Origin of the sequence: Paraburkholderia adhaesiva, from assembly GCF_021390575.1 — a bacterium.
Classification (GTDB): domain Bacteria; phylum Pseudomonadota; class Gammaproteobacteria; order Burkholderiales; family Burkholderiaceae; genus Paraburkholderia; species Paraburkholderia adhaesiva.
Genome location: NZ_JAJEJQ010000003.1, coordinates 57,672 through 235,000 on the forward strand (window position 1 = coordinate 57,672; position 177,329 = coordinate 235,000).

Consider the following 177,329-nt stretch of genomic DNA (forward strand, 5'->3'; position numbering starts at 1 on the left):
AGGAGACGGCGTCGAAACCGAGTTCCGCCAGCGTGTCGGGAAGCGCCTCATAACGGACGAGCCGGCTAACCGTCACAGAAGCACAGGTGAAGATGCCATGCGCGCGCGCCGCAGCAAGGCCTGCGCTGATACGCGGGCCGAGTCCGTTAAGTCCTCGATTCAGTTCGTGCTCGTGGATGTTGGGGCTATCGATCGAAACCAGCAAACGCTTGAGCCCTGCCTGAGCGAGACGTTCGATATGGCGGGGAAGAAACCAGCCGTTGGTGATGAGTGCGCACTCCATGCCGGCCTGCGAAGCCGATGCAACAAGCGCATCTATATCCGGATGAACAAGCGGCTCGCCACCCTGAAACGTGACGTACTTGATGCGGCGTCGGCGCAGGATCGGCAGCGCGCGGGCAAACTCGTCGAGGTCCAGGTAGCGTCGAGGACCTGCCAGTTTTTTGTCGCGCGAAAAGCCACAGAAATCGCAGGCAGCGTTACATACGTTGGTAACTGAAATGTCGCAGACAGCCGGAATAAAATTTTCCGGCGTAGTGACCGCTGTGGCCGCAGTGTCAGTACTCACCGGTTTGGGAGTTGTCGATAGGTTCATATCCACGTCGCCCCATTTCACACGTTACTAATGCCTGGATTCCGGGTGAATTCCCGGGCCGATTTCCGGATTGGCGCACATCGTCCCTGCACCAATTCCGGCTCGCGAAAAGTCGACCGGTTACGACGCATGCGAGTTCAACTGTTGGGCATGACCACCACCTCCTGCTGAGGCGCCACGGATCCTTTCAATGATGGTATCGACCGGATAATGAGCTTTTCGAGCTCAACCACGAGGAAGAACAGGAATGCTCCGGCGACGAGCCAGAGCCACGCCGACAAGGGCAGAGCCTCTGTATCGAAGATTGCTTGAAACGGTAGTGCATAGGTGAACAGAAGCTGCAGCACCACGACACCGGCTATTCCATACCACATGTACGGATTACCCATGTGTGCACGCAAGGACAGCGATGAATTGAGCAGGTACCGGCTGTTGAAAAGATAAAAGACCTGGCCAAGTGTGATGGCGTTGACCGCAGCCGTGCGCGCCATCTGATCCGAAGTTCCTTGGGCCTTCATCCAGAAGAAAGTCGCGAGCGTATAGATCACGAGCGCCGCACCGACGAACAGAATGCGCCAGATACCGAAACGGGTGACGATGGGCCGGTCGACTTCACGCGGCGGCCGGCGCATGACGTCTGCCTCATGCGGCTCGAAGGAAATCGCGAGACCGAGCGCGACGGACGTGACCATATTCACCCACAGCACCTGAGGCGCCGTAATCGGCAGCGTGAAGGCGAACAGGATAGCAACCGCGATCACGACGCCCTGAGCGACATTGGTCGGCAAAACGAACAACATCGCCTTCTCGATGTTGTTGTAGACGGTGCGCCCCTCCTTCACGGCTGCGGAGATCGAGGCAAAATTGTCGTCGGCGAGGATCATCCCCGCTGCCTCCTTCGTAACCTCGGTGCCCTTGATGCCCATTGCGACGCCAACGTCCGCCTTCTTGAGCGCCGGCGCGTCATTGACGCCGTCGCCCGTCATGGCCACGACCTGCCGGTTGGCCTGAATGGCCCTCACCAGCCTCAGTTTGTGCTCCGGACTTGCACGGGCAAAGACATCGACGTCACGCACGCATTCCTGCAGCGCCGCGTCGTTCATCGCTTCGATCTCCGTGCCGGCCACGGCAGTCTTTCCGTCGCCAATCCCGAGCATTCTTGCGATCGCGGCTGCAGTAATCTTGTGGTCGCCCGTGATCATCGTGACGCGAATACCACCGCCGTAGCATTCACGCACGGCTTCTATCGCCTCCTTGCGCGGCGGGTCCATGAGGCCCACGAGGCCTAGCAGCACGAGGGTTTTCGGCAAATGCTGCGGACCGAGCCCGCCCGCTTGCAGCCCCGGGTTCGGCAGCCACGCGAGCCCCAGCACGCGATTACCCTGCGCGGCAAGCCGGTCACCCTCCCTCGCGAAACGGTCGCGATCAAGCGGCGCTGGACCTTGCGCCGTCTGCTGACGGTCGCAATGCTCGAGGATCACTTCCGGCGCGCCCTTGACCAGCAACATCTCGCCGTCCGTCGAGCGATTCAGCGTCGCCATGAACTTGTGCTCGGACTCGAAAGGGATCGCGTCGATCCGCGGTGCGGCGGCTGTCTCGGCGGTCCGGTCCATGCCGAGCTTGGTCGCGAACGGATAGAGGGCGGCCTCGGTTGGGTCGCCCTCGACTTTCCATTTGCCGTCATCTTCGAAGAGTCCGGCGTCGTTGCACAAAATGGACACGCGACCCATCAGCGAAAGCACCTCGGGCGCTGCGCCGAGCCGCGTACCGCTCTCGTGAATCTCGCCTTCTGGCGCATAGCCGTCGCCGGTAATCTCATACGCCGACTCCGCCGTCACGACGGAGGTCACCATCATCTCCATCAGGGTAAGCGTGCCCGTCTTATCGGAGCAGATGCGCGAGACGGAACCCAGCGTCTCGACCATCGGCAGGCGGCGAATGATGGCGTTACGCTGAGCCATGCGCTGCACGCCGATGGCGAGTGTGATGGTGATCAGCGCTGGCAGGCCTTCCGGAATGACCGACACCGCAATGCCGACGACCGCCTGAAAAAGTTCGACGAACGTCATGTGTCCGAGCCAGTGGCCCCACGCGAAAAGCAGTGCGCTGACGCAGACGATCACCACGGTGATGACGTAGCCGAATTTCTTGATCTGGCGTAGCAGCGGCGTCTCGAGCACGCTGACTTCGGCGAGCATCTGATTGATCCGGCCGAGTTCAGTCTGGCTCCCGGTCGCCACGACGATACCGGTCGCCCGTCCGGACACCACCATCGTGCCGGAAAAAGCCATGTTCTCGCGGTCGCCGACCGTGGCTTTCGCGGATACCGCAGCGGGGCTCTTCTCGGACGGGACGGATTCGCCCGTGAGCGCCGCTTCCTCCGTACGCAGGTTCTTGGTATCGGCAAGGCGGATGTCCGCGGGAATCTTGTCGCCCGATTCCAGAAGCACAATGTCGCCCGGCACAACGTCTTCGGCGGGGATCAGGCGAACCGCCCCGTCACGCAAAACGCGCGCCTCCGCAGAAAGCATGTTGCGAATCGAATCGAGCGCCTTTTCAGCACGTCCCTCCTGGATGAAGCCAAGCAGCGAATTGAGCACGACGACGGCGAAGATGATCGAGGCGTCGAGCCACAGACTCAGCATCAGCTTGACGAAGCCGGACACCAACAGAACGTAAATGAGGATGTTATGAAACTGCGCGAGGAACCGTATGACCGGCCCACGTTTCTTGCCCTTTGGCAGGAGGTTCGATCCGTACGTGCCGAGCCGTTTGGCCGCTTCCCCGGCATCGAGGCCTTGCGAAAGATCGGTGTTGAGCTGCCGCTCGAGCTCGTCTACCGGCATCGCGTGCCACGCCGTGGCATCCACGCCTGAAGCCGCAATCTCAGACAAGTTCATTCGCCTCTCCTGATTGCAGGGGGTTTCGGTCCAGGGCATCGGCCCCAACCGTCAGGACAGCTCGTTGCTCGATCGGTCCGGTCACTTACTCACCCTGACCGTGAAGATATACCGCAGTTCGCAAGGCGAGACTCGCAAGGCGGCCAGGCGCCGCATAGCCAGCGATACCAGCGTTAGTAACGACGCATTCGCGCTGCAACACGACCGGATGCTTTGTCATCGGGTCAGTCCGGGCAAGCGAGGCGTCTGCCTGCCCCGGACCAGCGACTAAAGGACACAAGCGGAAACAAGCGGAAACAAGGAAACAAGCCGGCAAATCCGGCTTCCGCGTATTTCCGGCGGCGTCGACCCTTCGTCCGTCAATGAGGCGGAGCAATGCCTGGTCCTGCCTGACCGCCAGACAGCCCCGATTCGCCAACGGATGGATGCAGGCCGCGGAGGCGATTGTGCAGCCACGCGTCGAAAGCGTCCTGCACTTCGGCATGCCGCAGCGCAAAGTCAACCGTTGCCTGGAGGTAACCAAGCTTGGTGCCGCAGTCATAGCGCTTGCCAACAAACTCATAGGCGAGCACCTGCTCATCCTTGAGCATCGAATGAATCGCGGGGGTTAGCTGGATCTCTCCGTTCTCGGCAGGCCCCAAAGCGCGCAAATGGTCGAAGATGCTCGGCATCAACACATAGCGCCCGGCAACACCGAAGCTCGATGGCGCGACCTCCGGCGACGGCTTTTCGACAATACTGGAAACGTTGATCACGCGTTCATCCCAATGCCGTCCGTCGATCACTCCATGGCTCGATGACTCATGCGAATCGAACTCCTCGACTGCCAGCACCGACGAATCGTAGTGGCTGAAAATATGAACCATCTGCGCGAGGACCGGCGGCTGTCCCGCAAGCAGATCATCAGCAAGAATGATCGCAAAGGGTTCCCCATCGATCAATTTCTCCGCGCACAGCACAGCATGGCCGAGACCGAGCGGTTCAGCTTGTCGGACGTAGACACATTCAACCTCAGGGGGCTTGATGCTCTGCACGAGTTCGACGAGCTTCTGGCTTCCACGTGCTCTCAGCACATGCTCAACCTCGTAGGACTTGTCGAAATGATCTTCAATGACGCGTTTGCCGCGGCCAGTAACGAAGATCAGTTCAGTGATGCCTGCAGCTATCGCTTCTTCAACGGCGTACTGGATGAGTGGCTTGTCGATGACCGGCAGCATTTCCTTCGGACTCGCCTTGGTTGCCGGCAGAAAACGCGTATCGATTCCCGCCACCGGGAACACAGCTTTATGAACACCAAGCATGATGAACTCACCCTATCAGGTCGGGGGAACAAAACGGCATCGAGCATCGCCTGGATCTGTGACACTGCAGCCTCGCCACACCTGCCAACCGACGGCCGAACTGCCCTCCCACGCACAACGTTAGCCAACTTCAAACCGCTCTTGCCTGCCCCCTTATGAAATAGAGCCTCATCAACATGCGTCAGGCTAGCCGCAAAGTCACGTTCGCTGCGCACTCGCACCATTTCGCAGATGCCGATCGAACTTGTCGTGCCGGTATCGGCTACCGATCTACTTGAAGAAATTGATAGCAGGAATGCACGCTAAATTTCAATTCAGGCCCGCAAAAAATTCCTGGCAACACAATAAAAAGCACTGCTGATCGGCAAATTATTCCGTGCCCCCGCACTACATACGTCAGAAATAAATTTATCTTCAGCAGATCATCTGCACTCTGGCGAATGATAGCCGCAAATCCAATGAAGTCCCGCGATATTAATTAGCCATTGTGCGCAATTGGACTATTAGCCGTTTCAAAAATTATTCTGGCAATCACTGTGACACCGGCGCGCTCTCGGTCAAATCGCGTCAGGCAGGCCGCGAAGGCGCGTGACGATAACTACCATAACTCTGCGTTGCCATTGTAGAACCGCAGCAGTGCCCCGATGATGGCCTTGACATTACAGCACTACGAACGCGGCCCCAATACGGCGCTGTCGCGGAGACCCCGTGTCCTCGGTTGCAGAAAATACGTGCCCACCGAACAGCAAGAAAGAATTCCGGTTCGGTCGAATAGTCAAAGACCTTTCTTAACATCAGGGGCGTGCCGGTTCGAAATCGTATCGCGCCCATACATTTGGCCATGCGTCGATCCGCAACTATATTACCGGGCATCATTCGCCAAAACAGGCGAACGACGCGGCACCGGGCACATAATGCAATTGCTCCGCCTTGTATAGAATGAAAATTTGAGTGGGCAATGCATTCTTCGCAATCCGCGTGCGGTAAGCGTTCGGAAACATCTGCGTAAATCGCAGAACTTTTCATGACGGAGGCGTAATGTCCGACTTGTCCGCCCGGATCCGGGAATTCGTCGATGAAATTGCAGCGAGCGTCGCTGTGATCGCACGCGACGAGAGGGGGCAACTCGCCGTTTCTGCCTGCAATGATCAGTTCATTCAGATGACGGGTGGCAGGCAACCCGGCGCTGTCAAATCGCTACCAGCACCGCTCGATACCCTGCTCCCTAACTATGCCCGCAGCGAGTTTCGACAGTTAATCCAGGAGTGCTTTGACACCGGCGTCGCCCGGGAACTCGAGCAGGCCTATGACTTGAGGGACGGGACACACTGGTGGCGCTTGTCGTTGAAACCGTTCAGGCACGTCGAAGGCGATCAGACGAAGTTTGAGATCCTCGTGACAGGCCTCGAAATCACTTCGAAGATGCTGCTGACCCATGAACTTGAAGTCAGCACCTCCCGGTTCCGGTCTGTCGTCGACGCCGCCTATGACGCGATCATTACGATGGACCAGCAGCACTGCATCACACTGTTCAATCGTGCCGCGGAACATCTTTTCGGCTACACGTCCGCAGATATGCTGGGACAGCCCATTACGAATCTTCTCCCCGAGCGTTACAGGGCCAATCATTCCCAATATGTAATGCAGTTCGCCCGGTCTCCCGTGCGTTCACGGCAGATGGATGAGCGCAACCGGGTGTACGGACTGCACCGGGACGGTACGCTGCTGCCGGTCGAGATTGCGATATCGAAGATCAATGTCGGCGGATTGATCGAATTCACTGCGGTCATCCGGGACATCGCCGATCGTGTCCGATTGATGGATCTGCTTCAAAAGCAGGCCGTGACGGACGAACTAACCGGCCTGCCGAACCGCAGGGAATTTACCGACACCGTAGACAACATCCTTTACACCGATAAGGATCTCTCGGTTTTCATCCTCGACATCGATTACTTCAAAAAAATCAACGACAGTTACGGACACGATATCGGCGACGAGGTGCTCCGCGTTCTGGCCAAGGTTGCCATGAGTTGCGACAATCGCATTGGCGTTTTCGCCCGCTGGGGCGGCGAAGAATTCGTTGCGGCGTTGCCGGGTCTGGGAATCGAACAAGCCCAGGCCGTTGCGGAAAACCTGAGGACCGTGATCGAACAGCATCAATTCGAACACAACTGGAGACTCGGCAAGCCGATTCCGTTCACGGTTAGCATCGGTGTCACGGAGCGGCTACCCGGCGAGCGAGACGTCACGGCGCTCGTGAAGCGTGCGGATGAGGCTTTGTATCGCGCGAAGGAAAATGGCCGGAACCGGGTTGAGGTCAACTAGCGTAGAAGGTCTGTTGAGGCGGTGTGATGGCAGCACGAACGTCCGCCATCCGCAAAACAAGGCTCTTGAGTGCGATTCACGCGATCGAGCGTGTTCCAACGGCGTCCCCGCTATGCGAGCACTCCGGAGCATTCGCATGACCGCAGCAAGATCCCATTCAAGAAATGCCTGTGGGCACGCGGCGGGTCGCCGCCGAACCGACGCACCACGACAGGTACATCTCCTCACGCGCAGCGCAAATCAGAAAATCCGGACTGCAAGATCCGTCGTGTTCACTCCTGTTACCGCGGATTCGAGCGTCCCGTCTTGCTCTTTGATTGAAGCGTTGATCACGCGTACGCACGACGCGTTGACTGCTCCGCATCAGCGCGCCGGTCATTCATGACTTGGCTGCGCGCTTCCGGGCACCGGACGATGACTTCACTGCACGGCCCGTACGTGGCGCAGCCGCACCTGTGTCGGGCAACTTCTGGGGAAGGGGCTCGCGTTCCTGCGTCTGCCCGCCGTGACTCGCCCGCAGGGCGTCCAGATGTCCTTCCAGCACGCCCGCCCGATGACGAAGATCGCCTAGCTGCGACTGTAACGACTGGATTTCGGCGCGCGCCCCCTCTTCGAACCGGGCGGCACGTTTTGCGGCAGATTCGAACTCGCGCTGCAGCCGTGCATTGGCTGTGCGCTCACGCTCGATTTCCAGCGACGCGCGCTTTTCCGACGCCTGAAGACGCGTTTCGGCAAGTTCGGTGCTCGCCCGCTGCCTTTCGAGCTGGGACGTGAAATCAGCACGCGTCTGCGCGAGCGCGGCTTCGCGTTCGCGGGCCTCCTGCTCGAGGCGTGCAATTTCGCCCTCCAGCGAACCTCGCGTGGACTCGGCGCTCGCCTGTGCTTGTTCCAGTTCGTGGATGCGAACCTGCGCAGCGAGCAACGCGCTAGTCCGTTGCTCCAGCGCCGTTTCCGTGCGCGCGAGATCGGCCTCGCGCGCGGCGACTGATGCTTCGGCCGCCCTGCGCGCTTGCTCAACCTCATCGCGCAACACGACGAGCGACGCCTGCGCCGCCGTGGTTGCGCGCGTCCATAGCGCGCCGATGAATTCACCGGCCGCGCCTTGCAGGTCCTCGGGCAGATCTGCGTGCTCGATTCGCACCCGGCTCTTTTCACGCAAATCGGACCAGAACTCCGCGAGCACGGCCGTGGGTGTGCCCATGCTGCCTCGATGCACCAGTTGATAGAGCCGGTTGGCCGTAGGCGTGATGCCGAAACGGAAGAACATCAGCGCGCAAACTTCGCGATAGAGCTCGCGGGTCTTCGGGAATTCCGCCTTGAGCCGGTCGATGTCGGCGGCAAGGCGGGCTTCATCAGAAAGGGGATCGGACATGAGTCGGTGATCAGAGCGATGAACGTAAATAATATAGCGTAAAACGTTAAATTCCCAACCTCACCACGACAGCCACCTTGCAGGCGTCAGTGTCGCGAGGGCGATGCCGACCGGGACGGCGAACGCGTCCGCCAGCGCCTCATCATCCCCTGCTTTTTGCTGCGATGGCGCGAGCCCAGCGATCAGCGACGTGATTCAACCCATCGCCAAAATCCCCCGAACCTCCATTCATATCGATGCACGTCCGCCGAGGTCGTCCGACCAGATTAAACGCCTCGCACAAATTCTTTGAATTTTCCGTATCACAAATCAGTCGGCGACCCGACGTGCCCCTGCGCAACCCCAGCGCGTCTCACCAGTTAACACGAGGCGTCGCATGCGACGAATTTCCGCATCAATAAGTGGAAACCCCGATTTTCCACCAATATTTGTCGCAACGCATGGAAACTCGACTTCACGCCAATTGCGATACAGATATCTACGTATTTTTTGTATTCTCGTATCACTTCAGACGTCATCCGAAATGACTAGATCTGTTGAACCCGAATTACCCAACCAGGAGGAAGGATATGGCCACGATCAAGGAACGCCTCTCAGACAAGATGGAATTCCCACCTGAGACCCAGCAGCCCAATGTCTACCCGCTGTCGTGGAACAGCCGGACGAAGAAACTGCAGGAAGTCTGGGAAGCAGCACTTCGCGAGAACTGGGATCCGGAAAAACTGCCGTGGGACACCCTCGACCTCGACAGCTATAGCTGGGAAGAGCGCGAGTCGATCGCCTACTGGTGGACGCTTCTGTCGGTGTTCGACGCCTCGGCGCCCCCGGTTTTCGCCGAAGCCCTAATCAAGACGTACGAAGTCCACGAAGAAGACCCCGTGCGCAAGTGCTTCTTCTCGGTGACGCGCGACGAGCAGAATCACGAAATCATGTGCGGCCTCGCGATCACGAAGCTGCTCGGCCATCCGGACCCGCTCACGTACCAACCGAAGACCGAACTCGGCAAGCGCCTGCAGAAGAACGCGCAATGGCTGTACTACAACGGCGGCCGCTACTGGACCGGCTACAAGCAGGCCGTGCCGAAGTACGACCTCGCGGTGCTGTTCAGCTCGTTCCTGATGGGTGAAATCGCCGCTGCGACCATCTTCAAGCAGATGTACGAAAACAGCCGCGAACCCGTGTTCAAGGAAGGCTTCAAGAACATCGGCCGCGACGAAGGCCGCCACATGGCGATCTGCATGGCCGTGATGGAACGCGACTACCCGGGTCTGAAGGAAGAAACGAAGAGCATCGTCACCAAGCAGATCCGCGCTGGCTACCTGTTCCTGTCCGCCGTGCTGTTCGAGCCGCCGATGGAATTCTGGGATCTCCCGAGCGACTTCATCGCCACTCAACGCGAAGCTGAAGAAGTGGCCCGTCGCGCCGGTTTCGGCATCCCCTCGTATGAGGCGAAGCTGGAGAACTGGAAGAACGCGATGATCAACCTGAAGGGTGTGCTCGACCGCTACAACATTCCGTTCCCGGCGATTCCTGAAGTTGGCATCACCGGTCAGGAAATCAGCGACATCGAGATGGAAGACATCATCCCGGTGTTCTGATTCCGGCTAATACAGCTTGAGCCGGCGGTGGGCGGCCCCTTCATGGTGTGCCGCCCACCCGCCAGGCTGCCTTGCCCTTACGTATTCAATTCCTCGAAGATTCATGTCCCGCATCATCATGCAACCCTCGGGCAAGTCGGTCGAGTGCGCCTACGGCGACACCGTCCTGATGGCCCTCGAAAAGGCCGGCTACGCGCTGCCCAACAATTGCCGAGCCGGCGCTTGCGGCGAGTGCAAGATCAAGGTCACGTCCGGTCAGTTCGACCAGGGCATGGTCCTCGATATGGCCCTGTCCCAGGACGAACGTCGCCAGGGATACGGCCTGATGTGCATGGCCAAGCCGATTTCCGACGAATTGACCATCGAGTGGGGAACCGAGGATGCGAAGCCCAAGCTCTTTCCGCCTCGCGAGAATGCGCTCTTCGTCGTCACCGAGAAAAATACCGTCGCCGCGCGGGTCGTGGAACTGCGCTTGCGGCCGGTTGGCCAGCCGATCCGCTTCTGGCCCGGCCAGTACGTCACGCTCGGCAATCCCGGCGCGGGTATTCCCTCACGCGCCTACTCGATCGCCAACGTACCGCGCCCGGACGGCGAACTCGTGCTGCAGATCGCGCGGGCCGAAGGCGGTGTCACCAGTGCCTGGGTTCACGATACGCTCGCAATCGGCGACAGCGTGAAGCTCTCCGGCGCGTACGGGACCTTCATCGGTGACCCGGGTGTCGATACGCCCGTTCTGTGCCTCGCTGCGGGCACCGGGCTCGCACCCATCCTCGCGCTGACCGAGGCCGCATTGCGGCGCAACTTCCGCCAACCGGTGACCATGGTCATTTCCGCCCGCTCCGCAGCCGATCTGTATGCGCGCGGCTTGCTGTCCTGGTGGCGCACCAAACACCGCAATTTCGACTACAAGATCACCCTGACCCGCGAACGCAACGACGCTCACCTTCACGGCAGAGTGGACGTAGTTGTGCCGCAGATGTTCAAGGATTTGTCGAAGCACACGATCTTCGCGGCAGGCAGTCCGGAGTTCGTCAGTAGCTGCGTGGCCACTGTCAAGGCACTTGGGGCCGCACCGGAGCGTATCTATTCCGAGGGGTTCTTCGCCCAGCAGCAACCCGAAACCGCCGGCGCGAACTAGTCCGTGTTGCGAAGATGACCGTGGACCTACCGGGAACGAAGGCAAATCGCTAAACTGCGCAATTCGATCCAGAACCTCCCTGCAGAAAAGTGCTTTCCAGGATCCATCAACGCATCGACGATTTTCGCCATCAGGGCCGCGTACAGACAGGCTCCCTGGTCATTTCGGTATTCGGCGACGCCGTGGTGCCTCGCGGTGGGCGGATCTGGCTCGGCAGCCTGATCCGCCTCCTGGCGCCGCTCGAACTGAACGAGCGCCTGATCCGTACCGCCGTTTTCCGCCTGACCAAAGAAGCATGGCTGCTCGCTGAACCCTCGGGCCGCCGTTCCAACTACGCGCTCTCTCCGTCCGGCCAACGTCGCTTCGAAGACGCAGCCCGGTACATTTACGCGTCGGCCGCGCCGCAGTGGGATCAGCGCTGGCGACTGATCATGACTGTCGGCAAATTGACGCAAAAGGACCGCGACGGTTTGCGGCGCGCCATGTTCTGGCAGGGTTTCGGCTTGCTGGGAGGAGACTGCTTCGTGCATCCTGGCGCCGATATGAGCGCGGCATTCGATGCATTGATCGCCGAAGGTCTGGGGAGCGTGCTGGACAAGCTCAAACCACTCATTGCCGCCGACGTCCAGCTTGAAGGCACGGCCAATGATCAGCGCATGGTTCACGAGGCCTGGGATCTGGAGAACCTGTCGGGAATGTATACGGAGTTCGTGTCCCGGTATCAGCCAATACTTGGCCAATTGCGTGACAGCCACGACGCACTGGACGACGAAAGCGCCTTTCTGCTCAGACTATTGCTGATTCACGATTACCGTCGCCTGCTGCTGCGCGATCCCGCTCTGCCCGACGTACTTTTGCCTGCCGACTGGCCAGGCCAGCACGCCCGTCTCGTGTGCAAGGAAATCTACCGGCGCCTGCTCACTGCCTCGGAGCGCCACCTCGACAAGAACTTCCATCTGGCGAGCGAATCCACCCCTCTAGCCGCGCCCATTCTGTTCGAGCGCTTTCGCGACGCTGACCCGCTGGCCCACTGACCGGCAATCTTTGTAACTTTCGCCGGGTTGTACGCGGCATTCCGTTCGTCGCGTACGGCAACGCACTGACGATTCGTGGGGTTGTGGTCTGATCTCACCAGCGGTGCTGCTTCTGCGTGCACAGACGAAAAACCACACGGAAAACGCATACGCTGGAATGCACGATGCTTCAGAGTGGTTAACCGGATAACGGGACGCTGTTTATCCCCACACCCTGCGACGCGCGAGCCTGCCGACTGTACCGGCTACGCGTCGAAGACGGGGACGGGCTGCGATCACCGTATTCGCACGGAACATCGTGCCAGGGCCTCACGCCAAGGATTGGCATCGAGACCGGACAAGAACCGGGCACAACAACCCGGCCGGACAGAATGGGGGCTGCTATGCGAGTGACCAACTGGATCGTGGTACTGGACTGCGCTTACATGGAATATACAAGCTGGCGCGGCAAGAACGTCTACCGGCGCACGGTCGCCTATGACCGGGTCGTGTGGTGTTGAACGTAGTGTGGCGGCACGACACCACGCTCAAATCAGGATTCCGAATTAAATTAAACAAAAAAACGCGCGACGCTTCGTTCCGAGGCATCGATTCGCGACGTTACGCGCCTGAGGGCTTCAGATGACGAAACATCGAGCCCTCCCGCGCATTTCCGGAGTCCGCCACGCCAGAGCATGCGGACTCCGTACACCCGCATCTCAAACCGACTTCGACGGGCGACCGGTCTTGACCGTTTCAACCGCTGCAATCGCCGCCAGCAAGCGCTTCTCCGACGTCGATTCGAGCAACTTCAGACCGGCGCGCAGCAGTTCGCTCTTCTTCACAGCGACGCCGGCATCGAGACACTTCTTCTTGAGTATCGCAAGCTTCTCATAATCGGTCTTAGGCATCGTAAAGCTGTCGCGCACCACTTTTTCTTTCTTCGCGCTGACCTTTTTTACGCCTTCCTTTTTCTCGCGTTTGGGCTTGGCCTTCACGGCGACTTCCTCGGCAACGGCCTCCGCAGCCCTCTTCACGATTTCGGCCGCCTTCGTTTGGGCATCCACACGCTTGACACGCGTGGCGCTCTGGCGAGGCTTGACAGCCTTCGTCGCGGGCGTCTCATCGCTGGCTTCAGCGGATTTGGGGAAATGGAAAGCACTCTTCGTGGGCTTATGTACCTTCGGCGTGGTCATGTTGTTTGCTAACCCGGTTATGAAAACAGTATATACCGTATATACAATCTCTCTCACACGCAAGTAATTTCTACCCTTGACGAGCACTCGCCGCTGCACACTTTCACCGGCGATAAACCGCGCAACGGATACGAACGTAATCGCGTATGCAACGCCGTCGTCCACAAACGATGCTTCGTTCGCGAACATGTTGGCGAGCGTAATACGAATGCCAGTTCAACTGAGCTACTGCGCCTCGTCCACCACGTTCAAGGTCGTCTGACATGCGCGGTGCGTCACGCGCTGGACCCAGCGCTGCCTTTCCCCTGCGATTCGCTCTACCCATTTCGCCAAACAGCCGGATCACGGATTCACGTCAGTCAAAAACAGTAGAATCGCACGATGCAAACCTATGTAGCCTTTCTCCGTGCCGTCAACGTTGGTGGTACGGGCAAACTCCCCATGATCGAGCTTCGCGCCATGTGCGAACGTGCCGGGTTTGATCGTGTTCGCACTTATGTCGCCAGTGGGAATGTCGTCTTCCAGAGCGCGTTTCCGGAAACCAAAGTCAAGGTCACACTCGAACGCGCGCTTCAGGCGTACGCAGGGAAGCCGGTTGGCGTGATGGTTCGGACCGGAGCGGAAATGGCCGGGATTCTCAAGGCCAATCCGTTCGGCGCTGCGCCTCCAGACCGGACCGTTGCGATCTTTCTCGACGAAGCACCGCCTGCAGATACGCTCACGAATGTAAGTGGATCCACGACCGAAGAAATTGCGCTCGGCAAGCGCGAAATCTACGTGCACTATCCGGAGGGAATCGGACGATCGAAGCTGAAAATCGCTGCCGCCAGGACGGGAACCGCGCGCAATATGAATACCGTCGCCAAACTGGCTGAATGGACTGCGGAATAAACTGACGTTTCTCTCTGTGGCGTCGCGCTGGTGTTCGGCGCGGCATTCATCCACCACTTGCGCTTGCGCAGCCAACGCGTGCTGCTTTCACGATCGCGCGGCAAGGCGCCAGCGGATCAGAACTTGTGCTGGAGATTGACGGACGCGCCGACGTCGTGCGAGTGGCTCAGCACTGGTAGACGCGCACTGGCAGAAACGCGCCAGTCGTTGATCAACATGGCAAGCCGGCGATGGGGGTGCTCCGCTTCGGGCGCGGTGTCGTCGGTCAGCTGGAACCGGTCGAGCAGGGAGATAGTGGGGGCCACCTTACCGAGGCCGCGGCTTGCGGAAAGTGCCGCTTGCGCCTCCGTTTTGAACGGCTGCTGGTATCCCGCATAGGATGATCCTGCCTGCCGCTTGAAAGGCTCACTTGCCGCGACTGGCGCGGAGTAGAAGTCGGACGGATTAAATGCAGCTTCGGCGTCGCGAAAAGACGAATACTGCATCGTGTAGTGGAAGATGTACTGGCTGGGCTCGGGGATGGGCGGAACGACTTCGATCGGTGCCATCGGCGGAATGGCGGCAATAAGCAGATTGCTGTACGCGCCATCCGCCCCACCCGCCAAGGCGATACCACTCACGGCAAAGCATACCGCGCCCGCTAACAAACGCGGTTCGCGCCGACCTATCGAAAGCATGATTTCCATCCCACAAGGAATAAAAACATCACACTTCTTGAGAGGGTATACCGTGCCTGGCGACGGAAAGGCTGCGGTCCACGAATGCGATCGTCTGCACGACGACCAGCGGACCCATGCCGTGGCAATGCCGGGTACTTGTTATTGGTTATAGTCGAATCCGACAACACCGCCAAGCAGATCGACAAGAATGCCACTCGCCTGCCATCGTACGAGAGCGGCTGTATGCATTAACGTGTGACAAGACTACGGCAATTGCGTTATGCCCTTCTCAGCGCCCGCGTTCCGCAATGCCTGCGCCACTCGTTGTTTGCCAGATCAATAAATAAATGGCGCACAACCAGGCGCGCCAATTGCTGCGCGACTCTAATTGCCGGACGTACAACGTGCTGTCGAAACCTCTGCAGATCGCGGTCTTCCGGAAGATAGCTCGTGCGAAGTCGGCCGCCAGCCTGAACTGCACTTCCTGAAGCACGCGAGATAAATTCCCCGCGCATAATCGAGCGCGATAAGCACGATGAATTCACAGCGAGTCTCTCTGCCTGCAAAAACATAAGTTCGATTTATTCAATTTGCAGACCGGAAGCGCCAGAGGCCACTCTCGTCAGCTTCTCCCCCGCGCGCAGCATTTGCACGCGCCAGCTTGACCTCGGGGTCACGCGTTTTCGCGCGCGGCGTATGTATCAACCTTCGTCGATTCGATGCATTCGATCGCCTCGACAGCCCGACGCGTTGCGAGACCGCGTGTCGCCCATCTCACCATACGTGCGCTTCGACGCAATCAGTCATGCAGATCAGTTCACGGTTAAGAAACGCGCTTCGTCCGCTCAGTTCGATGCTTTCACTTTGCTCAGAGTTCTCCAGTTCGTAGAGTTGCCAAAATACGATTTCGCAGCCCGCGTGCTTCCCGAACGGCGCAGGAAAACGCAGCGCCCATTCAAGCGCTTTCTCACGCGATCGCACGTGAATAAGCGTATAGCCCGCAATCAGTTCTTTCGTTTTGGCAAATGATCCGTCGATGACCGTGGGCTTGCCGTCGCTATACCGCACGAGCCAGCCGCACGAACTCGGCTTGAGCCCCGACGCATCGAGCAGCACGCTCGCTTTCGCCAACTCCTCGTGGTACGCGGCCATTCCCGCGAAGATGGGATCGCCACTGTGCATTTCGCCCGATTCGCTCAGAGCGTTCGCACGCACCATGATCATGAATCGCATCGCTCAATCTCTTCGTTTTGAAGTTCGACCAGGTGACACCGTCCGGTGCAGTCAACATCTCAACACGCGAGCTGCGTGTGGGTCGACATCCGGAATCAAACTACTTTGCTGACGATGAGAAATGCACGGGCAGCCGCCGCCGATCGGGCGGCTCCGTAGTGAACTGCGTGCGGGAAATAGATGCAAGGCAGCGTCGGGCAAATAACGCCCTGCCCGGCCGTGGACGGCCGACCGATGCGTATCACCCAGATGAAAGAAAACATCAGCGCTAAACGGCTTCGCAGCAAGCCGCGCCCCCGCAACATCGCGGGATTTCCCCAGGCTGACACACCCCGGTTTCCAGCATTAAATAAATCAACGTGATTTATTTAATGCTGGAAGCAACGCCAGCACCCTCGTCTGGAGGAGACACGTGAGAAGTCCGCATTTCGGCCAGGGCAGCAACTCGGCCAATGTCCGCCGCTTCAACGAGCGCCTGTTGCTACAGGCGTTGCGTCGCGCCGGGCAGGCATCGAAGGCGGACCTCGCGCGACTCGCGAATCTCACGAGCACGGCGGTCGGCAGCATCATCACGTCCCTCATCGACAGCGGACTTATCGAGGTCACCGGCCGCCGCCTCGAAGGCCAGCGTGGTCAGCCTGCCTCGCTGCTGCGGCTCGATCCCCGCGGCGCGTTTGCGATCGGCGTGCGGCTCGATCGCACCAGCATCGAAACCGTGCTCGTCAATTTCGCGGGCCACATGATCGAGCGCCGCTCACACGACATGCTGCTGCCCCAGCCCGCCGTGGCGCAGCAAATCGTACAGCGCGATATCCACGATCTGCTCGCGCGGCTCGATGCTGACGAACGCAGCCGGCTCGCGGGCATTGGTGTGGCACAGCCGTACAACCTCGGTGCGTGGCTGCGTGAGCTGGACCTGCCCACCGATACCTTCCGGGCCTGGAACGATGTCGATTTCGCGGGCGACCTGAGCCACGCGCTCTCGCTGCCCGTGTTCAGCGAGAACGACGGGAACGCAGCCGCGATCGCCGAACTGTTCTACGGCTGCGGCCGCCAGCGCGATGACTTCATCTATCTGTTTCTCGGTCCCGCAATCGGCGGCGGCATCGCCATCGATGGTGACTGCGTGCGCGGCCTCAGCGGCAACGCAGGTGATTTCGCCGTGATGCCAGTGCCGCCGAGCCGCCTGCCGTCCGCACCGCAACCACCGGGTCAGTGGGACATTCTGCTTTCACGCGCGTCGCTGATCGCGCTGCGGCGGCATCTGCGCTACTGCGGCGAAACGGTGGAGAGCCTCGCCGATCTGGAGGTGCTCATCGCGCGCGGCCATCCGGCAATCGAGGCGTGGCTCGACGATTGCGTCGATGCCCTCGCGCCCGCCCTGCGCGCATCGCTGTGCGTGCTGGATGTGCCGGCCGTCGTGCTCGACGCAGACGTGGACGCCGGCCTCATCGACACGCTCATGCAACGCCTGCGCGTGGCCGTGGCCGCGACAGCGCCCGAGGCGCGTGGCACACCGACGATCGTGCGCGGCACGTTCGGTCGCGACGCGGGCGCGCTGGGCGCGGCCACGTTGCCCATGTTCTACAACTTTTCGCCGCGCGCAGGCATCCTGATGGGCGCCAGCGCGCAGACCCAGGAGGTGAGCCATGTCGCGCCCTGAACTCCCGCGTCCAATACTGGAAATGCGCGGCATCAGCAAGACGTTTCCTGGCGTGCGCGCGCTGGACAACGTGAGCCTGTCCGTGCGCCCAGGCGTTGTCCATTCGCTGATGGGTGAAAACGGCGCGGGCAAATCGACGCTCATGAAGATCCTCTCGGGCGCCTATGAGGCCGATCCCGGCGGCGAAATCCTGATCGATGGCCAGAAGGCGCAGATCGACGGACCACTCGCCGCGCGCGAACTCGGCATTGCTGTGATCTACCAGGAACTGAGCCTCGCGCCCAATTTGAGCGTGTCTGAGAACATCCACGCGGGGCGCGAACTGCGCCACGGCCGGCACCGCTGGGGCACAGTCGATCGCAAGGCAATGGAGCGCGACTGCCAAGATGTACTCAAGCGTCTCGGCGCGAAGTTTGGACCCGGCACGCTCGTAGGCTCACTTTCGATTGCCGAATGCCAGCTTGTCGAGATCGCTCGCGCCGTTCACGCGAAGGCACGCATCATCGTGATGGACGAACCGACCACGCCGCTTTCGTCGCGTGAGACGGAATATCTATTCAGCCTGATCCGCCAGTTGCGCGAGGAAGGCATCGCGATCATCTACATCAGCCATCGCATGGCCGAGGTCTACGAGTTGTCCGACCGCGTCTCCGTGCTGCGCGATGGCACGTATGTCGGCACGCTCGAACGCGATGAACTGAGCGCAGAGCGTCTGGTCGGCATGATGGTGGGCCGCGACATCTCCGGCTTCTACAAGAAAGCGCACGCACCCTACGATCCGGGCGAGGTCGTGCTCCGTGTGCGCGACGTGGCGGACGGTCGCCGCGTGCGCGGCTGCAGCCTCGATTTGCATACTGGCGAAGTGCTCGGCATCGCGGGACTCGTCGGCGCAGGGCGCACCGAACTCGCACGATTGATCTTCGGCGCTGAACCGCGCGTAAGCGGCGACATAGCCGTCGACGGTAAAACGCTGCCCGGCCACACGCCGCGCGATGCGATCGACGCGGGCGTCGTCTATCTGACCGAGGATCGCAAACATCAGGGCCTCTTCCTCGACATGAGCGTGCGCGACAACGTCAACGTCGCCGTGTGCGGACGCGACGCGCGCTTCGGCGTGCTCGACCGCGCACGAGGCGCCGCACGCGCAAGCGAAGCGATCCGGTCTCTATCGATCCGCGTACCCAATGCGCGCGTGAATGTGGGCACCCTCTCAGGCGGAAACCAGCAGAAAGTGCTCCTCTCGCGCCTGCTTGAAACACGCCCGCGCGTGCTGATCCTCGACGAACCGACGCGCGGCGTGGATATCGGCGCAAAGTCGGAGATATACCGGATCATCAACGAACTGGCGAGGTCCGGCGTCGGCATCATCGTGATTTCGAGCGAGCTACCCGAGATCATCGGTGTGGCCGACCGCGTGATCGTGATGCGCGAAGGCGTCTTTGCTGGCGAGCTGGGCGGCTATACCGGCAAGCCGATCACGCAGGAAGCCATCATCGAGCTGGCCACCGGCTCGCATTCCGCCTTGGGCGAGGCAGCCTGATTTCACCCGAACACGAGCGACGTTCATTCAGGAGTACGACATGCGAAACCTCATTCCGCGCCATGGCATCGCTGCTGCACCGGCGCAACCGGGCGCCACTGCGCTCGACGGCCATCGCGCACGCATGAAGTCCTTCTTGCGGACCGCCGGCATGCTCCCCGTTCTCGTGCTGCTGTGCGTGGGCTTCGGCTTGCTCAACGACGGCTTTTTCACGCTCGAGAATATGTCGATCGTCACGCAGCAGGCGTCCATCAACATCGTTCTGGCCGCCGGCATGACGTTCGTGATCCTGACTGGCGGCATCGACCTTTCCGTAGGCTCGGTGCTCTCCGCCGCGGCCGTCGCGGCAATGCTGGCCTCGAATATTCCGGGCTGGGGCTGGCTCGGCGTGCCGGCCGCGCTCGCGGTGGGTCTCGCGTTCGGCGTAGTCAACGGCGCACTGATCTCGCTGTTGCGTCTGCCGCCGTTCATCGTCACGCTCGGCTCGCTGACCGCCGTGCGCGGCGTCGCGCGCCTCATGGCACACGATACGACGATCTTCAATCCGCAACTGTCGTTTGCGTTCATCGGCAACGGTACGCTCTTCGGCGTCCCGTGGCTCGTCATCATTGCGCTCGTCGTCGTGGCCGGTTCGTGGTTTGTGCTTCGCCGCACCGTGCTCGGCCTGCACATCTATTCCGTGGGCGGCAATCGCGAAGCCGCGCGCCTCTCCGGCATCAAGGTGTGGGGCATCGAGTTGTTCGTCTATGCCGCGTCAGGCCTCCTCGCCGGCCTCGGCGCCGTAATGTCCGCCGCCCGCCTCTATGCCGCCAACGGCCTGCAACTGGGTCAGTCTTACGAACTCGACGCCATCGCCGCAGTGATTCTGGGCGGCACGAGCTTCGTCGGTGGCGTCGGCTCGATCATCGGCACGCTGATCGGTGCACTCATCATCGCGGTGCTCACGAACGGTCTCGTGCTGCTGGGTGTTTCGGACATCTGGCAATACATCATCAAGGGGCTCGTGATCGTCGGCGCCGTAGCGCTCGACCGGTATCGCCAACGCGGATCCGCGCGCACTTGAACACACGCAAGCACACTTCTTCACTCGCAAAGCATGCTGCCCGCTGACCGGTCAGCGCAACAGACGGGCGCAAGCGGTCCTCTTGCGCCCGCGTTGGATAACAGGACCTCTCAGGAGACATCCGCCATGTTCAAGAAGAAGGCCGTCCTCGCCGTCGTTGCGCTCACGTTCGGCTGCGCGCTGCAAGTCGCGCACGCCGCCGACAAGGAGCTGAAGTCCATCGGCATCACCGTAGGTTCGCTCGGCAATCCGTACTTCGTGACGATCGTCCAGGGCGCCGAAGCGAAGGCAAAGCAGATCAACCCGAACGCGAAGGTCACGGCCGTGTCCTCCGATTACGACCTCAACAAGCAGTTCACGCAGATCGACAACTTCATTTCGGCGCACGTCGACATGATCCTGCTGAACGCCGTCGATCCGAAGGCCATCGAGCCCGCCGTGCGCAAGGCGCGTGCGGCCGGCATCGTGGTCATGGCCGTGGATGTGAGCGCCGCCGGCGCGGACGCCACCGTGCAGACCGACAATGTGAAAGCGGGCGAACTGTCCTGCGACTACATTGCGAAGAAGCTCAACGGAAAGGGCAACGTGATCATCGAAAACGGGCCGCAGGTGTCGGCGGTGATCGATCGCGTGAACGGCTGCAAATCCGTGCTCTCGAAGTCGGGCTTCAAGATTCTCTCTGACGACCAGGACGGCAAGGGTTCGCGCGACGGCGGCATGAACGCGATGCTGGGCTACCTCACGCGCTTCCCGAAGGTTGACGCCGTCTTTGCAATCAACGACCCGCAGGCGATCGGCAGCGATCTCGCCGCGAAGCAACTGCATCGCAGCGGCATCGTGATTACGTCGGTGGACGGTGCGCCCGACATCGAAACGGCGCTCAAATCCGAGACACTCGTTCAGGCTTCGGCGAGCCAGGACCCGTGGAAGATGGCACAGACCGCAGTGACCGTGGGGCACGACATCATGAACGGCAAGAAACCCGCCAATCCGATGATCCAGATGACGCCGCAACTCATCACCCGCGACAATGTGAACAGCTATAAGGGCTGGTCGTCGCCGCACTGAGAAACCGCGTGACCGGCGCACGGCGGGCCGCGGCCCGCCTCACTGCGCCGAGGTCACTGTCGCCCCCGGAAACGGCTGGCTGCCGAGCGTTCGATACCACTGGGCGAACGCGTCGGCGGTCATCGCCCTGGCGTACAGATGGCCCTGAACGAATGCCACGCCGCGAGCGCACAGATAGTCGAACTGCGCCATTGTTTCGACACCCTCGCCCACGAGCTGCGCGTCGAGCGAAAGTGCGAGATCAATGATGGCGTCGAGCACGACGGCGCGGGTCGTCCCCGGCTCGATCGTGAGAACGAAGCCGCGGTCGATCTTGAGAAAATCAAAGGGAAAACGCTCGAGGTACGTGAGTGAGCAATAGCCCGTGCCGAAGTCGTCGATTGCGACCTTCACGCCTCTGTCGCGCAGCGCCTCCAGATTGCACTGTGCTTGCTCAGTATTCTTGATTAACGTGCGCTCGGTGATTTCCACGATTATCTGTGGCCGGTTTTTGCCTACGGCTTCTTGCAGCGCGTACACATCATCCGTTAGCTTTTCTGAAGACAGGTGTTCCGGCGATAAATTGATCGAAAGATGAAATCCCGGCGGCACGTTCATCGTCGCAAAGTCGCGCGCAATCAGCTTGAGCAAATGCTGCGTGAGCGGCACGATCACATGCTCGTCCTCGGCGGCGGCGATGAATTCGCCGGGCCGCACCTCGCCGATCCCGGGACGCACCCAGCGTAACAACGCCTCCACGCCGTCGCAGTGACCCGAGGATACGCCGTAGAGCGGCTGATATTCGACGTGGAATTCGTTCGCCCGAATACCGCGTAACAGCTGCTCGCGCCGGGACGCCCGGCTATTCTGCAAGCGCCAGACGAGCCAGACGAGCAGTGCCGATAGCGCGATCGCCCACGGCATATTCCTCAAGATCAATTCGACCAGCGCCTCGCGCCACCGCTCCCGCAGTCCGTATATACGCAGTTCGAAAGCACCGCTCGCCAACACCTTTCGCGTGTTGACCAGCAACGAACGTTCGTCGAGCGGCGTGGTCAACTCCGCCCCGTTGAGCGGCGGACTCGCTGCGAATCGCAGCTCTACTTGACGATACATGTCGAGCGGTGCAGCAGCGTGCATCAGATCTAGCAGATAGCGGCCGTCGATCACCGCCGCAACGGTGCGACCGCCCGCTGCCGGCTCACCGACAATGAGCGCCTGGCGCTCAGGCACCACCGGCGTCGTGCCCACCAGTGCCATCCATTCGCCGCCCGGTGTGCGCCGGATATCTGGCACCAACGTCGCAAGCGGGATAGATTCTTTCCCACGCGCAGAGGAACAGGTAACGACGTCGCCAGCGATGATGATGATCGAGCGCACATACGGCGCCGTAGCCGCCGTCACCGTCAGTTCGGGAAATAATTTCTCGCAGGGATAGTCCGCGCGAGGCACGACCGTGAACGTGGCGGAACGTGCCACCTCGACGATCGCACTCACCTCGCTCACGATGATATTCGCGGCAATGGCGGCCTCGCGGCGCACGTTGCGCTCCGCCGCGTAGTAGCAGATCACAACGCACACCAGCAGCGGTGCAAGAGCCGCGAGAGTCAGCACCAGCAGACGTTCCCTGCGCGTCAGCGGGGACCGCAGGTCGGACGACGCATCGGGCAAGCCATCCTCCACATCGGGCCCGCGGTATCGCGAAGTAACCGCTACCGCGCGCAACGGGTCGGGGTCATTACGGTCGCCATCAGACGCCTTTCGTTTCCGTGTGCGCGTCCGCGGCCATTGCTGCGAAGTAGTGCCAACATACACCAACGCCCGCGAACGCTCCGGCTGGGAGCCGGTCCTGCCAACCATCGTCTGCAAACATGCGGCATGCCCCCGTCAGGCACACTCGATACGGTTGCGCCCATTCTTCTTCGCACGATAGAGCGCGAAGTCGCTGCGCGAGAGGGCGGCTTCGGCATTCGCGTCCTCGGCGGTCATCTCGGTGATGCCGATACTCACGGTAAGCGCGACCGGCCCGGCGTTGCTCGCGAGCGGCTGCTCCGCAACATGGCGCTGGATTCGCTCGGCGACCACGCGCGCGCCTTCGACGCTCGCCGCACCGATCAGCACCGCGAACTCCTCCCCGCCGATACGGCCAGCCACGTCGCCCGCTCGCAGGTACTTGCGCAGGATATCGGCGAAGTGGCGCAGCGCCTGGTCGCCGACCGCGTGACCCCAGCAGTCGTTGATCGACTTGAAGTGATCGAGGTCGCACATCAGCACCGCCGATGGTGCACCGCCCACGCGGCGCAACTGCGAAAGCTGCGCTTCAAGTCGGGTCATGAAGTGCCGGCGATTCGAGAGGAGCGTGAGGCCGTCGGTCGTCGCGAACTCGTGCAGTTCCGCTTCGATGCGTTTGCGCTCGGTGACGTCCGTGATGAAGCCGTGCCAAACCGTGACACCGTTCGCGAGCCGCTGCGGTTTTGCATCGCCCTGACGCCATCGCAGACCCTGCGTCGGCAACTGGACACGGTATTCGAGGTGCCATGGCTGGAGATACTGGGCGGAATGCGCGAACGATGCGTGCCATGCGTCGAGGTCGTCGGGATGGATCAGCGCGTCGATGCAGGATCCGTCCTGCGCGACGGCTTCCGGCGTCAGTTCGTAGATCTCGGCAATCCCCGCGCTCGCATACGGAAACGACAAACGCCCGTCCGGCAAACGGCAGCACTGAAACACCAGCCCCGGCACTTCGTTGGTGAGATTCGTCACAAGCGTCGCGCTCTCGCGCAACCGCTCGGCCATTTCGCGCATTGACGTGATGTCGGTCGTCGTGCCGACCATGCGCAGCGCGCGGCCTTCGTTGTCGCGGCTCATCACCTTGCCGCGGCTGCAGATCCACTTGTAGCGACCGTCCTTGCAGCGGATACGGTGCTCGACTTCGTAACTTTCGGTGCGGCCTTCGAAATGCGCCTGCATCGCCGCCTTCACGTAGTCGACGTCATCGGGATGCAAACGTTTGTAGCTGTCCTCGATGCGGCTCGTGAGCTCGTCGTCGGTATAGCCGAGTATGGCCTTCCAGCCCGTCGAATACTGGATTTCGCCCGTCACGACGTCACGATCCCAGATGCCCGTGCCGCTGCCTGCTATCGCGAGCGTAAGCAAACGTTCTCGTGTGCGCAGCGCATCGACTTCATCGCATTGGGTTGCGGCACACACCTGCTGGTCCACCAGCGCCGAGGCGATGCGCGCGAAGTCATCGAGGCTCGCACGTTCGGCCTCGCCAAGTTCACGCGGTGCGTAGTCAATCAGGCACAGACTGCCGATGCTTTCCCCCGTTGCGCGGCGCAACGGCCACGAGGCGACGAAACGCAACGGCAAGGCGCTCGCTGTCAAAAGGAAGGTGTGCCATGCCGGGTCAGCACTCGTGTCGGCCACGACGAGCGGCTCGCTCAGCCACGGCGCGCCGCTTGCGTCCTGCAGGCTGCGCAGCGCGTCGCGCAACGGTGCATCGAGTCCCGCGCCGCTCCAGCGCCCACTGGATTCGCCCGGTATCACGCAGGCTGCCGCCACGCCGAAATGGCGCTCGGCCAGCCTCATCAGCCCGTCGAGCTGCGAGTCGGGTCCGGCCGCCACCGCCGCGAGGGCGGCACGCGGCGCGGGCGAATCGGCCTGTGCGTCGACGGGTGACGGGGTAACGGGCATGCCGGGTATCTGTCAGAGGGAACGAGCGCCTAGTATATAGCGCACATATCGCTCAAAGATGGCACTTCGTGGAATGGTGCCTCGACAGTGTTGCGCGGCAGGCGAAACGCTCACGGCTGCACGCTCGTTGCGAACGCGTGAGCCACGCAGCACGACGAATTGCCGTTAGCGCTATCGCGCCCGTATCCATGCCGCGGCTTCCCACCCGGATGCCGACGCTCTGGCTCAACCGCCCTTGCCTGCGGTCAACTGCGCGTAGACATCGTGCGACACCTGCAGCAACACGTTACGGTCGATGCCGCCCGAGACTGCATAGCCAAAGTCGCCGTCGACCCAGTAGAACACGTTCACCGGGCCGTCCTGATACAGCTTGAACGCCGTGGTGTTCGAACTGACCCGACGACGCGAGATGGCAAGGGTGATCCGCTCACCGCGGGCGTTGTGATACATGAAGAGCGCGACCTGGCCGCCGTCGTCGCTGGGCATCAGCCGCCCGCCCGCCAACGTGAAGCCGCTCTTTTCGAGCATCGGCGGATGAACGTCCGTGCCGAGGCGGTTCGCCAGCCACTTAACGAAGTCCTGCTCCCGCGCGCTGCTGCTCATGTTGTCCGGGCGCACGACGTCGGGCATATAGACGACGTGCGCGATCGCCACATGGCGTGCGAACAGTTCGCTGCTGTCGGCGCTAACCGGGCGAATATCCGCGCCGCCCGTCGAAGACGACATCACGTTCGCCCCGTAGTGCGTACCCCAGCCGATACCAACGCCAATCACGAGCGCCGCCGCCAACCCGGCGAAACGCGGCCAGTTCGCCGCCTCGCGCTTGCGGCTGGCCTCGGGCACGGGCCGCAAGCGCGCCGGCACGGGCTCGTCCAGCACGCGGTCGTAGCGCTCGTGCAGCTGCGTGTTCAGCGAAAAATAGCCGCTCACGCGTTGAGCGAGATCGGGATTGCGCTCGAGTTCGCGCTCGACGTTCGCGCGGCGTTCTTCGGCCAGCGTACCGTCCACGTAGGCGTGGATTTCGTCTTCCGTGACAGGATTCATTTGATCGCTCATCGCACCACCTTCAGGTTCGCTCGCGGGACAGCACCGGCCATGAGCGCGCGCAGCCGCTCACGCCCCCTCGACAGACGCGACATCACCGTGCCGACCGGAATGTCGAGGGCCAGCGCCACATCGGCGTAACTCATTTCTTCGAGGCCCACGAGCAGCACGACTTCGCGCTGTTCCGCGGGCAAGCGCTGCAGCGCGTACTCGAGATCGCGGACTTCCAGCGTGGCCGACTGGTTCGCCGGGACAGCGTATTCGGTCTCGGGAACGCCCTCGTCATCGACCGACACATGCACACCGCGCGTCGACAGTTTGCGCACCTGGTTCACAAAGATGTTGTGCATGATCGTGAAGAGCCAGGCGCGCAGATCGGTGCCGGAGCGAAACAGTTCCGTGCGCCCGAGCGCACGCTCGAGCGTGTCCTGCACCAGATCGTCGGCCAGTTCCCGGTTGTTGATCAGCGCACGTGCGTAGCGTCGCAAGCGCGGCACGTGGTCTATCAGTTCGTCACGGATGTCCATGTTCCATTCCCGCCAGCTTGCTCCACGCCGTTCGTGTGACGGCGGCCACTGCTTGCGCCCGCCATCGTCGCTATGTCCGCTGCGCGCATCAGTTCGCGCGTGCCCGCAGTGCCCGCGAGCACGAAGCGCGTGCCGTGCGCGGACCAGCCGATCAGCCGCAGCGCACCGATCCGCCGCGCACTCCACTGTGGTTCGTTTTTGGCGAACCACGCTCGCGCGCTCAGCAATACGATCTTCTGCCCTTGCGCATTCTCGTAGACGTAACGTCGTGCAAGCGCCAGCGGCCCGAGATCCGGCGCGCCGCGCGCAATGGGACGCAGGCCGGCTGCATTCAAATCGAAGGGCGTCGACGGTACGCCCGCCGTGCTCGTGAGTGCTTCCCCGGCGGGGACGCTAGTCGCCTCGATCAACGCCATGACCGCGGCGTCGTTCAGCATTTGCGACGTCGCCTCCGACGTCGCGAGCCACGCTGTTGCCACGCCGGCCAGCGTGACCAACGTAAGGGCCGCAAGCGAGGCACGCCGCCAGCCTGGGCGCCGGAACGTGGGCGCTGGCGTCGGATCGGCTTGGAAACGCGGAAATACGCGCCGCATCAGGACATTCAGGTCACGATAGAAGAGGATGCGCCGCCATTCGCCCGGCTGCATCGCCAGATAGCGCCGCACATGGGCAGCGCGCTCGCCCACGACCGAACCGTCAGTGTATGCCTGGATATCTGCCTCCGACACCGGCGGGTGTTCTAGCGGCCCCTTGAGAATCATGATCTTTCGACCGTGCGTGGTTGGGATAGTGGGCTAACACGCGGTGGGGGGTTCTATTCCAGTCACATGCGGCTCCTGCACAGCAATTTTGGCCGTGGTCGCCAGTGGTACGCCGCCAAAAGTATGAGGTTTTTTGAAAAGATAAGATCTGGATGGATGCGGACGATGCTGAGTTTCATGCGTCCGCAAAGAGATTCTGTAATGTGATCTGTCCGGAGAACAAATGACAAACCTGACCAGGGCACTGTTCGGCGACGAACAGGGGCAGATGAAGCAGAAAATCGGTTCGCTCTATGCGCTGCTTGTGGCGTTCAATGTCGGCGCGTGGGTGTGGGCCTTTGCTGCCTTCCATCACTATCCACTGCTGATGGGGACTAGTCTGCTTGCGTGGTCATTTGGTCTGCGTCATGCGGTGGATGCGGATCATATCGCCGCCATCGATAACGTGACGCGCAAGCTGATGCAAGCCGGACGGCGACCGATTTCGGTGGGCCTCATGTTTTCTCTGGGCCATTCGACGATTGTCGTGCTCGCCTCCATTGGCATCGCTGCGACAGCGCTTGCAATGAAGAGCCGTATGGACGCTTTCAAAGACGTGGGCGGGGTGATTGGCACGCTGGTATCGACGTTCTTTCTGTTTGCGATCGCCATCATGAACCTGTTCATCCTGAAAGCCGTGATCGCAGCATTCCGGCGCGTGCGGCGCGGAGAGCCCTACGTCGACGAGGACCTCGACATGCTGCTCGCCAGCCGGGGTTTCCTTTCCCGAATTTTCCGTCCGCTGTTCGGACTCATCACGCGAAGCTGGCACATGTACTTTCTCGGCTTCCTGTTCGGTCTGGGCTTCGACACGGCGACCGAAGTCGGACTGCTCGGCATATCCGCTGCGGGCGCTGCTCAGGGCATGCCGATCTGGTCGATACTTGTGTTCCCGGTGCTGTTCACGGCAGGCATGACCCTGATTGATACGACGGACAGCATCCTCATGCTCGGTGCCTACGGTTGGGCATTCGTAAAGCCTATCCGCAAGCTCTACTACAACATCACGATCACTTCGATTTCGGTCATCGTCGCGCTGGTCGTAGGCGGCATAGAAGGGCTTGGGCTGGTTGGCAAGCAGCTTCAATTTTCTGGCCCGTTCTGGGATGCCATGGGCAAGCTGAACGACAACTTCGGATTGGTCGGTTTTGTAATCGTCGGTGTGTTTATCGTGTGCTGGCTTTGCTCCGTTGCCGTCTACCGCTGGAAGCGATTCGACGAACTGGAGGTTACGTCGGGTCAGACCTGAAGCTGCGGCAGATCGAGCTACATTCTCCGACCAACGTAACGTTTGCGAATATCGGCAGACATACGGCCACACGGTGCCTGTGTCTGCGTCGGGTCGACTGCGGAAATACGTGGTCGACGTGCGGCATGTCCCCCGACTGCAAACTTCGATTTCCGGGTTCGGCCATCTCCCGCCATTCGCCCGAGCTCCTTCCTTGACCAACGAATGACCGCTGGCACTTCAAAAATGTGAGCGGCAGCGTACAGACACGATGTAACTCTGAGTTGCGGAATTGTGATGCGGCCATAGTCCCGTTAGCAAAAGTAGTAGCCAAAGCACCGCCGTTTTCAAACTTCAGCGCGCTCTCTCGTTGACCGCTCGCGTTGCCGAAAATCCAGTATTCGCAATCCCCTACGCCGGACGCCGAGTGTGTCCCACGTCTTCGACTGAGTCGGTTGACTCCCGGCGGAAAGCCTTTGACACTGAAAACCGTTTCAAAATGACGCGACGCGCAAGCGCGCAAGCGGTTACCGTAAAAATGCAGCGGCCGTGTAAAGCAATGGAATCGTTATGGCACGGCGTCAAAGTCTCCCATTAAGGAGGGTGACATGGCATGGATTGAGTCCGACTACTTCGTGACAGGAACGGGTGCCACTGCCATGGCATTCGTCGACACCTTGCTCACCGAGTCACCCGATGCGCGAGTCGTGATGGTGGATCGCCACCACCGTCCCGGTGGCCATTGGAACGACGCCTATCCTTACGTGCGGCTGCACCAGCCGTCCGCCTGGTATGGCGTGGCATCGCGCGAACTGAGTGACTGGTCGCATGAAGCGACGGGCTTTAACGAAGGCATGCTTGGGCTTTCCTCAGGACCCGAGGTTCTCGCGCATTTCGAACAGGTGATGAAACAGCGCTTCATTCCCTCTGGCCGCGTGCAGTGGTTCCCGAAATGCGAACACGTCGCGAGCGACGGCCGCACGCACCGCTTCCGCTCGCTCTTGACCGGCGCCGAGCACGAGGTGCGCGTGCGGCGCAAATGGGTCAACGCCACGCACGCGAGAACCGAGGTTCCGTCCACTCACCCGCCAAAATACAGCGTGGCCGCGGGTGTGCAATGCATTCCCTGCAACGAGCAGCCGAAGGTAACGCGGCCCTACTCGCGCTATACCGTCGTCGGCTCCGGAAAGACCGGCATGGATGCGTGCATCTGGCTGATTGAGAACGGTGTACCGCACGAGCGCATCCGCTGGATCATGCCGCGCGACGCCTGGGTGATGGACCGTGCCAACATGCAGCCCGGCCCGACCGGCTGGCAGCGCTATTTCCAGAACAACGTGGTGCAATTCGATGCGATCCGCGAGGCACGCGACGTCCCCGACCTGTTCCGGCGACTCGAAGCGGGCGGCGCGCTAATGCGAATCGACGCTGCCGTCGAACCCACGACCTACCGCTGCGCACTCGTTTCGCGCGGCGAGATGGCCCAATTGCGCAAGGTTGGTGAAATCGTGCGGCTGGGCCGCGTGCGCGCGATCGAGCCGTCGCGCATCGTGCTGGAGAAGGGTGAACTCGCCGCCGATCGTGACACGCTGTACATCGACTGCACCGCCTGCGCGATCCAGCCGCCGCCGGACGTGCCGGTGTTTCAGGATGAAGCGATCAACCTCCTGATGGTCCGCTTTTGCCAGCCGCTCTTTTCGGGCAGCGTGATCGCCTGGGTCGAAGCGCACCTGGAGAATCTGCAGGAACAGAACGCGATGTGCACGCCCGTGCCCATTCCCGAATTGCCGATCGATTTCCTGCGCATGTGGCTGCCGACTCTCGCCAATGCAGCGCGCTGGCAGCAGAACTCCAACCTGAGCGCCTGGCTCAGGCAGTGCCGCCTCAACGCGCAGGTTGTGGTGCTCAAAGGCGTGGCGGTGGACGCTGCCGCGCAGGACCTTCTCAAGGCCGTCAGCGCCAAAGCTTTCGATGCGACGCAGCGCATTCCTCAATTGCTGGCAGCAGCGGAGGCAGCGTGAGCGCCCCCCGTGAGGTGCAACTCGAAACGCTACAGGTCGGCGCCATCCGCATGCGTGTCGCGCTGCAGGGCGATGGGCCGCTCGTGGTGTTTTGCCATGGATTTCCGGAGTCGTGGGTATCCTGGCGCGCGCAAATGGCCGCGGTCGCCGATGCGGGCTACCGCGCCGCGGCACCGGACATGCGCGGCTACGGCGGCACAGACGCGCCGGCCGACCCTGCCCAATACACGATGCTGCACCACGCAGGCGACATGGTGGAACTGGTCAGAGTGCTCGGTGCCGGTTCGGCGGTGATCGTGGGCCACGACTGGGGCGCGCCCGCAGCCTGGACCAGTGCGCTGCTACGGCCCGATGTTTTCCGAGCCGTCGTCGGCATGAGCGTGCCCTATGTTCCGCCCGCGAAGACCGACGTGCTGACGGCACTCGAGCGGCAGGGCGTGACGACCTTCTACATGCAGTACTTCGAGCAGGAGGGTGTGGCGGAGGAGGAGCTTCAGGCCGATGTAGCGGCGACGCTGCGCCGCGTCACGTTCAGCATGTCGGGCGACGGCCCGGGCCGCATGGTCGCAGGCGTGCTCACGCCGGGCGCCCGCTTCCTCGACACCACCGTCGACCCCGATGTATTGCCGGATTGGCTTCTTCAGGATGACCTCGATTATGTCGTCGACGAGTTCCGACGCACCGGATTCCGTGGTGGGTTGAACTGGTACCGCGCGATCCGCAGGAGCGCGGAACTGCTCGCCCCCTGGTATGGTTGCCCGATTCGTCAGCCATCGCTCTTTATCGGCGGCTCGCGCGACGATGTACTCAAATTTCCCGGCATGCAGCAGCGCGTCGCTACGTTGCAGCAAGTGCTGCCGGGGTTGCGCGGTGCCCACGTGCTCGAAGGCGCGGGCCATTGGCAGCAGCGCGAACGCGCCCCGGAAGTGAACCGGTTGCTACTCTCCTTCCTGAACGAACTCGATGGGTGAGCTGCACAATTGCGCGGCACGATGCCCCGCATGGGGCGGCGGTCGGGAGGATGGCCAATCGATTGTTGATCGATCAACTCGACCGGGTGGACGACGACTAACTTTGTGTAGCGGGTCGCAGTGGGCCGCGTCTGAACGGCGGTTCAGGATGGTCTTGTGCATCAATCGCCAGACAAGATGAGCAAGGCGCTGCGTCGGGCAAACATCATCCAACTGCACCCCACCAAACGCTTTGACCGCCCAGTCCACCACTTCTGTACCAATCGCTCACTACAGGAGAACAAAACATGGCGATGAACCGACGTACCTTTTCGACCGCCGTAATTGTGGGCACCGCAAGCGTTCTCGTGTCAACACGCGCGATTGCGATCCGCTCTGCGCCGGTGAAAGCACGCAATGTTGTTCTCGCGCACGGCCTGTTTGCGGACGGCTCATGCTGGCTGGATGTCATTGCCCGGCTACAAGCTAAAGGAATGAATTGCACAGCCGTGCAAAATCCTCTGACGACCTTGCCCGAGGCGGTGACCGCCGTTACCCGCGTGCTGGATCGACAGGACGGTCCGACGGTCCTCGTAGGCCACTCCTTCTCCGGGATGATCGTCACAGAGGCCGGCGTTCATCCAACGGTCTCCGCGCTGGTCTACGTGGCGGCACGAGCACCGGATGCCGGCGAGGACTATACGACACTTGCAAAAACCTACCCTGCGCCACCGGCGTCAGCCGGCATTGTCTTTGACGGCGATGAGGGGCGCCTCACCGAGGCCGCATTCCTGCGTGACTTCGCCGGCGACCTTCCGGAAGAACGGGCCCGGACGCTGTACGCGGTTCAGGAGCCGTTCCACAAGGCCTTACTGGCGGGAAAGACGACTAATGCCGCATGGAGATCGAAGCCCAGCTTTTACGCTGTTTCCACGCAAGATCGTACGATCAATCCAGATCTTCAACGCTTCATGGCCAAGCGTATGGAGGCCAGAACAATCGAGGTGAAGTCAAGCCACTTGTCGTTGATTTCACATCCCGATGAGATCAGTGGACTCATCCTGGAAGCTGCCGGACAGTCCGCCTGACCTGCAACGAAAAAATTAGAAAATAGATGGCGGCACCTTGAAAATGCATGCACGTTCGAACTGGAAACCGAGCTTCAGACGCAAGACCAAACATCTGAATCAATCTACCCGTGGGTCTGAACGGCGAATGCTACTTTCCGCATCGCGGCCCCAAAGCGGTTTGTGCTATTCGGTCCCGGCGATAATTTTCGTCGCAGCGAGTAGCGCCCCGGCAAGGGGCAGCGCATCCAGGTTGTTTTGCGAAAGTTTCTAGCGAAATCGTTCGGTGCATTAAGCGAATGGCCGATTTCAGTTTCAGATCTGCCGTCAATACGTTGCGCGATCGAACGTCGGCATAGGATCGATCGAGGCCGACCGCATCGACCGGTTGAATCCACGGCCAGTAAGCGCCCTTCACCTGGAACGCAGCCCAGTCATTCCGGCGGCAGCGCCCTGGAAACGGCCAGTCTATCGGCTGATCTGGTACAAATTCTGGGGCTGCGGTGCGCAGCTCCATCCGTGCGATCCCGTCGCAGTAGGTGCGTTTTCGCCCGATGCTTGTGCCCGCCCGCCAACTCTGTCTAACCTGCCCGCTATTCCAGGCAAGGGGGCGCAGCCAGACAGGGCCGCATCGCTTCGCCCGCAGAACGGGCCGACTGGTGAAACAGTTACAAGAAACCTATTGACGCTGGTCCGCACCGCGGGTACCCTTCGATCCGAAGTTCAAGAAGTTCGATTGCTGTTCATCAATTGCTCGCTCCTCAGCGGTATTCGTTGTCCTCTCCCTCCTTGAAGCTTCACGCACTCTTTAATAGAGTAAATCTTCGTATTTTTTCTCAAGGATTCTTCATGGATACCGGCACCGTTAAGTGGTTCAACGACAGCAAAGGCTTTGGCTTCATCACCCCGGACAAGGGCGGCGACGACCTGTTCGCTCACTTCTCCGAAATCAGGAGCGACGGCTTCAAGACGTTGGCTGAAAATCAGAAGGTGAGCTTCGAAACGAAGCAAGGCCCGAAGGGGCTGCAAGCGGCTAACATCAAGCCGCTGTAAATTTGAAGGGCCCGGCCTCCAGCGATGGACGCCGGGTTGCAGCGACACCCTCGCGGAGCTTTGGCTCCCTCAGTTGGCGCGACCACTCCTGGTTGGCATCTGTTTATTGAGCAGCTTGCCAGGCGCCATACGCCTCGTTGCACCTCATTCTCCCCTCAGGCTTCAACGCCATTTTTCGCTTTTCGACCGCTTCAGAATTCGGCTCGAATGGCATTGAATCGGCGCACCCGTGCACTTTTCGCGCGGGACGTGCGCACTTAAATATCATTAAAATTAAAATGCAGAACAAACCAGTTCAACAATACAACGGCTATGCCGTCCAACCCTCGACGCATCGTTTGCCCGACGGTAGTTTTTCATCCAACGTTCTGCTCGAACGCATCGACAGCGCGCGAGCCGAAGGCCGCTACTGGTTCTATTCGCTCGATTACTTCAAGAGTGAAGAGCAAGCGTTGCAGCATTCGACCCGCTGGGCGCGCAACTGGGTCGATACGCGCGGTTAAAGACGACGCTGCAGTTCGAAAGTCCCAGCGCCTCTGAGGCATCAGGGCGGGTGCGACAAAGCGCGCCCAAATATCACGCGCGATCCCGAACTGCGCATCGTCTGCACGGATGGCTGACAACGCCCCTTCCTTCTGGCCCCGCCACTATCGGCGGGGCAGATGGCGGCCTTCGGTTACAATGCTGCATTAACCCGCTTCGCACAGCACGCGAAAAGACGCGTGTTGGTTAGTCGCGAATCTTCATTTGTTTGTTAGTCCAGAGAGACCAGCGATAACAGCGCTGGCTGGACTGCACGCCCCGAATCACATCGGACCGGTATTGCGAGCCGCCGCGTCCGACCAAACCCCTCGCGTACCTGATTCGCCGACCGGACATGGCGGTGTCCATGATTCCCAGGACGTGAGGGCTGCCCAGCAAATTTCATGCTTCCCGCTACCGCGCGAGCGCGTGTCGAACGACGCACGCGGCTTCTTCCTCCACGCGGCATCCGAGCGCATGTCCCGCCAATTGATCAGGAACCTTGAATGGCCAAAGAAGAACTGCTGGAACTCGACGGTATCGTTGAGGAAGTGCTGCCAGACAGCCGCTACCGCGTTACGCTCGACAATGGCGTGGTGGTAGGAGCGTATGCGTCCGGTCGTATCCGCAAGAATCACATTCGCATCCTTGCGGGCGATCGGGTAACGCTGGAACTCTCTGTGTACGACCTGACGAAAGGACGAATCAATTTTCGGCATAAGGATGAACGGAGCGGCGGCGCAACGCAAAACGGCGCATTTCGCCGTCGTTGATGGCGCGATACGCGACCGTTAGCTGTGACCCTTACCTGTGCCACGACGCTGCGCGCACATCCACATCACCATTCGCCATTGCTTCCTGATTCCAACAAAGGAAAAAAGTTGACTACCGTAATTCTGAAACCCGACGAGCCTGTGGAAGTTGCATTGCGCCGTTTCCGTCGCGCGATCGAGCGCACCGGCTTGATTCCGGAGCTGCGTGCCCGGACAGCCTATGAAAAACCGACCGCAGAACGCAAGCGCAAAAAAGCTGCTGCAGTGGCACGCGTGCGCAAGCAGATCAAACGGTCGTTGCCGCCGAAAAAGCGGTACTGACCGGGCAGCCATGCTGGAGCGGCCGTCTCGTGCCCAGCCGGTGTCTTGCGTAACCTCCGCATGGGTAATCGTTTCTGATCTGGGCCGAGTGGCCGGTTGAGTTCGCATACCGGCCACCCGATTTTCTGCGATCGATAGACCGCTCAGAGTCGGCTGCGGAAGTTCGAGACTGACGTGCGCCGCCCCCGACTGCCAACTTCGATTTCCCGGTTCGGCCAGGAGAGGTCGTTCGACATCTCCATCGCGGTGCCATTCGAGCAGCCGACTCGCGTCTAACCTTGTACCTTCGCGGTCGGATTCCTGTTGGCCCCGATGCCTCTGAACTGCCGTCATTCACGGACGGAAGGCAAATGAAACACCTCGGGAACGTCCAGCCCCAATCTATCCAGGCAGGGCTTGGTCGCGACTACGCCCAGGTTAGTCCCTCCCATTGCAGACTCGAAGCAATTCTTCGATTCCAGGACTATTTCCGTCGTGACGCCCAGTTGATCAAATTCGACGATCATTCGTCGGTCGTGCATGTCCACAGTACCAACGCCACCGCCTCCCGCACCCGCGACTATGACAAGGGCCAATCCACCCACCGTGTAGTTGCTGCCATACTCCACCCAGGACTCATCGACCGCCACGGCGTCGGGCTCACCGAACTGCATTAAAACGTCCTCGCGGGTGGACTCGCCCTTCTTGATTGTTTGCGGGACGGTCGCGGGGACGTTGGCGCGTGAATCGTAATAGCCTGGTGGAATCGGCACCGGGCAAGCAACCAGCAGCAACGCGGCACCACCGGCAAACCCGATCGTCCTGAGCAAGCGTGCACACATCGTTGAAGTCACCGATCAAGGTGAGTTCGGAACGTCCCGGATTCTGACCAGGGAGTGGCGCCGCAGCACGCCGTGCTCGTCGAAGGCCAGTACCAGACTGAACTTGCCGTTCCATGCTTTTTCTTTTCGCCGCATCAAGATGTAGCCAGCCTGATCCTCATCCAGCAGATAGGTCAGGATGCTCCCTCCCTCAAACGTCGAGCTGGGTTCCGCCAGGTGCAGGTAGACATCCTCGCGTGTCGTCGAGCCATCCTGCAGGAACGCCAGCAGATCCCGGTTGCCCACTGGCGTCATGCAGCCTGCGAGCACGGCCGTCAATACGACGACTACCGGCAGGTACGATCTCGCACGCATCCGGCGGCCTCACGAATTGTTGGCAATCGTGGTGAACGACGCCAGTCGTAACGGGTTCGACTGCGCCTGGGGCAGACCCTGCACTGCAGCTACCTTCAGCATAGGCGAATTGGTGCAGCACATGGCGCGCTCCGCCAAACTGCCACAAGCCGAGAAACGTCAGTTGACGATTTGCAGACGGGAGGTAGCCGACCCTCCGCGTTAGCTGAACTGATGTCCCCGAGAAAACGGGCTGGATATCTGTACCACTCGGTTTTTCCGCCGTTTATCCCCGACAGCGTGACCGGCGGGAGCAGGTCGAACAGAGCCCTTCCGCAAAAATCTGCCGAAAACCAATAAAAAAGCGTGCGTATGCGCTACAGCGCATACGCACGCCTCCTGCTCGCCCATCCAATAAACGCGTGTCCGCCGCGTTAGCTATTGGCCTGGACACACCGGGCTTCGCCGCCTGAACTTCCGCCCGGCTAACTCCAGTTCAACGCTCCCCCGGTCTGATAGTCGGTCACGCGCGTTTCGAAGAAATTCTTTTCCTTGCGCAAGTTGGCCTGCTCGTCGAGCCACGGGAGCACATTTTCCGCTCCGGGAAACGGCGCAGGCATACCCAGCTGCCCCGCACGCCGGTTCGCGATGTAGCGAAACTGGCCGCAGTGCAGATCAGCTGAGTAGCCCAGAATGGGTTCGCGCAGAATATAGCGCGCGTAAGCGGCTTCAGCGGCATCCGCCTCTTCCCAGATCTGCTGTACGGCGCGCGGATCGAGGCTCAGGTTTTCTTCCTCCAGCAATTGCCGGATGACGCGAATACCAAAGCCGCAATGAAGCACCTCGTCGCGCATGATGTACTGAAACTGTTGTGCGGTCGCTTTCATCAAGCCGCGCCGCTGTAGCGCGAACACCGGCGTAAAGCCGTTATAGAACCAGCAACCCTCGAACACCGCCGCAAAGAAAAGATACGCGAGCGCGAATTCGTGAAGCGCGTCCCGGTCGGTCAAATCAAGTCCGGAAGTCAATATGCGTTCGAGACGCCTGTTCGCCATGGCAATCTTGGCGTGGATCTCAGGCACGACGCGATAGCGGTTATAGACCTCCTGCTGATCCAGTCCCAGGCTCTCGATGCAATGCTGATACGTCCACGTATGCAAGGCCTCTTCGTAAACCTGCCGGGCCTGATAGATCTGCAACTCGGGGGCCGTCATCTTTTCCATGACCGCGAGCCCGATGTTGCGCATGGCGAGGATATCGGACGTGGTGAGATAGGCCAGCACGTTTTCGAAAACGTGGCGCTCCGTTGCGGTGAGGCGATGCTGGTAATCATGCACGTCATCGCTCATCGATATTTCGAGCGGCGTCCAGTGATTGCGGTTTGCGTTCAGAAAACATTCCCACGCCCACGGATACCGGAATGGCGCGAGCTGGTTGATATCTCCGCGACCGTTGACGACGCGCTTGTCTTCCGCACGTGTAGGTTGAAGTTGTGAATCCGTCTTGCCACTAAGCATGCCTTAGAGTCCTTTGGCCAGATTAATTGAAACACCGCGTTTGAATGAAACCAGCTGGTCGCCGGTCCGCAACAGAACGTCTTCGGTGAGACCCGCCTCGCCAGCACCACCCGTGACAATGTCCGCATTCACCGCGAATTTCTGAACAAACATCATCAAAATCAAATCATGTCGACAGACGAGGACTTTGGTGACAGCCGATGTTTCTGTCCATACTGCGAAAGTGGGACGAGAAACGCACGACTGGTCCCTTCTGGCTAGTCCACTTTGCGTAGTCCGTCAGCGTGCGAGCGAGCGCGACCAAATTTTTGTAATCTATTCCTGAATACATACCGGACACCAGCGACCAATTGACCCGCGTGTGTCGGCTCCATGCAGGTCATGTGACCGCTATACTTCCTGTCCACTATTCCATCGGGCATCATGCGTTCAACTCCGCTTTTTTCTTATGTCGCGCTCGTGCGCGAACATTCGCCGCTCGTTCATTGCCTGGCCAATAGCGTCACCACGAATTTCACGGCGAACGCGCTGCTGGCGCTTGGCGCCGCTCCGGCCATGGTGACGGCGCCCGAAGAGGCAGAAGAGTTCACGCCGCTCGCGAGCGCCCTTTCCGTGAATCTCGGCACGCTCGACTTGCCGCAGATGGATACGATCCGGCGCGCCGTTGCAGCAGCCAATGCGTGCAATGTTCCGTGGGTACTCGATCCCGTAGCGGTCGGCGTGGTGTCCTTGCGGACCGGATTCGCGAAGCAGTTGCTTCGCGAGCGGCCGGCGGTCATTCGTGGCAACGCGTCAGAGATCATCTGCCTTGCCGGCGGCGTACCGAGCGCACGAGGTGTCGATAGCACCGAGTTGTCCGACGTCGCACTGCCCGCGGCGCGCGAACTGGCCAAAACGACGCAGGGCGTTGTGGTCGTGAGCGGCGCGACCGACTATGTGACCGATGGCGCGCGTACCGTTGCACTCTCGAACGGCTCGCCGCTCATGCCTCGGGTGTCGGGAACAGGCTGTGTCCTTTCTGCCGTCGTGGCGGCGTTCCTCGGCGCGAGCGGCAATCCGTCGGCATTTTTTGACGCGACAGTTGCAGCGGTGGGATTCATGTCGGTGGCGGGCGAGCTTGCCGCGCTGACTGCCAAAGCGCCTGGCAGCTTTGCCGTTGCGTTCCTCGACAGCATCGCAACACTGGACGAAGCGGCATTTGACGCTACGCTGCGAATGGAAACGCTGGACTCGCATTTGATCGTTGCGGGGCGTCCGGCATAGAGCAGTATGAATTCCCTGATACGCGTCAATTCCTACCCGCAGAGCTAACGAGTTCGCGGGCTTGAGTTTCAGGCAAACTTTTTGAGCTGACGCGGAATTCGCCGTACGCCACCGCGCACCGAGAGCAGCTTTCTAGAGCGACTACGCGTTAGCCGGAAAGACCATCCGCGAGCCGTTTGCACAATCCGCTGACAACACGAGCCGCGCCCACACGCCACCAAAAAGGCGCGGTCACCCCAAAGCCAAATTGAAGCGCAGTCTGCGACGCGCCCGCAGCGCGCGCACGGCATCGGAACGTCACGACATTGCGATATGCACCGGTCGCGTCCCCCTGCGCGCGCGGCGAGAATCGCATGACAGCACGAAGTTCGAGCGCAGAATCGACCGGAGAGATCTCGCACGACTCGAACGACCACGACGCGCCGTGACGTTGCTGACTGCGCAACGCCGTGCTCACGCGGTGCCAAACCTGATCGGCAGGCAACGGCACGAGCCGCTGTTGCCCGGCACGCGCTGCCCGATGCATCGCGTAGAGCGCCCAGCCATTGCCATAGACCAGCAACGCGCCGCCAATCACGAGCGCCCATTGCAGCAGGCTCACCATCCAGTGCGAATGCGCTGTGAGATGCAACGGTCCGAGCACCACCGCGACGATCTTGTGCGCGATCGCATAGATAGGCAGAAACGCAACGACGATCGCGCCGAGACGCATCATCCAGCCGCGCTGCGAATCGTCGAGAAGGGCAAACACGCGCTCGCCCATGGTGCCACGCCACTGTAGCGCAGCATCATCGAGCCTACGTCCCGCACTCGCCATGACCCGCTCACGCAATTGCGTCGAGTTCGCGCGTGCGTGTGCAGCCTCATCGCGCAGGCCCACGAGTTCGGTCAGCAAGGCATCGCGTTCCGTCTTCATGCGAAGCAGTTCGTCGAGTCCGCGTGTCTTTTCGGTCCGTAGCGCGCCGATCTCTGCCTGCACGCGCTCGCGCTGCGCCTGCAAATGCTGCAACGAGTCGTGCAGCGCCTCGATCTGCTCGCGCCTGAGCGCCGGACGGCTCGACGGCGCTTCGTGATGCTCCGACCAGTAATGCTCGAGCACCTCCCGCGCGTGCTTCATGTTCTTGAACTGCTCGTTGGCCCAATGCTGCTGCGCGGGCGATGAATGACGCCACCTGTCGGGATGAAGCATCTGCGCAAGCTGCCGGTATTTGCGCGTGATTTCGGCCGCGGACGCGCCTGGCTCCAGGTCGAGCTGATAGTAGAGCCGGTCGTAGTCGACGTGATGGCTGGGATCGCGGATCGCCATGCCCGTAGTCTTTCTTCAGGTGAATAGCCGCGCGCGCAAGGATGGAAGCGAACGCTTAAGACAAGTTAGTTCACTCGCCTGCTTGCTGCAAGGCTGCGATGCACACGGGCATGCGCTCGATGGCGCGCGGCCCGTGAGCATACGGCTCAGCATTTCGTGCAGTTTGTGCACGACGACAGCGTCTGGATCGAGCGTTTCGACGATCCGTTCCGCCTCTTGCGTACGTTCACCGGCGCGCGCCGGAAAGCGCCATCTCCAGCACACGCGCAACGTGCAGCGGCTCGGCATCTATACCGTCGCGAATCTGGTGGCGGCAACTCGTGCCGTCGGCGACCACTAGATCACCCGGCGCTGCCTCGCGCAGCGCCGGCAACAGCGACAGTTCGGCCATCGCCTTCGAAGCCGCGTAGTGCTCCGCTTCATAGCCGAAACTGCCTGCCATTCCGCAGCACGACGACTCGATCGATTTGATTTCCAGCCCGGGAATCCATCCGAGCACGGTTTGTACGGGCCGTAACGCGTCGAACGCCTTTTGATGACAGTGCCCGTGCAGCCACGCGCGCTTTGCATCGAGCGGCTTGAGCGCCAGGTCAAAACGGCCGGCCGCTTTTTCGCGCACGAGAAATTCCTCAAACAGCAAAGCCGATTGCGCAAGCTGACGCGCCTCTTCGCCGTAGCCGTACTGCAGGAACTCGTCGCGCAACGTCAGCAGACACGACGGTTCAAGACCCACGATCGCGACGCCGCGATCGACATAAGGCTTCAACGTATCGAGCAGGCGCCGCGCTTCGCGCTTCGCTTCATCGACGAGGCCCGCGGCGAGAAACGTGCGTCCGCAGCAAAGCGGCCGTTCGCCCTCGCGCGTATTGAAGTGGACGCGATAGCCCGCCGCCTCCAGCACGCGCTGTGCTGCGCGCGCGTTTTCTGGCTCGATAGCGTTGTTGAACGTATCGACGAAGAGAAGGACCTCGCGTCCCTCCTGACCGGCGCTGCTCGACGCGCGCCGCAAAAACGCCTCGTGAAAACGTGGTAACGCACGCTGCGGCGCGAACCCGACTGTACGCTTCATCCACGCTCCGACTAGCGGAACGCGCTCTGCAGCCGCGAGCCACGCACCAAAAGGAGCCGCGCGCTGCGCATAGTGCGGCATGAACGCAATCAGCTTTTCGCGCAAGCCGACGCCGTACTTCGTCGCCCTCGCCGCGCGCGCTTCGATCTTGAACTTCGCCATATCGACACCGGTCGGGCACTCGCGCCGGCAGCCCTTGCAGGACACGCACAGATCGAGCGTTGCCTTCACGTCGTCGCTCGCGAGACCGTCGCTGCCGAGCTGCCCCGATATCGCCAGACGAAGCGTGTTCGCGCGCCCGCGCGTGACGTGCTGCTCGTCCTTCGTCACGCGATAGCTCGGACACATCGTCCCCGCGTCGAACTTGCGGCAGTGGCCGTTGTTGTTGCACATCTCCACGGCCTTCGCGAGCCCGCCACTCAGATCGCCGCCACTGCCCGGCTCGCGTTCCGCGCCCGTGAGTGGATCGCGCACGACGTTCCAGGCGGACCAGTCCAGCGCTGCGTCCATCGCGCGTTCGCGGTAACCAGGCGCAAAGCGGAAGTTGTGCGCGTCGTCCATCTTCGGCGGGCGCACGATCTTGTCCGGATTGAAGCGGTTATCCGGGTCGAACAACTTTTTGATCTCGCCGAAAGCTTCGTTGATGCGCGGCCCGTATTGCCATGCGACCCACTCGCCGCGGCACAGCCCGTCGCCGTGCTCGCCCGAATAGGCACCTTTGTACTCGCGCACGAGTTCGGCCGCCTCCTCCGCGATGGCACGCATCTTCGCCGCGCCGTCGCGGCGCATGTCGAGAATGGGCCGCACATGCAGCGTCCCGACACTCGCGTGTGCGTACCAGGTTCCCTCGGTGCCGTGCCGATGAAACACTTCGGTCAGATGGCGTGTGTACTCGGCCAGATGTTCGAGCGGCACCGCGCAATCTTCGATGAACGACACCGGCTTGCCGTCGCCCTTCATGCTCATCATGATGTTCAGGCCAGCTTTGCGTACATCCCACAGCGCTTTCTGCTCGCCTGCGTCGGGCATCTTCACCACCCTTCCCGGCAACCCGAGATCGCCGACCAATTCTTCGAGGCGATCGAGAAGCTGCAATAGCGTGTCGCGATCGTCGCCAGCGAATTCCACGAGCAGAATCGCATCGGGGCGACCAACGAGTGCCTTTCCGATCACAGGCGCGAACGCAGGATTGCCGAGCGCAAGCTCGATCATCGTACGATCGACGAGTTCCACCGCGGTGGGCCGCAGTCCGACGATGTGCTGCGCGGATTCCATCGCCTGATAAAACGTAGGAAAACTAATCACACCGAGCACGCGATGCGCCGGCAGCGGCGCGAGCTTCAGCGTGATCTGCCGGCTGAACGCGAGCGTACCCTCGGACCCAACCAGAAGATGCGCGAGATTGGCCGAACCATCGTCGGTATAGGCGCGCGGATTCTGGCAATCGAACAGGTCGATGTTGTAGCCCGCCACGCGCCGCAGTACTTTCGGCATGCGCTCCGCGATTTCCGCGCGCTCGCGCTGCGCGATGCGTGTCACCCCTCCGACGATCTGCGCGAGCCGCGCGTTGTCACCCGGAACGGGCAGCTTCAGCGACTGGAAGCGTGCCTCGGCACCGTCGGCGAGGATGGCGTCGATGGCGCTCACGTTGTGGACCATGTTGCCGTATTCGATCGAACGCGAGCCGCACGAGTTGTTCCCCGCCATGCCGCCTATCGTGCACTGCGCCGATGTCGAAACATCGACCGGAAACCACAATCCGTGCGGCTTGAGCCACGCGTTCAGGTGATCGAGCACGATGCCAGGCTCGACCGTGACGGTACGCGCATTCGCGTCGAAATCGACGATGCGGTTAAGCCAGCGACTCGTATCGATCACCAGCGCCTCGGCCACGGTCTGGCCGCACTGGCTCGTCCCCGCACCGCGTGCGAGCACCGCCGCGTGTTCGCTGCGCGCGACGTCCAGCGCCGCGCGCAGATCGTCCTGATCGCGCGGCACCACGACGCCGACCGGCATGATCTGATAGATCGACGCATCGGTGGCGTAGCGGCCGAGGCTCGCCGCATCGAAGAAGACATCGCCGCGCAGCGCCTCGCGAAGACGACGCGCGAGCGGCGAGCCGCGATGCGCGGCACTCGGCACGAGACGCACTGGCTTGACAAGCAAACTGGAAGTCGACTGAGTCATAAGCAATGCGAAATTAATTAGCCTCTCGACGCATCAGGCGCGCTGTTGAGAAGCCGCGATCTCGCCCACGGTGCTGGCCGCCTCGAAGCGATCGCCCGGACGCATGCGGAACGCGAGTACCACGCCCACCGCCATCAGCACCATGCTGCCGACAAACGGCAGTTGCCAGTTTTGCGTGGAATCGATCACGAACCCCGACAGCACAGGCGAGATGATCGCCGCGAGCGCCGACCCGGTGTTCATGATGCCGCTTGCCGTGCCCGCGTATTGCGGCGCGATGTCCATCGGAATCGCCCACATCGGTCCGATGGTCATCTCCGCGAAGAAGAAGCCCGCCGAGAGGCACACCACCGACACGGTCAGATCGTGCGTGAACATGAGTGGCACGAGCGAAAGCAGCGTCAACAGCATGCACACAGACACCATCAGACTGCGCGCGCGGTTGAGGTTGCCTGTGCGCGCATAGAGCCAGTCGGTCACGGTACCGCCGAGCGTATCGCCAATCACGCCTGCGAAAAACACCGCAGACGCGAACACCGCCGACTTGCGCAGGTCGAGACTATGGCTGTGCAGGAAGTATTGCGGAATCCAGCTGAGAAAGAGCCAAAGCGTCCAGCCGTAGCAGAAGTAGACGATCGTCACCGGGGCCATGCGGCGCAGCAGCGGGCCCCACGGCACCTTGCCGGCCTTCGGCACGGGCTGCGGCAGCACGGCGAGTTCTGCTTCGGTGATGCGGCGATGCTCGACTGGGCGCTCGGCAAACGTGAAGTACCAGACCGCCACCCACACGAGGCTGATCGCCCCGCAGACATAGAACGACGCACGCCAGCCCCAGGCGGTCATCGCAAGCACGATCACGCCCGGCGCAACCGCATTGCCGATGCGCGCCGCCGCGTGCGTTATGCCCTGCGCGAAACCGCGTCGCTCCTTCGCAACCCAGCGCGACATCGCGGCGGTCGCGGCCGGAAACGTCGCGCCTTCGCCAAAGCCCAGCAGGAGCCGCGCAGCAAGCAGCGTCGCGAGACCAGTCGCGAAACCGGTGAGCAGCGTCGCGACAGCCCACAGTGCCCCGCAGAACAATAACGTACGCTTCGCGCCGAAGCGGTCGCTGACCCAGCCTCCGCTCACCTGAAACAGCAGATAGGGATAAGCGAACGCGGAAAACACGAGACCGATCTGCGTGTGCGAAAGCCCGAACTCCTTGCCGAATCCAGCGGCTGCCGTGCTGACGTTCACGCGGTCGAGGTACGTGATGAAGTACATGATGCACAGCATGATCAGCACGACACTCGTTGCGCTGGTGAGTCGAAGCCGTTTCATCGTTTCTCTCCGGTTGGGGGCAGCTTCGGGCGGGTATCGTGTGTGGTGGGGAACCCGGCTGCGCCGCCGTTGCGCTCCACGGGCCACCGCATTCTGAAGCGCGGTGTACCCGGCGGCGATGGGCACGTCGATGCGTGAAATCGAAACCGCATGACGCGTCGATTTTTGTTTGCGGCGTCAGGTCATGCTGCCGCCTTCAGCGGCGTATCTTTCGATTGCTCCATGAGCCATGCCATCGCGGCGGGCAGACCGCTCGCAGCAAGCGGCACGCCCGCAAGCCGCAGGCCCATTTCGCAGCCCGCGAGCGTGGCGAGCAGCGTGAGATCGTTGGTGTCGCCCAGATGTCCGATGCGGAACATTCGCCCCTTCACTTTGCCGAGCCCCGTCCCGAGCGACATGTCGAAACGTTCGTAGATCAGCTTACGCACCGCATCGGCGTCGATGCCATCAGGCATCATCACGCCGGTCAGCACCGGACTGTAGACAGCGGGGTCCGCGCACTGGATTTCCAGGCCCCACGCGCGCACTGCGCGGCGGCAAGCTTCGGCGTGACGCTGATGCCGTGCGAACACGTTGTCGAGCCCTTCTTCCTCGAGCATGTCGAGCGATTCCGAGAGCCCGTAGATGAGATTCGTGTTCGGCGTGTACGGCCAGTAGCCGTTGCGGTTCATTTCGATAATTTCGTCCCAGCCCCAGAAGCTGCGCGGCAACGTTGCGCGCTTGCTCGCCGCGCGCGCCTTCTCCGACACCGCGTTGAAGCTGATGCCAGGCGGCAGCATCAAGCCCTTCTGCGACCCGGAGACCGTCACGTCCACGCCCCATTCGTCGTGGCGATAGTCGGCGCTCGCGAGGCCGGAGATCGTATCGACCATGAGAAGCGCGGGGTGTCCGGCGGCGTCGATGGCGCGGCGCACGGCGGCGATGTCCGAAGTAACGCCCGTCGACGTCTCGTTGTGCACGACGCACACGGCCTTGATCGTGTGCTGGGGGTCAGCACGCAGACGCGCTTCGATCAGGTCGGGCTGCACACCGCGCCGCCAGCCTTCGATGCCGGGCAGCCCCAGGAACTCGGGCTTCAGGCCGAGGGTCTCGGCCATCTTCTTCCAGAGCGTAGCGAAGTGGCCGGTCTCGTACATCAGCACGGCGTCGCCTGCGCTAAGCGTGTTGACGAGCGCGGCCTCCCAGGCGCCGGTACCGGAAGCGGGATAGATCACCACCGGTTGCTTCGTCTTGAAGATGCGCTTGATGCCGTCGAGCACCTTTAACCCCAGCGCGCCGAACTCAGGGCCCCGATGGTCGATGGTGGGATAGCTCATCGCACGCAGAATGCGGTCGGGGACCGGGCTCGGCCCTGGAATCTGCAGAAAATGTCGGCCAGAGGGGTGAAAGTCGAGCTTCAACATCGGTGCATCTCCGTTTGAATATTGCATGCAAAAAACTATAAGATGTAAAAGCAGTCGAATCCAAGCGTAATTTCTTCAGTGTTAACCCCTGCTTTTTCAGTACTTATCCCGCATGAGTTAAAATAAGCACAATCTGATCAAGAGTCTTTTGCATGCAAAACGCAAATATCGACGACGACAAGGTCATCGCACCACGGCTTCCGAAGGTCGAGCGCCAGCGCCTGCACGACACCGTGGTCGAGCACCTGCGCCGGTTCATCGTCGAAGGCCTGCTCGAACCCGGCAGGAAACTCAACGAGCGCGAACTGTGCGAGACCCTCGACATCTCGCGAACGCCGCTGCGCGAAGCGTTCAAGGTGCTGGCCGCCGAAGGGCTCATCGAGATTTCGCCGAACCGCGGGGCCACCGTGGCGAAGATGACCGAGGCCGAGATCCGCGAAACGTTCGAGCTGATGAGCGGGCTCGAAGCGTTCTCGGGCGAGCTGGCGTGCGAGCGCATCACACCCGCTGAGATCGCCGAAATCAAATCGCTCCACTACGCAATGGTCGCGTGCCGCGCGCAGAACGATCTCGCGGGCTACTACAGCCGTAACCAGGCCATTCACGACCGCATCAACGAGGCCGCGCGCAATTCGGCGCTGCGTCAGACGTACATCTCGATCAACCGGCGTCTGCAGGCGCTGCGGTTCCGCTCGAACTATCAGACCCCCAAGTGGGATCGCGCAATCGAGGAGCACGAGGCGATGCTCGAAGCACTCGACGCGCGCGACGGCAAGCGCCTGTCCACCATCTTGCGGCACCATCTGCTTGAAAAGCGCGACGCCGTGCTGCAACTTGTTTCGATGGAACGCGCGCCAGACGCGCAGCCCTGACGTGCGGCGCGTTCGCTGAGCGTCTGCCACGAGATGTACTGGCGTAACGTCTGCCGCCACGCCGCATTCGGCGTTCCCGCTTTTTCCAGATCGCGGGATTTCGCGCCATGTTCCGAGCCGCGCCCCCTCCGAACTCGATAACGAGCCCGACCAGGACGGAAATCCATTGCTTGATAACAGCTTCGTGTAGCACGCAGGAATTGCGGGCGCAGCGTACGGACGCTTTCGTGTCTCGTCACGCAGGAACTGGGGATGGGCTTTGCGCAATGGTATCGCCAGAAACGACAGGCGGTTGAGCTATCGCGGCTTCCCGAAAGCGAGCCGGTGAGCGTCGTTGCGCGGGAATCTGGCTATCTGCCAGGCAGCTTCGACAACATGTGCTGACGCGAACTGGGCGGGCCGCCCAGCGCGTTCCCTCCAGATGAAACACCCGGAAGAGTCGGACAAATAGTGGTGATGGCGCGCCAGAAATGCGGGCGCAACGCTTAATAAGGCGGCAGATCGCCGACAAGCGGAAACATCTCGAACGTGTACCCCATATTGAAGTACCCCGCCCGCGCATAGGCGGCGATGCGCTCGACCTGCTCGGGCTCACCGTGGCCCTCCGGCTGCTCCGGCGCGTGTTCGTGCCTTCGCCGCCGAATCGCTTCGAACGGGTGAACCGCCGTTTGAAGGGAGAACGCCATTAACCTCGACATCGCTTGCTCCAGGCTGTTAGTCCCTGGCCTTTAATCTAGTCGTCATCGCGCGCATTCACAAACAGTCTTTTTTCCCAAGCTTCGCACGCTGAGCGCGTTACCGCAGCGCCGCCGTTACAGCAGCCACGTGTGCCTCGTCGCTGGCGAGGCGTGTCTGCACCATTTCGATGAGCTTGAGGATCTTCGTCGACCCACGGCGGCTTTCCGGATACACCGCACAGATGTGCGCCTCGCCGAAGCACGGACAACTGAAGCGCCAGCCCGTGAGGAGTGGCACGAGACGCCCGCTCTCCAGTTCCGGCACGACACTCCAGTAGAGGCACGGCAGAATACCGGCGCCGCCCGTGGCCGCTGCGCGGGCGAGATCGTAGCTGTCCGTGGCGATGGCGCCGCGCGGTTCGATCGCGACGTCCTCATGCATCGCGCCCTCGCGACTAAAGTGCCAGACACTGGAAAGCGCCGGATGCCGGTACGCAATACACGCGTGCCGCGCAAGTTCGTGCGGCGATGCAGGCACGCCGTGCTGCGCGAGATACGCGGGGCTCGCGCAAAGCAGACTGCGATTCGAGCCGATGGGCTTGACGATCTGGTTCGGCAAATCGTAGTTGCCCATGCGCAGCGCGAGATCGAAGCCCTCGCTGATGATATCGACATAGCGATCCGACAATTCAATGTCGAGTTGAACGCGCGGGAACGACTGACTGAACGACGCGCTGAGCGGGGCCAGTACCGCCTGGCCGAACGAATGCGCAGCCGTCACGCGCAGCAGGCCGCGCGGCTCATCGTCATGTTCGGAAAGCTGGCGTGCGCCGTCCGCGAGGCGTTGCAGCACATCGGTCGCGGTCGCCAGATACTGCCTGCCGCCCTCGGTCAACACGAGCGTACGTGTGGTGCGTTCGAACAGACGCGTACCCAGCGTCGCTTCGAGTCCGGCGATCGCCTTGGTGACGGCCGAGGGCGTCTTGGTGAGCCGGCGCGCCGCGCCGCTCAGACTGCCTTCCTCGACGGCGCACACGAACGTTTCTATCGCGACGAGCAGGTCGATACGCGCCATGGTTTCTTATCCTCTCCTTGGACATTTCCTTTAAAGCACAGGTGGTGTGCAAAACAGGCACAAAACTAGCTGCGTTTATTGACTTATTATCACAGGCAATTCGTTCGGGCCAGCCGGGCAATTCATAACGAGAGGTGAGACGATGAGAAAGGTCGTGGTCGCTGCCACGCAGATGGCGGCAAGCTGGGATATCGAAGCGAATCTGGCCCAAGCCGAGCGAACCGTGCGCGAAGCCGCTCACGCGGGCGCGAATATCGTGCTGTTGCAGGAACTGTTTGCGACGCCCTACTTCTGCATCGACCAGAATCCCGCGCATCTCGCGCTGGCTCAGCCTTATAAGGGCCACCCGTGGCTTGGCCGCTTCGCTGCGCTCGCGCGCGAACTGGGTGTTGTGTTGCCTGTGAGTTTCTTCGAACGCGCGGGCGAGACGCAATTCAACTCGATTGTGATCTTCGACGCCGATGGCAAAGCCCTCGGCCTCTATCGCAAGTCACACATTCCGGACGGACCCGGCTACACGGAAAAATACTATTTCTCGCCCGGCGACACTGGCTTCAAGGTATGGGACACGGCATACGGACGAATTGGCGTGGCCATCTGCTGGGATCAGTGGTTTCCCGAATGCGCGCGCGCGATGGCCCTGGCCGGCGCCGAAATTCTCCTGTACCCGACGGCTATCGGCAGCGAACCGCACGATGCATCGATCGACTCGCGCACACATTGGCAGAACGTCCAGCGCGGCCACGCTGCCGCCAACCTGATGCCGCTCGTGGCCAGCAACCGCGTCGGCACCGAGAACGGCGAAACGGGCGCGATCACCTTCTATGGCAGCTCGTTCATCGCGGGGCCGGACGGCGAGAAGATCGTCGAATGCAATCGCACCGAAACCGCCATCATCACCGCGGAATTCGATCTGGATGCACTCGCGTTCAAGCGACGTGCCTGGGGTGTGTTCCGTGATCGGCGACCCGAGCGCTATGGGGTTATCACCCAGTACGCGATTCAAGACGAGAATTAAAAGGCCCAGCATGTGTCATTCTTTTCGCAATCGAAGTACATGCAAGGCACCGCATGCGAGAAATTTGCGGATACACTGAACCCTTCTGGATCAACTCTAAAATTACCATGATTGCAGAATGGATCATCGAGCAGACTTCTGACGCACTGATCTACGCGGATCGCGAAGGAAAAATCGTCCGCTGGAACGAGGCAGCGACCACATTGTTCGGCTTCGGCAAGGATGAAGCGCTCGGCGCAAGCCTTGACCTCATCATCCCCGAACATCTTCGCGGACCGCACTGGAAGGGCTTCGACGCCGCGGTGGCGAGTGGGACAACGCGGCTCGGCGGACATCCGACGCTCACGCGCGGCGTACACAAGACCGGAAAGAAGCTCTACGTCGAGATGTCCTTTGCGCTCGTCAAGGACGACGCGGCACAGATCGTCGGCTCGGTGGCCATGGCACGGGATGTAACGGAGCGTGTGGAGCGCGAACGCGCCGCGCGCGCCACAACGGCCACGCCGTCGCAGTGAGACCGCGCAGTTAGACCGATCTCCCGGATGGGCTGACGACCCTTCACCGCAATTGCCGACGTCTCAAGCATCAACCGTCGGCAGCGGGCGTGGAGATTGAATCGCCGCAATAGGTATGCGCGGCGACGCGAGCCATGGAGAGCAGCCATGTTTCGGGAAATCGGTTTGTTAGTCTGTTTCGCTTGCGCGTCCGCTGCTGGCACGGGCGCGCTCGCTCAATCCATTCGTATCGAGTCAGGCAGCTATGGTGCCAATTGCGGCGCGCGTGAGGGCAACGCTACGCGCGACCTTGCTACGCACTGCAACGCGCTCGAAACCTGCCGCTATGACATCGACCCGATAGTCGCCGCCCCACGCCAGGGGCAATGCGCCGCCGATCTCGTGGCCGAATGGTCGTGCGGACCGGGCGTATTTCATCGCGCGACCGTTCGCGCCGCTCTTAAACACAGTGGCACGCTCGTGCTGACCTGTGTGCCGTCCACCGGCGCGGGCAAATAACCCGCGCTCAGCACATCTCGACACACCTGTAGCGATCCCCATCGCCGTGCTCCGCTTGCAGACTTGAACGGATCGACCGGTCACACGCGAGCACGGCCAAATCCCTACGCAAAAGCTGCGCGCTTTCGCCTCAGGAAGCGTGTCGCCGAGATATATCATTCCATGATATTGTTTTCACACGATTCCTGTATGGATGATCGATGGACACGTTTGGGCGAGACCTGAGCAAATTGAATTTCGAACAGCTCTCGGCGTTCCGCTATCAGATGCGACGCTTCGAGCGCTTCTCCGAACAAGCTGCCCAGGACGAAGGCATCACACCGCGGCAATATCTGCTGCTCCTGCACATCAAGGGCTATCCGGGCCGCGACTGGGCGACGATCGGCGAGTTGGCCGAACGCCTCCAGGCGCAGCATCATGGCGTCGTCGCGCTGGTTTCGCGCTGCGAGGTGCTGGGGTTGGTCGAGCGCAAGATTAGCGAAAGAGACCGGCGGCAAGTCGAAGTCCATCTGCTCGATGCAGGGGAGCAGGTTCTTTCGCGCCTTGCAGAGATGCACCGCGTAGAACTGCGATCGCTCGAAGGGACATTCACGATTCCGCAAATCGACGCCTGAATGCCACAAATCGCGAGTGGTTCCATCGCGGCATTGACTCAGGCGCGTCGCCCGCTAGCGCGCCTATACGCAGCGACTTCGCCAGCCGCTGCTGGTCTCACATCTACGCGGTCTACCGCAGCACTACAGTCCCCAAATGATGTCAGCGTCGAGCGATTCTGCCGCTCTCATCATGGTGATCAGAGGCCATGCGCGCTGCGAAAGCTCATTAGCAGGCGCGTGATCGCCATCGCGCGAATACTGTAGAGCCAATTCATTGCGCCCGGCTGCTGCAATCTCCGCCTCCATGCGTTCGATTGCATGGGGCAGTTCGTCATGCAGAATGACGCCACGCGCGTCGAGCCTTCGCCCCATGAGTCCGAGCAGATATTCGGCGAGATCCCTAAGCATGACCACGTCTGGCGCTGCCCGCGATTGAAACGTAACCAGCATATCCGTCCTCCCCGGTTGGGTACCCTTTGTTTTCCGCCCGTTAAAACCTCGCCCGCACGCGTCGAAAAATTGAGGCCCAAGGTGGAACGCGAACACACAAAGGCGCGCGTACGAATTCTCTTGGAGAACTCGCACCGCTCGGACCAGTCATGTCTGTGTTCTGTACGGTGTCGAACCACGCCTGATCTGGTCACATCCCACCTGTGGGCTTGTCTTCATTTTATGTCATGTTATGATGCATTCAAGCGAGACGCGGTAAGCAAGATTCAAACAAAACGCCTCAATCGCGTGTCAACGGCTCCGCCTGCGATGCTTTCAAGCGCGTAATCCCTTGCCGGAGCGAGACAATTCAATTTCCTGCCCGTCGCTGGTTTTTCAGTTGGCTTCGCAGTTGGTCTCAATTACCAGGATCTCCCTTTTCATTCAGGCTGGCGTTTGCTGCAGCGCGACGAACCGCGCACGGCTGTTGCTCCTCCCACGCCGAGGCAATAGCAGAAGCACCGTGCAGGGATATTCACTATGGCCGATTTGGCGTTGCGATATACACTCAAACGGCGGTTCCCGTGTCCGATTGCAGCTCGCTGGATCCACGCAGGATGCGCAAGCCGGAGACGGCCATGAAAGACGACACCGCGCAGAGTCCGCCTTGGTGGAGACCACTCGATGGTCGCCTGAAAATGCGAACCTGGTGCGGGTCTGCTCGCCGCGCTCACCTGTCGATAGCGGCTGCACGGCCGTTCTTATATCAACAACTTATACATTCAGGCACACTGATCAATCGTATCGAGCACTGCGAGCCGACGTTTCTGTTGCGACAGCCGTCGCTGGCTTCACGTGACCGCAGTGCGGTAACAAATGCGCTCCGAAATGGACTGCGCAAGTTGAGCGGTGTGTTCGCAGGATCTACCGACGGTTCGCTTTCAATACAAACTCGTACGCAATACGCTAGATTCTGCACTGACAATTCAGCGCGTCACCATCAATGCGACATGCATTTGGCGCGCGTGGAAACCCGATGAATGCTCAGCGTGCACGTTGGGTCCATGTCCTTTACTAATGCCACGCCTTCCCCTTTAATACGTACCTGATCGAACGCGAAACCGAAACCTGGAGATGTCATGAGCCATTTTCTGGATCGTCTGCGTTATTTCACTACCGTGCGGCCCCAATTCGCCGACGGTCACGGCGCCGTCACAGACGAAGACCGAAAATGGGAGGAGGCGTACCGCACGCGCTGGCAGCACGACAAGATCGTGCGTTCGACGCACGGCGTCAATTGCACCGGTTCGTGCTCCTGGAAGATCTATGTGAAAGGTGGCATCGTCGCCTGGGAAACGCAGCAGACGGACTACCCGCGCACGCGCCCCGACATGCCCAACCACGAACCGCGCGGCTGCTCACGCGGGGCATCGTATTCGTGGTACCTCTATAGTGCGAACCGACTCAAATATCCGCTCGTGCGCAGCGCGCTCGTCAAGTTGTGGCGCGAGAAGCGTCGCACGCTCGACCCGGTGGCCGCGTGGCAGGCCATCGTCGACGACGAAGCGGCACGCAAAAGTTATCAAACACGTCGCGGCCTCGGCGGCTTTATACGCGCCGACTGGAGCGAGGTGCTTGAAATCGTGGCCGCCGCGAACGTCCATACCATTAAGCGCCATGGCCCCGATCGCGTGATCGGCTTCTCGCCGATTCCCGCCATGTCGATGGTTTCGTATGCGGCCGGCTCGCGCTATCTCTCGTTGATCGGCGGCGTGTGCCTCTCTTTCTACGACTGGTACTGCGACCTGCCACCCGCCTCGCCACAGACCTGGGGCGAGCAGACAGACGTGCCGGAATCCGCCGACTGGTACAACTCGTCGTTCATCGTGATGTGGGGCTCCAACGTGCCGCAAACGCGCACGCCCGATGCACACTTCATGGTCGAGTCCCGCTACCGCGGCGCGAAGATCGTTTCCATCTTCCCCGACTACGCGGAAGGCGCGAAATTCGGCGACATCTGGCTGCATCCGAAGCAGGGCACGGACTCGGCGCTCGCGCTCGCGATGGGCCACGTGATCCTCAAGGAATTTCATCTCGCGGGCAAGAGCGCTTATTTCGCCGATTACTGCCGCCAGTTCACCGACATGCCGTGCCTCGTCACGCTCACCGAGCGCGATGGGCGGTACGTGCCGGATCGCTATCTGCGCGCCAGCGATTTCGCCGATTCGCTTGGGCAGACCAACAATCCCGAGTGGAAGACGGTCGCTATCGACTCGGCGACGAATACGTTCACGGTGCCAGTCGGCTCGGTGGGCTTTCGCTGGGGTCAACAGGAAGGCGGCGATCGCGGCAAGTGGAACCTGCGTGAAGAAACTGCCGAAGGCAAATCGTATACACCCACGCTGTCGCTGGTGTCCGGCCACGATGACGTCGTCGATGTCGGTTTTCCCTACTTCGGCAACGTCGCGCATCCGCACTTTCCGCACACCACGCATGACCCGGTACTCACACGGCGCATCGGCGTGCGACGCGTCGCGACGCGCGACGGCGAACGCCTCGTCGCCACCGTCTACGACCTCTTCGTCGCAAACTACGGACTCGACCAGGGTCTGGGCGGCAAGGACATCGCACAGAGCTACGACGACGACGTGCCCTACACGCCCGCATGGCAGGAAGCGATAACCGGCGTCAAACGCGCCGACGTCATCAACGTTGCGCGGCAATTCGCGGAAAACGCGGACAAGACCGAAGGACGCTCGATGGTGATCATCGGCGCGGGCATCAATCACTGGTACCACATGGACATGGCGTATCGCGCCATCATCAACATGCTGGTGATGTGCGGCTGCATCGGCAAGTCCGGCGGTGGCTGGTCGCACTATGTTGGTCAGGAGAAGCTGCGGCCGCAAACGGGCTGGACGGCGCTCGCATTCGCGCTCGACTGGAGCCGGCCGCCACGGCAGATGAACGCGACCTCGTTCTTCTACGCCCACACCGACCAGTGGCGCTACGATCCGATGAATCCGACCGACATGCTTTCGCCGCTCGAGGACAAATCGGCTTACCACGGCTTGCCGATCGACTATAACGTGCGCGCCGAACGCATGGGCTGGCTGCCTTCGGCACCGCAGTTCATGAGTAATCCTCTCGATCTCGGCCGCTCGCTCGCGGCCCCGTCCAGTGCTGGTGCCGAAGTCGTGCGCGGGCTCAAGGACGGCAGCCTCAAACTGGCATGCGAAGATCCGGATAATCCCGCCGTCTTCCCGCGCAACATGTTCGTGTGGCGCTCGAATCTGCTCGGTTCATCGGGCAAAGGGCACGAGTATTTCCTGAAGCACCTGCTCGGCACGACGCACGGCGTGCAGGGCGAAGAGGTCGCGAAACAGGGTTTGCCCCGCCCCGAAGAAATCGCGTGGCACGAAGAGGCACCGCGCGGCAAGCTCGATCTGCTCGTCACGCTGGACTTCCGCATGTCGACGACGTGCATGTACTCGGATGTCGTGTTGCCCACCGCGACGTGGTACGAGAAGGACGACATGAACACGTCCGACATGCACCCGTTCATTCACCCGCTTTCCGCCGCCGTCGATCCGCCGTGGCAGTGCCGCAGCGACTGGGAAATATTCAAGGCCATAGCGAAGCGTTTTTCGGAATTGAGTCAGGGCCATCTCGGTGTCGAGCGCGACGTGGTGCTCGCGCCAATCTCCCATGATGTGGCCGGCGAACTCGCGCAGCCTTTCGGCGTCAAGGACTGGAAACGCGGCGATTGCGAGCCGGTTCCGGGCAAGACGATGCCGGGCGTCGTTTCACTCGAGCGTAATTACCCCGAGACGTATCACCGCTACACGTCGCTCGGCCCGCTGATGGACAAGCTCGGCAACGGCGGCAAGGGCATCTCCTGGAACACACAGACCGAAGTCGACCACCTCGGCGACCTGAACTATCGCGACGAAGGCCCGGAAGCGGGCGACGCGAAGGGCCGCCCGCGCATCAACTCCGCACTCGACGCGGCCGAAGTGATTCTCTCGCTCGCGCCCGAAACGAACGGGGAAGTGGCGATGAAAGCGTGGCAGGCCCTCTCCAGCTTCACGGGCATCGACCACACGCACCTGGCCGAGGCCCGTGCCGATGAGAAAATCCGTTTTCGCGACATCCAGGCCCAGCCGCGCAAGATCATCTCGTCACCGACGTGGAGCGGTATCGAGTCCGAGCACGTCTCGTACAACGCGGGCTACACGAACGTCCACGAGCTGATTCCATGGCGCACGCTGAGCGGACGTCAGCAGCTCTATCAAGACCACGCGTGGATGCGGGCCTTCGGTGAAGCGCTGTGCGTCTACAAGCCGCCCATCGATACAGGCAGCTACGAGAAGATGGCCGGCGCACGCTCGAACGGCAATCCCGAGATCGCGCTCAACTTCATCACGCCACACCAGAAGTGGGGCATCCACAGCACCTATACCGACAATCTGATCATGCTCACGCTTTCGCGCGGCGGGCCGATCGTCTGGATCTCGGAGAAGGACGCGGCGCAGATCGGCGTGGCGGATAACGACTGGATCGAGTGCTACAACGCGAACGGCGCGCTCTGCGCGCGTGCCGTGGTGAGCCAGCGCATTCCACGCGGCATGTGCATGATGTACCACGCCCAGGAAAAAATCGTTAACACACCGGGCTCGGAAATCACAGGCACGCGCGGCGGCATCCACAACTCAGTCACGCGTATCGCGGTCAAGCCCACGCACATGATCGGCGGCTACGCGCAGCTCTCTTACGGCTTCAATTACTACGGCACGGTGGGTTCGAACCGCGACGAATTCCTCATCGTACGAAAGATGAAGCATGTCGACTGGCTCGATGAAGAGACGCCGGTAGGCACCCTGCCCCAGGCCGTTCGCGAAGGAGAGAACTCATGAAAGTCCGTGCGCAGATTGCGATGGTGCTGAACCTCGACAAGTGCATCGGCTGCCATACATGCTCGGTCACCTGTAAAAACGTGTGGACGAGCCGCGAAGGTATGGAGTACGCGTGGTTCAACAACGTCGAAACAAAACCGGGCATCGGTTACCCGAAGGATTGGGAAAACCAGGAACGCTGGCGTGGCGGCTGGGTGCGCAAGCCAAGCGGCGACATCGAGCCGCGTCTAGGCAGCAAATGGCGACTGCTCGCGCAGATTTTTGCTAATCCGCATCTGCCTGAAATCGACGACTACTACGAGCCGTTCACGTTCGACTACGCCCATTTGCAGGAAGCGGGCAACACGAACGCGATGCCGGTCGCGCGACCACGCTCGCTCGTGAGCGGCGAGCGCATGGAGAAAATCGAATGGGGGCCGAACTGGGAAGAGATTCTCGGCGGCGAGTTCGAGAAGCGTTCGAAGGACTATAACTTCGAGAACGTGCAGAAGGAGATTTACGGTCAGTTCGAAAACACCTTCATGATGTATTTGCCGCGCCTGTGCGAGCACTGCCTCAATCCATCGTGTGTGGCCTCCTGCCCTTCCGGTTCGATCTACAAGCGCGAAGAAGACGGCATCGTGCTCATCGATCAGGACAAGTGCCGCGGCTGGCGCATGTGTGTTTCCGGTTGCCCGTACAAGAAGATCTATTTCAACTGGAAGAGCGGCAAGGCCGAGAAATGCATCTTCTGCTATCCGCGCATCGAGGTCGGCCAGCCGACTGTGTGTTCTGAAACGTGCGTGGGGCGTATCCGCTATCTCGGCGTGCTGCTCTACGACGCGGACCGCATTCACGAAGCCGCGAGCGTCGAGAAAGAAACCGATCTGTATCAGGCACAACTCGATGTTTTCCTCGATCCGTTCGATCCGGCCGTCATCGAGCAAGCCGCGCTTGACGGCGTTCCGCATGCGTGGATCGAAGGCGCGCAACGCTCGCCGGTCTACAAGATGGCGGTCGACTGGAAGATCGCATTCCCGTTGCATCCGGAGTTCCGCACGTTGCCGATGGTCTGGTACGTGCCGCCACTTTCGCCGATCAACGCGGCCGCCAACAGCGGCGAACTCAGCATGAACGGCTGGCTGCCCGACGTCCACGCGCTGCGCATTCCACTGAAGTATCTCGCGAATCTGCTGACCGCAGGCGATGAAAAACCCGTGCAGGTTGCACTGGAGCGGCTGCTCGCGATGCGAGCGTTCATGCGCGCGCGCCAGGTCGATCGTGTTGACGCGCCGCAGATACTTCAGCAGGTCGGGCTGTCGCTGGCGCAAGTCGAGGACATGTACCGCTACCTCGCGATCGCCAACTACGAGGACCGCTTCGTCATCCCGACGACACACCGCGAATACGCCGAAAACGCGTTCGATCTCCGTTCGTCGTGCGGCTTCACGTTCGGCAACGGCTGCTCGGACGGGCGCACGGAAGCGAGCCTGTTCGCGCCGAAAAGCGGTCATCGGCAGATTCCGATCCAGGAGGTCTGAGATGTTTGCAGTAAAGACACAGCCCATGACCTACCGGCTCCTTGCGTCGCTCCTCGAGTACCCGGAGCCCGCGCTCATTGAAGCGGCCGACGAGATCCGGGCGATGGTGCGCAGCGAACGCGCGTTCGGCGCCGACGTGCGCGAAAAGCTGGAGCGCTTCGTCGACTATCTCGGTTCGCGCGAGCTGATTGCATTGCAGGAGAATTACGTCGCACTGTTCGACCGCGGCCGCGCCACGTCGCTTCATCTGTTCGAGCACGTACACGGCGAATCGCGCGATCGCGGTCAAGCGATGATCGACCTCATGCAGGTCTACGAGAAGCACGGCATGCTGCTGCATTCGGGCCAGTTGCCCGATTATCTCCCCGTGTTCCTCGAATATCTGTCGATGCTCGATGCCAGTGAAGCGCGCTCGCTGCTCGGCGAAACATCGGCAATCCTCCAGTCGATCACCGCCGAACTGAGCAAGCGCAACAGCCACTACGCGTATGTGATTGGCGCGCTGCTGCCGTTGGCGGGCGCAGACGAGGGCCGCCTGCCCGAGTCCGCGCACGACGACGACGCCGGTGCTCCGCACGACAAAGACCATCTGCGCGCACTCGACGACGCGTGGACCGAAGAACCCGTGCGCTTCATGGGCGCCGGACAGCCTGCTACGGCGAACGTCGAATTTCATCCGCGACGCAAAACGAGCTGAATAACCGCAATGCGCCGACCGGGCGCCCAGTAAGGAGCAGTCATGGACCATTATTTCCATCAGTTCCTGTTCGGCATCTACCCGTACATCTGCCTTGCGGTGCTGCTGTTCGGCTCGCTCGCGCGATTCGACCGCGAGCAATACACGTGGAAAAGCGACACGTCGCAGCTGCTCCGGCGCGGGTCGTTGCGCCTCGGCAGCAATCTGTTTCACTGGGGTATTCTGGTCGTGGTGCTGGGGCACTTCGTCGGATTTCTCGCGCCGCACTGGCTCACTGCGCCGTTCATGTCGGCGTCGGTCCACCAGTTGCTCGCGATGGTCGCGGGCGGTATCGCGGGGGCCTTCGCGATCGTCGGCCTTACGATCCTGATCGCCCGGCGTCTTGGTGACACCCGTATTCGCCGCAACAGCAGGACGTGGGACATCATCATCGTGTTCATGCTCTGGCTGCAGCTCGCGCTCGGCCTAGGTACGGTCGCGCTTTCGGCCCACCACATGGACGGCGTGATGTTCGAGCAACTCACCGACTACGTGAAGGGCGTCGTCACGTTCCGGCCGAACATTGCCGGACTGCTGGACGGCGTACCATTCGTCTATCAGATGCACATCGCGCTTGGCTTCACGATCTTCCTCGTGTCGCCGTTCACGCGGATGGTGCATATCTGGAGCGGCATCGCGTCCATCGCGTATCTGTTCCGGCCGTACCAGCTCGTGCGCAAGCGCTAAAACGACTTCAAACAAACAGGAACACCACCGATGGATTCAGCTTCGCAAACGATAGCGCCCGGGTTGCCCGCGCGCGTGAACAATGTGGAGATCAGCGCCGCTACGATCGACGCCGAAAGCCGCCACTACGCGAACGCGCCGGACCCGTCTCTCGCCGCTCGCCGTGCGCTCGTCGTTCACGAACTGCTGCGCCAGCGCGCTGTCGCCCTCGAACTGATCGAGCCGGATGCCGATATCGACGACACCACGCTCGACACGCTGCTTTCACGTGAAATGCGCGTTCCTGAGCCGACGCGCGAGGACTGCGCACGCTATTACGCGCAACATCCGTCGCGCTTTGTACGCAATGAACTCGTGTACGCGAGCCACATCCTCTTCGCCGTGACCGACCGCGTGCCGCTCGCGCTCCTTCGACAGAAAGCCGAGGAAACGTTAGGCCAATTGCTTCACGCACCCGACACCTTCGAGGCACTTGCGCGTGAGTTGTCTAACTGTCCTTCGGCAGGTGTCGGCGGGAGTCTCGGCCAGCTTACGCGCGGCGACACGGTGCCCGAGTTCGAAACGGCACTGTTCGATAGCACCGACCTCGGCATATTGCCGCGCCTTGTGCGAACGCGCTTCGGCTTTCACCTCGTGCGCATCGACCAACGGGTTCCGGGCGATCCCGTCTCATTCGAAGACGCCGCCGACACGATCGCGCGCTATCTGAGCGAGCGCGTGCGCCACAAAGCTGTTCAGCAATACGTATCGATTCTTGCATCTGAGGCATCACTTGAAAACGCCGCACTCGATGCGGCGACCAGTCCACTGGTTCAATGATCCAAACGCGAGGAAGACGCCATGAATCTGCGTAGCGAATCCAGCCGACCGGGTCCGGCTGCACCGGCCACGATCAGCGCTCAGGCGTGGTCGGTCCTGTTTGCCAGCACGCTCGCATTTCTGGTGTGCTTCGTGGTCTGGATGATGTTCGGCGTGCTCGGCATTCGACTACGCGACGAGCTTGGCTTGAACAGCACCGAATTCGGTCTGCTCACTGCGACGCCCGTGCTCACTGGCGCCGTGATGCGGCTGCCGCTCGGCGCCTGGACCGATCGATTCGGCGGCCGGATCGTCATGACACTCCTGCTCCTTGTCTGTTCTATTCCCGTTTTTGTCGTTAGTTTTGCTAACCAACTCTGGCAGTTCCTCGTGATCGGGCTCTTCCTCGGCTGCGTGGGCGCCTCGTTTGCCGTGGGCACACCTTATGTCGCGCGCTTCTTTCCGCCCGAACGACGCGGGTTCGCCATGGGATTCTTTGGAGCCGGCACGGTAGGCGCCGCGGTCAACCTGTTCGTCACGCCAATACTTCTCGCGAACTTCGGATGGCGGTTCGTGCCGCGGGTCTATGCTATTGCGCTGCTCGTGACGGCCTTGATCTTCTGGTTTGCGTCCGCGCCCGATCCAGGCGCTGGTAAGTCAAAGGGCTCCTGGGTCGATTCCTTCAAGGTGCTGGGCGACCCACGCGTATGGCGCCTGTGCCAGTACTACTCCATTACCTTCGGCGGCTTCACCGCGCTCTCGCTGTGGATTCCGCAATACCTGAAGGCCGAATACGGCATGTCGATCGTGATGGCCGCAGCGTTCGCGGCCGGATTCTCGCTACCGGGCTCCGTGCTGCGTGCCGTGGGTGGCATCCTCGCCGACAAGCTCGGTGCGCACAGCGTGACCTGGTGGGGTCTATGGGTCGCGTGGGTCTGCCTCTTCCTCCTTTCCTACCCATCCACCGACTTCGTCATCCACACGATCGACGGCACGGTCACGTTGCACGTCGCTTTACCCATCGCAGGCTTCGTCGCGCTGACATTCGTGCTCGGCGCGGTGTTCGCATTCGGAATGGCGTCGACGTTCAAATACGTCGCCGACTTCTATCCCACCAACATGGGTGTCGTGACGGGAATCGTCGGGCTTGCGGGCGGGCTGGGCGGCTTCCTGCTGCCGATCCTGTTCGGCGCGCTGCTCGACGTCTTCAGGGTCCGGTCAACCTGCTTCATGCTGCTTTACGGCATCGTCTGGGTGTCGCTGATCCTGCTGTATATGTCCGAGGTACAACGCACGCCCGTTCTCGAGAAAAGGACCGGTCGTCTCGAGAGTAGACCTGCTTGATCTGCGGGTCCCGCAATTATCTGGACGCCGCTCGCGCCGCGAGCGGCGTTTTTTTTGCCGGTTTTCGGATTCCGCGGTTAATCGTCGCGACTCATCGCAATACACGCCGCGCAGTGAGAATCGCATCTCCGGGAAACACGATGCGCAGCGCACGATGCACAGTTCATTCACACACCCCAATAGCACGAATTAACCGTAAAATCCGATTCTCCCTTTCTTGACTTGTATTATTTCGTCGCCTCCGCAGTCGCGATAATATTCGCTACCACAAAGAAACGTCATACGACGCATTCACCCATCGCCTCAATGGGTAAATCAAGCCGGATGCCAGCGCAGCCTTTGTCCATCACCCAAAAGGAGGAGGCGACAAAGCGCCTCTACGCACAGTGGGCTAATTACACCAGGCTAATTCCACGTGCGTATTTCCTCGGCTTTCTGCTTTGAATATAGTGCTTTTTAAACCGTAACTGATCTTGTGATCTGCCGCCCAACGCACGCATTTTCCGGCAACCATCGCGGAATCGAATAATGGCTGATGCCCCTTTTCTTGAAGCGCCTGGCTGCTATGCGCCGGAGCCGGACGATATCCTCGGTATCGTCGAGCTTCCCGCACCGAACCTGGAGCGCAAACGCTCGCTGATGAAAGCACTCGGCGACCGCGCGAGCCGTCGCGAGGTCAGCCCGGAAGCGTTGTCGACGACGCTGATCAGCGAAATTCTCTGGGCCGGCTTTGGTGTCAACCGTGTCATCACCGGCGGGCGCACAGCACCCCGCCACGACGACGCTCGTGACATCGACATCTACGCCTTCCTGCGTCGTGGCATATACCGCTACGACCCCCTTTCGCACAGGTTGCTCCTTAGAAATGCGGAAGACGCACGCCATCTGACCGGCCAGCAAGCATTCGTCGCGGATGCACCGCTGACCCTGGTCTACGTCGCACTGCCCCCGAAAGACCCAGCAACGAAGCCGGACCGCATTTCCACGCCTGAGCTGATCACTATCGGGGCCATTTCGCAGAATGTATCGCTGTACTGCGCAGCATCGGGCCTTGCCACGGTCATACGCGGATCATTCTCGCGCGCCCGACTGGCCGAGGTCATGGATCTTCGTTATGGAGAAGTGGCCGTGCTTGCGCAATCCATTGGCAAACCGGGTTCGTAACGGACGCCAGAGATGAAATGAGGTTCGCCCTCGAAGCAAGCCGAGAGACCTTGCCGGTTGGGGCGTTTCAGATTGCCGCTGTCGAGCGGCGTGTTATATCGGCGGATAGTTCAACTAATAGAATGTGCTGCCGGGAGTATGAGTTATGAGGCAATTGAGCGGCCGACACCACGTACCCTGCGTTTGGGAAACGCACTACGTGACCCCCCTGGCCCATTTCAGAAATCTGCGCCACCGGACGCTACCGTGTGGCCCACTCCAGCCGAGCGACACCTACTACCTTCTCGAGGCATTGCCGCGTGAAGGCGGGCGGGCCATCACGTTCGTCGCCGAGCGGCGCTACGCGGAAAAGCTGCTGATTCGCGGCGGAAAATTCCCGCTGCCAGTCTTTAATCCGCTCTATCGGTCCTATGCGAAGCACAGCACCGAACGCGACCCTCGTTCGTGCATGAGCGGGCTCAACGCGGACCTCTACGACGCCATTCATATGCTGTGCATCGTCCGCGGTGACATGCCGAGAAACGGCATCACGCGCACGCTGGAATCGCTACGCGCCAATCCCGAAGCGTCCGTGAAGAGCCATGAAATCGTCCGGTTCGCGCATGCGTTGGAGCAAGGGAGCAACGAAAGCCCGCTTTCGCTCGCAATCGACCGGCTGCGCAAGGCCATTCCGGGGCTTCGCGACTTCCCGTTCAAGTTTTTGCGCGTCCGGATGCTGCACGAAAATCTGGCCGTCGGCATTTGAACTCGCGGTTGTCGCGCGGTTATGGCGCGGCAATCGCTCAGGATCGGGGGGATAGCAATACAGCGGGCGATCGAATGTGCGCAACGCACTATTCGTCCGCTGCCCCCTGGCTCGTGCCGCCACCCAGAAAACCTTCACGCTCTTTCGCGTAGAGCGCGACCTGCACACGGCTCGTCATTTTCAGCTTGCGCAGAATATTGCGCACATGGATCTTCACCGTGCTCTCAGCCAGGTCCAGTGCACGCGCGATCTCCTTGTTGCTCGCTCCGCGCCCCAGTTCCTGCACGATTTCCTGCTCGCGCGCGGTCAACGCTTCTCCTGAATCGCCGCCGGTACGCGGCACGGGTGGCTGCAGCGTCGGTCTGCGCATCCGCTCCACGAGCTTCGTCATCATGTGCTCGGTGATCACGGGCTGACCGGCCGCCGCCTTGCGAATCGCGTCGGCCAGCGTCTCGGCCTCGATATCCTTCAAGAGATATCCGCACGCGCCCGAGCGCATCGCAGCGGTCAGATCGTCGCCATCCTCCGAGACCGTCAGCATCACGACCGCCGTGCCGGGCAAGTCTTGCACGAGCAGTTGCAGCGTTTCCAGGCCAGAAAGCCCCGGCATGTTCAGGTCGAGCAGGACAACATCCGGTGCGTGCTGCTTCGCGCGCTTGATCCCTTCGACGCCATCGGCCGCTTCGTCCACGACCTCAAAATCAGGCTGTCGCAGCAATAGCGCCCTGACGCCCGAGCGAAAGAGCGTGTGATCGTCGATGAGCAGAATGCGAATTGTCATGTGAGCGTAGATACAGGAGTATTCGGTGACTTCGGCTACTTCAGTTACTTCGGTTACGTCACGCGGCCATGCGCGCCTCGGCGCCAAGCACCAGCTCCACGCGCGAACCATGATCGGGGCGGCCGTCCAGCTTCAGCGTCGCCGCGAGGTGCCTCGCCCGCTCGCGCATGATATGGAACCCCACGTGCGATTCCCCTGCCGAGTCGAGATCGGCCGGATCGTAGCCAATGCCATCATCCTCGACAAGCAGCCGGAAATCGCGCCCGTTGACTACCGTTATGTGAACCGATTGCGCCTCGGCATGCTTGCGCACGTTGGAGAGCGCCTCCTGCAGGATAAACAGCACCTGTAGCTGTTGATCGGCCGGCAGCGGCGCACCGCCTTCGTCGCGATAGTCGAGCGTCACGTCGGCGTCCGACTGTCGCTGGAAGCGCGCAACCGTATCTTCGACCGCGGGCCGCAGCGCGCCCGGGCCGAGCCGCGTGCGGAAGTTCAGCAGCAGTTCGCGCACGTCCTCATAGCTTTCCTCGACACCCCCTGCGAGCAGCGGCACCAGCTCGCCGATTTCGTCGAGATCACGCGCATGCACGGCCTTGTTGAGCAATTGCACCTGCATCTTCAGGTAGCTCAGGCCCTGGGCGATGCTATCGTGCAAGCCCTGCGCGACGAGATTGCGCTCCTCGGACACGGCAAGCTGCCGCGCCAGTGTAGCGAGCCGCCGGTTCTTGAGCGCGACGCCCAGATGCCTCCCAAGCGTGCGCAGCAACTGAACCTCGGATGGCGACATCGCCCGCTCGCGCCGGAAGTGCAGCGAGAACATGCCAAGCTTTTCCCCCTGTGACACGATGCCGAACGCGGCGACGTTAACAAAGCCGGCACGAATGCAGTACTTCGAGTATTCACGGTCCGGACCCGTCATGCTGCGCGGATTGCGCATGACCGCATATTCCGACGACGTCGCGCTGCCGCAGATGCAATCGTTCACACCCATGCACCGCTCCGCGTTCACCAGCTCCTCCGACAATCCCTCGGACACGAGCATATGCAGCTTGCTGTCCTCCGCCGATACCAGGCGCACCGATCCGCCATCGACATCGAACTCGCGCATGAGGCGCTTGAGGAACGTACCGCACAGCACTTCGGCGGGCTCGTTTCCGTTGAGGCACGCCGTCATTTCGTAGAGCAGCGACAGTTCGCGGTTCTGCGCCGCGAGTTGCGCGGTCTTCGCATCGACGAGCGCCGCGAGGTCGCGGTACAGCGTCTGCAGCTCGCCAACCATTCGGTTGAAACCCTGGGCAAGATAGCCGAACTCATCCTCGGTATCGACCGGCAGGCGCGTGTCGAACTTTCGCGCTTCGACGCGAGAAACCCCTTCGTGCAGGCGCTGCACAGGTACGACGAACCACAGGTACAGCAAATAAACTATCGCCGCCGTCCCGACACACGACAGCGCAGCCAGCGCGAGCTGCGACGTCCGCAGCCACGCGGTCTTGCGCGCGTTCTCGCGCTCGATCATGCCGACGAGACGGTCCGCTTCGTCGACGAAACCCGGCAGCAGCGCGAGATATTTCGGCGGCTCGCCTTCCCCCGCGTCGCGTTCGCTCAGCGCAGCCGGTTTGAGCTGCTCGTCCCATACCGCGGCGACGCGATCGAACTGCTTGTGAATCGCCGGGTCGTTGGGCAGGAACAGCGGACGCGCCGCATCGCCCTGACGCAATCGACGCACCGTGTCGTCCAGTAGCTTGAGCTGGTCGTCGAGGTCGGCGGGCTCGCCAAGACGCGTTTCCCACAGCGCGATCGCCACCGCGTTCGCCCGCATGCGCAGGCTGCCCGCGTCGTTGATCGCAGCGCCCGCGCCTTCCAGCTGCCACGACAGCCAGAGCGTGCCGCCAATCATCGAAAGCACGAGTGCGAGCGCCACCGCCGAAAGCACAATGATGCGAGTCGACAGGCGCCGGGCGAATGGCGCCGCCGACGCAACGACGTCGGTCTGTTCGGAAAAGTCGGAGGGCGTGTACATGGCTTGACCGGTCGGTGTGGGGCTCAGGTGCGATTATCCGCCTGTGCGCCGCCCGCCGAAAGCCCGCCCACGGTCTTCGCGATGAACGCGGCAATCGCTGGCACGTCGTTCAGCGCCAGGACGGGCAAACGGGTATCGAGGTCCATATCGGACGCGATCGCCACGATGCGCGGGTCATGCGGATAAAGCACCTCGCAGCCGCTCCCGCTGCGCACGACTTCGAGCCGCGGAATCTCGGCGGTCGTGTAGCCTTCGACGAGCGTGAGGTCGGCAGGCGAAAGCCGGGCGAGCATCGTGTCGAATGACGGTTCCGGTCCGTCGTGCAAGATAGCCCACGACGTCGGCGACACGACCAGCACCTCGCCCGCACCTGCGGCGCGAAAGCGCGCGCTGTTCTTGTGCGGCGGCTCGAGGTCGAGCTTATGGTGACAATGCTTGATGACGTTGACCACGAGGCCCTGAGCGCCGAAATGGGCGAGCAGCGCCTCGATCAGGGTCGTTTTGCCCTGACCCGAGCGGCCTGCAATGCCAAAGAGTCGTGCCATGACACGCATCCTCCTGCAAAAAAAAAGCGGGCGACCGCCAGACACGGTCGCCCGAAGGTGATCAGGCCACGATCCTCCGGGCCGACCAACGGGGACTACCGGCTACGCACGAGCTGCCATGCGCGGCCGAGATAACCGAGTGAAGCAAAACCGCTCCACACGTGCACAAGACGCGTGAACGGGAAGATCACGAAAAGCGTCATGCCCATGAAGAGGTGCACGCGGAAGATAAGCGGTGCGTCGGCCACGAAGCTTGCTGCATCACCACGGAACGTCAAGGTGTGCTGCGCCCACGTCATGAGCTTCACCATCATCGCGCCGTCCATGTGACCTGCCGATTCGCCGATCGTCGAAAGACCGAGCAGCAGCGTGACGAGAATCCACAGGAGCAGGATCTTGTCAGCAGTGCGCGTCACAGCCGACACACGGACGTTCGAGAGACGACGGTGCAGCAGGATCGCGAGCCCGGCGAGACACATCGAGCCCATCACGCCGCCCGCGACCATCGCGACCATCTGCTTGGCGCTGTGCGGCACGCCGAGGAAATCCCAGACCGCGACGGGCGTGAGCAGACCGAACAGGTGGCCAAAGAACAGCCCCAGAATGCCGACGTGAAAGAGGATATTACCAATCCTCAGTTGTCCGCGATGGAGGATCTGCGAGCTATCCGCCTTCCACGTGTACTGCTCGCGTTCGAAGCGGGCGAGACTGCCAAACAGAAAGATGGCTAAAGCAATGTAGGGATAGGTCCCGAACAGAAACTGGTTAAACGTGTTCATTGCGTATCCTTTGCATGGCCTGCCGCGTCATGCCGCGTACGCGGCGGGTGAAAATGGACGGTCTGCGGTGCATTGCGCGTAATGAGAGGCTCAACACCGTCCGCGCCGACGCCAAACATCTCCAGCGCTTCATCCATGTCGCGCACCGGTGCCACGGTCAGCGGCTTCGGCTCGACCGTGCACATGCTGCACAACACGGTGAAGACACACGCGTACGGACTCTCGGAGCGCTTCAACTGCTTGCCGAGTTCGGCGATCACATGAATCGCTTCGCCCAGCAGCGTCGACGCATCTTCGCTGCTGATGAGCCCGAGCACTTCGAGAAAGAGCGGCACATAGTCGGGCAGTTCGTTCGTCGCCACGTCGAGGCCAAAGCTGCGATATTCCTCGAGCAGATCGACCATGGCCTGGCCGCGGTCGCGGCTTTCGCCGTGCACGTGCTCGAACAGATGCAGCGAGTGACGCGGATTACGGTCGAACGTCGCGACGTATTCCTCCTGCGACTCGATCAACGAACGGCCACGCAGCGCACCGATGAGCGGCGCCAGATCGCGCGCCGCATCGGGATACGCGAGCAGCGCATCATCGATTTCCTCGAGGGCATCGAGCAGGTCCTGCTCCGGATAATCGAGCAGGCCCGCCAGGATCGGATAAATCGACATCGTGTATTCCTCCGCTTACGTGTTCGACGTCGCCTTACGCGACTTCGGCATATCCGCGAACACGACACTGCCCTGCTGCTTCGCGCCGAACAGCGAACCTTCCGTCACACCGCCCGAACAACCGTTGCCGAACGAGAAGCCACAGCTGCCCTTCTCGTTGAAGCTGTCCTCGACCATTTCCTTGTGCGACGACGGAATCACGAAGCGGTCTTCGTAGTTTGCGATCGCCATGATCCGGTACATGTCTTCGACCTGTTCCGGGGTGAGGTTCGTCGTACTCAAGAGCGACGGATCTTCGATGCCATCGACCGATTGCGCACGCTTGTATGCGCGCATAGCCAGCATGCGGCGCAGTGCGTCGATCACCGGTGCCTCGTCGCCTGCGGTCAGCAGGTTCGCGAGATACTGCATCGGAATGCGCAGGCTCGCGACGTCGGGGATCACGCCGTCGTGGCCAATGTGGCCCGCGTCCGCTGCCGACTGGATCGGCGAGAGCGGCGGCACGTACCAGACCATCGGCAGCGTGCGGTACTCGGGGTGCAGCGGGAACGCGATTTTCCACTCCACCGCCATCCGGTACACCGGCGATTTCTTCGCGGCGTCGAGCCAGTTCTGCGCGATGCCCTGACGCAATGCCTCGGCTTCCACCGCCGGGTCATTCGGGTCGAGGAACAAATCGAGTTGAGCCTGATACAGATCCGTCTCTTTCTCGACGCTTGCTGCCTCGCTGATACGGTCCGCGTCGTAGAGCATCACGCCGAGATAGCGGATACGGCCCACGCAGCTTTCCGAGCACACGGTCGGCTGACCCGCCTCGATACGCGGGTAGCAGAACACGCACTTCTCGGCCTTGCCGGTCTTCCAGTTGAAGTACATCTTCTTGTACGGGCAACCGGACACGCACATACGCCAGCCGCGGCACTTGTCCTGGTCGACGAGCACAATGCCGTCGTCTTCGCGCTTGTACACCGAGCCCGACGGGCACGATGCAACGCACGCCGGATTCAGGCAGTGCTCGCACAGACGCGGCAGATACATCATGAAGGTGTTTTCGAACGTCGAATACATCTCCTTCTGCACGTTCTCGAACAGCGCATCACGGCCGCGCGACTCGAACTCGCCACCGAGATCGTCTTCCCAGTTCGGACCCCAATGGATCTTGTCCATCTTCTTGCCGGTGATCACTGACACCGGGCGCGCGGTGGGCGGCGTCTGCGAGAGACCCGCTTTCTGCAGATGCTCGTAGTCGTACGTGAACGGCTCGTAGTAGTCGTCGATGGCAGGCAGGTTCGGGTTCGCGAAAAGGTTCGCGATCACCTTGAGCTTCGAACCCTGGCGCGGCTCGATATGGCCGTCCTGCTTGCGGACCCAACCGCCGTTCCACTTCTTCTGGTTCTCCCACTCCTTCGGATAACCAATGCCTGGCTTCGTTTCGACGTTGTTGAACCACGCGTACTCCACGCCGTCACGCGACGTCCACACGTTCTTGCACGTAACAGAGCACGTATGGCAGCCGATGCACTTGTCCAGGTTCAGGACCATTGCCACCTGGGCACGAATCTTCATGATGCTGCTCCTTCGACGAGCGGGCCTTCAAGCCACTCGACCTTGTTCATCTTGCGGACGATGACGTATTCATCGCGATTGCTGCCGACCGTGCCGTAGTAGTTGAAACCATAGGCAAGCTGCGCATAGCCACCGATCATGTGCGTCGGCTTGAGCACCGTGCGCGTGACCGAGTTGTGGATACCGCCGCGAAATCCGCTCGTCTCGGCGCCCGGCGTGTTCACGATCTTTTCCTGAGCGTGATACATGAGGCACATGCCGCGCGGCACACGCTGGCTCACCACCACGCGCGCAGTCAGCGTTCCGTTCACGTTGAAGACTTCGACCCAGTCGTTGTCCTTGAGGCCGGCCTCCTTCGCTTCGGATTCCGAAACCCACACGTGCGGACCACCACGCGAAAGCGTGAGCATGCGGATGTTGTCCGAATACGTCGAGTGGATACCCCACTTCTGGTGCGGCGTGATCCAGTTCAGCACCAGTTCGTGCTCGCCGTTCGGCTTCGCACCGAGCATCGGCTTGATGGTCTTCGTGTCGATGGCCGGCTTGTAGCTCGCCGAAGCCTCACCGAAGTCGAGCATCCAGCGGTGGTCCTGATAGAACTGCTGACGGCCGGTGAGCGTGCGCCATGGAATCAGCTCGTGCACGTTCGTGTAGCCCGCGTTGTAGCTGACTTCTTCCGATTCGAGACCCGACCACGTCGGCGCGGAGATGATCTTGCGCGGCTGCGCCTGAACATCGCGGAAGCGGATCTTGTCGTGCTCGCGTCCTTCAGCCAGGTGCACGTGATCGCGGCCCGTGATCTTCGAGAGCGCATCCCACGCCTTCACCGCGACGTGACCGTTGGTTTCCGGCGCGAACGTGAGGATCATTTCCGCCGCGTCGATTGCGGTGTCGAGACACGGACGTCCATCCGTCACGCCCGTGCGATTCGTGATGCCGGTGAGGTGCGCGAGTTCGCCCACCTCGTGCTCCGTGTTCCAGTTGATGCCCTTGCCGCCGTTGCCGAGCTTGTCGAGCAGCGGCCCGACCGACGTGAACTTGTTGTAGATCTCGCGATAGTCGCGCTCCACAACCTGCATCGAAGGCGCGGTCTTGCCGGGAATCAGGTCGCACTCGCCATGACGCCAGTCCTTCGGCTCGAACGCCTGACCGAGTTCGTTCGGCGTGTCGTGCAAGAGCGGCGTGCAGACGAGGTCGGTACGCGTACCAAGATGCGCACCGCCGATCTCCGAGAACTTCTTCGCGATGGCCTTGTAGATCTCCCAGTCCGTCTTGCTCTCCCACAGCGGCTGCACTGCTTCCGAAAGCGGGTGGATGAACGGGTGCATGTCGGACGTGTTCAGGTCGTCCTTCTCGTAGAACGTCGCGGACGGCAGCACGATGTCGCCATAGAGGCAGGTCGTGCTCATCCGGAAGTCGAGCACCGTGAGCAGGTCGAGCTTGCCCTCTGCAGCCGGGCGCACCTTCACTTCCGACGGCTTGATGGCGTCGTCCTCGTCGCCGAAGACCGCGTTCTGCGTGCCGAGCAGGTACTTGAGGAAGTACTCGTGACCCTTGCCCGAGCTACCGAGAATATTCGAGCGCCACACGAACATGTTGCGCGGGAAGTTCACGGGATTGTCGGGGTCGTCGCACGCGAAATTCAGCGCGCCGGACTTCAGTTGTTCTACTGCCCAGCCAATCGGCTCACGACCTGCGCGCTTCGCGGCTTCGACGACGTCGAGCGGATTCGCGCCGAGCTGCGGTGCCGACGGCAGCCAGCCCATGCGCTCGGACTTCGCGTTCAGGTCGAGCATGCTCAAACCCTTGTAGCGCTCGCGATCCGCGCCCGGGCTGAGAATTTCGTCGAGCGAGACCTTCTCGTGACGCCACTGGCTCGTGTGGTTGTAGAAGAACGACGTGCCGTTCATCTGGCGCGGCGGACGCACCCAGTCGAGCGCGAACGCGAGCGGCGTCCAGCCGAACTGCGGCCGCAGCTTTTCCTGACCCACGTAGTGCGCCCAGCCGCCACCGCTCTGGCCGATACAGCCGCACATCATCAACAGGTTGATGATGCCGCGGTAGATCATGTCGTTGTGGTACCAGTGGTTGAGCGCGGCACCGAGGATCACCATGCTCTTGCCGTGCGTGCGATCCGCGTTGTCCGCGAATTCACGCGCCACCTGGATCACGAGCTTGCGCGGCACCGTCGTGTGCTTTTCCTGCCACGCCGGCGTGCAGGGAACGTCGTCGTCATACGACTGCGCGACGTTCGGGCCGCCGAGACCCTGATCGACGCCGTAGTTCGCCATCTGCAGGTCGTACACCGTCGCGACGAGCACGCTCGTGCCGTCCGCCAGCGCAACACGCTTTGCCGGCACGCGACGCGCCAACATCGCACCGTGCTCTCCGCCGAAATACGGGAAGCTCACGTCGGCAACTTCGTCGTGCGCATCGATGAGCGACAGACGCGGATCGATCGTACGGCCGCTACCACCGTCCTTCAGTTCGAGATTCCAGCGACCGACCTTCTCGCCGTCGTTGTGGTTCGCTTCGCCCCAGCGGAAACCGACCGAGCCGTTCGGCGCGACGATGTCGCCCGTCGCTGCATCGATCGCGAGGGTCTTCCATTGCGGGTTGTTCGCTTCGTCGAGATTGCCAGCAAGTTGCGACGCGCGCAGGAACTGGTCCGGCACAATCGCGCTATCACGCTCGGCGAGCACGACGAGCAGCGGCATGTCGGTGTATTGCTTGACATAGTCGCGGAAGTACGCGGATTTGCCGCTCGCGTGGAATTCCTTGAGCACGACGTGACCCATCGCCATTGCGAGCGCCGCGTCGGTGCCCTGGGTCGGTGCGAGCCAGATATCGCCGAACTTGACCATTTCGCCGAAGTCCGACGACACGGCGACGGTCTTCGTGCCCTTGTAGCGGACTTCGGTATAGAAGTGCGCGTCAGGCGTACGCGTCTGCGGCACATTCGAGCCCCAGACCATCAGATAGGTGGAGTTGTACCAGTCGGCGGACTCGGGCACGTCCGTCTGCTCGCCCCACACTTGAGGCGACGACGGCGGCAGGTCGCAGTACCAGTCATAGAACGACAGGGGCACGCCGCCAATCAGGCTCAGGTAGCGCGCGCCAGCCGCATACGAGACCATCGACATCGCCGGAATCGGCGAGAAACCGATCACACGGTCAGGGCCGTATTTGCCGACCGTGTAGGCGTTCGCTGCGGCGATCATCTCGGTCGCCGTATCCCAGTCGGCGCGCACGAAGCCGCCAAGACCACGCACCTTCTTGTAGCGCGCAGCCTTTTCCGGATTCTCGACGATCGACGCCCACGCCTGTACCGGACCGAGCGTGCGACGTGCGTCGCGCCACATGTCCATCAGCCGTCCGCGGATCATCGGATGTTTGACGCGCTGCGCCGAATACACGTACCAGCTGTACGACGCGCCACGCGGACAACCACGCGGTTCGTGGTTGGGCAGGTCGGCGCGGGTGCGCGGGTAGTCGGTCTGCTGCGTCTCCCATGTGATCAGACCATTCTTCACGTAGACCTTCCACGAACACGAACCGGTGCAGTTCACACCGTGTGTCGAGCGGACGATCTTGTCGTGTTGCCAGCGGCTGCGATAGCCGTCCTCCCACTTGCGGTCTTCGTTGACGACCGCGCCGTGACCGTTCGAGAAAGTCGCCTTGACGCGCGACATGAACTTGAGACGGTCCAGAAAGTGACTCATCTTATTCTCCGGGACTGATGCTGCGTCCAGCCTGCACTGTGTGATTGCGTGGACGTGGGGTATTCGTGAAGCTTAGTGTGACGGGCGCGCTAGCGCGCCCGGTTGCCAGCGGAAGCGAACTGCAGACGCATCAGCAAGGCATCGGCGCATTGCGGCGTGCGTAGAAAATCCACGTGACCGCTGCACACACCAGGTAAAAACCGATGAAGCACACGAGCGCCGTGACGGGCGACCCGGTGGCGGCGATCGACGAACCGAAGCTCCTCGGGATGAAGAAGCCGCCGTATGCGCCCATCGCACCCGCAAAACCGAGCACCGCTGCCGACTCCTTGCCGGCCTCGGCCAGCACCTGGTGCTGTGTAGAGGCGCCCTTGGCCTTCGCAAGGCGCTGATGCTGCGTGAGGAAGATCACCGGGATCATGCGGAACGTGGAACCGTTGCCGATACCGGTCAGGGCGAACAGCACGATGAACATCGCGAGGAAGCCGCCGAAGTTGCCAGCCGATCCGTCATGCGGCAGGAAGGCGATCACACCGACCACCGCTGCAATCATCGCGAGGAACGTAAAGAGCGTGACGCGCGCGCCGCCCATACGGTCCGAGATCCAGCCGCCGATAGGACGTGTCAGCGCACCGGCGAGCGGCCCGAGGAACGCGTAGGCCGTCGGGTTGATCGCTGGGAATTCTGCCTTCGTGAGCAGCGCAAGGCCCGCGGAGAAGCCGATGAACGAACCGAAGGTGCCGACATACAGGAAGCACATCAACCAGTTGTGCGTGCGGCGGAAAATCACTGCCTGCTCGCTGAACGACGCCTTCGCATCGGCGATGTCGTTCATGCCGAACCAGGCTGCAATCGAAGACACAATGATCAGCGGAACCCAGATGAAGCCCGCGTTCTGCAACCAGATGCTGTGTTCGACACCCTTCGCGACATAGGTCTGGCCGTCACCGAGCACGCCGCTGAACACGGCAGTCGAGATGACGATCGGCGTGACGAACTGCACCACCGAAACGCCGAGGTTACCGATACCAGCGTTCATGCCGGTCGCGAAGCCCTTGCGCTGCTTCGGAAAGAAGAAGCTGATGTTGGCCATCGACGAGCTGAAGTTCGCGCCACCCAGACCGCACAACAGTGCGAGCACTAGCAGTGTTTGATACGAGGTCGACGGATCGCGCAGTGCGAAGCCCATGCCGAGCGCCGGGATCAGCAGCGTGGCCGTCGAGATCGCGGTAAAACGGCGACCGCCGAAGATGGGCACGAGGAACGAGTAGAAGATGCGCAGCGTAGCGCCCGACAGTGCGGGGAGTGCCGTGAGCCAAAAGAGCTCGTCCTTGGTGAAGTGGAAACCGCCCTTGTCGAGATTGACGACGGTGACGCTCCACAGCGACCACACGACAAACGCCAGCATCAGCGCGGGAATGGAGATCCAGAGGTTGCGGTTGGCGACCTGCTCGCCACTCGCTTTCCAGAAACGCGAATTCTCCGGCTCCCATTCAGTCAACAGATATTTAGACATGATGTTTGCTCAATCAAAAAAAAGCACGCCACATACGTGGCGTGCGAGGAAATCAGTGGCCCACGGTCTCGCGCACCTGCACGTTGCTCTCTTTCTGAGCACCGGCCTTGCCCAGCGCCTCCGAGCGGTACGAAAAGTGCATGAACAGCAGGCTGACAACAGTTGCACCGAACATCAGCATGAAGCACGTGCTGCGCACGCCGGTCAGATCGACCAGCAACCCGAACATAATCGGCAGGATGAAACCGGCAAGGCCGCCAGCCAGCCCGACGACGCCCGAGACCGCGCCGATGTTGTCGGTGTAGTCGTCACCGATGAACTTGAAAACCGACGCCTTGCCGACCGCGACTGCAATGCCGATGATGAACATGACGACCGTATAAAACACCGGACCGGCACCGATGGTGAACGCAAGCGGCCCATGTGCGCTGTGGATCACGAAATCGGTCGGCGGATAGCTCAGCACGAAGAAGCCCGCGAGCGCGACCCACATCACGGCCCACGTCGTGCGATATGCGCCGAAACGGTCGGAGAGCCAGCCGCCGAGCGCACGCACCACGCCACCCGGCAGAGAGAAGCATGCCGCGAGCAGTGCCGCGCTCTCGATTCCGAAGCCGTATTGCTGCACGTAGTACTGCGGCATCCACAGCGCGAGCCCGACGTAGCCGCCGAATACCACCGAGTAGTACTGTGCGTAGCGCAGAACGCGCGGGTCGGCGAGCACCTTGAACTGACTCCCGGCGCTCGCCCGGGTCGGGACGCGATGCGCGGGATTGCTTACCGAAAGGGCAAGAAAGACGAATGCGGTGATAAGCATGGCTATGGCGTAGACCTTCGGTACGATCGTCCACGTACCGGCGGTGACGATCAGCACAGGCGCCACGAACTTGTTGAGTGCGGCGCCGGAATTGCCCGCGCCGAAGATTCCCATCGCGAGACCCTGTCGCGACTTCGGAAACCAGCGCGCGACGTAAGGGGTGCCAACCGAAAACGACCCGCCCGCCACACCGACGAATAGGCCGAGCAGCAGAAACTGCCAAAGCTGAGTTGCATACGACACGAGCCAGATCGGCACGACAGTCGAGAGCATAGTGAGGAAAAACACGATCCGGCCGCCGAAACGGTCGGTCCACATACCGAGCGGGACGCGAATGAGCGAGCCGGTCAGTACGGGTGTTGCGGCGATGAGACCAAACTCCGCATCGCTCAAATGAAGTTGTGACTTCAACGGAATGCCGAGGATGGAGAACATCATCCAGACGGCGAAACAGATCGTGAAAGCAAATGTGCTTGATCCGAGCACGCGCCACGCGGCGTTTGCCCCGCTATTGATGCTTCTATTTTCCCCGTCCATTTCTATGGCCTGGTAGTTTAGTGGATAACAGTCAGCTTACTCACTATTTCGCGCGATTCCATTACTCATAGGGATCGTGTGACAACCGGACACTAGTCCTTTGGGAGTAGCTCCTTTCTGCAACCGCGTGGACGAACGCTGATGGGCGTCCGGTTGCGCGCGCACCGTTCTCCAAACCACCACTGGCCACGCACATGAGCGGCGTTGATCCTCATGCCATTAGATTAATTACCTCGTGTTTTACGGTACATTTTTGCAATTAGTTAGCTATGTTTATTACTTTACAAAGTACCTGAAACACACCGCCCACAAATCACGCCATTTGTCGCATTCACGAAAACATAATTGGCGCGGCCCGGCCGTCAATGAGCCAGGCCACGCAATAAGACAATATGTCGCATGGAGTACTCCGCCTTGCCGTTCCGCCAACCGGCAAGGCGAATTCAGCTACGCTCAGCTGGAAAAGCGCTCGCTCACGAACTGATCGGCCGGCACGCGCGCGGCAGCCGCCGCATCACGCGCACCGGTCACGAGCGCAGGCGGCCCGCAGACATAGATATCCGGTGCCGCGTCTGCCTCTGCGAGCGCCATGGCCAACGCATCGACAGGCGTACCGCGGAACCCGGACCAGTCGTCACGGGGACGCCAGACACACAGTTCCACCTTCAACTGCGGCAATTGCGCCTGAAGGCTGCGCAATTCGTCGACCATGAACAACTCTTCCTCATGCGAAACGCCGAAGAAGACCCGCGCGTCGTCCAGTTCCTGAAACTCAGCCATGCGTCGCAGCATGGAGATGACGGGCGCGAGACCCGTGCCGCCCGCAACGAACCAGCGTGGCCGCAGACTGCCCGCAATCAGGCCGAAGCCGCCCTGCGGACCGTGAACGGTCAGCGCATCGCCAACCTTTGCGCTATCGCGCAGCCACGCGGAGAACTGTCCTTGCGGCTGCAAGCGGATCAGAAACTCAAACCGTCCTTCCCAATTGCTCGTGTTCGAAATCGAAAAAGGACGTCGCACGTCGGTGCCGGGGATCTCCAGCTCGGCGAACTGGCCCGGTTCGAACTCCACCGCGCTGCCGAGCGGATCATCGGGATCGATGCTCAACTCGACTCGCACGGTGTTCTGCGCGATCGTTTCGAGCGCCGTAATCCGCGTAGCCCGCGCGGACACCGGGTGCAACAGCACCTTCGCACTGTCGTAAGGCAATGACACGCGAAGGTCGCTGCGCGGCATCGTGCGGCAAAGCAGGATGGAGCCCTCGCCGGACGGCAATGCGTCGGGGCTGTGAACGCCCAGAGCGTAGTCGCCGGCTGAGACCGTCGCGTGACAGGCACCGCAACTGCCCTGGCGGCATTGCGACGGCAACGTGATCGTTGCCGCCGCGGCCGCCGACAGCACGTCCTGGCCTGGCTCGCACGCGAAGTCGAACTGCGCTCCGTCGCGCGTGGTGATCTCGATTCGACAATTCATGATTTGGGCGTTCCTTGCAGCGTGTCAGGCGGCCTTGCGCGAGAGCGCGGCAGCGAGATCGTCGCTTGCGTTGCCGATCGGCTGAATGCCGAACTGCTCGACGAGCAGACCGAGGACATTCGGCGTGAGGAACGCGGGGAGCGTCGGTCCGAGGCGGATGTTGCGGATTCCGAGTGCCAGCAGCGTCAGCAGCACGGCAGCGGCCTTCTGCTCGAACCACGAAATGACGAGCGAGAGCGGCAGGTCGTTCACGCCGCAATCGAAGGCGCTGGCAAGCGCCATGGCGATGCGGATCGCCGAATAGGCGTCGTTGCACTGACCCACGTCGAGCAGACGCGGAATGCCACCGATGTCGCCGAATTCGTGGCGGTTGAAGCGGTACTTATTGCAGCCGAGCGTCATCACGACGGTATCGTTCGGGGCCTGCGTGGCGAAGTCCGTGTAGTAGTTGCGACCCGGTGCCGCGCCGTCACAGCCGCCGATCAGGAAGAAGTGATTGATCTGGCCAGCCTTGACTGCGTCGATGACCTTGTCCGCGACGCCGAGCACTGCATGGCGGCCGAAGCCCACCGTGATGGTCTCTTCGGGTGCCGTCTCAGCGAAGCCGGGCAACGCGCGGGCGGCCTGAACGACCACGCCGAAGTCGTGATGCTCGAGGTGGCGTACGCCGGGCCAGCCGACCGGACCGGTCGTGAAGATACGCTGACGATACTGGGGCTGCGGTTCGATGATGCAGTTCGACGTCATCAGAATCGGGCCCGGGAAATTCGCGAAGTCGCCGTGCTGATCCTGCCACGCGCCACCGTAGTTACCGGCCAGATGGGTGTAGCGCTTGAGCGTCGGGTAAGCGTGCGCCGGCAGCATTTCGCCGTGCGTGTAGATCTGGACGCCCGTTCCTTCGGTTTGCTCGAGCAGCGCCAGCAGGTCGCCGAAATCGTGACCCGACACGAGAATCGCCTTGCCCGCCACCGGCGTAACGCGCACCTTCGTCGGCGTTTGCTCGCCAAAGCGGCCCGTGTTCGCCGCATCGAGCAATTCCATGACCTTCAGGTTGACGCGGCCGAGTTCGAGCGACTGGCCGAGCAGCGCGTCGGCATCGGTGGGATCGCTTGCGAGGAACGTCAGTGCGGCTTCGACGCCCGCGTAGACCTCGTCGCTTTCATAGCCGAGCATGCAGGCGTGATGCGAGTAGGCGGCCACGCCCTTCAAACCGTAGATGACGAGCGCGCGCAGACCGACGATATCGGCGCCCACCTCGGCTGCGCCCGCCTGGATGCCGACATGCTTCGCCTGCTCCAGCAGACCCGCCATCGACTCGGCCGGTTGCCATTGCGCCGGGCCCGTCTGCTCCTCGAACGCGACACCCTGCGACTTGGCTTGCGCTTCGCAGGCGGCCTTCACGCGGTCACGCGTCTCGGCCGCTTCGCGCAGCAGCACGACAAAGCGCGACGCGTTAAAGTTGACGTTCGTCAACGTGGTGAACAGAGCGTAGAGGACAAACCGGTCAGCTTCACGATCCGGCGTGCCCAGACGGCGGGCGAGACCGCAATACTGACCGATGCCTTTGACTGCGTACACCAGCAGGTCCTGCAGGTCGGCGGTCGTCGCGTCCTTGCCGCAATTACCTTTTGCCGAGGCACAGCCCGGCTGGCTTTGGGTGCGGTCAGTCTGTTCACACTGGTAGCAAAACACGAGTACTTCTCCTATTTCGACGGTTGCGCGTGGGTTGCGCGGAGTTGGCATGCGTCGCTTCGGTTAAGGTGCGGCGCAAACGCAATTAACATGCTTTTTGTATGAATCTTTTTAAATGTTGCCGGGTTCGGATCATTCGTGTGCTGATATAAATCAAAAAACGTGCCGTAGCGGCGCCGTGTCGCACCCGTCGCGGCGTGCGAGGAAATGCCGCATCAGCGTGTTCTGTCGATCCCATATAAGATGCATGTTAAATACCTTTTTTGTGCCGGAGAACCAGCATGACCCTATATCGGATTGCCGAACCGCCAGCGCGCCCCCAGCGCGGCTTCGCCCTGTGGGCACTCGGTTTCCGCCCGTTTTACCTGGGCGGCGCGCTCTTCGCCACCGCCGCCATGCTGGCGTGGCTAGCCGAACTCGATGGGCATCCGCTGCCCGCCCTGCACCCTTATATGCCGGGGATGCTGTGGCACATTCACGAGATGATTTTCGGATTCGCTGCCGCAATCGTGACGGGCTTCCTGCTTACCGCCGTACGGGCATGGACCACGGTGACGCCCGCGGAAGGGAAATCGCTCGCAGCGCTGTGGGGGCTGTGGCTTGCGGGCCGCGTGGCCGTCGCGTACGGGAGTGCCCCGGTCGCCATAACCCTCGACATCGCGTTTCTGCCTGTGTGTGCAATCGTTCTGCTGCGCGTGCTCGTGCACGCGAAGAACCGTCACAACGTCTTTCTGCCCATCGCGCTCGCACTGCTGGCCACGACCAATCTCGTGTTCCACCTCGCCACGGCGACTGGGCGCGTGGACCTGGCCGTGCGCAGCGCCTACGTGGCGGTCGGTCTGATCGTGCTGTTCGTGACGATCATCGGTGGACGCATCATCCCGTCTTTCACCGTCAACGCGATTCCCGGCTTCGAGATCAAGAAGTGGCGCTTCGTCGAGTCCAGCATCATGCTGTTGACCCTGCTCCCTTTCCTGCTCGACGGGTTCGGCGTGACGGGTTTCTTCCTCGCTGCCGCGGCGGCCGCAGCCGCCTTCGTCCAGGGGATGCGGGTTTTCGGATGGCGTTCATGGCGTGTCGGTAACCGGCCGATTCTCACGATCCTGCACATCGCTTACGCGTGGATTCCGGTCGGTTTCGTCATGCTCGCACTCGCGGCTTTGGGTGTCGTTGCGCATTCACTCGCAATTCATTCGTTCACGGTGGGTGCGATCGGAGGCGCGATCATCGCGATGATGACGCGCACGGCGCGCGGGCATACGAGGCGGCCGCTCGTTGCCGGATATATGGATGTCGCGTGCTACGCGCTGCTCGTGCTCGCGGCGCTCGTTCGTGTGGTTGTTCCTGCGCTTGCGCCGCAGCTGACGCTCGTTGCGATCGATGTTTCGGCGGCTTGCTGGATCATCGCGTTTGCCGGGTATTTCGCCCGCTACGCTGGATGGCTCGCGAAACCGCGGGTCGATGGTAAGCCGGGTTGATGCGTTGTGTTCGTGGTGGGTCGGTGCCAGCGTGCGTGCAGGTATCGACTCCCTCAAGCACGTGCCACTCGGCCGCGGTTGCATCTCCAAGCTTCAGTTTTGCGCGCCTCATGCAGAGCCCCTAGCGCTGCATTCCTGCATTTCCGACATTTCCCCCCAGGAAGTGGACGGAAACAATCCTCCCAGTAACGCCGGCTGACCACAAAGCGGGCGACGTCCAGGCCGCCAGTGTCGCATTGTCGGCCACGGCAACACCCACACAACCCCTTCCGCTGACACATGCACCAACCCCGCGTCAGCCTGGCCACAGCTCGTAACAAGAACTCACAGAAATAACGCGCCTGAACCTTTCATTACCCTGACGTTTCGATTTCCGCGTCTTCATTGGTTAGACTTCAACTCTCGGCCTTCGCTGCGGAGCTTGCGTCGCTGCGCGTCGACGGCATAACAACCACAAGAGAATGCGTATGGAGCCATCCGGAAGCTTCCGGCATGCCGTCGACACAGCGCGGCCGCCGCGTGCAACGCACATCGGGGAAGCTGCACTTGGGGCGTCTCTCGCCCTGGCGTGCGCACAGGCAGTCAACCGTACCGAGACCGCTTTCCCACGGAGGCAAGCGTGAGCACCGCGCCAACGCCGCAAACGCCGCAAACGCCGCAACCGCCGGCCCAGCCACCGCGCAAACGCCGCGGCCCGCTGCTGATCGCTCTCGTCGTGATCATCCTGATTGCGTTAGTGATCGCGCATCTGCTGCGTGGCAAACAGCCCGAACACGGCCCGGCCGCGCAGGTCGTGACGGTCGCCACCGTCACGCTCGGCCCGATGCCCGAAACGCTCAACGCACTCGGCACGATCACGCCCATCGCCACCATCACGGTGCTTCCGCAGTTGAGCGGATATCTGACCGCCGTGGGCTACGAAGAAGGTCAGGACGTCAAGAAAGGCCAGTTCCTCGCGCAGATCGACCCGCGCCAGTACGAGATCGGCAAACAGCAAGCCGAGGCGCAACTCGCGAAAGACGAGGCGGCGCGCGACCAGGCCCACGCGGACCTCGCGCGCTTCACGCTGCTGAACGAGCGGCATTCGATCGCCGAACAGACTTATTACAACCAGCGGTTTGTCGTTCAGCAGGCGGAGGCGGCCGTGAAGGCCGATCTCGCGAACATCGCCCAGTTCGCGCTCGACATCGAGTATTGCCACATAACGGCGCCGGTGGCCGGGCGCGTCGGACTGCGGCTCGTCGATCCCGGCAACTTCGTGACTGCGTCGAGCCAGCCCGGCATCGTCGTGATCACGCAGATGAAGCCCACCACTGTCCAGTTCGCGATTCCGCAGAACACGCTCGGCGACGTGCTGCAGCGTTTCAACTCGGGGGCGACGCTGCCGATCGCGGTCTACAACAGCAACAACACGAAGCAGCTCGCCACCGGCAAGCTGTTCGCGATCAACAACCAGATGGCGACGGCCACCGGTACGGTCACGCTACGCGCGAGCCTTCCCAACGACGACGAAGCGCTCTTCCCCAACGAATTCGTGAACGTGATCCTGCTCGTGGACACGCTGCAGAATGCCGTGCTCGTGCCCACGCCCGCTGTTCAGACCGGCGCGCCCGGCGACTATGTCTATCTCGTGAACGCCGACAACACCGTCTCGGTCCACAAGGTCACGCTCGGGCCCGGCGATGGAAGGCACACCGTGATCGTCTCGGGGCTCTCGGCGGGTCAGCGCGTGGTGACCGACGGCCTCGACCGCCTCTCGGACGGTGCAAAGATCCAGCCAGCCGCAGCGCACCCCGCGGCGGCCGAAGGAGGCAGCCCAGCCCCCGGCGGCAAGGGCCAGGCCGGTAGCGCGCAAGCGCACCACGACAAGGCGGCGTCGGCTGCGCCGGGCACGCCCCGCGCGGCATCGCCGGCATCGCCGGCATCGTAAGCCGCGGACCTGGTGCAGATGAATATCTCCCGTCTGTTCATCCTCCGGCCAGTCGCCACGTCGCTCCTGATGATCGCGATGGTGCTGGTCGGCCTCGTCGCGATGAAGTTCCTGCCGGTGTCGTCCCTGCCCTCGGTCGACTATCCGACCATCCAGGTACAGACCTTCTACCCCGGCGCGAGCCCCTCGGTGATGGCCACCACCGTCACTGCGCCGCTGGAAGTGCAGCTCGGCCAGATCCCTGGCCTGCAGCAGATGATCTCGTACAGTTCGCAAGGCGCGTCGGTCATCACGATGCAGTTCGACCTCGCGCTCAATCTCGACGTCGCTGCGCAGAACGTCCAGCAGGCCATCAACGCGGCCAACAGCTTCCTGCCGTCGGGCCTGCCCGCGCCGCCGACCTACGCGAAGGTCAATCCCGCGGACCAGGCGATCCTCACGCTCGCGATCACGTCGAAGTCGATGTCGCTCACGCAGTTGCAGGACGCGGCCAACAACCGCCTCGCGATGAAGATCTCCCAGGTGTCGGGCGTGGGTCTCGTCACGACGGCGGGCGGCAACGTACCCGCCGTGCGCGTGGAAGCCGATCCGCAAAAGCTCGCCGCCTACGGCCTCAATCTCGACGACCTGCGCACGCTGCTCGCCAACGTGAACGTGAGCGCACCGAAGGGCAACTTCGACGGCCCCGAGCTCAACTACACGATCAATTCGAACGATCAGATCTCGGACCCGAGGGACTACGAAAACACGGTCATCGCCTACCAGAACGGCTCGCCCGTGTTCATGCGCGACGTCGCGCGCGTGAGCACGGCGCCGCAGGACGTCGAGCGCGGCGCATGGTACAACCACGCACCCGCGATCGTGCTGAACGTCCAGCGCCAGCCGGGCGCGAACGTCATCGCGACGGTCGACCAGATCACGCGCCAATTGCCGCAGCTCGAAGCGGCGCTGCCCGCGGGCATGCACGTCACGGTGGTGTCGAACAGCGTCGGCGTGATCCGCGCGTCGGTGGCCGATGCCGCGTTCGAACTCGTGCTCGCGGTCATGCTGGTGGTGGCCGTGATTTTCGTGTTCCTGCGCAACGTGCCCGCCACGATCATTCCGAGCATTTCGGTGCCGGTCTCGCTGATCGGCACGCTCGCGCTGATGTACGAGCTGAACTACTCGATCGACAATCTTTCGCTGATGGCGCTCATCATCGCGACGGGCTTCGTCGTAGACGACTCGATCGTGATGATCGAGAACGTCGTGCGTTATCTCGAGGAGGGCAAGAAGCCCCTCGACGCGGCATTGGAAGGCGCCGGACAGATCGGCTTCACCATTCTCTCGCTGACCATTTCGCTGATTGCCGTGCTGATTCCACTGCTTTTCATGGGCGGTGTGATCGGGCGGCTCTTCAGCGAATTCGCGGTGACGCTCGCCGTGACCATCGTGCTCTCGGCGGTCGTCTCGCTCACGGTCGTGCCGATGCTCTGTGCACGCATGTTGCGCGCGCAGGCCGAACGCCACCCGAGCCGTTTCGAACGCATCAGCGAATCGCTCTTCAACAAGCTGCTTGCCGCCTACGAGCGCGGCCTGAAGTGGGTGCTCGACCATCAGACGCTCACGCTGCTCGTGGCCGTGGGCACGGTCGTGCTCACGATGGTCCTGTACATCGTGATCCCGAAAGGTCTGTTCCCGGTGCAGGATGTGGGCGTGATTCAGGGCATCAGCGTGGCTGACAATTCGGTGTCCTACCTCGCGATGGTGCGCCGCCAGTCCGCACTCGCCGACGAGATCCTCAAGGACCCCGACGTGGTCTCGCTCACCTCGTATGTGGGCATCGACGGCATCAACACGACGCTCAACAACGGGCGCTTCCTCATCAATCTGAAGCCGCACGACGACCGCTCCGACACCGCAGCGGAAATCGGGCGGCGCATCCAGCAGCGGGTGGCGAAGGTACCGGGCATCCGGCTCTATCTGCAGCCGGAGCAGGAACTCACGCTCGACACGACGGTCTCGCCCAACCAGTACAACATCGTCCTGCGCGGCCCGAATCAGGAGGCGTTCAATCAGTACGTGCCCGCGCTGATCGCGCGTATGAAGCAGATCCCCGCCATCAGCGACGTCACGAGCGATCTGAACACGGATGGCCTCGCAGTCAATGTCGAAGTGAACCGCCAGCTCGCGGCGCGCTACGGCATCACAGCCGCAACGATCGACAACGCGCTCTACGACGCCCTCGGCCAGCGCATCGTCTCGACGATTTTCCAGCAGTCGGACCAGTATCGCGTGATTCTCGTCGCGAAACCGGAGACGCTGGCCACCGTCGATTCGATCGGCAACATCTATCTGCCCAGCCAGACGAGCGAAACGGGCCAGGTGCCGCTCAAGGGCATTGCGACGATCCAGATCATGCGCTCGCCGCTCGTCATCAGCCACCTCGCGCAGTTTCCTTCCGTGACGATCTCGTTCAACCTCGCGCAGGGCGGATCGCTTTCCGCCGCCGTGCGCGATATCCGCAAGGCCGAAGCGGACGCGCAATTGCCGCCGTCGATCACGTTGTCGTTGCAGGGTGCCGCGCAGGCGTTCGAAGATTCGCTCACGAGCGAAGTGTATTTGCTGATCGCCGCGCTCGTGGCCGTCTATATCGTGCTGGGCGTGCTCTATGAGAGCTATGTGCATCCGGTCACGATTCTCTCGACGCTGCCATCCGCCGGCATCGGCGCGCTGCTCGCGCTGATGATCGCGGGCGACGACCTCGACGTGATCGGCATCATCGGCATCGTGCTTTTGATCGGCATCGTCAAGAAGAACGCCATCATGATGGTGGACTTCGCGCTCGAAGCCGAACGCGTGCACGGCAAGCCGCCTCGCGAAGCGATCTTCGAGGCGTCGATCCTGCGTTTCCGCCCGATCTTGATGACCACGCTCGCGGCCATGCTCGGCGCGTTGCCGATGCTGCTCGGCGCCGGCACCGGGTCGGAACTGCGGCGACCGCTCGGTCTGGCGATCATCGGCGGCCTCACGCTTTCGCAGATGCTCACGCTCTTTACGACGCCCGTGATCTATCTGTTCTTCGACCGTCTTGCCGTGCGTTTCGGTCGCAAGCGTAGCGCCGATGGCGCCGGCGGTGCAGGCAATCAGGACGGCGGCGCGGACGGCGGCACACCGCCCGCTCCCGAGGGCACGCCGTGAACATCTCGGCGCTCTTTATCCGGCGACCGGTCGCGACCTCACTCCTCGCGATCGCGATCCTGATTTCGGGCGCGCTCGCGTTTCTCCGGCTGCCCGTCGCACCGCTGCCGAATATCGCGTATCCCGTGATCGTCGTACAGGCCACGATGGCGGGCGCGAGCCCCGACATCATGGCGGCCACGGTGGCCGAGCCGCTGGAGCGCCGCCTCGGCACCATCGCGGACGTCAGCCAGCTCACGTCGATCAGCTATGTCGGCTCGTCGATGGTCATCATCGTGTTCGGGCTGACGCGCGACATCAACGGCGCGGCACGCGACGTGGAAGCGGCCATCCAGGCCGCCCGCGCCGACCTGCCCACCACGTTGCGCAGCAACCCCACCTATCGCCAGTACAACCCGGCGAGCGCGCCGATCATGGTGCTCGCACTCACCTCGGACACGCTCACGAAGGCGCAACTCTACGACTCCGCCGATTCGGTGATCCAGCAGCAGCTTTCGCAGGTGAACGGCGTGGGCCAGATCACGCTGGGGGGCGGCGCGCTGCCGTCCGTACGCGTGGAACTGGAGCCCGGCAAACTCAACAGCTACGGCATCGGCATGGAGGACGTGCGCGCCGCGATCGGCGCGGCCAACGCGAACAGCGCGAAAGGTCACATCGATCAGGGCGACCAGCGCTACCAGGTCATGTCGAACGACCAGATCAGCAAGGCCGCGCCATTCAAGGACATCGTGATCGCGTATCGCGAAGGCTCGCCGGTGTTGCTCAAAGACGTGGCCGAGGTGCTCGACTCAAACGAAAACATCCGCAATGCGGGCCTTTACAACGGCAAGTCGGCGGTGCTCGTCATCGTCTATCCGATGCCGGGCAGCAACGTCGTCAAAACCGTGCAGCAGATCGGGGCGCGGCTGCCCTCCATCGAAGCGGCGCTGCCCGCGTCTATCAAGGTCCACGTCGCGATCGACCGCTCCGAATCGGTGCGTGCCTCCGTGGCCGATACGGAGCGCACGCTCTTCATCGCGGTCCTGCTCGTGATCGGCGTGGTGTTCGTGTTCCTGCTCTCGCCGCGCGCCACGCTGATCCCCGCCGTCGCGTTGCCGATCTCGATCGTCGGCACCTTCGGGCCGATGTATCTGCTCGGCTACAGCATCGACAATCTCTCGCTGATGGCGCTCACCATCGGCACCGGCTTCGTCGTGGACGATGCTGTGGTCGTGCTGGAGAACATCGTGCGCCACATCGAGGCTGGTATTGAGCCAAAAGAAGCCGCAATACGCGGCGCGGGCGAAGTGGGCTTCACCGTGATATCGATGAGCCTTTCGCTCATCGCTGTGTTTCTGCCGATCCTGCTGATGCCGGGTATCGTCGGCCTGCTCTTCCACGAGTTTGCGATGACGCTCTCCATCGCAATCCTCATCTCGCTCGTCGTCTCGCTCACGGTCACGCCGGCGATGTGCGCGTATTTGCTTCAGCCCCGGCAAAACGCGCGCCCACAGGGACGCGTTTCCGCGTGGATCGAGGCCCAGTTCGGGCGATTCAAAGCGGCCTATTCACGCTCGCTCGAAGCCGCGCTCGACCATGCGGCGCTCGTCATCTTCGTGCTGATCGGGCTGCTAGTCGCCAATGTATTCGTCGCGCGCCTGCTCTCCGCCACGTTCTTCCCCGAGCAGGACACCGGCATCCTGATTGGCCAGATCATCGCGGACCAGAGCATCTCGTTCCAGGCGATGTCGAAAAAGCTCGCGCAGCTGCAGTCGATCGTGCAGAAGGACCCCGCCGTGGCCTCGGTGGCCGGCTTCACGGGCGGGCGCGCGCTCAACTCGGCCAATGTCTTCATCGAACTCAAACCGCTCAACGAACGCCATCTCTCAGCCACCGAAGTCGTCAACCGGCTGCGGCCGAAGCTCAATGCAGTCTCCGGCGCGCGACTCTTCCTCCAGGCGCAACAGGATCTGCAGATCGGCGGGCGGCAGTCAGCGGCGCAATACCAGTACACGCTCACAAGCGAAGACGCCGACGCGCTCTTCACCTGGGTGCCACGGCTCGTCGACGAACTGAACAAACATCGTACCCAGATGCTCGACGTGAACTCCGACCTGCAGCAAAACGGCCTGCAGGCCGACGTGACCTACGATCGCCCCACCGCGAAGCGCTTTACCTTCGATCCGAACCAGATCGACAACACGCTCTACGACGCGTTCGGCCAGCGCACCGTGTCGACCATCTACAACGCGATCAATCAGTATTTCGTCGTGATGGAAGTCGCGCCGAAGTACTGGCAGTTTCCGCAATCATTCGACCAGATCTGGCTTTCCACGGCGGCGGGCAACGCGAGCGGGGCCGCGCAGACGCAGATGCATTCCGGCACCATCTCCGGCGTAACGTCGCACGTGGCCGTGGCCACGACGTCCGGCACAACGTTGAACACGAACGCGCTCAACGCAAACGCCGTAGCGAACCAGCTCAACAATGCGATTGCCAACAGCAAAGGCGGCAGTGCGACCGGCAGCCCGGATAGCACCGCCGCCGAAACCATGGTGCCGTTGAAAGCGCTCATGACGTGGGTGACGAGCCACACCGCGACGCAGGTGAATCACCAGAGCGGCCTGGTCGCGGGCACCATCTCGTTCAATCTGCCCAAGGGCGGCTCGCTGAGCGGAGCGGAGCAGATCATCCAGCAAGCCGAACGCAACATCGGTATGCCCGCTTCAGTGCATGGCTCATTTGCGGGCGCGGCGCAAGCCTATGCGCAGTCGATGGGCACCGTGCCGCTTCTGATCCTCGCCGCGCTCGCCGTCGTGTATATCGTGCTCGGCGTGCTCTACGAGAACACCATCCACCCGCTCACCATTCTCTCGACGCTGCCCTCCGCCGGCATCGGCGCGACGCTCGCCATGCTGATCTTCGGCACGCCGTTTTCGGTCATCGCGATGATCGGCATCATCCTGCTGATCGGCATCGTCAAGAAGAACGGCATCATGATGGTCGACGTCGCGATCCAGCTGCAACGCTACGAGGGCATGGACGCGAGACGCGCGATTCATGAAGCAGCCGTGGTGCGTCTGCGGCCAATCATGATGACGACGTTCGCCGCCGTGCTCGGCGCGGTACCGCTCGCGATCGGCATCGGCCAGGGTGCGTCGCTGCGCCAGCCGCTCGGCGTGACCGTGGTGGGTGGCCTGCTTCTGAGCCAGATCTTCACGCTGTACACCACACCCGTCATTTACCTGTTCCTCGACCGCCTGCGCGCTCGTCTCGCGCGCTGGGCCGAGCGCCTGCCCTGGAACCGCCAGGCCGATGAGAGCGCATCATGATGAAGCCTATCCACATGCCAACGCGCCGCCGCTACTCCCCGGCGCGCACGCGCGCCGCGCTGCGGCTCGCACCGTTCGCCTTTGCGATGCTCGTCGGCGGCTGCATGGTCGGCCCCGATTACCATCGTCCGCAGGTGAACGTGCCCACCACCTGGAAGGAGTTGCCCGGCTGGACCCAGGCCGAGCCCGCCGCCGAAAGCCCGAAAGGCGACTGGTGGACCACGTTCAACGACCCGCTGCTCGACGAACTGGAGCCGCTCGTCGCGGTGTCGAACCAGACCGTGCGGCAGAGCTACGCGAACTATCAGCAGGCGCTCGCCGAAGTGCGCATCGCGCGTGCGGGCCTGTTTCCGACGCTCGGGGTAACCGGCTCGCTCACACGCGAGCGTTCGGCCATCGGCACGCTCAGCAGCGTGAGCGGGGTCAGCTCGCTCAGCAGCAGCGGTGGCTTCGCGCGCATCAATAACGCGGGCTCGCTTGAAGGCACCGCGAGCTGGAACATCGACGTGTGGGGCGAGGTGCGCCGCCAGGTCGAACAGAATTCCGCGACGGCGCAGGCCAGTGAGGCGACGCTCGCCAACGCTACGTTGTCCGAACAGATTCTGCTTGCCAACGCCGTGATAGACCTGCGCGTCGCCGATGCGAATATCGACCTGCTCACGCACACGGTCGCCGCCTATACGGCGTTCCTGCGTGTGGTGGCCGATCAGGATTTCGCGGGCACAATCCCGCCGTCCAGTCTCGTTCTCGCGCGCACGCAACTGGAGACGGCTCAGGCGAACCTGATTGCGCTCGGCGTCGCGCGCGCGCAGAACGAACACGCGATCGCGGTGCTCGTGGGCCGCAATCCCGAAGACCTCACCATTGCGCACAGCGAAAAGCTGCCTACGCTCCCCTCGACCCCCGCTGGCGTACCCTCCACGATCCTGCAGCGCCGCCCGGACATCGCGGCGTCGGAGCGGAACATGGCAGCCGCGAACGCGTCGATCGGCGTAGCGACCGCGGCGTACTACCCGGCGATCTCGCTCTCGGCACTCGCCGGCTTCACGCAATCGCCGCTCTCGGGCTTGCTGCATATGAGCAACTACGTGTGGTCGCTCGGTGCGAACGCATCGCAAACGATCTTCGATGGCGGATTGCGTGGAGGCCAGGTGGCCGCGGCGCACGCAACCTACGACGCGGCGGTGGCGAATTATCGCGCCACGGTACTGAGTGCGTTCGCGAGCGTGGAGAACGATCTGTCGGGGTTGCGTATCCTCGCGCAGCAATCGGACGCGCTCGACGCTGCCGTGCGCGACGCCATCCACGGCACGAAGATCGCCCAGGACGAGTTCGAAGCGGGCACCGTCGATTACACGACTGTCGCGACGGCTCAGACCACGCAGTTGGTCCAGCAGCAGACAGCGCTGGGCGTGCAGCAGCAACGGCTGCTCACGGCGACGTCGCTGATCGGCGACCTGGGGGGAGGATGGTCCGGCGCGCTGCACGATGCAGGGCATCCGGACCGCGAGGACCCGAATGCCAACGCGGCGAATGCGGCCTCCGAGCAGGCGAGCCACATGCCAGCGGCGACACAAAGCCAATGAACGCCAGGCACGTTGCTATAGCGACGTGGGGCGGGCTTTTCCAGCGCGAGTGGGTAAGCGAAGAGAGATGCAGACTGCGCAAGGCAGGCGCGTGACAACACCGCCCGCCTTGCGAGAAAACGTTACGCGAGTTCGGTGAACACGGTTTGCACAGGCAGACGCGACTTCGGCAGCTTCGCGTTGAAATCGCTGTCGCTGCGGTAGCCGAGGCTCACCACGACCACCGACGTCAGGCCCTTTTCGGTCAGGCCGAGTTCGGCGTCGAGCGTCTTCGCGTCGAAACCTTCCATCGGGCACGCGTCGATCTCGAGCGTAGCCGCGCCGATCAACAGCGTGCCGAGCGCCAGATACACCTGCTTTTCCATCCACGTGGACAGGGTGCTGCGCTCCCGATGCAGATCCACGTAGTACGAACGCGTTTTCTGCTGCCCTGCCTTCGCGTCGGCGTTGGCGAAGCGGCCGTCCGCTTCTTCCTGCGCGATCACGGCGGCGAGATGCGCGTCGTCCATATCGGTGCGCGCGCACAGCACGACGACGTGCGAAGCGTTCAGCACCTTCGGCTCGTTATAGGCGTAGCCCGCCTGCATGGCCTTCGCGACACGCGCGCGGCCCGCGTCGCTCGATGCGATCACGAAATGCCACGGCTGCGAGTTCACCGACGACGGGCTGAAACGAACCAGCTCCTTCAGTTCATCGATGACGGATGCGGGAATCTTGCGGGCGGCGTCGAATGCCTTCGTGGCATGGCGGCCCTTCGCGAAGCGGGTAAGGTTCAAATACGTTCTCCTGGGTGTATCCGGTGTTTGCCGCCCGTTGATGGGGCGCTTTCGCGCCGCCGTCGCCGCGGCAAAGGCGACATCCTACCAGCAAGCACTCGCGCGTGCCGGGCGCTCCACGGGGCGCCGCGGCATCCGCTATGCTGAGCCATCACACCCATCAGACGACGACCATGAAGGAGTTACGCCCATGCGCCAGGCGATTCATCATCTGCGCGTGAACGCGCGCACGCGCGGCCTCGTCGACATCAGCGCGGGCGTGCGCGCGTTCGTGCGCGAACAGGGCATCGGCACGGGGCTTTTGACCGTGTTCTGCCGCCATACGTCGGCTTCGCTGCTGATCCAGGAAAATGCGGACCCTTCCGTGCGCCGCGACATCGAGCGTTATTTCGATGAACTCGCCCCCGAAGATCCGCAGCGCTACGAACACGACACGGAAGGCCCCGACGACATGCCCGCGCATCTGCGCACCGTGCTCACGCAGACGCAGCTTTCGATACCGGTCGAACACGGCGAGCCGGTGCTCGGCACGTGGCAGGGGGTTTATCTGTTCGAGCATCGCCGGCAAGCACAGGTACGCGATATCGTGCTGCATCTGATCGGCGAATGACACATACGCGTTGGGCGAAGCGGTCCAGCAAAGCTGCCGCGCAGGCGCTATGCTACGGCTTCCGCCCAATTGAGCTTCCGCACAGAAAGGAATGAACACCATGACACAGCACGCCGGATCCATGATTACCTTTAACCGCCCCGACGGCCAGGCGCTGCAGGGTTATCTCGCGAAGCCGGAGAAGGTCGCCGGCGCGCCCGCCATCGTCGTGATCCAGGAATGGTGGGGATTGAACGACCAGATTCGCGGCGTGGCCGACCGCCTCGCCAAGTCGGGCTATCTGGCGCTCGTGCCCGATCTCTATCGCGGCAAGGCCACAGTCGAGGAAGAAGAAGCGAACCACCTGATGAATGGGCTCGACTTCGCGGACGCCGCTTCGCAGGACGTGCGCGGCGCCGTCGATCACCTGAAGACGCTCACCAACCGCGTCGGCGTGACGGGTTACTGCATGGGCGGCGCGCTGGCGCTGCTCGCCGCGACCCAGATTCCGGGACTCTCCGGCGTGGTGGCGTGGTACGGCCTGCCGCCGCTCGAATACATCGACGCCACGAAGATCACGGCGCCCGTGCTCGGCCACTGGGGCATGCAAGACCAGTTCTTCAAGCCCGAAGCCGTCGACGCGCTTGAAAAGAAACTGCAAGACAACAAGGTGAGCGTCGAATTCCACCGCTATCTCGCGCACCACGCCTTCGCGAATGAAACCGCCGTCGGTCCGGGCCGCATCGCCGCGACGCAGTACGATCCGGTCTGGGCACAACTGGCGTGGGACCGTTCGCTCACGTTCTGGGGCAAGACGCTCTGGGCGTAACGCGGCACGCGCGATATTCACGCAGGAACGCGGGCGGTAAAAACACGCCGCCCGCGGATTCCCCTAAACTGGGCGGCGTTTGCAAACGCATACACGTCGCCCGGCAAAAGGAACCGCCCGCATGAACGATCTCTCCGCTTTTCCCATTACCCGCAAGTGGCCCGCGCAGCATCCCGGGCGCATCCAGCTCTATTCACTGCCTACGCCGAACGGCGTCAAGGTTTCGGTGATGCTCGAAGAATCGGGCCTCGCCTACGAGCCGCATCTCGTTCGCTTCGACGCAAACGACCAGATGTCGCCCGAATTCCTTTCGCTGAATCCCAACAACAAGATTCCCGCGATCCTCGATCCCAATGGCCCGGATGACCAGCCGCTCGCGCTGTTCGAGTCGGGTGCGATCCTGATCTATCTCGCCGACAAGTGCGGCCAGTTCCTCCCGCGCGCCGGCAACGAGCGCTACGAGACGATCCAGTGGCTCATGTTCCAGATGGGCGGCATCGGTCCGATGTTCGGCCAGTTGGGCTTCTTCCACCGTTTCGCAGGTAAGGATTACGAGGACAAGCGTCCGCGCGACCGGTATGTTGCCGAATCGCGCCGTCTGCTGGGCGTGCTGAACGGCCGTCTCGAAGGCCGCGCGTGGCTCATGGGCGAGCACTACACCATCGCCGACATGGCGACGTTCCCGTGGGTGCGCAATCTCGTCGGGTTCTATGAGGCGGGCGATCTGGTCGGCATTGGCGACTTCCCGCACGTCACGCGCGTGCTGGGCGCTTTCCTCGCGCGTCCGGCCGTTGTACGGGCGCTCGATATTCCGCATCGGGGATGAGTGGAAAAGCGAAGCGCGCCTGGTGTCGATCGTCGGCGTGCTTCGCGTTCGCGGTCCGGCAATATCTACAACGTCCCGTTAATCAACCGGGAATCCGGTCCCGGTCGTGGAAGCGTTGCATCCAGTGCGGGAACGGAACTGGCGTCCCGGAAACCGTATCGAGGCGCGCGATCTGTTCCGAGGTCAGCGTGAGATTGTGCGCGTCGAGGTTGGCCGCGAGCTGTCCGGACGAGCGGGCTCCGACGATGACGGAAGTGATCTGCTCGCGCGCGAGTAACCACGCCAGTGCGACTTGAGCCGGCGTGGCCGCCAGTTCGCCAGCAACTTCACGCAAGACGGCGACGATTGGCTCGGCCCTGACGAAGTCGACCGGAGGAAAGTCGAGCTTCGCACGACGCCCGCCAGCTTCGTCATTCTGACCATACTTGCCGCTCAGGTAGCCGCCAGCCAGAGGGCTCCAGACCATAAGGCCAATATGGTTTGTCGCTGCTACAGACATGATTTCGTGCTCCACATCACGGCATGTCAGCGAGTAATGCACCTGATTGCTCGCCACATGCACACGATCGGTGCGCGACGTTATGCCGTGAGCGCGCTCGAGATCGGCTGCGCTGAAATTGCACACGCCGATGTGGCGGACCTTGCCCTGCGTGACGAGGTCGTCCATGACACGAAGTGTCTCGTCGAGCGGAACCAGCGCGTCGCGGTCGTGCAACTGAAGCAGGTCGATGTGATCGCGGCCGATTCGTTTCAGGCTGGTCTCGACCGAGCGCATGATATGCGAGCGGCCCAACCCAACTTCATTCTGGCCGGGGCCGGTGCGCAGGCGCACCTTGGTCGCGACGAGCATTCGAGTTTCGTCCAGCCCCAGCGCACCCAGCACCTGCCCCACGACTTCTTCCGAGTGACCCTGCGAGTAGACGTCCGCCGTGTCGATCAGATTGACACCGCGGTCCACGGCCATCTCGACGAGCCCGGTGGCCTGATCGCTTTCAAGTCCGGCAATGTTGCCCCAAATGCCCGAGCCGGCGCCGAACGTCATTGCACCCAGACTTAGCCGCGAGACGCGCAGGCCGGTTCTGCCAAGCGTGCTGTATTCCATCGTGTACTCCTTTGTGAATCGGTATGTCATGCAAAGGTTGATCGACGCGCAGACGACTGCATCGACCAGCCGGTTCCGGTTAGACCTGCCGCCACGCGCTCAGGCACGCTTCAGGCCGTCGTAAAGCGCGCGCTCGAACTGTCCGTAGAGATCCACGACGCGGGCATCGTAGAACGGCAGCATCTGCGTATAGAGCGATCCGGTGACGTGCTTGACCGGATCGATCCAGTAGTACGTGTTGAGCAGTCCGGCCCAACTCACGCTGCCCGCGCTGCGCCCGTTGGGTCCGGGCTGTGTATTGATGTCGAACGACAGCCCCCACTTGTGCACCGTGCCCGGAAACTGATCGAAGCTGTTCGACCACGACGGCAGCGCCGTCTTCATTTCGGTAACCTGCAGATCGCCGATGTGATTGCGGAACATCGTCGTCACGGTGTCGGCGCGCAGAACACGCTCGCCGCGATACGTGCCGCCGTTCAATAACATCTGCAGGAACGCCATGTAGTCGCGCGGCGTGCTGAACAGTCCACCACCGCCCATGAAGAATTCAGGCCGCTGGTTGATCTCGAACGGCTCGGCCACCAGTGAGCCATCCGCCTGACGTCGGTGCATGGTTGCGACGCGCTCTTTCTGCGCACTGCCGATGAGGAAGCCAGTATTGCGCATGCCTAGCGGCGCAAAGATGTGCTCGCGGAAATAGACCTCCAGCGACTGGTCGGTCACGGCCTCCACGAGCTTGCCGACCCAGTCCATGCTGATGCCGTACTGCCAGCGTTCGCCCGGCTCGAATTCGAGCGGCGCCGCGAATGCGCCCTCCATCGAGTAGCCGATATCGGGCATGCCCGTCGCCTTCTCGTACTGACCGATTTCGCCGCTCCAGATGCTGTATGTGAAGCCCGAGGTGTGCGTGAGCAGATGACGCACCGTGATCGTATTGCGCGCAGGACGCAGCTTCGGTTGCCCCGAAGCGTCGAACCCGTCGAGAATCCGTGGCGACTTCAACTGCGGCAGGATCTCGCCCGCGGGCTGATCGAGGCGCAGCCTGCCCTGTTCGACGAGTTGCATGCACGCGGTTGCAGTGATCGCCTTGGTCATCGACAGAAGCCAGAGGATCGTGTCGGGGCTGATGGCGTCACGATTGTGAACATTCGCCAGCCCGCGCGCGCCCTCGTAGACGAGCCCGCGCGGCGTGGCACCCATGGCCACGACACCGACCACCGTGCCGTCGTCGACCGCCCGTTGCAGGCATTGATCGATCGATGCGTTGGCGGGGTGCCGGGCCCGCACTGCTTCTTCCGGTGCACCTTGCTGCGTTGCTTGCGCGTTCCGGCTTGCGAACGCGCCGAGCGTCGCGACGGCCAGCAGGCTCGGCGCACCTTTCAGAAGCCGACGGCGATTCAGAAATACCGTCATTTTGTGCTCCTCTACGACTGAATAAATCGTGGCGTCACGGTGTCTCAGTGATGCGCGAACAACGCGCTCTGCGAGCCATTCGCGGCGAGGCGACTCCCCGACTCGGACCGGCCATCGGTCGCGCCGCCTACTGCGGTGACGGCATACGAATTGGCACCGCCAGCCGCGCGAATTCGCGTTTCGGCTGCGAGGATGTCATCCGGGTAATTGGCGTTGTCGATACGTGCGGGTTGATATCCGGCACGCTCAAGTTGCACGATTTCCTGGCGAACCTGTGCACGTGTCGTGCCCGGTGCATCACTCTGCGCATGTGCGGTAACGGGAAGAGCAACCGCGGTAGCAATGGCAACGATGAGAATACGGATGTTCATGGCAATCTCCTTTCAATCAGCAAGACGGGATGTCTCGGTGAGGTGAATTCTGGAGAAACGCCAATCGAAATTAAATGACATGGATGGCATCGAATAAGTGACTTCGAATCACCAATGAGGCATGCTGTGCATCGGTGACCCACATGACTGCCCAGTACGGCATCAATGTGTTGGCCCTCATCTGATCGATTGCAATCAGTTGCGCGTATTCACTCCGCGACCATGAGATCGAGTAGCGAGAAACTATCCAGTGGTATTGGCGTGTTCGCCGCCGTGGTTGATGCGGGGACGTTTGCTGCCGCGTCAGAAGCGTTGGAAATGTCGCCACCGGGCGTCAGCCGGGCGATCGCGAGACTGGAAAAGAGGCTCAAGATCCGGCTCTTCAATCGAACGACGCGCTCTGTCTCACTGACCGAAGAGGGTCGCCGCTTTTACGAGCAGGTCATGCCCCACCTCGCAGGGCTCGAGGAAGCAGCTGCTGCGGCTACAAGTGGCGCGTCCGCTGTGCGCGGCAAGCTGAGAATCAATCTGGATCCCGCTTTCTACCGGACCATCATCGGTCAGCAGCTGGATGGATTCATGGATGCCCATCCCGACCTCGAAATCGAGTTCATCGCGCGAGACAATCTGGGCGATCTCGTCATGGATGGCTTCGATCTCGCCGTGCGATTCGGCGAGCCAAAAGCATCCACCCTGATCGCGCGAAAGCTGCTCAATACCGGCATTGTCACGGTCGCGGCGCCCTCGTACATCGCGCGTTGGGGACGCCCGGCAAAACCCGAGGACCTCGAAAGCCGAAGCCACCGATGCCTTGAATTTCGCAACCCGGAGACGGGCAAGCCGTTCCCCTGGGAATTCCATCGCAAGCGAAAGCGCATTGTGGTCGACACGCGGGGCCGTCTCACGGTGAACGACCCCGGTGCGCTTGTCAACGCATGCCTCGACGGTTCCGGGATTGCGCAGATGCTTCTTCTTGTTGCCGAGCCACTGATTGCCGAAGGCCGATTGATCAATCTCTTTCCGGATTGGGCAGACGAGCGATTCCCCTTGTACGCCTACTTCCCATCGCGGCATCACGTGCCGGCAAAGACGAGAGCTTTTATTGATTTCGTTGTCGAGCTGACAAGCAACAACCAGCGCGTTGGCATGAGTTGATGCTTTTGCTGCTAACCGGTGAGGCGAAGTCTAGTGACCGGCTACCTGCCGTTATTGGTCGGCTTTGTCGCGTCGAGGGATTGAGCGGGAGCATGAGTTCGAACGATATAAGACATTGCGTTGGCCAGACATCCATCGTGAGATTCTTTAAACGGTCGACGCCGCGATCGATGCGTTCGGCAAACTGTCGTCAACCGCTCCTGCGGCGCCGCTCGACGGCAGAGCGAAATGACGTCAAGCATTTTTGGCAATGAACAGGAAAAGGAGTCCGACGTGTCCGATATCACTTCACCGAGGCGCAACGAACCTGCAACGCAGCCCGCAGATCCGGGAACATTGGCAGCACACGAAGATCCGTCCATTCTGTTTGCGGGACGTGGCACGCTCGCATCGCGCATCCAGCAGGGCAAAGCGGCGCGCAGAAAGGTGCCGCGTGCGAAGCTGGCCGAATGCAGGACAGACGGCCGGGATCCCCTCGCGTTGCTCGACGCGTCCAACGTGGGGCGGGTGCCCGAGCTGATCCCCATTCGCTATGGACGCATGGTTGCGAGTCCCTTTGCGTTTTATCGCGGCGCCGCGTCGCTAATGGCCTATGACTTGTCGAAACTGCCGCATTCGGGCGTCAACGTGCAACTCGGCGGAGATGCGCACCTCGCGAATTTCGGACTGTTCGCCAGCCCCGAACGACGCATGCTTTTCGGGCCCAACGATTTCGACGAAACGCTGCCTGGTCCGTTTGACTGGGATGTGCGCAGGCTGGCCGCATCGTTCGTGATTGAAGCGCGCGAGCGCGGATTTGCGATGCGTGAGCAGCGCGCCGTCGTACGCCGGCTCTGCGATACGTTTCGGCAAAGCATCGCCGAGTTCAGCCGGATGGATACGCTCGCTGTCTGGTACTACCAGTTCACGGCAGCAAGCATGCTGGCGATTGCAGATTCGCAGCAGGAAAAAAGAAAGGAACAGGCCGTTATTACCAAGGCAAGCCTGCAATCATCGCAATCGGTGATGACCCATGCAACTGAGGTCGTCAACGGTAAGCTGCGCATCAAGGATGTGCCGCCGCTGGTGTATCACGTCCCCCTCGCAAGTCCGCATGATCAAAAGCAGTACCAGGCAATGGTCCGGCGCTTCTTCGCCGACTACCGGTTGACGCTACCCGACGACAGGCGTGCCCTCTTTGACCGCTATGAACTGGTGGATGTCGCCATTCGCGTCGTTGGCGTCGGATCGGTGGGGACGCGCTGCTACCAGGCACTTTTCATGGCCGATGGAGAGTGCCCCTTGTTCCTCCAACTGAAGGAGGCGAGAAGTTCCGTGCTCGAGGGCTACGTGCCGCCGAGCCGCTTTCCCAATCACGGCCAGCGTGTGGTGAACGGGCAGCGTCTGCTGCAATCGGCCAGCGATATTTTTCTCGGGTGGTCGAAGATGCGGCACACGGGCAACGATTTTTACGTGCGCCAACTGCGCGACATGAAGGGTGCATTCGATTTCACCTCGTTCGATGTTGAAGATCTCGGCGAATACGCGGTTTCCTGTGCTCATGCGCTGGCCCACGCGATGGCAAAAGCGGGCGATCCCGGGCTTATCTGTGGGTATATCGGAAAGTCGGGCGCATTCGACGAAGCCATCGAGCGATTCGCACTCGCCTATGCTGAACAGAATGAAGCGGACTGGACTGTTTTAAAGGCAGCGGTCAAGTCGGGAAGTATTCAGGTCATTCGTCAGTGATGCAGTCGCGCAGCAGGATCGGGGCGGTTCGAAGAAGGAGTCAGACATGCTGCACGATGTACTGGTCGCCACCCCGGTCATGCCCCTGTGCCTGCTGCTGCAGCGTGCGGCCGTGACCCTCAGCCTGCGGCGCTACGGGCGCATCCGGCACAACCATGAAGGCGCGTCATGAACTGGCTGGCCAATACCGTCCTGGTGGCGCACGCGCTGGTCGTACTCTTCATCGTCGGTGGATTGCTCGCGATCTGGGCGGGCGCATGGCTGAAACGCGGTTGGGTACGCAACCGCGTATTCCGGCTCTCACATCTCATTGCGATAGGTGTCGTCGCGATTCTCGCTGTCCTTGACATACAGTGTCCGCTGACGGTCCTTGAGGACTGGCTACGTACCGGGCGGGCCGGGCCAGAGGGCTTCATCCAGCGCTGGGTAAGCTACTGGCTGTATTACGAATTGCCCGGCTGGGTGTTCACGACGGCCTACGCAGCGTTCCTGCTGGTCGTGGTCGTCACGTGGTTCCGCGTCCCGCCGCGTTCGTGACCGCCGCAGAATGCGCAACGGCTGATTCAGTTCAAGGTCACGGAGTAGATCAGCCAAAGCATTGAAGCCTGAACTGAATAAATGCCGGCCGATTGAACCCACGACAATCCAGAATCCGGTCTCAAAATGACCCACCTCATGTCAGAAGACGATCCCGCGACGCTGTTCTTGTAGCTTGCCCGGATCCTCCTGGCTCCTGCCGACGAAAGCCAAAAATTGACCCGCATGCCGCGTGCGACAAGGCTGTCGGCCGAACCGCCAGACGCCACACAAACACTGCGACCTCCCCCCACAACCCTGATCTCAACCGTCTTGACTCTTATATAAGACATAAGACATTTGACCTCATAGGTGTTTTCCCATTAAAATCGCGACCGAAGTAGCGCCCGGCACAGCCTCGGAGTGCCTGAAAAGCCTTCCCCCTGAAACGCAAAAAGAGCAGGTTCCCCATGCTTGAAAACTTTCGTGATCACGTGGCCGCCCGCGCCGCGCTCGGTATTCCCCCCCTGCCGTTGACGGCTCAGCAGACCGCCGAACTGGTCGAACTGCTGACGAATCCGCCCGCTGGCGAAGAGCAGACCCTCGTCGATCTGATCACCAACCGCGTGCCGGCTGGCGTCGACGAAGCCGCCCGCGTGAAGGCTGGCTTCCTCGCCGCCGTGGCCAAGGGCCAGACCGCCTGCGCACTGATCTCGCGCGCACGCGCCACCGAACTGCTCGGCACGATGCTGGGCGGCTACAACATCCAGCCGCTGATCGAGCTGCTGTCCGACGCCGAAGTCGGCACCGTTGCCGCTGACGCGCTGAAGAAAACCCTGCTGATGTTCGACCAGTTCCACGACGTCAAGGAACTCGCCGACAAGGGCAACGCCAACGCAAAGGCCGTGCTGCAAAGCTGGGCCGACGCCGAATGGTTCACGAGCCGTCCGGAAGTGCCGCAAAGCCTGACCATCACCGTGTTCAAGGTGACGGGCGAAACCAACACCGACGACCTGTCGCCGGCCCCGGACGCCACGACGCGCCCGGACATCCCGATGCACGCACTGGCGATGCTGAAGAACGCGCGTCCCGGCATCACGCCGGAAGAAGACGGCAAGCGCGGCCCGGTCAAGTTCATCGAATCGCTGAAGGAAAAGGGTCACCTGGTCGCCTACGTCGGCGACGTGGTCGGCACCGGCTCCTCGCGCAAGTCGGCTACCAACTCGGTGCTGTGGTTCACGGGTGAAGACATCCCCTACGTTCCGAACAAGCGCTTCGGTGGCGTGTGCCTCGGCGGCAAGATCGCCCCGATCTTCTACAACACGATGGAAGACGCCGGCGCCCTGCCGATCGAACTCGACGTGTCGAAGATGGAAATGGGCGACGTGGTCGAACTGCGCCCGTACGACGGCAAGGCACTGAAGAACGGCGAAGTGATCGCCGATTTCCAGGTCAAGTCCGACGTGCTGTTCGACGAAGTGCGCGCCGGTGGCCGCATTCCCCTGATCATCGGCCGTGGCCTGACCGCCAAGGCGCGTGAAGCGCTGGGTCTGGCTCCGTCGACGCTGTTCCGCCATCCGCATCAGCCGGTCGACAGCGGCAAGGGCTTCTCGCTGGCCCAGAAGATGGTCGGCCGCGCCTGCGGTCTGCCGGAAGGCCAGGGCGTCCGTCCGGGCACCTACTGCGAACCGAAGATGACCTCGGTCGGCTCGCAGGACACCACGGGCCCGATGACCCGCGACGAACTCAAGGACCTGGCGTGCCTCGGCTTCTCGGCCGACCTCGTCATGCAGTCGTTCTGCCACACGGCCGCTTATCCGAAGCCCGTGGACGTGAAGACGCACCAGACCCTGCCGAACTTCATCAGCACGCGTGGCGGCATCGCGCTGCGCCCGGGCGACGGCGTGATCCACTCGTGGCTGAACCGCATGCTGCTGCCCGACACCGTCGGCACCGGCGGCGACTCGCACACCCGCTTCCCGATCGGCATCAGCTTCCCGGCAGGTTCGGGTCTGGTCGCGTTCGCGGCCGCCACCGGCACGATGCCGCTGGACATGCCGGAATCGGTGCTGGTCCGCTTCAAGGGCAAGATGCAACCGGGCGTGACGCTGCGTGACCTCGTCAACGCGATCCCGCTGTACGCGATCAAGCAAGGCACGCTGACGGTTGCCAAGCAAGGCAAGAAGAACATCTTCTCGGGCCGCATTCTCGAAATCGAAGGCCTGCCCGATCTGAAGGTCGAGCAAGCGTTCGAACTGTCGGATGCATCCGCAGAGCGTTCGGCCGCCGGTTGCACGGTTCACCTGAACAAGGAACCGATCATCGAATACCTCAACAGCAACATCACGCTGCTGAAGTGGATGATCGCCCAGGGCTACCAGGACCCGCGCAGCCTGCAGCGCCGCATCAAGGCGATGGAGCAGTGGCTGGCCGACCCGCAACTGCTGTCGCCGGATGCCGACGCCGATTACGCAGCCGTCATCGAAATCGACCTCGCCGACATTCACGAGCCGATCGTTGCTTGCCCGAACGATCCGGACGACGTGAAGACGCTGTCTGATGTCGCTGGCGCCAAGATCGACGAAGTGTTCATCGGCTCGTGCATGACCAACATCGGTCACTTCCGTGCCGCGTCGAAGCTGCTCGAAGGCAAGCGCGACATCCCGGTCAAGCTGTGGGTCGCCCCGCCGACCAAGATGGACCAGAAGCAGCTGACGGAAGAAGGCCACTACGGCGTCTTCGGCACGGCCGGTGCCCGCACCGAAATGCCGGGCTGCTCGCTGTGCATGGGCAACCAGGCGCAGGTGCGTGAAGGCGCGACGGTCATGTCGACGTCGACTCGCAACTTCCCGAACCGCCTCGGCAAGAACACGAACGTGTATCTCGGGTCGGCGGAACTGGCGGCAATCTGCTCGCGTCTGGGCAAGATCCCGACCAAGGCCGAGTACATGGCCGACATCGGCGTGCTCAACGCCAGCAGCGACAAGATCTACCAGTACATGAACTTCGACCAGATCGAAGACTTCAAGGAAGTGGCGGATACGGTCGCGATGTAAAAGTGCTGTCCGGCTGCGGCGTGTTGTTTGCGTCGTAGCTAGCGAGACGCAATGGCGCCCCAGGCTGAAGGCCTGCGGCGCCATTTTTATTTGGTGCGATGCTGGAGGGAGCCGCGAGCAGCCCTTCGATAAGGATCGTCGCTGAATCGCTTCCTGTGCTTTCCCGTATTAGCCGGCTCGATGACGAACGTCGTGGCGTTGTGTCGATCGCCAGTGACTCGCCGGGATCGGGCTCTGTCGTGGGTAGCCTCGCACAAGGAGTCGGGATTCGCTACAACGCTAGCGCCAGACAACGGAAGCGTGTCGATCTGGCCGGGAAAGAACGCCCGAGCGCCGTTTATCGCAATGCGAAGGCGATACCTGCTTTCTCAAACTCAATAGCGTGAGAAACGAATCGAGCCGGCGCTGCTTGACCGATACGAAAGCGCGCAGAGCAGACGACGCGCTCTGACAGACAAAGGTCAACAAAATTAACGCTAGCAGTCCGAAATCTGTTCTCGCTCACGGTCCTGAAGAATTGAATTCCATCCGTTGCCCGTCAACAACGGCCCGGAGCAGCGGTATGTCTATAGTCGCCCTGCCTCGGCAAAAGAAGTACTTCCCATATTTCAATCGGCGGATAGTTGGCCGATTCAGGCCGGGGAAAGGAATGAAGAACGTGAAGATCATTTTCAAGAAAGCCCTGGCCGCCATTGGCGTACTGGGCGTATTCAGCGCATCCGCGCATGCACAGAGCAGCGTCACCCTCTACGGTTCAATCGACGCCGGTATCCTGTACCTGAATAACGCGGGTGGCCACAGTCTGTGGCAACAGAGCGGCAGTGCACTGTCGAATACCTATTTCGGACTGCGCGGCGCAGAAGATCTGGGTGGCGGCACGAAGGCAATCTTCAGGCTGCAGTCGGCTTTCAACATCAACAATGGCGGATTCGCCAGGAACGAGTCGCTATTCAACCGGCTGGCGTACGTCGGACTTCAGAGCGACACCTACGGCACATTAACCCTTGGCCGTCAGTTCGACTCAGTGGTCGACTACCTCTCTCCGCTTTCCCTCTCTGGAAGCGGAGCGGGAGTCAACGTGGCGGGGCATCCGCTGAACAATGACAATCTGGGCACCCAGCGCTCCATCGCCAACGCTGTCAAGTTTGAGAGCGCGAACTACTCGGGCTTCCATTTTGGTGGTCTCTATGGGTTCAGCAATGACCCCGGCCAGTTCGCCAACGGACGCGCATGGAGTGTTGGCGCAGGATATTCGAATGGTCCGCTCAAGGTTGCCGCAGCCTATGACCAGTTAAACAATGATCCCGGTTCACTGAATTCTGCTGGTGCCGCAGCGGATGACGCGCTGCCCGCAGGTGTGCATCGCGTCTTCGGTGTAGGCGCAAAGTATGCCTTTGGCCCGGCGACGGTCGGCGTGCTCTGGACGCACACGAAGCTCCAGCAAACACATTTCGCAGGCGTGGCGCTTCCACTGGACGCCCGCTTCGACAATGTCGAGCTGAACGGCATCTATAACCTCACGCCTGCACTTGCCATGCTGGGTGCCTATACGTACACCTTCGGCAAGACGTCGGGCTCCGGCACGACGTCGAGCGATCCGAAATGGCATTCGGTCACGCTGGCGCTGGACTACTCGCTCACCAAGCGCACTGATGTGTACCTCGCCGGGGTTTATCAGCACGCATCGGGCGACATGTACAACAACGAGCAGGGCTCCGCGATCAGCAACACAACATCGATCGCGGGTATTCTGTCCCCGTCGACAACAGCAAATCAGGCTGGCGCTGCAGTCGGACTGCGTCACCGCTTCTGAGCATAGCCTTGCGGCCTGGCGCCAGGCTGCAACCTTGAGACACGCGCCGTCCTTCCTCACGGAAAACGGCGTGTTTTTCATGGTCGACGCTACGGGTTCCGAAACGACTGGCACGAACGCGCGTGGTGTTGCCGCGGCAACGACGAGCTTGTGAGAACCTGGAAGATTGACTGCTACGCCGTCAGTCACCGCACCGGAAGGCGGCACTTCGTCACGGCCGTCCTGTGTCGCTGGCGAGATGCATCTCTCGCGCTCCATCGGGTATTTCGTCATCCGCTTGCGAAACAGGTTGGCGTTGACCCCGTGCTCTTGCGCCAGGCGCGTCACCGACACGCCCGGGCGTAATGCAGCCTCGACCAATGCGCGTTTGCCTTTTTCGTTGTAGCGCCGACGGCCGCCCCTGCTTTATCGAACGACTCTCAACTCCGCGTCTTCGTCGGCATAAGTGTCCACCTCAAACTGAACTGAACCCAAGAAGTTGGACTGTGAACGACTATGCCTTCGCAAATTGAGCTCGGTACTCGACCGGGCTGAACCCCTGCAATTTGATCTTGATTCGGTCGTGATTGTAGTACTTGATGTAGCTCTCAATGCCAGTTCGTAACTCCTCGACGTCTCGGAACTCATTGAGATAGTAGAACTCCGACTTTAGCGTACCGAAGAAGCTCTCTATGGCAGCGTTGTCGAGGCAGTTTCCTCTGCGAGACATGCTCTGGGTAATTGCACGCTCTTCGAGGCGACGTCGATATTCTGGCATCCGATACTGCCAGCCTTGGTCGGAATGCAGGACTGGCTTATCACCGGATTGCAGCCGGTTGAACGCCTTCCCTAGCATTGCGCTCACCATATTGAACAAGGGACGTCTGGCAATCTCATACGACACGATTTCGCCGTTGTAGAGATCCATGATTGGCGACAGATACAGCTTCTGACCGCCCACGTTGAACTCCGTGACGTCAGTCACCCACTTTTCGTTCGGACGTCTCGCCTCGAACCTGCGCTCGAGTACATTCGGCGCTACGTGGCCGAGCTGCCCTCTGTAGGCGCGATACTTCTTCGCCCGAACACAGGACTTCAACTGCAGCTGAACCATCAATCGTCGGACGGTCTTATGATTGACCAAGTGCCCGTCTCGCCGGATGACGGCCGTGATCCGCCGATAGCCATACCGTCCCTTGTGTTGATCGAACAACATGCGAATCTTCACTTTTAGATCAGCATACTTGTCGACCATCTGCAATGCCTTCTGCTGGTAGTAGAAAGTGCTGCGCGCAAGTCCCGCTACCTTCAGAAGGCCTGCAAGCGGATATTGTTGCCTTAGCTCAAGCACGATTTTCGTTCGCTCTCTCGCGCTGACCGCTCGCTCGCTTGAACCAAGGCCTTCAGCTTTTTTAGATATGCATTCTCCATACGGAGACGGTGCAGTTCGTCCAGCAATTCCTGGTGGCTTCTCGCATCACCGGCTTGTTGCGCTTTGTTTTGTAACGCAGCGTTCTTCGTCATCTTCCTGCGACGCCCCCTGGAACCCCACGACAGGGCTTCCGGTCCACCTTCGTTATATTGCTGCTCCCAGCGGCCAATGATGTTGAAACGTCGGATATTGAACAATGCGGCGGCCTGTCGATGCGACAGCCCCTCCTCACGCACTCGCTTCAATACCGAAAGCTTCAATTCGACGCCATAGAACTCCCGCTTCTTCTCGACAACACCGGCTTCACCGTGCGTGCGATAACCAGCGATCCATTGGCGTAGCGATGAAACGTCGACGTTGTGCCGCTGAGCGATAGCCTTCAGCCCGCCCTCGCCTGAACGGTAGTCTCTCACCGCAGCCAGCTTGGCTTGCTCCGTATATTTTCCCATAAACCCCTCGGGTTGATGTCCAACCTTCGGGGTTCAGTTCAAAACGTAGGTGGACACTTGTGCTCCTCCCTCAGCGTCGCGTTGGGCAAACGTCGATAAAGGATCGGTTACGTTCAAACAGGCGCGGCATTGCACACGCGCCCGTACCATCTCATCGCGTACGGAAAATCGAAATCGCGGTGGTCAACCGCCGCGCCTGGTCTTCAAGCGACGCAGCCGCAGCCGCAGACTGCTCAACCAGCGCAGCATTCTGCTGCGTAACCTGATCCATCTGCGAAACGGCGATATTCACCTGATCGATGCCGGTGCTCTGCTCCGACGCAGCCGTCGCGATTTCGCCCATGATGGCGCTCACGCGCGCGATGGCATCGACGATTTCCTGCATCGTCGCGCCCGAACGCTCCACGAGCCCCGCGCCGGTTTGCACGCGCGCGGTCGAAGTCCCGATCAGCTCCTTGATCTCCTTGGCCGCCGCCGCGCTGCGCTGCGCGAGCGAACGCACCTCGCCCGCGACGACCGCGAAACCACGCCCTTCCTCGCCCGCGCGCGCCGCTTCCACGGCCGCGTTCAGTGCGAGGATGTTGGTCTGGAACGCGATGCCTTCGATCACGCCGACGATTTCGCCGATGCGCTGCGAGTCGCTGACGATGTTATGCATCGTGCCCACCACCTCGCGCGCGAGGTCGCCGCCCTGGCCCGCGAGCCCCGATGCGCCCTGCGCAAGCGAGCTGGCTTGCTGGACGTTGCCGGCGGTCTGCCGGACCGTCGACGTCAGTTGCTCGATGCTGGCCGCGGTCTCTTCGAGCGATGCGGCTTGCTGTTCGGTGCGTTGCGAAAGATCGGTGTTACCGGTCGCGATCTCGCTCACGCCCGTGTCGATCGACGCGACGCCATCACGCACCGTGCTGACCATCGTGATGAGCGCTTCCTGCATGCGCTGCAAGCCGCTCAGCAGCTTGCCCATCTCATTCTGGCTCGTCACGGCGATCGGCGTGGTGAGGTCGCCGCTCGCGATGCGGTGGAACTGCTCGACTGCGGTATCGACCGGATGAACGATCGCGCGCATCAACGCGATGCGCGCAAACCATGCGAGCACCAGCGCACCCACGAGGCCAACGCCAACCGCCACGCAAACCACGGTGAAGCGTGCGTGCGCGTCGTCAAAACGCCGCGCGCCGTTAGCCAGCTCGCGCTTTTCGACTGCGACCATCGCCTGGTCATAACCAGCGTAGAGCGGCGGCAGCTTGTGCGCCTGCAGCTCCGAAAAAGTTGCGCGGTCACCGGTTTTGAGCGCGGCGAGCGCCGGATCGATACCCTGATGCAGGAACGAATCGCGCTTGTCCAGCATGTCCTTCAGGAGGCGCTGGTCCTCGTCGTCGCCCGTCACGATGGACCGGAAGTGGTCGAGGCGGTCGTTCGAGGTCTTGAGATACTGGTCGAAGCGTCCGAGCACGGCGTTCGCGCCCGGCTGGTCGCCGGCGTCCAGGAGCGAGGCATACGTTGCGAGCGCGAGGCGCATACGCAGGAGCTGACCCGCGCTGCCCTCCAGATCGGCGACGGCCGGTTCGTCGATCGTGTACATGGCCTGCAGCGACAAATCGCTTTGCCGGATAGACAGAAGTCCCACTGCGGCGCCGATCACCAGCACAACGCCAATAAACGTGACCATCAAGGTAAGGCTTGTGCGAATCGACAGCTTGCTGAGCATTTAGATCTCCGGCGGGTCGCGCGCGGTTGACGCGCGCTTGACCACGGTTTCATCTGTTGGCGGGCGCGCGCGACGCCCGCGAATTACCGGACCCGTTTGTAGGTGTCCGTCTAGTGTCAACGGCAATGAGCGAAATAACTTTAGGCGCCATCGAATGCGACGGCATGTCGCATGCCTCGGCGCGTAGGCATCATCGGCGCTGGATTGACTCGGTACGGGTGGGCATCGGCTCGATCTGCCGGTGCAAGCTGAGCGGCTACGTCTGCGTGAACGGGATACGGAAAGGCAGGCCGGCGAGGCGGACGACCACAGGCACCGCCCACGCGAACTGGGCGCGTATTACCTTCGCGCGGCCTGGGAGAGTGGTTCGGGAAATTCGTGCCGAAGCGCAGTGGCCGTCAGCTGCCCGCGTGCAGATCGGGCAAGTCCGATCCGGTCAACCGGCTGTTCCAATGTGAAGCGCATCACGGCGTAATCGTCGCGGGCCACATCCGCGGCAGGGCAACCGTGGAATTACCCACCACCATTGATGAACCGCCATGGCGCTCACCGCTGCACTACCGGAAGCGGAAGCGGGCGCCATTAGCATCGCCTGCTACTTCTCTGCGGCAAACTCGAACACAGGCTCGCAACGAATGGGGAAGTTCAGCGAATTCGCCACGAAGCATTGCTCGTGGGCGGCATGGTGCAGCCGTTCGGCCAGATCGCGGTCGTCGCCGGTACGAATCGTGACGCGCGGACGCAAGATGATTTCCGTAAACCGCCCCGCGTCCGGGCCATCCTGCATGGTGCCTTCGGCCTCGTCGACATACGCCACGACGCGAATGCCCGCCTCGGCGCACAGGTGCAGATACCACAGCTTGTGACACGCCGATGCCGACGCCACCAGCAAGTCCTCCGGATTCCAGCGTGCCGCGTCGCCGCGAAACGCCGGGTCCGACGAACCCGGAATGTCCGGCTTGGCGCCGGCACGAATGACGTGATCGCGGCCGTAGTCGCGGTATCCCGATGTGCCGCTGCCCTTGTTGCCCGTCCACTCCACCGTGACGTGGTACTTGTGCTGACCGTGTGCCATCGACGATTCCCATGAAAACGACGTGTTGAACGCGGACGGCGGGCCTGCGACGCTTGACGGCATACCGGTCCGGTCTGGAGGCGTCATTGTGACGGACATTCTTCAAACCTGTCACGATCGCAATGTTCGGTGCACGCGTTCGACGCGAGTATCATCGAGCCCCACGATCGATCTCCCGAAGCCGAAACTCCTCATGAATTCTCCTGCCGATAGTTCCTCGCCGCGCCCGATCCGGGCGCTCACGCAGCTTGAAGCGCGCATCGTCGGCGTACTGATCGAGAAGCAGCATACGGTTCCGGATACGTACCCGCTTTCGCTGAACGCGCTGACGTCGGGCTGCAATCAGAAGACCGCGCGCACGCCGGTGATGAACGTCACCGAAACCGAGGTGCTTGGCGCAATCGAGAGCCTCAAACATCTGAGTCTCGTATTCGAGGGCAGCAGCAGCCGTGTCCCGCGCTTCGAGCACAACCTGAACCGGGTGCTCGGCATTCCGAGCCAGGCCGTTGCGCTGCTCACCGTGATCCTGCTGCGCGGCGCGCAGACCGCCGCGGAATTGCGGCTGAATTCCGCGCGACTGCATGGTTTCGCTGATGTTTCGTCGGTCGAGGCGTTCCTCAGCGAACTCGCCGGACGCGAACCGCCGCTCGTCGTGAAGCTGCCGCGCTCGCCGGGCGAGCGCGAAAATCGCTGGATGCATCTGTTGTGCGGCGAAGTGGATGTGAGCGTTGCAGCGGGCAATGCCGGGGAACGCGGTTACGAGAGCGCCCAGGATGGTGTTTCGCTTGCGCAATTCGAAACGCTGAAGAGCAAGCACGACCGTTTGAGTGATGAGGTGGTCCAGTTGCGCGCGCTGGTCGAGCGGATGGCGGCGGAGCTGGGGATTTCGCTTGATGGATCGTCGACGTCGGCCTGACGGTGGACGCCACGTCGTGCGGGCGAATGCGCTGCGCGTCACAGTTAGCCGCCGGCCTGACGGACCGGCGAGCGATGACCACTACCACGCGACGGGACTTCAGCCCGAACCATTTGGGTATCAAGCGGCCCCGCTAGCCCAACGTCACTGGGAAAGCGGAATTCCAGCGTGCGATCGCGCCCTGAATCGGCATGGCGTTTGCGGTTACACTTCTTCGATGGACAAATGCCGTTACTGCGGAAAAGTTCGTGACGAATGGGATTGTCACGGTCAGGCCTGCCGTACCGCCATCGCGCGGGCGTTGCAGCGCCATCGCAAGGGCCTGCCGATGCTCGCCAACGTGATCCGCAACGAAATTCCCGCGCACGCCAGCACCAGCGAGGTCATCACTGTGCTGTCGCGTCAGCGCATGCGCGCGCGGCGCGGTAACGAAGCACGCCGCGAACGCAAGGAACTCGAAGGCACTGACACCGACTGAGCCCGCCGCCGACACCGCGATTGCGGCGCGCCTCCCAGTCCCCCCTCTTACGCTGCCGCCTCGAGCGCTGCGGCAACAGCCTCGCCCACGGCCACCGTGTTTGCCGTTCCACCCATGTCGGGCGTGCGCGGCCCTTCGACCAGTACCTTTTCGATAGCACGCATGATCGCGTCGTGTGCCTGCGTACAGCGCGCGTCGCCGTTACCGAGGTAGTCCAGCATCATCGCGCCGGACCAGATCATCGCGACCGGATTGGCGATCTTCTTGCCGAAGATGTCGGGTGCGGAACCGTGCACCGGCTCGAACAGCGATGGGAATTTGCGCTCCGGATTCAGGTTCGCCGACGCCGCCAGGCCGATCGTGCCCGTGCACGCAGGACCGAGGTCGGAGAGGATGTCGCCGAACAGGTTCGAAGCCACGACCACATCGAAGCGGTCCGGCTGCAGGACGAAGCGCGCCGAAAGGATGTCGATGTGCTGCTTGTCCCACTTCACGTCCGGAAACTGTTCGCCCATCGCGGCAACGCGCTCGTCCCAGTACGGCATGCTGATCGAGATACCGTTCGACTTCGTCGCGGCCGTGAGCTTTTTGCGCTCACGCTTGTTTGCAAGGTCGAACGCGTACTTCAGGATGCGATCCACGCCGTGACGCGTGAACACCGACTCCTGCAACACGAACTCGCGGTCGGTGCCTTCGAACATCTTGCCGCCCACCGAGCTGTATTCGCCCTCGGTGTTCTCGCGCACGACGAGAAAATCGATGTCCCCGGGCTTGCGGTTCGCGAGCGGGCACGGCACGCCGGGCAACAGACGCACAGGACGCAGGTTCACGTACTGGTCGAACTCGCGGCGGAACCTCAGTAGCGAGCCCCACAGCGAGATGTGGTCGGGCACCTTGTCGGGCCAGCCCACCGCGCCGAAGTAGATCGCGTCGAAGTCCTTGAGCGTGGCGAACCAGTCGTCGGGCATCATCTTGCCGTGCTCGAGGTAGTAATCGCAGCTTGCCCAGTCGAAGTGCGTGAATTCGATCGACAGACCGAATTGCTTCGCCGCCGCCTGCACCACACGCACGCCCTCCGGCATCACCTCCTGACCAATGCCGTCACCTGCGATGGCCGCGACCCGGAATGTCTTGCTCATGTTTCGTTCCCCATTGTTTCCATTGCTGGCGCGGATCGGCATTGATCCGCGCTTCGTGAGCGCCAGCATGCCTGAAAATGCCGTGGAAACAAACTCCGCCGGCGTTGTGCCGTTCGGCACGAGGCGTGGGCAATCGGCTTGCGTCCATAACTTCCATGACGTCGACCCGGCTTTCGGCAATCGCGACCGATGCCGCCTAAACTGTGCACTCGGCGCGATGCCCGTGCGTCGCCCATAACCCGGTACCTTTCCATGTTTTCGCCCGCCAGCACGCTCCCGGCCGCCAAGGCCGATCTCTACGAAACACTCGCCGCCCAGGCGCGCGCCATGCTCGAAGGCGAGTCCAATATCGTCGCCAACGCGGCGAATTTCTCGTCGCTCGTATTCAACTCGCTCGAAGGGCTTAACTGGGCCGGCTTCTATTTCTTCGACGGCAAGGAGCTCGTCGTCGGCCCCTTCCAGGGCAAACCGGCCTGCGTGCGGATTGGAATCGGCAAAGGCGTATGCGGCACCGCTGCGCAGACGCGTGAAACGCAGGTGGTGCGTGACGTGCACGCGTTTGCTGGCCATATCGCGTGCGATTCGGCTTCGCAATCGGAGATCGTCGTGCCCCTCATCGCGCCCGATGGCGCGCTGATCGGCGTCTGGGACGTGGACAGCCCGCAACTCGCCCGCTTCGACGACGAAGACGCAAAGGGCATGGAAGCGCTGTGCCGCGTCTTCGTCGAATCGGGATGGAGCGGCGCCGCTCGCGGGAGCTAATGCTCACACAGCCGACGCGTGCAAGCGGCGCGACACGGAACGTCAACACGCCGTGAGCGATTTAAATGAATCGTCGCGTTACGACGATGCGAACCGCCGCAGTTGTTCCGCGAAGGTGCCAATCGCATCGGAAAGCGTGTCCTGGCTGCGACGCAAGATCCCAATCTGCTCGACACCCCTCGGTGCGGGAACGCTGACAAGCGCAAGCACGCCCGCGTCGAGATCGTCCTGCGCGACGCGCTGCGGCACGATCCATATCGCGTCGGACGTCCCCACCACGAGCCGCGCAACCGGCGACGACTGCGTCTCGACACACCCCTGCGGCAATACCAGCCCACGTGATTCGAAGAAGGCCTCCGTGTGATGGCGCGGCGCTGTGTCAACGCCCGCGATCACGAGCGGGTAATCGAGCACGTCTTCGAGCGATGGCCTGGCGCCTGGTTCGGCGAGCGGGTGACCGTCTCGCGCCACCATGGTTAGCGACTCGGTGTACAGATACTCGAACGAAATGCCCTTCATGGCCGACGGTTCAGCCATGCGCCCGACGACGAGATCGAGGTCGCCCGCCTTGAGCGCGCCGAGCAACTCGGTGTTCGAGGCCACCTGAATCCGGACGCCGACGCCCGGCATGAGCGCCTTCATGCTCACGATGGCTTTCGGCAGCACCGCCGTCTGCACGGTCGGCAGCGCGCCGACGCGAACTGAGAGCGACTGGTGCGCGTCCTCGCGCGCCAGCGCGGCGGCGGACGCATCGACAGCGCGCTGCACGTCGAGCGCATAACGCAGGAAATGTTCGCCGGCAGGCGTGAGCGCCGCGCCGTTGCGGCCCCGTTCGACGAGGCGCGCGCCCGCCCACTGTTCGAGCTCGGCGAGTGTCTTCGAGATCGCCGGCTGGCTCAGATGCAGACGCTCGGCAGCGCGCGCAAGCGTGCGCTCCTGCGCAATCGCGACGATGCAGTTCAGATGCCGCAGCCGCAGCCGATCCCTGACCTGGGCGCGCAGATCGTTCAGTTGCGCGTCATCGGTCGCACCCGGACGTTGACGGTTCGGCAATGAGGTCGGCTCCGGCTTTTCCATAACCTCACGTTATTGAATTTTCCAAAAGAAGTCAATTTACATGATCTTTCGTGAACATTAAATTAGCGCAAAACACATCGTTCAATCGCCCAAGGAGGAGACTCATGGCCACACTCGTTGGCGGCATCGCCGTTTCGCACACCCCCACGATTGGTTTCGCGCTCGATGCGCACAAGCAGAACGATCCGGCGTGGGCGCCGATCTTCGAGACCTTTGAGCCCGTCAAGCGCTGGCTGCGCGAGCAGAAACCCGACGCGATCGTCTACGTCTACAACGATCACGTGACGTCGTTCTTTTTCGACCACTACTCGGCGTTTGCTCTCGGCATCGGCGATGAGTATGGCGTAGCCGACGAAGGCGGCGGCGCGCGCGATCTGCCTGCAATCAAGGGCGACGCGCAACTCGCGCGCCACATCGGCATGAGCCTGTCCGCGGACGAATTCGATATGTCGTTCTTCCAGGACAAGCCGCTCGATCACGGCTTTTTCTCGCCGATTTCCGCGCTCATCGATCGCGACGAACAGGGCTGGCCGACGCGCGTCGTGCCGTTGCAGGTCGGCGTGCTGCAGTTTCCGATTCCAACCGCGCGCCGCTGCTACCGCATCGGTCAGGCGCTGCGCCGCGCAATCGAAAGTTATCCTGAAGATATTCGCGTGGTCGTGATGTCGACCGGCGGGCTCTCGCATCAAGTGCACGGCGAACGCGCGGGTTTCAACAATACCCCGTGGGACCATCAGTTCATGGACGCGCTCACGAACGACCCCGAAGCCCTTGCGCAGATGACGCATGCCGAATTCGCCGAACTGGGCGGACTCGAAGGCGCCGAGGTCATCATGTGGCTCATCATGCGCGGTGCGCTTGCGGGCAACGTGAAGAAGGTGCACAGCGGCTACTATCTGCCGTCGATGACGGGCATCGGTACGCTCGTGCTGGAAAATACCGCCGCGCCGCTGCCGGGCGCCGCGCACGAACGCCATCGCGCGCGTATGGCGGAGCAACTCGTCGGCGCGGAGAAGCTGAGCGGCACGTACCCGTTCGATCTCGCGGCGAGCGTCAAGGCGTATCGGCTGAACAAGTACCTGCACGCGATGATCGACGAGGGTCATCGACGTGCATTCCTGGAAGACCCCGAGCGTTCGTTCGAGGCGGCGGGTCTGACCGAAGAGGAAAAGGATCTTGTGCGGCGGCGCGACTGGCGCGGCCTCATCCACTACGGCGTGATCTTCTTCATGCTCGAGAAACTGGGCGCGGTGGTTGGCGTATCGAACCTCCACATCTACGCGGCGATGCGCGGCGAAACGCTTGAGGCGTTCTTGCAGACCCGCAAGACCAAAGCAATGTATTCGGTGGCGGGCAACACGCAGAAGACCGAGTCGTGGAGCAGTGAGCCTGCTGCGAAATAAGTTTGCGGATGTGCCGCGGTGCGATTGCACTTATTGCTCCTGGCACCGCGCGGCGAGCTACGCCATCGAGAACTGAAAATAAAAAAGCCGCGGTTGCTCAACCGCGGCTTTCGGTCTTGACCGGTTGACACGCGGGGCATGCGACGCCCGCGGTGCCCGGGCGAAGAAAATCACGCCTGCGAATCGGAACTACCGGCCTGCTGGGCGTTTTCGTCTTCCTTCTTCTCATCCTCTTTCTTTTCGACGACCTCTTCCAGCTTCTCCGCGCCTTCGTAGCCCGCGACGGCCGCGGCTGCCTTGGTCAGGAAGCCTGCGCCCGGATCCACCTTGTCCGTCGCTTCGACCGCGGCCACTGCACCTACAACCTCGCCCACCTTGTCCAGAATGCCCATACGACCCTCCAGTTCTCACCCGCCATCGCGTCGAAAAGCGCCTGCGCACGGACTGCACGCGAGCCGCCAGCCACTAGCCGCGCGCCTTTCTCGGGCACGCGTGTCGTTCCATTCTGTGCGCCCGAGTCCGACGGATCAATCTGATTCCGTTGCAATTGACAATTTTTAACGATTTCGACGATTCACAATTGCTGCAGCGCACCAAGCGCTAGACTACTCGCGATCGCGTTACCTCCATGTCTACTGTGGCATGGTTCAAGCCCGCCTCGCTGCGGGCTTTTTTCTTGTCCGAGCCGACGGGCAGTCCGCCTGCGCACTGGCATAATTCTTCCTTTCGGTTCACCTTTCGCCCGTCGTCGTCATGAGTCTGCATATCTGGTGGCTTTTTCTTGCCACCGTCTTCGTCGTATCCGCTATCCCCGGTCCCAACATGCTGCTCATCATGTCGCATGGCGCGCAGTACGGCCTGCGCCGCACCGGCGCCAGCATGGCCGGCTGCCTGTCCGCGCTCGTGCTGATGCTGTCGGTTTCTGCTGCGGGACTCGGCGTGTTCCTGCAGGCCTGGCCCGCCATGTTCAACGCGCTGCGCCTGATCGGCGCGGCTTACCTCGTCTATCTCGGCATCAAGGCGTGGACCGCACCTGTACCCCGCACCGATGCTCGTGAAGCTCAATCGCCTGCGGTGGCTCCCGTGCGACGCCCCGGCGCGCTCTTTCGCAATGGCTTCCTCGTGGCGAGCAGCAACCCGAAGGCGATCCTGTTCGCCGCCGCGCTGCTGCCGCAATTCATCGATGCGAGCCGGCCCACGCTGCCGCAGTTCGGCATCCTCGTCGCGACATTCGCCGTCATCGAGGTGAGCTGGTATCTCGTCTACGCGGGATTCGGCACCCGCATCGGCGCGACACTCAAGAGCCGCCGCGTCGCGAAAGCGTTCAATCGGCTGACCGGCGGTGTATTCGTCGGTTTCGGGGCGGTGATGGCGCTCATGCGCCAGTAGTGCCAGTAGTAAGGTAAGCGCCGCACGCGCGGCGCTTGCGTCTTCGGCGATCGCGCATGGGAAACCCGGCCCCGCGCTTAAAATCACGCTCATCGATCGTCGTTGTCCCCAACCATGAAGCTCCACCAGAGCGCCATCTTCACGGCACTGCTCGCCGCTGCCCTGTTCGGCGCAACGACCCCTCTTGCGAAAGCCCTGCTCGGAACGCTGCCGCCCTTCATGGTGGCGGGCCTCTTTTATCTTGGCAGCGGCGTCGGCCTCGCCGTCGCCATCGCAGTGCGGCATGCGCTCCGCAAGGCAAACGAACCCCATGCGGAACACCCGCTACAGATCGCTGAACTGCCCTGGCTCTTCGGCGCAATCGCTGCCGGCGGCATAGCGGGACCCGCACTGCTGATGCTCGGCCTGAGCACCGCTCCCGCGGCCACCAGTTCGCTGCTGCTCAACCTCGAAGGCGTGTTCACTGCGTTGATCGCATGGCTGTGCTTTCGCGAGAACGTCGATACACAGATCTTCCTCGGCATGGTCGCAATCGTCGCCGGCGGCGTACTGCTTTCGTGGCCAGCGTCGCATGCGGGCGTGGCGCCCGGCGAGCTGCTCGTAGCCGCTGCGTGCCTGTGCTGGGCCATCGACAACAACCTCACCCGCAAGGTCTCCACTAACGACGCGATGGTCATCGCGTGCCTGAAGGGGCTCGTTGCGGGCTCGGTGAATCTCGCCATTGCTTTCGTGCTCGGTGCGCACTGGCCCGATGCAGGCAGGATGGGCGGTGCCATGGCCGTGGGCTTCGCGGGCTATGGCGTGAGTCTCGTGCTCTTCGTGGTGGCGTTGCGCCATCTCGGAACGGCGCGAACGGGGGCCTATTTTTCAGTCGCGCCGCTATTCGGCGTAACGCTTTCATTTCTGCTTTGGCCTGAACGCCCGACGGTAACGTTCTGGGTCGCAGGTGCGCTGATGGGCTTCGGCGCGTGGCTGCACGTCCGCGAGCGGCACGAGCACGAACACACGCACGAACCGCTCGACCACACGCACAGTCACCGCCACGACGAGCACCATCAGCACGAGCACGACTTCGACTGGGACGGCACCGAGCCGCATACGCACCCGCATCACCACGCGCCCATCACCCACCGTCACGCGCATTTCCCGGACGTGCATCACCGGCATTCGCACTGAATCGCTCGATCGCTTCTGGCCGCGCGCTCGCATAGCGCGCCGGTTGCGTCGGCACGGCCGCGATTTTTCGGGTATCCGGATTCAGCGGTTGACGTTCGCCATCCATGCTGCATCGCGATAATCGTGCGTCCTGTGCGTCTGCGGAACATGCGGTGCATACCTACCCGAAGCCGACCTTCGGGTTTCTCGCAAACGGCCGTTCTGACCTGCCTGATTTCTTCGGACCGGTTCAATCTTGGAGAACGGCCTCGGTTGCTTCAGTTGAACAATACCGCTGCTTAAACTCGTTGGGCGTCAGGTAGTCCAGCGCCGAATGCGGCCGAATCGCATTGTAATGACGCCGCCACTGCTCAATCACGACTTTGGCTTCGACCCGTGAGCGGAACCATTCCAGGCTCAGACATTCGTCACGGAACTTGCCGTTGAAGCTCTCGTCTGCACCGTTCTGCCACGGCTTGCCGGGATCACTGAGCGCCATGTCCATTCCGTTCTGTGCGGCCCACTTCAAGATGGCGCGGGACACAAACTCTGGGCCGTTGTCCGAGCGCAGGTAACGCGGTGTGCCATGCAGGCTGATCAATTGCGACAGCACTTCGATTACCCGCCCTGAGCGAATCGACCCGGCAACATCGATGGTCAGACATTCGCGCGTGTATTCATCGATCACCGTCAGGCACTTCAACTGCTGACCGTTGGCGCATCCATCGAACACAAAGTCGTAAGCCCAGACGTGTCGTGCTGCCGTGGCTGGTGTCGGCCAGGGACGACGAACCGACACACGCCGACGCGGACGCTTGCGTGGCACCTGCAATCCGGCGAGCCGCCACAGTCGCCATGCTCGGTCGGCGCTCATCGGGTAGCCCTGCCGTTCCAGAAAAATCTGGATGCGACGGTAGCCGTAGCGCGGGTATTGCGCCGATAGCACGCACATGGCCGCCGTCACGGGCGCATCCCGCTCAGCCAGCTTCGACTGGTAATGCAGCGCTGATCTTGCCACCAGCATCAGCGCGCACGCTCGTCGCTCCGACAGGCCCCGTGCCCTCGCATAGGCAACCTGCTGGCGTCGTGCGCACGCGCTCACCACTTTTTTGCGTTGATCTCCTTCATCACGTCCAGTTCGAGATCGCGTTCGGCCAGCATCTTCTTAAGCCGGGCATTCTCCTGCTCCAGCTGCTTCAGGCGCTTGACGTCCGCCGCATCCATGCCGCCAAAGTGCTGGCGCCAGTTGTAGATCGTCTGGTCGCTTACCCTGTATTTCTTCGATACCTCCGCGACCGACGTTTTGTCCGCCTCGCGCAGCATCGTGACCATCTGCTCTTCCGTGAACCGGCTCTTTTTCATGACTTCCTTCTCTCGGTTGGAAGCCATTCTCTCAAGTTTCAACTGGTCCGAAAATCGCCGGGCAGGTCACGCAATCGAAACGCTTCTGCTCGAGTCTGCTTTGAACAACTGCCTCCGCAGTCTCGCCAAAGTCGGTTAAACACATCTGCACGCTGTACCCAAGTCGAGTCAATTCGTCTTCAGAAGACTTGAGACCGGCCAGCACCTTCGGTGCGTCCATGCCCGGCGCGTAGCCCGGCTGTGAGAAATCCATCAGCGCTGGATCCAGGCCGATCACAAGGACACTCCTGGCGTCTGTCATGACTACCTCCATTGGATTCGCGCCATGGGACATAGTCCAGGCGCCCGACAATGCTCCCTCGTAAGTGGGTGCAATTTGGTGCTCTATCACACATATTCAAAGTGTTCGCGAATCGCCACCAACGGATGCTCTCGCGCATGCTCCGGCGGCTACATCTGGAGCGACCGCGCAAGATTGTGAACAATCCGGAGCCTCGTATTGACCGTCCGTTTCTGGCCGCTCTACGCCAGCGGGTTCAACGAGCGCTCTACGTGGCGACTGCTGCACCGCCTAAGCAGGAACCAACCGCTGAATCCGAATACCCGATCTTTCCCAAGCCCCGCCCCCCCGATAACGCGCACAATGCGCGTTATCCATTCGAAGCCCGTTCCACGAAGGAGAAGCCGCAATGACTTCGATCTACCGCGAACTCGCCCTGGACACCGACGCCGCCCACGTGTGGCATGCGCTACGCGACCCCGCGAACATCGCGCACACTTTTGCGGGCGTGGTCACCGACTGCACGCTCAACGGCGATCTACGCACTGTCACGTTTGCGAACGGGAATGTGATTGAAGAACGCATCGTCGCGATCGACGAGGCGCGAATGCTTATCGCCTACACGATCCTGAACAGGTTCGAGCATCACCACGCGACGATGCAGATCGTGCCGGAAGGCTCCGGCCGCTGCCGCTTCAAATGGCAAACCGATTTCCTGCCCGACACGCGGCGCGAAGTAGTGGAACCGCTGATGGACGCGGGATGCGCCGCGTTTGCGCGTAACGTCGCGAGCTGAACGAGCGTCAGCGCTGGAGCTCGCCCTGGCCCGCCGCAGTCGCTACTGCCGGTGACGGTGCCGCCGCTGGGGCCGCTTTCGGCGCTTCAATGCCCCAGTCGCCGTACTCCAGCCAGTCGTCGCCGAGCATTTCGATAGGATGCGGCGTGCGGCCGCTGCCGTTTCCGCAACTGAGCGCATCAGCCGCGCAATAACGGTCGCAGCCCCAGCAAATGCGTTCGGGATGCTTGGGATGAATGGGAAAGACGCGGGCCATGGCGATTGGGAATCTGGCGTGTCGGCAATTAAATCAATATAGACTTCACAACTGCACACGACAGTGACCCAACGCCGCAACTGGCTCGCGCGGCCATGTCACTACAAAACGAGATAAAAAGAAGCGATATCGATGCTCATTGGCGCGACGCGTGACGATGATTTGCCCACGCGAGGCGCGCTGGACCGTTAGTTGCGTTAATACCGTCAGCTAGTGCGGATTGCACGTTCTCTCGCTGGATCGCCAGGCGCGCCCCTTCTGCGAGTCCATAACAAAGGAGAAGCCGCATGCCGATCCGTCTCGCCAGCCTGTTCGCGGCACTCGCACTCGCGGGGTGTGCTTCGTGGTCACCCACTGCAACGACGCCAACATCGCAAGACACGACCTTCGAACAAGGCACACCGAGGCGCGCCGCGCGACCGGTGAAGGTGATGATCGTCACGATGTTCGGTCCCGAAGCGAAGACGTGGCTCGAACGCCTCGGCCCCTGGGACCGTATCGCAGTGGCGGGCCTCTCGCCCGATTATCCGGACGTGCACTGCAACCGTGACGGCGTCTGCGTGATGACCACCGGGATGGGTCACACGAACGCCGCCGCCTCGGCCATGGCGCTGGCATTCGCACCGCAATTCGATCTGCGTCGGGCGTACTTTCTTATAGCGGGCATCGCGGGCGTCAACCCCGAGCAAGGGACGCTCGGCTCGACGGCATGGTCGGACTATCTGGTCGACTTCGGTCTGCAATGGGAGATCGACGGCGACGGTCGACCGGCCGGCTGGCGCACTGGCTATCTGGGCATCAACACAAAGGACCCGACGCAAACACCAGCGCTCGACTACCACACTGAAGTCTTCCGGCTCAATCCGCGGCTGACCGATGCCGCCTGGATGCTCTCGCATGACATCGCGCTCGCGGACACGCCCGGGATGCAGGCAGCACGCGCGAAGTATCGTGATGCGCCGGCGAACCGTCCGCCCATGGTGATCCGCTGCGACTCGGTCTCCGACGACACGTGGTGGTCCGGCAATGCGCTCGGCGCGCGGGCGAGCGACTGGACGCGCGAACTCACCGGCAACAAGGGCGTCTACTGCATGACGCAGCAGGAAGACAACGCAACCTTCGAGGCGCTCAAGCGAGCCGCGGCCACCGGGCGCGTCGATCTCGACCGCGTGGCGGTACTGCGGGCAGGCTCGGACTTCGACCGTCCGTATCGAGGCGAATCGAACGCCGACAACCTGCTCGGCTATGCAGGCCAGGGCGGCTTCGCGCCTGCACTCGAAAACCTGTTTCGCGCGGGCAACCCTGTCGTGCAGACCATCGTCACTCACTGGAGCGACTGGCGTGACGGTGTGCCCGCACGCTGAAGTCGCCGCGCGCGCACATCGAGCCCGTCTGATCCGGGTCGATCCTGCTTGACAACGGAGCCCACATCGCGACGTAAACGAACGACCGTTCTGCTCCGGTGGTGATCGTACCCCTTATATAAGACTTGTCCAACATCGTCCTGGCACGACGTTGCCCCACCCCCACGGCGCAACGTACGGACACTCGGCACCCTGATTTCCATCAGATCCTGTAAAAAACTGCGATATGGCATTTTGCAATATGAAATTTCGCGGGACTTTGGCCCCATCGCGTCGTAAAATCAGGCAAAATCCCCGTGTTTACGCCGACTGTGCGCAGCCGGTGGTGTTCCAACCCCGTTTTTGAACCCCCGCCAAGAAGCCGATGAGTACTCAGCAACCCACCATCATCTACACCCTGACCGATGAAGCGCCGCTGCTCGCCACCAGCGCGTTCCTGCCGATCATCCGCACCTTCGCTGCGCCTGCCGGCGTGAACGTCGAGACCAGCGATATTTCCGTGGCGGGCCGTATTCTCGGCGAGTTCCCGGAATTCCTGACCGAAGCGCAGCGCGTGCCTGACAACCTAGCCGAGCTGGGCCGTCTGACGCAGTCGCCGGACACCAACATCATCAAGCTGCCGAACATCAGCGCATCGGTGCCGCAACTCGTCGCCGCGATCAAGGAACTCCAGGGCAAGGGCTACAAGATCCCCGACTTCCCGGAAGATCCGAAGAACGACGAAGAAAAGACCATCCAGAAGCGCTACTCGAAGTGCCTCGGCAGCGCGGTGAACCCGGTCCTGCGCGAAGGCAACTCGGACCGCCGTGCGCCGGCCGCCGTCAAGAACTACGCGAAGAAGCATCCGCACAGCATGGGCGAGTGGAGCATGGCTTCGCGCACCCACGTCGCGCACATGAAGCAGGGCGACTTCTATCACGGCGAAAAGTCGATCACGAACGACAAGGCTCGCGAAGTCCGCATGGAACTCGTCACGAAGAGCGGCGAAACCATCGTGCTGAAGCCGAAGGTCGCGCTGCAGGCCGGCGAGATCGTCGACAGCATGTTCATGAGCAAGAAGCACCTGATCGCGTTCTACGAAGATCAGATGGAAGACGCGCGCAAGACCGGTGTCATGCTCTCGCTGCACGTGAAGGCGACCATGATGAAGGTTTCGCACCCCATCGTGTTCGGCCACGCGGTCAAGGTGTTCTACAAAGACGCGTTCGAGAAGCACGCAAAGCTGTTCGAAGAGATCGGCGTGAACGTCAACAACGGCATGGTCGATCTGTACACGAAGATCGAGACGCTGCCGGAATCGAAGCGCGAAGAAATCATCCGCGACCTGCACGCATGCCACGAGCACCGTCCGTCGCTCGCGATGGTCGATTCGGCCAAGGGCATCTCGAACCTGCACGCGCCGAACGACGTGATCGTCGACGCATCGATGCCCGCGATGATCCGCGCCGGCGGCAAGATGTGGGGCGCCGACGGCCGTCCGGCCGACACGAAGTGCCTGATTCCGGAAAGCACGTTCGCGCGCATCTACCAGGAAATCATCAACTTCTGCAAGACCAACGGCGCGTTCGATCCGAAGACGATGGGCACGGTGCCGAACGTCGGCCTGATGGCGCAGAAGGCTGAAGAGTACGGTTCGCACGACAAGACGTACGAAATTCCGCAGGACGGCACGGCACGCATCGTCGACAACGCCACGGGCGAAGTCCTCGAAGCGCTGACGCAGCAAGTGGAAGAAGGCGACATCTGGCGTATGTGCCTCGTGAAGGACGCGCCGATCCGCGACTGGGTCAAGCTCACCGTCAATCGCGTGAAGAACTCGGGCACGCCGGCCGTGTTCTGGCTCGACCCGTATCGTCCGCACGAAAACGAACTGATCAAGAAGGTCGAAACGTACCTGAAGGATTACGACCTGACCGGCCTCGACATCCAGATCATGTCGCAAGTCCGCGCGATGCGTTACACGCTCGAGCGCGTGATCCGCGGCCTCGACACGATCTCGGTGACCGGCAACATCCTGCGCGACTACCTGACCGACCTGTTCCCGATCATGGAACTCGGCACGAGCGCGAAGATGCTGTCGATCGTTCCGCTGATGGCCGGTGGCGGCATGTACGAAACGGGCGCAGGCGGTTCGGCGCCGAAGCACGTCCAGCAACTGGTGCAGGAAAACCACCTGCGCTGGGACTCGCTCGGCGAATTCCTCGCGCTGGCCGTGTCGCTCGAAGACCTCGGGATCAAGACGGACAACGCGAAGGCGAAGCTGCTCGCGAAGACGCTCGACGCTGCTACGGGCAAGCTGCTCGACAACAGCAAGGGCCCGTCGCCGAAGACCGGCGAGCTGGACAACCGCGGCAGCCAGTTCTACCTGGCGATGTACTGGGCGCAAGAGCTGGCCGCGCAGAAGGACGACGCGGCACTGGCTGCCCACTTCGCGCCGCTCGCGAAGACGCTGACCGACAACGAAGCGGCAATCGTCGCGGAACTGTCGGCCGTGCAGGGCAAGGCAGCCGATATCGGCGGCTACTACATGCCGGACGTCGCGAAGCTTTCCGCCGTTATGCGTCCGAGCAAGACGCTCAACGCGGCGCTTGAAGCGGCTGCAAAGTAAGTGACAAGCGAGGCAGGGAACGCGTAAGCGGGTCTTGCCTCGTCACGATGTCCTGAACGCCCTTGCGGTTTCTTACCGCAAGGGCGTTTTTCTTTTAGCGCGTGAGATGCATGAGGTGCATCAGGTGCGTGCCGTCTCGTTCTCGTAGACGACGTAGATTTTCTCGCACGGCTCCACGACTTCCCAGGTGCCCTTGAACCCCGCGGGAATCACAAACCGGTCGCCTTCGCGAAGCACCTTCTCCTTGCCCGCTTCATCGCGGATCACCGAAACGCCTTTAAGGATTTCGCAGTATTCCATTTCGGTGTAGTTCACGCGCCAGTGCCCGGGCGTGCTCGCCCAGACACCGGTGCTGAACTGTCCGCACGGACTCGTAAAGCCCTGCGTGAGCGTCTGCACCGGATCGCCTGATATCAGCTTTTCCGGCGCCACGCGGTACTCGAATCGCTCGCCCTGGTCCACACCGATATCGACGATGCCCGAAATGCCTGCCATGTCTCGCTCCCCTCGTGTCGCAATCTGCGGTCGTTGAAAGCTGCAAGTATTGCAGCGTTCGGGCAGTGGCCAATATTACCGAGGGAAGAACCTGGGCACGTCGAAGCGCTTCGCTCACTGTCGCTTTGTGCCGCGCGCTGGGTATCTCCGACACGCAACGTCATCGACGCAATTGCATCGCTTTCCAATAAATAAGGAATGCGAATATAACGGGCAGAATCACGACTGCGCGGAATGCAACTGCTTAAGGTTCTCTTCATGTTCAACCGCCAGAATTGCTCCAGCGTCGCGCTCCGTCTCGTTCCCGCAGATTCAGACAGAAAGACATTTGCAGGCTGCAGGAACACATACCGAAAGATTCGCCGATCGCTTGTCCTGGCGCAACGCATTGGAGCGGACCTCAAAATGAAGCCGTCGACCATCGAACTCTGGCGCGCGCACTTGTTTGTCGCTTCGCTCGCAGCCGCCTTGATCCAGATCGCCGTCTTCTTTGCAATCCTCGTCTGGCGCATCCCGCAGGACGTCTTCACTTCATCGCAGTTCCGGCTCGGCGTCGTCGCGCTTGTCGCGTGCTCCGTGATCGCCGTCCGCCGGCTCGCGCATAGCGCGTTTCACAGCGCGCTTGCCAGCCGGCACGTCCGCTTCGTCGGCGGTCAGCAGCGCACGGTGGCGCTTTCACCACACTGCCCGCGGCGATTTCTCGTCCTCCTGCGTGTCCGCGTCAATCGGCAGAGTCTCGATCCGGCGCTATACTGAAACGGCTGCGCGAAACCGGTCGCTGTAGGCTTGGTAACGCCATCCCACCGGTCATACCAGCGGTCATACTAGCGTCAAGTCTGGCCCCTACACTCCTGGCCGGGTCGCAACACGCGTCACGGGGACATTCTGCTCATGAACTGGTTGTATCTGCAGGCTGGCTGTCACGGCCGTCATATTTTCGCTGCCCGGGCGACCGCAGCGCGGCGCGGTATGCCACTTCGGCGCGTCGCATGATGGACGTCCCGCGCGCCAGAAGACCGAAGGGATATGCGGGGGCGACCTGGGCAGTCCTGTGGGCTCTACCCGTCGCTGCGCTCGCGCTCTGGGCCGAGTCGCCGCTCATGCTGTTGCATCTGGCACGTGTGCTGCTTGCGCTATTCGCCATCGCCTGCGCGATCGGAGCAGCGCTCGGTATCGCCTACTGCTGCGTCGCCGCCGTGCTCGTGCGCCGCTTCTTCGCGCAGCCCTGCAACGAGCCAGCCGACTGCCCCGGCGTCACCATCGTAAAGCCACTGCACGGCGACGAGTGGAATCTCGCCAGCAACCTCGCCACCTTCTTCGAGCAGGACTACCCCGGCCCAATCCAGTATCTGTTCGGCGTTCACGACGAGGGCGATGACGCCCTGCAAACCGTCGAGGCGCTGCGCGCACGCTACCCGGACGCGCACATCACCGTGGTGGCGGATTCGCGGCTGTACGGGCCGAATCGCAAGATCGCGAATCTGGTCAACATGGTCGAACGCGCCGAACACGACGTGCTCTGTTTCGCGGACAGCGACGTCACCGTTGGGCGCAATTACCTGCGCCATGTCGTCGGTACGCTGGAGCAACCGGGCGTGGGGCTCGTCACCTGCCTGTATCGCGGCCTGCGTGCGCCCGGCTTCTGGCCGCGTGGCGCGGCCGCGTCAACGAACTATCACTTCCTGCCGGGCGTCGTGACCGGGCTCGCCATTGGCCGCGCGCGCCCCTGCTTCGGCCAGACGATCGCCATGACACGCGCGATGCTCGAGCGCATTGGCGGACTCGCGCAGTTCGCCCACCATCTTGCCGAAGATCATGCTCTCGGCCAGGCGGTGCGGCGCACGGGAGCGAGCGTCGCCATCCCGCCGTTCACGGTGCAGCACGCGTGTGTGGAAACCACCTTCACGACACTCTTCACGCACGAACTGCGCTGGAGCCGCACGATCCGTGCCGCTGACCGCAGCGGTCATCTGAGTTCGACGCTGATGCATCCGTTCGTGCTTGCGCTGGGCGCCGTGCTGGCTTCAGGCGGCTCGAGCCCCGCTCTCGCGCTGATGTTCGCGGCGCTCGTCGCGCGCGCAGCGCTCAAATGGCAGACCGATCGCGCCATTGGCGAACGCTGCCGCGGGTTGTGGCTGGTGCCAATGTGGGATATCGTGCAGTTCATGATTTTCGCCGCGAGCTTCTTGTCTTCGCGCGTCGTCTGGCGCGGCTTCAGCTTCAGCGTCGACGGCAACGGCATGCTCTCGCCGCTGCACGATGACTGAGCGTCGATTGAACAACCCACGTCTCACCGTTCTCACTGTTACCCATCAATGAAACACCTCGGACGCGCGACGGCCCTGGTCGGCCTCGTAATCGCGATCTGGCTGGTCTGGCGCGAACACCCCGCGACAATCTTCCACATGCTGCAAGGCGCGGGCGCAGGCCTGCTGCTGGCTGCGGCGGTCCACGTGCTGCCGATGCTCGCCAACGCCTGGGACTGGGGCACGCTGATCCGGCCAGCACAGCGCCCTGGACTCGGAACGATGCTGTGGCTCGTTTGGATCCGCGAATCGATCAATTCAATGCTGCCCGTCGCGCGCGTCGGCGGCGAACTCGTTTCATTCCGGTTGCTCGGTCGCCACGGCGTGCGGCCGGCAACGGCGGCGGCGAGTCTCGTCGTCGACATGCAGCTCACCGTCATCAGCCAGGTCCTGTTCGCGCTCGTGGCAGTCGGCTATCTGCTCGAACAGACATCGTCGGATACGGCGCGCGTCGTCGGGCAGCTCGCGTGGGCCATCGCGGCGCTCGTGCCCGTGCTGCTGCTGTTCGCGCTCGTTCAGCACGCGCGGCCGTTCGAGCGTGCCGCACGCACACTCAATCACATCACGAGCGGCAAGGTCTATGAGCTCGTCGGCAAGTCTGCGCGGATCGACCAGTCCGTCAAACTGATCTGGCGGCAGACCGGCGTGGTCGTGCGCTACCTTTTCGTCTGGCAGGTGCTGCAATTCCTGGGCTACACGGCTGAAATCTGGTTGGCCCTGCACGTCCTCGGCGCGAACGCGACTTTCGTTCAGGCCATGGTGATCGAAGCGCTGATCCAGATCGTGAGCAGTGCGGCGTTTCTCGTGCCAGGCGGCCTCGGCGTTCAGGAGGGCGGCTTCGTGCTGATCGGCGCTCTGCTGGGTTTCGATGCGCCGACGTGTCTCGCGCTCGCAGGTGCCCGACGCATCCGTGACCTGCTGTTTTACGTGCCTGGTCTGATTGCCTGGCAGTTCGCCGAATCCTGGCCGCGCGGCGCCAAAGCCCGTGTGCGTCCGCGCGTCGGCATGGGCGGTACGCGATAACTACCGCAGCGACAACCGCGACCCAGGAGAACGCTCGTCCGCCTGGCGCGTTCGCATTCCCCTTTCATCTCGCGCTGCACAATCGCGACTCGTGTGCCCGAATTACGCCGCAAAAGCGCAAATAGTGGGATTGCGTGGCATACGAAGGCTGCGGCATCGGCAATTACCTTAGGTTGAGCGTCGGCTATCCGGCGTCGTAGAATCGTCATACATCGATTTTGCAGGCCCCGGTAATGTCTCTGGCGTCTCGCTGAAATAGCAGCCCAGAATGGCGGAGAAACCCGCCGGAGACGCCCAACGCACTGACACCAGAAGTACCGACGTCCGACGCTTTTTCGACCAACGCTTCCTGACGAGGCCGCCGCCCGCCGGGAATTTGTCGTGAAATCTGCGCCATGGCCCCGCTCATTTCCGTTAGCCGGCTCAGCAAGCGCTTTCCCGGTGTAAGGGCGTTGCACGACGTCCAGTTCGAACTGATGGCGGGCGAAGTCCATGCGCTGATGGGCGAAAACGGCGCCGGCAAGTCGACGCTCATGAAAATCCTCGCGGGTGTCTATACCCGCGATTCGGGCGATATCGTCTACGACGGCCAGACCGTCGCTTTCCAGAATCCACGCGAAGCGCAATCTGCCGGCATCGGCATCATTCATCAGGAACTCCAACTGATGAATCACCTGAGCGTCGCGCAGAACATGTTCATCGGCCGCGAACCGCGCAAACGCTTCGGCGTGTTTCTCGACGAAGACAAGCTCAACGCGCAGGCGCACGACATCCTCGAACGCATGCACGTCAAGATCGACCCGCGCGCCGTGGTCGGTACGCTCACGGTCGCAAAGCAGCAGATGGTCGAGATCGCCAAGGCGTTGTCCTTCGATTCGCGCGTCCTGATCATGGACGAGCCGACTTCCGCGCTCAACGACGCCGAGATTGCCGAGCTTTTCCGCATCATCCGGCAACTCAAGAGCCGGGGCGTCGGTGTCATCTACATCTCGCACAAGATGGACGAGCTCAAGCAGATCTCGGACCGCGTGACCGTGCTTCGCGATGGGGAATACGTCGCCACCGTCGATACCGGGGAGACCAGTGTCGACACGATCATCAGCATGATGGTCGGGCGAGTCTTGACGGATGCCACGCCCGACCACCGCGACAGCGGCAAAGGCGAAATCGCGCTCGAAGTGAAGCATCTCAACGCGGGCCCGCTCGTAAGGGATGTGAGCTTCGCGCTGCACAAGGGCGAGATACTGGGTTTTGCAGGCCTGATGGGCGCGGGCCGCACCGAAGTCGCGCGCGCTGTATTCGGCGCCGATCCCGTCGATTCCGGCGAGATATTCGTGAGCGGCGCGAAAGTGACGATCAAACAACCGAGCGACGCGGTGGCGCGTGGTATCGGCTACCTTTCGGAAGATCGCAAGCAGTTTGGCCTCGCGACCGGCATGGATGTCGAATCGAACATCGTGATGTCCAATCTGGGCAAGTTCCTCGCGTTCAATTTTTTCCTGCGTCGCGCGCAGATCCGCAGGACCGCCGAGCATTTCATCAAGCTGCTCGCCATACGCACGCCCGCCACGACGCAACAGGTGCGCCTGCTCTCGGGCGGTAATCAGCAAAAAATCGTCGTCGCGAAGTGGCTCGAGCGCGACTGCGACGTGCTCTTCTTCGACGAGCCGACACGCGGCATCGACGTCGGCGCCAAAAGCGAGATCTACAAGCTGCTGCGCGCGCTCGCCGACGAGGGCAAGGCGATCGTGATGATCTCGTCGGAACTGCCCGAAATTCTGCGAATGAGCGACCGCGTCGTCGTGATGTGCGAAGGACGCGTCACCGGTGAACTCCGGGCATCGGAAGCAACGCAGGAGCGCATCATGCAACTGGCGACACAGCGCGAAACCTTAAAAGCAGCGTGATCTTCGAAAGGTCCACTTCATGACACTGCGATCGGATACTTCGGTACTGGGGAACAAGGAACGGCCCACGAGCCTCAAGGCTCGCCTCTTTGCCCCGGCAACGCTACAGAAGCTGCTTGCCTTCGTGAGCCTGATCCTGCTGCTGGTGTTTTTCAGCATTGCCTCGTCCGCGTTCATGCAGGTGGACAACATACTCGGCATTCTGCAGGCGACGGCGGTGAACGGCGTGCTCGCAATCGCCTGCACGTTCGTCATCATCACGGGCGGCATCGATTTATCGGTCGGCACGCTCATGACTTTCACGGCAGTCATTTGCGGTGTGTTTCTCACCTACTGGCGTCTGCCGATGTGGACAGGCGTTCTTGCGGCGATCGGAACGGGCGCGCTTTGCGGCACGATATCGGGCACGCTGACTGCGAAAATGAAAATACCGCCCTTCATTGCCACCCTCGGCATGATGCTGCTGCTGAAAGGACTTTCGCTCGTCGTGTCGGCCGACAAGCCGATCTATTTCAACGACACCGAAAACTTCTACATGATTTCGCAGGATTCGCTGATCGGCTATTTCATTCCGAGCCTGCCCATTCCCAATGCGGTGCTGATCCTGTTCGTTCTCGCCATCGCGAGTTCGATCACGCTCAATCGCACGGCGCTCGGCCGCTATACGTTCGCACTCGGCAGCAATGAAGAAGCGGTGCGCCTTTCCGGCGTGAACGTCGATCGCTGGAAGATCGCCATTTACGCACTCGGCGGATCGATTTGCGGCGTCGCCGGACTGCTCATCGCATCGCGGCTGAATTCCGCACAGCCTGCGCTCGGCCAGGGTTATGAGCTTGAAGCCATCGCCGCGGTTGTGATCGGCGGCACTTCGCTCAGCGGCGGGGCCGGCACGATTCTGGGGACCATCATCGGCGCATTCATCATGAGCGTGCTGACCAACGGGCTGCGCATCATGTCCGTCGCACAGGAATGGCAGATCGTAGTGACCGGTCTCATCATCATTCTGGCGGTCTACGCCGACATCTTGCGACGCAGGAAGCTCTGATCCTGCACACGACGACAGATAGAAGAAGGACGGGAGCACAAAAAACGCTCCCCATCGGCTGAAGGTTGATGTCCACTCAAAGAGGAGAACCTCATGTTGAAACGGAGACTTGTCGGTGTCGTGGTTGGCGTAGGTGCACTCGTTGGCGGCACGATGATGGCGTACGCGGACGAACCCTATATCCCGCTCATTTCGAAGGGCTTCCAGCACCAGTTCTGGCAGGCCGTCAAATCTGGTGCCGAACAGTCGGCGAAGGAGCACAGCGTCAGGATCTCATTCGAGGGTCCCGAAACCGAGGCCATGGTCGACAAGCAGATCGACATGCTCTCGGCCGCGCTCGCGAAGAATCCGCAGGCGCTCGGCATCGCCGCGCTCGACAGCAAAGCGGCCATTCCGCTCCTGAAACGCGCGCAGAGCAACAAGATTCCGGTGATTGCCTTCGACTCCGGCGTCGACAGCGACATTCCGCTCACGACGTGCGCAACGAACAATCTTGCTGCCGCCGCGCTCGCGGCCGACAAGATGGCTGAGGCGATCGGCAACTCCGGCGAAGTCGGCGTGATCGTTCATGACCAGACCAGCCGGACCGGTATCGATCGCCGCGACGGGTTCGTGAACCAGATCAAGGCGAAGCATTCGGGCGTCAAGATCGTCTCCGTCCAGTATGGCGGCGGCGACCACCTGAAGTCGGCGGAAATCGCCAAAGCGATGATCCAGGCGAACCCGAATCTCAAGGGCATCTTCGGCGCCAATGAAGGTTCTGCAGAAGGCGCAGCAATCGGCGTCAGGGAGTCGGGCAAGAAACTTGTGCTGATCGGTTTCGACTCCGGCAAGGAGCAAAAAGAAGACATCAACTCCGGCCTGATGCTGGGCGCCATCACGCAGAACCCGGTGGGTATCGGCAGGTGTGTCGTCGACTCGGCGGTGAAGGCGCTCAAGGGCGAGAAACTGCCGACGAAGGTCGACACTGGCTTCTTCTGGTACGACAAAACCAATATGACCGATCCGAAGATCGCCGCCGTGCTTTACGACTAACCCGCAGCCGACACGGTGCAACGAAAGGAAGGGCTGCGGCCCTTCCTCTTTTTTCGCTCCTGCGCGTCGCGGGATGAGGATGCCGAAATGACCACGATCACCAAGTTGTCCGTCAAGGACATCCGGTTTCCAACGTCGCGTTCGCTCGACGGCTCCGACGCGATGAACGCCGCACCGGATTACTCCGCGACTTACGTGACGCTCGAAACCGATTCGCCGACACCGCTCACGGGCCACGGACTCACCTTCACGATCGGACGCGGCAACGAAATCTGCGTGAGCGCTGCGCACGCGCTCGGGCCGCTCGTCGTCGGCAGAACGCTCGAGGATATTGCGGCAAACATGGGTGCGTTCTGGCGTGCGATCACCTCGGACAGCCAGTTACGCTGGATCGGCCCAGATAAAGGGGCCATTCATCTCGCGACGGCCGCTGTCGTCAATGCAGTATGGGATCTGTGGGCGAAAGCACAGGGCAAACCTGTGTGGAAGCTGCTGGTCGACATGAGTCCGGAAGAACTCGTGCGTTGCCTCGATTTCCGCTATGTCACCGACGCGATCACTCCGCAAGAGGCCATCGCAATGCTGCATCGTCACGCAAAGACGAAGGGAGCGCGCGAAGCGGAAATGCTGGCACACGGCTATCCCGCGTATACGACTTCCGCAGGCTGGCTTGGCTACGACGACGACAAGATTCGCCGGCTCGCGCGCGAAGGCGTCGCGAACGGCTGGACGCATTTCAAGCAGAAAGTGGGCGGCAATATCGAGGAAGATGCGCGGCGTGCGCGCATTCTGCGCGAGGAAATCGGCGAGAACCTGAAGCTCATGATGGACGCGAATCAGGTGTGGGACGTCGATGAGGCAGTCGCAAACATGCGGCGCCTTGCCGAATTCGACCCGTGGTGGATCGAAGAGCCCACGAGCCCCGACGACATACTCGGCCATGCTGCAATCCGCGAGCGGATCCGGCCCATCGGTGTCGCGACGGGGGAGCATTGCCAGAATCGCATCATGTTCAAACAACTGCTGCAGGCGCAGTCGATCGACTTCTGCCAGATCGACAGTTGCCGCCTGGGTGGACTGAACGAAGTGATCATCGTACTGCTCATGGCCGCAAAATTCGGCGTGCCCGTGTGTCCGCATGCGGGCGGAGTCGGGCTATGCGAGTACGTCCAGCATATCTCGCTGTTCGACTACATCTGCGTGTCAGGTTCGCTGGAAAACCGCGTGCTCGAATACGTCGATCATCTGCACGAACATTTCATCGATCCGGTCGTGATTCGTAACGGTCATTACATGCCGCCACAACGTCCCGGATACAGCATTGAAATGCATGCGGCTTCGCTCGATCAGTACGCGTTCCCGGAGGGACCCGCGTGGCGGTCGTAATCGCTGGCGTTTAACGCGTTCTCTTTTATTTCCAGGCGAACGGACGCTCAAGCAGCGACGTTTCGGTGTGTAGGTGAAATGGATTCCGTACCGGACCCCGGTGCGAATGCACCGGGTATCCGGAACGAACGACCTTAATTGGCCGAATTGATCGCTTCCGTTGCACGGCCGCGGGCCTCTTGCACGGACTGGTTGCGTTCAGCTCTGGATTCGCGAACTTCGGCTCGCTGGACGCTTCTCGCTTCAGATCTGTTCGCTCGATGCTGCTGGTTGGCCGCACGAACCTCCATGCGCTTTTGAACGATAGGATCGTTGTGCGTGGTCGTGGCTGGAGATTGCTCAGGTGCAACAGCCGATGGCTGTGCCATTACGGGGCCGGCCGCGAGCAGACCAAGAGTGAAAACAAGGGCGCTCAGCTTGATAGCAGGGACTTTCATGGGTTCTCTCCATTAAATAGGATGACGAAATGTAGCAAACCGTTTTCAAGTTCGTTACGCCAAGCATGACGTGTATATCCGCAACCGAATCAATTGCTTGCGAACACAATTACGTTTAGCTTTCAGTGATTCTACTGAGCGGGGCGATCAACATCAACCTCCGGGCACACCAGAATTGCGTGGCACGTTGTCATCCTGAAATTATTACGCCTCGTACGATCTGACACTTTCAGACGCTTCAGCCCCGTGTTACGGGAGTTTGCCTCCATAAAAACTCGCCCTCACGCATTCGCTCCGCTCTTCGTCGGGAAACGATCCAGGCATTGCGGTAAAAAGTGCAGCCTGTACGCTCCGCTCCGACGAAATAGCTGTCGCCATACATACTCGTCAGCGCAAAATTTTCTGTGCTTCGCAGATTTCTGGAGAAAGGCTCTGTCCGACCCGTTAGAGCGGCTCGCATTTCTGTCCCAGTCGTCCGCGAAAAAACGTGAAGCGGACATTCATATCCGCTTCACGTGCGACCGCATGCAGCAAAAGAGACGTCACGCCGTTGCACTGGGGCGGCCCGAAACCCGTTCGTGCCATTTCATGACGGCGTCGTGATGAGCAGGAATCGGCATCGCGAAAGCGCGGGTGGCGAAATCCACTGCGACCAGCGTCGTGATGTCGGCGGCCGTATAGTGTTTGCCAGCAACGAACGGGACGCTCGACAGTCTTGCCTCGAGATCGTCGTAGAAGTTCGCTACACGCCGCTTGCTGCGTTCGACCAGTTCAGGGATCTGCTCGTATCCGTGCGGTCCGGAAACCGCACGGCCTTTTAGCGTCGCCGCCGCGTTGCGCACGCCTTCCATCACCGCTGCAAATCCTTCGATCTCCGCGCGGCGCTCCCACATCGCGACGACGGCCTTTTCCTGTGCTGTGGTTCCAAACAACGGTGTCTGCGCAAATGCGTCGTCGAGGTAGCGCATGATGACCGGCGTTTCGCCGATCGCCGTGCCGTCGTCGAGCACGAGAGTCGGTACGACCACTCGCGGATTCACTGCGCGATAGGCGTCCGAAAACTGCTCTCTGGTCCCGAGATCGACTGGAACGAGCTGCGCGTCGAGACCTTTTTCCGCGATCAGGATGCGAACGCGGCGCGAGTTCGGCGACCCGCTGGCGTGATAAAGCTTCATGGGTTCTCCATCAGAGACTGGAATGTGTCTATCGATCAGAGCTTCGATCCGCCGTCCACGCGCAAAGTATCGCCGGTGATCCAGCGGGCTTCGTCGGAGGCGAGAAATGCGACCGCCGCGCCGATGTCGTCGGGTTCGGCCATTCGCTTGAGCGCCTGGATGCCGAGCGTGAAATCCCGCCCTGCATCGGTCTTCGCGAAACTGGACATATCGGTCGGCACCACCCCGGGTGCGACGGCGTTGACGCGGATGCCTCGTTCGCCGAGCTCGGTCGCGAAATGTTTAACCAGGGTATCGATGGCGCCTTTGGTTGCGGCGTAGGCCGCCAGCGTGCCGATCGCCGCGTGTGCGGCCAGCGACGAAAGCAGCACGATGCTGCTGCCTTTGCACATCACGGGCAGCAGTTGTTGCACGAGGAAAAACGGTGCGCGCACATTGACTGCGAACAGGTTGTCGAATTGTTCGACTGTCGTCTCTTCAAGCGTCGCTGCCTCGGCGATACCGGCATTCGCAACCAGTATGTCGAGCCGGCCACCGACGATTGCACGCGTGCGCTGTGCAAGCAGATGAGGCCCATCGGCCGCGCGCAGGTCCGCCGCGATCTTCTCCGAGGTTCCTCCCGCTTGCCGTATCTCTGCGACGACAGCGTCGGCTTCCTGCTCGCCGCGGCCATAGTGCACCAGCACCTGGGCACCCGCTTTGGCCAGCGCCAGCGCGCTGGCGCGGCCGATACCGCGCGATGCGCCGGTCACCAGCGCGGTCTTGCCGGTTAGCGTATTCATGATCTGTTGCTCCTTACTTCAGGCTTGTTGGTAGTGAACGACGCATGGATCAGCCCGCGGTCTTGCCGCCATCGACCGTGAGAATCTGCCCGGTCACGAAAGCAGCGCCTTCGGACGCCAGATAGAGCACCGCGGCAGCGATGTCCGCAGGCTTGCCGATCCGGGCGAGCGGCACAGTTCCCACCAACGCCGCTTTCCTCTCCGATGTGCCGGTAAAGCGGGTGAGCATGCCGGTGTCCGTGGGGCCAGGCGCTACCGCATTGACGCGTACACCCGTGCTGGCGACTTCGAGCGCCGTCGATTTGGTAATCCCTTCGACCGCGTGCTTGCTGCCGACGTAGAGGGCGGCATAGGCTGCGCCTTCGTGGCCATAGGTGGACGAAATGTTGATCACGCTGCCAGAGCGTTGCGCGGTCATTACTCGCAACTCGTGCTTGAGGCTCAGCAGCACGCCGAGCACATTGGTGTCGAAGGTCGCTGCAAAGCTGTCTGCGGAAACCTCGGTGATCGGACCGGGCGTGCCTTCCGTGCCGGCATTGTTGACTGCGACGTCCAGCTTGCCGAAGCGGGAAATGGCCTGATCGACGAGATTACGGACCTCGTCGTCACGGCGAACGTCGGCCTGGACAAAGAAGGCTTCGGCACCCAGTTCACGCAATTCGGCTTCGAGGGCTGCACCTTCGGCCGGGCGACGGCCAGACACGACGAGCCGCGCGCCGGAGCGAGCGAAAGCGATGGCGGTGGCGCGACCAATGCCGGTCAGTGCGCCGGTAATCAGAACGACGGGGCTGCTCATGACAAACTCCTGTAATGTATCGCTGCGACGCATGACCTTGCTGGCGTTCGCTGCTGTGGATGAGTGGTACAGAACGTAATTTAGGCACCCGCCGCGTCGATGAAAAAGACTTTGTAAGTGGGTGGGCATGCCTCACAGGCATGGAGCGAAAGCCGATGGAACTACGTCATTTGCGCTACTTCATTGCGGTCGCCGAAACCGGCAGCCTGACCGAAGCGGCCGCGAACCGGTTGCACACTTCACAGCCGTCGTTGAGCCGGCAAATCCGGGATCTCGAGGATCAGGTTGGCGTGGAGTTGTTGCTGCGCAGTGCGCGCGGCGTCGAACTGACCGAGGCGGGGCAAGTCTTCCTCGATCACGCGCGGCTCGCGATGGCTCAGGTCGATGCAGCAGTCGAAGCGGCACGGCGCGCGGCGCAGCCAGCCAAACCGCGCTTTGCGCTGGGCTTTCTGACTGGCCAGGAAATGACCTGGCTGACCGACGCGATGCACCTGTTGCGCGAGGAGTTACCTAATATCGAGGTCACCGTCACAAGTGACTACTCGACGGAACTGGCCGCAGCACTTGCGCACGGCAAGCTCGACGTGGCGTTTATGCGCGCCGAGCCGGGATACGGTCTCGAGTACAAGGTCGTCGGCAAGGAGCCACTCGTCGTGCTGATGCCGAGCGATCATCCATTGACCGCGCGAAAAGCGGTGCGCCCGGAGGAACTCCGACACGAGCCGTTCATCACGATGGCGGAAAAGGCCAGGGTGCTGAGGCAGGTCATCGACGCCTATCTGGCGAAGTCGGGCGTCGAAGTGGACGTCGCGCAAAGCGTCGACAATCCGGCGATGGTGATGTCGCTGATTGCTTCGATGCGCGCGATTACGTTGATACCGGCCTATGTGCAAAACCTGATGCCGTGGTCTGTCGTCAGCCGGCCTTTGAGTGGAGAAGTCCCGACCATCGAACTGGTGGTGGGCTACAGTCCAGGCAATACAGCGCCGATTGTCAGACTGTTCCTGTCGCGCCTGGACGAGTTGAAAGCGAGGATTGCGAAGCGTCCAGTGTGACGCCGGAGAATCGAGAGAAAGTCTGAAGTGGAGATATCTGACCGATCTGCATCCTCGTCCGGACGATTGCCGTGCCAGTACGAACGGCCGTAACTGGCTATCTCCCCCCGGAAATCCCCGAAGAATCACGCTTTCGCCATCAGGACGCGCGACCTTGGCCTATCGAATATGGCTTTAGAGCGTTGCAAATAAGTTATCGACCACGGCACCGCAATTCGAGCGGACGAATTGTTTGTGCCGTCGAGCGTCATAACTGCGAGCCACTGGTTTCAGGCATTCCGGCAGTCTCTATGAGGCGGCAACACGGAAGGACCGCTGGCGATAGCGCGAAATCCCACTGTGTCCGCGAGATTTGCTTATTCGCCACCCGCACCAGAATTGAAAACGTCGTTCGATAATGGTCACCCGAGCGGCGTCGATGCTCCGGCTCACAAACAGACTCGCGAGCGAAACGAACCTCCGGCTCACCCGAGCAAATGACAACGATCTAAAAGAACGCAAGCGGAGACCACGAGTGCACCCTGAATTGCTCACCACCCAGGGAGAAGTTTCTCTTCCCGCGGGAACGATGCTCGTTTCGACGACCGATACTCGGGGAGTAATCACAAGCTGCAATGACGCTTTCGCTGAGGCAAGCGGCTTTTCCAGAGAGGAGCTTCTCGGACAGCAGCACAGCATCGTCCGCCATCCCGACATGCCACGCGAGGTGTACCGGGACATGTGGGCAACCCTGAAGAAGGGAGAGTCCTGGATCGGTGTGCTGAAGAACCAGGTCAGGAGCGGACACCATTGCTGGGTTCAGGCCGGCATCACGCCCGTTTTCGAAGGAGTCGACATCGTCGCGTATCGCGCGGTCCAGACCGCCGCTTCGCGCGAACAGGTCCGGGCTGCCGAAACCGTATACGGCACCTTGCTGAACGAGCAAAACACCGGCCGGCACGCGCATCACCTTCAATCCGGGGTAATCGTCCGCACGGACATGGCCGGGCGGCTCGGACGCCTCGTGCACCCGACCATGAAGACGCAAACCTACCTGTTGACGTGCGGTCTCGCCATACTGGGCATGGCGATCGGCGTACTCATCGTTGGCGGCGTCTCGTCGATCACGTTGCCACGTGCGGGTATCGGATTCGCGGCCTGTATCGCATTGGGCTTTCTCGCCGAATATCGCATGCGCTACATGTTCATCTTCCCGCTACGCCGATTGCTGGGCGTGGCCACCCGGCTCGCGAGGGGTGATCTCACACACACTATCGACAATAGCTGGAAGCCCACCGGCGTGGTCGGCAAACTCGAGCAGTCCGTGAATCAGGTGAGCCTCAATATGCGCGCGATTGTCGGCGACGCGCGCAACCAGATGGCAAGAATGGGCGACGCGACAACGACCGTGTCCGAGGGCAGCCGCAAACTCTCGGCGCGGGCCGAATCGCAGGCCTCAAGTCTCGAGCAGTCGGCAGCCTCGATGGAGCATATGGACGCCAACGTTCGGCAAACCGCCGAAGCCGCGCGCCAGGCCGCCAATAGCGCCGGGAATGCTCGTGCCATCACCGAGGACAGCGGTCGCGCCGTAGACGCCATGACGCAAACGATGCAGGGCATTACCCAGGCATCACGAAAAATCGGCGAGATTATTCAGGTTATCGAAGGGATCTCATTTCAGACCAACATACTCGCGCTCAATGCGGCGGTTGAGGCGGCGCGAGCCGGTGAGCACGGACGCGGCTTCGCGGTTGTCGCCAGCGAAGTACGCAGCCTTGCAGGCCGTGCCGCGACGGCTGCCAAGGAAATCGCCAGTCTCATCGTCGATTCGACCCATCAGGTCGAAGAGGGCTGCAAGCTCACTGAATCCGCACGAGAGAAGATGCAACAAGCCGTTCAGGCAGTGCGCGACGTCAATACGCTGATCGACGCGATCAATTCGGCCACCGCCGAACAAAGCACCGGAATCTCGGAGATCAAACAGGCTCTGGATCACCTCGGTGATTTGACGAACCAGGATACGGCGCTCGTGAACAACTTCTCAATCTCCGCCGACAAGCTCGCAAACAACGCGCAGGCCGTAATCGAAACAGTCGGTATGTTCAGGATCTGAGAAGTGTTAGCGTAAGGGATGAATCGCGCCGATCGCACGAGGCGCGCGCGACCTCACCCCTGTGCCTTCGCAACGCCGGCCATGGTACGCACCTTGTCGGCGGTCAGGCGCACCGCGTCGATCATCGCCCGAGCAGCCGGCGACGGTACGCTGCCCGCACGCATGATGATGCCAATGTCGCGCCGCGTATCCGGCATCGCAATGTCGATGATCGATAGCTGCCCCGTCATGCATTCGTAGTAGAGCTGCTGGGTCGACAACACGGCAACCATATCCGTCTGCAGCAACAGTCCACGAATGACGGCGAGGTCGGCCGTCTCCACGGTCGGCATCGGTACCTTGAGCTTGTGACGCTTGAAGAGTCCTTCAAAGAGCAGGCGCGTCGGTGCGTAGCTGCGCGGCAGAATCCATTGCACGCCCGCCAGTTGCGCAAACGTGACGTTGCGCACTTGCGCAAGCGGGTGGCCAGCACGCACGAGCACGACCAGGTCTTCTGACATGAGCCGCTCGTTGACGAGTCCACTGCCAGCGTCGGTCGGGCGCAGCGCACCCAGCACAAAATCGATGTCCCCCGCACGCAGACCCGCTACCAGGGTTTCATACGCACTTTCGTCCGTGGTGATTTTCACGCCGGGATATTGGGCCGCAACCCGTGCGATGGCCTGCGGCAGAATCAGCGTGCGCGCGAGCGGCAAGGCCCCGACAGTCACTTGTCCCTGAATCGTGCCGCGCAGCGCGGCAATATCGTCGGATATATGCCGCAATTCGTTGAGTGCACGACGAACGTGGAGGACAAACGTCTCGCCTTCGGCCGTCAGCAACGAACCGCGTGGACTGCGATGAAAGAGCGGCGTGCCCGCACCGGCTTCGAGGATGCGAATGGCGTTGCTCACCGCAGGCTGGCTGATGCCAAAGGCGTGCGCGGTGGTCGGCATGTGGCGGTGGCGCGCAAGCGCCACGACCAGTTGCAGGCGTCGGGTGTTCAGCAAAAACGAGGGAATTGCACCGACCTTCGTGGCGCGTCGCCCCGTCTGCTGCGACGCGCACCAACCGGCCAGCGTTTCCAGTTCCGCGAAGATGCGCTCGCAGCGTTGCAGCACGACGCGTCCCGCCGGGGTCGGCAGCATGCCCGCCGCGCGCCGTTCGAACAGACTTTCACCAATGGCAGTCTCGAGTTCCTGCAAGGAACGCGTGACCACCGATTGCGCACGAAAGAGCGTCGTTGCGCTGCGCGTGACGCTGCCCGTTTGCGCGACCACACGAAACGCCCGCAGATGAGAAAGGTTCAGTTGGTCTCGATTGTCCATCGCCACGTATCCGGTCACGCCGGTAGCCGTCTTGGGCCGGCCGGCACTTCCACCGCAATGCACGGGCGAGCGCACTTCCCCCTTCATTTGCGGATCGACTCACTCAGACGCTACGCGCCTCGTGTGGCCCATCGACTCTTCGAATGGCCGCTCGCCCATACTGGTCCGCCATTCTAATGCCTTCGACATCCTCGAAGATTCGATGAATCCTTCAACCCGCAACTGCGCAACGCGCCCCGCGATTTTCACGCGGGTCTGCAGTGACCACGGATACGACGGTCGCCCCCCTGTTGGGCGATTTCCATTTGCCGGGCGCAGCCGCGCGATTGCGACATGCGCCCGCGAACATCAATGTGCAGCGCTAACCTGAGGCGTCGCCTCTTCAGACCGCGTGCGTTGCGACACCAGAATGGCAATTGCCGCGAGAACAGCCGGCACGGCGAGCATGCCGAGAATGGCACCGAATTGCCAGCCAAGTCCGAGCAAGGCACCACCGATGGCGGACCCGAAGATGCTGCCGAAACGGCCCATGCCCAGCATCCAGCTCACACCCGTGGCACGTGCAGCAGTCGGGTAGCGACCGGGCGCATAAGCGTTGAGGCCCGTTTGCGCACCGCTCATGCAGAAGCCGGCTGCAAATACGAGCAGCGCGAGCGACGACGACAAAGCACCCAGGCCGCCGAGCACCAGCACGCAGACTCCGCCGCCCAGATACGCGAGGCTGATGACGCGTGCGGGACGAACCTTGTCCATGAACCATCCAACCAGCACAGCGCCGATCGTGCCGCCGATCTGGAACATGGCCGTGACGTTGGCGGCCTGCGTGATCGAAAGACCAGCGTCCTTGATCAGCGTCGGGAGCCAGCCGGTCAACAGATAGATGACGAGCAGGCCCATGAAGTAGGTCACCCACAAGGCCAACGTCATTACGCCGTAGCCCTGCGAGAAAAGGATGCCAATCGGCTTGCGGGTGGGCAGTGACGGCTCAGTCGATACGAAGGTCTCCTGTCCGGTGAACTGTGCACCCGTGACACGGTTGAGAATCGCACTGATGCGCGCGGACGCTGCACCGCGTACCGCAAGCAGACGCGCCGACTCAGGCAGCAGCCAGATCTGGAGCGGAACGAGAACCAGCGGAATAGTGCCGCCGAAAATCAACACCGAACGCCAGCCATAGTTCGGAACGAGCCATCCGGCAGCGAAGCCGATCAAGGCCGAGCCGAGATTGAAGCCCGTGAACATGATCGTGATGAGCAATGCGCGCTTGCGTTGCGGCGAGTACTCGGAGAGCAGTGTCGTCGAGTTCGGCATCGCTGCGCCGAGACCGATACCGGTCAGCACGCGCAGCACGGCCATCGACACCGGCGACTCCGTAAACGCAGTCAGGATCGTGAAGACGCCGAAGAGGAACACCGAACTGATCAGCACCGTCTTCCGCCCGATCTTGTCCGACAGGGGTCCCGCGACGAGCGCGCCGATCACGAGGCCGATGGGTGCCGCACTCATGACGAGCCCGAATTCCGGGCGCGAAATGGCCCATTGATGAATGATCGATGGCGCGATGAAACCCATGATGGCCACGTCCATCCCGTCGGCGGTCACCGCGAGAAAACACAACGCGACCACCAACCACTGGTAGGCCGAAATATGGCGTTCATCAATGAACGCTTTGATGTCAATTGTCTTGCTGCCAGACATGTGTAGTCTCCTGTGCGTACTGTGGTCCGCTGCTAGTGGCGCACTACCGCTGCGCTGATACGGAAAAGCGCGGCGGCATGCTGGTCATCTATTCGCTTCTCTGCGCGTTCCGGCACGCCGTCGTAATGGACGTCCCCTCGCCGGATCAAGCGTTACCGCCCTTCTCGCACGCGAATGCGATGGGGGGCGTATGAACCGCGGCAAGCCTCCGATGATTGCCGCCGTGACCTGGTCCGATTTCCCGCAGATGACGGCTTGTCGGTTGGGGTTTCGACACGTCCGTCGCCTGTGTTCAACGTCGGCACGATAAGCAACTGGGAGACGGGTAAGAAGTGCGGGTTAACCACATATAGGGTTCGTGCATGCGCATGCTGCAACGCCAAATGCATGTTCGACGCGTAGTGCTGAATCCCCGGAAGCCGCGTCCTGTAAGGCTGTCGTCGGTGCCCTACCCGCGGCGTCCTGATCGCACTGCGCCTGGAATCGCATCCCGCGGGATAAGTAAAATGGATGCCGCTCGAAAGGATTCGCAAACGCCCGTTTGTGCCGTTTCCACGCGCACTGTATTGGCAGCCCGCGATTGATGATCGTAGCGCCCCAAACGCCACCGTTCGACACCAGCCCCGCCGGTAGCGTTATCCAGCGCTTCACGGCCTGTGCCCGAAGAAAGATGTCTCATTCACGTAGTCTCGAACGGCTGTGATGCGCGTGGTACCGAACGACACACGATGGCCCTGCTCGCCAGACCTGACGAGCGCGGCCAGACAAGTTCGTTCACGCATCGTCGGCGGCTACATGGCCGCATCAACTTGCGAATACTGTTCGCAGTCTGGACCAGTTCGCTCAAACCCGGATCGACGAAACACCCAACCAGGTATCCTTCGCGACACGACTCTTTCGCTACAGAATTGCAACGTCCCCTCAAGCAACATCTAATTTAATTATCGCTGGACTCGCGACGAGTCTTGAAGTGAACGTTGCGCGCTCACGAATGCCGTTATTGACCATCAACTCAGAAACAAGAAAATACGGTTAATAATCAGCGCACTACGACGCACCTCCACGAACCACCCCTTTCGAACCACGCCCGCTAACAATCCGTAATAACCCTGTCGAACAACAGGTTGTCACCTGCGAATTCGCGTGATCGCGAGTACTGAGCACGTCTTTCGCCGCGCAATTTCATTTTCTATATTTGGCTCCGCCGCCATCTGGACTACGAACGTGTCGCGGAACTGTTTTCTTCCTCTGCCGCGTTCATCGATGGACCGGGCGCCCAGCAGCGATCCATAACGAACGCGAAGGCACCAGGAGAAACGGCACAGGCCACGGCGCTACGCATCGCGATAGCGGGTGCTACGGGCCTGATACACGAATATAACCAAGGAGAACTTTTCCAATGAAAAAAACGGGAATCGCGCTGGCACTTTCGGCTTGCGTCTGTGCCGCGCCGGCTGCGCACGCACAAAGCAGCGTAACGCTTTGGGGCATGATGGACACTGGCGTCACGTATGTGAACAACCAGGGTGGGCATTCCAACGTGAAGATGGACGACGGCGTCAACGGCCCGAATCTGTGGGGCATGCGGGGCGTTGAAGACCTCGGCGGCGGCACCAAAGCCATCTTCGAACTGGTCAACCAGTTTCAGATTGATAACGGCCAGTTCATGCCGAACAAGAGCCTGTTCAGCCGCACGTCGCTGGTCGGGCTGACGAACGACCGGTTCGGCCGCCTGACGTTGGGTAATCAGTACGACTTCATGACCAACTCGCTTTACTTCGGCGGCAATGACCCGTCGGAGCTTTCCGGTCACTTCTATGATTTCCGTGCCGGTCCTTTCAAGAAACTCGCACTGCCCCAAAACCCGACGGGTGCATTCGACTGGGACCGCATGGCCGGTGAAAGCCTCAACAACTCGGTCGCCTACGTCACGCCGAAATTCGGTGGATTCAGCGCTGGCGCAATGTATGCCTTCGGTGGCGTCGCAGGATCGATCGGCGCTGGCAATGCGAACAGCTTCGGCCTGAACTACGCCGCCGGCGACTTCGGCGCGAACGCCGCGTACACGAACGTCAAGACCTACGTCGCCGGATCGCCGCAGATCAGCGTGCGGACGTGGGGCGTGGGCGCGCATTACCGTTTTGGCGCGTGGGTAACGAACGCCCTGTTCACGACCGTCCACAACTCGCTCAATGGCGGCTCTGTATTCCAGGGTTCTGCGGGCGCGCACTATAACTTCACGCCGGCACTCAGCGCTGGTGCGTCCTACATGTACATGAAGGGCAACGAGGTGGTGAACAACAACCACGCGCATCAGCTTGCTGCCAACGTCGACTATGCGTTGTCCAAGCGGACGTCCGTGTATCTCATCGGCGTGTACCAGCGCGCGAACGAAGGCGCGAATGCGCAGATCAACGGTTTCAACAGTGCTGACGGGGCTTCGTCCAACGCCACGCAAGCTGTTGCCCGCGTAGGTATCCATACCCGCTTCTAACGCGGTGCGAGTGACCGGCACATATCGTCGATATGTGCCGGTTTTTTCATTCAACATGCAGACTTCGGTGGATTAGTTCGAAGTGCAAATTGTGTTTTGCATGGACTCGTAGTACTGAAACGCGACCAGCAGTGAGATGCGCTGGTCTACCCCACCGTGCCAGAGAATCAGCGTACTGCCGGCTTTCTGGAACGCGGACAGATCGTGATTGGTTGCGTCGTAGATGCGGGTGATTGGCGTGCAGCTAGTTTGGGTAGAAGCTCGCGTCGTGATTGCCGAAGCTGTCGAGGCTATGCATGGTCGGCGCGTGTGAGATCGACTTACTTATTGCCCGTGCACTACTTGTGCTCCGTGCTCAAAGCTGCACAACGGGTATCTGCCGCTCACTTATCGCGGCGCGCAGCCCCTCGCCGGCTCCATGCCATGTGCGCGCTTGACCGCATCGGTCTGATCCGACGCCAGGAACGCGAGAAAACGCGCAGCGGCTTCCTTTCGCTGCGATGTGGAGCAGATCGCCGCCGAAAAGACCGTGGTGAGCTGGACGTCTGGCGGTAACGGCCCGACCACCTCGATTCCGGGTGCGCCCGTTAGTTCACTCAATTGCTGAAAACCGAGTTCGACGTCGCCACTGACAATCAGACTGGCGACGGGTACGCCCGGCGGCGCCTGAACGATACGCGAGCCGATCGCTTGTGCAATGCCGAAACGCGCGATCAACTTCAACAAGTGTTCACCGCTCGGGCCTGTCGAGTAGCCAATTCTTGACGCACGCAGTATCGCGTCGCGCAACGCCGCCGCCGATCCGATATCCGGATGCGGCACACCGGCTGCAACAGCGACGGCCATGCCCGAGCACACGATTTCGGTGCGCTCAGCGGCAACATGGCCGTCGACTGCGAGGCGCTCCAGAGCGCCGGACGCCAGCACCACGAAGTCGAATGGCTCGCCAGCCTGCACGCGACGCGCGGCATCGACGCCGCCAATCGACGTAACACTCACGCGGCAACCCCAACCCGATACGCGCTGGTACTGCTCGATCAGGTCTACCAACAACTTGCGCGTCGCCATCGATCCCACGCCGGTCAACGCGTCTTCCAACTTTAGATCGTCCACTGCCGATTGCGTCCCGCTTAGTCGATATAGCGCAGCCCTGCCTCGCGCAGCGGCTCACGCATGTTGTACATATCGAGGCCCAGCACGCCCGAGGCGAGCTTCTCACGCTTCATCGCCTCGTTCGCCTCGCGGGCGACGGCCGTATCGAGAACCTTCGCGGCGAGCGCAGACGGAACCGCGACCACACCGTCTGTGTCCGCAACGATCACGTCGCCGGGATTGACGAGCGCGCCTGCGCAAACGACGGGAATGTTCACCGATCCCACCGTCGCCTTGATCGTGCCTTTCGCGGAAATCGCCTTGCTCCACACCGGAAACTGCATTGTCTCGAGGACATCGACATCCCGCACGCCAGCGTCGATGATCAGCGCTCTCGCACCGCGCGCCTTGAAGCTTGTGGCGAGCAGGTCACCGAAATAGCCATCGGTGCAGTCGGCCGTGACCGCCGCGACAACGATATCGCCAGGTTGAACCTGCTCAGCGGCAACGTGCAACATCCAGTTGTCGCCCGGATGCAGCAACACCGTCACCGCGGTGCCCGACGCACGCGCACCGCGATAGATCGGCCGCATATACGGCTTGAGCAGACCGGTTCGCCCCATGGCCTCGTGCACGGTTGCCGAGCCCAGTTCGCCCAGTTTTTCCGCGACGGCGCCATCAGCGCGCGGGATATTGCGGTAGACCACGCCCATTTCGTACATGTTCAAAGTCCCTTCGATTTGAGTTGCGCGTCGAGACGCGGATAGACACGGCGCGCATTGCCTTCGTAGATCTTGTAGCGATCCTCAGCATTGACATGCGCTGCTTCGATATAGCGTTTCGTGTCGTCGTAATAGTGGCCAGTCTGCGGATCGATACCCCGCACTGCCCCGATCATCTCGCTTGCGAACAGGATGTTGTCCACCGGAATGACGCGTGTCAGCAGGTCGATACCGGGCTGGTGGTAGACGCATGTGTCGAAGAACACATTGTTCAGCAGGCGCTCCGCTGCCTGGGGCTTGTTCAGTTCCTGTGCCAGTCCGCGGAATCGGCCCCAGTGGTACGGCACCGCGCCGCCGCCGTGCGGAACGACAATGCGCAGCGTCGGAAAATCGTTGAACAGATCCGATGTCAGGCATTGCATGAACGCCGTCGTGTCCGCGTTCAGATAGTGCGAGCCGGTCGTGTGAAAGCACGCATTGCAGCTCGTGCTCACGTGAATCATCGCCGGGATGTCGTACTCGACCATCTTTTCGTAGATCGGATACCACTGGCGGTCAGAGATCGGCGGACTCGTCCAGTGGCCGCCCGATGGATCGGGATTCAGATTGATCGCGACGTTGCCATACTGCTCGACACATTTGACCAGTTCCGGAATGCACGTCACAGGATCGACGCCGGGGCTCTGCGGCAGCATCGCGGCCGGCACGAAATTGTCGGGGAACAGTTGGCTGACGCGATAGCAAAGCTCGTTGCAGATCGCGGCCCACGTGCTCGAAATGTTGAAGTCGCCGATGTGATGCGCCATGAAGCTCGCGCGCGGACTGAAGATCGTGAGATCCAGGCCGCGCTCGCGCATCAGCTTTAGCTGATTGAGTTCGATCGATTCGCGCAACTCGTCGTCGCTGATCCGCAATTCGGACACTTTCGGCATTTCGGCCGGGCTGTTGATGCCCGCAATCTGCCGACTGCGCCACTTTGCAAGCGCTTCTGGCGCCGTGGTGTAGTGGCCATGAATATCGATGATCATTGATACTCCTGCTTCCTGCTATTGATGAATCGTCCGGCAAAGCGCCGAAAACCGCAGTCGCGCCGTCGGCCGCCGCGCGTTGATGTGGCGCGTTGATGTGGCGCGCTGGCGATTCCGTGCGCAAAACTGTGCGGCGCGAACAAGGTAATGCCGGGTGGCGAACGCATCGCCCATGATTGGTTACCGTCGCTACGGTACGAATTGGCACCCTGCTGCTGGTAGCTAGGGTTATCCCCTGGAATTTGGCGAAAGCGCAGTACATCGGATGGCTCGCGCACGCAGGCTGCCAGCTCGAAATGGCGCAAACCGTCTATCGAAGGGGCACAGCGCGTAAGCCCGCCCCGCTCTTGCCTGTGTGGTTCATGCCACCCATCGCCGGTAGACAGATAAGTAAAACGGATACCTGGATAACCATCGAGAAAGTGCGCCGGGTTAAATTCTGTCCGGCCTCCTGGCTCTGATCGGCGTACACCCTTGCGACCCGTTCGCCAACGGCGTGTTCGCGATGTGCATCGCGCCGGGCTCGCGGCTCACAAACTTCGGCGTGCCGGGCAAACTCGCGCGGCGTCCACGCCCAGGCGGCCAGCACCGGTCGTGAAGCCGCGTTAGTATCCGAATCGTTTTCCGTTACCCGACAGGCACCGACATGTGCAGCCGCGCCTCGATTGCTGGGCCGACGAAATGAACAATGTCGAGTTCTTTCACACCCTGCTGGTCCTCATCGCCGGCGCGGGCGTGCTGACGTGGCTCGCGGAGCGCCTCGCCATCGCGCCCGCCGTGGTGCTGCTGTTGGGCGGCTCCGCCATTGCGCTCACGGGCGGCCCCGCACCCGACATGGACCCCGACCTTCTGCTCGCGGCGGTCCTGCCGCCGCTGCTCATGTCGAGTTCGTTCTACACCGCGTGGAAGGATTTCCGGCGCGAGATCGGCACCATTTCCTCACTCGTGCTGGGCGCGGTGGCATTCACGACCGTCGCGGTGGCCGTTGCCGTGCACGCCGTCGAGCCAGCGCTGCCGTGGGCCGCATGCTTCGCGCTTGGCGCGATCGTCTCGCCGCCCGACGCCGTCGCCGCCAAAGCGATGCTGCAACGCTTCCCGTTGCCCACACGACTCGTTACCGTGCTGGAGGGCGAGAGCCTCGTCAACGATGCGTCGGGTCTGCTGCTCTATCAGATGGCCATCGCTGCAGCGGTCGCCGGCGCGTTCACCGCGCCCCGCGCGGCCGTCGTGTTCTCGATGCTCACCTTGATCGGCGTGACCGTCGGCGCCCTTTGCGGGTATGGCATGACGTGGCTCATCAAGCGCCTTGGCGAACCGATGCTCAGCATCATGCTGACGTTCGTGATGGCCTGGGCCAGCTATGCGATCGCCGAGGCACTGCACGGGTCCGGCGTGCTCGCGGTCGTGACCTGCGGGCTCGTACTCGGAATTCGCCAGCATCAGTCATTCGACGCGTCCACTCGCATCAAGGCGGAGGCGTCGTGGGAAGTCATCGTGTTCGTGCTCGACGCGTTCGTTTTCATCCTGATCGGCCTCGCGCTGCACGGCATTCTCACGCGCATGCAAGCGCAAAGCGCACTGTTTACCGCCGGGCTCGGGGTCGCGTTTGCCGCCACCGCGGCCGCGATCGTCGCGCGAATCGTGTGGGTGGTTCTTGCGATCTGGCTGCCGTCGGGGATCGCCGCGCGGCGCGGCTTGCGGGTGCGTGCGTGGGGCTTCGGCGAGACGTGCGTGCTCGGCTGGGCGGGTATGCGCGGCGTCGTGAGCCTCGCGGCCGCGCTCGCCCTGCCCGACGGCTTTCCGGGCCGCGATGTCATCATCTTCAGCACATTCATCGTGATCTTCGCGACGCTCGTCATTCAGGGTCTCTCGCTCGCCCCACTGATCCGACTGCTGCATCTGCACGCGATGAAACACGCGAGCATGTCCGAACTTGAAGCGCGCTCGCTTGCGTTCCGTGCGGCGCTGGTCGAACTCGAGAAAATCTCGGAAACGACAACGGAAGACGAATGCGAAATCGTGCAACGCCTGCTCGACGAATACCGCCTTCGCGTGCGTGCCAATGAAAACGCGCATGCGTCCGGCGCCGCACATGTGGAACGGCGCGCAAAGCATCTGCGGCTGGAGCTCGCGCTGGTGGCGAAGTCACGCGAGGCGCTGCTCAGGCTGCACGACGAAAACCGCATTCAGGATGCCGTCTTGCACCGTATTGAAAACGAGCTCGATCTCGAGGAATTCAGGCTACAGCGCCTGCTCGAACCCTGATCGGCGCGCGTGCGGGCTACGCCTTGCTGCCGGCTCGCGTCTGCGCGACGCGCGAGCGCAGGCGCGGCGTGGCGAAATCGAGAAATGCGCGCAGCTTGAGCGGCAGCGGAGCCTGGCCCGCATGCACGAGGCTGATCGGCCAGGGCGGCGGCTCGAAGGCTTCGAGCACGATGTCGAGCTTGCCGTCCTCGAGCGCGTCCTTGATCTGATACGACAACACGCGAGTGAGCCCGACACCCAGCATCGCGGCTTCGATTGCGGCATCAACCGTGTTGACGACGAGCCGCGAATGCACCGCGACCTGCGCGGGTGCCTTGTCCACCTGCAGCACCCAGTGGCGCGCGGTCCCCAACCCCTCGACCGTGATGCACCGATGGCCAGCGATATCGCGCGGTACCTGTGGCACGCCATGCTCGGCGAGGTAACCGGGACTCGCGCACATGACACGCCTAATCGCGCCTAAACCGATCGCCACGCTCGCGCTATCGGGCAGATCGCCGATGCGGACCGCAACGTCGATGTGCTCTTCGAGCAGATTGACCACGCGATCGAGCAGCACAAGCCGAACGTCGATCTCCGGATAGTGCGCGAGAAAGTCCGCCACCACCGGCACGACATGCAAGCGTCCGAACACGACCGGCGCAGTGATCGTGAGGTCACCTTTGGGCGCGGTGTACTCGCCGGTCGCAGCGCGCTCGGCCTCGCCGACGTCCTCAAGAATGCGCCGGCATGCGGCCACGTACGACACGCCGGCTTCGGTCAGCGAGAGCTGGCGTGTCGTGCGGGTGAGCAGGCGCGTCTTGAGCTGCGCCTCGAGTTCGGCAACTTTGCGGCTCACTGTGGCGAGCGGCATACCAAGCTGCCGTGCCGCGGCGGAGAGACTGCCCGCGTCGACCACGGCCACCAGCACGGACATCGATTCGAGGCGATCCACCGGATTCCCATAGGACGGAACGTTGATGGCCGATCTTGCCGGATTCTTCCCGCAGGCGAAAGCACGTAACGCGGCGCGGGCGAGACGGCAGAAACCTCAACGGTGCGATCGGCTTTCTGGTGGGGCGAGCTGCAGTTCGGGTCTGCGCCCATGGTTCATTCGATGAACGCGGCGCGCGTGTGTATGACCACGCCCGGCGGTTGTGTCGAAGCAAACCGCCTGGTTGTGCCGCACGCGACCCGCGCGGCGCATGCCATTACCGCGCATGCACGAATCGCTCGCCGGACGGCTTGGATGGTACAAACGCCCCGCGTCGTACGAACGACGAAACGGTGTCGAGCCCGGCAATCAGTCACCACGGCGAACGCTGTAACTGTGGAACCGCTATTCGTGCGCCGGATCATGGCAGCAAACGCAAATCTTGTTGCCTTCTGGATCGCGAAAATATGCGCCGTAGTAGTGAGGGTGATATTGAGGTCGCAAGCCAGGCGGGCCTTCGGATGTCCCCCCACCGGCGAGCGCAATGGCATGCACCGCGTCGACGCACCCCCTGTCCGGCGCCAGCAGCGCCACCATCTGGCCGTTACCGGGCTGTGCACGATCGCCGTCGTAGGATGTTCCGACGATGACAAGTGGACGCGGTACGCCCGGCGCCATCCAGCCCGCCCAGGTACCCGACCATGGGGTATCGCGCTCGCAGAACTTCAACGTGTGTCCGAGCGCTTGCATGATGGCGGAATAGAACTCGAAAGCGCGATCGAAGTCGTTAATTCCGATGAAGATGTGCGAAATCATCTCGTCCTTTTTCGGTACGGGCGGCGCAACCGTCGTCGCTAGAATGAAGTGCGTTCAACTCCCATTGGCGAAACTCGCATGCAACTTATCGACCACGTTTCAATCGGTGTGCCCGACATCGACGCTGCCAGGCCATTCTACGACGCGATCATGGCGGCACTCGGCGCATCGAAGGTCTACGACCGGCCGCAGGCGCTTGGCTACGGCGAGCGCTGCTCGCAAACCGACACGATGTCGACATTTCTCGCGGTCTATCTCGACGCGAGCGACATCAGTGTGAACAAGCGGCATTGGTGTTTCAAGGCGCAGACGCGCGCGCAGGTCGATACGTTTTTTGCGGCGGGCATCGCCAGTGGCGGACGGTCCGATGGCGAGCCGGGACTGCGTCCGCACTATCACGCGACCTACTACGCGGCGTTTCTGTTCGATCCTGCGGGCAACCGCGTCGAGGCCGTGTGCCACGCGGCATCGGTGTAAGTTCAGCGGTACTCGAAGTACTGACCTACGCGGAAAGGTGCACTTCCGTGGGACGGTTCGCAAGCAGATGTCGACTGGATTAGTTGCCGAAGCGTTCGCCCGAAACGCCTGGTAATCCGCTGATGGCTCAGGACTGCGACATCCGTTTGGCGTACGCCAGGTCACCGCAAATCTCGGTGAAGTGGACCTTTGAGCGTTGACGTTCACCCGCTTAATAGTGTTTTGGCCGTATTCCGTCCCATTTCGGGTGACCTGGAGTCGGTAACCGGATATGGGACCCGGTGACCTCGATTACTGTGATCGGCGTCGTCGGATCGCCGCATCAAGTTCATCAGCTGACCAGCAAGGTCTTCCTCGACGAGGCAGTCACCCAGGAATGTATTAGGAAGGCGGGTTCTGGAGAGCGATATTCATCCCACAAGGGGTTACCTTTGATGCTTCAAGCTTCCCATAGGTCGTGACCATTCGGACATTTGGTTTTTAAAATCTTGAGGTTAGCGATGATTCAGAAGGTAGAACCTGAAGAAATGGGGCGGGTTTGTGGTTCGGCTATGGACGATTCGGAGCCGTAGAGACGGGAAGGTAGCTAGAAATGGGACCTGTGCGGTTGGTGACCACTTACTTGTCGACAGGGTCCCGGTTTTGGGAGACGTTTTTATCTCTCTGCACGTGTTTCAGTGTTTACCTATAACGCTTTAACAACTTTAGTAAACCTTTAGCAGTCTGGAAGCCTTACCTGGCAAGGCTTTGCGGGCGATTTGGTTGCGCGTTATGGGATTTCGGGTACGCGCTATGGGTATTTCGGGCTGTGGATATGGGAACTCGGTATCCGGGTATGGGTTATCGGGGCTGTGGATATGGGGGAATGGTCTCGTTTTATGGTGTGAACGTACTGGAAGTGCCAAGGTATCGTGATATGGGATGCACCAAAGGTCACTATCTATGGTGTCACGGGCGGGTTCGAGGGACGTGTTTTCGGGTCTTCGCAGTCTAATAGGTTGCCTGTTATGGGAGTTCCTGTTGGTCACCAATTATGGGGGCGCTAATTCGTGCGGTTTCAAGCGTTCCATCCGGTGGCCTGGATCGCCGCCTCACTCCGCTTGAGCGCCTCGTCGTGTAGTAATCAAAGGTCTCTGGTTATGGGATCAGTCGAAGGTACCCAGATATGGTGTTTCCGCGGTGATCGCTCGTGGTTCTGAGCGATTTTCGCTTTGACTAGGTAGCGTGTTATGGGATAGCTGAAAGGTCGCTATTCATGGGATAGATTCTGGGTGACGCACGTCGGGTAGCTGTGGACAACCGGGACACGGGGAATTTCCCATAGTTGGATACCTTAACGGCGTTCTGGTGGAGAGTAAGTACTCACCTCTGTAGAAATGGTTGCTGGTTATGGGACTCAGGCAGGATCGATTACCCAGCAAAGGTATCTGCTTATGGGATTGCCAGTCGCACGTTCCGCCCGTGCTGCGGGCCACACCGTGCAGCGGCGGGATGTCAACCGGGGCACTCGACAATGTTGTTGCGTGGCACGGGTTGATTGCGTTCTTGAGTCACCTGTTCGCTTGGTATACAGTTACCAACCGATCAGGTTCCCTTCTAACGTGGGTCACATGGCAAGAAAAAAGGCCGATGCCGGCGATGCCGACAAGCAAGGCGCACTCATATTTCAGCAAGGCCAGCCGCCTGATCTCTTCCGCAAGGCCGTTCCGGCAATTCATATTGCGCCGAAGTCCGGGTCCATCAGCCTTCAGCAGCGCAAGATGTTCAGTTCGCTGATCAAGAATGCCATTCGGCAGGACTCGCTTGAGCAGGGGCGTTCGTCGTTCGAGATCACAATCTCCGCGCTCTCGCAGGATGTTGATCTGAACAGCAACAACACTGAATACGTCAAGGAGACGATCAACTCGTTGATCAGTACGGTCGTCAACTGGGACTATCTTACGCAGGACAAGCGCAGCATCTGGAAGGCGTCCGGCCTGCTCGCCGGGGCGGAACTCGAGCGCTCGGTGCTGCGCTATACGTTTTCCGAACAGATTCGCGGTGAACTGCTCAACCCGGAAATCTACGCGATGATCGATATGCGGATCACGCGTCAGTTCAGAAAGGCGCATTCGCTCGCGCTCTGGGAAAACGTCGTGCGTTACGAGGCGGTCGGAATGACTGCGCGCTTTCCGCTCGCGACGCTGCGAGATTTGATCCTTGGCCAGGACACCTCGGCACAGTCATACAAGCTGTACAAACAGTTCAAGAGTCGAGTGCTCGTGCCGTGCATCAAGGAAGTGAACGAGATTTCGGATCATATCTTCGAACTCATCGAACACAAGGTTGGACGCTCGGTTGTCGCCCTTCAGTTTCGGGTGACGCGCAAGCCCGAGACCGACCCTTCGCAGGAATTGCGTGGGAACGAGACCGTGCTGATCGGCGAAATGTCGAAGTTCAGCATTCCTGTCTCCGAGGCAAGGCGCCTGTTGAAGCAGTACGGCGACGAAAAGATCCGGACGGCGGTCGCCTATACTGCGGCGCGTATCGCGCAGAAGAACGCGGCGCCGCTTGCGAACGTGGCGGCCTACTTCCGCAAGGCGCTCATGCAGGGTTACGAGTTGCCGGGCGCCAACGCGGCAGGCGCGATGGCTGAATCGGTGAAGGCGCGCGAGAGCCAGGATCAGGTCAAGGATCGCTACATCGCCGCGAAGATCACGGAGGCGCGAGCTTACTTCAACGAACTCGAATATGACGACCAGACCGCGCTGATCAAGCGCTACAACGAGACGGTCGGCATGGACAAGCTCAAGGTCTCGACGACGAAGGTGCCGAGCAAGATGGCATCGACCAACTTCTTCCGCTGGGTCGTCCTCGATACCTGGGGGCAACCGACGGCCGCGGATCTGCTCGAATTCCTGTTGAGTGGCCAACAGGGACCAGGTGCCGTGGATGGTCAGTCCACATCCGATATCGAACTCGCCCTGAAGGCGCGCGCTGAATAAGCACTGGTAGTGGCGCGCTGCGACTGTGTATGCGAGATCAAGTACGCGGTGCCGCGAATTGCCTAAATTCTACGAATAAGCGGTTGTAAGTTAATTTGCACCGCTCGTCCCCTTCCAGTTGGCTTCGCGTTTGGCCAACTCCGGCTTTGATCCTGCACTTTTCGATCTCGCTCTGACTATGTCCGATGTAGTCTGAGCGAGACCTTCGTTACATTCCAATCTGACCGCGATCTCCACGTGGAGATCGAAATCGGTAGTCCAGTATCCGATGAAACTTGACCGCGCGCGACAATTTTTTCGTCGATGGTGATCAAACGAGTCTCGATTTGACGCGTTTTCGTCATGGGCGGCTGTGCTGCTAGACGTGTTCGAGTTGGGTCGGATCTCCACGTGAAGATTTTCCTTTCTGACAATTTTGTGCCGGGTAAAGGCGTCGGTCGCGGAATCAAAGCGTTCCGGAGATATCTCCACGTGGAGATCAACATGGACCCGTGGTGTTGCGACTTGTGTTGAGTGTCTATCGATCCGTCGTGAATCGGAAGGCGATTAGCGCCATGAGTCTGTACGAGCACGCCGTTGGATCCAACTCAAGACACGTTGATCCGTAAATTTTGTAGATATGCTGCGCAGCCCGCAGCCCGCAGCCCGCAGCCCGCAGCCCGCAGCCCGCAGCCCGCAGCCCGCAGCCCGCAGCCCGCAGCCCGTATTCCTTTCGCTCCAGTTTGCAACCGCATCGGCAGGCGCGAATTCTCCACGTGAAGATCGCGCATTAACTAAAATCTGCGCCGCAATAGCACTGCGCTGCCGCCTCTTTGCCGTCCGCGGCCACTCGCGACCTATCCTTTTGGCCAAACGGTTGTGAGTCGGCAACGGATTTGGCGGAAAACCTAGAATTTACTTTAACGTGCCGTTAGACTCCCAACTGGTGAGCTGGCGTCTCCACGTGGAGAGTGCACGAGGGTGATCGTCAGAGATTGAACATTGCATGGAGAACCGAATGGGACTGGTCATAGCCGTAGCGAATCAAAAGGGTGGCGTGGGCAAAACCACCACCACCATGAATCTGGCCGGGGCGTTTCAGTCTGAGGGATATAAAGTCTATGTCGCTGACGCTGACGGCCAGCAGTCATGTATGAGTTGGTGCGCTGCAGCCGGTCCAGATACCCCTCTTCCATTCCGGGTCGGTAGCATTCACAAGCTCGAAAAGATGATTGGCCCCGAAGTCGCCGCGCTTGCCGACGACTACGACGTAGTGATTGTCGATTGCCCTCCCAATATCAACGATCTCACGACTGCGCGCGTGCTGGCCGTTGCGGATGCCACCGTTATCCCCACCGACGCTTCCCCGATCGACATCTGGAGTAGTGAAGGGATGATGGAATTGGTTGAACGCACACGTGTCGCCAATCCAGCCGGAAAGTTCGCAATTTTGCTGAATAAGTCGAACTCGAAGACGCTGCTGCACACACAGATGAGCGCGATCCTCGCCGAGAGCAATGTGCGTGTTCTGTCGTCCACGATCAAACAGCGGGAACTCTACCGGCAGACCGCCGCGCTAGGTCGAACGGTATTCGACGTTCGCGGCGTCCGGGGGGCCAAGGTCGCAAAAGACGAAATCAACGCGCTCTACAACGAAATCATTGCACTGGTTCAGGAAGAGGAGGAGATCGTCGATGGCCGCTAAGCTCAACTTCACCAGCAAGGTTCGTGCGGGTATGGCGGTGGAGCGTGTCTCTGCCGGGGAGCGTCTCGCTGAAGCCGATGTCGTCAACATCGCGCAGCGCGAGGCGTCCGTCGTCACCCAGCCGGAAGAGGGGAGTGCCCAAACGGAATCGCATGCGGTCAGACAGATTCTGGTCGAAGACGTCGTTTCGAATCCGTATAACCCGCGCGCTTTCTACAGTGCGGAAACTATCGATGAACTCGCCGATAGTTTCGAGAAGCAAGGTCAGATCACGCCGATTCTGGTCACACATCTCGCTGAATTCCCGGGCAAATACGTTATCGTCGACGGTGAACGTCGCATCCGTGCTGCGCGCTCGCGCGGCGACAAAACGATCGAAGCCGATGTGCGGGAGGGGCTCGACAGCCAGAACCTCTACCTGCGCGCGTACCACGCGAACAAGGAGCGCGAGGAGCAGACAGTGTTCGACGACGCGTTGGCGTGGAAGAAACTGCTCGACGACCGGGTCTATGTCGACCAGGTCGAACTGGGGGTAGCTGTCGGTGAGGACCCGAAGCATATCAGCAAGGTCATTTCGCTCACGTCGCTTCCGCCGCTGCTGCTGCAGCGCATGGCGCAGAACAAAACGGACGTCGGACTTGGACATGCCTACAACATCAAGCTGATTTTCGACCGCGCCGGAGCGAGCGTCGCGGAGCACTGGCTGGATCAGGTCATCGAAGGTAAGGCGACCGTTCGCAAGCTCGAAGCTGCGGCATCTGCCGAAGCAGGCGCGCGCCGGATCGGCCCGCGTCGTACGCATTACCAGTCGCGCGTACAGTTCAATCGTCCCGATGGTGTAGCGCTCGGCGAACTGAAGCTCTTCGGCGATGGACGAGCCGAACTCAGTCTCAAAGGCATTGCCCCCGCGGATCAGCAGCGTCTCGCTGAACGCGTTAAAGCCGTGATCGACGAATGGGCATCGGAAATGGAGACGCCGGAGACCGTGTAGTCTCTGGCCGGCTTCAGCTGCAGGAAATCGGGAGCTCAAGTGGCCGCGCGGGGCGTTTCATACCTCACCGCATGCTCCCGAAGAGGGCATAGGGTCGAATCCGTGAAACAAGGATAAGATGATTCATTCCGCGAAATAAGTTTTAAAAATCAGCGAGATACGATAGGTTTTCAAGAATGTTTCACGATTAAACCCGTTGTGGAGCCGGTAAACGGCCACTTTTGGGGCGAAATCACGGGATCACGCACGCAAAGCCCAGGTGCAGCGCCAACATGTACTGTTTGATACGTTAAAAGCATTTTTTATACGAATCGCCCAAATGTGGCAGGATTGACAAACAATCGGCGCCAGGCGATCCTTACCCGCTATGAACTGCCGCCAATTTTCGATCGCGCTGATTATTAGCACCATTCCAGGAATGGTGGGTTAGCGCGCGTCGATCGCAGTATCACGAAGTGTCAAAAACCCGCCCCAAAGAGGCGGGTTTTTTGTTTCCGCCTCCTGGCTAAATGAACTGCAGCGTAGGAGCGCCCATGTCGGCCAACCCGAGTTACACCCCAGTCGAAGTCCGCACGACCGAGCAGACTGATTACCTCCGGAAAATCCTCACCGCCCGCGTCTACGACGTCGCCCGCGAGACCGAGCTGGAGCGCGCGCCGAACCTCTCGGCGCGACTTGGCAACGCCGTCTACCTCAAGCGCGAGGACAACCAGCCGGTGTTCTCCTTCAAGCTGCGCGGCGCCTACAACAAGATGGCGCACCTCACACCCGCGCAGCTCGAACGCGGCGTGATCACCGCCTCGGCGGGCAATCACGCGCAGGGCGTGGCGCTGTCGGCGGCGAAACTCGGCGTGCGCGCCGTGATCTGCGTGCCCGTGACGACGCCCCAGGTCAAGGTCGACGCCGTGCGCGCCCATGGCGGCCCGACCGTCGAGGTCGTGCAGGCGGGCGAATCCTACAGCGACGCCTACGCCCACGCCGTGCGTCTGCAGCAGGAGCGGGGCCTGACCTTCGTGCATCCGTTCGATGACCCCGAGGTGATCGCCGGCCAGGGCACGGTCGCGATGGAGATCCTGAGCCAGCATCAGGCCCCGATTCATGCGATCTTCGTGCCGATCGGCGGCGGCGGACTCGCCGCGGGCGTGGCCGCCTATGTGAAGGCGGTGCGCCCGGAGATCCGCGTGATCGGTGTGCAGACCGACGATTCGTGCGCGATGGCGCAGTCGATCGCGGCGGGGCGGCGTGTCGAACTGTCGGAGGTGGGCCTGTTCTCGGACGGCACGGCGGTCAAGCTCGTGGGCGAGGAGACGTTCCGGCTGTGCCACGCGTATCTGGACGAGGTCATCACGGTCGACACGGACGCGCTGTGCGCGGCGATCAAGGATGTGTTCCAGGACACCCGCAGCGTGCTGGAGCCGGCGGGGGCGCTGGCCGTGGCGGCGGCCAAGCGCTACGTGGAGCGCGAGGGCATCGCGAACCAGACGCTGGTGGCGGTGACCTCGGGCGCGAACATGAACTTCGACCGCATGCGCTTCGTGGCCGAGCGCGCGGAGGTGGGCGAGGCGCGCGAGGCGGTGTTCGCGGTGACGATCCCCGAGGAGCGTGGCAGCTTCAAACGTTTCTGCGAACTGGTGGGCACGCGCAGCGTGACGGAGTTCAACTACCGCATCGCGGATGCCGAGCGTGCGCACATCTTCGTGGGCGTGCAGATCCGCCACCGGGGCGAATCGCAGCAGATCGCGCAGACGTTCGTCGAGCACGGCTTCCCGAGCGTGGACCTTACCGCCGATGAACTCTCGAAGCAGCACGTGCGCTACATGGTGGGCGGGCGCTCGCCGCTGGCGCATGACGAGCGGCTGTTCCGCTTCGAGTTTCCGGAGCGGCCGGGCGCGCTGATGCGGTTCCTGTCGTCGATGGCGCCGGACTGGAACATCAGCCTGTTCCACTACCGTAACCAGGGCGCGGACTATAGCTCGATCCTCGTGGGCATCCAGGTGCCCACCGCCGACGATGCCGAATTCCGCCGCTTTCTCGCCACGCTCGGCTATCCGCACTGGGAAGAGACGCACAATCCGGCGTACAGGTTGTTTCTTCAGTGACGCAGTCGCAGACGGTTGCGATTCGCGGCAGAATGTTGGCTTGCTCATCGCATTGCGTCTGCGCCTTCTTTTATGAATTACCTCGATCCGGCAGAAATCGGAAGCTGGCACGCCCACGTCTATTTCGACGCGGCGACGCGTGATGCCGCCTGGGCGTTGCGTGTCGCCATCGAGGCACACTTTGGCTCCGTGTTGCAGATGGGGCGCTTTCACGAACGTCCCGTCGGGCCGCATCCCATGTGGTCGTATCAACTCGCGTTCGCGCGTGAGCGACTCACTGAGATCGTCGAGTGGCTCGCGTTGAATCACGGCGCGCTCGACGTGTTTTTGCATCCGAATACGTCCAATCCGCTGCGCGATCATCGCGATTCCGCTCTGTGGATCGGGCACTCGCACACCCTCAATCTGGCCGTTTTCTCCGGCTGACGCGCAACGTGCGTCCACGCGCGCGGGCGCTCCCGCACGTGTCTATTTTCATCGGATCATTCAACGGGCAACTTGCAGGCAAACGCCGCGGGCGTCAGTGACGCGTGACATTGCCCGGTTGAGCATCAATAACGCCGGCGAAGCAGCGTCACGCGAATGCCATCTTCGAAGTGTTCAAGAATCGACTTCGGCAATTAATCTGGCGCAATGTCGGCAAGTGCATTCGTCGCTTATGCCGACGTTGAAAAAGGGCACGACGACAAATCGGTTTGCAAACAAATCGTCTGATTCATTCGTCAATGCCGCGCAATAAAACTCGCAAAAGTGGGTTGTGCATTGGCGATTCAAACTGGACTGGCAAGCACGCTGTTCCAGCCTTCCAGGGGCCAGCGTCGCGCCACGAATCGCTGGGCAATGAGGGCGGAAAAAAACACCTGACGCCTCCCCAGAATACGGCTCATTCGTTCACAACGCGCTCGTGCCATGTATCCCGCGTACCGCTTTTTTCGGACGCGGCGCCGATCAATACATGTTGCGGATTATTACTTTTCCACCGCGCCGCCTCGCAAAAATTTACGGCGCTATAATTTTCGCGTGATTGAGGCAAACGTTTGCCGTCGATTGGATGAAAAAATCGCGTTAATAATTGCAGGAAGCTCTAGAAAAAAATTTCCATAGGCTACACAGCGCAAAGCAATGCTCGAAGTTGAGCGTACAGCGTGCCGTCTCACCCGCCGCCGTGTCGTCTCAAGTCGATCCAGCATCAATACTCGGACCTGCTACCCATGCCGACCGTCGTCGATGCCCTGATTGAGCAACATCTCTCACCTCAATGGCGCGGCGTGCTGCACGCGCTCGCAGCGGAGTTTGAAGCACAGCTCGATCGCGACGACCTGCGGCAGTTGATGTACCGCGTCGGCGAGCGTTTCGCCGCAGAGCAGCCCCTTGCAGCCTCCGACTCGATGGCCGACCTCGCCGACGCGCTCAACGCACGCTGGGCGCCGATTCAATGGGGCCGCGTGGAGCTATCCGATGAAGGCACCCATCTGCGTATCGTTCATTACGGTGCACCGCTTCATGCGTTCGGTGGCGAGGCATTGGCCTGGACGCCGGCGTTTCTCCAGGGCTGCTATCAGGCCTGGCTCGATGCAATGGGTGCCAAGCAACTCACGGTCGTTCAGGCCGGCATTCCTGATGATGGCTTTGCCATCGAGTTTCATCTGGTGCGCGCGACGACTTGACCGTCGCGCGGGCGCTGCCGTTCGACGGCAGTCTGTGATCGTTATTGTTTGTCGGTCCGCCTATGTATACCTCGAGCGATATCAAATCACTCTACGGCCGGTTTGCTGGCGATGCGACCGACTATCGGGAGATCCGCATGGAGAGCGAGGCTCAGGAGGCGCGCGATCGCTGGCCGCTGCTCGGCATGATCGATCCACGCAGGGTCGACGTGAGCGCGACGAAGAAGTCGCGCAGTCAGCCGGCGGCGGGTACTGCCGACGCGGGAGGCCTACCGGGGTCCGCGGGTGTTGTCGCGCCAGGATCGATGCCGGCGGGTGGCAGCGCGTCGCCGCCCGCGCGTTCGCAGGCGGCACTGCGCCGTTCGGCGCCGCTTTTCGCCCGTTCGCTGCGCCGTGACCTGGCGAGCGACATCGAAAAACCCGCCTACACGGCGCCGGAAAGCAGCGCGTTTCGTTTCTCGCCGCCGCCCGGCGCGAAGGCGAGTCCGGTCGCGGCGACGCAGTTGACCGATGAGGCTATCGCCGTGCCACGCAGTCCGGGTGTGCCGCCGACTGCGGCGAATACAGCGAACGCTCCTCCCGCAGTTAGCGTGCCCGCGGCGTCACCCGCTTTAGCCACGCGCCCCGCAGTGGTACCTGGTGGGGCACCACTCAGGAAGTTGTTCGGCACGGCTTCGGCGCCTGCCGTGCAACAGGAGCGGCGCGCAACATCCACGCCACCCGCGAGTGTGGAGCCGCACCTCGATCGGCTGTTCGATCGGCTGCGCGAGGGTGGCAATGCAAAACCCGTTCAGGGAGGCGCTCCTGATCCGACGACAGCGCCGGCTAGTCCCTGGCTTTCCAAGGGAGTGAGCGGGCCATGAAAGTGGTCAGTGTGGTGTCGGCAAAAGGCGGTGTGGGCAAAACGACGCTCGCCGCCAATCTCGCGTCCGTGCTTGCTACTGCTGGGCGGCACGTCGTAGCCATCGATCTCGATCCGCAGAATGCACTGCGGCTTCACTTCGGTGTGCCGCTCGACAGCGTCGACGGCGTGTCGCGCACCACGCTCAACGGTGCGCCGTGGCAGAACGCGATGGTGAATGGCATCGATGATGTAACCGTCCTCGCGTTCGGCACGCTTACCGTCGAAGAGCAGCAGCGTTTCGAGCACCATCTCGACGAAAACCCGCTGTGGTTCACTCACGGCCTTGAGGCTCTGCAGCTTGGCCCCGCGGACATCGTCGTGGTCGATACGCCGCCAGGCGCTTCGGCCTACACGCGCGCCGCGCTCAGCGCGGCGAATTTCGCGCCCAACGTCGTGCTCGCGGACGCCGCCTCCTATGCGGCGATCCCGCAGATGCAGCGCGTGATCGACACCTATGCGGTGCCGCGGCCGGAGTTCATCGGCGAAGGCTACGTCATCAATCAGGTCGACCCTTCGCGCCAGCTCAACAAGGACGTCTTGCGCGTGCTGCGCGACATGCTCGGCGAACACATGTTTCCCGGTGCGATTCATACCGACGAAGGCGTGAGCGAAGCGCTCGCGTGCAACACCACCGTAATGCATTACGACCCGCTCTGCCAGGCCTCGGCAGACATGCGTGCATGCGCGGCGTGGTTGCTCGAAGCGCTCGACACTCCGGCACAGCCGCGAAGGAGCGTTGCATGAGCACTGCCCAACCCGATGCTGACGCGACCTCGACCGGCGCTGCACGTTTTGCGTCTTCCCGGCTGGAGCGCATCGCCGATTCGCGCATCTGGAACAGCCGCGTGATCGTCGTGATACTCACGCTCTTTTCGCTCTGCGCCCTCTATTTCGTCTTTACGGTGCCGCTGGGGAACCCGGAGCAACTAGCGTTCGCGATGAGCTGCTTCATCCTCGCGCTGCTGTTCCGGCGCGTGGCAGGGCGCTACGCGACGCTCGTGATGATCATGCTTTCGGTGATCGCCACAGGCCGCTACATGTTCTGGCGTCTTACCGAGACGACTTCCTGGACGCATCCGGTCGATGCTGCGTGGGGCGTGGGGCTCGTCGCGGCGGAAGTCTACGCGGCAGTCGTGCTGATGCTCGGCTACTTCCAGACGGCGTGGCCGCTGCACCGCAAGCCGGTGCCGTTGCCTGCGTCACGTGCGCTGTGGCCCACGGTCGACGTGTTCATTCCCACCTATAACGAGCCGCTTTCGGTCGTCAAACCGACGGTCTACGCAGCGCTTGCGATGGACTACCCGCAGGAGAAGATATCGATCCATGTGCTCGACGACGGCCGCCGCCCGGAGTTCAAGGCGTTTTGCGAGGAGGTCGGCGTCAACTGGACGATCCGCGCGAATAACTTTCACGCGAAGGCGGGCAACATCAACGCCGCCCTCAAGATCACGAACGGCGAATACCTCGCGATCTTCGACTGCGATCACATCCCGACCCGTTCGTTCCTGCAGATCTGCCTCGGCTGGTTCCTGCGCGACAAGAAGCTGTCGATGCTGCAGACGCCGCACCATTTCTTCTCGCCCGATCCGTTCGAGCGCAATCTGGATACGTTCCGCAAGGTGCCGAACGAGGGCGAACTGTTCTATGGACTCGTGCAGGACGGCAACGATTTCTGGAACGCCACGTTCTTCTGCGGCTCGTGCGCGGTGCTGCGCCGGTCGATGGTCGAAGAGATCGGCGGCATTGCCGTGGAGACCGTCACCGAGGACGCGCACACTGCGCTCAAGCTACACCGCCTCGGCTACACGACGGCCTATCTCGCGATCCCGCAGGCCGCCGGTCTCGCGACGGAAAGTCTCTCGGGCCACATCGGCCAGCGTATCCGCTGGGCGCGGGGCATGACGCAGATCTTCCGCATCGATAATCCGCTCACCGGCAAGGGCCTCGCATTCGGCCAGCGCCTTTGCTATCTGAACGCGATGATGCACTTCTTCTATGGCATCCCGCGTCTCGTGTTTCTCACAGCGCCGCTCGCGTTCCTGTTCTTCGGGGCGCACGTGATTCAGGCGTCGGCGGAGGCGATCGTGCTCTTCGCGTTACCGCACATGTTCCACGCGAACGTCACGAACTCGCGAATGCAAAGCGCGTTTCGCCATTCGTTCTGGGCGGAGGTGTACGAGTCGGTGCTCGCGTCATACATTACCGGGCCCACGATGCTTGCGCTCGTCAACCCGAAGCTCGGCAAGTTCAACGTGACGGCCAAGGGCGGCAAGATCTCCGAGACTTACTTCGACTGGGCGATTTCGCGACCCTACCTGATCCTGATGATGCTTAACCTGCTCGGTTTCGCGATTGGTTTCGTGCACATCTATCACAACCTGCATGTGCGCAGCGAGGTGAATACTACCCTTCTGAATCTGGCGTGGACGGCCTACAACATGCTGATTCTCGGGGCCGCCGTGGCCGCCGCCAACGAACAGAAGCAGGTCCGCTCCGACCCGCGCGTCGCGATGAAGATACCGGTGACGCTGCGCTTTGGCACCGGCCGCACGCTCGCGTGCGAAACGATCGACTACTCCGAGGGCGGTGTGGGTGTCGCGTTGCCGAACGGCATCCAGGTGCCGATGCACGAGAACGTGACCGTGTCGCTCTTTCACGGCATCGAGGAATACGCGTTCGCGGCGACGGTGAGTTTTTCCGCGCCGGGACGTGCAGGCCTGCAATTCGTCGGGATGACGAAGGCGCAGGAATTCGAATTCGTGAAGACGACGTTCTCGCGCGCCGACGCGTGGACGGGATGGGCCGAAGGCCGGCAGCCCGACAAGCCGCTGCGCGCGCTCTGGCAAGTGCTGCGGGTCGGCGCGCGCGGTATCCGCGGCGTTTTCGAACATCTTTACGCTGATGTTCGCGCATTGTTGAGGCGCGGCCCCAGACAGGCCGCGCAAAAAGACAGCTAAGGACATGAAGAACTCGACCAGGTGTATGCGCTCGCGCGGCAACTCGGGCGAGGGATGTACTGTGCGTCCGGCAACGGTGGAGCGTCACGGCGAAGCGGCGACGTGGGGCGCATCGCGCCTCGCTCGCGCGCTCGCGTATTGCCTCGCCGCGCAACTACTCTTCGCGCCGTTCGTGTTGGCGGTCGACGCCGAGGCCGCGGCGCCAAAGGCGGCGAGTGGACCAGGAGCCGTGGGCGCAGCGGGCAAGCCAGCGTCTCCGCCCGTTGCCGGTCGCGCGGCGGACGGCGCGACGGCGGTCGGCGCGGTGCCGCCGCCCGGACCCGCCGAAGTCTTCAACCCGCAAGCCGCCCAGCAGCCGCCACTCGGATTGCCCGTGCCAGCGCTTACGCCACAGCAACAGAAATTGCTCGGCACGCGGGTGCCGACCACTGCGAATCCCGGGACGCTCGTATCCGGTGGCCGGCGGCAGACGCTGACGTTCGCCGATCTCGGTGCGCAGGACCCGCTGCAGCTTCGCGGTACCGACGGTATCAACGGCGTGCCGTTCTCGGTGCGCAACGACGAAGTGGTGACGGGCGCAGTGCTGCATCTCATCTATAGCTACTCGCCCGCGCTTCTGCCGGATGTCTCGCAGCTCAACGTGCTGGTGAATGGCGAAGTGGCCGCGACACTACCCTTGCCTCATGAGCAGGCGGGCATCACGGTTGCGCGCGACATCACACTCGATCCGCGTTTCATCACCGAATTCAACCACCTGAACCTCGAGTTGATCGGCCATTACACGCACCGCTGTGAGGACCCGGCCCATACGTCGCTATGGGCGACGATCAGCAACGCGAGTTCGCTCGACATGACGTACTCATCGCTGCCGACGAATCCCGACCTGGGCGCGCTCCCGCAGCCGTTCTTCGATCGCCGCGACGTACGTCGCCTCGAACTGCCGTTCGTGTTCGCCAGCAAGCCCGACGCCGATACGCTCGCCGCCGCTGGCACGGTTGCGTCGTGGTTCGGTTCGCTCGCGGGCTATCGCGGCGCGCTCTTTCCGGCGCAGGTGGGCAACGTCCCACTATCGGGCAACGCCGTGGTATTCGCGCTCGCCGACTCGCATACCGAAGGCGTCACGCTGCCGGACATCTCCGGTCCAACGGTCGCGGTTGTAGCGCGCAGCGAACCGGCACGCGGCGAGCTACTGCTCGTGCTGGGACGCAACGGCGCGGAACTGCGCACGGCCGCGAGTGCGCTCGCGCTCGGCGAGAACACGCTCTCCGGGACGAGCGTCACGGTCAGCCAGCTCACGACGCTCAAGCCGCGCGTTCCGTACGACGCGCCGAAGTGGCTGCCGACCAGTCGCCCGGTGCGTTTCGGCGAACTCGTGCAGGCGAGCGACCTGAGCGTGACCGGCTATTTCGCAGGCCCGATCGCGCTGAACCTGCGTGTGCCGCCCGACCTGTTCATGTGGAACTCGAAGGGCGCGCCGCTCGATTTGCGCTACCGGTATTCGGTACGTCCGCGCCCGGATCGCTCGTCGATGAACGTCAGCGTGAACAACAACTTCGTGCAGGCGCTGCCGATTCCCGCCGTGTCGCCGTCGCGGTTCAGCCTGAACAACCTGCTCGACCGCCTTGGCGTCGAGACGGCGAGTGCGGGCGTGGCGCGGCGCATCGTGCGCGTGCCGCCGCTGCTGCTTACGCCGCGCTCGACGCTGCGCATGTACTTCTTCTACGACATCCCGAACACGGGCGAGTGCGCGGGCCGCCTGATGCAGAACGTGGGCGGCGCGATCGATCAGGACTCGACGATCGACGTGTCGTCGTTCCCGCACTACATGGCGCTGCCGGACCTCGCGGCCTTCGCGAACAGCGGCTTTCCGTTCACGCGGATGGCGGATCTCTCCCAGACGGCGGCGATCCTCCCCGACGATCCGACGCCGGCCGACTACAGCGTCTACCTGCTCGCGATGGGCCGCATGGGCGAATCGACGGGTTATCCGGTGACAGGCGTGACGGTCGGCAATGCCGCCGACGTGAGCCACTTCGCCGACAAGGACCTGCTGATGATCGGCGGCCCCGGCCGGCAGTCGCTGCTGCAAAGCTGGGCGAAGTCGATGCCGTTTTCGAGCGACGGCGACACGCACACCTTCAGGCTTGCCGATCTCGCGTTCAGGCTGCGGGACTGGTGGTACGGACCGCACGGCCTCGAGCGTGCGCCCGCGCGCGCGGACCTCTCGCTCGTGAGCTCCGGCGGCGGCGCACTGATTGCTGGCTTCGAGTCGCCGCTACAGCCTGGCCGCAGCGTGGTCGCGCTGATCACCTCGCCGGGTGTTTCGGATGCCGAAATGACGGCCGCGCTGCTCGATGCCGACATGTTGCCGTCGATCCAGGGGGGCATGAACGTGATCCACGGCCGCTCGGTCACGGTGACGTCGAGCGGCGAGACTTACTTCATCGGCGCGCTTTCGCCCATCATGTATCTGCGCTGGATCTTTTCGAACCACCCGCTCTTGCTCCTGCTCGGCGGGGTGATTGCGGCGATCGTGATCGCGTCGCTTTTCTACCGGCTCCTGCGTGCCGCTGCCGTGCGCCGGCTCAAGGACTGAAATGACGCCCTCCGCAAAGCCCGGCATCGCGACGCGCCGACTGTCTCGCGCCCGTACGCGGGCCACGCGTGCACCGCTTGCGGTGTTCCTGAGCCGCCTCGTGTGCGGCATGACGCTCGGCAGCGCGGCGTTCGCAGCGGCGGGCGCCGGCGGGACGACCCCCGTGCCGCCGTGCGGCGACTGGCCGTCGTATCGCACGTTCGTCGAGCGCTTCGTGCAGTCCGACGGGCGCGTGGTCGACTTCTCGGTGCCATCGCAACAGTCGACCTCCGAAGGCCAGTCCTATGTGATGTTTTTCGCGCTCGTCGCGAACGACCGCGCGACGTTCGACCGCGCGCTCGAGTGGACCCGCCACAATCTCGCGGGCGGCCAGTTCGACGCGAACAACGTGCGGCTGCCGGCCTGGCAGTGGGGCCGCAAGCCGGACGGATCGTGGGGCGTGATGGACCCGAACCCGGCGTCCGATTCTGATCTCTGGATCGCCTACGACCTGCTGCAGGCCGGGCGGCTCTGGAATGTGCACGACTACACTGCGCTCGGCACGGCGCTCGCCGCGCAGATCGTGTCCCACTCGGTGACCGATCTAGCAGGTCTCGGACCGATGCTGCTGCCAGGACCGGAGGGTTTTATCAACGGTGACGTCACGCGGCTGAATCCGAGCTACCTGCCGCTTTCGCTCTTGCGCGGTCTCGCACACGACTTGCGCGGCGGCCCGTGGACGGCGCTCGCGCAGAACTCGCTGAAGATGGTGATCGCAACGTCGCCGCACGGCTTCACGCCTGACTGGGCGGCCTGGCATCAGGGGCAATTTGCCGTCGATCCGAAGACCGGCGACCTCGGCAGCTACGATGCGATTCGCGTCTATCTCTGGGCCGGCCTGGCCGCGCCGTCCGATCCGCTCGCCAAGCCCTGGCTCAACGCCGTGCGCGGCATGAACGAGCGCGTTACGCAAACCGGCGTTCCGCCCGAGAAGGTCGCGGTGACGACCGGCAACGGCACGGGCGAAGGTCCCCTCAGCTATTGGGGCGCACTTGCACCGTATTTCGCCGCGCTAGGCGACACACGCAACCTCGCGCTCGCGCGCACGCGCCTTGCGGCGCTCGACAACGGCACCCCGGGCCGCGAACCCGTCTACTACGACCGTGTTCTCGGCCTTTTCGGCACGGGTGCGATCGACGGCCGCTATCGCTTCGACGTGAACGGTCAGTTGATCCCGGCGTGGAGAGCGGCATGCCATTGACGAAGCGATCCGCCCACGACCCGCCGCGCTTGCTGCTTTCGGCGATGCCGCAAGGCGGCAGGGCGCGCGCGCTCGTTGCGTGCCTTGCGCTGACCGGCGGCGTGGCGCTGACGCTGCCGGGCGTCGCGCATGCGGTGACACCGGACCCGCTCGCGGCGCTGATCGATCAAGGCAAGTACTGGCAGGCGCACGGTCGAGGCGACCTCGCCGAGCAGTCGTGGCAGAAGGTGCTGCGCATCAATCCGAAGCAGCCCGATGCGTTGTTCGGCATGGGCATGGTCATGGCCGACCGCAAGAACGGCAGCGCGGCGGAACAGTACCTCGCACAACTGCGCCAGGTGGCGCCCAACTATCCCGGCATCGACGAACTGGGTCACCGGCTCGGCCAGACGAGCCCGCGTGACCAGGTGGTGACCGAAGCGCGGCAGTTGGCGCAGGCGGGCAAGAGCGCGTCGGCGGTCGAGGATTACAGGAAGGCCCTCGCGGGCCAACCCGGCACGCCCCAGTTGCGACTCGAGTACTACCAGGCGCTCTCCGCGACGCCGAACGGTTGGGACGAGGCGCGCAAGGGCCTCGAGGACCTTGCGCGCGAAAATCCGCAGGATCCGCGCTTCGCGCTCGCCTATGCGCAGCACCTCACGTATCGCGACACTACGCGTCGCGACGGCATCGCCCGGCTCGAACAACTCGCCGGTGACAGCCAGGTCGGCCAGCAGGCACGCGCGAGCTGGCGACAGGCGCTCTTGTGGCTCGCGGCGCGGCCTTCGGATCAGCCGTTCTACGATGCGTATCTGAAGATCGTCCCCGACGATCCGGCCGTGAAGGCGCGCTACGAAAGCATGGTCAAGGAGGGCGGGGAAGCGCGCTTGCGTGCGCAGGAAAACGCAGCGAACGACATTCGCGGCCGCGTAATCGGCGAAGGCTTCGCTGCGCTCGATCGTGGTGACCTCGTTACGGCGCGCGCGAAGTTTTCGTCGGTGCTATCGACGTCGCCGAACGACGGCGACGCATTGGGCGGCATGGGCATCATCGAACTCAAACAGGAGCATTTTGCGGCGGCGCGCGACTACCTCGAACGTGCGTCGCGTGCCGGCAACCCCGCACGCTGGCGCGAGGCGCTCACGAGCGCGACTTACTGGACGTACATAAGCGAGGCCCTCGGCGCCCAGAGCAACGGCGATTTCGTGAAGGCGAAATCGCTGTTCGAACGCGTGATCGCGCTCAATCCGTCCGACGTCACGGCGCAGGTCATGCTCGGCGAGGGGCTGCTCAACAACCACGACCCGCAGGGCGCGGAGCAGGCCTTTCGCATGGCGCTGCGCCGCCAGGCCGACAATCCGGATGCGATCCGCGGCCTCGTCGGCGCGCTGGCCGCACAAGGGCGCGGCGACGAAGCGCTGCAGTTCGCGACCCAGCTCACGGCCGAACAGCAGGCGAAAGCGGGCGGCCTGAACCGCCTGCGCGGCACGGCCGAAGCGGCGCAGGCGCGCCAGGCCGAAGCCCAGGGCGACCTCGGGCGTGCGCGCAGCCTGTTCGAAGACGCACTCGTCAGCAATCCTGATGATCCGTGGCTACGCCTCGATCTCGCGCGCATCTACGTGCGGCAGGGCGCAGTCGGCACCGCGCGCGGCATGATGGATGGCCTGCTCGCCGCGCATCCCGACATGGTGGATGCGCTCTACGCGAGCGCCCTTTTGGCGGAGCAGACGAAGGACTGGTCACGGGGATTGCAGTTGCTCGATCGCATTCCGGTCGCGCAACGAAGCGCGGCCATGACCGGACTGCAGCACCGGCTGTGGCTCGGCCAGCAGGTCGATCTGGCGACGCAGATGGCGAAGCGCGGGCAGAACCAGGAAGCACTTGCGATGCTGCGCAATGCAGAGCCCCTTGCGCTACAGACGCCTTCGCTCGTCGGCCAGCTCGCGGGCGGCTATGTGGCCGCGGGCGATCCGGCTCGCGCGAAGTGGCTCGTGCAAGGCGCGATGGCATCGGCGCCAAACGACGCCGGGCTGCAACTGCAGTACGCGAGCATCCTGCTCCAGAGTCACGAGGATGCGCAGCTCGGTGACGTGATGCGCCGTCTGTCGACGATGCAGCTCACACCCGAGCAACGCACAGACTTCGACAATCTGAACCTCGCGATCGTCGTGCGTCAGGCCGACAAGGTTCGCCTGACGGGCGATCTCGCGAGCGCTTACGAAGTGATCGCGCCGTGGCTCGCGGCGATGCCCGACAACCCCGACCTGCAGGCCGCGCTGGCTCGGTTGTATTCGTCGGCGGGCGATCCGTCGAATGCGCTCAAGTCGTATCGTATTGCGCTCGCGCGCCGCCCCGACGACCTCGGTTTGCAGATCGCTGCGATCTACGCGGCAAGTGGTGCGAAGGACTGGCGCTTTGCCGAACAGACCGCCGCCGCGGCGCTCAACACCTGGCCGGACGACCCCGACCTGCTGGCCGCTGTGGGCCGCATGTACCGTAACCAGGGCAAGAACACACTCGCCGAGCAGTACCTGCGGCGCTCGCTCGTGGCGAGCACGACGCCAGTGGGTGCTCGAGTTGCCACGGTCGCGTCGAACGTGCCGCGCGGCTGGGAAGCACTCGGCCAGCCCCTCGGTGCGAATCCGTTTCCGGGCACCAACCCGTTCGAAGGCAAGACCGCCATCGATACGGTCAGCCCGTCGTCGACGAGCGCCGGCCGCCACGCGGCGCCGGCGCCCACCGTGCCTTCGTGGTCCCAACCTCCGTCTCCCGTTACGACCGTGCCTACTACCCTCCCGCCGGCGCTGCCCGCGCCGTACGTCACGCCTTACGTGGCGCCAGCCGGGGCTGTATCGGGGTACCAGCCGCTGCCCGCGTCGAACACGCTCGCGAGCGACCCGGACCCCACGCCCTCTGATAGCTACGGACCCGACACGGCTGGTTCCAGCGCCTCGGGTGTTCCTTCTGCGGCTCAGCCTCTGCAGCCGTATTCGCAGTACGCGCCGGCGGCGCAGCCGTACGCGCAACCATATGGCCAGCTGGCGCCCGCGGCGCCGTATCCCCAGCAGGCGAATCCGTATCCGTCGAACGCGCAGCCTTATGCGCAGCAAGGGCCTTACGTCGCGGCACCCTGGCCGATGTCGCCCGCCGCACGCGAGGCGCAGGGCCAATACAACGCCCCGCCGCAGGCGACGCAAACACAGAACAGCAAGCGCACGACCGCTCAGTCGCGCAAGCAGTCAAACGCGAATCGCCAGGTGAACGCACCGCAGGGCTATCCGCCGGGGTATGGACAGCAGCCGTATGCGCAGGGCTACGGGCAACCGTATCCGCAGCAGGGCTACGCTCCGGCCTACGGGCAGCAGCAGCCCTATTATGCGCAGGGCTATGGTCAGCCGTATCCGCAGCAAGGTTACGCGCCGGCACCTTATCCGCAGCAGCCGTATCCGCCGCCCTACGCGCCACAGATCTACGCGCAGCAAGGCTACGGCCAGCCCTACGTGCCACAACCGCCTTACCCGAACCAGGGTTACGCGCCGCCGCAGTACATTCCGCAGCCGCCGGCGGGCTACGCTCAACCATATGCGCCAGCGGTGCCGGGCACAGCGCCCGCGCCACAGCAGGTGGCGAGCACGCAGACGCTCGCCGTCGCACAGGAACTGGCAGAGGTGAATCGCGAGCAGGCGAGCACGGTGTCGGGTGGTGTTGTGTTCCGCAATCGCGCAGGCGAAGACGGACTGTCGAAACTCACGGACATCGAAGCGCCGATCGAAGGCCGCATCAGGGCGGGAAACGGCCACGTGGTTGTGACCGCTACGCCCGTCACGCTCGACGCGGGCACAGCGAACACCGACTTGCCGACGCTCGCGCGCTTTGGCTCGGGTCTATCGAACAGCCCGGCGGGCAGCAACTTCGGCTCGCAGACGGCGAGTGGCGTCGGGCTCTCGATCGGTTATGAGACACCGTCGATCAAGGCGAGCATCGGCACGACGCCCATCGGTTTCCGCTATCAGAACGTGGTGGGCGGCCTCGAGTATGACGGAGGCGTCAATGACAAAGTCTCCTACTCACTCGCCGTAACACGCCGCGCCGTCACCGACAGCTTGCTCTCCTACGCCGGTACACGCGATGAGGGCGCAGGCCTCCAATGGGGCGGCGTGACGAAGACGGGCGGGCGCGCAGCGCTCGGTTGGGACGACGGCACGAGCGGTCTCTACGTCAACGGTCAGTTTCAGTACTACGAGGGCCATCACGTAGAAAGCAACTACGAAGGCAAGGGCGGAGGCGGGGCGTACACGCATCTGTACAAGGATGCCGACCAGACGCTTATCGCAGGCATGAACGTGACGTGGATGTCGTTCAGCAAGAACCAGTCGTACTTTACCTATGGCCAGGGCGGCTACTTCAGTCCACAGCAGTTCGTGATCCTGAATTTCCCCATCGAATACACAGGACGTTACGGTCTGTTTACTTACGATGTGAAGGGCTCGATCGGTGTGCAGCACTATCGCGAAGATGCGGTGCCGTATTTCCCGCTCGATCCGGGCCGCCAGACGAACGCCGCGGCCAACATGAACAGCGTGACCACGGCCACGCTCGATGCCAACGCGGTCTATCCGGGGCTGAGCAAGACGGGCTTTGCGTATTCGCTCCTCGCGAGCGGCGAATATCAGTTGGCGCCGCAGTTGGCCGTGGGCGCGATGGCGTCGCTCGGCAATGCGTATCAGTATCGCGAGTGGCTTGCAGCGGTGTATGTGCGCTACAGCTTCTCGCCCCAGTACGGTTTGCAGCCGTTCCCGCCGAGGACCTTCACCTCGCCGTATCTCGCGAATCTGAATGATTGATGGTGCGCGCCGCGTTCGACTCCCATCGACCCGACGCGGCATGCAGCAGGCTTATTCGAAGCGTTCCAGCGCCTCGGCGCGGATCATCTGCGACAGGTTCGACGGCGTTCCACGCGACCCACTCACCGGATGGTAGATGTTGTCGCCGCGCACGATCGCCTTGCCGGTCAGCGCGCAGACGCCGCGCGTGCGCGCGGCGCGCAGCACCCAGCGCTGCTCGCGATAGTTGCCGCCCGTCGAATCGCGCCAGGAGATGGACACCGCCTTCGCTCCGATACGCTCCACGAAGGTCACGACCGCATTGCGGCCGTACCCGGACGCGAGCGATGCCGCGGCGTCGACACGGCGGCTCTTGTCCGGAAGCGCTTCGGTATCGGTTTCATCGCTCTGATCGACGATCTGGTCGGTGTCCGCATGGTCGCTGACCTGTTCGAGTTGCGAGATCGTCGCGGCCCACGGATCGCCCTGCTGGACGGACGCTGCCCTGTGAGCTTGTCCGCATAGCGGATACGCGGGTGCCGAATGCGTCGTTTGCGTTGTTCGTAGCTGGCTCACGTCGAATTCCTCCGCTGCTTGTGCGATGTCGCCGGAATCGTATCTGTGAGGCTGCGTCGGATAAATCCTTATTTAGCAACTACTGAGTTTGGTCCCGCCAAACAATGGCGCACCTGCCAGCTTTGCGGGCGCTTCGCGTTGTCCGCACCGACGGTACGTCCGGAGGTAACGCCGCTCTATATGGCGAAGAGGGCGCGGCAGCTCAATGTCCGAACTACCGGGAAGCCGTCGCGCTTACTGTGACGAAGCGCGGTTGCGCGATCCGCTCGAGGAGCAGCGCGACACAAGCGATCGTGCCGACGATGGCAACCGTCGTGAAAATACCAGTGAACGTGAAGTGACGCCGAGCGTGGTCTGGTTTGGTGAGGGACCATTCGTCGAGCAGCGAAGGCGCGATAAAACCAATCGCCGCTGTATCGAAGGAGTCGAGGAAGCACGTCGCAAGGACGAGCCACTAGAAGGGGGACAACAGATGCTCGTTAATGAACGTAAGCACGTTGACGGCCGGATTGCGGCGCATGAGCGTCGCCGCATAGTTTGAGCGCTCAGCGGGCACTTACCATGTCGGCGGCGCTTCGTGTGTGCCGGGGTGCGATTACGAATAGGACTCACGGCGGCGGGTGAGCATCCGAATAGGGACACGATCTCTCAGGGCACGAAGCCGCACACCAGTGTTGGCGATGATGAATTCTCACCCCCGCGCAAGCCGGCGTTCAAGAATAAATAGGCCCGCAGGCAGTG

140 protein-coding genes and 1 pseudogene (1 of these 141 only partly in view) are annotated in these 177,329 nt (G+C 61.9%); 79 read left to right on the plus strand and 62 right to left on the minus strand.

Annotated elements, in window-relative coordinates; genetic code table 11:
* The 3 genes from L0U80_RS24310 to galU all read right to left on the minus strand — a co-directional run.
* Nucleotides 1–595 carry the 5' portion of a radical SAM protein gene (locus L0U80_RS24310; RefSeq protein WP_233871737.1) on the minus strand. Its footprint begins 566 nt before the window's first position, so 595 of the gene's 1,161 nt are visible here — the first part of the coding sequence; it begins with the start codon at nt 593–595; its stop codon lies off the left edge, out of view.
* Between the two features lie 137 nt (nt 596–732).
* Nucleotides 733–3,495: an HAD-IC family P-type ATPase gene (locus L0U80_RS24315; RefSeq protein ID WP_233871740.1), complete on the minus strand. Its 2,763-nt coding sequence runs from the start codon at nt 3,493–3,495 to the stop codon at nt 733–735.
* Between the two features lie 359 nt (nt 3,496–3,854).
* Nucleotides 3,855–4,796, minus strand: coding sequence for a UTP--glucose-1-phosphate uridylyltransferase GalU (galU, locus tag L0U80_RS24320; RefSeq protein ID WP_233871743.1), 942 nt, complete (start codon nt 4,794–4,796; stop codon nt 3,855–3,857).
* Nucleotides 4,797–5,834: 1,038 nt separating this feature from the next.
* Here galU and L0U80_RS24325 point away from each other — a divergent pair.
* On the plus strand, nt 5,835–7,121 hold the full coding sequence (locus L0U80_RS24325; RefSeq protein WP_233871748.1) for a sensor domain-containing diguanylate cyclase: 1,287 nt from the start codon (nt 5,835–5,837) through the stop codon (nt 7,119–7,121).
* Nucleotides 7,122–7,500: 379 nt separating this feature from the next.
* Here L0U80_RS24325 and L0U80_RS24330 read toward each other — a convergent pair whose 3' ends face one another.
* Nucleotides 7,501–8,493, minus strand: coding sequence for a DNA-binding protein (locus L0U80_RS24330; RefSeq protein ID WP_233871751.1), 993 nt, complete (start codon nt 8,491–8,493; stop codon nt 7,501–7,503).
* 569 nt (nt 8,494–9,062) lie between these two features.
* On the opposite strand from L0U80_RS24330, the gene L0U80_RS24335 reads away from it, so the two are divergent.
* The 3 genes from L0U80_RS24335 to paaX all read left to right on the plus strand — a co-directional run bounded on the left by L0U80_RS24335 (nt 9,063) and on the right by paaX (nt 12,263).
* Complete coding sequence (locus L0U80_RS24335) at nt 9,063–10,091, plus strand: hypothetical protein (RefSeq protein ID WP_233871754.1); 1,029 nt, start codon at nt 9,063–9,065, stop codon at nt 10,089–10,091.
* A gap of 118 nt (nt 10,092–10,209) precedes the next feature.
* A complete protein-coding gene (locus L0U80_RS24340; RefSeq protein WP_267954966.1) occupies nt 10,210–11,229 on the plus strand; it encodes a 2Fe-2S iron-sulfur cluster-binding protein in 1,020 nt (339 codons plus the stop codon).
* Between the two features lie 89 nt (nt 11,230–11,318).
* Nucleotides 11,319–12,263 carry a phenylacetic acid degradation operon negative regulatory protein PaaX gene (paaX, locus tag L0U80_RS24345; protein WP_233871760.1) on the plus strand — a complete coding sequence of 315 codons (945 nt, stop codon included), beginning with the start codon at nt 11,319–11,321 and terminating at the stop codon, nt 12,261–12,263.
* A 698-nt stretch (nt 12,264–12,961) separates the two neighbouring features.
* Here the strand turns inward: paaX and L0U80_RS24350 are convergent.
* Complete coding sequence (locus tag L0U80_RS24350; protein ID WP_233871763.1) at nt 12,962–13,438, minus strand: hypothetical protein; 477 nt, start codon at nt 13,436–13,438, stop codon at nt 12,962–12,964.
* Nucleotides 13,439–13,819: 381 nt separating this feature from the next.
* Here L0U80_RS24350 and L0U80_RS24355 point away from each other — a divergent pair, with 381 nt between their 5' ends.
* Entirely contained in the window at nt 13,820–14,329 is a 510-nt protein-coding gene (locus L0U80_RS24355) for a DUF1697 domain-containing protein (RefSeq protein WP_233871766.1), read from the plus strand.
* Between the two features lie 116 nt (nt 14,330–14,445).
* Here the strand turns inward: L0U80_RS24355 and L0U80_RS24360 are convergent, their stop codons facing one another.
* Complete coding sequence (locus L0U80_RS24360) at nt 14,446–15,015, minus strand: hypothetical protein (RefSeq protein ID WP_233871769.1); 570 nt, start codon at nt 15,013–15,015, stop codon at nt 14,446–14,448.
* A gap of 747 nt (nt 15,016–15,762) precedes the next feature.
* The gene (locus L0U80_RS24365) at nt 15,763–16,221 is read right to left on the minus strand and encodes a YciI family protein (protein WP_233871772.1); all 459 of its coding nucleotides are present in this window, start codon (nt 16,219–16,221) and stop codon (nt 15,763–15,765) included.
* A gap of 412 nt (nt 16,222–16,633) precedes the next feature.
* On the opposite strand from L0U80_RS24365, the gene L0U80_RS24370 reads away from it, so the two are divergent.
* The 4 genes from L0U80_RS24370 (at nt 16,634) to L0U80_RS24385 (ending at nt 21,555) form a co-directional block, all read left to right on the plus strand.
* A complete protein-coding gene (locus L0U80_RS24370; protein ID WP_233871775.1) occupies nt 16,634–17,884 on the plus strand; it encodes an ROK family transcriptional regulator in 1,251 nt (416 codons plus the stop codon).
* Nucleotides 17,871–19,424 carry a sugar ABC transporter ATP-binding protein gene (locus L0U80_RS24375; RefSeq protein WP_233871779.1) on the plus strand — a complete coding sequence of 518 codons (1,554 nt, stop codon included), beginning with the start codon at nt 17,871–17,873 and terminating at the stop codon, nt 19,422–19,424. Before L0U80_RS24370 ends, L0U80_RS24375 begins: the two co-directional genes overlap by 14 nt.
* Before the next feature lie 40 nt (nt 19,425–19,464).
* On the plus strand, nt 19,465–20,487 hold the full coding sequence (locus L0U80_RS24380; protein ID WP_233871782.1) for an ABC transporter permease subunit: 1,023 nt from the start codon (nt 19,465–19,467) through the stop codon (nt 20,485–20,487).
* Nucleotides 20,488–20,613: 126 nt separating this feature from the next.
* The gene (locus L0U80_RS24385) at nt 20,614–21,555 is read left to right on the plus strand and encodes an ABC transporter substrate-binding protein (RefSeq protein WP_233871785.1); all 942 of its coding nucleotides are present in this window, start codon (nt 20,614–20,616) and stop codon (nt 21,553–21,555) included.
* Between the two features lie 39 nt (nt 21,556–21,594).
* On the opposite strand, the gene L0U80_RS24390 is transcribed toward L0U80_RS24385, so the two are convergent.
* From L0U80_RS24390 to L0U80_RS24410, 5 genes are all read right to left on the minus strand, one after another.
* Nucleotides 21,595–23,148 carry an EAL domain-containing protein gene (locus tag L0U80_RS24390; RefSeq protein ID WP_233871787.1) on the minus strand — a complete coding sequence of 518 codons (1,554 nt, stop codon included), beginning with the start codon at nt 23,146–23,148 and terminating at the stop codon, nt 21,595–21,597.
* Nucleotides 23,149–23,421: 273 nt separating this feature from the next.
* Nucleotides 23,422–25,230 carry a sensor domain-containing diguanylate cyclase gene (locus tag L0U80_RS24395; protein WP_233871790.1) on the minus strand — a complete coding sequence of 603 codons (1,809 nt, stop codon included), beginning with the start codon at nt 25,228–25,230 and terminating at the stop codon, nt 23,422–23,424.
* A gap of 225 nt (nt 25,231–25,455) precedes the next feature.
* Entirely contained in the window at nt 25,456–26,286 is an 831-nt protein-coding gene (locus L0U80_RS24400) for an anti-sigma factor family protein (protein WP_233871793.1), read from the minus strand.
* Nucleotides 26,283–26,801: a sigma-70 family RNA polymerase sigma factor gene (locus L0U80_RS24405; RefSeq protein ID WP_233871796.1), complete on the minus strand. Its 519-nt coding sequence runs from the start codon at nt 26,799–26,801 to the stop codon at nt 26,283–26,285. The genes L0U80_RS24400 and L0U80_RS24405 overlap by 4 nt, the downstream gene beginning before the upstream one ends.
* Nucleotides 26,780–27,562: an anti-sigma factor gene (locus tag L0U80_RS24410; protein WP_233871799.1), complete on the minus strand. Its 783-nt coding sequence runs from the start codon at nt 27,560–27,562 to the stop codon at nt 26,780–26,782. Before L0U80_RS24410 ends, L0U80_RS24405 begins: the two co-directional genes overlap by 22 nt.
* 223 nt (nt 27,563–27,785) lie before the next feature.
* On the opposite strand from L0U80_RS24410, the gene L0U80_RS24415 reads away from it, so the two are divergent.
* The 8 genes from L0U80_RS24415 (at nt 27,786) to rpsU (ending at nt 35,536) form a co-directional block, all read left to right on the plus strand.
* Entirely contained in the window at nt 27,786–28,850 is a 1,065-nt protein-coding gene (locus L0U80_RS24415; protein ID WP_233871802.1) for a HoxN/HupN/NixA family nickel/cobalt transporter, read from the plus strand.
* A 587-nt stretch (nt 28,851–29,437) separates the two neighbouring features.
* Nucleotides 29,438–30,850 carry a hypothetical protein gene (locus tag L0U80_RS24420; protein WP_233871805.1) on the plus strand — a complete coding sequence of 471 codons (1,413 nt, stop codon included), beginning with the start codon at nt 29,438–29,440 and terminating at the stop codon, nt 30,848–30,850.
* Entirely contained in the window at nt 30,847–31,821 is a 975-nt protein-coding gene (locus L0U80_RS24425; protein WP_233871808.1) for an alpha/beta fold hydrolase, read from the plus strand. Before L0U80_RS24420 ends, L0U80_RS24425 begins: the two co-directional genes overlap by 4 nt.
* Nucleotides 31,822–32,108: 287 nt before the next feature.
* Nucleotides 32,109–32,888, plus strand: a complete 780-nt coding sequence (locus tag L0U80_RS24430; protein ID WP_233871811.1) for an alpha/beta fold hydrolase — start codon at nt 32,109–32,111, stop codon at nt 32,886–32,888.
* A gap of 828 nt (nt 32,889–33,716) precedes the next feature.
* Entirely contained in the window at nt 33,717–33,920 is a 204-nt protein-coding gene (locus tag L0U80_RS24435; protein WP_028225987.1) for a cold-shock protein, read from the plus strand.
* Between the two features lie 278 nt (nt 33,921–34,198).
* Nucleotides 34,199–34,423, plus strand: coding sequence for a hypothetical protein (locus L0U80_RS24440; protein ID WP_233873796.1), 225 nt, complete (start codon nt 34,199–34,201; stop codon nt 34,421–34,423).
* Nucleotides 34,424–34,948: 525 nt separating this feature from the next.
* Nucleotides 34,949–35,215, plus strand: a complete 267-nt coding sequence (gene infA / locus L0U80_RS24445) for a translation initiation factor IF-1 (protein WP_233871814.1) — start codon at nt 34,949–34,951, stop codon at nt 35,213–35,215.
* A 108-nt stretch (nt 35,216–35,323) separates the two neighbouring features.
* Complete coding sequence (gene rpsU / locus L0U80_RS24450) at nt 35,324–35,536, plus strand: 30S ribosomal protein S21 (protein WP_124613076.1); 213 nt, start codon at nt 35,324–35,326, stop codon at nt 35,534–35,536.
* Nucleotides 35,537–35,865: 329 nt separating this feature from the next.
* Here rpsU and L0U80_RS24455 read toward each other — a convergent pair whose 3' ends face one another.
* The 4 genes from L0U80_RS24455 to L0U80_RS24470 all read right to left on the minus strand — a co-directional run bounded on the left by L0U80_RS24455 (nt 35,866) and on the right by L0U80_RS24470 (nt 38,363).
* A complete protein-coding gene (locus L0U80_RS24455; protein WP_233871817.1) occupies nt 35,866–36,345 on the minus strand; it encodes a hypothetical protein in 480 nt (159 codons plus the stop codon).
* A 27-nt stretch (nt 36,346–36,372) separates the two neighbouring features.
* Entirely contained in the window at nt 36,373–36,651 is a 279-nt protein-coding gene (locus L0U80_RS24460; RefSeq protein ID WP_233871820.1) for a hypothetical protein, read from the minus strand.
* 524 nt (nt 36,652–37,175) lie between these two features.
* Nucleotides 37,176–38,207 (minus strand): ribonucleotide-diphosphate reductase subunit beta, encoded by a 1,032-nt coding sequence (locus L0U80_RS24465; protein WP_233871823.1) that lies wholly within the window; start codon nt 38,205–38,207, stop codon nt 37,176–37,178.
* 3 nt (nt 38,208–38,210) lie between these two features.
* Entirely contained in the window at nt 38,211–38,363 is a 153-nt protein-coding gene (locus L0U80_RS24470) for a hypothetical protein (protein WP_233871857.1), read from the minus strand.
* Nucleotides 38,364–38,630: 267 nt separating this feature from the next.
* Between L0U80_RS24470 and thiM the strand changes: the two genes are divergently transcribed.
* Entirely contained in the window at nt 38,631–39,470 is an 840-nt protein-coding gene (gene thiM / locus L0U80_RS24475) for a hydroxyethylthiazole kinase (protein WP_233871860.1), read from the plus strand.
* Between the two features lie 148 nt (nt 39,471–39,618).
* On the opposite strand, the gene L0U80_RS24480 is transcribed toward thiM, so the two are convergent.
* The 4 genes from L0U80_RS24480 to L0U80_RS24495 all read right to left on the minus strand — a co-directional run bounded on the left by L0U80_RS24480 (nt 39,619) and on the right by L0U80_RS24495 (nt 46,755).
* Complete coding sequence (locus tag L0U80_RS24480; protein WP_233871863.1) at nt 39,619–40,776, minus strand: J domain-containing protein; 1,158 nt, start codon at nt 40,774–40,776, stop codon at nt 39,619–39,621.
* 226 nt (nt 40,777–41,002) lie between these two features.
* Nucleotides 41,003–44,032, minus strand: coding sequence for an FAD-binding and (Fe-S)-binding domain-containing protein (locus L0U80_RS24485; RefSeq protein ID WP_233871866.1), 3,030 nt, complete (start codon nt 44,030–44,032; stop codon nt 41,003–41,005).
* Between the two features lie 33 nt (nt 44,033–44,065).
* Complete coding sequence (locus L0U80_RS24490; protein WP_233871869.1) at nt 44,066–45,352, minus strand: MFS transporter; 1,287 nt, start codon at nt 45,350–45,352, stop codon at nt 44,066–44,068.
* A gap of 182 nt (nt 45,353–45,534) precedes the next feature.
* Nucleotides 45,535–46,755 carry a pyridoxal-phosphate-dependent aminotransferase family protein gene (locus tag L0U80_RS24495; RefSeq protein ID WP_233871871.1) on the minus strand — a complete coding sequence of 407 codons (1,221 nt, stop codon included), beginning with the start codon at nt 46,753–46,755 and terminating at the stop codon, nt 45,535–45,537.
* A gap of 152 nt (nt 46,756–46,907) precedes the next feature.
* Between L0U80_RS24495 and L0U80_RS24500 the strand changes: the two genes are divergently transcribed.
* Together L0U80_RS24500 and L0U80_RS31560 are read left to right on the plus strand one after the other, a co-directional pair.
* A complete protein-coding gene (locus L0U80_RS24500) occupies nt 46,908–47,627 on the plus strand; it encodes a GntR family transcriptional regulator (protein WP_233871874.1) in 720 nt (239 codons plus the stop codon).
* 252 nt (nt 47,628–47,879) lie between these two features.
* Nucleotides 47,880–48,011, plus strand: a complete 132-nt coding sequence (locus L0U80_RS31560) for a hypothetical protein (protein WP_267954949.1) — start codon at nt 47,880–47,882, stop codon at nt 48,009–48,011.
* 101 nt (nt 48,012–48,112) lie between these two features.
* Here the strand turns inward: L0U80_RS31560 and L0U80_RS24505 are convergent, their stop codons facing one another.
* Together L0U80_RS24505 and L0U80_RS24510 are read right to left on the minus strand one after the other, a co-directional pair.
* The gene (locus L0U80_RS24505; RefSeq protein WP_233871877.1) at nt 48,113–48,325 is read right to left on the minus strand and encodes a hypothetical protein; all 213 of its coding nucleotides are present in this window, start codon (nt 48,323–48,325) and stop codon (nt 48,113–48,115) included.
* A 97-nt stretch (nt 48,326–48,422) separates the two neighbouring features.
* Nucleotides 48,423–49,379 (minus strand): LysR family transcriptional regulator, encoded by a 957-nt coding sequence (locus L0U80_RS24510; RefSeq protein ID WP_233871880.1) that lies wholly within the window; start codon nt 49,377–49,379, stop codon nt 48,423–48,425.
* Between the two features lie 142 nt (nt 49,380–49,521).
* On the opposite strand from L0U80_RS24510, the gene aguB reads away from it, so the two are divergent.
* The 4 genes from aguB (at nt 49,522) to L0U80_RS24530 (ending at nt 52,024) form a co-directional block, all read left to right on the plus strand.
* On the plus strand, nt 49,522–50,397 hold the full coding sequence (aguB, locus tag L0U80_RS24515; protein WP_233871883.1) for an N-carbamoylputrescine amidase: 876 nt from the start codon (nt 49,522–49,524) through the stop codon (nt 50,395–50,397).
* A 107-nt stretch (nt 50,398–50,504) separates the two neighbouring features.
* On the plus strand, nt 50,505–50,912 hold the full coding sequence (locus tag L0U80_RS24520) for a PAS domain-containing protein (protein ID WP_233871886.1): 408 nt from the start codon (nt 50,505–50,507) through the stop codon (nt 50,910–50,912).
* Nucleotides 50,913–51,059: 147 nt separating this feature from the next.
* Entirely contained in the window at nt 51,060–51,410 is a 351-nt protein-coding gene (locus L0U80_RS24525; protein ID WP_233871889.1) for a hypothetical protein, read from the plus strand.
* Between the two features lie 200 nt (nt 51,411–51,610).
* The gene (locus L0U80_RS24530) at nt 51,611–52,024 is read left to right on the plus strand and encodes a MarR family winged helix-turn-helix transcriptional regulator (RefSeq protein WP_233871892.1); all 414 of its coding nucleotides are present in this window, start codon (nt 51,611–51,613) and stop codon (nt 52,022–52,024) included.
* 123 nt (nt 52,025–52,147) lie between these two features.
* On the opposite strand, the gene L0U80_RS24535 is transcribed toward L0U80_RS24530, so the two are convergent.
* On the minus strand, nt 52,148–52,456 hold the full coding sequence (locus L0U80_RS24535) for a DUF1840 domain-containing protein (protein ID WP_233871895.1): 309 nt from the start codon (nt 52,454–52,456) through the stop codon (nt 52,148–52,150).
* Nucleotides 52,457–53,574: 1,118 nt separating this feature from the next.
* Here L0U80_RS24535 and L0U80_RS24540 point away from each other — a divergent pair.
* From L0U80_RS24540 to L0U80_RS24575, 8 genes are all read left to right on the plus strand, one after another.
* Entirely contained in the window at nt 53,575–57,351 is a 3,777-nt protein-coding gene (locus L0U80_RS24540; protein WP_233871898.1) for a nitrate reductase subunit alpha, read from the plus strand.
* Nucleotides 57,348–58,871: a nitrate reductase subunit beta gene (gene narH, locus L0U80_RS24545; protein WP_233871901.1), complete on the plus strand. Its 1,524-nt coding sequence runs from the start codon at nt 57,348–57,350 to the stop codon at nt 58,869–58,871. The genes L0U80_RS24540 and narH (L0U80_RS24545) overlap by 4 nt, the downstream gene beginning before the upstream one ends.
* Nucleotide 58,872: 1 nt before the next feature.
* Nucleotides 58,873–59,568 (plus strand): nitrate reductase molybdenum cofactor assembly chaperone, encoded by a 696-nt coding sequence (gene narJ, locus L0U80_RS24550; protein ID WP_233871904.1) that lies wholly within the window; start codon nt 58,873–58,875, stop codon nt 59,566–59,568.
* 42 nt (nt 59,569–59,610) lie between these two features.
* Nucleotides 59,611–60,294, plus strand: coding sequence for a respiratory nitrate reductase subunit gamma (gene narI / locus L0U80_RS24555; RefSeq protein ID WP_233871907.1), 684 nt, complete (start codon nt 59,611–59,613; stop codon nt 60,292–60,294).
* 30 nt (nt 60,295–60,324) lie between these two features.
* The gene (locus L0U80_RS24560) at nt 60,325–61,113 is read left to right on the plus strand and encodes a peptidylprolyl isomerase (RefSeq protein ID WP_233871910.1); all 789 of its coding nucleotides are present in this window, start codon (nt 60,325–60,327) and stop codon (nt 61,111–61,113) included.
* 21 nt (nt 61,114–61,134) lie between these two features.
* Nucleotides 61,135–62,436 (plus strand): MFS transporter, encoded by a 1,302-nt coding sequence (locus L0U80_RS24565; protein ID WP_233871913.1) that lies wholly within the window; start codon nt 61,135–61,137, stop codon nt 62,434–62,436.
* Nucleotides 62,437–62,964: 528 nt separating this feature from the next.
* Nucleotides 62,965–63,600: a nitroreductase family protein gene (locus L0U80_RS24570; protein ID WP_233871916.1), complete on the plus strand. Its 636-nt coding sequence runs from the start codon at nt 62,965–62,967 to the stop codon at nt 63,598–63,600.
* 199 nt (nt 63,601–63,799) lie between these two features.
* The gene (locus L0U80_RS24575; RefSeq protein WP_233871919.1) at nt 63,800–64,345 is read left to right on the plus strand and encodes a hypothetical protein; all 546 of its coding nucleotides are present in this window, start codon (nt 63,800–63,802) and stop codon (nt 64,343–64,345) included.
* Nucleotides 64,346–64,433: 88 nt separating this feature from the next.
* On the opposite strand, the gene L0U80_RS24580 is transcribed toward L0U80_RS24575, so the two are convergent.
* The 11 genes from L0U80_RS24580 to hcp form a co-directional block, all read right to left on the minus strand.
* A complete protein-coding gene (locus tag L0U80_RS24580; protein WP_233871922.1) occupies nt 64,434–65,126 on the minus strand; it encodes a response regulator in 693 nt (230 codons plus the stop codon).
* 58 nt (nt 65,127–65,184) lie between these two features.
* Nucleotides 65,185–67,146, minus strand: coding sequence for a type IV pili methyl-accepting chemotaxis transducer N-terminal domain-containing protein (locus L0U80_RS24585; RefSeq protein WP_233871925.1), 1,962 nt, complete (start codon nt 67,144–67,146; stop codon nt 65,185–65,187).
* Nucleotides 67,147–67,169: 23 nt separating this feature from the next.
* Nucleotides 67,170–67,691 (minus strand): molybdopterin-guanine dinucleotide biosynthesis protein B, encoded by a 522-nt coding sequence (gene mobB, locus L0U80_RS24590; protein WP_233871928.1) that lies wholly within the window; start codon nt 67,689–67,691, stop codon nt 67,170–67,172.
* Nucleotides 67,692–67,786: 95 nt separating this feature from the next.
* Nucleotides 67,787–68,470: a respiratory nitrate reductase subunit gamma gene (narI, locus tag L0U80_RS24595; RefSeq protein ID WP_233871931.1), complete on the minus strand. Its 684-nt coding sequence runs from the start codon at nt 68,468–68,470 to the stop codon at nt 67,787–67,789.
* Nucleotides 68,467–69,132 carry a nitrate reductase molybdenum cofactor assembly chaperone gene (narJ, locus tag L0U80_RS24600; protein WP_233871934.1) on the minus strand — a complete coding sequence of 222 codons (666 nt, stop codon included), beginning with the start codon at nt 69,130–69,132 and terminating at the stop codon, nt 68,467–68,469. Before narJ (L0U80_RS24600) ends, narI (L0U80_RS24595) begins: the two co-directional genes overlap by 4 nt.
* A 15-nt stretch (nt 69,133–69,147) precedes the next feature.
* Nucleotides 69,148–70,698 (minus strand): nitrate reductase subunit beta, encoded by a 1,551-nt coding sequence (gene narH, locus L0U80_RS24605; protein WP_233871937.1) that lies wholly within the window; start codon nt 70,696–70,698, stop codon nt 69,148–69,150.
* The gene (locus tag L0U80_RS24610; protein ID WP_233871939.1) at nt 70,695–74,420 is read right to left on the minus strand and encodes a nitrate reductase subunit alpha; all 3,726 of its coding nucleotides are present in this window, start codon (nt 74,418–74,420) and stop codon (nt 70,695–70,697) included. The genes narH (L0U80_RS24605) and L0U80_RS24610 overlap by 4 nt, the downstream gene beginning before the upstream one ends.
* 130 nt (nt 74,421–74,550) lie before the next feature.
* Nucleotides 74,551–75,936 carry a NarK family nitrate/nitrite MFS transporter gene (locus L0U80_RS24615; protein WP_233871942.1) on the minus strand — a complete coding sequence of 462 codons (1,386 nt, stop codon included), beginning with the start codon at nt 75,934–75,936 and terminating at the stop codon, nt 74,551–74,553.
* Between the two features lie 52 nt (nt 75,937–75,988).
* On the minus strand, nt 75,989–77,290 hold the full coding sequence (locus L0U80_RS24620) for an MFS transporter (protein ID WP_233871945.1): 1,302 nt from the start codon (nt 77,288–77,290) through the stop codon (nt 75,989–75,991).
* Between the two features lie 453 nt (nt 77,291–77,743).
* Complete coding sequence (locus L0U80_RS24625; RefSeq protein ID WP_233871949.1) at nt 77,744–78,763, minus strand: FAD-binding oxidoreductase; 1,020 nt, start codon at nt 78,761–78,763, stop codon at nt 77,744–77,746.
* A gap of 24 nt (nt 78,764–78,787) precedes the next feature.
* A complete protein-coding gene (hcp, locus tag L0U80_RS24630; RefSeq protein WP_233871952.1) occupies nt 78,788–80,455 on the minus strand; it encodes a hydroxylamine reductase in 1,668 nt (555 codons plus the stop codon).
* Nucleotides 80,456–80,736: 281 nt separating this feature from the next.
* Here hcp and L0U80_RS24635 point away from each other — a divergent pair, with 281 nt between their 5' ends.
* From L0U80_RS24635 to L0U80_RS24655, 5 genes are all read left to right on the plus strand, one after another.
* The gene (locus L0U80_RS24635) at nt 80,737–81,933 is read left to right on the plus strand and encodes an NnrS family protein (RefSeq protein ID WP_233871955.1); all 1,197 of its coding nucleotides are present in this window, start codon (nt 80,737–80,739) and stop codon (nt 81,931–81,933) included.
* 619 nt (nt 81,934–82,552) lie between these two features.
* A complete protein-coding gene (locus L0U80_RS24640) occupies nt 82,553–83,863 on the plus strand; it encodes an efflux RND transporter periplasmic adaptor subunit (protein ID WP_233871958.1) in 1,311 nt (436 codons plus the stop codon).
* An 18-nt stretch (nt 83,864–83,881) separates the two neighbouring features.
* Entirely contained in the window at nt 83,882–87,043 is a 3,162-nt protein-coding gene (locus tag L0U80_RS24645; protein WP_233871961.1) for an efflux RND transporter permease subunit, read from the plus strand.
* Nucleotides 87,040–90,354 carry an efflux RND transporter permease subunit gene (locus L0U80_RS24650; protein WP_233871964.1) on the plus strand — a complete coding sequence of 1,105 codons (3,315 nt, stop codon included), beginning with the start codon at nt 87,040–87,042 and terminating at the stop codon, nt 90,352–90,354. The genes L0U80_RS24645 and L0U80_RS24650 overlap by 4 nt, the downstream gene beginning before the upstream one ends.
* Nucleotides 90,351–91,940 (plus strand): efflux transporter outer membrane subunit, encoded by a 1,590-nt coding sequence (locus L0U80_RS24655; RefSeq protein WP_373322286.1) that lies wholly within the window; start codon nt 90,351–90,353, stop codon nt 91,938–91,940. The genes L0U80_RS24650 and L0U80_RS24655 overlap by 4 nt, the downstream gene beginning before the upstream one ends.
* A 122-nt stretch (nt 91,941–92,062) precedes the next feature.
* On the opposite strand, the gene nfsB is transcribed toward L0U80_RS24655, so the two are convergent.
* Nucleotides 92,063–92,716 carry an oxygen-insensitive NAD(P)H nitroreductase gene (gene nfsB / locus L0U80_RS24660; protein ID WP_233871967.1) on the minus strand — a complete coding sequence of 218 codons (654 nt, stop codon included), beginning with the start codon at nt 92,714–92,716 and terminating at the stop codon, nt 92,063–92,065.
* Between the two features lie 190 nt (nt 92,717–92,906).
* Here nfsB and L0U80_RS24665 point away from each other — a divergent pair, with 190 nt between their 5' ends.
* The 3 genes from L0U80_RS24665 to L0U80_RS24675 all read left to right on the plus strand — a co-directional run bounded on the left by L0U80_RS24665 (nt 92,907) and on the right by L0U80_RS24675 (nt 94,960).
* Entirely contained in the window at nt 92,907–93,326 is a 420-nt protein-coding gene (locus L0U80_RS24665) for a secondary thiamine-phosphate synthase enzyme YjbQ (RefSeq protein WP_233871970.1), read from the plus strand.
* Nucleotides 93,327–93,426: 100 nt separating this feature from the next.
* The gene (locus L0U80_RS24670; protein WP_233871973.1) at nt 93,427–94,134 is read left to right on the plus strand and encodes a dienelactone hydrolase family protein; all 708 of its coding nucleotides are present in this window, start codon (nt 93,427–93,429) and stop codon (nt 94,132–94,134) included.
* Nucleotides 94,135–94,255: 121 nt separating this feature from the next.
* Nucleotides 94,256–94,960 carry a glutathione S-transferase N-terminal domain-containing protein gene (locus L0U80_RS24675; RefSeq protein ID WP_233871976.1) on the plus strand — a complete coding sequence of 235 codons (705 nt, stop codon included), beginning with the start codon at nt 94,256–94,258 and terminating at the stop codon, nt 94,958–94,960.
* An 82-nt stretch (nt 94,961–95,042) separates the two neighbouring features.
* Here L0U80_RS24675 and L0U80_RS24680 read toward each other — a convergent pair whose 3' ends face one another.
* The 3 genes from L0U80_RS24680 to L0U80_RS24690 all read right to left on the minus strand — a co-directional run bounded on the left by L0U80_RS24680 (nt 95,043) and on the right by L0U80_RS24690 (nt 97,846).
* The gene (locus L0U80_RS24680; RefSeq protein WP_233871979.1) at nt 95,043–96,062 is read right to left on the minus strand and encodes an aldo/keto reductase; all 1,020 of its coding nucleotides are present in this window, start codon (nt 96,060–96,062) and stop codon (nt 95,043–95,045) included.
* Nucleotides 96,063–96,161: 99 nt separating this feature from the next.
* Nucleotides 96,162–97,475 carry a serine hydrolase domain-containing protein gene (locus L0U80_RS24685; protein WP_233871982.1) on the minus strand — a complete coding sequence of 438 codons (1,314 nt, stop codon included), beginning with the start codon at nt 97,473–97,475 and terminating at the stop codon, nt 96,162–96,164.
* 44 nt (nt 97,476–97,519) lie between these two features.
* A complete protein-coding gene (locus L0U80_RS24690) occupies nt 97,520–97,846 on the minus strand; it encodes a DUF4148 domain-containing protein (RefSeq protein ID WP_233871985.1) in 327 nt (108 codons plus the stop codon).
* A gap of 222 nt (nt 97,847–98,068) precedes the next feature.
* Here L0U80_RS24690 and L0U80_RS24695 point away from each other — a divergent pair, with 222 nt between their 5' ends.
* The 6 genes from L0U80_RS24695 to L0U80_RS24715 all read left to right on the plus strand — a co-directional run bounded on the left by L0U80_RS24695 (nt 98,069) and on the right by L0U80_RS24715 (nt 106,114).
* The gene (locus tag L0U80_RS24695) at nt 98,069–99,001 is read left to right on the plus strand and encodes a LysR family transcriptional regulator (RefSeq protein ID WP_233871988.1); all 933 of its coding nucleotides are present in this window, start codon (nt 98,069–98,071) and stop codon (nt 98,999–99,001) included.
* Between the two features lie 228 nt (nt 99,002–99,229).
* Nucleotides 99,230–100,729 (plus strand): DUF2252 domain-containing protein, encoded by a 1,500-nt coding sequence (locus L0U80_RS24700; protein ID WP_233871991.1) that lies wholly within the window; start codon nt 99,230–99,232, stop codon nt 100,727–100,729.
* A gap of 46 nt (nt 100,730–100,775) precedes the next feature.
* Nucleotides 100,776–100,901, plus strand: a complete 126-nt coding sequence (locus L0U80_RS31565) for a hypothetical protein (RefSeq protein WP_267954951.1) — start codon at nt 100,776–100,778, stop codon at nt 100,899–100,901.
* Nucleotides 100,898–101,266, plus strand: a complete 369-nt coding sequence (locus L0U80_RS24705) for a DUF2784 domain-containing protein (RefSeq protein WP_233871994.1) — start codon at nt 100,898–100,900, stop codon at nt 101,264–101,266. Before L0U80_RS31565 ends, L0U80_RS24705 begins: the two co-directional genes overlap by 4 nt.
* Nucleotides 101,267–101,715: 449 nt before the next feature.
* Nucleotides 101,716–104,301 carry a bifunctional aconitate hydratase 2/2-methylisocitrate dehydratase gene (acnB, locus tag L0U80_RS24710; protein WP_233871997.1) on the plus strand — a complete coding sequence of 862 codons (2,586 nt, stop codon included), beginning with the start codon at nt 101,716–101,718 and terminating at the stop codon, nt 104,299–104,301.
* Nucleotides 104,302–104,959: 658 nt separating this feature from the next.
* Entirely contained in the window at nt 104,960–106,114 is a 1,155-nt protein-coding gene (locus L0U80_RS24715; protein WP_444544285.1) for a porin, read from the plus strand.
* A gap of 493 nt (nt 106,115–106,607) precedes the next feature.
* Here L0U80_RS24715 and L0U80_RS24725 read toward each other — a convergent pair.
* From L0U80_RS24725 to L0U80_RS24735, 3 genes are all read right to left on the minus strand, one after another.
* Nucleotides 106,608–107,974 (minus strand): IS3 family transposase gene (locus L0U80_RS24725; protein WP_373322155.1). Its coding sequence is split into 2 segments (ribosomal slippage): nt 106,608–107,486 and nt 107,489–107,974, totalling 1,365 coding nucleotides; the frame shifts between segments, so codons are not numbered across the junction.
* A 151-nt stretch (nt 107,975–108,125) separates the two neighbouring features.
* The gene (locus L0U80_RS24730; protein WP_233872000.1) at nt 108,126–109,682 is read right to left on the minus strand and encodes a methyl-accepting chemotaxis protein; all 1,557 of its coding nucleotides are present in this window, start codon (nt 109,680–109,682) and stop codon (nt 108,126–108,128) included.
* 595 nt (nt 109,683–110,277) lie between these two features.
* Entirely contained in the window at nt 110,278–110,757 is a 480-nt protein-coding gene (locus L0U80_RS24735; protein WP_233873804.1) for an OsmC family protein, read from the minus strand.
* Between the two features lie 193 nt (nt 110,758–110,950).
* Here L0U80_RS24735 and L0U80_RS24740 point away from each other — a divergent pair, with 193 nt between their 5' ends.
* Together L0U80_RS24740 and L0U80_RS24745 are read left to right on the plus strand one after the other, a co-directional pair.
* Nucleotides 110,951–111,673: a YceH family protein gene (locus L0U80_RS24740; RefSeq protein WP_233872030.1), complete on the plus strand. Its 723-nt coding sequence runs from the start codon at nt 110,951–110,953 to the stop codon at nt 111,671–111,673.
* Between the two features lie 217 nt (nt 111,674–111,890).
* Complete coding sequence (locus L0U80_RS24745) at nt 111,891–112,151, plus strand: hypothetical protein (protein ID WP_124153391.1); 261 nt, start codon at nt 111,891–111,893, stop codon at nt 112,149–112,151.
* A gap of 47 nt (nt 112,152–112,198) precedes the next feature.
* Here the strand turns inward: L0U80_RS24745 and L0U80_RS24750 are convergent, their stop codons facing one another.
* A complete protein-coding gene (locus L0U80_RS24750) occupies nt 112,199–113,290 on the minus strand; it encodes a tartrate dehydrogenase (RefSeq protein WP_233872033.1) in 1,092 nt (363 codons plus the stop codon).
* Between the two features lie 252 nt (nt 113,291–113,542).
* On the opposite strand from L0U80_RS24750, the gene msrC reads away from it, so the two are divergent.
* A complete protein-coding gene (gene msrC, locus L0U80_RS24755; RefSeq protein WP_233872036.1) occupies nt 113,543–114,052 on the plus strand; it encodes a free L-methionine (R)-S-oxide reductase MsrC in 510 nt (169 codons plus the stop codon).
* A 78-nt stretch (nt 114,053–114,130) separates the two neighbouring features.
* On the opposite strand, the gene L0U80_RS24760 is transcribed toward msrC, so the two are convergent.
* The gene (locus L0U80_RS24760; RefSeq protein WP_233872039.1) at nt 114,131–115,105 is read right to left on the minus strand and encodes a LysR substrate-binding domain-containing protein; all 975 of its coding nucleotides are present in this window, start codon (nt 115,103–115,105) and stop codon (nt 114,131–114,133) included.
* 128 nt (nt 115,106–115,233) lie between these two features.
* On the opposite strand from L0U80_RS24760, the gene L0U80_RS24765 reads away from it, so the two are divergent.
* The gene (locus L0U80_RS24765) at nt 115,234–116,532 is read left to right on the plus strand and encodes a gallate dioxygenase (protein WP_233872043.1); all 1,299 of its coding nucleotides are present in this window, start codon (nt 115,234–115,236) and stop codon (nt 116,530–116,532) included.
* 170 nt (nt 116,533–116,702) lie between these two features.
* Here the strand turns inward: L0U80_RS24765 and L0U80_RS24770 are convergent, their stop codons facing one another.
* On the minus strand, nt 116,703–116,924 hold the full coding sequence (locus tag L0U80_RS24770) for a hypothetical protein (protein WP_233872046.1): 222 nt from the start codon (nt 116,922–116,924) through the stop codon (nt 116,703–116,705).
* A 361-nt stretch (nt 116,925–117,285) separates the two neighbouring features.
* Here L0U80_RS24770 and L0U80_RS24775 point away from each other — a divergent pair, with 361 nt between their 5' ends.
* On the plus strand, nt 117,286–117,921 hold the full coding sequence (locus tag L0U80_RS24775) for a LysE family translocator (protein ID WP_233872049.1): 636 nt from the start codon (nt 117,286–117,288) through the stop codon (nt 117,919–117,921).
* Between the two features lie 114 nt (nt 117,922–118,035).
* Entirely contained in the window at nt 118,036–119,097 is a 1,062-nt protein-coding gene (locus L0U80_RS24780) for a DMT family transporter (protein ID WP_233872052.1), read from the plus strand.
* Nucleotides 119,098–119,326: 229 nt separating this feature from the next.
* Here the strand turns inward: L0U80_RS24780 and L0U80_RS24785 are convergent.
* Nucleotides 119,327–120,438, minus strand: a protein-coding gene (locus L0U80_RS24785; RefSeq protein WP_233864055.1) for an IS3 family transposase whose coding sequence is annotated in 2 segments (ribosomal slippage) — nt 119,327–120,189 and nt 120,189–120,438 — 1,113 coding nt in all. Because the reading frame shifts where the segments join, the coding sequence is not laid out codon by codon here.
* Nucleotides 120,439–120,469: 31 nt separating this feature from the next.
* Entirely contained in the window at nt 120,470–120,739 is a 270-nt protein-coding gene (locus tag L0U80_RS24790) for a hypothetical protein (protein WP_233872055.1), read from the minus strand.
* Nucleotides 120,740–121,127: 388 nt separating this feature from the next.
* On the opposite strand from L0U80_RS24790, the gene L0U80_RS24795 reads away from it, so the two are divergent.
* Complete coding sequence (locus L0U80_RS24795) at nt 121,128–121,514, plus strand: SRPBCC family protein (RefSeq protein WP_233872058.1); 387 nt, start codon at nt 121,128–121,130, stop codon at nt 121,512–121,514.
* 7 nt (nt 121,515–121,521) lie between these two features.
* Here the strand turns inward: L0U80_RS24795 and L0U80_RS24800 are convergent, their stop codons facing one another.
* The gene (locus L0U80_RS24800) at nt 121,522–121,770 is read right to left on the minus strand and encodes a DUF3079 domain-containing protein (protein ID WP_233872061.1); all 249 of its coding nucleotides are present in this window, start codon (nt 121,768–121,770) and stop codon (nt 121,522–121,524) included.
* Between the two features lie 287 nt (nt 121,771–122,057).
* On the opposite strand from L0U80_RS24800, the gene L0U80_RS24805 reads away from it, so the two are divergent.
* Both L0U80_RS24805 and L0U80_RS24810 read left to right on the plus strand, forming a co-directional pair.
* Nucleotides 122,058–123,134, plus strand: a complete 1,077-nt coding sequence (locus L0U80_RS24805) for a purine-nucleoside phosphorylase (RefSeq protein ID WP_233872064.1) — start codon at nt 122,058–122,060, stop codon at nt 123,132–123,134.
* A 364-nt stretch (nt 123,135–123,498) separates the two neighbouring features.
* Complete coding sequence (locus L0U80_RS24810; protein WP_233872067.1) at nt 123,499–125,742, plus strand: NADP-dependent isocitrate dehydrogenase; 2,244 nt, start codon at nt 123,499–123,501, stop codon at nt 125,740–125,742.
* Between the two features lie 120 nt (nt 125,743–125,862).
* Here L0U80_RS24810 and L0U80_RS24815 read toward each other — a convergent pair whose 3' ends face one another.
* The gene (locus L0U80_RS24815; protein ID WP_233872070.1) at nt 125,863–126,237 is read right to left on the minus strand and encodes a cupin domain-containing protein; all 375 of its coding nucleotides are present in this window, start codon (nt 126,235–126,237) and stop codon (nt 125,863–125,865) included.
* A gap of 405 nt (nt 126,238–126,642) precedes the next feature.
* On the opposite strand from L0U80_RS24815, the gene L0U80_RS24820 reads away from it, so the two are divergent.
* From L0U80_RS24820 to L0U80_RS24850, 7 genes are all read left to right on the plus strand, one after another.
* Nucleotides 126,643–126,993 (plus strand): hypothetical protein, encoded by a 351-nt coding sequence (locus L0U80_RS24820; protein WP_233872073.1) that lies wholly within the window; start codon nt 126,643–126,645, stop codon nt 126,991–126,993.
* A gap of 236 nt (nt 126,994–127,229) precedes the next feature.
* Nucleotides 127,230–128,504: a bacteriohopanetetrol glucosamine biosynthesis glycosyltransferase HpnI gene (hpnI, locus tag L0U80_RS24825; protein ID WP_373322314.1), complete on the plus strand. Its 1,275-nt coding sequence runs from the start codon at nt 127,230–127,232 to the stop codon at nt 128,502–128,504.
* Between the two features lie 48 nt (nt 128,505–128,552).
* The gene (locus L0U80_RS24830) at nt 128,553–129,566 is read left to right on the plus strand and encodes a lysylphosphatidylglycerol synthase domain-containing protein (protein WP_233872076.1); all 1,014 of its coding nucleotides are present in this window, start codon (nt 128,553–128,555) and stop codon (nt 129,564–129,566) included.
* Nucleotides 129,567–129,961: 395 nt separating this feature from the next.
* Nucleotides 129,962–131,473 carry a sugar ABC transporter ATP-binding protein gene (locus L0U80_RS24835; RefSeq protein WP_233872079.1) on the plus strand — a complete coding sequence of 504 codons (1,512 nt, stop codon included), beginning with the start codon at nt 129,962–129,964 and terminating at the stop codon, nt 131,471–131,473.
* Between the two features lie 19 nt (nt 131,474–131,492).
* Nucleotides 131,493–132,518: an ABC transporter permease gene (locus tag L0U80_RS24840; protein WP_233872082.1), complete on the plus strand. Its 1,026-nt coding sequence runs from the start codon at nt 131,493–131,495 to the stop codon at nt 132,516–132,518.
* Between the two features lie 93 nt (nt 132,519–132,611).
* On the plus strand, nt 132,612–133,553 hold the full coding sequence (locus L0U80_RS24845) for an ABC transporter substrate-binding protein (RefSeq protein WP_233872085.1): 942 nt from the start codon (nt 132,612–132,614) through the stop codon (nt 133,551–133,553).
* Between the two features lie 87 nt (nt 133,554–133,640).
* The gene (locus L0U80_RS24850) at nt 133,641–134,939 is read left to right on the plus strand and encodes an L-fuconate dehydratase (RefSeq protein ID WP_233872088.1); all 1,299 of its coding nucleotides are present in this window, start codon (nt 133,641–133,643) and stop codon (nt 134,937–134,939) included.
* Nucleotides 134,940–135,073: 134 nt separating this feature from the next.
* Here the strand turns inward: L0U80_RS24850 and L0U80_RS24855 are convergent, their stop codons facing one another.
* The 4 genes from L0U80_RS24855 to L0U80_RS24870 all read right to left on the minus strand — a co-directional run bounded on the left by L0U80_RS24855 (nt 135,074) and on the right by L0U80_RS24870 (nt 138,129).
* Nucleotides 135,074–135,376 carry a hypothetical protein gene (locus L0U80_RS24855; protein WP_233872091.1) on the minus strand — a complete coding sequence of 101 codons (303 nt, stop codon included), beginning with the start codon at nt 135,374–135,376 and terminating at the stop codon, nt 135,074–135,076.
* A gap of 542 nt (nt 135,377–135,918) precedes the next feature.
* Nucleotides 135,919–136,551, minus strand: a complete 633-nt coding sequence (locus L0U80_RS24860) for a glutathione S-transferase family protein (protein ID WP_233872094.1) — start codon at nt 136,549–136,551, stop codon at nt 135,919–135,921.
* A gap of 35 nt (nt 136,552–136,586) precedes the next feature.
* On the minus strand, nt 136,587–137,333 hold the full coding sequence (locus tag L0U80_RS24865; RefSeq protein ID WP_233872097.1) for an SDR family NAD(P)-dependent oxidoreductase: 747 nt from the start codon (nt 137,331–137,333) through the stop codon (nt 136,587–136,589).
* 49 nt (nt 137,334–137,382) lie between these two features.
* Entirely contained in the window at nt 137,383–138,129 is a 747-nt protein-coding gene (locus L0U80_RS24870) for an SDR family NAD(P)-dependent oxidoreductase (protein ID WP_233872100.1), read from the minus strand.
* Nucleotides 138,130–138,284: 155 nt separating this feature from the next.
* Between L0U80_RS24870 and L0U80_RS24875 the strand changes: the two genes are divergently transcribed.
* Both L0U80_RS24875 and L0U80_RS24880 read left to right on the plus strand, forming a co-directional pair.
* A complete protein-coding gene (locus L0U80_RS24875) occupies nt 138,285–139,184 on the plus strand; it encodes a LysR family transcriptional regulator (RefSeq protein WP_233872103.1) in 900 nt (299 codons plus the stop codon).
* 568 nt (nt 139,185–139,752) lie between these two features.
* Nucleotides 139,753–141,276, plus strand: a complete 1,524-nt coding sequence (locus tag L0U80_RS24880) for a methyl-accepting chemotaxis protein (protein WP_233873810.1) — start codon at nt 139,753–139,755, stop codon at nt 141,274–141,276.
* Between the two features lie 53 nt (nt 141,277–141,329).
* Here L0U80_RS24880 and L0U80_RS24885 read toward each other — a convergent pair whose 3' ends face one another.
* Both L0U80_RS24885 and L0U80_RS24890 read right to left on the minus strand, forming a co-directional pair.
* On the minus strand, nt 141,330–142,583 hold the full coding sequence (locus tag L0U80_RS24885; protein ID WP_233872106.1) for a LysR family transcriptional regulator: 1,254 nt from the start codon (nt 142,581–142,583) through the stop codon (nt 141,330–141,332).
* A gap of 348 nt (nt 142,584–142,931) precedes the next feature.
* Nucleotides 142,932–144,281, minus strand: a complete 1,350-nt coding sequence (locus tag L0U80_RS24890) for an MFS transporter (protein WP_233872109.1) — start codon at nt 144,279–144,281, stop codon at nt 142,932–142,934.
* A gap of 1,399 nt (nt 144,282–145,680) precedes the next feature.
* Here L0U80_RS24890 and L0U80_RS24895 point away from each other — a divergent pair.
* Nucleotides 145,681–146,775, plus strand: a complete 1,095-nt coding sequence (locus L0U80_RS24895; RefSeq protein ID WP_233872112.1) for a porin — start codon at nt 145,681–145,683, stop codon at nt 146,773–146,775.
* 72 nt (nt 146,776–146,847) lie between these two features.
* On the opposite strand, the gene L0U80_RS31715 is transcribed toward L0U80_RS24895, so the two are convergent.
* The 4 genes from L0U80_RS31715 to L0U80_RS24915 form a co-directional block, all read right to left on the minus strand.
* Nucleotides 146,848–147,069 (minus strand): tannase/feruloyl esterase family alpha/beta hydrolase, encoded by a 222-nt coding sequence (locus L0U80_RS31715; protein ID WP_308444896.1) that lies wholly within the window; start codon nt 147,067–147,069, stop codon nt 146,848–146,850.
* 93 nt (nt 147,070–147,162) lie between these two features.
* Nucleotides 147,163–147,843, minus strand: a complete 681-nt coding sequence (locus L0U80_RS24905) for a substrate-binding domain-containing protein (RefSeq protein ID WP_233873816.1) — start codon at nt 147,841–147,843, stop codon at nt 147,163–147,165.
* A 62-nt stretch (nt 147,844–147,905) separates the two neighbouring features.
* Nucleotides 147,906–148,589, minus strand: coding sequence for a 4-carboxy-4-hydroxy-2-oxoadipate aldolase/oxaloacetate decarboxylase (gene ligK, locus L0U80_RS24910; protein ID WP_308444888.1), 684 nt, complete (start codon nt 148,587–148,589; stop codon nt 147,906–147,908).
* Nucleotides 148,590–148,591: 2 nt separating this feature from the next.
* Nucleotides 148,592–149,617, minus strand: a complete 1,026-nt coding sequence (locus L0U80_RS24915; RefSeq protein ID WP_233872118.1) for an amidohydrolase family protein — start codon at nt 149,615–149,617, stop codon at nt 148,592–148,594.
* A gap of 681 nt (nt 149,618–150,298) precedes the next feature.
* On the opposite strand from L0U80_RS24915, the gene L0U80_RS24920 reads away from it, so the two are divergent.
* Nucleotides 150,299–151,882 carry a Na+/H+ antiporter gene (locus tag L0U80_RS24920; protein ID WP_267954972.1) on the plus strand — a complete coding sequence of 528 codons (1,584 nt, stop codon included), beginning with the start codon at nt 150,299–150,301 and terminating at the stop codon, nt 151,880–151,882.
* Nucleotides 151,883–151,898: 16 nt separating this feature from the next.
* Here L0U80_RS24920 and L0U80_RS24925 read toward each other — a convergent pair whose 3' ends face one another.
* Entirely contained in the window at nt 151,899–152,816 is a 918-nt protein-coding gene (locus tag L0U80_RS24925) for a LysR family transcriptional regulator (protein WP_233872124.1), read from the minus strand.
* Nucleotides 152,817–153,200: 384 nt separating this feature from the next.
* The gene (locus L0U80_RS24930) at nt 153,201–153,611 is read right to left on the minus strand and encodes a VOC family protein (protein ID WP_233872127.1); all 411 of its coding nucleotides are present in this window, start codon (nt 153,609–153,611) and stop codon (nt 153,201–153,203) included.
* Nucleotides 153,612–153,689: 78 nt separating this feature from the next.
* On the opposite strand from L0U80_RS24930, the gene L0U80_RS24935 reads away from it, so the two are divergent.
* The 13 genes from L0U80_RS24935 (at nt 153,690) to L0U80_RS24995 (ending at nt 176,033) form a co-directional block, all read left to right on the plus strand.
* Complete coding sequence (locus L0U80_RS24935) at nt 153,690–154,088, plus strand: VOC family protein (protein WP_233872130.1); 399 nt, start codon at nt 153,690–153,692, stop codon at nt 154,086–154,088.
* 1,610 nt (nt 154,089–155,698) lie between these two features.
* On the plus strand, nt 155,699–157,072 hold the full coding sequence (locus tag L0U80_RS24940; RefSeq protein ID WP_233872133.1) for a replication initiation protein: 1,374 nt from the start codon (nt 155,699–155,701) through the stop codon (nt 157,070–157,072).
* 997 nt (nt 157,073–158,069) lie between these two features.
* Nucleotides 158,070–158,756, plus strand: a complete 687-nt coding sequence (gene parA / locus L0U80_RS24945) for a ParA family partition ATPase (RefSeq protein WP_233872136.1) — start codon at nt 158,070–158,072, stop codon at nt 158,754–158,756.
* Nucleotides 158,746–159,747: a ParB/RepB/Spo0J family partition protein gene (locus tag L0U80_RS24950; protein ID WP_233872139.1), complete on the plus strand. Its 1,002-nt coding sequence runs from the start codon at nt 158,746–158,748 to the stop codon at nt 159,745–159,747. The genes parA and L0U80_RS24950 overlap by 11 nt, the downstream gene beginning before the upstream one ends.
* 533 nt (nt 159,748–160,280) lie before the next feature.
* Nucleotides 160,281–161,846 (plus strand): threonine ammonia-lyase, biosynthetic, encoded by a 1,566-nt coding sequence (gene ilvA, locus L0U80_RS24955; RefSeq protein ID WP_233872142.1) that lies wholly within the window; start codon nt 160,281–160,283, stop codon nt 161,844–161,846.
* 72 nt (nt 161,847–161,918) lie between these two features.
* Nucleotides 161,919–162,272 (plus strand): DOPA 4,5-dioxygenase family protein, encoded by a 354-nt coding sequence (locus tag L0U80_RS24960; RefSeq protein ID WP_233872144.1) that lies wholly within the window; start codon nt 161,919–161,921, stop codon nt 162,270–162,272.
* A gap of 785 nt (nt 162,273–163,057) precedes the next feature.
* The gene (gene bcsD / locus L0U80_RS24965; protein ID WP_233872147.1) at nt 163,058–163,513 is read left to right on the plus strand and encodes a cellulose biosynthesis protein BcsD; all 456 of its coding nucleotides are present in this window, start codon (nt 163,058–163,060) and stop codon (nt 163,511–163,513) included.
* Between the two features lie 62 nt (nt 163,514–163,575).
* Nucleotides 163,576–164,376: a cellulose biosynthesis protein BcsP gene (gene bcsP / locus L0U80_RS24970; protein WP_233872150.1), complete on the plus strand. Its 801-nt coding sequence runs from the start codon at nt 163,576–163,578 to the stop codon at nt 164,374–164,376.
* The gene (gene bcsQ, locus L0U80_RS24975) at nt 164,373–165,161 is read left to right on the plus strand and encodes a cellulose biosynthesis protein BcsQ (protein ID WP_233872153.1); all 789 of its coding nucleotides are present in this window, start codon (nt 164,373–164,375) and stop codon (nt 165,159–165,161) included. Before bcsP ends, bcsQ begins: the two co-directional genes overlap by 4 nt.
* Nucleotides 165,158–167,374 (plus strand): UDP-forming cellulose synthase catalytic subunit, encoded by a 2,217-nt coding sequence (gene bcsA, locus L0U80_RS24980; protein WP_233872156.1) that lies wholly within the window; start codon nt 165,158–165,160, stop codon nt 167,372–167,374. The genes bcsQ and bcsA overlap by 4 nt, the downstream gene beginning before the upstream one ends.
* Before the next feature lie 4 nt (nt 167,375–167,378).
* Entirely contained in the window at nt 167,379–169,970 is a 2,592-nt protein-coding gene (bcsB, locus tag L0U80_RS24985; RefSeq protein ID WP_233872159.1) for a cellulose biosynthesis cyclic di-GMP-binding regulatory protein BcsB, read from the plus strand.
* Nucleotides 169,971–170,079: 109 nt separating this feature from the next.
* The gene (gene bcsZ / locus L0U80_RS24990) at nt 170,080–171,210 is read left to right on the plus strand and encodes a cellulose synthase complex periplasmic endoglucanase BcsZ (protein WP_233873819.1); all 1,131 of its coding nucleotides are present in this window, start codon (nt 170,080–170,082) and stop codon (nt 171,208–171,210) included.
* A gap of 44 nt (nt 171,211–171,254) precedes the next feature.
* Nucleotides 171,255–176,033, plus strand: a complete 4,779-nt coding sequence (locus L0U80_RS24995) for a cellulose synthase subunit BcsC-related outer membrane protein (RefSeq protein WP_373322315.1) — start codon at nt 171,255–171,257, stop codon at nt 176,031–176,033.
* Between the two features lie 51 nt (nt 176,034–176,084).
* Here the strand turns inward: L0U80_RS24995 and L0U80_RS31720 are convergent, their stop codons facing one another.
* Together L0U80_RS31720 and L0U80_RS25005 are read right to left on the minus strand one after the other, a co-directional pair.
* Nucleotides 176,085–176,588: a DUF3331 domain-containing protein gene (locus L0U80_RS31720; RefSeq protein ID WP_233872165.1), complete on the minus strand. Its 504-nt coding sequence runs from the start codon at nt 176,586–176,588 to the stop codon at nt 176,085–176,087.
* Nucleotides 176,589–176,934: 346 nt separating this feature from the next.
* Nucleotides 176,935–177,108 (minus strand): annotated as a pseudogene (locus L0U80_RS25005) (aromatic acid/H+ symport family MFS transporter); the annotation flags it as partial.
* Nucleotides 177,109–177,329: the final 221 nt, after the last annotated feature.

What these genes read in the sequence shown, in the direction of transcription:
- narI (WP_233871931.1), bottom strand. Translation starts at nt 68,470, where the DNA reads ATGAACACGTTTAACCAGTTTCTGTTCGGGACCTATCCCTACATTGCT.
- L0U80_RS24430 (WP_233871811.1), top strand. Translation starts at nt 32,109, where the DNA reads ATGGCGATGAACCGACGTACCTTTTCGACCGCCGTAATTGTGGGCACC.
- narH (WP_233871937.1), bottom strand. Translation starts at nt 70,698, where the DNA reads ATGAAGATTCGTGCCCAGGTGGCAATGGTCCTGAACCTGGACAAGTGC.
- L0U80_RS24315 (WP_233871740.1), bottom strand. Translation starts at nt 3,495, where the DNA reads ATGAACTTGTCTGAGATTGCGGCTTCAGGCGTGGATGCCACGGCGTGG.
- L0U80_RS24580 (WP_233871922.1), bottom strand. Translation starts at nt 65,126, where the DNA reads ATGACAATTCGCATTCTGCTCATCGACGATCACACGCTCTTTCGCTCG.
- infA (WP_233871814.1), top strand. Translation starts at nt 34,949, where the DNA reads ATGGCCAAAGAAGAACTGCTGGAACTCGACGGTATCGTTGAGGAAGTG.
- L0U80_RS24960 (WP_233872144.1), top strand. Translation starts at nt 161,919, where the DNA reads ATGAATTACCTCGATCCGGCAGAAATCGGAAGCTGGCACGCCCACGTC.
- L0U80_RS24800 (WP_233872061.1), bottom strand. Translation starts at nt 121,770, where the DNA reads ATGGCCCGCGTCTTTCCCATTCATCCCAAGCATCCCGAACGCATTTGC.
- L0U80_RS24690 (WP_233871985.1), bottom strand. Translation starts at nt 97,846, where the DNA reads ATGAACATCCGTATTCTCATCGTTGCCATTGCTACCGCGGTTGCTCTT.
- L0U80_RS24860 (WP_233872094.1), bottom strand. Translation starts at nt 136,551, where the DNA reads ATGAAGCTTTATCACGCCAGCGGGTCGCCGAACTCGCGCCGCGTTCGC.
- L0U80_RS24920 (WP_267954972.1), top strand. Translation starts at nt 150,299, where the DNA reads ATGAACAATGTCGAGTTCTTTCACACCCTGCTGGTCCTCATCGCCGGC.
- L0U80_RS24335 (WP_233871754.1), top strand. Translation starts at nt 9,063, where the DNA reads ATGGCCACGATCAAGGAACGCCTCTCAGACAAGATGGAATTCCCACCT.
- bcsD (WP_233872147.1), top strand. Translation starts at nt 163,058, where the DNA reads ATGCCGACCGTCGTCGATGCCCTGATTGAGCAACATCTCTCACCTCAA.
- L0U80_RS24465 (WP_233871823.1), bottom strand. Translation starts at nt 38,207, where the DNA reads ATGCTTAGTGGCAAGACGGATTCACAACTTCAACCTACACGTGCGGAA.
- narJ (WP_233871934.1), bottom strand. Translation starts at nt 69,132, where the DNA reads ATGTCGATTTATCCGATCCTGGCGGGCCTGCTCGATTATCCGGAGCAG.
- L0U80_RS24915 (WP_233872118.1), bottom strand. Translation starts at nt 149,617, where the DNA reads ATGATCATCGATATTCATGGCCACTACACCACGGCGCCAGAAGCGCTT.
- L0U80_RS24940 (WP_233872133.1), top strand. Translation starts at nt 155,699, where the DNA reads ATGGCAAGAAAAAAGGCCGATGCCGGCGATGCCGACAAGCAAGGCGCA.
- L0U80_RS24520 (WP_233871886.1), top strand. Translation starts at nt 50,505, where the DNA reads ATGATTGCAGAATGGATCATCGAGCAGACTTCTGACGCACTGATCTAC.
- L0U80_RS24880 (WP_233873810.1), top strand. Translation starts at nt 139,753, where the DNA reads ATGCTCGTTTCGACGACCGATACTCGGGGAGTAATCACAAGCTGCAAT.
- L0U80_RS24795 (WP_233872058.1), top strand. Translation starts at nt 121,128, where the DNA reads ATGACTTCGATCTACCGCGAACTCGCCCTGGACACCGACGCCGCCCAC.
- L0U80_RS24700 (WP_233871991.1), top strand. Translation starts at nt 99,230, where the DNA reads ATGACGTCAAGCATTTTTGGCAATGAACAGGAAAAGGAGTCCGACGTG.
- L0U80_RS24680 (WP_233871979.1), bottom strand. Translation starts at nt 96,062, where the DNA reads ATGGAATACAGCACGCTTGGCAGAACCGGCCTGCGCGTCTCGCGGCTA.
- L0U80_RS24790 (WP_233872055.1), bottom strand. Translation starts at nt 120,739, where the DNA reads ATGACAGACGCCAGGAGTGTCCTTGTGATCGGCCTGGATCCAGCGCTG.
- L0U80_RS31560 (WP_267954949.1), top strand. Translation starts at nt 47,880, where the DNA reads ATGGGCTTTGCGCAATGGTATCGCCAGAAACGACAGGCGGTTGAGCTA.
- L0U80_RS24380 (WP_233871782.1), top strand. Translation starts at nt 19,465, where the DNA reads ATGCGAAACCTCATTCCGCGCCATGGCATCGCTGCTGCACCGGCGCAA.
- L0U80_RS24835 (WP_233872079.1), top strand. Translation starts at nt 129,962, where the DNA reads ATGGCCCCGCTCATTTCCGTTAGCCGGCTCAGCAAGCGCTTTCCCGGT.
- L0U80_RS24745 (WP_124153391.1), top strand. Translation starts at nt 111,891, where the DNA reads ATGGACAAATGCCGTTACTGCGGAAAAGTTCGTGACGAATGGGATTGT.
- L0U80_RS24735 (WP_233873804.1), bottom strand. Translation starts at nt 110,757, where the DNA reads ATGGCACACGGTCAGCACAAGTACCACGTCACGGTGGAGTGGACGGGC.
- L0U80_RS24325 (WP_233871748.1), top strand. Translation starts at nt 5,835, where the DNA reads ATGTCCGACTTGTCCGCCCGGATCCGGGAATTCGTCGATGAAATTGCA.
- L0U80_RS24885 (WP_233872106.1), bottom strand. Translation starts at nt 142,583, where the DNA reads ATGGACAATCGAGACCAACTGAACCTTTCTCATCTGCGGGCGTTTCGT.
- L0U80_RS24635 (WP_233871955.1), top strand. Translation starts at nt 80,737, where the DNA reads ATGACCCTATATCGGATTGCCGAACCGCCAGCGCGCCCCCAGCGCGGC.
- ilvA (WP_233872142.1), top strand. Translation starts at nt 160,281, where the DNA reads ATGTCGGCCAACCCGAGTTACACCCCAGTCGAAGTCCGCACGACCGAG.
- L0U80_RS24780 (WP_233872052.1), top strand. Translation starts at nt 118,036, where the DNA reads ATGAAGCTCCACCAGAGCGCCATCTTCACGGCACTGCTCGCCGCTGCC.
- L0U80_RS24820 (WP_233872073.1), top strand. Translation starts at nt 126,643, where the DNA reads ATGAAGCCGTCGACCATCGAACTCTGGCGCGCGCACTTGTTTGTCGCT.
- L0U80_RS24570 (WP_233871916.1), top strand. Translation starts at nt 62,965, where the DNA reads ATGGCTGATGCCCCTTTTCTTGAAGCGCCTGGCTGCTATGCGCCGGAG.
- L0U80_RS24930 (WP_233872127.1), bottom strand. Translation starts at nt 153,611, where the DNA reads ATGATTTCGCACATCTTCATCGGAATTAACGACTTCGATCGCGCTTTC.
- L0U80_RS24620 (WP_233871945.1), bottom strand. Translation starts at nt 77,290, where the DNA reads ATGGACGGGGAAAATAGAAGCATCAATAGCGGGGCAAACGCCGCGTGG.
- L0U80_RS24775 (WP_233872049.1), top strand. Translation starts at nt 117,286, where the DNA reads ATGAGTCTGCATATCTGGTGGCTTTTTCTTGCCACCGTCTTCGTCGTA.
- L0U80_RS24585 (WP_233871925.1), bottom strand. Translation starts at nt 67,146, where the DNA reads ATGTACACGCCCTCCGACTTTTCCGAACAGACCGACGTCGTTGCGTCG.
- L0U80_RS24510 (WP_233871880.1), bottom strand. Translation starts at nt 49,379, where the DNA reads ATGGCGCGTATCGACCTGCTCGTCGCGATAGAAACGTTCGTGTGCGCC.
- L0U80_RS24470 (WP_233871857.1), bottom strand. Translation starts at nt 38,363, where the DNA reads ATGATGTTTGTTCAGAAATTCGCGGTGAATGCGGACATTGTCACGGGT.
- L0U80_RS24850 (WP_233872088.1), top strand. Translation starts at nt 133,641, where the DNA reads ATGACCACGATCACCAAGTTGTCCGTCAAGGACATCCGGTTTCCAACG.
- L0U80_RS24765 (WP_233872043.1), top strand. Translation starts at nt 115,234, where the DNA reads ATGGCCACACTCGTTGGCGGCATCGCCGTTTCGCACACCCCCACGATT.
- L0U80_RS24895 (WP_233872112.1), top strand. Translation starts at nt 145,681, where the DNA reads ATGAAAAAAACGGGAATCGCGCTGGCACTTTCGGCTTGCGTCTGTGCC.
- L0U80_RS24330 (WP_233871751.1), bottom strand. Translation starts at nt 8,493, where the DNA reads ATGTCCGATCCCCTTTCTGATGAAGCCCGCCTTGCCGCCGACATCGAC.
- L0U80_RS24615 (WP_233871942.1), bottom strand. Translation starts at nt 75,936, where the DNA reads ATGTCTAAATATCTGTTGACTGAATGGGAGCCGGAGAATTCGCGTTTC.
- L0U80_RS24480 (WP_233871863.1), bottom strand. Translation starts at nt 40,776, where the DNA reads ATGGCGATCCGCGATCCCAGCCATCACGTCGACTACGACCGGCTCTAC.
- bcsZ (WP_233873819.1), top strand. Translation starts at nt 170,080, where the DNA reads ATGACGCTCGGCAGCGCGGCGTTCGCAGCGGCGGGCGCCGGCGGGACG.
- L0U80_RS24645 (WP_233871961.1), top strand. Translation starts at nt 83,882, where the DNA reads ATGAATATCTCCCGTCTGTTCATCCTCCGGCCAGTCGCCACGTCGCTC.
- bcsA (WP_233872156.1), top strand. Translation starts at nt 165,158, where the DNA reads ATGAGCACTGCCCAACCCGATGCTGACGCGACCTCGACCGGCGCTGCA.
- L0U80_RS24810 (WP_233872067.1), top strand. Translation starts at nt 123,499, where the DNA reads ATGAGTACTCAGCAACCCACCATCATCTACACCCTGACCGATGAAGCG.
- L0U80_RS24705 (WP_233871994.1), top strand. Translation starts at nt 100,898, where the DNA reads ATGAACTGGCTGGCCAATACCGTCCTGGTGGCGCACGCGCTGGTCGTA.
- L0U80_RS24950 (WP_233872139.1), top strand. Translation starts at nt 158,746, where the DNA reads ATGGCCGCTAAGCTCAACTTCACCAGCAAGGTTCGTGCGGGTATGGCG.
- aguB (WP_233871883.1), top strand. Translation starts at nt 49,522, where the DNA reads ATGAGAAAGGTCGTGGTCGCTGCCACGCAGATGGCGGCAAGCTGGGAT.
- L0U80_RS24415 (WP_233871802.1), top strand. Translation starts at nt 27,786, where the DNA reads ATGACAAACCTGACCAGGGCACTGTTCGGCGACGAACAGGGGCAGATG.
- hpnI (WP_373322314.1), top strand. Translation starts at nt 127,230, where the DNA reads ATGGACGTCCCGCGCGCCAGAAGACCGAAGGGATATGCGGGGGCGACC.
- L0U80_RS24375 (WP_233871779.1), top strand. Translation starts at nt 17,871, where the DNA reads ATGTCGCGCCCTGAACTCCCGCGTCCAATACTGGAAATGCGCGGCATC.
- L0U80_RS24340 (WP_267954966.1), top strand. Translation starts at nt 10,210, where the DNA reads ATGCAACCCTCGGGCAAGTCGGTCGAGTGCGCCTACGGCGACACCGTC.
- L0U80_RS24625 (WP_233871949.1), bottom strand. Translation starts at nt 78,763, where the DNA reads ATGAATTGTCGAATCGAGATCACCACGCGCGACGGAGCGCAGTTCGAC.
- L0U80_RS24865 (WP_233872097.1), bottom strand. Translation starts at nt 137,333, where the DNA reads ATGAATACGCTAACCGGCAAGACCGCGCTGGTGACCGGCGCATCGCGC.
- L0U80_RS24890 (WP_233872109.1), bottom strand. Translation starts at nt 144,281, where the DNA reads ATGTCTGGCAGCAAGACAATTGACATCAAAGCGTTCATTGATGAACGC.
- narH (WP_233871901.1), top strand. Translation starts at nt 57,348, where the DNA reads ATGAAAGTCCGTGCGCAGATTGCGATGGTGCTGAACCTCGACAAGTGC.
- L0U80_RS24495 (WP_233871871.1), bottom strand. Translation starts at nt 46,755, where the DNA reads ATGTTGAAGCTCGACTTTCACCCCTCTGGCCGACATTTTCTGCAGATT.
- L0U80_RS24875 (WP_233872103.1), top strand. Translation starts at nt 138,285, where the DNA reads ATGGAACTACGTCATTTGCGCTACTTCATTGCGGTCGCCGAAACCGGC.
- L0U80_RS24350 (WP_233871763.1), bottom strand. Translation starts at nt 13,438, where the DNA reads ATGACCACGCCGAAGGTACATAAGCCCACGAAGAGTGCTTTCCATTTC.
- L0U80_RS24500 (WP_233871874.1), top strand. Translation starts at nt 46,908, where the DNA reads ATGCAAAACGCAAATATCGACGACGACAAGGTCATCGCACCACGGCTT.
- narI (WP_233871907.1), top strand. Translation starts at nt 59,611, where the DNA reads ATGGACCATTATTTCCATCAGTTCCTGTTCGGCATCTACCCGTACATC.
- L0U80_RS24490 (WP_233871869.1), bottom strand. Translation starts at nt 45,352, where the DNA reads ATGAAACGGCTTCGACTCACCAGCGCAACGAGTGTCGTGCTGATCATG.
- L0U80_RS24485 (WP_233871866.1), bottom strand. Translation starts at nt 44,032, where the DNA reads ATGACTCAGTCGACTTCCAGTTTGCTTGTCAAGCCAGTGCGTCTCGTG.
- L0U80_RS24670 (WP_233871973.1), top strand. Translation starts at nt 93,427, where the DNA reads ATGACACAGCACGCCGGATCCATGATTACCTTTAACCGCCCCGACGGC.
- parA (WP_233872136.1), top strand. Translation starts at nt 158,070, where the DNA reads ATGGGACTGGTCATAGCCGTAGCGAATCAAAAGGGTGGCGTGGGCAAA.
- L0U80_RS24360 (WP_233871769.1), bottom strand. Translation starts at nt 15,015, where the DNA reads ATGGAAATCATGCTTTCGATAGGTCGGCGCGAACCGCGTTTGTTAGCG.
- L0U80_RS24540 (WP_233871898.1), top strand. Translation starts at nt 53,575, where the DNA reads ATGAGCCATTTTCTGGATCGTCTGCGTTATTTCACTACCGTGCGGCCC.
- L0U80_RS24610 (WP_233871939.1), bottom strand. Translation starts at nt 74,420, where the DNA reads ATGAGTCACTTTCTGGACCGTCTCAAGTTCATGTCGCGCGTCAAGGCG.
- L0U80_RS24405 (WP_233871796.1), bottom strand. Translation starts at nt 26,801, where the DNA reads ATGGACATCCGTGACGAACTGATAGACCACGTGCCGCGCTTGCGACGC.
- L0U80_RS24695 (WP_233871988.1), top strand. Translation starts at nt 98,069, where the DNA reads ATGAGATCGAGTAGCGAGAAACTATCCAGTGGTATTGGCGTGTTCGCC.
- L0U80_RS24355 (WP_233871766.1), top strand. Translation starts at nt 13,820, where the DNA reads ATGCAAACCTATGTAGCCTTTCTCCGTGCCGTCAACGTTGGTGGTACG.
- L0U80_RS24750 (WP_233872033.1), bottom strand. Translation starts at nt 113,290, where the DNA reads ATGAGCAAGACATTCCGGGTCGCGGCCATCGCAGGTGACGGCATTGGT.
- L0U80_RS24560 (WP_233871910.1), top strand. Translation starts at nt 60,325, where the DNA reads ATGGATTCAGCTTCGCAAACGATAGCGCCCGGGTTGCCCGCGCGCGTG.
- L0U80_RS24815 (WP_233872070.1), bottom strand. Translation starts at nt 126,237, where the DNA reads ATGGCAGGCATTTCGGGCATCGTCGATATCGGTGTGGACCAGGGCGAG.
- L0U80_RS24410 (WP_233871799.1), bottom strand. Translation starts at nt 27,562, where the DNA reads ATGATTCTCAAGGGGCCGCTAGAACACCCGCCGGTGTCGGAGGCAGAT.
- L0U80_RS24395 (WP_233871790.1), bottom strand. Translation starts at nt 25,230, where the DNA reads ATGCCCGTTACCCCGTCACCCGTCGACGCACAGGCCGATTCGCCCGCG.
- L0U80_RS24400 (WP_233871793.1), bottom strand. Translation starts at nt 26,286, where the DNA reads ATGAGCGATCAAATGAATCCTGTCACGGAAGACGAAATCCACGCCTAC.
- L0U80_RS24565 (WP_233871913.1), top strand. Translation starts at nt 61,135, where the DNA reads ATGAATCTGCGTAGCGAATCCAGCCGACCGGGTCCGGCTGCACCGGCC.
- L0U80_RS24770 (WP_233872046.1), bottom strand. Translation starts at nt 116,924, where the DNA reads ATGGGCATTCTGGACAAGGTGGGCGAGGTTGTAGGTGCAGTGGCCGCG.
- L0U80_RS24870 (WP_233872100.1), bottom strand. Translation starts at nt 138,129, where the DNA reads ATGAGCAGCCCCGTCGTTCTGATTACCGGCGCACTGACCGGCATTGGT.
- L0U80_RS24365 (WP_233871772.1), bottom strand. Translation starts at nt 16,221, where the DNA reads ATGCGATTCATGATCATGGTGCGTGCGAACGCTCTGAGCGAATCGGGC.
- L0U80_RS24440 (WP_233873796.1), top strand. Translation starts at nt 34,199, where the DNA reads ATGCAGAACAAACCAGTTCAACAATACAACGGCTATGCCGTCCAACCC.
- L0U80_RS24460 (WP_233871820.1), bottom strand. Translation starts at nt 36,651, where the DNA reads ATGACGCCAGTGGGCAACCGGGATCTGCTGGCGTTCCTGCAGGATGGC.
- L0U80_RS24935 (WP_233872130.1), top strand. Translation starts at nt 153,690, where the DNA reads ATGCAACTTATCGACCACGTTTCAATCGGTGTGCCCGACATCGACGCT.
- bcsQ (WP_233872153.1), top strand. Translation starts at nt 164,373, where the DNA reads ATGAAAGTGGTCAGTGTGGTGTCGGCAAAAGGCGGTGTGGGCAAAACG.
- L0U80_RS24740 (WP_233872030.1), top strand. Translation starts at nt 110,951, where the DNA reads ATGAATTCTCCTGCCGATAGTTCCTCGCCGCGCCCGATCCGGGCGCTC.
- ligK (WP_308444888.1), bottom strand. Translation starts at nt 148,589, where the DNA reads ATGTACGAAATGGGCGTGGTCTACCGCAATATCCCGCGCGCTGATGGC.
- L0U80_RS24730 (WP_233872000.1), bottom strand. Translation starts at nt 109,682, where the DNA reads ATGCTCAGCAAGCTGTCGATTCGCACAAGCCTTACCTTGATGGTCACG.
- bcsB (WP_233872159.1), top strand. Translation starts at nt 167,379, where the DNA reads ATGAAGAACTCGACCAGGTGTATGCGCTCGCGCGGCAACTCGGGCGAG.
- L0U80_RS24420 (WP_233871805.1), top strand. Translation starts at nt 29,438, where the DNA reads ATGGCATGGATTGAGTCCGACTACTTCGTGACAGGAACGGGTGCCACT.
- L0U80_RS24665 (WP_233871970.1), top strand. Translation starts at nt 92,907, where the DNA reads ATGCGCCAGGCGATTCATCATCTGCGCGTGAACGCGCGCACGCGCGGC.
- acnB (WP_233871997.1), top strand. Translation starts at nt 101,716, where the DNA reads ATGCTTGAAAACTTTCGTGATCACGTGGCCGCCCGCGCCGCGCTCGGT.
- L0U80_RS24840 (WP_233872082.1), top strand. Translation starts at nt 131,493, where the DNA reads ATGACACTGCGATCGGATACTTCGGTACTGGGGAACAAGGAACGGCCC.
- L0U80_RS24905 (WP_233873816.1), bottom strand. Translation starts at nt 147,843, where the DNA reads ATGGCGACGCGCAAGTTGTTGGTAGACCTGATCGAGCAGTACCAGCGC.
- mobB (WP_233871928.1), bottom strand. Translation starts at nt 67,691, where the DNA reads ATGGCACGACTCTTTGGCATTGCAGGCCGCTCGGGTCAGGGCAAAACG.
- L0U80_RS24830 (WP_233872076.1), top strand. Translation starts at nt 128,553, where the DNA reads ATGAAACACCTCGGACGCGCGACGGCCCTGGTCGGCCTCGTAATCGCG.
- L0U80_RS24845 (WP_233872085.1), top strand. Translation starts at nt 132,612, where the DNA reads ATGTTGAAACGGAGACTTGTCGGTGTCGTGGTTGGCGTAGGTGCACTC.
- L0U80_RS24435 (WP_028225987.1), top strand. Translation starts at nt 33,717, where the DNA reads ATGGATACCGGCACCGTTAAGTGGTTCAACGACAGCAAAGGCTTTGGC.
- thiM (WP_233871860.1), top strand. Translation starts at nt 38,631, where the DNA reads ATGCGTTCAACTCCGCTTTTTTCTTATGTCGCGCTCGTGCGCGAACAT.
- L0U80_RS24525 (WP_233871889.1), top strand. Translation starts at nt 51,060, where the DNA reads ATGTTTCGGGAAATCGGTTTGTTAGTCTGTTTCGCTTGCGCGTCCGCT.
- L0U80_RS24535 (WP_233871895.1), bottom strand. Translation starts at nt 52,456, where the DNA reads ATGCTGGTTACGTTTCAATCGCGGGCAGCGCCAGACGTGGTCATGCTT.
- narJ (WP_233871904.1), top strand. Translation starts at nt 58,873, where the DNA reads ATGTTTGCAGTAAAGACACAGCCCATGACCTACCGGCTCCTTGCGTCG.
- bcsP (WP_233872150.1), top strand. Translation starts at nt 163,576, where the DNA reads ATGTATACCTCGAGCGATATCAAATCACTCTACGGCCGGTTTGCTGGC.
- L0U80_RS24655 (WP_373322286.1), top strand. Translation starts at nt 90,351, where the DNA reads ATGATGAAGCCTATCCACATGCCAACGCGCCGCCGCTACTCCCCGGCG.
- L0U80_RS24385 (WP_233871785.1), top strand. Translation starts at nt 20,614, where the DNA reads ATGTTCAAGAAGAAGGCCGTCCTCGCCGTCGTTGCGCTCACGTTCGGC.
- L0U80_RS24995 (WP_373322315.1), top strand. Translation starts at nt 171,255, where the DNA reads ATGCCGCAAGGCGGCAGGGCGCGCGCGCTCGTTGCGTGCCTTGCGCTG.
- L0U80_RS24505 (WP_233871877.1), bottom strand. Translation starts at nt 48,325, where the DNA reads ATGTCGAGGTTAATGGCGTTCTCCCTTCAAACGGCGGTTCACCCGTTC.
- L0U80_RS24685 (WP_233871982.1), bottom strand. Translation starts at nt 97,475, where the DNA reads ATGACGGTATTTCTGAATCGCCGTCGGCTTCTGAAAGGTGCGCCGAGC.
- msrC (WP_233872036.1), top strand. Translation starts at nt 113,543, where the DNA reads ATGTTTTCGCCCGCCAGCACGCTCCCGGCCGCCAAGGCCGATCTCTAC.
- L0U80_RS31565 (WP_267954951.1), top strand. Translation starts at nt 100,776, where the DNA reads ATGCTGCACGATGTACTGGTCGCCACCCCGGTCATGCCCCTGTGCCTG.
- galU (WP_233871743.1), bottom strand. Translation starts at nt 4,796, where the DNA reads ATGCTTGGTGTTCATAAAGCTGTGTTCCCGGTGGCGGGAATCGATACG.
- L0U80_RS24805 (WP_233872064.1), top strand. Translation starts at nt 122,058, where the DNA reads ATGCCGATCCGTCTCGCCAGCCTGTTCGCGGCACTCGCACTCGCGGGG.
- L0U80_RS24855 (WP_233872091.1), bottom strand. Translation starts at nt 135,376, where the DNA reads ATGAAAGTCCCTGCTATCAAGCTGAGCGCCCTTGTTTTCACTCTTGGT.
- L0U80_RS24675 (WP_233871976.1), top strand. Translation starts at nt 94,256, where the DNA reads ATGAACGATCTCTCCGCTTTTCCCATTACCCGCAAGTGGCCCGCGCAG.
- L0U80_RS24530 (WP_233871892.1), top strand. Translation starts at nt 51,611, where the DNA reads ATGGACACGTTTGGGCGAGACCTGAGCAAATTGAATTTCGAACAGCTC.